The following is a 184,118-nucleotide window of genomic DNA, read 5'->3' on the forward strand; positions in this document are numbered from 1 at the left end:
TTAAAACAAATGCTTACTACAGTTCCTACAGGAAGTGCTGAAATCGGCGGATATGGTCTTGGAATCTATGAAACTAAGCTTCCAAACGGTGTCTCGATATGGGGACACACAGGTRGCATTCCAGGGTTTAKTACTYTTGCTGGRGGTACACTTGGAGGCAAGCATACGTTRGCCGTCARTTTGAACAGTATGGGTAAAGCTAACTTTAAAAATATTTTACTTGCTGAATTTAGCAAGTAGGCAAAAAGGAAAACCGGATAAATTTTGTCATAGTTTTTATAGGTAAAAATATACCTTTCTGGTTCAAAAACCCCTCAACTTACTCTAAAAAATAAATTTGGGGGTTTTTGGAATTTTGGTGGCAACCCAATGCTATTAAGCTAATAAAACAAAATCCTCCCTAAAATGAAAAAATACGCTATTCTTTCTGTAGAATCATAGGAAAGGATGGCGTTTTTGCATGTCTATTTCTGTATCTGATGAATTACAACTATTTGCTCAAGAAGTTCAAAGCTTCTTATCTCCAAATATCTTACGAGATCTTGCTAGGGATGTTGGTTTTGTACAACGAACCAGTAAGTACCAAGCAAAAGATTTAGTCGCTTTATGTGTATGGATGAGCCAAAATGTCGCTAAAACCTCTTTAACTCAGTTATCTAGCTGTTTAGAAGCATCAACAGAAGTGCTCATCAGTCCTGAGGGGCTGAATCAACGATTTAATAAAGCGGCCGTCCAATTTTTACAACACCTATTAGCTGAACTACTAAACCAAAAATTGGCCTCATCTATGCCGATTTCTTCTCCATATACTTCTGTTTTCAAGCGTATTCGTATTTTAGATTCTAATTCGCCTGTTCAACCTCCTACAGCAAAAAGGGCGAAAATCTCATAGGTATGAGAAGAAAACAGTCTTTGATATATTAGGTGTCGTTTACAATTGTACCATGTCTGATAATCAAGCGGCTTAAATCAAAAAAATGAAACCCATTAGGGTTTATTTCGTATGCAAATCTTTAAATTCCCTACACGTAGCCTTTAGAAAAAAGAAACAATCTCACCTAAAATTGACTTTGCATAAGCTTAGCTTGATAGCGATGTGGTGCTACTCCTAAAACGAAAATTTTATTTTCTTATATTTAATCATAACCATTTAGTACATTTTTTCGTTTTGGGGTAATTCTGAATTCTTAAGTTGATGGCGATGTGACGATACCCTAATATGAGATTTTTATAAAAAAAGTTTGAGTAATTTAATGTTCCTTATTTCACTAACGCACCATCTCAAATTGCTATTATTTCCACAATTAGTTATTTAAGAATATGTCCCGATGCATAAAGAATGAGCACAATTCTTGCTACAGAATTGTGCCCAAGTGCGGAAGTTACTTTTTTTAGGAGGTATTGTTTAACCCCTTAAGCTCATCGAAATCTGCCGGTCTACAAACCAAAATTCTAAATATAATTTCCAATCACGCCTCATGCACTGACCTAGGATCTCCAATCAGCTAGTTTTCTTTACCTGCTTGGTGAAAGCTGCTCTCCAGGAATCTCCTGTAATTTTTCAGTATGAATGAACATGTTCGCTGCTGGCATTTGTACTTGATTCTTATGGAATATAGACATTAGTTCAAACCTTACTTGCCTGGAAGTTTCAAAATACTCCTCAGGTTTAACCAAACCTACAATACAAAATTCGTACCCAACATATTTAAGGTTTGGATTTAAGTCTGTAACACCAATATATTGAAATGGTTCAACAGCTTCGTCCTCTATCCTATATAGGTTTTGATCCAATTTTTCATTGCAGATAACACATACATTTTCTAACAATTCCTTTATTCTTGTAGGATCTTCCTGATAACTTACCGTAATCCGTTCAATAACCCGCATCCAGCCTTTATTAAAATTTTGTATCGTTCTAATCTCTCCATGTGGGATGGTAAGGAGTTTTCCCGACCATTCACGAATTTGCATAAAGCGAATACTGATTTCCTCAATGGTACCTGAACTTGTTCCGTTAAAAGTAACAAAATCGCCAACACGAAACTCTTTGTCCGTTAATCTTGCGAACCCTAATATAACATCTTTTAGCATCTGTTGTGCAGCAAAACCGACGACAACTCCGGCAATCCCTGCACCTGCAAGAATACCTTTTATATCTACAAATTGACTAATTAGATAAATAACAAGGCTGATTATAATTCCATACCTAAAAATTGATCGAATTACACTTTGAATCGTCTGTTCTACTTCTTCATCAAAAAAACTTGACTTCCTAAAGAACCAATCAATAATACGGTTTATGACAAAGGAAAAGGTCATGAGGACCAAAGCAAATAGTGTAAATCTTAAAAGTAAAAACTCCCTTACATAATTAAAAAATTCCTCAGTAAAAGTTAATAAATTCATCCATCCACTTCCTTAACTATGTATTTTGATTTTTATTCCCAGTTCATTTTCAACAATATGACCCTTTAACAAAACAACTTATTGTCACTCAACAGTTCCTTAATCGATCTTTCAATTCCAGATGTTCTTTTCCTTTTTACTATAAATATACCCCTTTAGATAATCTAAAGGGGTATAACGGTGCAATTTTTTATAAACGGTACGACTTTATTTCAAATCCACAGTAAAATCGGGGAGTATACATGTGTTAATACTCTTATACGTTAAACAAATTTTAAAATTTGATATACTAAAAGAAAAATTAGGATGATAGGGTTATGCCAACAAAAGAATTCCAAGATACAGTACAACATTTTGCTTCTTTTTTATTAAATAAAGGAAGAAAGCCTTCCACAATTAAACGATATGTTTATGATATTGAAGACTTTGGTCATTGGTTGCAAAAATCTAAAAAACTCCCTCTACATAATATATGGACGACGCTTGGTATAAAGGATTATGAAGCGTATCTCTATGATTTAAAACAGCAACGACAGTACTCTGATAAAACAATGCATCGTGTCTATATTGTCTTAAATAGACTGTATCAGTATTTACAATTGCCAAATCCGTTAGAAGAGATGCAATTTAGTATTCAACCGAATCGTGCGTTACGTGATGAAGATTTCATCTCAGAAAAAGAAGAAAAAAGGTTAAATTATATTTTAACTTCATTTGAAGGATTAACGGAAAAACAATGTTCCGTTCGTCCAATACTACAAGATCGAAACATTTCTATTGTGCATTTCCTTCTGAACTATGGACTATCACTACAAGAGCTTATAGCCTTACAAATGAAGCATGTTCATTTTGAGAATAATACACTCACAGTTCCAGAAATAACAGGGATAGAAAGAACGATTGTATTAAGTGAAGATGATAAAAAGCGATTATTTAGCTATTATAAAATCATTCCTGAACCTGTTCGTCCAAAATATCATAGTACTGATCCACTATTTGTGGCATTCGATTATACTCGAAATACATTTCGTTGGGTATATGAAAATGATGCACCAAAAGCTTTAACAGAAATTGCTGTTCAAAAGATGATTCGACTTGAAGTTGCTCGGGCAAATTTACGTAAAGGTATTTCGGCGCAAAACTTACGAAACACGTTTATTTTACGACTTATTGAGCATCATGTTTCAGAGAAAGAAATTATAAAACAAGTAGGCTTTAAATCTAAACTCTCGTTAAAAAGATATTATGATTATATCAATCAAAAATAACGGAGGAAGACAACGTGAAAAGAAATGAGAAACAGGAATTACAGTGCATAAGAGTGTACACATTAAAGGATAAAAGTAAAAGGTTCTGGTGCAAAAAATTCAAGATAATTGCAATTAATCTCCAAATCTTGGACATACTGATACTAGTACTCTAAAAAAAGGATGTGATTGGTATGGAAAACCAAAATTTGTTCAAATAGAAGATAAAAGTAAACAACCTTCGCAAATTGTGAAGAGATGTATGAACAGGCTCCAATTTGAGCGAAGGTTTTTATTGTGAGTCAAAAGGTTTAAAAAATTGATTTGTAGAACTTTGATGGAGTACGTAAGATAAGAATCGAATTACGTAAGATGATGGTTTTAAATCAGTGTGTTTTAATAAAGACGGAAGAGATATGCTGTTAATATGTATTCGGAATATAGGTAGAAATAGAAGGGGAGTACACCAGAGGCTTATGTGTGGAAATACAAGTCCTATCGGTATAGAATTAGGGAATGTAGCAATTGCAAATAGGGAATATATATTTTAAAGGGGGTAACAACAGTGGCGGAAATCAAATTTGATATTAAAGAAACTTTTGGAGTTTTATCACAGTCACCTAAAGGTTGGAATAAAGAGCTTAATTTAATCAGTTGGAACGGGAAAGAGCCTAAATATGATTTGCGTGATTGGGCACCTGAACATGACAAAATGGGAAAAGGTGTAACGTTGACGGCTGAAGATTTAAAAGTGTTAAAAGATATTTTAAACCGTATGGAATTATAAAGTGAAACTTTAATCAGTGGGGTGGGGGCTTCATCCCCTACTGATTATTAGCCCTCACCAATCGGGCTTTTATGGACAGTTAATCCTCCACCTCACTCTTCTTTGCTTTCGCTGAATTTTGAGGTGGGTTCCTACTGCACGTTAATGCGGGATAAAAGCTAGATGTTTTGCGAAGTGAAAAACCAATTTTGAATTGTTAGTTCAGAATTGGTTTTTTATTATATATAGTATTTATGTCTTGATTTATTTTAAAATTTTACATTACAAAAGAAACTACATGTTACGCCTCCTTTTAAAGATAAAAAGAGGTGTAACATGTAGTCACTTACTGCTTTATAAATGTATATTATACTATCTTTGTCTCCCCATCTCTTTTTTTGTGATGTTCAGGCATATAGATATATTGGGAGGTGATAAGAAGAACTCCTATAAAAAATACAGGAAACATACTCGATATAAATAGACCATCAACCTTTAAATTAACGATTAGACAAACGATAATAATGAGTGATGTGTATAAATGAGAAATGTGTTTTTTAAATCGTATTTTAAATACTTCCAACAATGATTCACAGAATACAAATAGAATGAGCATACTTAAAAAAATAATATTTGTATCATAAATAATAAAACAACAAATTAGACCGAAAAACGATAAGTATTCAATGATTAGCTGAACATTACGTGACATAAGGTGCTACCGTACTAAATAAGGAAGTGGATCAACAGCGTTTGTTTTTTCGAAATTCCATTCCCCATTATGTAATTCGAAATGAAGGTGCTGGCCAGTTGAATGTCCTGTATTTCCCATCTGACCTAAAGTTTGTCCAGCTTGAACACGATCTCCAGCTTGTACAGAACGATTTTTCATGTGTGCATAAACGGTTGTGTATTGTTTTCCTTTTATAGAATGTGTGACGAATACGACGTTTCCATAGCTGCTAGAATAGTAGGATTTGCTCACTCTTCCTGCAGCTGCAGCATGAATAGAGGTATCGCCATTTGCTGTAAAATCAACACCATAATGCATTTGTCCCCATCTGACTTCAAAGGGCGAGCTAACTTGTCCCTGAGTTGGAAATTTGAAAACAGCAGGTATAGCAGGGGGAGTAGCTTGTTGTTGTGGTTTATTTTGCATTATATAATGCTGTGCAACATATCCATAGCCTGATCCAAAACGAATTTTATACCATGTACCTACTGTACCGATAACTTGTATTTGCGTTCCATTTTCTAGAGAACCAATTACAGCAGTATTTGTCCCTGCACCATTTCGTACCCTTAGGTTAGGTGTTGCAACATAATAAGAAGAATTACCTTGTACGGTGATCCCTTTGACTAATGGCTCTGATCCATTTGATACAAATTCTTTTTTTACATATCCTACTTTTCCATTATGAGAGATTAGATACCAGTCATCAAAAATTTCTTGAACCGACATAAATGTCCCATTTGGTAATACGTCAATGATTGAAGAGTGTATACTTGGTTCTGAACGAACATTTAAAGCGCTCGCATTTACGATATGTTGGTTATGCGGCTGATTTAATTTTGTCAGAGACAGACTAGACTTGTGAATATAACCTACTTTGTTTTGAACGTTTACTTTATACCAATCCTTTGTTGTTTCAAGAATTGTAACAGGTGTGTTGTATGAAAAACTTCCAATGGAATCACTATTTGTTGTAGTACGTTGATACAGTTGTACAGTATCAAGTTTTACGTATCCGATTTTTGTGTTGTTTTTTTGTTGTGCAACTGTTGTTTGCATATTCGCTTCAGTAATCGTTGGGAGAAGAGAAGAGACTGCGACAGTTGCTGCTGTCAATGCTGTAGCTTTCATATTCATCTTTTAATAGGCCCCCTTGTGTGAATTGTTACAAATTTTTGAATTATATCAATAGAATAACAGATTTTTAAGAATCGTGGAAATAAATGCAAATGATTTGTAGATTTCTCAATATGAAGGTTACTGGTGCAATAATATGTAGTGAATCTACGAGACGTTTGGTTGTTAAAATGATGCATAGGGATTTCCTCTTATTTTCTAAGGATGATAAAAATAAAGAAATTAAGTTCGCTTTTATTTTACTTATGGCAAACACATCTATTAAGGCGTTTTAAAATCTTTCTTTTCAATTCTTTTTTTTATGTTTTATATGAGAAAACTAGGCTTCTTATTTGGGCTGCTGTATAATGAGGAAAAAGTACGAAAAGAGGTAAGTTTCATGCTAGAAGTTATTGCAACATGTTTAGAAGATGTGAAACGAATTGAAGAAAGCGGTGGAAACCGAATTGAGCTTATTTCAGCATATACAGAAGGTGGTTTAACGCCAAGTTATGCTTTTATAAAAAAAGCGGTGAAAGCAGTAAACATACCTATCCATGTAATGATTCGTCCTCACGCTAAATCATTTATATATACAACAGAAGAAATTGAAATGATGAAAGAAGATATTCAAATTGCACAGGAACATGGCGCGGCAGGCGTTGTTTTAGGTGTTTTAAATGAACAAAATCAAATAGATGAAGAAAAATTAGCGGATTTATTATCTGTTGTAGATGGAATTAATGTAACATTTCATCGCGCGATAGATGAAGTTGATGATCTAGTAGGAGCAGTAAAACTACTACGGAATTTTAATAAGGTAACCCATATTTTAACTTCTGGTGGACATGGAAATATAGTAGAGAATATTCCCGTGCTTTCTGCAATGCAAAAAGAAAGTCAAGAGAATTTAGAGCTGATTGTTGGTAGTGGTGTGACAAAAGAAAATATAGCACAATTACTGAACGAAACAGGAATTACACAAGCGCACGTTGGCACTGCTGTTCGAGAATCTAAATCTTGTTTTGCTGAAATCAATCAAAATTCTGTGCAAGAGCTAGTTAAACGAAAGCAATTATTATAGTGGGAAAAGAGAGGGAATAATATGAAAAAAAGTAGGAAACAGGAAATCATTTCATGGGTTAAAACCATAGGTATTACACTAGGAATCGCTTTTATTGTGCGTGGTATTTTATTTACTCCTTCACTCGTACAAGGTGAGTCAATGATGCCCACTCTAGAAAATAATGAACGCGTACTTGTAAATAAAATTGGTTACAACATACAAGGATTGGACCGTTTTGATATTATCGTTTTTCATGGGAAAGAAGGATATGATTTAGTAAAGCGAGTAATTGGTTTACCTGGAGATACAATTGAGTATAAAAACGATGTTTTGTACATAAATGGAAAAGCAGTTGATGAACCGTATTTAGCAGATTTTAAGCAGCAAGTAGCTAAAGGAAAATTAACTCCTGATTTTAGATTAGAACAAAAAACGGGGAAAACAGAAGTGCCAGAAGGCCAAGTGTTTGTGTTAGGAGATAATCGTCAGGTCTCAAAAGATAGTCGTATGTTTGGTTTCGTTTCTGAAGATCAAATTGTAGGAAAAGGTGAAGCGGTATTTTGGCCGTTGCAACAAGTAAGAACATTGCAATAAAGAGAGAGTTTTCATATACGCGTTAAAAAAAGCATTGGATTTTACTTTCAATGCTTTTTTATTTGAGAAAAATATCGTTTAAATAGAAAGAATATTTTATAATTTTAAATTATACATTTGTTTCGAAAAACGGAATTATCGTTCCGTTTTTCGGAATTTAGGAGAGCTAAGATGAGTTTAAATAAAACGGCAGTGAAAACGATGGATATTTTAGAACTGTTTTATGAGCATGAAGAGCTAACATTAACGGAAATGGTTCATCATACAGGAATGCCTAAAACATCTGTATACCGTTTAATTGGTTCACTTGAAGAAATGGGGTTTTTAAAACGGACAACAAAGGGAAGTTATCAACTGGGATTGATATTTTTACGATTTGGTCAACTTGTGTCGCAGCGATTATCTGTACGAAATATTGCAAAGCCATATATGAAAAATCTTAGGGATTCTCTTGGTCAAGCTGTGAATTTAATTATTCAAGACGGGAATGAAGCAATTTATATTGAAAAGATGGATGGGGATCAACCAGTACGAGTGTATACAGAGATTGGTAGACGAGCTCCTTTATATGCAGGGGCGTGTTCACGTATTTTACTTTCGTATTTTTCGGAAGACGATCAAATGCAGTATATAGAGAAAGTGCAATTACAACGATTTGCAGATGGAACTGTAGTAGATAAAGAAGAGTTGCAAAGCCTGTTACATAAGGCGAAAAGAGAAGGGTATACGATAAGTTATTCGGAACTGGAGAATCATACAGCTGCAATTGCAGCACCTGTCTTTGCAAGTGATGGTAGTGTAATAGCTGGTATTAGTATTTCAGGATTAGCAATAGAGTATAATGAATCGACAATTCCAAACTTTATTACAAAAGTAAAAGAAACAGTGCATCAAATTTCGAAAGAGCTTGGATGGAGAGATGAAAAGGAAGGTATATGATGAAATTTTCAGCACTAGGGGACCAAGCGGTAGTAGTTACATTCGGAGAAAAAATTGATTTGGATATATATGAAAATGTGCAAAATTTGCGCCAAGCATTAAAGAGACATCCGTTTCATGGAATGATTGAGTGTGTACCTTCCTTTACTTCTTTAACGGTTTATTATGATGTATATGAGTTATGGGAGAAAAAAGAAAGAAAGGTAGTGCCATATGATTATGTATGTAAATATATAAATCAATTACTTAGTCATAATCAAAATAAAGAGCAAAAGCAATACGATAGTATCTCTATTCCGGTTTGTTATGGAGGAAAATATGGACCAGATTTAGAAGAAGTCGCTGCGTATCATGGATTACGTGTAGAGGACGTAATTCGTCTTCATAGCGAGGAAACGTATTTTGTTTATATGCTAGGATTTACACCGGGTTTTCCATATTTAGGTGGTATGCGAAAAGAGATAGAAACGCCTCGAAAACAAACACCACGTCTACAAATAGCGTCTGGTTCAGTGGGGATCGGTGGAAGTCAAACAGGAATATATCCATTAGAAACACCAGGTGGCTGGAATATTATTGGACGGACACCAATTGCGTTGTTTCAACCAAATGAGGAAAAACCTACATATGTGCAGAGTGGAATGTATTTACGCTTTATCCCAATAACAGAGGAAGAGTACTGGGTTATGGAGGGAGCTAGGAAATGAATGTCGAGGTTTTACATGCTGGAATGCTTACAACAATTCAAGATTTAGGAAGATATTATTATCAACAATATGGTGTGCCTGTTGGTGGTGCTATGGATAGAACTGCATTAAGAATGATAAATATGTTAGTTGGAAATGAAGAGGACGAAGCTGGATTAGAGATTACAATGATGGGTCCCAAACTGCTTATAAAGAAAGAAACATTGCTAGCAATTGGTGGTGCGAATATGGAGCCTCTGCTAAACGGAGAACCGATTCCATTATGGCGCCCCATTTTAGCGAAAGAGGGTAGCATGCTTTGCTTCGGGAAGGCACAGTTTGAGTCTAGGACATATGTGACATTTGCAGGTGGAATTGATGTTGCAAATAGTATGGGAAGTAAAAGTACATATGTAAGAGCAGCTATAGGTGGAATAGAAGGGCGGGCGCTGAAAAAGGGAGATCTTTTTCAAATTGGTGCACCGTCAAGCTTCGCTACTTGTGTGATAAAGAAATTGATGGACGAAGAGAGAGTAGAAACACCTTGGGGCATATGTAATCATGTTCTACCAAAATATAATCGTAACCCAGTGATTCGTGTCATTTTAGATTTTGAATGGAATCAATTTAAGAGGGAAAGCTTAGAGTCATTTTTTTCAAAAGAATATAAAGTATCTAATTATGCGGATCGCATGGGTTATCGGTTTGAAGGTGAAGAACTGAAAAGAATAGAACAATCTGAGATTTTATCAAGTGCAGTTACGTTTGGAACAATACAAGTGCCGTCTGGTGGTAATCCAATTATCTTAATGGCAGATAGACAAACGACAGGTGGATATCCACGAATTGGTAATGTTATATCAGTTGATTTGCCAATTCTTGCGCAATTGAAGCCAGGTGATTATGTCACGTTTGCAAAGATTTCTATAACAGAAGCGACGGAATTTTATATAGAGCAAGAACAAAATATGAATCTATTAAAGAAATTCATCGCTTTACAAGCGTAAAGTAGGAGGAGAAATAGAATATGGTTACCATTGATTTAAATTGTGATTTAGGAGAAGGATTTGGTGCGTATAAGATAGGAAATGATGATAAAATTCTTCCATTTGTTTCATCTGTAAATATTGCATGTGGTTTTCATGCTGGTGATCCAACTGTAATGCGCCAGACGGTCGAAAAAGCACTGTTTCATAACGTAGAAATGGGAGCACATCCTGGTTTTCCAGATTTAATTGGATTTGGTAGAAGGTTTATGCGCGTTTCACCAGAGGAAGTCTATGATTATGTTTTATATCAAATAGGGGCATTAGATGGATTTATAAGGGCAGCGGGAGGAAGTATGCACCATGTAAAGCCGCATGGTGCACTTTATAATATGGCAGCTACTGATCGAGAGATTGCGGATGCAATTGCAAAGGCCATCTATCATATAAATCCAGAATTATTCTTGTATGGATTAGCAAATAGTGAGTTTATACAAGCTGCCAAAAAATACGAACTAAAACTTGTACAAGAAGCTTTTGCAGATCGTACGTACCAATCGGACGGAACATTAACAAGTCGTACAGAAGAAAATGCACTCATAAAAAATGAAGATAAGGCAATGGAACAAGTTTTGCAAATGGTGCAAGAGGGAGAAGTGCAAGCAGTTGATGGGAATATGGTAACTATTAATGCACAAACGATTTGTATACATGGTGATGGGGAGAAAGCGGTTCAATTTGCAGAAGGAATATACAGAACATTTCGACTAAATGATGTTTCTGTTTGTGCACCAAAGTAGAATAAGGGGGGAATACAGAAATGGTGAAATTAATAGGGATTTTACTTGTTGCGGTTGGGTTTTTATTTCGCCTCAACACGCTACTAGTTGTAATGGTTGCGGGAATTGTTACTGGTATGGTTTCGGGGATGAGTTTTTATGATGTCATTAGTATGTTTGGAAAGTTTTTTATAGAAAATCGATATATGTCTATGCCAATTTTATTAACACTTCCTGTCATTGGAATATTAGAGCGATATGGACTGAAGGAAAGAGCGGAAGCATTAATCACGAAATCTAAAGGAGCTACAACTGGAAGAGTGTTAATGTCATATTTTACGATCCGAGAAGCATCGGCGGCGGTAGGACTTAATATTGGTGGACATGCACAAACTGTAAGACCGCTGGTTGCACCGATGGCAGAAGGAGCAGCACATGGTCGTTACGGAAAACTTCCAGAAAAATTGAAAGAAAAGATTAAAGCGAATGCAGCAGCAGCTGAAAATACAGCATGGTTTTTTGGTGAAGATATTTTTATAGCAACGGGAGCAATTCTATTAATGAAAGGATTCTTTGACTCTGTAGGAATGCATGTTGGTGTGTGGGATATGGCGCTTTGGGGAATCCCAACGGCAATCTCTGCTTTTATTGTAAGTTGGATTCGTTTTAGACAATTTGATAAACAGATTGAAAAAACGATGCAAAAAGAAGAAAACCAAGACAAGGAGGCGATATAAGATGAATCTCATTACACTGGATACAATTTATTATTTACTAGGTATCATTGTTGCGTTTGTTGCGATTCGTGTCGCTCTTGATCGTCAGCATCCAAATCGTTTTGGTTCTAGTTTATTTTGGGCATTATTTTCTATTACATTTTTATTTGGGAACATGATTCCATCATTTTATATCGGTTGTATTGTATTAGTTATGGTTATTTTAGCATCTTTGAATAAGGTAACGAAGTCGAATGAGAAAGAAGCACCTACGGAGGAACGTGTAAAACATGCAGAGAAGCTGAAAAATAAAATTTTTATGCCTGCTATTTTAATTCCTATTTTTACGATTATTGGTACGTTAACATTAGGTAAGTTAAAGTTTGGGGATGTATTTCTCGTTGATCCTGAGAAAGTGACACTAATTGCCTTAGCGCTTGGAGCATTACTTGCATTCGCAGCGGCAATGGGAATCACAAAAGCAAAAATAACAGCCCCAGTACAAGAGGGGAGTAGATTATTACAAGCTGTTGGATGGGCAGTTATTCTACCACAAATGCTGGCAGCACTAGGTGGTATTTTTGCCAAATCTGGTGTTGGTCAAGTTGTTTCTGATTTAGTAGGACAGGTATTGCCGACAGAATATCCTTTTGTTGCTGTTATGGCATATTGCTTAGGGATGATGTTGTTTACAGTAGTAATGGGAAATGCTTTCGCTGCTTTTGCTGTTATTACAGGTGGAATTGGTTTACCTCTTATCGTTCAAATGCATGGCGGTAATCCAGCAATAATGGCAGCACTTGGGATGTTTGCAGGATATTGTGGAACGTTGCTTACGCCGATGGCTGCAAACTTTAATATTGTACCAGCAATGCTTTTAGAATTAAAAGATAAAAATGCTGTAATTAAAGCGCAAGCGCCAATTGCTATCACAATTTTTGTTATTAACATGTTCATTATGTATGGACTTGTATATCGATTCTAGTGAGGAGTAAGAAAAATGAAGAAAATATTATTAACTGGATTTGAACCTTTCGGAGGAGAGAAGATGAATCCAGCTTGGGAAGTCGTAAAGCAGCTTAATGAAAAAGAGTTTGGAGAATACAAGATTGTTAGTAAACAAATCCCGACTGTATTTCATAAGTCATTAGAAGTATTACAGTCATATATAGAGGATATTGACCCGGAGCTTGTTATTTGTATTGGACAAGCTGGTGGGCGTGCAGATATTACAGTGGAGCGCGTAGCAATTAATGTTGATGATGCCAGAATTCCTGATAATGAAGGGAATCAACCTGTAGATAGCTCTGTTATAGAAGAAGGACCAGTTGCTTATTGGTCAACACTTCCTATGAAAGCTATTGTGAAGAAACTTCGCGAAGAAGGGATTCCAGCTTCTGTTTCACAAACTGCGGGTACTTTCGTTTGCAATCATCTCTTTTATGGGCTTATGCATGTATTAGAGAAGAATGAAAATAGGATCCGCGGCGGTTTTGTGCATATTCCATTTTGTCCAGAACAAGCAAGTCATTATCTTGGACAACCAAGTATGTCGCTTTCAACTATTACAACTGGAATTGAATTATTAGTACAGGTCGCATTAGAGATGGAAACAGATATTGTGGAATGTGGAGGGACAACACATTAAGTAAATATACGACATCTTTTCCTACACCTGCTATAATAAAGTAAGAAATATACATAGAGGTGAGTGCTTTGCGAAAATACGAGGAAGTTCGTTCTATTATAGAGAAAGCTAATAAAATTACGGTGTTAACTGGCGCTGGTGCGAGTACAGAAAGTGGAATTCCTGATTTCCGTTCAGCCAATGGCCTATACGCAGATGCTAAAGTTGAAATGTACTTATCTAGAGGATACTATAACCGTAATCCAAAAGAATTTTGGAAGCACTACAAAGAAATATTTCAAATTCATACATTTCATCAATACAAACCAAATTGTGGTCACGAGTTTTTAGCAAGTATAGAAGAACAAGGAAAAGATATTGCGGTATTAACACAAAACATTGATGGTCTGCACCAATTAGGTGGTAGTAAGCATGTGATAAATTTGCATGGTACACTCCAAACGGCTCATTGTCCGAAGTGCCGGACAAAATATGATTTACAGTATATGATTGATCATGAAGTACCACGGTGTGAAAAGTGTAATTTTATATTAAATCCTGATGTTGTTTTATACGGAGATACATTGCCTGAGTATCAAAATGCAATTAAGCGCTTATATGAAACGGATGTATTCCTTGTAATGGGAACATCATTAAAAGTGCAGCCGGTTGCTTCGTTTCCACAAATCGCAAAAAGAGAAATAGGAGCAACAACAATTTTAGTAAACGAAGAATTAACTAGACAAGAGTATAACTTCGATTATGTCTTTGAGCAGAAGATTGGTGAGTTTGTTAAGAAAATATAGAACTTTAAAAAAACTGAGATGAATATTATTTATCTCAGTTTTTTTGTATAAAATCCATCCGTGCTATTTCTTATTAATAAAAGAATTGATAGATTAAAAAACTTTAAAGAACATTAAGTTTTCTTTAAAGTTTTTTAATCGTTTTTTATTTCCAATTTAAGGTTTTTATACTATTTTATTTGTATAAAAATATAAGGAAGGACACATGAAATTTATGTATTGAACACGGGACTCTTAAAAGGAAAAGTATAGTTCTATAAGAAATCTCGAAAAGCTTAATTTCATATTTCAGATGTTGCAATAAAGTGAAACTTTAATCAGTGGGGGCCTTATCCCTTACTGATTATTGGCCCTCATCAAGGGGGCTTTTGCGGGAAATTTATCTCCCACCTAACTTCGTTGCTATTGCTAAATTTTGAGGTGGGGGTATTACTGACCGTGAATATCGAGATAAATAGTAAGAAGATATAAAAACTGAAAATTTTATCTTTTCATTCTTTTTCTCTTAATATAGAATTCTATATATATCATATAAATAAATATAATTGCTATTTTTCTATGGATTCTGTTATTGGCAGACAGTAAGAGCGTGATTCGGATAATTTTCACTTTTCAGGTTTAATTTTCAAGGTATGTCTATATTATTTTATTTTCAAAGAAACCCTACAGATAGAATAAAGTGAGGAGAAATCAATGAAAAAGAAAAAGCAGAAAAAGAAAACCCATATCCCTTTTCGGTTAAATGTATTATTTTTTTTCGTATTTCTTATGTTTTCAACGATTATTATTCAGTTAGGTAAGGTGCAAATTATCGATGGTGAAAAATATAAAAATGAAGTGAGAAAAAAAGAAGATGTAACCATAAGTACTCCGGTTCCGCGAGGTGAAATTTTTGACAGGGAAGGTCATCCCATTGTTGATAATAAGGCACTACGAACTATTACATATACAAAGGGGAAAGGCGTTAAATCCGAAGAAATGTTAAATACCGCAAAAGAACTTGCAAAATTAATTGAAATGCCAAGTGAGTCTATAGATAAATTAACAGATACGGATAAGAAAGATTTTTGGATGCAATTAAATAAGGATCGAGCAGCGAAAAAAGTAACGAAAGATGATGAAAATAGATTAAGAGCAAAAAAAATAGAGGGGAAGGAACTGGATAAAAAGGTAGAAGAGCTTAGACGCGAACGAATTACAGCGAAAGAATTAAATGAGCTTACACCCCAAGATATAGAAGTACTAGCAATTAAAAGTAAAATGAATACAGGTTATCAAATGACGCCGAAAATTATAAAAAAAGATGTAGAACCAAAAGAATATGCAGTGATAAGTGAAAAATTAGCAAATCTTCCAGGTGTGGATACAACGGTTGATTGGGAACGTGAATATCCGTATGATAAAATTTTACGTTCTGTACTTGGTAGTGTTTCAAGTGCTGATGAAGGGTTGCCGAAAGAACAATTGGACTATTACTTAGTTCGTGAATATAACCGTAATGATCGTGTTGGAAAAAGCTATATTGAAAAACAATACGAAGATGTATTGCATGGGACGAAGGCACAATCCAAAAATATTACAGATAAAGAAGGAAATATCCTTCGAACTGAACAGGTTACGAAGGGGAAAAGTGGAAAAAGTCTGATGTTAACAATTGATATGGATTTGCAAAAGAAAGTGGAAGAAAGTCTTGAAAAATATTTAAAAGAGTTCAAAGGTATAGAACCAATGATGGATCGTGCCTTTGTGGTCATGATGAATCCGAAAAATGGTCAAATTCTATCGATTTCAGGAAAGAAGCTAGTAAATAAAAATGGCGAGACACAAGTGGAGGATTATGCACTTGGTACAATGACAAGTTCGTATGAGCTCGGATCAACTGTCAAAGGTGCTACATTACTAACCGGATATCAAACGGGTGATATAAAACCGTTTACTCATTTTTATGATGCACCGATGAAATTTAAAGGGACAGAAAAAGAAAAGAAATCATGGAAAGATTTTGGAGATGTTGATGATTTACGAGCTTTACAAGTTTCTTCTAACGTATATATGTTCAACACAGCTTTAAAGATTGCTGGGATTGATTATGTACCAAATAGTCCGTTAGATATTAAACAAGAAGCATTTAATAAAATGCGTTATCATTTTAAGCAATTTGGTTTAGGAGTTCCGACTGGTATTGATTTACCGAACGAAACAGCTGGACAAAGAGGAAGAACAGATCATATACCGGGTTTTTTACTTGACTATTCAATTGGTCAATATGATACATATACACCACTGCAGCTTGCACAATATATTTCTACGATTGCGAATGGTGGTTATCGTATGAAACCACAAATTGTACAAGAGATTAGAGAACAATCAAGTAAACCAGAGGAGATTGGAAAAGTGGTACAAGCGATGGAACCAGTAATTTTAAATCGTGTAGATATGGATATAAGTTATATAAATCAAGTGAAAGAAGGGTTTAGGAGGGTATTTCAAGAAGGGGATGGAACTGGTACGGGGACCTTCAAAAATCTTGCATATAAACCTGCTGGGAAAACAGGAACAGCAGAAACAGTATATGGTGGTGAGAGTGATATAGGAAGAGATGAAAAAGGAGATAGAAAAAAGTGCTATAATTTAACACTAGCTGGTTATGCACCGTACGATTCAGATCCAGAAGTTGCATTTTCTGTCGTAGTACCATGGGTAAATGATGATAAATCTGGAATTAACTCTAAAATTGGAAAAGATATTTTAAATGCTTATTTTGATTTGAAAGTTAAAAGAGTGAATGGGAATCCAGTTCCTGTAGACCAACCAAATAAAACACAATAAAAAGATTTCTATAAAATGAAAATTTCATCAGTGAGGTTTTCTTTATCCTCCACCGTTGGTTAGCTTTCACCAAGCGAGCTTTTATTGCCTGCGAATTGCGGGATAAATTAGAGAACCTCACTGTACTGAATAGGTAACATATCGTACAGTGAAGTGCTTTTAAGGATAGAAGTGTTGGAGGGATGGAGAAGAACTATGGAGCAGGGGGTTAGGAAACAGTGCGGGAGTTTTCATTGAATTCTCTTCAAAAAGCCTTTCGGATGAAACGTCATGAAAAATTTATGTTTGCTTTCGTCGATAATAAAATTATTATTTGTTTGTAAGAATTCTTCCACAGCTTCCATTGGTCCTGGTCCCCAGTCTGGAAGAATAGGGTTTCCATTAATACAAGTGTCCTCTACAACAATATAACTTCCAATCGAAACGAGTGAACTATAAAGTTGCAATTCTCGTAAAACGTGTTCTTTACTGTGATCGGAATCTAAAATAACCATAATAACATTAAATGCTGGTTGCAAAGTTAATACAATTTGTTGTACTTCTGCAGAAATAGAGGAAGCTGTTAAGTATTGAATGCGAGGATGTGTTGGCAGATTTGGCTGTGGACCAATATCAATGGAAAGCACGTGACCTTTTCCAATTAAGTCCAACATTGACGCCAAAAAGAGAGCACTTCCTCCTTTAAATGTTCCACATTCAATAATTAAATCTGGCTTAATCTCATAGATCATTTCTTGGTATAAAAAAAGATCAGACGGGAGTTTACAAAGAGGAACGCCAAGCCATGTTGTATTAAGACCCCAAACGTGGCTATCATAATACTGTTTTAGAAATTCTGAGGTTTTAGAATCCATTTTTTATTCTCCTTTTCTCAGTTGTTATTATAAAGTATGTCGAGAATAAAAAAGAGGGGATTTATTTTCTAAAAAAAGCAGCCTACAGGGCTGCTTGCTATAAAATATCATTGTTTAACATGTTTTTGCTTTAATAAAAAATCGGTGTTGTCTTACATCGAAATAACCTTTTTGTAGGATAAGTTGATGTATGTTGTATAGTTCATTTATATATGTTTCAGTATCAAAATTAGGTATTTGCCAAGGAATTGCTTTTAAATAATAAACTAAAGCACCAATATCATAAAACCTTTGGATTGGAAATTCTTCTTTACATTTTAAAATAGTAAGACCATTTTGTTGTATTTCGTTGAGAGCCGTTTCTAATTTCCAATTTGTAAATTCTGGATTAAGTGGTACACCTAGTTTCTCATTGATTTCAGCACAATCGATCCCGCCAACCTGCTGAGTAAGAAAGACACCGTTTGGAGAAAGTACTCTTTTTATTTCCGTAACAGAATAGGATTCATGTTGGTTCAAAATTAAATCAAATTTTCCATTGTTAAAGGGAAGATTATGATCACTGTCAAATCCTACAACCTTTACACCTAGAGGTTCAAGTTTCTTCTTAGCAATTGGTATATTAGGCGAATACCCTTCTGTGGCATAGATAGACTTTGGAAAAGGTCTTAACTTAGATAAAAATTCCCCGCCGCCTGTTCCCATATCAAGTATTGAAGTAGTTTTTTGTATAAGTGAAAAAGCCATGCTACCATATGACCACGATAGCAATTGGCTGTTCATACGGCCAGTTTCTGTAATAAAAGAAAAATCCCAGCCACTAAAGTGCGTATTTACATTTTCTAATAGTGTTAAAAATAATGTATCAGTTTTCATTTTAAATCCTCCATTTTATTAGATTAAGATAGATAGAAATAATCTTATATGGAGGACCTCTTACTGAAATATAACGTTTTTACGTTTCGTGTTCTAATGTTTTCATGTGTAATCACTCCTGCTAGAAGACGTTAATTTGTCATTTTTATTTTAGATTCGTGATTAGAACATAGAATACCTTCTAAAGGTTAAATTTCATTTAAACAAAGAATTCCCCTGCTTCAACGAAGAAACAAGGGAAGCCTTTATTTTTTAATTGATAAGCCATATACAAGTGTTTCACTAGGGCTCGTAATACTAAATCCAGTCGTTTTATAATCGAGCTTTAACGTATCACCTGTATAGTCTCTTGTGAATTTGTCCATCTGTACGATAAGTTGTTCATCGTCATAAACAACGTCATTTTGGTAATGTGTATCCCAAATCAAATCGATATCAACAAAGATACTACAAGAGTTCGTCATAGTTCCTCTAATACGAATAATCTTTTTGCTTTCAGATTCTAGCCTATGTAATGCTGTTTTTGCTTCATCGGTTACGCGAATGTTCATGAAATCCCAACCTTTGTCTATATTTCTATTCTATTATTGCAAAAATATAAAAAATAGGGAAGTGAAGGGTATTTTAATAAAAAAGGTAAGCAAACATAATGGTGTTTGCTTACCTTTTTTCTTATAGTTCACATTTATCAAGCGGAACTACTTTTGTTTTCTTTGTAAATTTATATCCTAACCACATCGCAAGGAAGAGTGGTAATCCAATGTAGGAAACGAGTACACCGTTCCAATCAATGGATTCACCCATAAATGCACCATAGTTTTGTCCTAGAATAACAATGGAACAAAGTACGAATGCGAAGATTGGACCGAATGGGAACCATTTTGCTTTATAAGGTAGGTCATTTAGATCTTTTCCTTGTGCGATATATGCTTTACGAAATCGATAATGACTGATTGCAATTCCGACCCATGCAATAAAGCCAGACATGCCAGATGCATTTAATAACCAAATATATATAACACCGTCGCCAAATAAGGAAGCTAGGAAAGCAACGCAGCCAACTACTGAAGTTGCGATTAACGCGTTAACAGGTACGCCGCGGCTATTTAATTTACCTAAAAATTTCGGTGCTTTTCCTTGTCTTGCTAAATCCCAAAGCATACGAGTTGATGCGTACATGCCTGAGTTACCAGCAGATAGAACAGCAGTTAAAATAACAGCATTCATGACAGAAGCAGCAAATGCAACTCCTGCTTTTTCAAATACAAGTGTAAATGGACTTACTGTTACATCACTTGCTGCAAGGCTTTCAGTTGTATAAGGAATCAATAAACCAATAACAAGAATGGCAAAGATGTAGAATAATAGAATACGCCAAAAGATTGAACGAATTGCTTTTGGAATACTACGTTTTGGATCAGCAGTTTCACCAGCAGCTACACCTAATAATTCAGTTCCTTGGAATGAAAAACCAGCTGCCATAAATACACCAACAATTGCCATGAATCCGCCGTTAAATGGTGCATCTGCAATTGTGAAGTTTTCAAATCCAACAGGCTCGCCATCCATAATACCAAAAATCATCATAAATCCAACGATTAAAAAGATAATAACAGTAGCTACTTTAATAAGTGCGAACCAATATTCTGCTTCACCAAATCCTTTAACAGATAAGTAATTTAAAAGAAACATAATGACTAAACAAATGCCACTCCAAATAAGAGAAGGCGTATTTGGGAACCAAAACTTCATAATTAATGTTACGGCTGCAAGTTCAGCAGCAATCGTAATCGCCCAGTTATACCAATAGTTCCAGCCAAGTGCAAATCCAAGAGATGGGTCAACAAATTTTGTTGCATATGTGCTAAATGATCCGGCAACAGGCATGTATGCCGCTAATTCAGCTAAGCTTGTCATTAAGAAATACACCATAATTCCGATTGCAGCGTATGCTATGAGAGCTCCGCCAGGTCCAGCTGTGTGAATGACACCACCACTGGCAAGAAATAATCCGGTACCGATTGTACCACCGAGAGAAATCATTGTAAGATGGCGAGATTTCAATCCACGTCGTAGTTCACCTTGTCCTTGTGTAGATTGATTTGTAGAGGTAGTTTGATTTGTTGCGCTATTCATGTTCAACACTCCTTTTCTTGTAAGATAGGAAGGAACGGGGGAGAAAAATACAAAAAACCGCCAAAGGAATTTGGCGGAACGTTTCACAAATAACCACCCCATCATACCCTTCCGTTAAGATAGCACCCCACGTTTACACGGTAATTTGTAAACGTGACAGTTCTGTTCCTATTCGGAGACAGCCCCAGCTCATACTTCCAGAGAAGAAATATAAACTTCGGCAACTTTTCCTTTCAAACGGAATCATGGACATTCTCTGCGTCTCATCCGTCTTACTTATAAAAGTCGCAACCTCTACCTCATCGGATTGATGAGGATTTGTTTATTGCTATAATTTTTAATATATGGCAATTGTAATGAATTTCTAAAAATATTGCAAGGAATTTTGTAGGGAAAAATCAAAAAATATCGGTGATTGTATTAGGAAGCGTTTTCAAATCTCCACCCGAACCTATTGATATGTAAAGAAACTAAGAAAAAATAGTTATACAAATGTTTCGCAAAAAGATATGGAAAATCCTCTAAAATTAAAAGAAAATTCAGAAAATAAATTCGACATGCTTTCTAAAAAGGAATGTGAATAATGAATAGAAAAGCATGAAGAGTAAAGTTTATGGTGGTTTAATTGTAAGGAACCTCCAAGAAATTAAAAAGGAAAGGTAAGCAAATGAATGATTTGCTTACCTTTCCTTAATGTTTCCATTCAAGGCAAAACTCGTTTTTGTCCCGTCGTATATCCTACATTTTGTTTTGTAAGTTGCGAATGACTTCGAACAGAAATGAACAGTGCGATGATAACGACCAGACCTACTGCAACGTAAGAAAGGTTAATGATAGTTGGATCTACTTTAAAAGATGTAAGTAAAGTGCGGATGTTTGTAAAGATAATCAGCCCGCCAACCAGTACCCCAAGTAAATGAGAAGGGACAATTCGTACGAGCCATGCAGCGATGGGAGCGGCAATAATACCACCAAGCATGAGAGCGAATACCCAAACCCAGCTTACTTGCTCCCATCCTAATGAAATGAAAAAACCGATTGTTGCAGCTAATGATACAGGGAATTCACTTGTATCAACGGAGCCGATGACTTTGCGTGCTTCATTTCCACGAGCAAGAAGAACGGGTGTTGTAATTGGTCCCCAGCCACCGCCACCAGTTGAATCAACAAATCCTGCAAACAAACCTAATGGTATAAGGTGTTTACCAGACATAGGTCTATTTGACCGGACAATCTGTTTTTGAATAATAAAGCGCAATAAAATATAGACACCTAAAGTAAATAAAAAGAGTGAAATGTACGGTTTAATTAAATCACCAGGCAAATTGCTTAAAAAACAAGCGCCGACAAAGGCACCAATTGCTCCTGGAAATGTAAGTCTTGAAACAGTATATTTGTCAACGTTTCCGAATCGAATATGAGAAATACCAGATGCAGCTGTTGTAACAACTTCAGCTAAGTGAACAGAAGCGGAAGCAACAGCAGGTGCAATTCCAAACATTAATAATAAAGAAGAAGACGTTACCCCGTACGCCATTCCAAGTGCTCCGTCAATTAATTGAGCAAAAAATCCAATAATAGCAAAGATAATTAATTTCTGCATATAAAATCCCCCTGTAATAATAAATGAAAAAGGCCCTTTTCCCGTGTGAGAAAAGAGCCTTTGGTTTTTCCAATCAGCTTAATGTTAATTTTTTATTATTATAATGCATATTAATCTCATAAATCAACTAGGTTTTAGAAGTTTTTTAAATTGAATGAAATAATAGAAAAAATATATAATAAAAGGATATAAAGAAGGGAGAGGATTATATGTTAGCGTTTGATCACCTTGTTCATGCTGTTGGGTGTACACCAGAAGAAGCGGAAAAACAAATGAAAGAGCGTGGATTTCATACAGTGCAAGGGGGAGAACATACGAATTGGGGAACGTGGAATAGTTTGTGTTATTTTGATTTATCTTATATTGAATTTTTAGCAGTGAATCATGAAAATAAAGCTAAACAAGCTAATAATCCATTGGTTCAGGAAACCGTCGCTAAACTCCAAGATGGAGAAGGTATGCTACAAATCGCAATCCGTACAGATCGTATTGAAGAATTGGCAGTGAATTTTGTAGAAAAAGGATTACATATTATTGGACCATTTGAGGGGAAGCGAATGAGAACAGACGGCCATCTTATCGAATGGAAAATGTTATTTGTTGAGCAGCAAAAAAACGGACCGAAATTTCCTTTCTTTATACAATGGGAAGAATCTGATGAGAGCAGAAGAGCAGATTTGCAAGAAGTGGGGGTTATTGCCCCGCATAGTAATGAAGTAAAGGAAATTGAGACAATATTTTATGCAGTCAAAAATGTTCGTGAAACAACAAAGAACTGGGAAGAAATAATGGGGTTACAGGTGAGCTCTGTTGAAAATCATCAAGAATGGAATGCGCTTTGCCAAAGTATATCGCTTGAGAATGTTAAAGTACAATTTTGTGAACCTACCGGTGAAGGTGTAGTACAAGAACATTTAATAAGATATGGAGAACTTCCCTTTGCAATTGAATTGCAAGGGAGAAATGAACAGAAGAACAAACATCAAATTTTAGGCGGTATATACATATATTAATGGAGTGGTTGATATGGAAGAAATGTTAAGGGAATTAGAAAAGAAATTGGATTGGCCTCCTATTGTAGAATGCACTCTTATTCCAAAGGGTTTTTCATTTGATGAAAAATATAAAATCGAGTTGGAAAATAAAGAAACATATTTTATAAAGATGTGTGATGTATCTACCAGCGAACGTAAGTATGAAGAATATGAATATATGAAACACTTTGAATCAATAGGTGTTCCAGTTCCGAAAACAGTTCATTTCATAAAGCTTGCTACAGTAAATAAATGTGTACAAGTATATGAATGGATTGAAGGAATCGATGGAGAAGACATCCTTCATGAGTTGACGATAAAAGAACAATATAAGGCAGGGAAAAAGGCGGGAGAAGTTTTAAAGAAAATTCATACGTTGAGAAAAGATAATATGGAAGAATCATGGGAAACATATCGATGGAATAAATATGAGAGGTATTTGCAATTATTAATGGAGTATGATGTAGATTTCATTGATTTAAAGTCAGTGCTAAACTTTGTAGAAAATCATAAAAGTTTATTACAGGATCGTCCAAGGGTGTTTCTGCATGATGATTTTCATCCAGCGAATATTATGATTCATCAAAATAAATTTCATTCAGTGGTCGACTTTGCTAGATTTGATTTTGGAGATCCTATCCATGATTTTTATAAAACGGCCTTGTTTACAGTCGATATAAGTATACCGTTTGCAGTAGGACAAGTTCATGGCTATTGTGATGGTGAGCCGTCACTTCATTTTTGGAAATTATATTCATTGTATGCAGCGATGATTTTTCCAGCAGATATTGTGTGGGCAAATCGAATCACACCTAATTTGCTAGATGGAATGAAAATGAGGTTAAGAAGGATTTTAGAAGAACATAATGGTTTTACATCCTATATCCCAAGTTGGTATAAATCTTTTAATAAAGATATAATAAATATAGAATAATCGGAGGTGCTCATATGGATAAAATAGCAGTTATTTCAGATATTCATGGTAATATTCCTGCGTTAGAGGCAGTTCTTGAAGATATCAAATTAAGAGGAATAGAACGTATTTTTTGTTTAGGTGATTTAGTCGGGAAAGGACCACAGTCTAGTGACGTAATTGAGAGAGTTCGTAAAGAATGTGAACATGTTGTCATGGGAAATTGGGATGATTTTATAACAAAACCTAGTGAATTTGAGACATTACAATGGCATCAAAATCAACTCTCAGAAGAACAAATGGATTATTTAAGGGGATTACCATTTTCAATTGAGTTTATCATGAGTGGAAAATTCATTAGAATGTTTCATGCGTCACCTCGAAGTCTATATGAAAGAGTTCAACCGTACTCTTCAAGAGAAGAGCGCATAAGCATGTTTGAAAATAGTAATCTTACAGAAAATATAGAAGGTGAAAGAAAACCAGATGTAATTTGCTATGGAGACGTTCACCAAGCGTATGTCCAAAACTTTAGAGGGAAAACATTATGTAACGCAGGGAGCGTAGGAAATCCGCTCGAGATTACACAAGCTTCTTATTTAATTTTTGAAGGGCTATATAATCAAAAAGAAGCAGCTAGTTTTTCCATTCAACTTGTTCGTGTGCCGTATGACATCGAATTGGCGATACAGCTAGGGAAAGAAGCTGAAATGCCGGAACTTGATGCTTATATCCAAGAACTGACTACAGCTAAGTATCGAGGATTAAAAAAATAGATTGATGTATTTGGGATAGTGTGAAAAGCGCTTCTAAGATAAAGAGTAATGTACAAGAGAGGTGAGTTTCTTTGTGGGAAGAAACAAATGCAGAAATTCTTGAAGCTACGTTTTCAAGGTATGTTTTCGGCAATGAGTTTACACAAGGAAATTATAGTAGGAGGGTGAAGTTAACAATTCAATTCACCTTTAAAAACGGAGAAAAAGTGATTGTGACAAGGAAAGTATGGACATATGTGAAAAATAGGTGGATGTTTGAAAGAGGGAAATGGGTATCCATTCTATATCAAACGGATAATCCTAAAAAATTCAAATTAAAATATAACATTTAAAAGTAGAAACTGAAAATTGTCATTTATTTGTATATTTATTCTTGTGTATAATGTATAATTAAAGTATATACATATTTTTTTCAGAAACTCCCTATAAAATAGGAGGTTATATTATGCATAAAAACTTTAGAATACTAATGAAAATCACACCTCCTCTAAGTATACTTTTCATCTTAATTGGCTTAACGATGGGAGTATTAGGAGCATTGGACCATAATGTAAAAACAATAACTGCATCACTACTTATCATTACACAATCTGTACTTGCTATCATATATACGAAGTCGTTTAAAAAAATATGGGGAAAATAAGCTTTACATGAAAAAGTGCAAGGAAATTCTTTGCACTTTTTTCATTTAGATAATATATTTCAAGTTGAATATTCGTTCGTCAATCCAATGCGCTAAGAAGGAGTCAATATTTGCCGATCATTACCCGTTTGAGGATAAGAAAAATTGTAAAAGGTGTTTATTTTTGACAAACTTTTATAGCGGCATGCAAACGAGAGATGCCCTCATTGATTTGATGGGGATCGACTTTCCCATATGATAACCGAATATAGCCATCTTTTGCTCCAAAAATACTGCCAGGCATAAAGGCTACTTGCTGTTTTAAACTTTGCATGATGAGCTGTTTTTCATTGATTGGCTGCTTAAGTTTTCCCCATACATAAATCCCGCCTGTAGGTCTTGAGAAGGATAATTCCTCATGAAGAGAAATGTTAATCGCATCAACAATTACATCTCTTTTTTTTGCTAGTTGCTCACGTAATTGCTTAATATGTGTATCAAACGGAACGGTTTCAAAAAATTGTTGCATAAGCCACTGAGGAAATATGCTTAATCCTAATTCCATTTGGTGCCTTGCATCTGATAATCTTTCCACTACTGACTGCGGAGCCACGAGCCAACCAATTCGAAGCCCTGGTGCAATCATTTTCGATAAGGAATGGACATAGATAACGGTTCCGTTTTCATCAATAGATTTTAAGGTAGGACAAGGCTGTTTGTTTTCTAACGTTAGCAGACTAGACGGATCATCCTCAACGATAGCAATACGTAAGTCTGCACATAGTGATAGAAGTTTCTTTCTACGGTCTGGATGAAGCATTGTACCCGTTGGATTTTGGAAATTTGGGTTTAAAAAAATCATTTTAATCCGATGTTTTCGATATAGCTCATGGACATCTTCCGGATCAATTCCATGTTCATCAACAGGTAATGGAAAAATACGAATACCAGCTGATTGGAATAGTGGTAATGAGTAGCAATGAGAGGGACTTTCAAATGCAACAGCATCACCTGGATTTAATAAACATTGAACAATAAGATGAAGAGCTTGTTGGGCGCCTGAAGTAATCATAATAGATGGTTCTGTTGCGTCTATATGTAAATATTTTTTCATATATTTTGCTACGGTTTGTCTTAATGGAAGATAGCCTTGTGGATGGTCGTAGCTAAGTGCTTGTGTTAAAGGTTGTTCTCGTAAAATAGTTTGTAACTGTTCATGAGGGAACAGATTACAACCAAGTTCTCCATTTGCGAAATCAATAATATTTTCATTTTGCTGTACTTGTTCCCGAATATGCCGAAGTAATGGTAAATTTGGTAAGAACGTACCACCTTCTACGAATCCTCTCCAGTTTGGTGTTAACGTTGGAGAAACACCCCACATATGTGTGCTTACACGTGTGCCTCTTCCAGTTGTACTTTCTACAATTCCCATAGCGCGTAGTTCGTTATAAGCGGTTGTAACAGTACTGCGGTTTACATTAAGTTGTAGAGCTAATTTTCGTTCTGAAGGGAGAAAACTACCAGGCGGAAGCTCTCCGTACATAATGCGTCTCTCAATAAAATCAACAACTTGTTGATAAATTGGAATTTTGCTGTCAGTATCTAACTTCCATTCCATTTATACCGTCTCCTTATTTCTTATCTATATTCATTATAGCAAATTGGCTGGGTTAAAAAACAGCCAATTGGACGGTGTAGTATCCAGCCAATTTTACTATGCTAAGGTAGTGGAAGGGGAGATTCGGATGAAACGATGGCAAATGGAATGGCTCCTAATATCAGTTGCTTTAGTATGGGGAGCAAATTATACAATAGGGAAATATGGAGTGGCATATATGTCATCCATTCAATTTAATAGTTTACGATTTTTAGTAGCATCTCCGGTATTATTATTGATTACATTTATTTTAGAACGATCGCTACGTATTGAAAGAAAAGACTGGCTAAGATTATTAGCTGTTGGAATAGTTGGAACAACATTGTATCAAACGTTATTTATGTTATCTGTAAAATATACTTCAGCAACAAATGCATCACTGTTAATTGCGATGTCACCTATTTTTACAGGGATTTTAGCAGTACTACACAAACAAGAGCGCTTTTCGATGAAAATTCAAATTGGTTCATTACTTTCATTTGGTGGTGCTGCCCTTGTATTGTTAACTGGGCATACAAATCAATCTACATATGAATATGCTTGGTTAGGAAATTTAATTGGGTTAGTTGCTGCCATTGCTTGGGGCTGGTATCCAATACTTGCACAGCCACTTATTAAAAAATACTCAGCGATGCGTGTAACATCGTGGTCTACATTAATTGGAATTGTACCACTTGTTGTGTATTGTTTATGTAATGTTAGTACGTTAACATGGCCAGCCGATACACTAAGCTGGGGATCATTAGGATACTCGATTGTGTTTGCTACAATCTTTGGATTGGCAATGTGGTATGTTGGCATTAGTAAAATTGGTTCAACGAAAGTAATGGTATATATGTATTTGGTTCCATTGTTTGCGGTAATCTTTGCTGCGGTAACAATCGGAGAAAGAATAAACATGATGCAATTAATGGGCGGGGTTGTCATATTTATCGGTTTATATGTTGTGAAAAAAGGAGCGGTAAAAAAGTCTTCTTTCAATTTGAAAAAAGTGAGTTAATGATAAAAATGGCCTCTTGATGTGGAAAGAGGTCATTTTTGCTTTTATAATAAAAGAGCTTGGGTAATAGCCTACTGTTGATGAGGAAGAGATTATTTTAATTAAAAAACAGTTAGCAAAAGCTAACTGCGTCATTAATTCTAATTGTAGTCTTTAGATGTATCTTTCACTTGATATTGTTTTGAAGAATTTACAGTTGCTGAGATTTTTTGTTGCTCATTACCGGCAATATGTCCTTCTAATTAGATTTCAGGTGTTGCATATTCCTCTAGAAAATCAATGTCAGTAATAACAATGGTCATATTCTTTTCTTTTTTTAAGTGGTCGATAGCTGCTTGTTTAGCTGTTGCTTTTGTTTTGGGCCATGCTTCTTTACTAAATGCATCCAGCTTACCATGATTCATACTAGCATACACCCAACCGCTTATTGTTAGTAACAGGCCAATTCCTAATATCAATAGAGGTTTCACTAATTTCTTATTCATATTGATTCACCTTTCGATTCCATTCTATAGTGCATGTGTCTTGTTTTTGTGAACAATTTGAATATAAACTATCGTAAAAGTTTCTGCTATTTCATTAGGTGACAATAGTATTACAGTTTTGTAAGTTCTTGAAGCAAATCAGTTCTATACAAACTTGAATAAAAAAGCTCTCTTGGTGTACGTGAAGCGTTTCTTGAAAATAGGGTATAAACCAAAACGACCTATTTCCTATATTGTATTAGGTGATAGGTCGTTTTGGTTTTTTATGGTCTTTTTATAGGATAAGGTATTCTCTTTCTTTAGAAAGGGAATGTTTTTATTTTAGTAATGATAACGCTTGTTTTACAGCCCATTGTTGATGTTCGTGTACGAGAAACCTTTCTGCTTGAGAAGGAGAGAGCCATTGTAAAATATGATCCTTTTCAGAGATGTTATTTTCTGTTTGCAATCTCTTGCAAATGTAAAAATAGCCGTCATTTAAATAGTATGTATCTTCATTTTCTGCGTAAAAATATCGCTCAGCATTGCCAATATAATGCTGAATTCTAATTTGCCAACCTAGCTCTTCTGCAAGCTCACGGTGTAAACATAATTCTTTTGTTTCACTTTGTTCCATGCCACCTCCAGGTAAAAAATAGCGAGTTCCTTTTTTGATAATTGCTATTTTCGTATAGTGGTTATTGAAGATAATAGTATAGCAACTAGGACGTAATATATAGCGTTGATGCTCCTTTTTATAACCAAAAGTGGGCTTTAGCTCCATATAGAAATCCCTCATTTCATAATAAATACATATTGTAAAAAATACCCAAAAACAAAAGGCGAAATAGTCAAAAAAGCGAATATAGTAAGTATAAATGGCAGATATAAGGGAGGCAACGGGTATGTTTAATCGAAAGTGTTCGTGTTGTAAAGTGATAACCGGAACGGTGCATGGTGGAAAAATGATTCAAAATGAGTTTCTATGTGAAGATTGTTTACAAAAAGGGGTGGAAAATGGGGAGTTTGAATTACCACAAGAGAAATCTTCCTATCTTTCCATAAAAATATTAAAAGTGATGAGCGTTATTTATTTAGTAGTTTCAATTTTTGCTTCTGTATTTACCGTTTCTCTTATCAACGGGCCTAGTAATGGATTTCAAACATTTATATCTGTCGAAGGATCTGGTGCAGCTGGCTTTATTGTGCTAGGTGCTATATTTTAATCCATTTTAATCTTTTGTGCTATTTGGGTATTTATTATTTTAGTGGAAACGGTTATTAAAATTTATGAAAAAATGAAGTGAGGGAATATAGAAGAATAATTTTTTATCCCCCAAAAAAACATCGATTACGTAAGAGATGTTTTTTTGGGGTGTTGTGTCTTTTATTTAACGATTCCATTTTTATATTTTTGATAAATCGAACCAGCCACTACTGTATCTAAAAAGGCCACCCCAACCGATTTGAATAAAGTAATTTCATCAGAGTTTGTCCGTCCTTGTTTATGCTTTAAAATAATGTCACCAAGCTCACTATATACATTTGAAAAATCCCATTCGTTTTGTTCAATCGCTATCAAGAAATCACCAGCTTCGTGTTGTACACCTTCTAGTGTATCTACAATAATTTTATCGCTGCGTTGTAATGTGGTGAAATCAAGCTCTTGCATATGAGGTTGATAAGAACCAATTCCATTAATATGAGTCCCGCGTTTTAAGTGTTTTCCGTCAAACACAGGAGTAGTTGAAGTTGTACTACAAATTACAATATCAGCCATTGCAACAGCCTCATCAGCTAATTCTATAATCTCAATGGTTCCGCTCCAATTTGGATATAACGAGAGTAAATGATCCTTAAATTCAAATGCTTTTTGTATGGTACGATTCACGAGAAGAATGTGAGTTAGAGAACGAACTGCCATAACAGCCTGTATTTGCCCGAGTGCTTGGGCACCGCAGCCAATGACAACGCAGACATTAGAATCTTGTCGAGCGAAATGTTTTGTCGCAATACCGCTCATCGCTCCTGTGCGAAGTGTTGTTAAATAGGAAGCTTCAATTGTCGCAACGTGCTCACCAGTATTCGTTTCTGTTAAGACGATCAAGCTTTGGAGTGCTTTTTTTCCTTTTTGAGTATTTTGAGGAAAGATACTAACGATTTTCGTAGATGCAAATTCGATTGGAGCTACATAAGAGGGCATATAAAGAGAGTTTGAATCTTCTTGAAAGTGCTGTATATTCAGCCTTACGGGTGTTGTAATTTCATTGTTCGTATAATATTGAAATGCTTTTTCTACATCTTGCAAGCAATCTTTCATTTTATAAATGTCTTTTACCATTTCTTCTGTAATATGAATCATTTAGATTATCCTCCTTTTTTATAGAAAAGGGGGATTTGAATATCCCCCAAATTTACTAAGCCTGTATATTTTGATTTTGTACATTCTCTGCAATTTGCTTTGTTGAAACGGCAGCGATAGCAATTAAAGAGATGCAGCAAGTCAGTACAATATATAAAGCGACTGGAATCCAAGAATTGTTATACATATTCATTAAATAAGCAGCGATCATTGGAGCTGTCCCGCCAGCTAGTGCAGCTCCTAATTGATAACCTAACGTAACGCCAGTATAGCGTACCTCAGTAGAGAAGATTTCAGAGAATAATGTACCTAATACAGCCGTTACAGGTGCCCATAAAATTCCTAAACCGATAACAGTTGCAATAATGATAGAAAAGGTTGTTCCTTGGTTTAGTAGTAAGAAATATGGAAACGCATATAAGAGAATCGCAACAGTACCCCATATGTACATTTTCTTTCTTCCAATTGAATCTGAAAGTTTTCCCATAATCGGAATCATAATAGTAGTGATGAGCATAGCGATTGTAACGGCATTTAGGACAGTTGTATTTGGTAATTTCAGCTGCGATGTTCCATAGGAAACAATGAATGTCGAGAAAATATAGAAGGGACCTGTTTCGGCTACCTTTGCTCCTGTAGCGATAAGCACTGATTTCCAATGGTGACGTAAAGTATCGGCAATAGGTAGTTTCGAAATATTTCCGCTTTCTTTTGCTTTTTTGAAATCGGGTGTTTCATCTAAGCCATTTCGAATCCATAACCCTATGAATACTAGTATTGCACTGAAAATAAACGGAATTCGCCATCCCCACGTCACAAAACTATCACCAGAAATCATGGTCATGAAAGATATAGCAGCAGTTCCGAGTAGCATTCCAATTGTAACACCTGTTTGCGGAATACTACCAAAAAATCCTTTTCTTTCCTTCGGTGCGTATTCTATTGCTAAGAGTAAAGCACCGCCCCATTCTCCGCCAATTCCTAATCCTTGAATAATTCTTAGTAAGATTAAAAGAATAGGAGCTAGTATACCAATACTTTCATATGAAGGGAGCAGGCCAATACATACTGTCGCTCCTCCCATAAGAGATAGTGTTAGAACCAATGTCTTTTTTCTTCCAATTCTGTCACCAATATGACTGAAAATAATGCCTCCAAGTGGACGTATAAAAAAAGGAATACCAAAAGAAAGGTAAGACAGCATGAGTGCGACAAGGGGATTCTCGTTTACAAAAAATAATTTGTTAAATACAAGTGCGGCAGCAGTTCCATATAAGAAGAAATCAAACCATTCGATAGAACTGCCAATCAAACTAGCAATGAGAGCTTTTTTCTGGACAGAGCTTTGTTGATTCATCATTTCACCTCTTTGTAATTTAAATATTCTAATTATTAAAAATATTTTATATAAAATTAATTCGAATGTCAAAAATTTAAGGTTGAAGGAGGTAGCATTGTAAGTAGCAAATATTATAAAGTGATGTTTTTTATTAGATATAGAAAGGTTCTATGTAATAGTGAATATTTGTATTTACCTAATAATTAGAAGTGTAGATAAATTAGGGAATAATAGTATGAGAGGAAGAGAGAAATGAAAGTAAGACACGTTCAAGGGAAAGATTATGTAACGATTCATTCCGTGCTTAATGAGTGGTGGGGTGGGAGAAATATGGCTGATATGTTGCCGAAACTTTTCTTCGTTCATTTTCAAGAGACGAGTTTTGTTATCGAACAGGACGGGGAGATTGTAGGATTTTTATGTGGATTTTTCTCACAAACATATATCGATGAAGCATATGTTCATTTTATTGGAGTGAATCCAAAGTATCGAAGAAAGGGCATAGCTTCTACACTATACTCTTATTTTTTCGATGCAGCTCGTGCAAATGATCGTCATATTGTAAAAGCGGTAACTTCGCCAGTAAATAAAAAATCAATTCAATTTCATCAGGATATTGGATTTGAAATTGAAACAGGCGATGGAGAAGTGGATGGAGTGTCTGTACATACAAATTATGATGGGAATGGAGGGAGTAGGGTTTTGTTTGTAAAGCGGGTATAAATCAATGGTTTCTCTTGTTATAAGAATATATAGGAGCTTTATATTATCATTTTTATTATGTAACTAACAATCAGGATAACATCTTGGCGACAAGAACCGCTCGTGGACAAAATAATTTATTTGTCCACAAGCGGTGTCCGATGCTGTTATGTTTGATGGTCGAATCTTAACCATTAATCAGGACATCCTATGACAAGGAGGGGTGATTAATGGGAATTAGGATTTTATTAATAATAATATTAATCAGTATTCATTTTTCAACAAGTGCTTCTGCTGAAGTTCCACTTAAAGCTGCTTTTATACGGGACCATCAGCTATGGATGAAAGAGGAAGATAAAGAAATACAACTTACAACAGGTCGGTATGTCTACTCTCCACAGTGGTCAAAAGATGGTCGGTTTATTGCCTATTTAGACGGTGACGAACTTGCTGAAAAAACATTTTTGTTTATATATGATTCAAAGGAAAAGGAAAACTACCAGCCGTATTCAACAATTGAAACAAGAAATTTTCAATGGTCACCAATTTCAAATCAACTAGCTTACAATGCGGGTGGTGTATTAAACGTTACAAAAACAAAGAATGGACGCCCAAAAGGTTTTGAGAATGTTTCTTTAGGTGTTAGTGATTTTGCATGGTTTCCAAACGGAAAAGAATTTATCGTTTCATCACAATCTAATTTGCTTCCTACTGGATGGGAACCAGTGCATCTTTTTAAAGTTCCAGTAGATGCTAATCTTGATTCAAATAAAATAAAGCCTTTTTACACCATTCAAACAAATACAACTGACTTATTTGCTATTGATGCCGAATACTTTAAGTGGAGCGCTGATGGTAAATGGGTTAGCTTTCTAGCAACACCCACTGCGTCTTGGTCCAATGATAGCAATACACTATGTGTACTATCATCAGTAGGAGACCACTTTCAAGTTGTAGGAAAGATGCTCTGGTATGAAGACTGGATAAAATGGGCTCCTACAAAAAATAAACTAGCCTTCATATCTGGTGAAGGAAGATTTTTCGTTGAAAACAAAAAAACAACCGTTACCGACATTCCAACTTTGAACGAAAGAAAGGAATATACACCTAAAGGATATGTTGACCTTGATTTAGATTGGTTCTCACCAGATAAAGTGATTGTTGCTCGTACAAAAGAAAACAAGGAGTGGAAAGAGGGACCAGTTCCAACTATGTTTACAACTCTATACTTAATTAATATAAAGTCAGGAGAACAAAAGCAGATTACCTTTCCAAAGAAAAATGAATTAGATTATGAACCTCAAGTTGTTGGGTCGTATATTACTTGGTATCGAAAGACTGAAAAGGAAAACCAAGGAGATGTATGGGTTAAGAATGGAATAAATGGTCCAGAACATCGTTGGTTAAAAAATGTAGGCTCTGCTCCGATTTTTTTCAATAAAAAGTAACTGAAACATCCACAACTCCTATATTTTCTTATTCAACTAAAGGGTGCGATTGTGCAATAACACTTAGAGTTAAACGACTGTATTGTTGTATTTTTAAGTGCAGTGAAGTATTTCACATCAAAAATTAAACAACTTTATTTTAACCCCGTCTTAAAATCAGAACGGGGTTATACGTGTTTTAGGTTTTAAAATTAAATAACTTTATTGTCATTTTACAGAATTCGCCCTTACGTTGAGTACATGTATTCAACGTAAGAGCCCTTTTAAATTCGTTTTTTAATTTTCTTAGTTAAGATAACATGTAAAAATAGGCCATAGGATTACTTTTATTTCCAAACATGACCTATTGAGCTTATAGAGGGATTGTTTCTTCTATTGGGTGAGGGGTTTTTTGTAAATCAATTACATAATCCCCAAAACGTTTTATATGTCTAGTCATATAGGGAATTAGCGTTTCTAAATCTTGGCGTGAAAAGCGATAACCTTCTTTTTTTAGTTGCCATAAAATCATAGTGATATCTACTACATTTTGAAAAATTACGGAATTAGTAATTAAATCGTTGTATTTAATACGTTTTTCTTGCTCGATTGGATCGTTTTCCGTAATAATACCATTGCCACAAAACAACAACCATTTTGAAAACCCATTATTAGTTAAAACGTATATGTGCGGTATGCTAATTTATTTATTCCTTAAATGGGTTATTTCATCACATGAAACGGAAATAATCACTTTAGTAACAATAAATCTATTTTTCTTTCCGTTTTCACGAATATTTGTACATACGATTAAAGACTTCTTCTTTTCTAATACAACGGTTATGTTTACTGAGAAAATGTGGTTGATGTATCAACTTGTAAGATTTGTTGTGTTAGGGTGGATTTATATGATGACACCTATATTTGCTCCGATTGGATTTATGATTGTGTTATTTTGCTTTTGGAGAGCACAAAGAGTAAAAGAAAAGTATATGCAGCAAAGTAGACAAAGTTTTGCTAGATCATAAAGAAAGAGACTCATTTCAATTGAAGTGAGTCTCTTTCTTTATGGGTGTGTATTGTATTCGGATTCTATTATAACATGATTAATAGCGTTCAAGGCCTGGAAAAGTGTGATTTTGTGGGAAGTGAGTCGCCGAGATTGTGATTTTAATACGATTATCTTTTCTTTTGTGTAACTTCATCATTAAATGGCTTTAAATGCGCGATAGGGATGTAAGTATATAATTGGAAATTTTACTATTATTTGTTTTGATTTCAAATAAATATTGAAATGTGCGTCAACGCATGTTAAGGACTTATTGTTATTTGGAATTTAAAAATAGCCTAGTAGTCTTATTGATAAGACTACTAGGCTATTTTAATAACGATAGTAATTGATAGAGTTGGTCTATTGATGTGTTTCTATCTGAATTTTCTAATTTGATTATTTCAACTTTATGAAGATAGAGGAGGGGATTTTGTGTGATAGTATGTTAGGTAGAAAATATAGATAATTCTGAAAAGGGGATGCGAATTTGATGTTTAAACTGCTGTAAATAATAAAGTTACAGAACTATTAAATCATTATTTTCATCGAGTAAAGGTGTATCTTGTAGAAGATGAAAATCAAAGAGAATTATATGAACATGAATTAATGAACTATTCCCGTTGTTTAATGTTGCAGAAAATGACAACATGAATAGAGATTTTCTAATTTGCCTTCGTTCATTTGTAAGGGAGATTATTTCAGAGCAAGAAGAGAAAATGAAAGAACTTGAAAAAACAAGAGATGAAGAGATAAATGTATTTGATTTAGTAGACCGTCAAAAAGGAAAAAAAGACGTTGAACTTTATGATTAATTATGTTTAATAAAGGGGTCCCATGTACGCAAAAACATCCATTTTAGTAAACTTAAGGAGCTCGTTTTTATGAAAACTACCGACTCAAAAAGTCTATGGGGAAATACAATTTATTTACAAGTTTTTTCTGCGTATTCACTGCTTATGCTCGGAGTATTTATTGACATGTTAGCCATTATGACCATTGTTAGTTTTGAATGGGAAGTAGACCCCACCATGATTGGATTGATTCCTGTTGCGTATGCACTTCCTGGAATTTTATTTAGTTCATGGGCAGGTGTGATTGCTGATCGCTTTAGAAAAATTCCAATTATGATGTTTTGTAATCTTATGGTTGGTCTATTAACAATTGTTCTTTTATTTGTCCAAAATATTCATTGGCTTTTGTTAGCATTAATGATTCGTTCCATTTTTACCGTTTTCTATTATCCTGCACAGCAAACACTTACACGACAGATTGTTTCCCCTGATCTGCTTACCAAAGCGGTAAGTATCAATGGGATAGTTGAGCAAGGAACCAAGATACTGGGTCCACTTATAGGAGGAATGTTACTGAGCTGGTTTCAGCCAGAGTTTTGTCTGATTATAAGGGCAATATGCTGTTTACTAGCTGCTTTGGTTCTGTTGCCCACAATAAGGTTAAAAGAATCTCTGCCAAGAGAACATATAGAAAAGCAACAGCAAAGTACTTGGACTGCTTGGTTACAAGGTTGGGGTTATGTATTATCCAATCGGATGATACTATCAACTATGATTTTCTTTACAATAGCTATGGCAGTATTACAATTAGTAGACTCACAGTTCCCTACTTTATTTAAGAGCTTGTTCCCAAATGATAAGAGTAAAATGGGATACATCATTTCTATTATTGGTCTTGGGGGAATACTTGGTGCATTCTTAACTCAGAAATTAAAACATTTTCAATATGGTTGGGTAGTATGTGGAGGTATTGCTTTAATGGGAATTGGCTTCGGTGGTATTAGTCTGATAAGCCTGATAAGCCCTGGTTCATCCCTCATTTTTGGCTATCTGATTAGTTTTATTGCTGGTATTGGAAGTGGACTTATGCTTGTATCCAATCAAGTCATTCTGCAAATTGAATCCCATCAAGAACAGGTCGGAAGAGTATTTGGGATTCAAAGCAGTTTAGCAAATGCAGTCCTCATCATTTCTCCTGCTATGAGCGGACCACTGGTTCACATTTTCGGAGTAACTCAACTCTATTTTTATGTGGGTATTGGGCTCATCATCATTGGAGTAATTGGGGTTTTATTACAAAAATATTTTTGGGTTAAACATGAACACGAACCCATAAGAGTAAATAATTTTTGAAGGGAGAATTTTTTATGTCCAATCAGGAGTGTTATCCTTTAAGTCATCCACAGAGGAGAATATGGTATACAGAAGTTATTTATTCAGGTAAAGGTATATGTAATCTAAAATTCTTGTTCAAGATCCATCGGAAAATGAATTATTCGATATTAAATCGAGCCGTGAATCGTGTCATCAGTGAAAATGATGGTCTGTGTATCAGACTGAAAGAAAATGGGCATCAGGAACCTGAGCAATATTTTGTTAAACATCAAGAACGAGAATTTGACTTCTTCGACTTCAGTTCCGAGAGAGATTCGGATTTGCTGGAACAATGGATTGAGCAGAAGGCGCAAGAGACGTTTACGTTATTTGATTCGGATTTATACTATTTTGCTTTAATAAAAATAAGCGATAATGAGTGTGCCGTCTTTGGCAATGTTCATCACATTATCATGGATGGTTTATCAATCCAAATTTGGACTAATCAGATTGCTAAATATTATCATGAGTTTTATAGTGAGGCAGATGTGAGAATCCCTAGGAACTCATATGTTCAGTTTCTAGTCAATGAACAGACGTACTTGAACAGCAGTCGTTTTCAAAAAGATCAAAGCTTCTGGTTAGAGGAATTCAAAACACTTCCATCCGTAACGGGATTGAAACCCTATAATGCTTACCAAGTTAGTACGAGAGCATCACGTGAGACGTTTGAATTATCTGAATATTCAAAGGGGAAGTTAGAGGAATTTTCTGATCATTACGGATTTAGTGTATATACTGTTTTTGTTGCTGCGTTTTCGTTGTCGATGTATCGATGGACCTCGTCGCTTGATATTGCCTTGGGAATGGCTTATGGCAATCGTATGACTAAAATGGAGCGGGAATTAATTGGAATGATGGTGAGTACAGTTCCTCTGAGAATGGATATCGACCCTGAAGAAGAAGTACTCTCATTTATTGGTCGAGTGTCCAGAAAACAACGTAAAGCATTACGACATCAGAAATATCCATTTGATTTGTTATTAAAGCAGATGAATCAAGAGAATAACAGCAATGTTAGACTTTTTGGAACTACGATCGATTATAGAGAGCGTGGTGAAACTGGTGACTCTCTTTGGATTCCAAACCGTGAAGAAGTGCAAGATTTTGCAGTACATATTGAAAATTTGACCGATATAGACTCTTTGCAAGTGCATATTGATTATCGCGAAGAATTATTTTCCAAAGAAGAGATACTTCGCTTTTTTAAAACCATGCTAGCATTAATGGAAAACACATTTAAAAATCCGAAGCAGAAGGTTGCTAAGATCGAAATCCTTTCAGAAGAAGATAAAAGAAAAAGTTTAGTAGAGTTCAACGATCCTAAGCTTGACTTTCCACCTCAAGCCACCATTCATGAGTTGTTTGAGCAGCAAGCGACGATTCATCCCAATGCCATTGCAGTTATGTATGAAAAGGAGAGGATTACCTATAGGGAGCTTAATGAACGTGCGAATCAGTTAGCTCACTATCTGCAGAAAAAAGGAGTAGGACCCGATTCGTTGGTTGGCCTTTGTGTTGAACGTTCTCCTGAAATGATTGTAGGTATTTTGGGAATTCTGAAGGCTGGTGGAGCTTATGTTCCACTCGATCCAACGTATCCAGAGCAGCGACTTCAGTATATTTTAGAGGATGCTAGCATTCAGTTAGTCGTAACGCAAGAAAGTTTAAAAGGATCGAAATGGTTACCAGAGAATATCAAATCGATTTGCCTTGATAGAGATCAAGTTGAGATTGAGAAAGAAAGTGCGGTTTTACCGATCTCTGATGTAAGTCCTCAACATCTCGCTTACGTGATCTATACTTCGGGATCAACAGGTAATCCGAAGGGAGTTATGGTAGAGCATCACAATGTGATTCGTTTATTTAAATCAACAGAATGCTGGTATCAGTTTGATGAAAAAGATACTTGGACGCTTTTCCATTCTTATGCGTTTGACTTCTCGGTATGGGAGATTTGGGGGGCATTGCTCTATGGCGGAAGATTGGTTGTTGTTCCTTATTGGATCAGTCGATCGCCCAAGGATTTCTATCAACTGTTAGTAAAGGAAGAGGTTACGGTTCTTAATCAGACACCATCCGCATTTCGACAATTGATACAAGTGTGTGAACAAGATGATGAGAATAAAGACTTGCATCTGCGCTATGTCATATTTGGTGGGGAAGCACTCGATCCTACCAGCTTGTTACCATGGTTTCAAAGGTATGGAGAGCAGGACCCACAGTTAATTAATATGTATGGAATTACAGAAACTACCGTTCATGTTACGTATTATCCAATTACTCAAGATGATGTGCAGCATGCTTCAAGAAGTAATATCGGAAAGCGGATTCCAGATTTAGAAGTGTATGTACTAGACGCTTGTCAACAGCCTGTGCCTATTGGCGTAGCTGGCGAACTATATATTGGTGGAGCAGGACTCGCACGTGGGTATTTTAACAGACCCGAATTGACTGCAGAACGTTTCATTCCTCATCCATTCAGTAGTGACCCGGGAGCGCGATTATATCGGACAGGAGACTTAGCGAGATACTTGCCGGATGGAAATCTGGATTATCTTGGGCGGATTGATCACCAGGTGAAAATCCGTGGTTTCCGAATTGAACTCGAGGAAATTGAATCTACTTTAAACGCGCATGCATCCATAAAAGAGGCTGTTGTGATCGTTCGAGAAGATCAGCCGGGTGATAAACGATTGGTGGCGTATGTCGTGGGTGATGGGAATGTAGGTGAGTGGAGAGATTATCTCAAGGCGGAACTACCAAGCTATATGGTTCCTTCAGGATTTGTGATGATGGAAGCCATTCCACTAACTGCTAACGGTAAAGTTGATCGTAAAGCCTTACCTGTACCAGAGGAGAGCAAATTCGAAAGTGAATGTGTTGCACCCCGGAATGGTAACGAAGAAACACTGGCTACCATTTGGAAGCAAGTATTAGGGATTAAAAAGGTGGGAATCCATGATAACTTCTTTGAAATTGGTGGAGACTCGATTCTCAGCATTCAGATCATATCACGAGCGAGTCAATTGGGCTTAAAACTTACACCCAAGCAAATGTTTGAACACCCAACGATCGCCGAGTTGGCGCAAGTAGTCAAAGAAGATCAGGGAGTACAAGCAGATCAGGGTGTTGTGACGGGAGAGGTACCGCTCACTCCGATCCAGCACTGGTTCTTCGAGCAAGAACATCCGCATCCACAACATTGGAATCAGTCGATGCTTTTGAGAGTAAGAGAGAGATTGGATGTAGAGTTACTAGAAGAAGCTTTATTAAACTTACTTAAACATCATGACGCCTTACGTTTTCGATATGAACAGTTGCTCGATGGAACCTGGAAGCAGAGAAATGAGGGAATCGATGAACAGTCTGTACTTCGTGTGGTAAAACGGAACGATGCTAATCAACAAGCGTGGAATCAAGTGGTACAAGAAGAGATGGATATCGCTCAAGCTAGTTTCAATTTACTTACAGGTCCGTTGATGAGAGTAGTGTACTTCGATGATGGCTCGAATGGGAACGATCGATTATTCTGGACGATTCATCATTTAGTAGTAGATGGGGTATCATGGCGAATTTTATTGGAAGATTTACAGGCCGTATACAACCAGATGAAACAAGGTCAGAAGGTTCAATTACCTGCGAAAAGTACGTCTTTTAAAGAATGGTCGGAACGACTACAGGCATACAGTGAGTCACATATTTCAAAAGAAGTACAAGATTATTGGCATGAACAGGCAGCAAAACAAGTGATGACGATTCCGATGGACTATCCTATACAGGAAACGACAGAAGCATCGATTGATCAAGTGACGATGACGTTGGGAGTAGAAGAGACCCACACGTTGTTACAAGAAGTTTCGGCGACTCATAAGACACGGATCAACGAGGTACTATTGACGGCATTAGTACAAGCTATAGCCGATTGTACAAATCAGCATAAGCTTTCAGTTCACTTGGAAGGACATGGGCGAGAAGAGATGGTCGAAGGTATTGATCTATCGCGGACAGTGGGTTGGTTCACGAGTATTTATCCCATTCACCTTGATCTTCAAGGAACAACGACACCTATTGAGGGATTAAAGGCTGTGAAAGATCAATTGCGTCGAATTCCGAATCATGGCGTTGATTATGGCATTTTACGTTACTTAAGCAGAGAATTGCTTCCTTTCTATCAGCAGCAAAAACCATCGATAAGCTTTAACTATTTGGGACAATTTGATCAAGTGTTTTCCAAAGAATCTTTGTTTAAACAGGAGACAGGGTTTACAAGCTTAGACCATGCTCCGGAATCGAAACTATCTCATCCGATTGAAATTGTCGGTATGGTAAAAGATGAGAAGCTACATTTTGTTTGGATGTATAGTAGAGAACAGTTTTCTAGATTGACAATTCAAGCGATAGCAAAAGGCATGTTGAATCAGCTTCGTCTACTGATAAATCCACCAACGGCAGAGTCTGCTTTTACGGTATCTGACTTTGCTGATGCAGAGGCTCTTACGGAAGAAAGCTTGAATAAAGTATTACTTAAATTAACAAAGAAGAGGGTGTAACGATGGGAGATATTATCGATATATACGGATTATCACCTTTACAAAAAGGGATACTGTTTCATACTTTATATGATCAAGATGATGATCATTCTTTTTCCTACATTGTACAGGTAGGATTCTTACTCGGTGGTCGATTGGATGTTGCTACTTTCGAAAAGGCTTGGGAATACATTATTCATCGACATGAGATCCTACGCTCTGTCTTTGTGTGGGAGGAAGTAGAAAAGCCATTGCAAGCTGTTTATCAACGTCTTCCTTTTACCATTCGTCAAGAAGACTGGAGTGCTCTTCCATATGGAGAGAGGGAAAAGAAATTACACCAGTTTTTGAATACTGATCGGAAGCAAGGGTTTTCGTTAGACGAAGCACCGTTGATGAGAATCACTGCGATTAAAGAAGCAGAAGAAGAAACGAGAATCATTTGGACGCATCATCATATTTTGTTGGATGGATGGAGTGTGTCCTTGATCTTCAGTGAAGTGATGGAAGTTTATCTCAAGATGATAAAGGGAGAAGCATTCGATCTTCCCAAGTCTCTTCCCTATAAAAAATATATCCAGTGGATTAATAAACAAGATCGAAGTAAAGCTGAGAAATTCTGGACAGAAGAATTAAAAGGATTTCATGCACCTACGCCATTAGCGATGGAAAGAAGTGACCAGGAGCAGGAGAAGGGTTATGGAGAGAGCGTTTATCAGCTATCTGAGGAACTGACTGAGACTTTACAAGAGTGGGTGCGAAATAGTCAGCTAACATTAAATACGTTAGTACAAGGAGCCTGGGCCTACTTGATGAGCCGGTATAGCGGCGAAAGCGACATCGTATTTGGTGTAACTAGCTCTGGACGTCCTACTGAATTAGTAGGAGCAGAGAAAATGGTTGGTCTATTCATTAACACATTGCCTACCCGAATTCGTGTAACAGATGATACATCAGTAGTAGAATGGCTCCGTAAGATACAGATGAAAGAAATGGAACGGAGACAATACGAGTATAATTCGTTGGTCGATATTCAAGGTTGGAGTGAAGTTCCAAGGAGTAGTGCTTTATTTCATACCTTGTATGTGTTCGAAAATTACCCGATCCAAGGAGAGCGCAATGCTGATTTAAGATTACTAGAGGTCCAAAGTGCAGAACAAACAAATTATCCTTTGACGCTCATTGCAATGCCAGGTAAGCAAATCACTTTGAAGTTAATGTATGACCGGCATCATTTTGATGAAGAGACCATTCATCGGATTCAGGGGCATCTATCGCAAACATTGATCCAGATGACGAAAAGCTCAGACTCAAAGCTATCCGAAATTACCTATTTAACAATGGAAGAGCGGACACAACTGCTAGAGAAATGGAATGATACCCAAGTAGAATATTCATGTGAGAGCATGATTCATACGTTATTTGAGCAGCAAGCGGAGAAAACACCAGAAGCGATTGCGGTTATTTATGAAAATGAGAAACTTACCTATAGAGAGCTGAATGAGCGTGCTAATCAGCTGGCCCATTATTTACAGAAGCGTGGTGTGGGTTCAGAGTCTTTAGTCGGTGTATATATGGAACGATCTCTACAAATGATGATAGGGCTGCTAGGGATTCTAAAATCAGGAGGAGCTTACGTACCGCTTGACCCTGCGTATCCCGAGAGTCGGCTACGCTATATAGTAGAAGATGCTAGAATCGAAGTACTAGTAACGCAAGAAAGATTAGGAAAAATAGGTATATCCGAACAAGTCGAAACAATTTGTATGGATCAAGATCAGATTGCGATTGAACAGGAAGAACCGACTGCATGTATAAGCAGTGTAACAGGAAAAAATTTAGCATACGTCATGTATACTTCAGGGTCTACAGGAAAACCAAAGGGAGTGATGATCGAGCATCATTCCGTGATCAATTACCTTGAATGGATGCAACATCAATATCCACTCTCTGAAAGGGATGTGGTCTTGCAGAAAACACCGATTTCATTTGACGTATCTGTGTGGGAGCTATTTTGGGGGATTAGTGTAGGAGCATGTGTATCTTTCCTTCCTCCGGGTGGAGAGAAAGATCCTTCGATAATAGCGGAAGTGATAGAGAAGCACCAAGTTACCGTTGTTCAATTTGTTCCCTCGATGCTATCTGTTTTTTTAGATCATTTCGATCATATTGAGTTGCAGCTGAAATGTTCATCCGTGCGTCATGTATTTTCCGGTGGAGAAGAACTTAGTCCAGGGTTGGTTAGACGATTTCAACAGTACTGGGATCGGAGCGGACAAGTTAAATTGACCAACTTTTATGGACCAACAGAAGCAACTATTTACGTGAATGCATTTGACTGTCAACCTAATCAAGAATTTGTGTCTATTGGTAATCCAATACAAAATATTCAGCTGTATGTGTTAGATCAGAATCGGCGCTTGCAATCGATAGGGATAGAGGGTGAGTTGTATATTGGTGGTGCAGGCTTAGCACGTGGTTACTTAAACCGACCTGATTTGACTGCTGAACGGTTCGTTCCGCATCCGTTTCAATTAGGAGAACGGCTATATCGAACTGGAGATTTAGTAAGATATCTAGCGGATGGAAATTTGGAATTTATAGGAAGAATAGACCATCAAGTGAAAATGCGTGGTTTTCGGATTGAACTTGGAGAAATTGAAGCAACTTTAGAAAGGCATTTGTCTATTAAAGAGGCTGTTGTGCTAGTAAGAGAAGATCGTCCAGGCGATCAGCGATTGGTAGCGTATGTGATAAGCGATGGAAATATCCAAAAGTGGCGAGAGTATCTGCAGGACCAACTACCGAATCACATGGTCCCAGCGCACCTTATAGCGTTGGAACATTTCCCGCTTACTCCTAATGGGAAAATAGACCGAAAAGCTTTACCAGCACCGGATGTACAATCTATGAGAGATTTTAACGTCCTACCGAGAACGCCGTCGGAAGAGCTCATCGTCTCGATTTGGAGTCAAGTGTTAGGAATAGAAAATATCGGCATTCAGGATTCTTTCTTTGAGCTGGGTGGGCACTCACTACTCGCTACCCAAATCGTTTCTCGATTACAAGAAGCATTTCAAACTAAAATCCCACTACGCGAACTTTTCAAGTACGATACGGTGGAGGCGCTGGCGAAGCGAGTGGAGCAGTTGTGTAAAGGAGATAAAAAGCGAGAGATTCCCCCACTTGTACCTATGACACGGGAAGAAGCGATTCCGCTTTCCTACGCACAGAAACGTCTATGGTTTATTGATCAATTAATGCCAAATAGTGCGCTGTACAATATTCATGCAGCATGTCGACTGACTGGGAAATGGTCGCTTGAAGCACTGGAGACGGGATGGAATCAGTTGATTGAACGTCATGAATCATTGCGGACGGTGATTCATGAGCGAGAGGGTCAACCTGTTCAGCAGATTCAGTCACATGTTTTCAGATCCCTTCCACAAATGGATTTAACAACGTTCTCTCTGGAAGACAGGGAAAGAGAGATGAAACGGATCATTCAAAACGAAGCTGAAGAACCATTTCACTTAGGACAAGGTCCTTTGATTCGGACGCGGATTTTGAAAATGGACAACGAGGAATGGGTACTCCTTTGTACGATGCATCATATTATTGCGGATGGATGGTCAATGGGAATCTTACTCGAAGAGTGGATGGCTTTTTATGAAGGAGCGATAAGTGGAAAGACAATGGAGTTGAAGAAGTTACCGGTCCAATATGCCGACTTTGCCCTGTGGCAAAAAGAATGGCAAAAAGAAGAGGATCTTGATCAGCACCTTCAATATTGGAAGGCAGAATTGGCTGGCGAGTTACCGGTCTTGCAACTACCGATGGATCGTTCCCGACCTGCTGTTCAAACTCACCGTGGTGCAAATCAGTCTCTGATGTTATCGAATTCCCTACAGGAAAATTTAAAGGAGTTAAGCCGGCAGGAAGGATCCACCTTATTCATGACTTTAATGGCGGCGTATCAAAGTTTCCTTTCTCGTTATACGGGACAAGACGACATTTTGGTTGGAAGTCCGATTGCGAACCGAAATATGAGAGAGACCGAAGGATTAATTGGTTTCTTTGCAAATACGTTGGTTTATCGAGCTAATCTCAGTGGAAATCCGACGTTCCAAGAGCTTCTGTCGCAGGTACGAAAAAAAGCATTAAAAGCATATGAGTATCAAGATATTCCGTTTGAGAAAGTGGTAGAAGCCGTAAAACCTGAACGGAATACGAGTCATTCGCCGATTTTCCAAACCATGTTTACCTTACAGAATACGAAACAAGGGTTCCCTCAGCTTTCTGAAAGAAACATGGAGATGATGGAAAGCCAGATGTCGGTTGCCAAATTTGATTTAAGTTTGTTTGCATCGGAGACGGAAGAAGGGTTATTGCTAACTTTTGAATATAATACAGATTTATTTAATGCTGCAACGATTGAACGAATGGCAGGCCATTTTGAACATTGGTTATATGAAATTGTATCCCATTCAAAAGATTCACTATCGGAACTGAATATGCTTTCGAAAGTAGAATATAAGCAGTTACTAGAGGGATGGAATGACACAGGTGTTGTGGACATACATGAAAGCACGATTCATACATTGTTTGAAGAACAAGTGGAGAAAACACCAGAAGCAATTGCGGTAGTGTGCGAAGATGAGGAACTAACGTATCGAGAACTGAACGAACGTTCCAATCAGTTGGCCCATTATCTTCAGAAGCGGGGTGTGGGATGCGAATCATTAGTTGGGATTAGTATTACACGTTCATCTGAGATGATTGTTGGTCTCTTAGGAATCATGAAAGCAGGAGGAGCGTATGTTCCGATTGATCCTGCGTATCCGGAGAGTCGGCTACGCTATATTTTAGCGGATGCTCATATTGAAGTACTAGTGACACAGGAAAAATTGCAGCAAAAAATGACGTTACCTGGATCTGTTGATGTAATTTGTATCGATCGTGATCGAGCGGCGATCAAGCGGGAAGTAACGACGGCATGTATGAGTGAAGTGACAAGCGCTAACTTAGCTTATATTATCTATACCTCAGGGTCCACTGGCAACCCTAAGGGAGTAATGATTGAGCATCGGAGTACAGTAACGATGATCCATTGGGCACATCAAACGTATTCCAGACAGGAATTAGCGGGAGTGCTGGCGTCAACTTCACTATCCTTTGATCTATCGGTTTTTGAAGTATTTGTTCCTTTGACGATAGGTGGCAAAGTGATTGTCGCTGAAAATGCCCTTCATCTAGACAAGTTGTCTACGAAAGATGTGACATTGATCAATACTGTACCATCAGCAGCGAGGGAATTAATTCGAGCAAAGATAATTCCTTCTTCGGTAAAGGTGATGAATTTGGCTGGAGAACCGTTAGCGCAGTCGCTTGTCCAGCACTTATATGAGAGAAGTCTAATTGAAAAGGTATACAACCTATACGGCCCATCCGAAGATACTACTTACTCCACGTATATGAAGCTAGAAAAGAGTGTCATACACAAGGTACCACCGATTGGTAGACCCATCTCCAACACAGAAGTGTATGTACTCAGCGCAAACCAACAAATGGTACCGATTGGTGTAGTGGGTGAGCTCTATATTGGGGGATCAGGATTGGCGCGTGGCTACTTAAATCGCCCTGACTTAACAAACGAGCGTTTTATCCCGCATCCATTTAAAGATGGGGAGCGAGTATATCGGACGGGAGACCTTGTGAGGTATTTACCGGACGGGAATTTGGATTATCTCGGTCGGGTCGATCATCAAGTGAAAATCCGTGGGTTCCGGATTGAGCTAGGGGAGGTTGAAGCGACGTTACAAAGTCATTCATCGGTTAACGAAGTCGTTGTGATGGTACGCGAAGACCATCCGGGTGATCAGCGTTTAGTTGCCTATGTAGTGGGAGAAGGAAATGCTCATGTGTGGCGTGATTATCTCAAGACCAAATTACCAAATTACATGGTTCCGGCACACTTTGTTGGATTGACAGCGTTCCCACTCACTCCAAATGGGAAAATCGATCGGAAAGCTTTACCAGCACCAGAGCGCAAGGAAGCAGAGGGTGGTTATGTTGCCCCTCGTACACCTACGGAAGAAGTGATTGTTTCAATATGGCATCAAGTTTTGGGTATGGAAAATATCGGGATTCATGATTCGTTTTTTGAACTCGGTGGCCATTCATTACTCGCAACACAAGCTGTTTCTAATCTGAAAGAAGCCTTTGGAATTGAGTTACCACTGTATGACTTCTTTACGCATCATACGGTGCGGGAATTAGCGGAATGGATTGATCAGTTGCGCCGTAGTGGAAATGAGCAAGCAGAGAATGATAGTAAGGAGAATGTAAGTTTTCAAGACTATATTCAAAAAGAAGCTGCAGCGAATGATGATGAAGAGTTACTTGAACTTCTTAAGCAATTGGAAGAGCTATCAGAGGAAGAAGCGCAAAGTATATTCGAAAGCAATTTGGTTGAGGAAGGGGTAAAAAAATGAGAAGTGATTTACTTGCAAAGCTGAATTCGCTTTCTCCTGAGAAGAGAGCATGGCTTCAGAAGCAGATGCAGAAAAAGGAGAATAAAGAAGAGCTTCCGTTGTCCTATGCACAACAACGTTTATGGTTTATGGATCGATTTAACCCAAACAGTTCGTTATATAATATTCCAACAGTATGGCGTTTAAAAGGAAATTGGATACCTGAAGCATTGGAAAAGGGATTAAATCGACTCATTGAGCGTCATGAATCATTACGCACCGTTTTTAAGGAAATAGGGGATCAACCTGTACAACATATTGTCGAATTCCTTCCTAGAAAACTACCTGTAGAGGATTATTCTCATCTTCCTTTAGAAGTAAAAGAAAAAGAGATAGAGAGTTTAATTGCTAAAGAAGCACAGGATCCGTTTGATTTAATGAATGGTCCTTTGATTCGGAATCAGCTGGTTCAATTAGGGAATGAGGAATGGTTATTGCTATGTACCATGCATCATATTATTTCTGATGCGTGGTCTATCGGCATATTAATTAATGAATTGCTTGCTTTCTATGAGGAAGAAATGAGTGGGAAGCCTGCTGGACTTAGTTCATTATCAATTCAATATGCAGACTTTGCGAAATGGCAAAAGCAGTGGTTGCAGGGTGAAGTGTTGGATCGACAACTCACGTATTGGCAGGAAGAATTGTCTGGTGAGCTTCCTATACTACAACTGCCAGTGGATCGCCCGCGACCGGTTACGCAAACGTACGCTGGGGACACGTATGGCGTGACTCTTCCTCACAAACTGCTCAGTGCATTAAAGGATTTAAGTCGACGAGAAGGATCCACCTTATTTATGACATTAATGGCTGCATATCAGAGCTTTCTTGCTCGTTATACAGGACAAAAAGATATTCTCGTTGGAAGTCCGATTGCAAATCGGAATCATAAAGGAGTAGAGGGATTAATCGGCTTCTTTGTTAATACGTTGGTCTATCGGGCGGATTTAAGTGGAACTCCTACGTTCCAGGAGATTTTGTCGCAAGTAAAGAAAAAGGCGTTGAAAGCGTATGAATATCAAGATATCCCGTTTGAAAAAGTGGTAGAAGCTGTACAACCTGAACGGAGTACGAGTCATTCGCCTATCTTCCAGACCATGTTTACACTACAGAATATAAAACAAGAACGAATAGAACTGTCTGGTAGAAGTTTGGAAATGATAGAAAGTAATATTGCCATTGCGAAATTCGATTTGAGTCTAACTACTTTTGAAGTGGAAGCAGGTCTATTTGTCTCTTTTGAATACAATACAGATTTATTTGATAGTAGTACCATTTCGCGTATGGCAGGGCATTTTGAAAACTGGTTGAACGAAATTGTACATCATCCAGATGAATCATTTACAGAGTTATCGATGCTATCGGACACAGAACAGAAGCTGCTCTTGGAAGAGTGGAATGACACTGACGTAGTTTATGCACATGAGAGTATGATTCACGAACTGTTTGAGCAGCAGGTTGCGCGTACACCTGAAGCGGTGGCGGTAGTGTATGAAGGTGGGCAGCTGACATATCAAGAACTCAACGAGAGAGCGAATCAATTGGCACATTATTTACAGAAACGAGGGATAGGACCTGAGTCATTGGTCGGTATATGTGTCGAGCGTTCACCTGATATGATCATTGGTCTCTTTGGGATTCTTAAAGCGGGTGGGGCTTATGTCCCACTGGATCCGAGCTATCCCGAAAAGCGCCTAAGGTACATTTTAAAGAACTCACAGATTCAAGTACTTTTAACAAAGGAAGCACTACAGGACTGGTTGCCCGAAGGTATCCAAGCGATTTGTTTGGATCGGGATCAAGCAGCGATTTCTAAAGAGAGTAGCTTGGCGCCAGTGAGTGGAGTGACAGCAAACAACTTGGCGTATATCATTTACACTTCAGGTTCGACAGGGAATCCGAAGGGAGTGATGATTGAACACCACTCGGTTATTAACCGATTACAGTGGATGCAAAAAAATTATCCATTATCTGAACAGGATACAATTCTTCAAAAAACGCCGTTTTCGTTTGATGTCTCTGTGTGGGAATTATTTTGGTGGTCATTTGTAGGGGCGCGTGTTTGTCTACTTCCACCGGGTGGCGAGAAGGATCCTGCAATGATGGAGGAGTGTATTGAGCGATATCGCGTGACCACGATGCACTTTGTTCCGTCGATGTTATCTACTTTCTTGGAGTATATGGAACAATCCAAAGTGAAAAAGGACGTATCGTCTTTGTGTCAGGTTTTCACAAGTGGAGAAGCGTTAAATACTGAACAAGTTCGCCGGTTTAAGGGTGTGTTTTATGATTTTCAGCAAACGAAGTTATGCAACTTGTATGGTCCTACCGAAGCGACTGTAGATGTCACTTACTATGATTGTGATTTAGAGAAAGAACCGGTGCTTATTCCAATTGGTCGTCCGATTGATAATACGAAGTTGTATGTCTTAGATCAAAACCAACAGGTAGTACCGATTGGTGTGGCCGGGGAACTTTACCTTGGTGGTGTAGGTTTGGCACGTGGTTATTTCAATCGTCCAGAGTTAACTGCTGAACGTTTTATTCCGCATCCATTTAAGGAAGGGGAACAGCTCTATCGGACGGGGGACCTGGTGAGGTATCTGAATGATCGCAACTTGGAGTACATTGGAAGAATAGATAACCAAGTGAAAATCAGGGGCTTCCGGATTGAGTTGGGAGAGGTTGAAGCGGTCTTACACGATCATTCATCTGTGAAAGAGGCTGTCGTGTTAGTAAGGGAAGATCATCCCGGAGATAAGCGGTTAGTAGCTTATGTGGTGGGTGAAGGGAACACTAGAGAATGGCGTGAGCACATCAAGGTGCAATTACCGAATTACATGGTTCCGGCACACTTTGTCGAGATAGAAGCGATGCCACTCACTCCGAATGGAAAAATCGATCGCAAAGCCTTACTGGCATTGGATATACAGTCTATGAGCGTAAATAGTGCCACAGTTTCACCACGAACACCAGTCGAAGAGCTCGTTGCATCGGTATGGAGTCAAGTGCTAGGGATAGAAAATATTGGTGTTCAGAATTCTTTCTTCGAACTCGGTGGTCACTCGCTACTTGCTACCCAAGTTGTCTCACGGTTAAAAGAAGTTTTTCAAGTCGAATTACCAGTACGTGAACTGTTTGAGTATCCAACGGTGGAGGCACTGGCGAAACGATTGGATCAATTGCGTAAAGGAGACAAGAAAAGAGAGATTCCACCGCTTATACCGATGGAACGGGGAGAAGTCATCCCGCTCTCTTATGCGCAACAGCGCCTATGGTTTATCGATCAATTCACGCCGAATAGTGCACTTTATAATATGCCAATGGTATGCCGCCTTACAGGGAATTGGGTACTCGAAGCATTGGAGAAGGGATGGAATCAGCTGATAGAGCGCCATGAATCTTTGCGGACGGTGTTCTATGAAGTAGATGGTCATCCTGTGCAGCGGATTCAGCCATATGCTTTCAGGTCTCTTTCCCAAATGGATTTAACTATGCTTTCTCCGGAAGAGCGAGAAGCAGAAGTTAAGCGTTTGATTCAGCAAGAAACAGAAGTGCCATTTGATTTAGAAGAGGGACCGTTGATTCGGACAAACATCTTGCGAGTAGGAGAAGAGGAATGGGTTCTTCTTGGCACCATGCATCATATCATTTCGGATGGATGGTCGATGGGGGTCCTACTTGAAGAATGGATAGCTTTCTATGAGGAAGCAACGGATGGGAAAGTGGCGGAACTTAAACCATTATCAATCCAATATGCGGACTTTGCACAGTGGCAAAAGGGATGGTTGAAGGAAGAGGTGCTTGAACAGCAGCTTCACTATTGGCAAGAAGAATTGTCTGGTGAGCTTCCTGTACTACAACTGCCAATGGATCGTCCTCGTCCTGCGGTACAAACTCATCGCGGATCGACACACACTGTGCTGCTGTCACGTTCGTTACGTGACAAACTGAATGAGCTCAGTCATCAAGAAGGATCGACGCTCTTCATGACCCTGTTGGCTGCGTACCAAAGCTTCCTTTCCCGTTATACAGGACAAGAAGATATTCTCGTTGGAAGTCCGATTGCGAATCGTAATTATAGAGAGATTGAAGGATTAATTGGTTTCTTCGTGAACACGTTGGTTTATCGTGCTGATCTGAGTGGTACACCGACCTTCCAAGATATTTTGTCTCAGGTGCGTCAAAAGGCACTGAAAGCATATGAATATCAAGATATTCCATTTGAAAAAATTGTGGAAGTTGTGCAACCCGAACGGAGTACGAGTCATTCGCCGATTTTCCAGACGATGTTCATTTTACAAAATATGAAACAAGAGCTTCCATTATTGTCTGGTAAAAAGATCGAAATGATAGAAAGTCATAGTCCAATCGCGAAATTTGATTTAAGTGTCATGGCAACTGAGACGGAAGAAGGATTAATCTTCTCTTTTGAATACAATCAGGATTTGTTTGATGTTACAACTATCGAACGAATGGCAGGACATTTTGAAACATGGTTACATGAAGTTTCTCATTATCCACAAAAACCGTTGAATCGTCTAGAGGTGTTATCCGAATTCGAGCGTGATTTGTTATTAGAGACATGGAATGACACCGCAATGGAAATGTCCCAAGAAGGTCTTATTTGCGACAGATTTGAGGATCGAGTAGTGAGGGAGCCTGATGCGATTGCAGTGGTCGATCAAATGAGAGAGTGGACCTACGGTGAACTGGATGCGCAAGCAAATCAGTTGGCACATGTTTTGCAGAGAAAAGGGGTTGTTCCTGAATCAGTTGTGGGTGTCTATCTCCCAAGATCGGCTGAGCTCATGGTAAGTTTACTTGGTATATTAAAAGCTGGCGGGGCCTATGTCGTCCTAGATCCGTTGTATCCGAAATCAAGGTTAGAGTACATGATTGAAGATGCGGGGATCAAAATCGTGGTAACGACAGCAGGGCAAGAAAGCCTTTCCGAACAGGTTGAAACGGTGAGATTAGAAGAGATAACAGATGAAAGCACAATTGCACCGAAGCGGCAGGTGAAACCAGAGCACTTAGCCTATATCGTCTACACCTCCGGCTCTACAGGAAAGCCAAAGGGGGTCATGGTCGAATACCGGTCATTGATGAATATGGTCTCTTGGCATCAAGCGGTATACCAAATTACAGCGCAGGATCGTGCGACTCAAATTGCGGGGATTGCCTTCGACTCAGCGGTGCAGGAGATTTGGCCTTATCTCACTGCTGGTGCAGCACTATACCTATCAACAGAAGAGTTGCGGATCAATCCAGAGGCCTTACGAGATTGGCTCATTGATTCACGAATCACGGCTAGCTTTGCGCCTACACCTATTTTAGAAAGACTCTTGAAATTATCTTGGCCAGAGAAGACGGATCTCCGTTTTATCATTACGGGAGGAGATCAGTTAACACAGTATCCATCTGAATATATCCCTTTTGCAGTGATAAATCAGTATGGACCATCGGAAAATACCGTCGTTACGACTGATTGTTACGTGTCTGTAGGGATGACAACAGGTACTCCGTCGATTGGTCGACCGATTGCAAATACAGAAGTATATGTGTTAGATTCTCACCTTCAGCTAGTGCCGGTGGGGGTAATTGGAGATCTCTATATTGGAGGAAAGAGCCTTGCTCGTGGCTATATCAATCGTCCGGAACTTACGGAGGAAAAATTTATTCCGCATCCGTTCAAGTCAGGGGAACGTCTCTATTACACTGGGGATAGAGCAAGTTACCTTCCTGATGGCAATCTCCAGTTCCATGGTCGTATGGATGACCAAGTAAAGATTCGTGGTTTTCGGATTGAACTGGGAGAAGTTGAAGCAACTTTGCAAGCACATTTATCTGTGAAAGAAGCGGTTGTACTAGTAAGAGAGGATCATTCAGGAGACAAGCGTTTGGTAGCTTATGTAGTTGGTGAGGGAAGTGTTCATGAATGGCGGGAGCATCTGCAAATCCATTTACCAAATTACATGGTTCCAGCACACTTTGTCGAGATGGCATTTTTACCACTTACACCGAATGGAAAACTCGATTTAAAAGCATTGCCTGTACCTGATGAATCACCTACTGAAAATAAAGTATACCCACGAACTCCGATGGAAGAGCTCATCGCATCGGTATGGGGGCAAGTGCTAGGCGTAGAAAATATTGGTGTTCAGGATTCCTTCTTCGATCGAGGTGGACACTCGCTACTTGCTACCCAAGTTGTCTCACGGTTAAAAGAAGCATTACAAATCGAACTGCTGGTGCGTGAACTGTTTGAGCATTCAACAGTAGAAGCGTTGGCTAAGCGATTGGATCAATTGCTTAAAGGAGGCAGAAAACGAGAGATTCCACCGCTTATGCCGATGGAACTGGGAGAACTTATTCCGCTCTCTTATGCGCAACAGCGCCTATGGTTCATCGACCAATTTATGCCAAATAGTGCGCTTTATAATATGCCGATAGTATGCCGTCTTACAGGGAACTGGGTACATGAAGCATTGGAAACGGGATGGAATCAGTTGATAGAGCGTCATGAATCTTTGCGGACGGTGTTCCATGAAGTGGACGGCCATCCTGTGCAGCAGATTCAACCGTATGCTTTTCGATCTCTTCCCCAAATAGATCTAACTACGCTTTCTCGGGAAGAACAAGAAAGAGAAATGGAACAATGGATCCAAAACGAAGTCGAAGCGCCATTTGACTTAGAACAAGGTCCATTGTTCCGTGGGAAAATTGTGCAAATCGCAGAAGAAGAATGGATTCTGCTTTGTACCATGCATCATATTATCTCGGATGGCTGGTCGATGGAAGTCTTACTCCAAGAATGGATGGCATTTTATGAAGAGGCGGTTGGTGGAAAGGCAGCAGAACTCGCACCATTACCGGTTCAATATGCCGATTTTGCCCAATGGCAAAGAGAATGGTTGAAAGAAGAAATACTGGATCATCAGCTTGCATACTGGAAGGAAGAGCTGTCTGGCGAGTTACCAGTTTTAATGTTGCCGATGGATCGTCCTCGTCCCGCTGTGCAAACCCATCGTGGATCGACATACACTATGTTGTTGTCACGCTCGTTACGCGACAAACTGAACGAACTTAGTCGACAAGAAGGATCGACGCTCTTCATGACCCTAATGGCATCGTATCAAAGCTTCCTTGCCCGTTATACAGGACAATCGGATATTCTTGTCGGAAGCCCGATTGCAAATCGGAATTATCGCGAGATTGAAGGGTTGATTGGTTTCTTTGTCAATACGCTGGTTTATCGTGCTGATTTGAGTGGTACACCGACCTTCCAAGATATCTTGTCTCAGGTGCGTCAAAAGGCACTGAAAGCATATGAATATCAAGATATTCCATTTGAAAAAATTGTGGAAGTTGTGCAACCAGAGAGAAGTACAAGCCATTCGCCGATTTTCCAAACGATGTTTACCTTGCAAAACACGAAACAAGAGCTACCAGAGCTTCATGGAAGAAGTGTAGAAGCGATGGAAAGTCATGTTTCGATTGCGAAGTTTGATTTGAGTTTAAGCGCTGCAGAGGTGGAAGAGGGTTTATTCCTTTCCTTTACTTATAAGACTGATTTATTTGATGTTGTAACTATCAGACGGATGGCTGGGCATTTTGAAAACTGGTTGAATGAAATTGTAGAACATCCTGATCAATCACTGATGCAGTTGCCGATGCTATCGGGATTGGATCAGCAGTTGCTGGAAGAGTGGAATGATACGGAAGTAGTGTATTCGCATGAATATATGTTCCATGAGTTATTTGAGAAGCAAGCCGAGCGTTCGCCAGATGCGATAGCAGTCGTGTATGAAGAACAAAAACTAACTTATCAAGAGTTGAATGAGAAGGCGAACCAATTGGCTCGTTACCTCCGGAAAAAGGGAGTTGGGCAGGAGTCTCTTGTTGGTCTTTGTATCGAGCGCTCTGCTCAGATGGTCGTAGGATTAATGGGGATCTTGAAAGCAGGGGGAGCGTATGTACCACTTGACCCCGAATATCCAAAAGAACGATTGCAGTTCATTTTGAAAGATACGAAGATGAAAACACTTGTAACAACCGAAGGATCACAGGTTGAGTTATGGAGAGAAGTCGAGGCAATTTGTCTGGATCGCGATCAAATGCTGATTGCACAAGAGAGCGTGCTGTCACCGCCGAGTAAAGTCGTAGGAGAAAATGCGGCGTACGTCATCTATACCTCGGGTTCGACAGGAAATCCAAAGGGAGTTGTGATTCAGCATGACGCGCTATTAAATCTATCTCACGCATTACAGAGCGAAATTTTTTCATACGATGCATGTAACGTTCGGGTTGGTTTAAATGCTTCAATCGCTTTCGATTCCTCTATAAAGCAATTGCAAATGCTTTTGTATGGTGGGTGCTTATATGTTATTCCCACAGAAGTTCGTTCTGATCCAAGCCGGTTTGTTTCCTATATTCAAGAAAACCTGCTGGATGTGATGGATGTAACACCGTCCATGCTTCGGTTGCTGATCGATGGAGGGCTATTGGAGGCGTGTGATGGTGCTCATGTACCTAGTAAGGTACTGGTAGGTGGTGAAGCGATTGAACCATCATTATGGGAGCAATTAGTAGCGGCGGATAATGTCGCATTTTATAATGTGTATGGCCCGACAGAATGTACGGTCGATACGACTTATTCTTATCTTAGAAAAGATCAACGATTATCGATAGGTCGTCCATTGCCAAATGTCCAAGTGTATGTTTTGAACGAGCATTTGCAAACTGTTCCCATCGGTACAACGGGAGAGCTATATATAGGCGGATCAGGTCTAGCGAGAGGATACTTGAATCGTCCAGAGTTAACGTCCGAACGATTTATTTCTCATCCGTTCAAAGAAGGAGAGAGGCTATATCGAACAGGAGATCTGGTGAGGTACCTTCCTGATGGGAACTTGGATTATGTAGGAAGAGTCGATAATCAAGTGAAAATTCGAGGTTTCCGAATTGAGCTTGGGGAAATTGAGGCAACCTTGCAGGAGCAGCCCGCAGTAAAAGAGGCAGTTGTGATGGTGAGGGAAGATCAGCCTGGAAGTAAGCGATTGGTAGCCTATGTAGTGGGGGAAGGAAGTAAAGAAGAATGGCGCGAGTATCTCAAAGCAAAATTGCCAAGCCATATGGTTCCCTCCTACTTTGTCGAGATGGACGAGTTACCACTGAACATAAATGGAAAGATCGACCGGAAATCTTTGCCTGTTCCAGATCGTCAAGGGATAGAAGAAGGTTACGTGGCGCCAAGAAATGAGCGTGAACAAATACTTGCTACAATTTGGGAACATGTACTAGGTACAAAACCGATTGGCATTCATGACAACTTTTTTGAAAGCGGTGGAGACTCGATCCTTAGCATTCAGATTGTCTCTCGTGCGAAGCAAGCAAGTTTGCAATTGACACCAAAGCAAATGTTTGAACACCAAACGATTGCCGAGTTGGCGCAAGTAGTCAAAGAGGAACAAGGAGTACAAGCGGAGCAAGGGGTTGTAACTGGAGAACTGATTCTTACACCTATCCAGCAAAGGTTTTTTGCACAAAATCATCCAAACCCACATCATTGGAATCAATCCATGTTCTTTAAAACAAAAGAGCGACTGGATACAGTATTATTGGAGAAAGCTGTGCGTACTCTTTTAATCCATCATGATGCCTTACGTTTACGATATGAATGTTTATCGGTTGGAACTTGGAAACAGCGGAACGAAGGGATTGAAGATCAAGCGACGCTGACTGTGATTTCATTGGACGAAGTGCCACAAGCAGAATGGCATCAAGTGATTCAAACGGAGATTGACACTGCACAAGAAAGCATACACTTACACGCAGGACCGCTAATGAGGATGGTGTACTTTGATGAAGGTGAGAAAAGAGGCGGCCGATTATTCTGGGTGATTCATCACTTAGCAGTGGATGGTGTTTCTTGGCGGATTTTATTGGAGGATCTGCAAACGGCGTATAATCAAGCGCACCAGGCTCAGAAGATCCAATTACCGGCGAAGAGTACATCCTTTAAAGTGTGGTCGGAGAAATTGCACCATTATGCTGAAGCGGGGATTGCGCAAGAAGTACGTGATTATTGGGAGCAGCAGTCCGAACAAGAAGTAGCTATGCTACCAGTGGATGTCACCTTCGAAGATTCAGTAAACACAGGAATCGAGGAGATTACCGTGGTGCTGGATGAGAAAGAGACCCGTGCGTTATTGCAAGAGATTTCAAGCACCCATCGTGTCCAAATCAATGAAGTACTATTGACAGCATTGGTGCAGGCTACGGCAGCATGGACAGGTCATCTAGCGCTGACCGTGGATTTGGAGGGACATGGTCGGGAAGAGATTATCGAAGGCGTTGATCTGTCGAGAACCGTGGGATGGTTTACAAGTATCTACCCTGTTCACTTGAATATTACAGGTGCCCATACGCCTGTCGCAGCATTAAAAGCAGTCAAAGAACAAGTGCGTCAAATTCCTAATAAGGGTGTTGACTACGGGATTTTGCGGTACTTGAATCCAGCGATGCATGAGCGATTCGAGTCTCAACCTACGCCGTCCATTAGTTTTAACTATCTTGGACAATTTGACCAAATGTTTTCTGAAGATGCGATGTTTGCTCCAGAGACCGGATTTACGCGTTTAGACCATGCTCCTGGTTCCAAGCGATCACATTTAATTGATGTGATTGGAATTGTAACTGATGGAAAACTTCATTTTACTTGGGTCTACAATGTTGGACAATTTGCGAGGTCGACCATTCAAAGTGTTGCGGAGAATATGCTCTATCAACTAAGTGGATTGATTCATTCTTCTGATGGAGAATCTGCACTGACTGTTTCGGATTTTGCCATTGCAAATCTTACCTCAGCAGAGTTGAACAAAGTACTAGCTAAGATGAATCGTGGAAAGGATCAGTCGATTACCGACTTGTATCCGCTATCACCTTTGCAGGAGGGCATGATCTTTCATACGCTGCATGATCAAGGGGATGAACATGTAGCACCGTATATGGTGCAATTAAGTTTCCTGCTTAAAGGGAAATTAGATATCCTTACTTTCGAACAGGCATGGAAATCAGTGATTCAGCAGCATGAGATTTTTCGCTCGGCATTTGTGTGGAATGAGATTGAAGAGCCCTTACAAGTCGTGTATGATCATATCCCATTTAAGCTGAATGAACTGGATTGGCGTGCGCTATCTGTTGAAGAAAAAGAGGAGAAACGAAAAGCCTTTATGGCATCGGATCGAAAACAAGCCTTTCATTTTGATGAAGCGCCATTAATGCGGGTGACTGTTATTCAAGAAGCGGAGGAAGAATACCAGGTTGTGTGGACGCATCATCATATTTTGTTGGATGGATGGAGTTTACCACTGGTCTTTAACGAATTGCTTACAGTGTATCAGAAGAGAATGAAAGGAGAGGTTGTGAACTTACCTAAGTCACCGCCATATAAGAAATATATTCAATGGCTGAAAGAGCAGGATCAGGAGAAAGCGGAACGATTCTGGAGAGAGAAATTCAGAGGTTTTACAGCACCAACCCTGCTTGGTTTAGAAAGTAAGGAGCAAGATAAAGGCTATACAGAGAAGGTTGCTCATTTGTCAGAAGAGCAGACCCGGGCGTTACGAATCTGGGCGAAGCGCAATAAGCTTACCTTGAGTACGGTGATTCAAGGTGCGTGGGCATATCTTATGAGCCGATATAGCGGTGAGAATGACATTGTCTTTGGCGTAACTAGCTCGGGACGACCTACAGAGATTATTGATGTTGAACACATTGTAGGTCCCTTTATCACTACATCACCGACACGGATCCAGTTGACAGATAATCTGAAAGTAAGGGATTGGTTGCAGAAGATACAAGAGGAAGAGATAGAAAGAAGGCAGTATGAATATGCTTCTTTGACAGAGATTCAGGGATGGAGTGAAGTTCCAAGAGGAACTCCGCTGTTCCATAGCTTGTATGTGTTCGAAAACTACCCGGTGAAAGAGGAGTCTACAGGAGATCTAGAAATTGGTGGTTTGGAAGGAGTAGAGCAAACTCATTATCCATTAGGATTGACGGTTGTTCCAAAAAGCCAGGTGTTGTTAAAGTTGAAGTATGATCGTAGCAAGTTTAATGGCCTCACCATTGAACGGATGCTGGGTCATTTAAGTCAGGTGTTAAAGCAAATGATCGAGAACGTTGATCAAACTCTGTCGGAGCTGGTGTATGTTACGGAAATGGAGCAGAAACAACTACTGGAAGAATGGAATGATAACGCAGCAGCGTATCCACGTGAGAGTGTGATCCACAAACTGTTTGAAGATCAAGTGGATCGTACACCTGATGCGGTGGCAGTGGTGGATGAAAATCAGCAGTTAACGTATCGAGAGCTGAATGAGAAAGCAAACCAATTGGCCCATTATCTTCAGAAATGTGGGATTGGGACCGAGTCATTGGTCGGGCTTTGTTTCCAACGTTCAGTTGAGATGATTGTCGGTCTCATGGGAATCTTGAAAGCTGGATCAGCCTATGTTCCGTTGGATCCATCGTATCCAGAAAGTCACCTACGATATATTCTGGAGGACACAGGAATTCAAATATTGGTTACGAACGAAGTATCACAAGGTTGGATACCTGAAGAAGTTAAAACAGTTTGTTTGGAACGGGATCAAGCAATGATTTCGCAAGAAAACACCCTTTCACCAATATGTAAAGTGACAGGAGAAAACTTGGCGTATGTTATCTACACTTCAGGTTCGACCGGGAATCCAAAAGGGGTTTTGGTGCAGCATCATTCGGTATTAAATCTATCCTATGGTTTACAGAAAGAGGTTTTTTCACATCGGACACCTGTTAACATGCGCGTTGGTCTAAATGCCTCAATCGCCTTTGATTCATCCGTTAAACAATTACAAATGCTTTTGTATGGTTCTAGTTTGTATATTATTTCAAACGAAGTTCGCAGTGATCCTCAACAGTTTGTATCTTACATTCGGGAGAATAAGTTGGAAATGTTCGATATAACACCTTCACTACTCCAATTACTCATAGATGAGGGGTTGTTAGAAACAAACGATAGTGTTCATGTTCCAAGCAAGGTACTGGTCGGTGGAGAAGCGATTATGCCATCACTGTGGGAACAATTAGTAGAGGCCGACAAGGTCCATTTTTATAACGTGTATGGTCCTACAGAATGTACGGTTGATGCGACATGCTATCGCATCAAAAAAGATAGTGAGAGAGTAACCATTGGGCGTCCTTTGCCGAACGTTCAAGCCTATGTATTGGATGAGAATTTGTTACCTGTTCCAGTTGGTGTAACGGGTGAACTTTATATTGGCGGAGCAGGCCTAGCGAGAGGATACTTGAATCGTCCAGAGTTAACGTCCGAGCGTTTTATTCCTCATCCATTTAATGAAGGGGAACGGCTATACCGGACGGGAGATCTAGTCCGCTATTTAGCTGATGGCCATTTGGATTATCTGGGAAGAATCGATAATCAAGTGAAAATTCGAGGCTTCCGGATTGAGCTTGGAGAGATTGAAGCGAATTTAGAAAGTCATCCATCGGTGAAAGAGGCAGTAGTCTTGATAAGAGAGGAACAACCAGGAGATCAGAGATTGGTTGCCTATGTGGTGGGTGAAGGAAGTATGTATGAATGGCGTGAGCATCTCAAGAGACAAGTACCGAATTATATGGTTCCTGCACACCTTATTAAGGTAGACGCGATTCCGCTTACGACAAACGGGAAGGTTGATCGAAAGGCGCTGAATAGCTTAACGATTCAAAGAGATAGTACATTTTCTACACCAATCATCCCACGGGATGAAATTGAGTATCAGCTGATTAAAATTTGGCAGGATTTGCTACAAATAGAAGGTGTCCATGTAAATGATGACTTCTTCGAAAGAGGGGGGCACTCGCTTCTTGTAATCAAATTGATTTCAAAAATCAGAGAGAAATTTGGAAAAGAGATTAGGGTGTCCGCACTGATTGAGAACCCGACAGTGGAAGGAATGGCTTGTCTGATCCGTGACAATTATGGTGTGGAAAAATCGTTATCGGGCCTGGTTCCATTACAAGAATCAGAGAAAAGGCCTTTCTTCTGTATTCATCCGTTTATGGGGAATGTATTCTGTTACATTCAGCTAGCAAGGTTACTCAAGGATCACTGCTCATTTTATGGGCTACAAAATCCTCTCGTAGAGAAAGAAGGAATGGACGGATTAACTTTGTCAGAAGTAGTTCAACTCTACATTGAGGAAATAAAGCACGTTCAGCCAGAGGGACCGTATCGTCTGGGAGGATGGTCGCTGGGCGGTGCCATCGCCTATGAAATCGCAACTATGTTACGGAATCAAGGAGAAGAAGTTGAGGTGTTGGTACTAATGGATACCAAGGTGCCTTCAGAACAGGATGACAAGACGGAGGATGAAATGCTATCTTATATATTGGAGCATTTTATCCATTTAGAGCTAGTGGAGCAGGAAGAAGAGCTCGTTCATCAACAGGACTTGCTTGTTGAGCGATTAATTGTGGAAGGAGTGCTCCCGCCTGATGCAAATCTTACGAATTTGAAACAAATTATCAATGCTCATAGGAAGTGTCTGAATTTAATGGCAGAGCATGATTTAATACCATATTCTGGGGAAGTCCTTTACTTTAGTGCTGAGGAAGGTAAAGAATTGTTTGCGAATTGGAAGCCGTTATTACAGGGGAAAGTGAATAAGTATTCGGTGCCTGGGTCGCATGAGGAAATCGTCTTCTCCCCAGCAGTGGAAAAGATAGCTAAATATCTCGTAAATGAATTAGAAGGGGTAGAGGGAGCGTACCTTTCGTTAACCACAAAGTAGAGTGTCCAGAAAGATACAACTTTATGAACAAAAATTTTCACTATCAAAGGTATTATTTGTGAATAGTGATGTGAATGCAAAAAAAAGCTGCCTAATGACTGTACATCAAATTTGTGAAATTACGAGTATATCAAGAGCAGCACTTTATAGGGTTCTGGTGCAAAAATCATTTGATAGAGACATAGAAACCTACATGGACTGTTCAATGACAGATTATGATGCAATTCCAAACAATTTATGTATGAACCTAACTTCATTTTGGGCAGACTTCACCTGTGGGTGAAGTCTGCCCTTTTTTCATCATATGCATGGTTTCATCCCCACTCAATATAGAAGTGTCTGTTTCATATGACTTGAATCTTAACATAGAACGCACACGTTTCTTAATGAAACGGTGATCCTGTTCCACTATATTATTGAGATATTTAACTTGCCTTATTGGGGTACAGTCGAGATACGTGTAAAAATAGGTCATAGGATTACTTTTATTTCCAAACATGACCTATTGAGCTTATAGAGGGATTGTTTCTTCTATTGGGTGAGGTTTTTTTGTAAATCAATTACATAATCCTCAAAACGTTTTATATGTCTAGTCATATAGGGACTTAGCGTTTCTAAATCTTGGCGTGAAAAGCGATAACCTTCTTTTTTTAGTTGCCATAAAATCATAGTGATATCTACTACATTTTGAAAAATTACGGAATTTGTATTTAATATGTTTTTCTTGCTCAATTATCTAAGGCCATTAAAATGCTAAAAACCCCTCCTTTTTGATCGAAAGCAGGGATTTTTTTATTTTAATTAATTGAATTTATTATTAAAACACTACACTACATTGAACAAGAACCATGTCATTTTTTAATAGAGCATAAATAAAAAGGTATAATTTTTTCATCCCCCCGTAACTTTTCACGTAGGAAAATCGTTATATAAAACGAAAGATAATTTTATAGATTATTAAAGTGAATGGGGGAAAACTATGAAAGTCCTTATATTAGGAGGTACTCGTTTTTTAGGAAGAGCTTTGGTGGAGGAAGCATTGAAAAGAGGACATGAAATCACCTTATTTAATCGTGGTACGAATAAAGAGGTATTCCCTGAAGTAGAGCAGTTAATCAGTAATCGAGACATTGATGTATCACTTTTAGAAGGTCGAAAATGGGATGTTGTCATGGATACATGTGGATTTGCTCCTCATCAAATCAAAAAAATCGCAGCTGTACTGGGAGATAACATCGAACATTATACTTATATTTCAAGCATCTCTGTTTATAAAGATTGGATCCCATTTCATATTAAGGAAGACTATCCTTTACAGTCTATGCCACCTAATGAAAAATTAAAAGAGATTGAGGCGGGAAAAATTTCTCCTTACGAATATTATGGTGCGTTAAAAGTGTTATGTGAAACAGAAGCGGAGAAGCATTGGCCAGGGCGTGTTTTGCATATAAGAGCAGGGCTTCTTGTTGGACCATTTGACTATTCAGATCGACTCCCGTACTGGGTTCAACGTGTAGCACAAGGCGGAACAGTATTGGTGCCGGGACGTTCGGATCGTCCTGTTCAACTGGTTGACGTGAAAGATATAGCAACTTGGGCGTTCGATATGGCAGAAAACAGAAAAGTCGGTACGTTTAATGTAACAGGACCGAATGATGAATTGACGATAGAAGAATTATTAAATACCTGTAAAGCAATCACAAACAGCGATGCCGAATTTGTGTGGGCGGAAGAACAATTTCTACTTGAGCATAAAGTACAGCCATGGACGGAGATGCCTTTATGGATTCCTGAAAAATTCCCGCTAGAAGGAGAGAAAGAACCGTGGAAAGGTAGTTTTTTTATTAGTATAGAAAAAGCTGTTAATGCTGGTCTTTTATTCAGGCCTATTGAAGATACAATTCATGATGTATACCATTGGGAGAAAGGAAGAGTGGATACGAAAAAGAAGGCAGGGATAACACGAGAAAGAGAACAGGAATTGCTAGAGGATTGGTTTCAAAAAGAGACATTGTGATGAGGAGATCGTTGAGCTTCTCGAATAGAGGGGAAATCATGATTTTCAACAATCCATTGTGATGCACAATAACATTTAGGGTGAAAAGGTTTTGTTAGTATAGATTTAAGTGGAGTTAAGTAGTTTACATTAAAAATTATATAAGTTTAGCATAGCCCCGTTTGAAAAGTGAACGGGGTTATAGGTGTTTTTGTTCTAAAATCAAATGATTTTATTGTTAATTTTAAAAAATGGTTATTTTCTAAATATACTCTTGAATAAAGTGTTTATTTTTGTTAATTTTATCCTATTGATAGAACACATATAATGAAAGGTTATTTAGAAGTGTGTGTAATTGTCAATTTTGAAAGGTTGAAGTAGTTATGTTGGTTACACTAAGTGGATCTTTTAGGCATCGTTTGCAAATAAAATATTCTAGCAGTTCAATCTCAAATCATATGAAGGTGGTAGACAACAATGGATCTTACATTCAAATCAGAGAAAACTTGCTTCAACTATCGAGTCGGCGCAATATGTAAACATAATAATAAAATGTTAATGATTCAAAATGAAGGGGAAGATTTCTGGTATATACCAGGCGGACGCGTGCAGATGTTAGAGAGCAGCGAGTCGGCGGTGAAGAGAGAGCTTAGAGAAGAACTAGGAGTAAATGTTGATGTGAAAAGACTGCTTTGGACGGCTGAAAATTTCTTTACATATGATACGCATCAATTCCATGAAATTAGTTTTTATTATGAAGTGAACTTGCTTGAGCTGCCTACAAAGGGAGAAGATTCTTTCATTCTTGAAGAAGAAGGTAGAAGGTATATCTTTCAATGGGTGCCATTAGAGCAAATAAGTGAATACAACTTAAAACCGGATTTTCTAAAGGATAAAGTGAATGATTTGCCTGTTCATATTGAACATATTGTTAGGAATGAATAAAAAGAGATAGGAAGACGGGAATTGGGACTTTACTTATAACTAATTTCTAATTCATATGAGATTAAGGTAATAGGGAGATTGTGGGAAATATACCGAGGTAAGCATAAGTTTACGAATTCTGTATTTAAAATGGTATTCCTAAATATGGAATAATAGTATGATAGAAGAGAAGCACAAGAAAAATGGGGGGACCACTATGATTACATTGCAGCAGAAGTTGGAGCAGTACACACGTATATATGCACAGTTAAAAGGAGAACTAAGATGGAAAACCGGTGATTCTCGGACAGGGATGATGATTGCCGCTATGTATGCAGGTAGCGATAAACCGTTTCATCTTGGACGTTTTTTAGAAATTAGTAGTTATATTAAAGAGCAGGTAGGGATGCTTTCATACTTAAAGTCCTATCATCGCTTTGTGGTTGCAGCAACATTAGATATTCACTTTACACATTACAAAGAAGCGTTTCAGAAGTTTCTAGACTTATATGAACGATTGGTCGCTGGTGGCTTTAGCCGGAGTATATTCACTTATCTGGCAGCAGCTGCGCTTTTACCAGAAAACAATGGACATCATGACACACGCATTCAGCGGTCGCTGCAAGTATATAAACGCATGAAAGAGGATCATTTCTTTCTTACAAGCACAAATGATTACCCGCTCGCTGTTTTGCTAGCAGGACAACCAGAGAAAGTAGAGACACTTATGGATCGAGTGGAACGTCTCTATCAGAAGCTGGCGGCAGCAGGTATGCGTAAAGGGAATGATCTTCAATTTTTAAGTCATATACTTTCTTTAAAGAAGGATATTAGTGAAGATATTTTAGTAGCACGCTATATAAACATATGGAACTTACTGAAGCAAGAAAAGGTAAAAGTGAAGCAGATGCATTATCCGGCTATCGGGCTACTAGCCTTGCTTGAGGATGGAGAGAAAGAGATTCATTCTGTTCTGGCATTCATTGAGAAATTGCAGGGGGATAAGTTATTCCGCTGGCATACGGATGTAAATATTCTGATTGCGATCCAACTATTCGTAAGTCAGAAAGGTACGGAAAGTCAAACTGCCAACACAGGCTTACAAACAATGATAGAGGTCCTTATACAGGCGCAGCAGGCAGCTATGATAGCAACAATTACCGCTTCCTCTGCAGCAGCTTCTGCCAGCAGTAGTTCATAACGTGCAATTTGCTGTGTGAATGCAAGCTGCCTATAAAGCTCCTGAAAAATATGAAGCATATATTGGTATTGGGCAGATGAGTGATACAGTAGAAAGCGAGATTGACAGTTTGAACTACGTTATTAATCAGGCTCAAAATGATGGTAATACAGATGATGTTTTATATTTACAAGGATTAACTGAAAAAATCAAAAATGGCGATACGTATACCCCACGAAATTATGTTATGAAATATGGTGGGACTTCAAGACTTATTGATAACCCCGATGATAATAACATAGGTATGTTATTCAGTAGTGAGTATAACTTATTAGATGTAATCCGTTATAACTATGGGTTATCCTATTCTCAAAAGATTTTGTTAGAGAAAGATTTAAAAAACCCATTACCTATTATAGTAACAAAACTTAAATTACCGTGCTATTTTATCATGGGTAAATATGACTATAATACTTCATCTAATGCAGCAAAAAAATATTTTGATATGATTGAAGCCAATAAAAAAGAATTTATTGCTTTTGAGCAATCAGCTCATTATCCACAATTCGAAGAGAAGGAAAAATTCAACAAATGGATGTACGATACATTTATAAAATAAAAATAAATAAATAGGATGAAGAAAATTAAACAACTATTTCTTGAACACCGTTCCATTTCCGAACGGTATTATGTGTGCTTAGAGTAATAAGATTAAACAATTTTATTGTATGTGAACATCTGCTGACAATCGACTTTTTCAACAACGTAAAAGGTGCTGCCCATAAGTCGGTGAAACCAACTTATGGGCAGCACTCTTTTGCATATAAAAAAATCGCCTTGTCCTGTTTATGTTAAGTTAATAAGCACGAAGTACATGCAATAAATAATCTTTTCGATTTAATGGGTTGTAATCAACTCGTTTTCGGATAGGAAAATTCGAATCAAGTTTGTCATACCCACAAGGTCTAGAGATAAAGACACCTTCGCCTTCAGTAAAAGAATGTAGTATGCGTTTAAAATTCTCCGTTTTGGCCATCGGTAATGTTCCTGTTAGAGAAAAGAAATCATTATGCAATACAGGTTCTGTAAAAGTAGCATGCATTGCCGATAATTTATACATTACTGTGCTAACTGAATTTGCTGGAACTGTTAATTCAAATTCATTTACTGGTTCATATACAGTTGTTCCAGCTTGCTTTAGAGCATCCATTAATACAAGAGGTGTTAGTTTTCTAAAATCACCAGCTGTAGTTACAGGACTTGCATAGCCAGTATGTGTTAGAGTCACTACAATATCAGTGACTTCCCATCCATATAAACCTTGTTTTAATGTTTGGGATACAGTATCTTCAATCGCTTTATGAAACGCTAAAGGCAATGAGCCTAGTTCGACTTCTAAGTTATAAGTGATACCAGATTTTGGTGCACCAGGTTCAATTTGAAAGCCAATTGTTGCATAGAAAGGGTTATTCTTTTCTCCCATTATTTCTACTGCATTGCCGACTCCAATTGGTTTTTCGATACATACAATTCTTGTATCGGAAAAGGAGACAACTAAATCATATTTTTCTTTTAAAATTGTTTCAATTACTTCTTTTTGAACTTCACCAAAAAGTCGAATATAAATTTCATGATGAATATCATCTTTCAGTACTTTTATAAGTGGATCTTCTTCAGATAGCTCCATAAGAGCCTGATATAAGTCATGATTTTTCTCTTTAGGCAGTGCTTCAATTGCAGCTTCCAGTTGAGGCTCTGCAAAAAAGTGAATATCTTTCATCTTATATGACCATTCACCTATAACATCACCAATTTTGATATCGCTAAGTCCCCATACTTTACAAAATTCTCCCGTACTAGCAGTAGGGGATTGAATAGCACTTCCATTATGAAATATATGGAGTTTTTTAATCTTTTCTTTGTGTGAAAAGATTTTTAAATTACTTTGTTTTCGATAGATATCAACATATTTTCTGACGTGTAAACAGCCAGAGAATATTCGTATATAAGCAATTTTTTCCCCAGAAGGTTCTCTTTCGATTTTAAAAACGACTCCGGATAAAGGGGTGTTTACATCATTGTTACAATCATTTTGAGGAATCATTACTGAAATGCTTTCAAGTAACTCATTGATTCCTATCCCTGTCATTGCTGAACCGAAAAAGATTGGATATACATTTGAATGCTGAATTTGATACAATAGTTCTTCTTTTAAAGTTGTTTCGGTTAGTATTTCACCGTTTACATAGGATTCAAGTAAAGATTCATTATAGGGTGCTAGAAGCTCAATACATTCATCATATAATGCTTCATTTGCATTAAAACGTAAATCGTTTTGAACAATACATGCATACTTTGTTCCTTCGTCTTTCACCGTACACAAAGGAAGCACTTGTTTTGAAAGTGTTTCTTTTATATGCTGAATAACCTTAGTTGTTTGAGCACCAGTGCGATCAATTTTATTTACAAATAGTATCGTTGGAATACGCAGTTTCTGCAGAGTTCTCATCAAAATTTTGGTCTGTGCTTGAATACCTTCAACTGCAGATATAACTAAAACGGCTCCATCTAGAACGCGAAAAGATCGTTCTACTTCTGCAATAAAATCAGCATGGCCTGGTGTATCAATTACATTTACTTTTAGGTTATTTATAAAAAATGAAACGACAGAAGCTTTAATTGTAATACCACGTTTTCTTTCTAATTCCAGTGAGTCTGTCTGCGTACTGCCTTTATCTACTTGGCCAATTTCCTGAATGACATTTGTCTCGTAGAGAATACGTTCAGTCAAACTCGTCTTTCCAGCGTCTACATGCGCTACAATCCCTATATTTATTGTTTTCATGTATTAAAATCCTCATTTCGTTTTTCATGTTCATTTCCTCATTTCTTTTATTAGTAAATTGCCGCATTAAAATCACTCTCCAGTCTTTTATAATATTTTTATTATAGGATAATTCTCATAATTTGTAACGTGATGAAACACCTAATTTTGGAAAGTTAACAGTAGGGAATACTAGAGATTACATAAGAAAAAACAAAATGATTGCATTTTAAATTATTATCCGGTATATTAATTGACATATCAATTATTGATGTATCAATTAACATGCGAGGTTCTCAGTAAAGGAGGGGTTATTTGACAAATTCATGCTCAAAGGAAGCAGTTATTTTATATAAGTTACACTTCCTCAATAAAGAAGTAAGTTCGAAGTTTGAAGGGTGTACGGGTATTAGTCAATCAAGGTTAGAACTGTTACACCAGCTATATCAAGTAGAAGAAATGAGTCAAAAAGCACTTCAAAAAGAAGTGAATATTGATAATGCGGCGATTACGCGGCACTTAAAGCAACTTGAAGCAAGTGGAATGATTACAAGACGTAAAAACCCAGAGGATAACAGGGTAACGCTTGTTAGTCTAACAAAAGAGGGCCGAAATAAAATTCATGCCTTTCAAGAGGAAAAAGAGCGGTTTGCAGCTTCTGCGCTAAAAGATTTTAGTGAAGAAGAGCGAGATAACCTTTTAAATATGCTAAATCGCATTCAAGAAAATATAAAGTGAAAAAAGGGAGATTACATCTATGAATAACTTACAAACAACAAATGATTTTACAGAAATTATTACAGGACGTCGTTCCATTCGTAAATATGACCCAACTGTGAAAATTAGTAAAGAAGAAATGACAGAAATTCTTACAGAGGCAACACTGGCACCGTCTTCCGTTAATATGCAACCATGGCGTTTTCTTATTATTGATAGTGAGGAAGGAAAAGCAACACTTGCGCCTCTTGCTAAATTCAATCAACTCCAAGTAGAAACATCAGCAGCAATGATCGCTGTATTTGGTGATTTACAAAACTTTGATAATGCCGAAGAGATTTATGGGAAAGCAGTCGAACTTGGCTATATGCCAGCTGAGGTGAAAGAAGATCAAATGGGGAAACTGTCAGCATATTTCTCGACAGTTCCACCAGAAGTGATGAAGGATATCGTTTTAGTTGATGGTGGTCTTGCGTCTATGCAACTGATGCTGACAGCTCGCGCTCATGGATATGATACATGTCCAATTGGTGGTTTTGAGAAAGACAAAATTGCAGAAGCTTTCGGTTTAGATAAAGATCGTTATGTACCAGTTATGTTAATTTCAATAGGAAAAGCAGCTGATAGTGGATACAAGTCAGTACGTTTACCGATTGACAAAATTGCCCAGTGGAAGTAATCTTAGAAAGTCATAATGACTCTATGATCCGTTCTGTTGGTTTTTCTTCATAGATATAAGCTGAAAATGAGAGGGGAAAGAACCATGATTATTATCCATGCAGTATTTCAAGTAGCTCCAGCAAAACAACAAGCATTTTTAGAGGAGATTCAGCCGCTAATTAATGGTTCAAGAGAAGAAAAGGGAAATGTATCATATGATTTGTATAAGGATACTGAAAAAGAAAATGTCTATACAATGGTAGAAGTTTGGCAAGGTGCAGAAGCAGTTGCTAGCCATAATGCGAGTGAACATTTTACTTCTTTCGTTGAGAAAGCAAATCAGTTTTTAACTGCCCCACTAGATATTAAAGTTTTTGATGGGCAACCGGTAAATAGTAAATAAGGATTTTTTACTATAATAAATAAACCCTCGATTACTCCGGAAGGAAGTTGCCGAGGGTTTGTTTTATTTCTTCTTTTTTAACGTCTTTTGATAGGCGTAAAGTTTATTTACTTCTTCTTTAAATTGCCGGAAGAGTGCTGTATCTTCATGATCAGCATATCGTACGGCATTGTACGTTTCTATAATTGTATTGAATTGAATAGAGACACCTTCTTCTTTTCGAATCCGCTCCATCCATGCATCAACGGTCTCACCGCGCATTCTGTTTAAAGGTGGTTTTAAATTTTTTTCTAGTTTGAAAATCTCTTTTCGAATTGCATTTTTGGGTGGACGTGTTATTCGGTTTTGTTTTTGTAAAATACCTTCCTCTGCAATAATCGGGCTAGGGTTATAGAAAGTGATATTTCCTAAATGAAAGAATTTCCTTTTTTTGTAAAGTTTCCAAATCACAAATGCAGCAACGATTCCAATTAAAGCAACAGTAACGGATTGAGCGACAAAGGGATCATAGTCTTTCCCAGGTGGTGGGGGAGGCTTACTTGGTACACCTATCTTATCTATCACATCTGTAACATTACTTGCATTTGTGATAGATAATAAAAATTCAATAGAATAGCCAAAGCCAAGTGATATCCAGTATACAAGGTACGAGAGTACGATACGTATATACGGAATCAACGGGAAAAACAGGAGGCTAGCTGTTCCGATTGCTGTGATGGATAAAAAACGAACCAATTTTTGACCCTTATTATAACTTGTAATCCAAAGTGAGAGTAGAATAAATAAAGCGAATAACCCTAGTACCCATATAGAAGGTAACTTCATAAAATGAAGAAAAAAGGAAACAATGAACCATAAAAAGGCACCTTGCATTTTATGATAGGGTGTCATATCATCTCTTACATGTACGATAAAAAAGAAAAATGGAAGTAAGATAGAGCTAACGATGGAAAAAATAGAAAATGTGTAGCAAAGTATAACTTGTAGAATGAATAGCATAATTAAAGCTGTTCGTTTAGTAACTTTTATTTTATTGATGAGAATGATGCAAATAAAACTAATGGTTAGAAAGAGTAGGATGTGAACAATTTTCTCCTGCTCTGTTAACATGCAAAGAAGTAGTAGGAGAAGAAAGTCATTAACGTAATGGAGCCATGGTTTCAAGTTGTTCCACCATCCCTTCATCAGTGATGAGATAAGTTTTTTGCCCCATATTTGGTAATTCTGCTTTTTTTACGCCAATAAAAAATAGGATTGAAGAACGTTCTTTTTTTCTATTCAAATAGTGCAAGAAATTTTCACGGGGAAGCAATGTACTATCATCTGAAATTCGGGCAAGCTCTTCTAACGCTTTTGCATATTGTACGTGTCCGTCATTTAAGGCGAGATGTAAAGGACCTTCTTCTGTAAATATACTAACAAATAATTCAAAAGGAATATGTTTCTCCGTTGCAAATCGACATAAATACGTTGTATAAGAAATAAGATCTTCGATATTTTCTCGCCAGCCAAACCCACGGTCTGCTCCTAAGCAAAGAGATATTGTCCAGCTGTAATTTTTTATTGCTTCATATTGTTTTGCTTGTAAATTTTGCATTTTAGCGGATGCTTTCCAATGAATGCTTCGAAAGGATTCTCTTTCATATTGTTTTATACCTACAATAGAGGATTCATCATGAAAATAAGAAAAGTTTGTTTTATAAGTACCTATTGCTAATTGATGAATTTCTTGTAAACTTGCAAGACGTTTCAAAGTAGGGTAGACAATAATCTCAGTCTTTAATTTATCTATAGTAGGTAGATGAACTTGAATAATATGAAATGGATCACCTAATATACATTCAAACTGTTCAATTTTAAAAACACCACGTTTTGTAGCAGTAAATGATAGTTCCCATTGTTGCCCTGATTTTGCAGGTTGTGAAAAGCGAAAAGAAAATAAAGTTTTAGATATTTGCTCAACACCAGTAGTTGTATGTGGCACTAAGGTTGGATTGATATGTAAAAAACAGGTTCCATTTACTAAAGGAAGTTTTGCTTTGTTTTGTAAGTGAATCGATAAAGTCCCCGTTTCATTAGGGAATAAGCGTGTTGTTTGTTTTTTATTGATAATCCGAAAGTTTGTATCTATGTATGCGGTATAGCGATAAATAAAATAAGCAAATAAATAGTAAAACAAGAATGGAATAACTAAAAATGAATTCGTTACATAAAAGGCTAGAAATAGAGCTACTGGGATTGTTAATTTAATAATATGGTGTTGAAAAAATAATGGAACGGTTACAATTCGTGTGTAATTCATGATTGCTCAATCTCCACGGGAACGTCCACTTCAGTTAAAATATTTTCAATTACTTTTTGTTTTGTTGTGCGCAAAGCACCCTCCATTGATAAAATCAGACGATGTTTCCATACGTAAGGAAGCAAGAATTGTATATCTTCAGGTGTACAGTATTCACGATCATGTAAAAAGGCTAATGCTTGTATTGCTCTGACTAAAGTAAGTGTTGCACGTGGACTAACACCATTAGCAATATGATCATGGTTTCGTGTAGCATTGGCAAGCTGAATGATATAGTATTCTAGCGGTTCGGATACATGTACTTCTTTTACCTTTTGTTGTACTTGTAAAATATCTTCTAAGGAGATAACAGAACGAACGTTATCTAAAGGTTTGTTATTCCGGAAACGGCGCATCATTTTTAGTTCATCCTCTGGAGAAGGATAGCCAATTGAAATAGTCATTAAAAAACGATCCAGCTGTGCATCTGGAAGAGGGAAAGTCCCTTGGGATTCAATTGGATTTTGCGTCGCAATGACAAAAAAAGGTTTCGGAAGAAGGGTGGACTTTTTTTCGAGCGTTACTTGTCGCTCTTCCATGGCTTCTAATAAACTAGATTGTGTTCTAGGCATGGCGCGATTTATTTCATCAGCTAATAATATATTCGTCATGACTGGCCCAAATCTTAATTCAAATTCACTTGTTTTTGGATTGAAATATTCAATTCCTGTTACGTCACTCGGCAGTACATCGGGTGTGAATTGAACACGAGAAAACTCGCCACCAATACTCTTCGCAATTGTTTTAGCAAGTAATGTTTTCCCTGTTCCAGGTACATCCTCAAGTAGTACATGACCATCTGCAAGCAATGAAACAAGAAGTAAATCAATCACATTTTCCTTGCCGACAAAAACAGAACCTATATTTTCTTTTAATTTATTTATCATATGTATCATCCCTTCAATAGTAGAAACTAATATTTCTATATTTTAACAAATTATTCAGAAAATTTACATAGAATTTATTCAAAGAAGGCAATATTGGGATGTTTTCATTCAGTGTTCCTGGTACATTTCTTTTTGAGATCTTATCATGTGGTTTAACTCAACTATAAAATTAAACTGAAGATTGTTTCATTTCTAGTAAAAGAATCGTTTTACTTTCTGTTTTTTCATTTTGAATAGTTTACTAATAAAAAGTTTATTTCCATAGCATAAATGACAGGATAATAGCCTGTCATTTATGCTACTTCTCTTCGCAATTACTATACCAGGAATGTATTCAATTTTCTTAGGGTCTTCAGCAGCTAAAATGCCAATTTTGATAAAAAGTACGATGGGGTTTGTTGGCTGTATGTATGTTTATATGGTTGTAAGATTACTTTGGAAAATCAAGAAGTTGAGAAAAGAGATTTTGTAATCAAGAAAAGCATTGAAGTTAGAAAAAAGTTGCTTGAAAAACAAGCAACTTTTTTCATTAGAAAGATTGATTTTGCGCAGGTTTAATAAATTGTTCTGGATTCTCAACAAGTCCACATACAGCACATTGCACCCTGTATGTAGGGCCTTGATATGCCATATGAAAAGCATTCATTGTTTCGTTTGTATATTCTTCTTCAATTTGTCCGGTTTGTGGATTTAGTTTTACTGGTTTTACTTGTTGCTCAAGAATATTAAAGCGAGAGCGATTAGTTTTACAACTTGGGCAAAGCATTGGTTCCATATGTATACACCTCCATTTGTAGCATCTCTTTAACGCAGAAAATTTATGCAAAGATAATAAGTTACGATATAAAATTCATTTTAATTATACAATTTCTGTGAAAATTTTCTCAACACGAATAGGAAAATATTGCGCTTTAAAGTGTTTAAAATTCAGAAAAAATAAAATATAATCAATGTATGAACTGGTTATGTCCAAACCAATCTCCTGTTTTATGCCAATATGTTTGAGACCGAGAAATCGGTCTTATTTTTTTTGTTATTTATAATTGAAATGGAAACAAGGTTTTCTTTGCTTCTTGTCGAATTTTTAGAAGGGGGTTTGAAAGGAGAATGAGAATGAATTTTAAAATGAAATACGTCATTTTATATGTAGAGCAGTTTGAAGAATGTCTTCGATTTTATAAAGATATTTTATGCTTACCAATAAAAGGTGAACATGGTACATACATTGAATTTGATACTGGTGCAACTATTTTAGCGATGAATAGTAGAGAGGATGTACGAGAGTTAACAGGATTATCAATTCCAAAAGGTGCATCAGAATCCTCTAATTTTGAGCTTGGATTTGTTGTCGAGAATGTTAACGAAACAATTTTGAGATTAAGAGAACAAGGTGTAAAGGTGTTAGTCGAACCAATAACGAAACCATGGGGACAAACGATTGCTTATGTGTCTGATCCAGATGGTAATTACATAGAAATTTGCAGCTCATTAGAGTAGAGGGAGAAACGAGGATGGGGTTTCCTAATTTAGAAACAGAGCGTTTAGTACTACGAGAACTCACATTATTGGATGCAGAAGCAATGTTTCGTTATTTTGAAAAGGAGTCAGTCATCCGCTATTTTGGTATGGACTCTTTTCAAGATATGGAACAAGTGAAACATACGATTCAAACTTTTAGAAAAAGGTATGAAGAGGGTAATGTTTTACGCTGGGGGATAGAGTTAAAAGGAACAAATCAATTAATCGGTACATGTGGATTTCATTTAATGAATCAAAATCATAAGCGAGCTGAAATTGGTTATGAACTAGATGATACATATTGGGGAAAAGGGTATGCATCAGAGGCGTTACAAAAGATCCTTACATATGGATTTGAAACACTAGAACTAATAAGAATCGCAGCAGTTGTTTATACAGAAAATGAAGCTTCGCATAAATTATTAAAAAAGGCTAGGTTTAAAGAAGAAGGATTACTTCGAAAATATATGATTCAAAATGGTGTTGCTCACGATACTGTAATATATTCATTGCTAGAAGAAGAATGGCAAAAGTAATGGGTTTGAATGAATTAATAAAAATTATTGCTGGCAATACAAGTAATCGGTTTATTTTAGGGATAGATGGTTTAAGTCGTTCAGGGAAAACAACGCTGGTAAAGCAGTTAAAAGGCGCATGAATAATTTTTTCATGCGTCTTTTTGTATTTTAAATAACTTATTGGAAACGATTAAAAATTCTATAAATATAGAAGGGAAAATTTGATGTTTGTAGAATTTTAAAAATAACCAAATAAGGGGGGATAAGATGGAAGTATTGAATTTGACCAGTAGAAAAAGGGAGACATATGACGTTCAAATCAAGTATTCATTACTTTTTGAATGTGCGCTTGGGATTGCGGCGATTACTCATAAAAGACTTATTGATACGTTAGAGAAATCTCAAAGTGAGTGGGAAGAGATTAGACAATCATTATCAGTGGAAATGCTGGAACATTTACATTTTGTAGAGAAGCATAATACGTGGAAAGCGTTGTTACAACTATTATATCAAGAAGATTTTACGGATTTACCTGAGTTTATTCAGTATGTAAATGCAATATCAGAAGAGGATTTAAAATGTGTATGTCTTCCGTTTGTAGGGTATAAATATCAAGAAACAAGAAAGAAGGCAGCGATTGGAGAACAGGAAGCCATGCAGGAATTAAAAGAGATAACGAGTAATAATCGATTTTATCCCGCTTATATTGATTTCATATGTAAAGCGGACGTGAAGCTACTCAAAGAGCACCTTATTGCTGTTATGACCGGATGGTATGAAGTTGTGATTGAACCCGCAGCAGACAAACTGTTATGTATATTACAACAAGACTATGAAACAAAATGTAAAATGAACGAAAAGATGCAGGCCGAAGAATTTGTGGAATGGGCGACAGGTGGCGTTACATATTTACCAGAACCAAGTGTACATCAGGTTCTTCTTATCCCGCAATATACGTATCGTCCTTGGAATATTGAAGCAGATATTGAGGATACAAAAGTATTTCATTATCCAATTGCGAATGAAAGCATAAACTCGGAAGACCCATATCAGCCAAACTACTTTTTAGTTCATAAGCATAAGGCATTGGGTGATGAAGCAAGATTACGCATTGTAAAATTATTGTTCGAAAAAGATCGTACATTGCAGGAGATAACGGAACAATTAAAAATTGGAAAATCGACAATTCATCATCATTTGAAGATTCTTAGGTCAGCGAAATTAGTCGATATTCAGGATTCTAAATATGTTTTGAAAAAGAAAGCAGTAGAGACTATATCGAAAGAGTTGGAACTTTATTTAAATCGTTGAGTATGAAATTGTATTTGTACATCCAAGGGTAAAAGATAAAATGATTTTACCTTTATAGAACATGCACAGTAGGAGGGAAAATAAAAAAGAAAAGTTGGTGCGAAATGGGGAAAAACATTTTAAAAAATCGATCCTTCTTATTTATGTGGATTGGTAGTGCGATTTCTGAATTAGGCGGTGCATTCGGTACGCTATGCAATTCCATTCTTATTTATCAATTAACAGGCTCAAAAATGGCTTTAGGAAGTATGTGGTTACTTTACTTTATTCCATCACTTCTTTTGCAACTTGTTATTGGTCCTTTCATTGATAAGTGGAGTCGGAAATGGATTATGATTGTATCTCAGTGGACACGTGGACTCGCTTTTTTACTCCCTCTATTTATGATAATCATTGGAAATGTAGAAACATGGCATATTTTTGTTGTACAAATAATAGTGGGTTGCATCACCCCACTTTATGTACCAGCCAATCAAGCGATTACACCAACAATTGTATTAAAGGAAGAGCTACAAACAGCGAATGCTTATATTGATGGAATGGTTCGCCTTATGATGTTTTTAGCTCCTGTATTAGGAGGAATTGTTATTGAGTTTATAGGAGTAAAGCTGACTTTATTTTTCGTTTGTTTATTTCTATTTATAAGTGGTATTTTGCTATTGTTCATTCAGGAACATAGAGTAACTCAAACAGTTCGTAAAAGTTGGTTAAGGCAATCTATTGAAGGATTCACATATTATTTCAAACACCCTATTATTGTTTGGTTAAGTGTTTTTCTCACATTTGTTCAATTTGGAGTAGGTGTAACTATGGTGATCAATCTTCCATATATAATAGATGAGTTTTCAGCAAGTTATGCTAGTTATGGATATTTTATGGCAGGTTTTCCCCTTGGATATGTAATTGGCTCTATACTTGTTGGGAAAGTGCGGTACCATAGTCGGCGTTTTCTAATGCTTGGGGCGTTATTAATAGGAGGAATAACATATATTGCACTAGGCCTGAATCATAGTATCTTTTTAGCAATTATCATTGAAGTTGTAGCTGGTGTATGTATGGCGTTTTTTAATGTTCATAACACGACAATATGCCAACAAACTGTGCCAAATGATATGATGGGGAAAATATTTTCTGTACGCTTATTTTTAATAAGAGGTGCGATGCCATTAGGTGTTCTAGTTGGGGGAGTATTGAGTGAAATATGGGGAGTAAGAGCGCTATATATATTGATTGGATTGGTTATATGTATAACATCAACTGTAGGTATGTTATTGTCATATTTTAAATTTCTCGATGAATCAATTGAGGAGAAATCGGCGTAATGTTTGGATTTTATATAATGGATAAAAATTAATAAATCGTTTTAATTGAAAATAATTATCAAAATCAACTATAATGAAAGAATACTAGAAGTATTTGCATACAAAAGGGAGTGGAATATATGTTTATCGAAACAAAAACGCTTACAGTAAAAGAAGGGACTTCAGATCTTGTTGTTCAACGTTTTTCGGGAGAAGGAATCATTGAAAAATTTGAAGGATTTATCGATTTAAGTGTTCTCGTTAAGAAGGCAAGAAGAGGGGACGAAGAAGTTGTTATTATGATTCGCTGGGAATCTGAAGATGCATGGAAAAACTGGGAGACAAGTGAAGAGCATTTAGCAGGGCATAGAGCAAGTCGCGGGAAGCCAAAACCAGAACATATTTTGAAATCTGAGCATGCTGTGTATTATGTGAAGGCTTCAAAATCAGCATATCAACAATCATAATCAAAAAAAGAAGGAAATAAATTTTGTAAAATAAAAGACATAGAGGTGTCATGAAGCCTTTTAATACCAATGTCTTTTCTATAATATATGAAAGAATACATCACACAATATGTAGTGGTGTATTTTTTGTTTTATAAAACCTTTAAATGTACTCATATACTACAACTGCTAAATAAATTACCTTGAGAGTTTTTGATATATTTGTTCAAAGTTTATTTGGTATGTGTAATTTATTTAACAAGCACAAATAATATTACACATGTAAACAATATAAGTAAAAATCCATTGGGAATTCAGTCCTGCCTTGCGGGAGATAGGTACCGCCAATATTAAAAAAACTATGTTAAGCAAAATAAATATGAAAAGATAATTCTAACCACATATAGGTAAATGTACAGATTTCAAAATGATACAGGCTGTAGAAAATGGGGGATGTTTTTATGACTATAGTAGGTTGAAAAGATTGCATATAAGTATCTTGAAATTTATATAACAGAACTTTTAAGTATTATTTTTAATAGTAAATGGAACAAAAAAATCTGTTATCTTGTCTATATAATGGAGTCAATTATAAAACGCGAAGAAAGGTTTTTATGCTTATTTAAATAAGCTTGAGGTGTTGAGATGGAACATAAGGTTATTGAAAATTGTAATCATGATGAAATTGATTATGTTATAAGAACGCACTGGCAAGATGTATGGAATTATTCATTTATTATTACGAAAGATACACATTTATCAGATGATATAACTCAAGATGTGTTTATAAAAGTATTTAACAAGTGGGATTCATTTCGGAATGAGTCCTCTGTTAAAACATGGTTATTAAAAATTACAAGGAATACAGCTTTAAATTATTTGAAGTCATCCTATTTTAAGAGGATTTCTTTAGTAAGTTTCTTTAAAAATGATAAGGATTATCCGTCAGCAGAAAAACAATTTTTTCAAAAAGAAAATATGGATGAAGTTTGGGACATTGTATTAAATTTGCCAAAAAAACATCGTGAAGTATTAATATTAGATGCAAAATATGAATTATCTTATGATGAAATTGCTGAAACATTAGGAGTTTCTATTGGAACTGTGAAATCTAGACTACATCGCGCTCGTGCACGGGTTTCAAAAATATTAGCGGAGGATGAATTATGAACAATGATAGAAAGCCGGATTGGTATAAAGAATTAAAAAGCGGGCCAATGAAACAGCCTCAAGACGAAGAGGAATTTATTTATAAAATAAAACAATCTATATACCAAAATAGGGAAGAAGATAGTCCTAAATATAGACGGCCATTTCGGATAAAGATATTTACTGTTGCAGTTGTTCTAGTTTTTACAGTTGTGCTGTTTAACTCTCAACAATTCTGGCTTGGAAAAAATGAACCGCCTGTACAAAGTAGTACCCAAATTGAGGTTAAGGTAAAAGATGAATCTGATCAAGATCAATCCCTAAAACAATTTATGGATGAATTAAATCAAAATACGATATTAAAAAATAAGAATGATTTATATAGAGTGCTGGATGAAAATTTTGTTTTTAAAGGAGAACAGTATAATAAAAATGATTGGAAGTTTGATGAAGATATTTTTCATGATATACAAGTAGCTCTTGCAATGGGCGGGGAATTTGTGAATGATACTAAAACATTATATAAAATACCTAGTGGATTGGCAGAAAGTAATCAAACAAAGAAGGAACGCTATGTGTATGCAACGGTTGTTGGAAAGGAAACGAAAGTTTTAGTTGAACCAAAGCGGGATTCACGTGTTATATATAGAGTGTCTAATGAAACAGTAAAAGCTTGGATTCCAGAAAAAACGAAGAATGATGGATATATAAAAATAACAACAATCAATGGTTATACAGGCTATGTAGAAAAAGAGTATATTTCAATTGATATTAAGTATTCTTTCACTTTCGAAAAACAAAAGGATGGTATGTGGAAGATAAAAAATATAGATTCTATATGGTAAAAGAGACAGGTTCGATAAAGTGAACCTGTCTCTTTATTTTTTATTCTCTTTTTGAAAAGTATCCCAAGCGCTAAAAATTTTAGCTGCAACAGGAGCTGCCCCTTTTGTTCTGAAATCACCACCAGGAATAATAACAGAAATAGCGATTTGTGGATCTTTAGTAGGGGCATATGCGATAAAAAGAGAATGATTTATAACCTTTTCTTGTTTGTTCGGTGACCCAGTTATTCCTGTTTTACCAGCAACGTCAAAAGGCAAGTTTTTAATTTCTTGTATATTGTTACTCATACCATTTTGTAAGACGTCCCAGAAACTTGCAGGATAATGATTTGAACTTTCTAAAATTGGTTTGAGTTCTTTCCTTTTTTTATCATTGTTATCAATGATAGCATTAACAATTTTAGGTTTGTATTTGTCCCCTTTGTTTGCCAGTGTTGCTGCGTATTGCACGAGTTGAAGAGGAGTATGCACTTCGTTTCCTCCCCAAGAGGCATTCAATAAAGCGGAAATGCCATTTTCAAACTTACCAGATGTATGTAATTTGTATTGTCCTGCTTCTTCGAAGGGTAAATCAACACCAGTTTTGGAACGGAGGCCAAATTGTTTTAAATAACTTGTCCAAATGGTTGCTACTTTGTCCAAATTCCCATTATTTTGATTAAATAATGGAATCGCTACTTTTGCTGTCATAAATGTATTGGATGAATTAATGATAGCTTGACTTGGTGTAATTTCACCAGTTGGAGTTCCAGCGGCATTGGTGATGTTATTTTGATTATTATATTGAAAACTGCCTTTATCTAAATATGTATCAGCAGGTTTAAATAGTTTTTCGTTTAAACCAATTAAAATAGTAAGGGGTTTTATTGTTGATCCCATATTTACATAGGATTCATCATACTTTAATTTTTGGATCGCTTTATTTTGAGCAAGTAAATTTATGTGTTCCTTTTCAGAAGATGATAAATGTGTATTTCGTATATTTGGATCAAAATCTGGTGAGTTTACCATAGTTAATATTTCTCCGGTTTTTACATCCATTACTACAGCATAACCGGCATTAGCATCGGGTGTTTTCTGAATTTGAGATTTTAGTGCTTCTTCTGTTTTTTGTTGAAGCTTATAATCTAGTGCTAGCTGAATATCTTTCCCTTTTTGGGGACTTTGGATATTCCATAAGAACTTTTTATTTTTTAATTTAAAAGTGAGAGTTTTTCCTGGGACTCCTTTTAAATCGTTTTCATATTGAAGTTCAACCCCGTTTTTACCAACAGGAACATAATTAGAATTAGAGCTGTTTTTTTCATAATCTACATACCCAATTACTTGTGAAGCAATTTCATGCTGTGGGTAAACACGTATCAATTCATCTTTTATTATTACATTTTGAAATTTATTTTCGCTTATAAATGTTAACTCTTTATCATTTATGTTTGCCTGTAATAGTATTTCGCTTTTATTATGATGTTTACAAAATTTTTGTAATTTTGAATTTATGTCATCTACTGAAATTTTATGATGAAATGTGGATGAAAATTTATTTAAAAAACTTGATAGATCCGTTACCTCCTGATTGGTGGGACAGCCATTATTATAAACATAATACAGAGATTTTATTTTTTTATTTGTGGCTAGTATGACTCCATTTCGATCAATAATTTTACCTCTTTCAGTTGAAGAAGTTGTGATAGCAAACGAAATAAAACTTGTTTTGAATAAAATCGTTAAAACAACTCCTAAAATGAAAAAGATAGTTAAAATTATCCATATTTTCAATTTTGTATGTAACATAAAATCCTCCCTTATCCAGATTCTATTCTATCTTAAAATTTATTATTTTTTTTGTAAATGTGGGAACAACTTTATTATTTGGATTGTCTATTAAGTGTAATAGCATTTTTAGAAAAAAGTTGCTAAGAAAGGAGCAATGATAATGAAAAAGAAAATGATAGTAAAAATAGGTCTATGCGCAAGTATATTGGGGTTTAGCCAATTTGCAAGTTCAATATTTCCAGTGCATGCTGCGGAAAAAGTAGAGCAAATAAAAAACAAAGTTCAAGAGAAGGATGTATCCATTTCACAGTTGCATCCAAAGGTATGGATGCATACAAGTGTTGGAGTAGTAAACGGAACACGTATTCCTGCAAATGGTTTAATTCTTGAAACGTCAAAAGGATTAGTGCTGATTGATACACCTTGGAATGATGCTCTTACAGATCAATTGTTTCAGCTATTAAAAAAATAATTTCCTAAAAAAGAGGTCACAGAGGCAATTATGACGCATGCGCATGACGATCGTATAGGGGACTAAAAAAGGTATCAATGTACACAGTACTGCTTTAACTGCTAAATTAGCAGAGCAACAAGGCTTTGATAAGCCTCTAGGAGATTTGAAGGAAATCGAAAATATGCGATTTGGAGATACAAAGGTGAAAACATATTACCCAGGAAAGGGACATACAAAAGATAATATTACAGTATGGTTGCCACAGTACAAAATATTATTTGGAGGATGTTTAGTAAAATCTTTAGATACGCGAGAAATTGTACAAACTCCAGGTTCATATCTCTTTAATTGGTCAAAAGCTATAAAAAAAATAGAGGGGACCTACAAAAATAAAAACATTGTTGTACCAGGACATGGAGATCCAGGAGATAATCGTTTATTTACTCATACATTGGATTTACTAAAAAATTACAAAGGATAATATGAAGTTCGCATGATATAGAGTGACAGTCTAACGTATGTTTTGTAGATATGTATGAGAAATAGGAGGAGCTGCTTATGATAGAATGCGGTTTCTCTTATTTCATTTCGATATAGGAGAACGATTTCAATTTCTTTTACCTGTGAAGCTATCCAAATTACAAGTTTATGAAAGAAGACAACATGTTAATAGGCATGAAATCCATAAAGAATAAAAAACGGAGGATTTATGAAAAAACAAAAAGGAAAGAAACAGAAAACACATATTCCTATCCGATTAAATTTAATGTTTTTCTGTGTGTTTTTACTATTTTCAGCTATTATTATTCAGCTAGGAAAAGTACAAATCGTTGATGGAGAGACTTATAAGAATCAAGTGAAAAAAAATGAAAATGCAACAACAAGTATTTCAGTTCCTCGAGGGAAAATTTATGATCGAGAAGGTAAACCAGTTGTTGATAATAGACCCATTCGTACTATTACGTATACAAGATTGAAGGGAGTATCCTCTGAAAGTATTTTAAAAACGGCGAAAGATCTTGCAAATGTACTTGAAATACCAGAAGAAGACATAAGTAAGTTAACCGAGATAGATAAAAAAGATTTTTGGATGCAATTAAATAAGAAACGTGCCGAAGCAAAGATTACGAAGCAAGATGAGGAAAAGTTGAGAAAAAAGAGCATAGAGGGAAAAGAGTTAGATAAGAAAATTGAAGAGTTAAGACGAAAGCGTATTACAGAAGAAGAATTAGCAGAGTTAACGCCACAAGATTTAAAAGTGTTAGCTATTAAAAGTAAAATGAGTTCTGGTTATCAAATGACACCACAAATTATAAAAAAAGATGTGACAGAGCCAGAGTATACGAGGATAAGTGAAAATTTAGCAAAATTTCCAGGTGTAGATGCAACAGTTGACTGGGAACGTAATTATGTAAATGGTGATTTATTCCGTTCGGTATTAGGTAATATAACAAGCGCTGAAGAAGGACTGCCCAAAGAACACTTAGACTCTTATTTGGTACGTGGTTACAATCGTAATGATCGCGTTGGAAAAAGTTATATTGAACAACGATATGAAGATGTATTACATGGAACAAAAGAAGAAGTTAAAAATACAACTGATAAAGCAGGAAACATTATTCAGACAGAAACAGTTTCTAAAGGAAAAAGTGGTAACAATTTGACATTAACAATTGATATGGAATTACAAAAGAAAGTGGAGGAAAGTATAGAAAAAAATTTAAGAGCTTTTAAAAGTTCAGAACCATTAATGGATCGTGCTTTTGTTGTCATGATGGATCCAAAAACGGGACAACTTTTATCTATGGCTGGTAAGAGGTTTGTAGAAAAAGATGGGAAAACAGAAATAGAAGATTTTGCATTAGGCAACATGGTAACTTCTTATGAGTTAGGATCAGCTGTAAAAGGAGCTACTTTATTAACTGGATACCAAACAGGAGCTATACAATCAGGGACTCAATTTTATGACGTACCTATGAAGTTTAAAGGTACGAGATTTAAAAAATCATGGAATGTATCTGGATTTGGGAATATTAATGATTTAAGGGCTTTACAAATATCGTCTAATGTATACATGTTTCATACAGCGTTACAAATAGCCGGAGTGAATTATGTACCAGATAGTTCATTGGATATTAAACAAGCAGCATTTGACACAATGCGTTATTATTTTAAACAATTTGGTTTAGGAGTCCCAACAGGAATCAATTTACCGAATGAAATAACTGGGCAAACGAGGCAGAAAGATAGCCAACCTGGATTTTTATTAGATTTTTCTATTGGACAGTATGATACGTATACACCACTACAATTAGCACAATATATTTCAACGATTGCAAATGGCGGATACCGAATGCAGCCTCAAATTGTCCAAGAGATTCGAGAACAAACAACAAAAAAAGAAGAGATTGGAAAAGTTATACAATCTATAGAGCCTGTTGTGTTAAATCGAGTGGATGCGAAGACAGAGTATATTGATCGAGTAAAAGAAGGTTTTAGATGGGTATTTCAAGAAGGCGATGGAACTGGTGTGAAATATTTCCAAAAGGCTCCGTATAAACCAGCTGGGAAAACTGGAACAGCTCAGACGGTATATGGAGGAGATAATAAAATTGGGAGGGATGAGAAGGGGAAACGTATTGATTGCTACAATTTAACATTAGTTGGATATGCTCCATATGATAATCCAGAAATAGCATTTTCTGTAGTAGTCCCTTGGGTTCATAACGATAAAGTTGGTATTAATTCATTAATTGGAAAGGATATATTAGATATATACTTTGATTTGAAAAAGCAACGTATGAATGGCGAAGCTACCAATACAGATAGCTCTAATCAAAATTAGTAAAAATTTAGCATCTCTCTTTAGGAAAGATAATTATTACTAGGATTCAAGAAATTCTGTGTATATAAGATATAAAAGGATTTATGAACAAGAGAATAAAAGAATTAGATTTGATACGTGAAATAGCAGCTATTACAGTTGTTATTTCACATTTTTTTGATAATACCTTTGCTACCAGGCGATATGAAATTATCAAATCTTAGATTCTTATGGGCCAGTGAAGAACTAGTGGATATATACTACCTATGGCAATTTATTAATCTAATTAAAAGAAGGAGAAGATTGAATTGAAAAAAATATGGGGGCTACTTTTCTTTTGTTTCGTACTTGTGTTGGTAGGGTGTAATAAAGAAGAAACGCCAGAACAAGCATTTAATACGTATGTAAAAGCATGGAATAAGCAAAAATTTGAAGATATGTATGATAAGTTATCAGAAAATGCCAAAAAAAACATTTCGAAAAAAGATTTTACGGAGAAATATGAAAAGATTTATGCGGGTATTGAAGTTCAAAATTTGAAAGTAGAAACAGGAAAAGTAAAAAAAGATAAAGAAGATAAAGGACCTTTTCTTTTTAAAGTGAGCATGGATACCGTAGGAGGAGAAATTTCTTTTTCGCATGAAGCAAAACTTGTTAAAGAAAAAGATGGAGATAAGGAATCTTGGAAAATAGATTGGACTCCAGATTTCATTTTTCCAGATATGAAAAAAGATTATAAAGTACGTATGCAGACAGAGCAAGGAAAACGCGGCGAAATATATGATCGAAATGGAAATGGACTTGCAACGAATGGAAAAGCAACTGAAATTGGGATTATTCCAGGAAAATTAGGAGAAGCGGCAGCTCAAACGAAAGAAACAGTAGCACAATTACTTAATATGTCTGTAGAAGAGGTCGACCAGAAGCTCACAGCAAAATGGATAAAACCAGATTCCTATGTACCAATTGGTATTTTACCAGAAGGGACAACGCAAAATGATTATATTTCGTTGGAAGGTGTTTCGTCTCGCCCAGTAAAAATTCGTACATATCCATTAGGAGAAGCGGCAGCGCACTTAACAGGGTATATTGGACAAGTAAATGCAGAGGAGTTAAAAACGCTTCAGAAAAAAGGATATCAAGCAGATGATTTAGTAGGTAAGAGCGGTTTAGAGAAAGTATTAGAAGATAAATTGCGCGGTGAAAAGGGTGGACGCGTATTTATGGAAGGTGTGAACGGAAAAGAGATTAAAAACTTAGCAAAAAAAGAAGCTCAAGATGGAAAAAATGTCACGTTAACAATTGATGCTGCAATTCAAGAAAAAATCTTTAATGAAATGAAAAATGAAGCAGGATCTAGTGCGGCGATCAATCCCAAAACAGGTGAAACAATTGCACTAGTAAGTAGTCCTGCTTATAATCCGAATATGATAGTCAGAGGAGCATCAAAAGCACAACGTGAAGCATGGAATAATGATTTGAAAAAGCCAATGATAAATCGCTTCACACAGGCATTTGTACCAGGGTCTGTATTTAAAACAATTACAGGTGCAATTGGCCTGGAAACGAAAACGATAAATCCGAAGGAAGAATTTAAAATTGAAGGATTAAAGTGGACAAAAGATTCATCGTGGGGAAATTACTATGTAACACGTGTGAAAGATGCTAGTCCAATTGATTTCGATAAGGCAATGAAGTACTCTGATAATATTTATTTTGCACAACAAGCTTTGAAAATAGGAAAAGATCAGTATTTAAGTGAACTTAAGAAGTTCGGATTTCATGAAAAGTTACCAATCGAATACGAATTTCCTATTTCAATAATTGCAAAAGATGGGATAAAAAATGATATTCAACTGGCAGACACAGGATACGGACAAGGACAAGTATTAATGACGCCTCTTCATTTGGCATTAACATATGCACCGATTATAAATGAAGGAAATATTCCGTTGCCTTATCTTATAAAAGAAGAAAAAGAAGCGGAAAATTGGAAAGAAAATGTGATTTCTAAAGAAAGTCAAGGAATATTAAAGAATGCGTTAATAAAGGTAATTAATGATTCCGATGGTGCGGGGAGAATTGCTAAGGTTGATGGTATAACTCTTGCTGGTAAAACAGGTACAGCAGAACTTAAAGAATCAAAAGAGGCGGATGGAAAAGAACTTGGATGGTTTGCAGCTTTCGATGCAAATGCACCGAATATGGTTGTTACCATGATGATTGAAGATGTAAAGGGAAGAGGAGGAAGCAACGTTCCAGGTGAAAAAATAAAACATGTTTTTCAGAAGTGACAAAAAAGAACCCTTTTATAAAAAGGGTTCTTTTTTAGTAAAAAACATCATTTAAACATTCCAAAACGATGTTTTTTCTTTTAACTCTTCACTTCGTTATACAACTCCAGTCCTTCTTTCACATTCAAGCCATTTTTGACAATACCATGTATCGCTTGAATCATTGCAGCTGGATGTTCAGACTGCCAAATGTTTCGTCCCATATCAACGCCAATGGCACCTTCTTGTAATGCTTGATACGTAATGGTTAAAGCGGCTTCGATTGAATCTAATTTTGGTCCTCCTGCAATGACGACTGGAGCAGGGCATGTGCTTGTGATTTTTTCAAATCCTTCGCAGTAATACGTTTTAATAATATCAGCACCCATTTCAACGCAGACGCGCGATGCAAGTGCTAAAAATCGTGCTTCTCGTTTTTGTAGTTCTTTTGCAACAGCTGTAATGCCGAGAACAGGTAAACCGTAATCATGTGCTTCAGAAACAACATTTGCTAGATTGGAAACTGTTTGTGTTTCATAATCGGAACCAACAAAAACAGATACACCAACTCCGGCCACATTTTGCCGCAATGCTTCCTTGATTGGTGTAACAATGGTTTCATTTGCTAAATCTTTGCCAACTACAGTTGGTCCACCTGAAACACGTAAAACCATCGGTGTTTTGCAGTTTTCAGGAATACAAGCGTTTAGTACGCCTCTTGTTAAAAAGAGAGAATCGGTGTAGGGAAGTAAATTCTTCACTGTTTCTAAAGGTTGTTCTAATCCATGAATTGGACCTAAAAAATAACCGTGATCAATCGCTAACATAACAGCCTTTCCATCAGGTAATATTGTATTTAAACGATTTTGAAATCCCCAAGTCATTGTAAATCACTCCTTCGTTAAATTTGGATTTTCTGTTTGTACAGTATCTTTTTCTTGTAAATGAGGTGACTTAATAAAGACAGCTTTAAAGATTTGATCTGAGTGGTTAATCAGATAGTGAGATTCATGAGGACGAACTTGTAAGACATCGCCTTGTTTTACAGGAACTTTTTCATTATCAATATAGAAATCAATTTCACCTTCTAGAGCATAAAAAATTTCTTCACATGTTGTATGATAATGATTTTGAAACTCTTGACCGGGCTGAATGACTACAATACCAAGGTCGATATTAGGGCCTTTCACTAAATATTTAGGACCATTGTTACCAAAGCGATAGGCGAAATCATCTTCATTTACTTTGAGCATGTTGTTCACTCCTTTATGTAATGTGTTACAGCGCACCTGGTGCAATCCACATATGTGATGTTAACCCTTCATCTGCTAGTGAGAGTTGTTTTTCATAAACTGATTTCCATGTTTGATAGAATCGCTGATATAGTTTGTGATTTTCAGTATTCGGTTCATATGTACTTTCCCACTTTACAAATTTTTGTGAGGTTGCATCCATAAAGTCATATACACCAGCACCAACTCCGGCAGCAATTGCTGTTCCTAAAGCGGCGGCTTCTTTTACAACTGGTACTTTGACAGGAACTCCAAGAACGTCTGCGACAATTTGTGGCCATAGTTTTCCTTTTGCAGCGCCACCCGCAAATATCACTTCAGAAGGGAATTTTCCTGTTAAAGCTTCTATTAATTTTAGGTTTCCGAGTGTTACAAATGCAGCATTTTCTTCAATTGCACGGAACAATTCTTTTTTCCCACATTTATCAGCTTCTAAGCTTAAATTGATGAAAGAAGGTGCTGCATGGCGCCAAGAGATATAATTCATTACATCTGAAAAGACCGGCATAATACCATATGATCCGACCGGTACATGTTTTGCTTGTTCTTCTAATAATTCATAAGCGTCTACACCTAGTTTAGTAGCAAGTTGTTTCTCTTCTTGGCAAAAAGCATCTCGAAACCATCGCATAACGAGACCAGGGAAAAAAGCGATTGTCTCATATTGCCAAAGTGTAGGGATAGCGTGGCAATTTACACGAATACGAGCATTTGGATCAGCTTCTGGACTTGTTATATTTACTTCTTGTTGCCAAAAGCTGCCGCCGCAAATAAAAGTTTGTTCTGGATTCACGACCCCTGAACCGAGCGAAGCCATTTGGGCATCGCCACCACCAGCAACAACTGGTGTTCCCACTTGTAATCCAGTTAGTTCTGCACTTTGTTTTGTTACATGACCAATAACCGTGCCGGCTTCATTTACTTTTGGAGAAAAGGATAGGTTTAGGCCACATTGATCAGCAATCGCATGATCCCAAGTTCTATTTTGTAATTGGAATATACCGGACGTACATCCGTTTGAAGGATCTATTTGCAATACGCCACACAATTTATAAAGAATCCAATCGTTTAACATCGTAAAGGAATGAATGTTTTTATATACATCAGGTTGATGTTTTTGAATCCATAGTAGTCTAGGTAAAGCACCTAACGCGAAAGTTTGCCCCGATTTGGCATATAAATCTTCTTCAAGATGAACGCGTATTTGTTTTAATTCACTTACTTCTTGAGAAGCACGACCATCAACGTTTGCACATGCCCATATCTCGAAACCATTTTTATCATATAAAACAAATCCTTCACGCATGCTTGTTGCGCTAATGGCTTTAATAGAAGAAGGGTTTGTGTTGCTCTTTTGAAGTACATCTTTCGTACACTCTTGTACAAGTTTCCAGTTTTGTACAACATCAAAGTTCATAGAGCCGGGATAACGAGTGTCTGGTTTATGAAACCATTCTTTTTGACTAACAGCGAGCTGATTCCCTTGTAAATCAAAAAGGACGGCCCGGATACTACCAGTGCCAGCATCGTATGCTAATAGAGCAGACATTATGTGTCACCTTCCTTTCTTAATAGAGAGAGTGCAGTTGCTTCATCGGTGATTAATGTATGAATGAATCCACCTTTTAAGGCCCCGTAAATTGCATCCAGCTTCTCTTCACCTCCAGCTACACCGACTACATGCTTCATATTTCGAAGAGTGGAAAGAGGTGTACCAATTAGGCGAGTGTGATGGGGCAGTTCTAGTACTTCTCCATGTGCATTATAAAATTGTCCCAAAATATCTCCAGCCCCGTTTTGACTTCGTATATAGGTCATTTCCCGAAGTGTTATTTTTTCTTCTTTTAAAATTGTTGCCTCATGAGATAAGCCACCAATACCGACCACTGCTGTGTTAGCAAGTGAAGCGACGTGCAACATATCTTTAACGGATGGTTCTGAAAGGATACTTTGCGCCATTTCATTTGTAGATGCTAAAAATGGTGTAGGAATGATATGGAGCTCTCCTTGCACATGATTTAAATAGCTTTGTTTTCTAGGAAGGTAGTGATTTACCCCGCCAGTAAGTGTAACGATAGAAAGCTGCATAGATGATTCGAAATGGATATTTTCTAGTATTTTTGATATTGTTTCTCCCCAGCCAATGCCGAGTAAATCTCCTTGTTGCAGATGTGTTTCTAAATACTGTGCGGCAGCCTTCCCTAAAGAATAGGTAGGGTTTTCCATCGGTGTAGGAATAATAAAAGAGTCTTTTAAATGAAAGGTTTTAATTAGTTCACGTTCAATGCTTAAACAATGTAAACCAGTACCTTTTACATGAAAGGTAACGATGCCTTCAGCTCGCGCTTTATCTAGTAAACGAACAACTTTATTTCGTGAAATATGAAGTAATGAGGCGACCTCTTGCTGCGTTAAATGATCTTTATAGTAATACCAGGCGACTTTTGTTAACAAATTTTCTTCAAAGTTCGGCTGTGACATTCTCTTCATCCCTTTCAACAATTGACCGTTGCTTAAACATATGTGTTTATTTTTTTATTTATACCGTTAGAAGTAGCAATTGTTTTGAAGAAAAATGTGTTCTAGATATGAAAAAAGGGATATACAATGCTACAAAACAAGTAGAACAAAAAATCATTTTCTCAAAAATTGTTGTGTACAAAGGCAGGTGAAAAGGTATGGGGTCTGTTCCATTATTAAAAGTGAAACAGATAAGTAAGTCATTTTCCGGTCAACTTGTGTTAAAAGAAGTTACTTTGGAGTTAAAGCGCGGAGAAGTATATGCGCTAGTAGGCGGAAATGGTGCAGGAAAATCAACACTAATGAAAATATTAACAGGCTTATATTTATATGATGCTGGAGAAATGTATGTAAAAGGAGTATTACGAAGTTTTTCTAATCCAGCAGAAGCACATTGTAATGGTATTTATTTGATTCCACAAGAGCCACTAATTTTTCCTCATATGACAATTGAAGAAAATATATGTATTGGAATAAAAGCCCGAAAGAAAGAGCTTCGTTCAAAGTTAAAAAAATTGATAAAAAGTTTAGGGTGGGATATACATCTTAATGAACTTGGAGGTTCTTTATCCATAGCGCAGCAACAGTTAGTAGAAATATTAAGAGGATTAATAAGAGAAGCTGAGATTCTTATTTTAGATGAGCCAACATCGACATTAACAACTCATGAAATAAAGAGTCTTTTTGTGCTGATGAAAAGCTTAAAGGAAAAAGGAATCGGTATGATTTATATTACACATCGATTTCCAGAAATCTTTGAAATTGCGAATAAAGTAGCTATCTTACGTGATGGAATGATAGTAAGTCAAGGGAACGTATCAAATTATACATATGACATGCTAATGGAGGGATTACTGCCCAAAGATTATCAACAGGAGGAAAAGAAAGAAGCATCTCATAAAGCGATGAAATATTCTAAACGAATATTAGAGATAGTAAATTTATCGAGCTATGCATTTCGGGATATTTCACTTCAAGTAAATACCGGAGAGATTGTTGGAATTGCTGGTGTTGTTGGATCAGGTAGGACAGAATTAGCAGAAACAATTTACGGATTAAGAACAGCCAAGACCGGTAATATTTTATTAGAAGAGAAGAAAATTACAGATTGGTCTACGAAAAAAAGATTAGATGAAGGAATTGCATATGTTCCTGAGGACCGGGCTGGAAATGGAATTTTTGCAATTGGATCGGTTAAAGAGAATATAACTTCAGCTTCTTTGCAGCGACTTAGTTCATTTTTTATAAACCACAAAAAAGAAAGCGCTTTATCTGAGTCGTATATTCAAAAGTTTAGGATCGTTGTTCATGATATAGATGACAAAATGACATCCTTATCAGGTGGAAACCAACAAAAGATTGTATTAGCTAAGTATCTTGCTTGTGAACCTAAACTAATTATTCTTGATGAACCAACACGTGGAATTGACGCGAAAGCAAGATTAGAAGTGTATGAGGCAATTCAACATTTAAAACAATCAGGTCTTGCAATTTTATTAATCTCATCAGATGTAGAAGAAATTATTCAATTAGCCAATCGTGTGTATGTTATGAGGAATGGTGAACTCGTCTCTCATTTAGAAGAAGGTACAGTTTGTATAGATGAAGTTACACGTCTCGCATATGGAGGAAGGGAGAGTGTAACGGAATGAAAGTGGTTTCTAATCTACTGAAAATGCATGAAACTTCTATTGTCATTTTATTATTTATTTATATACTCTTCGTAGGGATTGTTAATTCTGATTTTGTCCAGTTTGGTTCGCTCTCTTTAATTATGAAATCAAGTCTTATTTTAGTCATACTAGCCATTGGTCAATCGTTCGTATTATTCACTAAAAATATTGATGTTTCGGTCGGCTCTATTATGGGATTAAGCGCTGCTATTTGCGGGATGCTTTTGACAAACGGGCATCATATAGTTATTTCGATCGTTATTACAGTATTGCTTGGAGCTGTTATTGGGACAGTAAATGGGATTGGGGTTACAAAGTTTCGTGTACCTGCAATTATTATGACGCTAGGAATGTTAGGGATTATCCGAGGCACGATGTTGATATATACAGGCGGAAAATGGATTGAAGATATTCCTAATGATTATAAAAAAATGTCTTCTGTTACGATGCTAGGGCTTCCTATTACAGTATGGATTGTTTTTGGTATTTTACTAGTATTATATATTTTCCTCACAAAAGTACCTTTTGGAAGATATTTTTATGCTGCCGGGGATAATGAAGACGGGGCACGCCTTATTGGAATACCAGTAGACAAAGTGAAAATATATGCATTTATCATTTCAGGAATAAGTGCAGCAATTGCCGGATGCATATTTGTTATGAATATCGGTTTTGTACCAAACCAAACGGGTACGGGTATTGAACTACAAGTAATTGCGGCAGCTGTTCTCGGGGGGATTCATCTAAAAGGGGGTACGGGTTCTATATTCGGAGCAGCACTGGGAGCGATTTTTTTAGAAGTTATAAGTAGTTCACTAGTTTTTTTAAAAATACCTGCTTTTTGGAACAGTGCTATATCTGGTTTTTTACTTTTGTTAATTATCGTATTAGATAGCATCTTAAAAAAATGGAAGGAAATGCGCCGTTTACGAGAGAGAGGGATGAATCTATGAAGTATGTACGTGGAGTTTTAAGATGGGAAGGCGTTCTGATTTTATTACTTATCATAGAGTTCATCCTCTTTAGTTTGTTAAATAGTGATTTTTTAAATATTAGTAATTTACTTTTCAGCATGAATGATTTTATTTTTATTACAATTGCTGCAATTCCAATGACCTTTGTTATTGTGACAGGTGGGATCGATGTATCTGTAGGATCGATCATGGGACTTACTTCCATTCTTATTGGTGTACTTTGGATGAATGGTATCTCGATTGTTTTAGCTGTAATAATTGCTATTTTGATAAGTTGTTTAGCAGGAGGTATCAACGGAATAATTATTAAAATGACAGATGTAGAACCACTTGTTGTTACACTTGGAACGATGTTTTTATACTCAGGAATAGCACTTGTTATTTCAGGAGGATCAAATGCAGCAGGATATGAAGGAATAAGCGGATTACCAGATTCTTACGTACAACTGGCAAATGGTAGCTTTCTAGGACTCCCAAACTTACTATGGTTACTTTTTCTTTTGACTGCGTTGTTTACAATCTTACTTCATCGAACAAAGTATGGCCGTTATGTCATACTGACAGGTGCAAATGAAAAAGCCGCTAAGTATTCTGGTATTCGGACAAAAAAGGTAGTCATTATTGCATATATTCTTTCTGGGTTAGGAGGTGGATTAGGAGGGGCCTTTTTAACTGCATATTTTGGCTCAGCACGTGCTGATATTGGAAGCGAGACAATTTTGCCGGTGATTACAGCAGTCGTATTAGGTGGCACGCTCATTACTGGTGGAAAGGGTAGTATTCTCGGAACCGTACTAGCTAGCATATGCATTGGAATGATGCAGTACGGTTTGCAAATGACAGGCTTAACGAATGAACAGTCAAATGTAGTTGTTGGCATCATACTTATTCTTTCTGTTATGATCAGGCATTTCAAATTACAGCAAATCACAATGTGGAAAAGAAGGAAATTGCATAAGGGGGAAATGTCATGAAACGACAACTGGGGATTTTTATTATTATGTGCGTTTGTGTAATCGGCTTAATCGCATGCTCTAGTCAAAAAGCAGATAAGAAAAAAGTAGATGATGTGAAATTTGCTTTCATTCCAAAATTAACAGGGGTTGGCTTCTTTACATCCGGAGGTGAAGGGGCAAAAGAAATGGGAGATAAGTTAGGTGTACAAGTGAAATATGATGGATCATCAGAGGCAAGTGTATCAGGCCAAGTGAAATATATAAATAATTTTATTAATCAAAACTATGATGCATTAATGGTCTCATCTACATCGGTTGATGGACTTTCACAATCATTACAACGGGCGAAGAAAAAGGGAATGACAGTTTTAACATGGGACTCTGATGTAAATCCGAAAGACCGCTCATTCTATATAAGTCAAGGAACGCCGGAACAGCTTGCTAATTTATTAATTCAAATGACTTCATCACAAATTGGAGATAAAGGAAAGGTAGCATTCTTTTATTCAAGCCCGACTGTAACAGATCAAAATCAATGGGTGACAAAGGCGAAAGAGATCATAAAAGAGAAATATCCGAACTGGGAAATTGTGACGACGCAGTACGGAGAAAATAACGCGCAAAAATCACTATCGGTTGGAGAGAGTATTTTAAAAACATATCCAGATATTAATGCGATAATTTGTCCCGATGCGACAGCACTACCAGCAATGGCGCAAGCTGCTGAAAATTTAAAGATGGATAAAAAGGTAGTTGTGACAGGATTTTCAACTCCAAATGTAATGCGAGATTATGTGAAACGTGGGACGGTAAAACAATTTGGATTATGGGATGTAAAACAACAAGCTGCACTAGCAACTTATGTCGCAAATGAAATTGTAGTAAAAGGGAAAAAGTTAAAAGTTGGTGATACTTTTGATGTAGCGGGAATCGGAAAAGTGAAAGTAGAACCGAATTCTATCCAAGGCTACGATTATGAAGCTGATGGAAATGGCATTATTGTATTACCAGAACGAGTCGTGTTTACGAAGGATAATATTGATAAATATAATTTTTAATGTAAAAAGTTCATTCCTATGTAAAAGGGGATGAACTTTTTATTGTTTTTTGATGAGAAGAGAGTAGTAATCATGTTACGTCAACCCTATAAAAGTATGAAAAAATCCCTAGTTAATTGGCCCTTTGTGAGGTGGTGACAATAATATCTTAATTATATAATTATGTAGAATATATATAATAAAAGGGGGATTTGAATGTTATTTCATTATCATTTTTGGACACCTTATTTAGAAGAAATGGAGAACTTTTATAAAAGCTGTGGTTTTCGTATTTCTAAAAGAATCGGAAGGTGTAATGAAGAATTTTGTAAATTTGACCCACCATTAACTTGGGAGGATTTTCGTGATAAACAGGTACTTTTTCGAATTATTGAAGTTAGAAAAGGGAGAGTAAACATTACATTTGGCTATGGGAAAAAAATCAAATTTGATCATATTGGTTTCCTTACGTCAAAAGAAGAATGTGAACGAATTTGTGCACAAGCTGAGAAATTAAAGTGGAAAGTAAATAGAGGGGACAAAAGAACCTTCATTTCAACACCATATGATTTTCGAATTGAACTGCAAACAAATATGGATGCAATAGATGACATTGAGAGCATAGAAGAGTTGCAGAAAATTGTAATGACAATAAAAAAATCTGGATTAGAACAAGATCTTTCATGTTTATTTCAAAAAGAAATAAACAGTATTGAAACGATTCTTGATAATAAAACGACATTGAAAAATGTATGTTTTAATCCTTCATACAAAAAGGCCCTAAAAGATCCTAATGGAGTAGAAATACTTTTATGAAACTTATTTGAAGTGTTATGTAAATCAAAAATAGATTTGTGAAAATATGTCATTTCAGCTCTTTATGTTATAATCGTTCTGAATATTCAAACTTGAATTCAGGAGGACTATAAATGCTTACACACGAACAAATCTCCAACTTATTTAGAAATTTTTCTGTTAAGGAATGTAAAGGGTCAAGTGCTTTATACGAACATGTATCATTAAAAATATCAGAAGATGAAGAACTGCTTACACTAGCATCACATGCACAACTTGGTCAGCCAACCCCGAATTTATTATTTGGTGCCGTTCACTACTTATTATTGAAAGGGAATAACCATATATTAAAACAATACTATGGTAGTCTCGTTTCCACCCCAGAAAAAAATCTAGACCAAGCTTTTCATCATTTTAAAGATTTTTGTCAAATTCATAGTGAGGAGATTATCTCTATTTTAAAAACGAAGCTAGTTCAGACAAATGAAGTAAGAAGATGTACATATTTATACCCGAGCTTTTGTTATGTATTTAATAAGATTAATAAACCTCTAGCGTTAATTGAAATTGGGACAAGTGCTGGTTTACAGTTGTTTTGGGATCAATATAGCTATTCATATGGAACAGGAGAGGTATACGGAAATATAAAATCTAACGTTCATTTAGAATCAGAAATAAAAGGGGATAATCAGCCGCTTCTCTTACAACAAAGTCCTCCTGTCACCGAAAGAATTGGTCTTGATTTGCACATAAATGATTTGAATGATGAGGAAGACTATTTATGGTTACGTGCGCTCATTTGGCCAGAGCATAAAGAACGACTTGAAATGTTTGATCATGCAGCCGCTTGTTTAAAAGAACAATCTGTGAAACTCATAGAAGGGGATGGAGTAGCTCTTCTTTCAGAAATTGCAGAACAAATTCCAGAGGATTCAGTAATTTGTGTATTCCATACACATGTAGCGAATCAAATACCAGAGAGTGTAAAGCATAAATTAGTAGAGCAGATTAAAGAAATTGGTGCGAAACGCGATGTTTTCCATCTTTACAACAACATGTGGGATAGAGATCTTCATCTTGATTATTTTATGAATGGTAAAGAATATAATGAAACTGTTGGAGAAATAGATGGCCATGCGCGGTGGTTTAGTTGGGGGTTAGAAGATAAATCGCTTTGTTAGACTTTACAGGAAGGTAAAAGGGCAACCGTAATAGGTTGTCTTTTTTTATACCGATTTAATGGGTAGTAACACTCCGACTCCAAAGTTCGGAAAAATATATAGGGGATCAACTGCTTGTAAGAGCCTAACTGGTTCCATTAACTGTGGATTTGAAATAAAGTTACACTGTTTATCCCGCATTAACGGGCAGTAAGACCCCTACCTCAAAATTCAGCGAAAGCATAGAAGTTAGGTAGGGGATCAACTGCCCGTAAAAGCCCGATTCGTTCAACTAATAATCAGTGGGGGATGAAGAAAACCCCCACTGATTAAAGTTTCACTTTATAAAAAAGTCGTACCGTTATTACATTATCAAGACCTAAATTATAAAAATCCTTAAAAATAAAGGAGAGCACATATTAATCATGTATAATATGTGCCCTTCGTTCTTATCTATACCTTATTCTTGCCTAACAGTTTCTCTAAAAATATACTTATTCTTAATTACAATAAAACTAACGATTGCAAGCAATAATCCAGAAAAAACAAATACATTCCGAACTCCAAAATAATCGGGAAGTAATCCCATTATCAGTGATGAAACTCCGAATGCCCCTGTTACAATTGTGCCAATGGAAGTATAAACGGTTGCTAACTTTTCTTTGGGAACACTCGTTCGAATTGACGTTTGTTGTGGAATGTTTTTTAATTGTCCAAAAAGACCGATTAATGCTGACAAAATCAAAGCAGTAACTGGCATACTCGTCATACTAAATAGAATGGTTAAGACGAACGACATACAAGCACCTGTAAGAATAAAAGCATATCGGTTTTTCTCTACGAACTTGGAAAACTTAACACATGTTATACTGCCTAAAACTAAACCGACAAAAAAGGAACTATTTATAAATCCCCACCATTGTTCTTTCTCATTTAAAGACTGTTCGACATACACATATAATATAGCTGCAATCCAAACAGTGGATGCAATGGTTTCTAAAAATTCCATTCGGACAAGTATTCTTAAGGGGGAGGTAATCTTAATTGTTTTCCATCCTTGTGTTAACTGGTCCCGTTTTTTCCAGTGGCTTACTGACTTGTATTCTACACTTTTTAAGAAGTTTAATACCAAGTTTATATAAATGGAAGTACGTTACCTAAAAAAGAACTTGAGAAGATTTTACTTTCGATAGTTGAATAGAGAGTATGTAAAATGATGTGAATTTCAGAGAATAATCAAACATTTTTAGTAGGATCAGTCATTTTTCTTTTTGTACTTATTTGCAATGTAGTGGAAATATATATGAATAGAAAGAGGGAGAATAAATTAAGAGCCAATTAAATAATGAAACTAAAGAATCTAGGAATATGGTTTTTCCTTTAAAACAACTATCATGTAATCGTTGGTCCTACAAAAAAGATGATAGTCCTCAACTCAAGATGTTAAGAAAGAGATAAAAACAGGGTGCTAAAATGGGTGAAATGATAAATATGCATTTCTTCTAAAATGCAGGTATCTTTTGAATATATGTCGAAAACGATAGAAATCTTAAAAATTCTTTTAAGATAAAAAACGCTTTAAAAAGAACACTAGTTTGTATATACTGAATACAACTAAACATAGAAGAAGGGAAGAAAAAATAATGATTAATAAAGTCGGTCAAATTATGTTATATGTAAATAATCAAGATGAGGCTTTACAATTTTGGACAGAAAAAGTAGGGTTTAGCTTAGTTGCTGAAGAAGATAACGGTCAAGGATTCAAATGGATTGAAATTGCTCCAACAAAGGAAGCTGAAACGAGTATCATCCTACATAATAGAGAATTAATCGCTAAAATGCAGCCTGAATTAAATCTTAATACACCTTCGATGCTGTTTTTTACTGAAAATCTGGATAAGTTATATAAAGAATTTGTCGATAAAAAAATTACAGTCGGCGAAATTGTAAATATGCCTTCTGGTAGAGCATTTAATTTTGCGGATCATGAGAAAAATTATTTTGCAATTATGGAAAAGAAATAATTTAAAGTGTATATCAATTTGAAATAAAACCACGATGTTTTAAAGTTTGTTTAGATCCTGTTTTACAGGGTCTTTTTTATATTTAGGCTCTGTTAAAGAATTATATTGATAATAATAAAAATAAAAGAACCAAGATTGGGTCCTTTTATTTTTATTATTGTTAACCGATTACTCCTTTCACTAACGAAATATCAGTATTAAAAAATTCCGAGTAGTCCTGTAAATGATAATCAGCTAAATCACTTTGACTTTGAAAAATGCACGTTGAAATTCCTAATTCTTTTGCGGGTAATAAATCTAATTCTCTGTCCCCAATAACTAAATCGATTCTGTGTTTTGTGTGCAAATGAATATATGCTAATGGATTGGGTTTACGAGGAAAACCGTCGTCAATCGTTACCATGTCAACAAAGTATTTATCCCATCCGTAGTATTTTAAGATAGCTAAAACTCCGTCCCTATGTTTATGGGTCATAATTACATTTTTATTTGCAAATTTTAAGATTTCTTCTACATTATCAAATGGTTTAATTTCTTTTGGAGATAATTTCTTCTGTAAATTTTTTATTTCTACTTCTTTATTGCTGGAAATGTTATAGTAATCAATTACGTGGGAATACGAAATTTTCAACTTTTCATAGATTTCCTGTTTATCCACCGGATCTCCTAAAACCTGAGAGAGTATTTTTGTATACGCAGGATAAGTATCAAGTAATGTTCCATCAAAATCCCATAAAATATTTAATTAAACCACCCTTTTTATAATTATATCAGTATAAATTCGTCAAGCTAACGTAAACTCCTTCTTTTATAAACCTACCCGAATGGAGGATTGTGGAATAAGCATAGGGAATTTTCACTAAGTAATAACCGAATTTAGAAGACGGACTAACTATTAAATGGGGAATGGGGATTATCATCCATTTAATTTGATCATGAGTAATGATAACGTGAAAATTATTGATTGGGTTGATTCTAGCTCGGGAGATATTCGTGCAGATGTATATCGAACATATTTATTATATGCACAGTCTTCAGTAGAATTAGCTGAAATGTATTTACGTATATATTGCAAAAATTTTGGTTTATCAAAAGAAGAAGTTTTGGAGTGGGCTCCTATTATTGCTGGGGCCAGGTTATCAGAAAATGTATCTTCAGAAAACGGAGAATATCTGATGAGATTAGTAGACCAGTATTGTAATGAAGGAAAACGATAGAAGCAGGATTGCTGTAGGGATCAAACTTTTTTCAAGACTTATAGAAAATATAAGGCAGTAAAACCGTTCAAAATTTTTGAACGGTTTTTTGTTGTTGTTTTTTCTATATAGTTATTTCGATATGATTCCCTTCTGGATCACTTATTACGCTCTCGTAATAGCCATCTCCAGTGAAACGTGGTCCATTTAATACAGGATATCCTGCTTCTTTTAATGTTTTTGTTAGTTGATTTACATTTTCTTCACTACCAACAGAAAAAGCCAAATGAGCATAACCAGTAATATTAGGATTGGGTTTGTTTTCTATTCCTTTTTGACACATAATTTCTAGGCGTGCCCCAGATTCAAACGTAATAAAATAAGATTCGAAGTGTTTGGTTTGATTATGATATAAAGAATTTGCGACTCCATTAAAGTACTGTGTATAGAAATTGCGCATTGCCTCTAAATCATTTACCCAAATAGCGATATGTTCGATTTTCATTTATTTCACCAGTCCTCTTCTTATGTTGATTTATGTAGATTTAACCAGATATGTATGGCTAATAATCAGTGGAGATGAACCACTCTAATTAGAGTTTTACTTTATTAAATTTGAAATGATATTGCAAGAAATAAGAATGAAACGATTTTAGATAAAGGAATGAAAAATTTATTTAGCAAAGATATGTGCTAATTTTCTGATGCGGGAACACATAGAATTTGTAATGAAATGATTCGCTTACATAGTAATGAGATGCTGGTAATTACAAGTAAGGAGGGGAATGGTTATGAGTCCGTATGAACAAATGTTGCTCGTTGGAATCATCATGTCTTGTGTACTCTCAATTATGATTTTAGGGTCATTGTATTATAATCCTCGTTTATGGCTACACGCTTATCCTAAAGATATTCAAAAAGTTGTTCTGCCAAAAACACTCTCTGAAAAAAGAAAAATTTTATATTTTGGAATTGTATATAATGTAATTCTTTTCGGAACCCCGTTTATTTCAATTTTTTTACTAAATCAACATGAGAAATTATTGTTTATCGATGCTTTTTTTCATTCTTTTGGAATTTTGATGATTTTTAATTTGGTTGATTTATTTATTATTGATTGGCTTATATTTTGCTGGATTACGCCAAGATTTGTTGTTATTCCTAGTACAGAAGGAATGGATGGCTATAAAAATTATATGATGCATGTAAAGGGGGCAATAATTGGTACGCCTTTTCTAATAATAGCTAGTTTATTCATTGCAGCAATTGCTATAAATATCTAATATGAGGAAGAAGGGTATTAACTGTAAATATACTACATTTTACTTAGAGGAGATAAAGATGGATATTCTTATCAGAAAAATGGAAGTAGCAGATTTGAATAAGTTGCCTGAAGTTGATGATAGTTTTAGCATTGACTCTATGTTAGTTCTTTCATTAGCAAAGGCGGATAAACGAATAGAATACACAGTGAAAGAAATACCAAGCTATGAAAAAAGTTATTCAGAAGATATATATAATGAGGATCAAGAGGAGGATCTAGATTATAGTCGATATATTGATAATCCAAATCAAATAATTTTTTTAGCATTTGTAAATGACCGGATGGTTGGACAAATTATATTAAAAAGGAACTGGAACAGCTACGCCTATGTGGAAGATATAAAAGTAGATAAGCAGTTTAGGCAGCTTGGGGTCGGGAGAAAATTAATTGAGCGGGCAAAGAATTGGGCGCAAGCTGGTGAAATGCCAGGAATTATGCTTGAGACACAGAACAATAACGTTAGTGCATGCAGGTTTTACGAAAGTTGTGGATTTATTATAGGGGGCTTTGATTTTCTTGTATATAAAGGTATAAATGAGCAAAGTGATGAAGTTGCGATATATTGGTATTTAAGATTTGAACGTCGGTAATTGTAAGAAGATAGAGTTGTTCTTTTTGCTAGTTTGAAATAAAGTTGAATTGTTTATAAAAAAGTGGCACCGTCCATTTATAAATAATATATCGAGATGTTTTTTTGAGAATCCATTTTGATCAATCTTTTTTCAAAATGGATTCTTTTTACTTGTCGCAAAATACATGTTCAAATGCTATTTTGATTAAACTTTATCTCAAAGTAACATCAGTCATATATATTTTTTGACCAACTTTTTTTCAGTGTGAGGTTGAAGTTATATTTGTACTAAAATACAAATGATTTAGTTTGTGTATACTAGATGCTGTTTTCAAAGTTAAGAATGATTATTTAGTATCTTATAATTTTTGTGGTTAACTACAGTTCTATCAAATTCAAATTTTCCACCATCAGCATCTGTAATTTCTACTAACACAGATTCACTATATAGTTTAATGACTAAACCTGTGATTTTCAAATTTCCACGTTTAAATAGTACAGTATCTCCTATATTCGCTATCATAGTGGGATCCCCCTCAAAAAAAGATTTTTTTTAATAGTAAATATATTAAAACATGTATCTCCCGATTAATGAATATGAAATTTTATTTATCAAATTGTTATGGTGTAGAAAAAAGATGAACAAGGTGGTTAAAATTGTTTGAACTACTCATCAAATTTCAATACTCATAAGTAATTTACAAATAAAATTACTTATCGCTCGTGTAAACAATGTTAGGAATAGTTATCATGCTAAATTGAAATTTTTTTAAAAGTACAAGGAATATGTCAACTCATCATATGTGAAAATTTCATCATCAGTAAACCCAAGACCTGTGTAGAATTTTTTACCTGAATCATTTTCGGGATGTACAGTTAAGCGAATACGGTGGCAAGAAGGGTGAACATCTTTGATATGCTTAAGTAACACTTGTAACGCAGCGGCCCCAAATCCTTTTCTTTGAACCCCTTTATCAATGAAAAAATGAAAAATCCAAAAGTCATCTTTGCTATCGAGTGTATAGTGTAGGTTAAAGAAACCAACCATTCTTTGCTCATTGTATATACCATAAGGTTCGATAATTCTATCGTCTGGTCTGATGTATGCCTTGGCAAGAGCAATAGCAACAGGAGGTGTAACTGCAGAGACAAACCTTTGTTGCTCAATGTTTACCGAAAGTCCAAGAGCCTCTCGCCAGTTTTCAGCAGTTATTTTTTTTAGACTTACTTGAGACATGAGTGATAACCTCCATTTTTGAGAGTGTTTTTTTGATCCGGTATCATTTAAATCTCATGAGGATAATGTGAGTGTACATAAAGTACCAGTAGAAAAGACAATTTGCTAGCTTTTTAATAATTACGCTTTATTATTTACTTTGATTTTACATATAAATAAAAACCATAATCTGTCATAACAGAGGTGTGTCCCATTTGTCTTAACATAGCTGTAATGTTTCCACGGTGATATGTTCCATGATTACTAATGTGCAGTAGAATTTCGGATATACTCATTTTCATCTGGTCACCGGAGGGATTTTTAATTAATATATCTTTCTCTAAATTTTCTTGTTGTTTAATAAATATCTGTAATTTATCAGATAGTTCTTTAAACTTTATCTCCATTTCCTTAATTCCATTAGCCTCTGTTTTTTCTTTTAGTTCTTTAGCCAAAGATAATGCATAATTCATACTTTTTCCAGAAAGAATTTCTAGCCAACCAAGATCAGAAAGATAAACATGAGCTAATACCTTAGATATAGAGGAGAAAACACTTTGTATTTCTTGGTGGTAGGTTTCTCTTGGAAGTGTATGTAAGTGTTTAAAAATTTGTTCATTTCCCCATACGTTATAGTGATACATTTGTGTTGCCATGTTGTCCATTGTAAATAATCCCCTTTATGTTTGATTGATACTTTCTATATCTAAGAATCACAGTTCTTAAAACACGAATAGAATGTACGTTCTTATTTTAAAGTGAATATTTTTTTATGTAAATTCTTATGTATAGACAATAGGTAAATTAAAATATATGTATACATATGTACATGCTTTTGGAGAAAAATGGGCGAAAGTCTCACAAGTACGAGAAAAACAGTTTTTGACATGCTGGGAGAGTTTTGTGTCTTTGTTTTATTTGATGGAATATCGCGAAAGAGTAACGAGCACCATTCTTATTGATGGAGGCCATCAATAAGAAAAGACTTACGGTACAAACTATGGAAGAAGGAGTGGCTTACTATGAAAAGACTTTGAAGTATATGTGTTTGAGGATTGGGAAGGCCCAGTGGCTGAAATTATTCGTAAGACAACAAACATTAATGCAAGAAGCTTGTTTAAATTTGATTCGTTGCCTACTTGGTCAAAGGGAAGAGTGGCGTTGATTGGTGATGCTGCCCACGGAACCAGTCCATGGACTGGTCAAGGAACCTCCATAGCGCTCGAAGATGCAATGTATTTAGCAAAAATGTTAAAAGAGCATGATTTTAGTGATGCCTATTATTATTTTGAGGATGACCGAAAACAAAGGATAGATAGTATCTTTAAAAAGTTTGAGAACCCAGATCAATTTTTTATGGAGATGGGTAACGAATTATCCTCTTATAAAATTCAGTGGAATGATGAAGAAGTATATAGTTTGAAATAAGAACATATGATATACTTTTTCGAACACTTTGATTAGGCATTTGTATGAATTATTTAAGGGTGTAACACACTTGTACCAGAACCAATAATCGTATAAATGTACTCTCTTAAGATAGATAAGTAATGTTTATGAACACATAAAAAAGGAAGAGAATTTTTATAATTCTCTTCCTTTTTATTTACTTCACATATACATAGGCTTCATTCGCTTTTACATAGTATGTTTTTGTAGTAGAACCAAATATATAGTGAATATCAATGAAAATGCAAATTTGCATAAAAAATAAAGTTGACTATCTCACATTACTGTAACTATAATAGTTACATCGATACTGTTAATTAATAGATCTGAGCGTATTAATGTGGTATGAACAAATAATATAAAATGAATAGGAGTTGAAAATATAGGGTTTATGTATCTAAGAAGCTAGTTCAAAAAAGTAATTAGAGAATATAAAAAACTTATTATTATTATATTCTGATAGAAAATATTAAAAAAATATTAGAGGTGTACATTTTGAAAATTTTTAAAGGAATTCTGATAACTTCAATTGCGCTTACAACATTTACTGGTGTAGGCAATATGTTTTCTAGTGGAGGCTCCAGTGTTGCCTATGCTGCTAGTTACGATTATTCAAATAAACAAATAAAAGCTGATGGAAATAGACAAGCTGTTAAACAATTAATTGTAAAATTTAAAAATGAAGCAAATCTGCCATCTAAGGATGGTATTGAGAAAGTCATAAAAGAAGAAAAGTATAATGTCGAATTAACAGAAATTTTTGCTGAATATCCAAATATAACCTTAAATCGACTCTTTAGATCTTTAAATCCCACAGAAATTAAAAATCTAGGTGAAGAAATACAAGAATCAGATCATATTTCTTCTAATTTGCTAAACTATTATATTGTAGAAGCTCCTGTTGATGTTGATATACAAACATTACTTGTGAAATTTGAGAAATCTTCCCTTGTTGAGACTGCATATCTACAAGAAAAACAAGCACCACCAGAAGTGCAGTTACCAGCCTTATCTGTTAATCCATATGATGAACCTAGACTTGCAAGACAAGGGTATCTTGAAGCAGCACCATTAGGGATTAATGCTCCCTATGCTTGGAGTATTAAAGGTGGGGATGGAAAAGGGACAACTTTTGTAGATATGGAGTATGGGTGGTTATTAAATCATGAAGATTTAGTGAATCAAAATATTGAACTTATATCTGGACAAAATAAGAGCGAACATCATGATCATGGTACCTCTGTCCTAGGGATTGTTTCTGCAGAAGATAATAACAAAGGAGGTATTGGGATCGCTCCTAAAGCAAAGGTAAAGGTTGTATCTCAAATTAGAGACAATGGTAGTTACAATACAGCCGATGCTATTTTAAGTGCGGTTCATAATTTACAAGCGGGCGATATATTATTATTAGAAGCGCAAGCAACTTATGATGGATATGGAGACAAATATCTACCTGTAGAAGTAAAACCAGACATTTTTGATGCTATTCGCATGGGAGTAAATAAAGGAATCATTATTATTGAAGCCGGTGCAAATGGAGGAAATGACTTGGATCAATTTAAAGATCGTAACGGTAAACAAGTTTTGAATCGTAATAGTCCCGACTTTAAAGATTCAGGCGCTATTATAGTTGGTGCAGCTTCTGCGAGAGTTCCTCATAAGCGTTCATACTTTTCTAACTATGGTAGTAGAGTTGATGTATATGGATGGGGAAATGCTGTTGATACAACAGATGCTAAACCAAATCAATACATGACAAATCTTTATACATCTAGCTTTGGTGGAACATCTGGCGCGTCACCTATTATTGCTGGCGCTGCGGCATCAATTCAAGGGATTGCAAAAGCGAACTTAGGGAAAACATATACACCAAGTCAGCTAAGAAGTATTTTAAGTAATCCTGGTACAGGAACAAAGTCTAACGATCCAATATCTGATAAAATTGGTGTTTTACCTGATTTAAAAGCTATTTTATCTAATCTTGGATTTTCTCCAAACTTAAGTAATAATTCATCTATTATATTTCCAGAAGAGCAAGGAATGAATAGAGAAAATGAAGAATCTACTATAGTATTCCCAGAAGAGAATTCAAACAATAAGGAAAAAGGAGATTCGACCTTCGTATTTCCAGAATAATAGTAAAAATATCTTTTAATATTTAGAAAGTAATTTTATAGAACTAGTTTTGTATGGATTCAGGCAGGCTCTTATGTAAGATAACATAAGAGCCTGTTTTCATGTGCCACCTTTTTTTATGTACAATGAGAATAAGAGATGATATAGACAGGGAGAGAAAACCCATGTCCACTAGATTAGTAAATTTACGCATTGATTTTGCTTTTAAACAGTTATTTGGGACGAAAGGAAAGGAGGGAATTATAAAATCTTTTTATTGTTGAAGGATTCTTAGAAAAAAGTTATCCCATGAATCCAGTAATTACAGCCAAAGAACCGCTTCTGTATCTATTCAGAAGCGGTTTTTTGGTTTGGTTGCCAAAATCCTTTCATATAATTAGATAACTATGGAGTATGAAGGTGCCAAGAAAAAATAATCTGTGGGAAGTTTTTTTGTTCGTTGGTTATTATTATCAGCGAATGGAGACGAATATCTAATTTAAACGTTGGAGGACATTGATATGAACCAAGAGCCTGTTTTACATAAATTGTAATATAGAGTGTATCTTAAATTGATATTTCACCATAAAACCTTTTGTATTTAGTAACTATCAATTAAATATGTATAATTTCATAAATAAATCTACTTAATATAAGTTATTATTAAGTTACTCTTCAATATAGAAGAATATCTTAGTAAAACTCTAATAGTTTTTTATGCTCTGTTAAATATTACTGTTGATTTCTGATGAATGATTTTGAAAAGGGATTGATGTTATAAAGTTATAATAAAGTAATTTTTATAAGGATCAAATGAAGACAATATGAAATTTTAGAACCGACATGAAGTGGAGAGAATAATTATATGTATCCTAAGTTTTTTAACAAAATGGCTTTTTCAAGAGAACATAAAGATTTGTTAATTCAATTGTATAATAAAGAAATTACGAGAAGTGAATATAATCGTTTATTAAACACTTTATATGAGCCAAAACCCCAAAAAAACTGACCCATATCCATCAAATTAACATTTTGAAGTACTCCCCAAAACGATAATTTTCTCTCTCTGCAGTTAATTATGAGAATTGAGCTCGTTTTTTTATTTTAGTGTGTTTTTATTAATTACTAAAGTAATCTTTGGTGTACTATGAGTTTAAAAATCTTATAACATCGCAATAGTCATATAAAGGTAGTGAAAAACATAAAATCAGACGATTGTTGAGAATGTTTTATTATATTCCACTATTTTTTCTTTTCTTATCCTCGTATCTAGAATTAATACATCGGAATTATTATCGAGAAATAATATTTAATATTCATGAAATATATAATGTTTTCCTGAGAGACAAACATATGTAACTAAAAAAATGCCAGATTAATATTCATTCAGATTGAATATTAATCTGGCATTCTTAATGAGTAACAGTTGCAATTCTATTGAAAATATTCTTTTATCTCTCCCAATCATTCGTATTATACGATTTGCTTGTATTTTTAAACCCTATCATTACCAAAAAACTTCAGATATGTCTTTTTTTCGTTTTATAACTTTTGTAATTTTAGATATCCTTGAAGGTTCTTGATATTTATATGTTACCTAAAGTTATAATAATATGAAAATATATAAGGTCAGACAAATTTTGAAAAATATTTAATTTTATTCCAAAAACTTCAAAATAGGTATACTCTTGTTATGCAAATACATTTTAAGAAGTTGATACATCTCTGTTTTTATTCATTCACATAATGAAATAGAAAGGGGAAGTTAAAATGATAAATGTAGAGCAAAAAATTCCAGAACCAATTCGAGGGGATAAAGGGGCTACTGTTAAAATACCACGTAACATTGAACTGGATCGCCAGAACCCTGATATGCTAGTGTCTCCTGAAACAGATAGTGGTACAGTTGATAATATGAAGTTTTCATTTTCTGATACACATAACCGATTAGAACAGGGTGGTTATGCACGTGAGGTAACTGTTCGTGAACTTCCCATTTCACACTCAATTGCTGCTGTTAACATGCGTTTAAAACCTGGAGCAATTAGGGAGTTACATTGGCATAAAGAAGCAGAGTGGGCATACATGATGTATGGTGAGGCACGCATCACTTCTATTGATGCTGACGGTCGCAACTTTATCGCTGATGTAAAGGAAGGTGACTTATGGTACTTTCCATCTGGCCTCCCTCATTCTATTCAAGGTTTAAAAGATGGTGCTGAATTTTTGTTAGTATTTGATGATGGTAAGTTTTCTGAAAATAGCACATTTCAAGTTACAGATTGGTTAGCACATACTCCTATAGACGTAATTGCGAAGAACTTTGGAGTTTCTAAAGAACTTCTTAAAGGATTGCCTAAAGAAGAGAAGTACATGTTTCAAGAAGAAGTTCCAGGCTCTATTGATAATGATCGAGTAGAAAGTCCAAATGGTACTGTTCCTAACCCTTTTAAATATGAATTATTAAAGCAAAAACCAATTAAATCAAGTGGTGGTAGAGTATGGATTGCTGATTCTTCTAATTTCAAGGCATCCAAAACTATTGCATCTGCTCTGGTTGAAGTATTACCTGGTGCAATGAGAGAACTCCATTGGCACCCAAATACGGATGAATGGCAATATTATATCTCAGGTAAAGCAAAAATGACGGTATTCGCTGCTGACGGTCATGCCCGTACATTTAATTTTCAAGCTGGAGATGTTGGCTATGTTCCATTTGCAATGGGACATTATGTAGAAAATATCGGTGATGAACCATTATACTTTTTGGAAATATTTAAAAGTGATCATTACGCTGATATTTCATTAAACCAGTGGCTAGCACTTACACCTCAACAGCTAGTTCTTGAAACTCTTGATGTGAACAAAAAATTCCTTACATCACTCCATAACGAGAAGCATCCAGTTGTGAAATTTGAAAATAAAAACAAATAACATATTTCTCATAGAGTGACTTGTACTAAGTTCTCAGTAGTTTGATAATTTTAATGAGATTTCCATCCAAATCTCTTATATAAATCGACAAGATGGTTCTGGTGCGAATATATAACGACTAACATATAAAGAAAAAATGAAGAAACATATTGAAAATATATATAATTTATAAAAAGCATCCATTAAGGGTGCTTTTCTTTGTTATGAAATAATTACACAATAGTGTACAATAAAGCGAAAAGCCTACCTGCGAAATAGGTGGGCTTTTTCAAAAAGAACAGACACCCTAACGAGTGCCTTCCTCCGACTTGAACCACGTTACTTTTAATGGGGGAGCACCCCACATCCATCAAGCTAAAATATTTAACTATCCCAAAATAAAAAGTCTACACAGTTTCGGTTACGTATTCGTCCCTGAGGAAAAATGATCGATTATTTGGGACTTAAATAATTTTGCCGGAAAGCTTAACTCCCTATCTTTATGAACAATAAGCCCGTGTGTCGAGAAAATTGGCGGACACAATGGCAACGTTTTGAATTGTTCTTTTTCAAGTTCTTTTTTTACAGCTATTTCCGGAATTAATGCAAAACCAATTCCACATTTCACAGCTTGTTTGATCATTTCAATACTTTGAAACTCTAATGCACTGTTTCCCTCAATTCCAGCTTCCTGCAAAGTCTTGTTAGCCTGAGTATGGTATAAACAGCTTGTTCCGAAACTTATTGCTATTTCATCATTTAGTGCGTTTAACCCTTTAGATTCAACTTTTTGTGCCAATGTTTCAGAGGCAATAAAAACTAACTTTTCCTCTATTAAAGGATAGAAAATAACATCATTACGATGCACATTTCGAGCAACAATACCAAAATCTATAGCATGTTCTAAGACTTGGTTGAGAATATCTGGCTGAAATCCTGTTTCCAGTCTTAATTTTATCTTTGGATATTGACCTATAAATTCTTGAATAAGCGAAGACATACGCGTTAAGAAAAAAGATTCTTGCATACGAATATGTACAGTTCCTTTTGGTTGATCTAATTCATTCATTGCATCCTCTAAAGACATGCCTAAATGAATAAATTGATACGCGAATTTAGCGAGCTTCAAACCAGCTTCTGTAGGTTTTACCCCCCTGGATAATCGATGAAATAATTTTTGCTTACAAGCTTGTTCCAATAGCTGAATATGAGTGGTTACAGTAGATTGGACATAACCTAATTTATCCGCAGCTCGACTAAAGCTTTTTTCTTCAATTACTGCAATAAATGTTTTAAAAAACTTTCCTTCCAATAACTCAATCATAGTATAAACAACCTCCTTGGTATCGAGAAATGAAATGGCTCGTATCGCATATATTCATAAGTAAAATCGTTAATTCAATGTTATATTAATTCTCGTAAAGATGAAAGAAGTACTCCACAAAATATGATAATGCAAAAGGGGGAACAAACAATGAGTAAAAAACAAGGTTTTAGATTAGGGGTGTACGTTTTCAAAGACGCAGAGATTATTGATTACGCAGCTCCCTATGGCGTATTTTCAGTGGCAAGAAGATTTGATCCAGAATTGGATGTTTTTCTCATAGGAGATGCTATGAAAACAATTCAGACACAAGCAGGTCTTATTGTACATCCTAATTATAGCTTCAATGATTTGCCTGATTTGGATGCATTTTTGATTCCTGGTGGCTTTGGTACACGTCAAGAAACAAATAATAAACGACTACATCAATACATCCAATCTCTTCCTGAAACAACTCTACTTACAAGTGTATGTACAGGTTCATGGATTTACGGTAGAATGGGGCTCTTGGACGGTATTCCTGCAACAAACCGTAAAGAACCAGATCATTTGGAAGCTACGAACATGGGCAAGGTGCCAATTGATCGATTAGCGGAAATCGCACCAGCTTGCAAAATCAGTCGTGCTCGCATAGTTGATACTGGCAGAATCGTAACTGCAGGTGGTATCGCTTCTGGTATGGAAATGGGTTTTCACTTGTTGAGAAGAGCAGGTTATGATGAAACTTTTATTTCTGAAGTGGCTCGCGTTATGGAGTATAAAGGGGCATACGACAATTACAAAAATGACATTGAATATTTTAAAGCCTAATCTATTGGATGGATGTGTGTTCTATCCTCATATCTATCAAGCTAAGGTAACATCATGTCTCAAGAAAAAAAGCGCGATATTTTAGTATATTAGCTTATATTCAAATTATTGATCTTATTGGATTTAGTCTAATTCATATATTTTCTACAAAAATATACATTCAAAACATGATAAATAAAGAGATTAGAACACCCATAATTAAGAAGGACATTTCTTCGATTTGAAGATGTCTGTTTCAGTAGTACCTGTATTTAAATTTTATATACAGAATGTATTCTAATAATATATAATCTAAAATATGTAATATTAGAATTATCGGAATTAAAAAGAAATGGATGTCGCTTTTATACTATAACCAGACATGAAAGTTAGAGCTGTTAATCTTATTGATTCTGAATAAACAAACATAGCTAGAGTTTTGGTAGAAAAATGTAACTTCTAAAATCTAAAAATAAGTCCAAAGTACTCTATATTTCTTTGGACTTATTTTTTATTTTCATGCCTCTAAAAACACAAGAAGTCTTTAATACGTCTCAAAAGGTACAGCTTTTGAGACGGTATAAACTAAGATTAAAAGTGTGTTGTTTGACTAGCCAACTGGGCATCCAAATGTCCCACTCACCATATTAAGAAGGCAACTAAGGTGGCTTCTTGATGGATTTGCTTTTCATCAAAAACAAGGGCATCAAGCCGTATATGCGAGAACAATCCTATGGAAAATTCGTATGTTTAGAAGGGATTTGATTCATTTTGTCGAATGGATTCATCTAAATGCAGAGTACCAATAAAAAATGAAACAAACAAAAAGTAGGCCCGAAATATACCACTCATGTATTATATTTTAGGGCTACTTGACGTTTACTTATAATTGGATATATGGAAACTGGTAAGTATATAAATAGGATTCCTTCGCTAACTATTAACTCATGAGTTAGTAAAACCCTTTTATATGTACTATAAGGTAATACAGTAAGAAATACATATCAATTTGCTTAGTGATGATGAATAAGGTGTAAATTTGAGATATATAGATGAACAATATATAAAGGAGCTCAATTCTCAATGGCAAGAAAATTATTAACACAAAGGTTTCCTCTTTTAATTCCTATTAGAATCAGACAACGTAGGCTGTTTAAAAAAATAAGTGACCGTCTTGAAGGTCATAAATTTTCAAAAACATTTGAACAAAATCCATTACCTTACAGGATTTATAAACATAAATCTTTGCTTATTAGAAAGTTAGGTGATACGGATATACAGCTGCAATATAACAAAATCACCAATCTAAAGCTAGCCATCTGCAAAATAAACCAGGTTGTAATTAAACCGGGAGAAACATTTTCATTTTGGCATCTTGTTGGTAATTCCAGTAAAAAGGCTGGATATAAAGAAGGAATTATTCTAATGAATGGCGAAGCGATAAAGGGAATAGGCGGTGGTCTCTGTCAGTTAGGGAATCTTCTCTACTGGATGTTTCTTCATTCAGAGTTGGAAACAGTGGAAAGATATCGTCATAGTTTCGATCCATTCCCTGACTATGGACGTGTGATTCCATTTGGAACAGGCGCCACTTTGATGAATGGTATTATTGATCTCAAATTAAGAAACAATTCAAATATTTCCTATCAAGTCAATCTACATCTTGACGAAGAATACATCTACGGAGAAATTAGGGCATCCCAGTATCCTCCATATAAGTATTCTATCGTTGAAGAAGATCATCGTTTTGTAAAAAAAGTAGATGGTCAAGTATACAGACAAAATAAAGTTTATAAAAAAATAGTTGATCGTGTCACAGGTAACTTAGTTGATAAAGAACTAGTCATGGAAAATGATTGTTTAGTAAAATATGAAGTAGATGATGAGAAAATTGTGGGTTTTTTATAGAAAAGGATTTTCACTCATCTAAAGATATTTGAAAAAACTGTGTAGATAATTTTAAAATAAAATCTTCCAAGGCAAAAAAATATGGTTGAAGTGGATTTTTTTTATAAAAATACTAAGTCGAATGTAAGCAGTAAGTAGTATTTCACACATCGCAATAGAAAGGGCCCTAGGATAGAATTGTGAAGTCAGCTATCCTAGGGCTTTGCTTATTGTGTTTTTGATTTTGGAACGAAACAAGTAGATGGTAAATCAGGAGCCCATGGAAGTAGTTTTGCTATTGTGCTTGGGTCATTTAGGTCACCATTCGGCATTTGTTCAAGCATGTACTTCAAGTATTCATATGGTATCAGCCCGTTTTCATTAAAAGAAAAAGAGGATGACCTGGGATATGTACCAATTAAAATATAGACGCTCAGTTATCAACAAAGAAGAAAAAAGATTGTATATTGGTGTAATTGTAAAGCTGGATTATTCAGATTTGTAAGCTTCTACTTTCTTAATCATCTAGAGGTATACCCATTTTGACTCCAAATTCCCCGAGAGTTCGTTTTTTGCCAGTGTAGGTATACCCCACTTTTTCTAGCAAAATATGAGATAGAGAGAAAAATTATGAACCTCGATTCCAAAGGGAGTCGAGGTTTTTTATGACAATGTTTAAAATACAACGGAACAGTCCTCACTTTAATTTTTTAAAAAAAACGAATAGAAAGAAAAATGTGATATATTCATAATATCCAATCATTTTTAAGGGAGATGGGGAAAAGAACAATGGAAAATCAAACAGTTGAAAATAAGGAACTAACGATTTTTAACCACATTGGAAACACAATTGTAACAGAAGATAGAGAAATTCAAATTATTTCAAGATTAGAAGAGCCTCTTATTGTCGTGTTAGCAAATGTATTAAGTGATGAAGAGTGTGAAACGTTAATTGAAATGTCTAAAAATAAAATGAAACGTTCTAAAATTGGTGCTTCGCGCAAAATAAATAATATTCGAACGAGTAGTGGTACGTTTTTAGAAGAAAGTGAGGCCGTTACTAGAATCGAAAGACGAATCGCTTCAATCATGAATGTTCCTGCCTCACATGGAGAAGGGTTACATATTTTAAAGTATACAGTTGGCCAAGAATATAAAGCGCATTATGATTTTTTTGCAGAAAACAGTGCGGCAGCAAATAACAATCGTATTAGTACCCTTGTCATGTACCTAAATCATGTAGAAGAAGGCGGAGAGACTTTCTTTCCAAAACTCAACCTTTCTGTATCTCCGAAAAAAGGAATGGCGGTATATTTCGAATATTTTTATCAGGATGCATCATTAAACAAGCTTACTTTACATGGCGGTGAACCTGTTATCAAAGGTGAAAAATGGGTTGCGACGCAATGGATAAGAAGAAGACCTTTGTATTAAGATAACACTCAATTACGAGTTTTTTATCGTTTTTCGACTTCTGGTTTATTTAAGAAAAGGGCGCAATTGTGGAGCCACACAGGTAGAGAATGATCAAACTTTTTTATAAAACTGAAACTTAAATCTGCTGGATAATAATCCATCTTGATTAATTTTTTTCAAAATGGATTATTTTTATTTGGCTCAAAATGCACATTCAATTGATATTTTTGATTAAACTTTTTTTCAAAACTATATGTGTTCCTAAAGGTCAAAATCTGAATTTTGGAACATTACTCCAAAAAATAGACACCTTTAGGCACACATTTGCTCGTTTCTAAAAAAATTTATAAAGGTAATTTGGATGAATTTATAGACGTTTATTTTTAATGAATCCTTTTATAAACAAATAAAATTGTTAATAAAGGACTGTAAATACTACACTTATAAGTTTTCGGTATATGAATTTACTTTCACCATAGATTAAATTAAACGTCAGTATGAGTGGGGGCTTGAATGAGGGTGTTCTGTCCTGCTGCGAGTTGCCACGTTTCTTTTTCTTTAACCATTACATAAATCGCCAGACTGCCTTGCCCATCTTTTATTATTTCTCCTTCAGAGGTTGTTGGGTATTGTCTAATATGTGCGATAGCTACATCTGAACGTACAAAGTTAATGCTTTCAACTTTATAACAAGCATATGAGTTACGAAGTGGACCTGTCAAAATAACTTTGTGCACTTCATTGATTTGCTTCCAACCTGATAGCCGTTCGCCGAGCACATTTACCCATGTGGCATTTAAAGTGAAGTGACGATCTAATTCATCTGCATCATGTGTATTAAATGCAGTTTCCATTTCGGTGATTGTTCGCTTAATTGCTTTCATTTCTTCTTGCTGATTTTCTTTTGAATCATAGCCTCTAGACATATTCATTCCTCCTCCTACGTTAGTTTGATATCTATAGTTTACTAAAGGGAAGTTGTCATAACATCCAACAATAGTAGTATTTTTTAAGAGAAAAATTGTACCAAGGTATGATGGAAAGTCAATTTTATATGCCTTTATTTATATTTTTCTCTAAAATGTATTCGTCGCTGTCTAATAAGAAGAGTTAACTTAATGAGTCTAGAATATTATAATATTATGAATAAGGAGGGGAAGTATGTTATTTCAACAGGGAAGGTTATCGATTAGATATGTAATAGAAGATGATGTGAACATCATATCAAAATGGTTAACAAATCCTGAAGTTTTACAGTATTACGAAGGCAGAGATAATCCACAATCTCCAGAGAAAGTGCGTACTCATTTTATTCATAATCCAAAGAGTGATGAAAAAAGGTGTCTAGTAGAATACGCTGGAGAATCAATTGGTTACATACAAATTTACCCTGTAGATTCAGAGTGGAAAAAGCTATACGGATACATGGGAAATCAAAATGTATGGGGGATGGATCAGTTTATTGGAGAACCAGTATATTGGAATGAAGGAATCGGCACAGAGCTTGTGAAAGGTACGATTACATATATTATGGATGAGTTAGGGGCAGAAGCAATTGCAATAGATCCAAGAATGAGTAATGAACGTGCGATTCGTTGTTATGAAAAGTGTGGATTTAAAAAAATGAAAAGATTAAAAAAGCATGAGCTACACGAAGGGAAATTAGAAGATTGTTGGATGATGGAGTATAGACGATAAAGGTACTTAGTGATTTTGCTTTGAATGAGTTCTATATTACGATAAGTATGTAAGCGTTTGTATTAAAAAGGGGAGCGATGTATGATGAAGAAAGCATTAGTAGTAATAGATGTGCAAGAAGGTATGTATACAGCGGGAGGACCAGTATATAATGGTCAAAAATTGTTAGAAACGTTACAAGAGTTAATTCAAAAATGTCGTTCGAATGACATTCCTGTTATATATGTACAGCATAATGGACCAAAGGGGCATCCTTTAGAAAAAGGAGAACCGGGATGGCATATTCATTCTGCAATTGCTCCAAAAGAAAATGATGTAATTGTTGAAAAAGAAACACCAGATTCATTTTATAAAACGAACCTAGGTGAAGTTTTGCGAAATGAAGGAATTGAACATCTACTTATTTCGGGAATGCAAACAGAATACTGTGTGGATACAACAACACGTAGCGCCTTTAGTGAAGGTTATAAAGTAACCTTAGTTCGTGATGCGCATAGTACGTTCGACTCGGAGCAATTACGTGCAGAAGATATTGTTAAGCACCATAATGCAGTATTAGGTTGGTTTGCTGATATTGTAGATTTAAAAAGTATAGAGATAGAAAGGTAGTTTGGGAGGGATTACTATGTCAATTAGCGCTGTAAAAGGAAAATCATTAAAAGCATGGAAAAGTGAATATCCAATTTTAGAAGATGTAATTGCAACAAATGAAGTGTTTTGGGAGAATCCAAACTACGTTTCATATGAAAAAGCGGAGCGGAATTTTGTTTTAACGAAAGAAGATGTAAAAGATGCGGAAGAACGTTTGCTGCGATTTGCGCCGTACATAGCAAAAGTCTTCCCAGAAACAAAAGAGATGAGTGGTATCATTGAATCACCACTTGTAGAAACCACACTCATGAAAAAACATTTGGAGAATACATTTGAACAAGAAATGCCCGGGACATTTTTATTAAAATGTGATAATGAGTTGCCGATTTCAGGATCTATTAAAGCACGTGGTGGTATTTATGAAGTATTGCAGCATGCAGAAAAGCTAGCGATGGAGCATGATTTGCTTGGTGAAAAAGATGATTATGCAAAGTTAGATAGTGATACATTCCGTGAGTTTTTTTCTCAATATTCAATCGCAGTAGGTTCGACAGGTAACTTAGGGTTAAGTATTGGTATTATGAGTGCGAAATTAGGATTTCAAGTGACTGTACATATGTCAGCAGATGCGAAAGAATGGAAAAAAGAGCTGTTACGTAGTAAAGGAGTAACGGTTGTTGAGTATGCATCTGACTACAGTAAGGCAGTAGAAGAGGGGAGAAAGCAAGCTGAGCAAGATACGAGCTGTTATTTTATTGATGATGAAAATTCAAAGCATTTATTTTGGGGTTATGCAGTTGCTGCCTCACGCGTTAAAAAACAGCTTGAGGATATGAATATTCAAGTAGATGCGGAGCGCCCATTGTTTGTGTATTTGCCATGTGGTGTTGGCGGAGGTCCTGGTGGCGTAGCATTTGGTTTGAAATTATTATTTGGTGATCATGTGCATTGTTTCTTTGCAGAACCGACACATTCACCGTGTATGCTACTTGGTTTAGTTACAGGGCTTCACGATGAAGTATCAGTTCAGGATTTTGGTATTGATAATGTTACTGAGGCAGATGGACTTGCGGTTGGGAGAGCATCTGGATTTGTTGGCAAAACGATTGAACCACTGTTAAGTGGTTGTTATACAGTACAGGATGAGAAGCTGTATACATTATTGAAAGCTTTTGTTGACACAGAAAATAAAGCTTTAGAGCCTTCTGCATTAGCCGGTGTATATGGACCAGTACAACTATATAAACAGAAACAATATATACAAAGAAATAATTTGTCAGAGAAGATGAAACATGCCGTGCATATGATGTGGGCAACCGGCGGTGGTATGGTACCGAAACAAGTAATGGAGCAATATTATCAAAAAGGAAAGTAATGTAAAAGAAGGACGTCATTAGCGTTATAATGATGTCCTTCTTTTCTTATTTCTTCTTATCTTTATCTAATATGTTTTGTTCTTCAGCAAATTCAGTTCCATATGCGAGGCGACGATTTATACGGATTTTTTCGTTATTACGTCGCTCATACGAAGGGGAAAAGCGATGCACAAATACTTCAGATAATGTAAAGACAATAGCAGAAAGAATACTGCCCCAAGCAATTTGCATATAATTGTCCAATAAAATATTACCGAAAATCCACACGCTTAAATATGTTAACAAAAAGTCAGCCATAATAGCAGCGGAATTGCCAATGCGGTTCAAAAGGATTTTATCAACAAACATATAAGAAACGATTGTTACAAACAGGCTAAAGGAAATAACATCAACAATTGTTGCATCGAAAAATAAATCAAGCCCGATAGCAAAAGCAATGATACACGATATGAATTTAATAAGCACTACAGTAATGTCGCTCAACGTGTACACCTCCCGTTTCTACATAGTTTTACTATAAAGTGAGAAGTTCATACATCGCATAGCTCTTTGATGATGAAAAAATAAATTTTTTCATGTTTAATAATTTGTTGAAAAATTAAAAAAATACTTAAAAAATGTTATAGTAAAATGTGAGTGTATGACATTTTTAGGTAAGGGGGGATCCAAATGTGGATTACTTCAGAAGTAGAAATTCCAGATGAACTATTTGATAATCTTGAGCAAGGGAAACTTGTATTATTTGTCGGAGCAGGAGTTTCTATGAAAGGAAAATCAAACTTACCAAATTTCGATGATTTAGTTGATGAAATTGCGGAAACGTTATATGTCGAAAAGCGTGAAATCACAGAACCACATGACTATTATCTTGGAAAAATTGCGAAAACAAAAGATGTACATCAAGTTGCACGAGACCTTGTTGATGTGAAAAATTCAAAGCCGAATCCATTACACTATGCAATTCCTCGGCTTTTTTCGGTGGATACAGCTGTTCGTATTGTTACAACGAACTTTGATCAACACTTTACGACTGTAATTGGAGAAATGAATCGAGATATCAACATCTATTATGCACCTGCCTTGCCAACTGGAAGAGCGTTTAAAGGATTAGCATATATACATGGAAATGTAGAGCAAGAAAAAGAAAATTTAATATTAACGGATGGAGATTTTGGAAGGGCTTACTTAACTGAAGGGTGGGCGAGAAGATTTTTAGTTGATTTATTTTCAAATTATACAGTATTGTTCATTGGGTATAGCCATAATGACCCTGTAATGAAATATTTAGCGACAGGTTTACCACCGAGTACAAGGCGATATGCTTTTGTAGCGCAAGGTGATAATACATATCATTGGGAACACTTAGGAGTAAGGCCGATTGTGTATCCAAATAAGTCAAACAATCATCAAGCGCTTGTCAAAGCAGTAAAGCGCTGGGCTGAATTGATGGGAGATAATTATATTACAAAAAGAATGAGGATTCGTGATATTGTGACAGTCCCTCCATCAGTTGAACAAGAGCAATTATCATATGTAAAGCAATCAATTAAAAAAATTGAAACACTCCGGTATTTTGTAGAATTTGCTAGAGATTATGAATGGGTAGAGTGGCTTGAGGCAGAAGGAAAACTACAAAATTTATTTATGATTACGTCTGTTTATGATGAAGTGGAAGAATTGCTTGCGGAGTGGCTTGTAAAACAATTTCTTTTTAGTCATCAAAAAGAATTATTTCAACTTATTTTCAAAAATCATTCTAAAATATCTCCATTGTTATGGGGAACCATTTGTGCATATTTAAACGAGATGAAAGAGCCAATGGAGCCTTTATTATTTGCAAAATGGACATTGCTTTTATTAGAAACTGCAGAGAAGAATAGCGGTTCTATTGAACAGGTTTCATACTTGTTACATAAGTGTTCGTTTCCAGAACATAAAGAAATCATTGTGTTATTGTTAACATTTATTTTGGATGGGAAAATTAAATTAAAACGTGTGAGAAGATGGGAAAATGATATGCAGGATTCAATTGAATTAGAGGAATCGAGTCGTTTACCTGTCCCAGTATTTTCACATGTACAACGAATTTGGGATGAAAAAATGAAACCGCATATCTCGTATTTTGCAAGCCCAATTATGATTATGGGATTGGAAAAAATCCAAATGTTATCGTTAAGACAAACTGCTTTAAAGAAGAGAGATGCAGCTATGTATCATTCCGTTGAATTCTCTGAGCATGATTTACAGCCGAAGGATTTTACATTTTTAATCCGTATTGTGAAAGAGTGCCTTACATATTTATGTAAAAATAGCGAAGCGAAGGCAGGATACTATATTGCTCAAATGGTAGAAACAGATAGTATCTTGCAAAAACGAATCGCGATTGAAGCGATGAGTAACAATACATTTGTAACTGATGACGAAAAAGTAAATTGGCTATTCAAACAAAAGCTGCTTTTAGACTTTACGTATAAAGATGAAGTATTTCAATTTTTAAAGAATCATTATTCATTTACTTTAGAAGAAACAAAGCAAGAAGTGATTCGAAGAGTGGTGAACCATCTTGTAAAAGAAAGAGCTTTTGATGTTTGTCTCTTAATAGATTTGCTTTATGCATGTGATCCAAAGAGTGATTGTACAGTTGCAGCATATAATATGATGAAGCAAAAACATCCGCACTTTTCTTCAAATCGGTACAGTGAAGAAAAGAAAGATACAGTGGTGCAAAGCATTACTTGTAACGTAACAGCAGATGGATTATTACAATTGAAAGACCATGAAATAATAAAGCAAGTGATGCTATTTTCTCATGATGGTATTTTTGAGCAGAGACACTTTTTAGAAATGTTATCAAAAGCGTGTAAGTTGAATATAGATTGGAGTATTTCACTTGCGTATCAATTAACAGGAGAAAATGAGGTAAGTGATGATGTATGGTTCGTCTGTATTAGGGAATGGAGGAACAGTCGAAAACTTACAAATCAACAGATACAAAAAATTATTCCGCTATTGCAACAATTTGTTCGGAATTCAGCTTATCATTGGCTTATTAGCAGTTTTTTATATGAAATTAGCAATCGGTTAGAAGAATTTCAAGAGAATAGTATACGTGCTGTGAAACGCTTTGCTTTTTCTTTATTTCCTCAGGTAATGAAGGGGGATGCGGATTTCAAGAAAGGTGAACACGACTTCTATAATGAATCTATTCAGCATCCCGTAGGGAAAATGACATCGGTATTATTAAAGCTTTTAGCATATGATCATTTATATGATCGGAACATCCATGAATATTTATTTTTATTTGAAGAGCAAATACGAGCATGCTCTCAGCGTACAAGTTTTATGTTCGCCCGATTAACGGCGGATGTAACATTCTTGTATCATATTGAGAAACAATGGTGCAGAAAATACCTTTTACCATACCTGGATTTAAAAAGGGAAGGAGAAGCAATAAAATATGCATGGGCAGGACTTTGCTACACGCAAATCAACTTGCCGTTATTTTCAGAGATGAAGAGATATATTAAATATGCAGTGGAGCATTTAGAATTATTGCACCCATATACAAAAGCAGCGTTTTTAAAATGGCTTAGTTTTGTATTTATTAGATGCATATTATACTGGGAGCAGAGAGCTGACTGGTTATACCCACTTTTTATACAAGAGAAAGAAAAAGAGAATGAAAAAATTAAATTTATGATGCATTTATGTTACTATGTGAAAACGCTCAGCGTAAGAGAACAGCAAAAATTTTGGGAATCTTGGTTATCTGGATTTCTAATAGAACGTCCAAAAATGAGTCCGATAACAGGCAGGGAATATGTGATGTTTTTACGCTTAGTTCTGTGTATGGATGAAGTTACAGAAAAGGGAGTACAAACAATTCTTAGCCGTTTTCCACAGCCGATAGAACACGATGAACAAGAAGAAATAAAACAATTATTTATGCTGATTTTGGAAAAGAAAGAAAGCGTGAGGTATCATGCGGAAACGTATGCCAAAATGTTTTTTGTATTGCTACAAACTCTTCAAGAAGTGTATTCTTTTGAACATGAAATCAGCCAGATAAAACAAGTATTAATAGAGTGCCAGGTAGATCATTATTTGTTAGTAGCCATTCAAAATGAAATGATTCGTATTGGAATTGTAATTGTAAATTGATAAGAAAGATTGTAGGGAAAGCGTGTATTTTTTTAAAATAAATAAAAAGTTGTTGACAGTATTTGAAAAAGCATTCTATAATACGAATCATACTTATTTAATTTCACAAACATTTGAATAAACAAAAAGCAATGAAGGGATCACAGTAGTGAGGATCTTACTGTAACAGAGAGCTGATGGTTGGTGCGAATCAGTACAGGGATAACCATGAATTACAGTCCTGGAGCATCTTTTTCGGATTAAAGATTTATAAATTCTTTATGAGGAAAAAGCGGTCTAATAGATCGTTAACAGTGAAGAGAGGTAGACGAAATAAGTCTGCAATTAGGGTGGTACCGCGATAAATATCGTCCCTACTGATTGGATCAGTAGGGACTTTTTGTATTTTTGTGGTCCAACTTGAAAATGAAATATTGAATGCGGTGAAAGGAAAAGAAGTAGTAGTTGTTTCCCTGTAACAGAGAGCTGGTGGTTGGTGTGAACCAGTACAAAAACAAGTGCGAATTACAGTCCTGGAGCATCTTTCTCGTAGTAAAGAATTGTTTTCTTTATGAAGGGAAAGACGGTCAAATGATCGTTAACAGTGAAGAGAGGTAGACGAAACAAGTCTGCAACTAGGGTGGTACCGCGATAAATATCGTCCCTACTGATTGGATCAGTAGGGATTTTTTGTACACATAAAAGGCGGTATCGATCTCATAATAAGTTTGTATAACTTTCAGGTTCAGAAAATAGAGAATTTTTATTCTCTTACCATATTTTTTAAACATTAAAGGAGGATTTTAACATGGCAAATCATGAATTAGAACAATTACGTAAACAGGTGGATAAAATCAATTTGCAGTTACTTGAGCTATTAAATGAACGAGGTAAAGTTGTTCAGAAGATTGGGGAACAAAAGCAAGTGCAAGGTACGAAACGTTTTGATCCAGTACGTGAGCGCGAAGTACTTGATATGATCGCAGAACATAATGAAGGACCATTCGAAACTTCGACAGTTCAGCACATTTTCAAAACTATTTTTAAAGCAAGCTTAGAATTACAGGAAGACGATAATCGAAAAGCATTACTTGTTTCACGTAAAAAGAAAAAAGAAAATACAGTTGTTGATGTTAAAGGTGAACTGTTAGGAAATGGAACGCAAACATTCATTATGGGGCCTTGTGCTGTAGAAAGTTTAGAACAAGTTCGCGAAGTTGCAAAAGCGATGAAACAACAAGGATTAAAATTAATGCGTGGCGGTGCTTTCAAACCGAGAACATCACCATACGATTTCCAAGGACTTGGGATTGAAGGATTACAAATTTTACGCCAAGTAGCTGATGAGTTTGATTTAGCGATTATTAGTGAAATTTTAAATCCAAATGATGTAGAAATGGCTCTTGATTACGTTGATGTAATCCAAGTTGGTGCACGAAACATGCAAAACTTCGATTTATTAAGAGCGGTAGGAAAAGTAAATAAACCTGTATTATTAAAACGTGGTTTAGCAGCGACGATTGATGAATTCATTAATGCAGCGGAATACATTATCGCACAAGGAAATGATCAAATTATACTATGTGAGCGTGGTATTCGCACATACGAAAGAGCGACACGTAATACGTTAGATATCTCTGCAGTGCCGATTTTAAAGAAAGAAACACATTTACCAGTTGTTGTGGACGTAACACACTCAACAGGACGCAGAGATTTATTATTACCTACGGCAAAAGCAGCGCTAGCAATTGGAGCAGATGCAGTTATGGCAGAGGTACATCCAGACCCAGCAGTTGCATTATCTGATTCTGCACAGCAAATGGATATTCCGGAGTTCCATAGATTCATGGAAGAGTTAAAAGGCTTCAAAAATAAATTATCTTAATTTCATATTGAATATGCATAGAAAGGGAAACAGTAGTGCTTATCTCCCTGTTTGAAGAGAGCTGATGGCTGGTGAGAATCAGTACAAAGATAAGCATGAATTACAGCCCTAGAGCATCTTTTTCGTAGTAGAGATAAAGATCTTTATGAAGGGAAAGACGGTCATATAGATCGTTAACAATGATAAGAGGTAGACAAAAATAGTCTACAATTAGGGTGGTACCGCGATAATAATCGTCCCTACTGAGCGCTCAGTAGGGACTTTTTTGTACAAAAAAATAATAAAGGGGTAAGAGAAATGAGATATATTACAGCCGGAGAATCACATGGTCCGCAATTAACAGTTATTTTAGAAGGTGTACCTGCTGGATTATCGTTACAGGCAGAAGATATTAATACTGAATTATTAAGAAGACAAAAAGGACATGGCCGCGGGAGACGTATGCAAATTGAAACAGATACAGTAGAGATTGTAAGTGGTGTACGCCATGGAATGACACTTGGTTCACCAATTACATTAATCGTAAAAAATGATGACTTTAAACATTGGACGAAGGTAATGGGAGCTGAACCTATTTCAGAACAAGAAAGTAAAGAAATGAAACGTACGATTACAAAGCCACGTCCAGGACATGCAGACTTAAATGGTGCAATTAAATATGGTCACCGTGATATACGAAATGTTTTAGAACGTTCTTCTGCAAGAGAGACGACAGTGAGGGTAGCTGCTGGTGCGGTGGCGAAACAAATTTTAAAAGAATTAGGTGTTCAAATTGCTGGGCATGTCCTTGAAATTGGAGGGATAAAAGCAAACAGTATAGAGGGATTACCAATCGGTGAAATCCAAAAAATTACAGAAAATTCACCTGTTCGTTGTCTAGATAAAGAGGTGGAACAACAGATGATGGATGCCATTGATACAGCAAAAAGAACTGGTGATTCAATAGGGGGAATTGTAGAAGTAATTGCGGAAGGAATGCCAATTGGCGTTGGTAGTTATGTACATTATGATCGTAAATTAGATGCAAAGCTTGCAGGAGCGATTATGAGCATTAATGCTTTCAAAGGTGCAGAGATTGGCATTGGATTTGAAGCGGCAAGGCAGCCTGGAAGTACGGTTCATGATGAAATCTTATGGGATGAAGAAAAGGGTTACACAAGAAAAACAAATAACGCAGGTGGATTAGAAGGCGGTATGACAACAGGGATGCCGATTGTTGTAAGAGGTGTAATGAAGCCAATTCCAACATTATATAAACCACTGGCAAGTGTAGATATCGATACGAAAGAAGCATTCCAAGCAAGCATTGAACGATCTGATAGTTGCGCAGTTCCAGCTGCAAGTGTTGTTGCAGAATCTGTTGTTGCGTGGGAACTTGCAACTGCATTAGTTGAACAATTTGGGAAAGATCGTATGGAATTACTCAAACAAAATATTATGCAACATAACGAATATGCCAAAGCATTTTAAAAAAGGATGGATTAAAAATGAAGGTAAAAGAGCAGTTATCATCATTACAACCATATAAACCAGGTAAATCCCCGCAGCAAATGAAAGAAGTATATGGAGAGCATTCATTTGTAAAATTAGCATCAAATGAAAATCCATTTGGTTGTTCACCGCGCGTTATAGAAGAATTGCAAAAAGGATGGCATGAACATGCTTTATACCCTGATGGAGGAGCTATAGAACTTCGCCAAACAATTGCAGAAACACTACAAGTTCAAAAGGATCAAATTATGTGTGGAAGTGGATTGGACGAGGTCATTCAAATCATAAGCCGTACAGTGCTCAAAGTGGGCGATACGATTGTAACAGCGGGAGAAACTTTCCCGCAATATCGTCATCATGCAGTGATTGAAGGGTGCGAAGTAAAAGAAGTCCCATTAAAAGCTGGTGCATATGACTTAGATGAAATTGCTTTAGCTATAGATGAAAAGACAAAAATTATTTGGATTTGTAATCCGAATAATCCGACAGGCACATATATTGATAACCGAAAATTAAATGAATTTATAAACCAAGTACATGACAGTGCGCTAATTATAATAGATGAAGCGTACTATGAATATGTCACAGCGAATGACTTTCCAGAAACGGTACCAATGTTGAAAAAGCATAAGAACCTTCTTGTATTGCGAACATTTTCTAAAGCGTATGGTTTAGCATCATTTCGCGTAGGCTATGCAATTGGGCATAAAGACATGATCGAGAAATTGAACATCGTTCGCCTTCCATTTAATGTTTCTTCACTTGCACAAAAAGCAGCAACGGTTGCCTGCAATGATCAAGAGTTCATTAAGGAAATTGCTCGTGTTAATCGAGAAGGAATAGAGCAATATGAAAGGTTTTGTGCAGAGGATGGGATTCCTTTTTATCCATCTCAAACAAACTTTATCTTTTTACCAGTAGACGATGCACAGGAAATCTATGAACGATGTGCGCATGCAGGCTTTATTATTCGCCCATTTCCAAACGGTGTCCGTATTACGATTGGGACGATTGAACAGAATGAAGGAGTGATTTCAGTGTTAAAACAGCACTTTATAAATAAAAAAAATACGTCTCGAGATGAGGCGAATGTGTAAAAAGGTCGTACTAATTGGTACAGGATTAATCGGTGGTTCTCTGGCATTAGCGATTAAAAAAGAATATAAAACAGCAATCATTATAGGCTATGATATTCATAGTGAGCAAGTGGAGCGTGCGAAGGAACTGCATGTAGTTGATGAAATTGCAGAAGATTTACAGACTGCCTGTGAAGAGGCGAATTTAATTATTTTTGCCTCTCCCGTTGAGGAGACAACGAAGTTATTACGTAAGCTCGCAACATACGATTTACGTGAAGAGGTAATTGTTACAGATGTAGGAAGTACAAAAGGAAAAATCATGAATGAAGCGGAAGCTTTATTACCAAAGGGAATTTCTTTTATTGGGGGACATCCGATGGCGGGGTCTCATAAAACAGGTGTTGAAAGTGCAAAGGCACACTTGTTTGAAAATGCATTTTACATTTTAACACCAATGAGTCATGTGCCAAATCATCGAGTAGAAGAGCTAAAAGAATGGTTAAAAGGAACAGGGTCTCATTTTCTCGTATTGAATACGGAAGAACATGATTATGTAACAGGAATTGTAAGTCACTTCCCGCATTTAATTGCTGCGGGATTAGTGAAGCAAGTTGAAAAGCATGCAGGAGACAACCCACTTATTCATCAACTTGCCGCAGGTGGTTTCAAAGATATTACACGCATTGCATCAAGCAGTCCGAAAATGTGGAGTGATATTGTAAAACAAAATCGGGATCATTTATTACAATTATTAGAAGAGTGGATATTAGAAATGGAAGAGTTACACAAAACAGTTGCTGAAGGCAATGCAGATGAGTTACAGAACTATTTTGCCAATGCAAAAGAATACCGTGACTCTTTACCGGTTCGCAAAAGTGGCGCAATTCCAGCTTATCATGACTTGTATGTTGACGTTTTAGATAAAGTGGGGGCATTGGCTCATATTACGAATATTTTAGCACACGAAGCAATTAGCATTACAAACTTACAAATTTTAGAGGCGAGGGAAGGTTTGCTTGGTGTACTTCGCATTAGCTTTCAAAGAGAAGAAGATCGCTTAAAAGCAGCCATAGCACTACAGAAAGAAGAATACCAAACATATGAAACGATGTAATAAGGAGGCGATGAAATTATGAAAGAACAAACAATACAAAATGTAAAAAGTGGATTGCAAGGAACAATTACAATTCCAGGTGATAAATCAATTTCACACCGTGCGGTTATGTTTGGAGCAATTGCAAAGGGGAAAACAACAATTAAAGGTTTTTTACCTGGTGCAGACTGTTTAAGTACAATTGCTTGTTTTAAAGAAATGGGAGTAGAGATTACACAAAATGGTGACGAAGTAGTTGTAATCGGAAAAGGATTAGAAGGATTACAAGAACCTAAAAGTGTTTTAGATGTTGGCAATTCGGGTACAACGATTCGGTTAATATCAGGGATACTTGTGAACACGCCTTTCCATTCCTGTATCCAAGGGGATTCATCGATTGGAAAAAGACCGATGAAACGTGTAACGAATCCGCTTAGGCTTATGGGAGCGAAGATTGATGGTAGAGAAGACGGAACATTTACCCCACTTACAATACGAGGTGGGAATTTAAAAGCAATCGATTATATTTCACCTGTAGCAAGTGCACAAGTGAAATCAGCAGTTTTACTTGCAGGACTTCGCGCAGAAGGTGTAACAGCTGTTACAGAACCTCATATTTCACGAGACCACACGGAAAGAATGCTTGAGGCATTTGGCGTTACAGTAACTCGTGAGGAGAAAACTGTAAAGATTGCTGGTGGACAACAATTGATCGGGACGGATATTCAGATTCCTGGTGATATATCTTCAGCGGCATTTTTCTTAGCTGCAGGAGCGGTTATTCCAAATAGTAAAATTGTATTACAAAACGTTGGGATGAATCCGACACGTACAGGAGTTATAGATGCTCTTATAAAAATGGGTGCTAAGTTAGAAATACATCCGATTAATAAGGATGCATCCGAACCGGCTGCGAATATGACGATTGAAACGTCATCACTTCAAGGGATTGAAATTGGTGGGGATATTATCCCAAGGCTTATCGATGAAATACCGATTATTGCACTTGCAGCAACACAAGCAGAAGGAATTACAGTTATCAAAGATGCACATGAATTAAAAGTAAAAGAAACAAACCGAATAGATACAGTTGTAGCTGAATTAACAAAACTAGGTGCACGTATTGAAGCAACGGATGATGGAATGATTATTTACGGTAAGTCTGCGTTAAAGGGGAATAAAGTGAATAGTCATGGTGATCATAGGATTGGGATGATGCTTGCGATTGCTGGAAGCTTAGCTGATGGTGAAACGATTATCGCGGATGCTGAAGCTGTTGGCGTATCGTATCCGACATTCTTTAACGAACTCAGTAAATTGCAAATAGAATTAGACAAGGCATAAAACAAAAACGTCTATAACAACTGTTTTTTAATTGTTATAGACGTTTTTGTTTAAGTTACTGGGGAAGGGAATCTAGCGCCTTCAAAATGTGTAAGGCTATTAAGTAAATTAATCGTACCGGCTACGTTAGAGATAAAAAATACCTCAACAATATCTTCACACTTTAATTGATTAATAGTGGAAACTGATACGATATTTTTAATCTGTAAATTTGCTCCAAAGAAATCGTTATCAGCAGCTATTTCGTGACCGTTTACTAGGATACTTATTCTTCCTCTGTAGTCTTTATTAAAGTTACTAGGCGCGAAAAGTACACTTGCATTTAAAGAATATACACCTTTTGTTTCTGGTATGAACATGGATGCAGCTGAGTTGAATTCATTCGCTAAATCAAATTGTATATTAGGGTATAAAACTTTCACTGTAGTATTCGCGGGTATTTGTTGAAGTGTAGACATGTTGATGGCTCTGAATGCAGATGGTCTTGTGAAATTAGAATTCTCTTCTGTGTGACGCCTATTTCTTCTTAAGGAAAGTGGATCTCGATTTGCATTTAATCTATTTATTTTATCAAAGTAAGAATTCATAATGATTTACTCTTCCCTTCTTTATTTTTGAATATATAAATTGAGATGAAAGTAATTGACTTGGACAAATTATGTATCTGAGGATTAACAGTTTATTGATAAATAACTTGTAAGAAAATAAGAAGGTTGGGATTTTTAGCAGAGATGTCAAGGTAAGGGCTTTATTTCATATGATATACAGAGGACATGAGAAGAGTGATTCTTGAATTTATGATAAATCGGCAATTAGAAAATATATTAGAAAGGAAGATGTATAAATCATCTTCTTTTTTTATCCCGCTATTTGCGGGCAGTAAGACCTCCACCTCAAAATTCGGAAAAATGGGGGATCAACTACCCCTAAAAGCCCGATTGGTGAAGGCTAATAATCAGTGGGGGATAAAGCCCCCCCCACTGATTAAAGTTTCACTTTATGTTAGATAGGATTTTAAACGGAATACTGCGAATTAAATAAGTGGAATAGGAGGATGAAATAATGAAAGTAATTGAATTAGTAGAAAACCGTTACAGTGAGGTAATAGAACTATCAGAATACGCTTTTCAATATAAAACACCGGAAAATCAACTTGAAAATCGCTTTAAGCTAATGAAAGAACATCATCGGCTATATGGAATACTTGAGAAAAATAAGCTCGCGGCGAAATTACACCTTATTCCACTTACAATTAATATGGGTGATGAAGTTTATAAAATGGGTGGAATTGCAGGTGTAGCGACATATCCAGAGTATAGAAGAAGTGGGTATGTAAAAGAACTATTAAAATATGCATTAGAGACAATGAAGGATAGTGGATATAGTGTATCCATGTTGCATCCATTCGCTGTTTCTTTTTATAGAAAATATGGATGGGAACTTTTTGCAAATCGTCTTATATGCACTCTGACAAAATCAGATTTAGTTATGCAAAAGTCAGTTAAGGGAACAGTAACACGTTATCATAAAGATTCCCATTCCGAAGAAATTAGTGAATTATATGAAAGGTTCGCTAAAGGTTTCGCTGGTATGCTAGTACGAAGTAAAGAATGGTGGAAGCAATCGGTTTATCACGATCTTACTGCTGCGGTTTATTATAATGAAGAAAACGAAGCGATGGGTTACATTCTTTACGAAATAAAAGATTCAAAAATGACAGTTGAAGAATTTATCCCATTAAACAATGAAGCTAGAAACGGACTTTGGAATTTTATTTGTCAGCATGATTCGATGATAAAAGAGCTTAAGATGGTACTACATGAAAGAGAACCGTTATTGTATACACTGCAAGAACCACGAATAAAGGCAGAGATTATGCCATATTTTATGGTTCGAATTGTTGATGTAGAGAGCTTTATTGAACAATATTCATTTGAATGGAATAACCAGGGGAATGATGTAACCTTACATATTTCTGATTCATTTGCACCATGGAATAATAAGACGGTTGTATTAAAGAATAAAGAAGCTGTATTTGTTAATGATGCAGAAGGAAAAGAGCTACAAAATATAGGGATTCAATTGGATATAAATGCATTATCGGCAATGTTATTTGGATATAAGCGTCCATTAGAACTATACGAAATTGGTCATATTTCAGGAACAGAGGAAGAAGTAAATGCGCTTGAACATTTGATTCCATTACATAGACCGTTTATTTATGATTTCTTTTAAGTGCTTTTTATTTTGCTGAAACATAGGGTGATTATTTTGGAGGAGAATAAAAATTTTGATTGCTGCAATAGAAAGATGATTAGATATACCTTTAGCTGGCTAAATATGTTATAGTAAGTGAAGTATGTATATAAAAGTATCGAAATTGGAGGAAACACATGATTACAGTTAGTAACGTAGGATTGCGCTTTGCAGACAGAAAATTATTTGATGATGTTAACATAAAATTCACACCAGGTAACTGCTATGGCTTAATTGGAGCAAATGGTGCTGGTAAGTCAACATTTCTAAAGATTTTATCTGGAGAAATTGATCCATCAACAGGTGATGTACATATCACGCCAGGTGAGCGTTTAGCAGTATTAAAACAGAACCACTTCGAATATGAAGAATTCCCAGTGTTAGAAACAGTTATTATGGGACATACGCGTCTTTACAAAGTAATGCAAGAAAAGAATGCGATTTACATGAAAGAAGATTTCAGTGATGAAGACGGTATGCGTGCTGCAGAACTTGAAGGTGAGTTTGCGGAGCTAAACGGTTGGGAAGCTGAGTCAGAAGCAGCAATTCTTTTAAAAGGACTGGGCATTGGAGAAGACATTCATGATAAAAAGATGTCTGAGTTAACAGGGGCAGAGAAAGTAAAAGTGTTACTTGCTCAAGCTTTATTTGGTCAACCTGATATTCTATTACTGGATGAGCCTACCAACCACTTGGACTTAAAAGCGATTCAATGGTTAGAAAACTTCTTAATGAACTTTGAAAATACTGTTATCGTTGTATCCCATGACCGTCATTTCTTAAACAAAGTATGTACGCACATGGCGGATCTTGATTTCGGTAAAATTCAATTATATGTTGGTAACTATGACTTCTGGTATGAATCAAGCCAATTAGCATTAAAACTAACACAAGATGCAAATAAGAAAAAAGAAGAGAAAGTAAAGGAGTTACAAAACTTTATTGCACGCTTTAGCTCGAACGCATCGAAAGCGAAGCAAGCGACTTCTCGTAAAAAATTATTAGATAAAATTACATTAGATGATATTAGACCATCTTCTCGTCGTTATCCGTTCGTTGGTTTTACACCAGAACGTGAAGTAGGTAATGATTTACTAACAGTAGAAGGTCTTTCAAAAACGATTGATGGCGAAAAAGTATTAGATAATGTGTACTTCACTTTAAATAAAGGTGATAAAGTTGCATTTATCGGACGTAATGATATTGCCATGACAACACTATTTAAAATTCTTATGGGTGAAATGGAGCCAGATAGCGGTTCATTTAAATGGGGCGTTACAACATCTCAAGCACACTTCCCAAGAGATAACTCTGAGTTCTTTGAGAACAGTGACTACAACTTAGTGGATTGGTTACGTCAATTTTCACCACAAGATGAATCAGAAAGTTTCTTACGTGGCTTCTTAGGTCGCATGCTCTTCTCTGGTGAAGAAGTAAAGAAAAATGTTTCTGTATTATCTGGAGGCGAAAAAGTTCGTTGTATGCTTTCTAAAATGATGTTAAGCGGTGCGAACGTATTAACACTTGATGATCCAACAAACCATTTAGACCTTGAATCTATTACTGCACTAAACAACGGTTTAATTGCATTCAAAGGAACGTTATTATTCACATCTCATGACCATCAGTTCGTACAAACGATTGCAAACCGTATTATCGAAGTTACGCCAAACGGTATAATTGATAAAGAAGCAACATACGATGAGTTCTTAGAAAATGAAGAACTTCAAAAGCAAGTAAATGCAATGTATAAAGGAAATTAATCTGTAATAAGAAAGCCCTTTCTCTATAATAGAGCGAGGGCTTTTTGTCATATATGAAGAAGGGGTATTATTTTGTTACTATTCATGAATCTATGAAGGAAAGAAGCAGTAAGAAGAAACATCCTTAACATGAATAAATTAGCAGCAACAAACCCAATTGGTAGTTTTGGAAATAAGAATGTTTGCGAAGTGAAGAGTAAAGGTTTATAGTATGTTTGTCACATTAATTGGACGTTTTAGAGAGGTAGAATGTTACAAATGTATGTAATTATATAGAAAAAGAAGTAACAATGTTTAATAAGAAATAGTTGAATAAATAAAGACTTAAACTTATAATTACTAATATTCTTCATGAGGTTAAAGAAAAGGTTGTTAGGGGAAGAAATACTGAAAACAGAGATAGACTTATAAAACATAAGCCTTGGATGATTAAAAGAGGTGGAGAGATGAAACAATTATTATTAAAGAGCAAGCGTGTACTTAGTAACCATTTTGGATTTTTTGTTTTTGCTGTTGTGTTATTTTGGTTAAAAACATATGCAGCGTATGTGACAGAATTTAATCTAGGAATATCAAACACAATCCAAAAATTCCTACTATTTTTGAACCCGTTAAGTTCAGCAGTACTATTTTTAGGGCTTGCATTATTTGCAAAAGGGAAACGATCTTATATTTGGCTAATTATTATTAATTTGTTAATGACAGTTCTATTATACGCAAACGTGGTATATTACCGCTTTTTTAGTGATTTTATTACGTTCCCGACATTAACACAAACAAATAACTTTGGAGATTTAGGTGGAAGTATTTTTGCATTGTTACAGCCGTATGACCCATTGTATTTCTTAGATACGATTATTTTACTTGCGCTAGTAATAACAAAGATTGCTAATCCAAAACCAATTCGTGTTGCAAAATATAAATTGTCACTTGTATTTATCTCAGCAATTTTAATTTTCAGCGTCAATTTAGGTTTGGCAGAATCTGATCGTCCTGAATTGCTAACAAGAACATTTGACCGAAATTACATTGTGAAATATTTAGGTGCATATAACTATACAATCTATGATGGCATTCAAAGCATGAAAGCGTCGACGGAACGAGCTTTAGCTGATGGAGATAGTATGACAGGTGTACGAAACTACATCGCATCAAACTATGCAAGCCCTAACCCCGAGTATTTTGGTAAGGGGAAAGGTATGAACGTTATTTATATTCATTTAGAATCGTTTCAAAACTTTTTAATTAATTACAAGTTGAATGGACAAGAAGTTACACCATTTTTAAATTCATTTACGAATGATGAAAATACACTGTATTTTGATAACTTCTTCCATCAAACAGGTCAAGGTAAAACGTCTGATGCGGAGTTTATGTTAGAGAACTCAATGTTCGGATTACCGCAAGGATCTGTATTTACAACGAAATCTCATAATACGTATCAAGCTGCACCAGCTATTCTAGGACAACAGGGATATACTTCCGCAGTATTCCATGGTAACTATAAAACATTCTGGAACCGTGATGATGTTTATAAGTCATTTGGTTTTAATAAATTCTTTGATGCGGCATACTATGATATGAATGAAAAAGATGTTGTAAATTATGGTTTGAAAGATAAGCCATTCTTTAATGAGTCTATTCCGTTGTTACAAACATTAAAGCAACCATTCTATACGAAATTTATTACGTTATCGAATCACTTCCCTTATCCAATCGATAAGCAAGAAGCGACAATTGAACCAGCAAAAACAGGTGATTCATCTGTAGATACGTATTTCCAAACAGCACGTTATTTAGATGAATCAGTAAAAAGCTTTATGGACTACTTGAAACAATCTGGTTTATATGACAATTCAATCATTGTGATGTATGGAGACCATTATGGTATTTCGGATAACCACAACGCAGCAATGTCACAAATTATGGGTAAAGAAATGAATTCATTTGAAAATGCACAACTGCAACGTGTACCTTTAATTATTCGTGTACCAGGAATGGAGGGGGGCGTACAACATCAATATGGTGGAGAAATTGATGTGCTTCCAACACTATTACATTTACTAGGTACGGATACAAAGAATTATATTCAATTTGGTACAGACTTATTGTCGCCAGAACATAAACAGGTTGTTGCATTCCGTAATGGTAACTATGTAAGTCCGGCTGTTACAGCACTTAACGGAAAGTATTATGATACAACTACTGGAAAAATAGTAGAGAAGACGGATGAGATAAAACAAAATGAACAAATGGTAGAGCAGAAACTTAAGTTTTCTGATCAAGTTGTAAATGGTGATTTATTACGATTCTACACACCAGAAGGATTTACACCAGTAGATCGTTCGCAGTATAACTATAATCATCGTGATAAAAATAAGACGAAGGTGAAAACGACTGGGGAAGGATGATTTGAAACACTCTTATGAAGCGATACGCATTCATAAGAGTGTTTTTTTTTGTAGTATTTTAAAAATCATTGAACTATTATTATAAGTAAATATCAAGTAATAAAGGGAGAGTGTGTATGAAGTTTCAAAATGAAAAAGTAGTATTACATTTAGAAATTGTGAAATATCAATTTGAAAATGCAGAAGATAAATATGATAGAAATTGGTTAATGGTAAAATTGAAATTTTCAGAAGAAAAAAGGGTTTTTGAAACAATGGATCCTTGTTTAGAAACTCATGAATTACAATATATGATTAAATGGTTTCAATTACTACCAAAGCCTACATATAATGAATTAGATTTTACTGAGCCGAATTTAGCGTTTGAATTTATGGGAGAAAAAGAAAATGAATTCCATATTGTAGTTCATTTATCTCATGAAAGTAAGCCTTCATGGTGTCAGGAGGACGAGTATTCATTTTCCATTAGTATGACTAAAGAGGAGAGGGAGAACATTATTCATTCTTTAGTGGAGCAACAAACAAAATTCCCAAAGTGCTAAAAAAAGACTTGAATTCCAATAAAGGAACTCAAGTCTTTTCTATTAAATACGTTTATCATGCCAGAAATTTAATGGGAAATGTTCATCTTCATGATAGCTTTCTAGTTCATACCCTTTTTCTTTTAGGCCTTTAATAATTGCAGGTACTGCTTTTACTGATTGTGGGTGAATATCATGCATTAATACGACTTCTGTTGGATTTGTTGCACCAGCAAGAACATTTTGCACAATTTGTGCAGCAGCAGCGTCTACTGGCACCTTATTATATTTCCAGTCTAAAGAGTCAATTGTCCAGTCCCAAACTTTCAAGCCACTTTCTACAACTTTATTCCGAAGTGCTTCGTTTAACCCTGGCATTGATCCGTAAGATGGACGAGTTAATACAGGAGATTTCCCGATAACTCCAGCGATTAAGCTCTGATCTTCTTTCATTTCATCTACATAATGACCTTCTGTATAAAGCTTTTTGTAGTTATGTGTCATACTGTGCATGCCAACGTAATGTCCTTCAGCAAATTCGCGTTTTACAAGATCAGGGAATGCTTTAACATTTGCTCCAATAAGGAAAAATGTAGCTTTAGCTTCTTCTTTTTTTAACATTTCTAACAGTTCAGCAGTGTATTTTCCAGGACCATCATCAAATGTTAAATAAGCCACTTTTCTAACTTGCCCATTGTATTGCTTAGGAGCTTCTTTTGGAGTAAGAGCAGTTTGAATTTCACTTACAAGCTGAACAGATTTTGTTTCATCTTCCGCGCTTGCTCGAGCAATATGAGTCGAACCGTAAATTACTTCGTATGAAAATAATACCCCGACGCAAATCAACAAAGTTCTTTTTACTAAAGTTGTCATTTTAATTCCATTCATAATTTTCCTTCTCTCTATAATAGTTCTACTCTACTATATTAGCAATTTTAGGTAGGTAAATGCAAAAAAAGATTTTTTACAAGCGAAAAAAGTTTATAAAAAAATGGTAGATGCTGCAAAAAAAGTTGAAAAGAGAACAGGTGAGGTAATAATTAATCCGTTGGACATTTTGAGTGAATATAGTATGGAGCGACTAAAATTAAGGAAAAGAAATTGAAGGAAGGATGGGGAAGAAAAAAATGATAGCCATCTTGGGAGAGTAAATAGAAAAAAGTAACAACAAGTTAGCTTTTTAGCGTAATTTATTTTATTTAGAAGCGTTTAAATATATAGGATATTCGCTAGACTATAACAACAAAATTTAAGTAATATGAAAATCTGTTCCATAATGAATAAGTTTTAATTTCTTTGCTACGGATTGAGAAGAGAAATTGTCCGAGGAAGTGCTATATAGAGGGATGCGTTTTTCCTCTTGTACGGCTTTAGCCCAGGCAGTTACAACATTACAGCCATATCCTTTTCCTTGAAAGCTTTCTACTGTTTCTACACTTGCTTCAGCGGCTATAGAGGTGTTTCTTGCACTACAACATACAGAAACAACCATCTCGTTTTCAAGAATTGCAAAGCAAGGTTGTCGCCATTTTAGCTCATTGAAGAGGTGTGGAAAGCTGTATTGGAGAAGCTCTTTATTTGTCTCTGTTATCTTTATCGTTCGGATAGGGTTATCTAGATCATTTGGAAATGCAAAAGCAGGACCAATCCAAATGTTATGTATTTGTTGTTCTCTGCATAATATGTTCATTATTTTGGCTAAATCTATCTGGTTAGGACGTTTATTAAATAATTCCTCTATCTCATTTGTCAGAGCATTAGTGAGGTCATAGCGATAGCGTCTAATACTGCCACTTCTTGTATAAACAAGAAAAAAACGAGGCGCATCTGTACTTTCAGGTTCATTAACACTTTTTATTCTTCCAAATCGATCATGAAAAAATAAAACATCAGCCTGAATAGAGATTAATTCAAAATCTGAAAGCAAATTACCATCAACTCCTTATATATTGTATAAGTATCATGCTTTATTTTAAAAGAGGAATTTCATGTTTGTATGTTGATAAAAAGCTCAATTCTTTATTTATAATACAAAGATATTAGTTTTTTATAGTGTTATTTTATTTGTTGTTCTTCATACAGACTAATGTTTTGACGAAAAAGAAATGAGGTGATTTTGTGTGTACATCTCCTTAGTTACCGGATTATATACTTTAGTATGTATATAAAATTAATAGGTTGTTGATTTTTAGTTAGAAAGCAGTTTCTAACTAGTTGATATTACCATTGAATGATTTTTCAGTCAATTCATAAAATCAGTTACGAAATTATAAGTATGTATATGAATTAACTTGACAAATTTGTACAAAGAGAAAAATTTAAAGTCTTTTATTGTTCTCTTTAATATTTTAATTTCATGTACCGTATTAGAAAATAAAAACTAGGAAAATAAGAAATAGTGTCGAATATATCGTAAATGTCTGTATAGTAAAAGAACATATATTAAAAGAGATCGAGATAGAAAAAGGAAGAAACAAAGAAAATGAAAGAGGGAGAGAAAATGAAGGCGATTGAAGCTGCTCAAAAAATTATTGAATCTCAATTTCCAGATTGTGATATTGCTTTATTAGGTGGTAGTGTTGCAAGAGGTGAAGCAACAAAAACATCAGATCTTGATATCGTTATATTAGATCAAAAACTTTCTTCTTGTTACCGGGAATCTTTTTTTAGTCATGGTTGGCCTGTTGAAATATTTGTACATAATTTTAAAACATATAAAGCGTTTTTTAAAAGTGACTGCGAGCGGGGGAGACCGTCTTTACCTCAGCTAGTTTCAGAGGGAATTGTTATAAAAGGAACGAAGCAAGTTGTAATGGATTTAAAACAAGAAGCACAGCAATTATTAAATGAAGGTCCTACAACATGGCCAGAAGAATTAATCAGGCAGAAGCGTTATTTTATTACGGATACATTAGATGATTTTATTGGGGCAACAAAGAGAGAAGAGGAGTTATTTATTGCTAACCTTTTGGCAGATTTAGTTCATGAATATGTTCTTAGAGTGAATGGTCAATGGATTGGAAACTCAAAGTGGTTTATTAGAGTGCTAAGAAAATACGATGAAGTATATGCTGAGGAGTTTGTTGAAGCTTTTGATCATTTTTATAGAACTGGAGAGAAGAAGGGGCTTATTGTTTTTGTTGAGAAGACTTTAGAAAACTATGGGGGCAGATTGTTTGAAGGTTTTTCCATAGGGAAATAAGAGAAGAAAAGGAAGATAGCATAATGAATGTACCAACTGTGCAATTAAGAGAACTTTCACTAAATGATATAGAAAATCGATACCAATGGTCATTAGATAAAGAAGTAACAAAACATTTAGTTGTACCTAATCAATATCCGCCGTTTACATGTGACGAGACAAAAAGATGGATTGAAATGTGTATGAATCGAGAAAATGGGTATGAACAACGAGCTATTGTTTCAGAGGATAGTGTGCATATCGGTTGGGTTGATTTGAAAAACTTTGATAAAACGAATAAAAATGCTGAATTAGGAATTGTAATTGGTAACAAAGAATATTGGGGACGCAGATATGGTATTGCAGCGATATATAGCATGTTACAAATTTGATTTTATCAATTTGAATTGGAGAAAGTTTGGTTACGTGTAGATGCAGATAACACGAAAGCGATTAAAAGCTATGAAAAAGCTGGATTTGTTTGTGAAGGAATCATGAGGAATGATAGATTACGAGAAGGGACATTCATTAATCGTTATCGTTTTAGTATGTTGAAAGAAGAATTTGAAATGATTAATAAAAAGAATTGAACTATATAATATTATTATGTAAACAAATTTGCGTATAATAACACCAACTTATATTTAGAAATTACATTATGAGAGGATGTATAGAGATGATTCGAGTTTTATCAGACTTAGATGCAGCACAATATTGGAATTTACGTTTACAAGCATTGCAAGTAAACCCAGAGGCATTTGTGACAACGTATGAAGAGGCGATGCAAAAAGAAAATCCTATTGAGGAAGTTGCTAAAAATTTGAATTCAAAAAGTAGTTACACTTTTGGTGCTTTTAATGACGAGAATCAATTAATGGGTGTAGTAACGTTACTTACAGAACAAAAATCGGCTTTTAAGCATAAAGGACATCTTGTTGCCATGTATGTGGATCCTCAAGGTAGAGGAAAAGGGTTTGCAAAAGGCTTAATTCGAGGGTTAGTTGAAAAAGCAAGAGGGCTGGAAATTGAACAAATTAATTTAGGAGTTGTTTCAGATAATAAAGTGGCAAAAAAATTGTATCAATCGTTAGGTTTTACAACGTACGGTATAGAGAAAAGAGCATTAAAAATGAATGATATATATCGTGATGAAGAACATATGGTTTTATTTCTCTAAAAGAATGTTTAAAAGGAGAAAACTAGAATGAAAGACCTGTATTTAGAAAAAGGCATGAATTCTCATGTTGCTATATTATACGCGACTGTATATGACACATTTAAGAGATTAGGAAAGTTAGTAGAAGGTGTAGAAAAAGAGGAATTGTATTATAAGGGCCCTGCTAAAGATGAGAACAGTATCGGACAGCTACTTCAGCATTTGGCAGTTGTAGATTTACACTGGGTGTATCGTTTGAAAGGTGTGCAAGTTCCACGATTATTACAAGAAAAATATGGTCCTATGCTTAATGAAAAAGGAGAATTACCTGAGGTAACAAAAGGTTCTTTGCAAGAGCTGATGCAAAACTATCAGGAAGTTCAAGACATGTTTTACGAGGAATGTATGAAGCTAACAGAAAAAGACTTATTGCGGCAAGTATATTATGAGAAGGGTGCAACTGCTACGATTAGATGGGGAATCTGGCATATAGCGGATCACAATCGGTATCATCAAGCTCATATAGGTAAATTGCGAAAAATGTATCATTATAGTTTGAAATAACTCTATAAAGATACTCTTTATAGTATAAAATTTATGAATTTTATTTCAAGTTAATTGAATTCTGTTATATAGTAGAAGAAAAACTGAATAAGGGGTTTTAGGATGAAAGCAATTGCAGCGGGAGTATTGGCATCTTTTTTCTTTGCCTTTACGTTTATTTTAAACCGAGCGATGGATTTACAAGGGGGAAGTTGGATTTGGAGCGCGTCGTTACGATATTACTTTATGGTGCCACTACTTCTACTCATCGTGCTCTATAGAGGAAACTTAAAACAACTCTTTCAATATATGAAAAACAATCCGAGAGAGTGGTTGTTATGGAGTATTGTTGGCTTTGGCCTTTTTTACGCACCACTTAGCTTTGCTGGAGCATTTGGACCAGGCTGACTTGTTGCTTCAACATGGCAAATTACGATTATAGCAGGGATTTTATTAACGCCATTATTTGCAACAAACTCACTACATAAAAAAGTTCCAATAAAAGAATTGATGATGTCTGCTGTCATATTATTAGGTGTTCTTCTTATGCAAGTGGAACATGCGTCTTCTTTAGGAATTCGTGAAACCGTTTTATGTGTGGCGCCAGTAATTGTTGCAGCGTTTGCTTATCCACTTGGAAATCGAAAAATGATGCAAGTATGTAAAGATGAGTTAGATGTCTTTCAACGAGTTCTTGGAATGACATTAGCAAGCTTGCCATTTTGGTTTTTATTATCTGGCTATGAAGTCTCTACAAGTGGATTACCATCAAGTGATCAAGTTTTTCAATGTTTTATTGTAGCAATTAGTTCAGGTTTGATTGCTACCGTATTATTCTTCTTCGCAACGGATCTTGTAAAAGATGATCCGCAGAAATTAGCTACTGTAGAAGCAACGCAATCTGGTGAAGTTTTATTCGCATTACTAGGGGAGCTCATATGGTTAGCTGCTCCAATTCCATCTTCTTTATCCTGGATCGGAATGAGCCTTGTTGTAGTAGGGATGATTTTACATAGTTATGTTGCGGTTGTTGTGAAAAAAGAAGAAAAAATAACAGCGTGAAAAAATATTAGCTCTTTGAAAATAAAGAGCTAATATTTTTATGAGGAGAGAAATTACATGGAATTAAAAGAATTTATTCATTTTCTAAACAAACTTGAAGATAATCATATATTCTATAAGCTAAGTAGGGCGAGAAGTGAAAGTGTTATGGTTGAAGTAACTGTACCAGGTCAACGTTGGGAGATTGAATTTTTCGGAGATGGTACAGTAGAAATTGAAAAGTAAATATTGATCATGGTAAAAGAAGCGAGGCTATAATATTCTGTACCTATGCTTGATTAGAACGTATTTTGTATATACTAACTAAATAGTGCAAATAGAATTTTATATTTAGTTAGCATTACAAAGGAGCATAGGGAAATGGAAACTACATATTATAAAGGATTAGTTATGAGACCTATTAAGGAAAGTGAGGTAGGTCAGTTTTCAAATTTGATGAAATATGTGTTTCAAGTTTCTAAAAAAATGATTAATGATGAAGAGAAAATGGTACAAAAGAAGAGTCATCAACTAAAGCCAGGTACTGCTTTAGGCTGGTTTGATAATGATAAATTAATTTCTCAAATTGTTGTTCTTCCTTTTCAAGTGAATATTCATGGGGTGATTTATGAGATGGGAGGAGTTACCGGAGTTGGTACATATCCAGAGTATGCAGGGCATGGATTAATGAACTCATTAATGAAAGAAAGTTTAAAAACGATGAGGGAAAATGGACAGTATATTTCTTATTTGTTTCCCTATTCAATTCCGTATTATCGAAAAAAGGGTTGGGAAATCATATCTGATATCATTGAATATCAAATTAAAGATACACAACTTCCTAAGTATCGTGGCAACATTAGTGGGCGGGTACGAAGAGTCGGATTGAAGAGCAAAGAAAAAGAAAAAATTTATAATGAATTCGCAAGAAAAACAAATGGTGCAATGGTTCGAAATACACTTGCGTGGGAAGAGAGATTTCGTGAGGAAACAATTGATTTGCAGTTAGCGGTTTATTATACAGATGAAGATATACCACAAGGATATTTATTTTATCGTGTTCTTGAAGAGAAGTTCTACATAGAAGAAATGATTTATTTAAATGAAGAAGCGAGAAGAGGTTTATGGAACTTTATAAGTGCTCATTTTTCGATGATATATTATGTAAAAGGAAAAACATGTGTTCATGAACCGGTTGCTTTTTTACTTGAGGATAGTGAAATAAAGCAAACAATCGCACCTTACTATATGGGAAGGATTGTCGATGTGGTTGGTTTTCTAAAACAATATCCATTTAAAAATGTAGATACTACAAAAATAATTTTTCATATAGATGACCCGATATTAGAGTGGAATAAAGGTACTTTCACCTTAGAATGGGATCCTGTAAAGCAACTACGAATAACATATCAGAAAGAAATAAACCATAGTGAAGGAATATCTTTAACAATCCAAACATTAACAACTATGTTATTAAGTTATAAAAGTCCTACATTTTTATGTGATATCGGAAGGATAAAAGGAAATTATGAAATGATAGAAGTGCTTGAGGAATTGATTCCTGATTCACCACCATGCTTTTTTGATTACTTTTAAAAGTGAAAAACAACCTCTTCAATGTAATACCGATTTACTTTAAGGAGGTTGTTTTTTATGTAATATCTATTTTTTGTCTTGTTGCGATGTCATACCTTCATTCTTTTTCATTTACAATTTCTACAAAGTGGAAGACAAATAGTCTACAATGTTACATGTTTACAGCATTCTTTCCACCCCTTAGCTTTCTGAGGTGCCACAGTTCGCAAGGGTATAATAAGAGGTGGAAAAGCATATGAACAATGATAGCGGCAATTAAACCATTCGACCAGAATTGCCAACCATAAAAAATACCTACCCACAAATTTCCTAATACAGCATAAGAATATAGCCATCTTGATTTTTTCACTCCTTTTACACCTAAAAAGTGCGTTATTGCAAATAGAATACTAGATAGGATAATCCCAAGAATTACAATAACCTGAGTAACGGCATAAAAAAAGCTCATCAACGTGATGAAAAGTGACATAAGGCCCCACCGGAAGATAATTTCTTCAACAACTCCGCCATATAAGACTCTAACTCCTAATCCTACACCGTGACGCTGATGTTCAATTTGTAGAAACGCTTCTTTATCAATGACTTTTCTAAAGAATCCATAGTACATAATAACGTGTCCGAGGGAGCAGATTACTCCAATTAGAACTGCTTCACCAATGTTGCGGAGTAAAATAATGTTTCCATCTTGGATCTTTGATATGAAAAATGCACCAATTCCGGAAAAAAGTAAAACGAGTAGAGTATGGATAAAAAGACTTAGGTATACAGAAGGTGTTTCTGGATTGTTTTCTAACTTCTTATTTATTTTTTGTTTGTTCTGCTAAGCTCATTGCAACAATTCCTGGTATAGCAATGAGGAATACAAAGATCCAGTTGAACATATGGTTTCATCTCCCTTGAAAATAGACTAAGAAAGACCTTTCATGTATTTTGAAGCTATGCAAGGTTGTGATAGTCCTTCATAATTCTTCTTTTTATAGACCGACTAGTCGGTTTTATTGTATAATATTTACCATAATAATACAAGTGTATATGGAGTAGCGCTATGGTTCAGTGGTCTAGGATGTAAAAGAAAGTGACATTTGTACTGGAAATAAATCAGTTTAATCTTAAACTTGCACAAGTTAGTAATAACAGAATTTTTTAGGAGCTCTCTTTGTTATTTGGATTAAAAATTAAGAAAAATATGATAATATGTTGAATGAGAGCTAAAATTCAATTTGATAGTTTATAAGTGTTGAGAGAGAACTTAATGGGGGAGTAATCATGAAAATAAACGACATAGTAGCAGAAACAACATCTCCAAATACAATTGAAACGATATCAAATGATTTAAAAGTATTAGGATTAAAAAAAGGAATGACAGTAATTGTTCATTCCTCTCTAAGTTCAATTGGCTGGGTATCTGGCGGAGCTGTTGCGGTAGTGGAAGCTTTAATGAATGTAATTACAGAAGAGGGCACAATCATTATGCCAACGCAAACGTCGGATTTATCAGATCCGAAAAACTGGGCAAGACCACCTGTTCCAGAAAGTTGGTGGCAAATTATTCGAGATAATGTTCCGGCATTTAATCCAGATGTAACCCCAACACGTGCAATGGGGCAAGTTGTAGAATGTTTCCGTACATATCCAAATGTAAAACGCAGTAATCATCCATTAAATAGCTTTGCCGCTTGGGGGGGAAATGCAGAGACTATTATAAGAGAGCATTCGCTTTCAATTAGTCTTGGAGAACATTCCCCATTGAAGAAGATATATGATTTAGATGGTTATGTATTATTGATAGGCGCAGGCTATGATTCTAATACTTCCATTCATTTATCTGAAATACGTACAGGGGCACGAGAATTAGTGAAAGTTGGAGCACCAATTATAGAAAATAGTGCGAGGGTATGGAAAGAATTTGATGAAATGGACTATGAATCTGAAGTGTTTGTTGAAATTGGGGAGAAATTTGATCATGCAGGAGCTGTAACATTCGGTAAGGTTGGAAATGCAACTTGTAGACTGATGAAACAACGAGAAGTTGTTGACTTTGGTGTACAGTGGTTTCTTTCGAAAAACAAGTAAGGGATGGTCATCATGAAGGGGAAAAAGATTTTAATTACGAGTGGCGGATGTTTAGAAAAGTGGGATCAAGTACGAGGGCATACCAATCTAGCAAAGGGGACAATTGGGAGGATTCTTGCTGAGGAAGCAATGTCAAAAGGTGCACATGTTATATATTTACATGGTTATTTTGCTGAAAAGCCGAATGCTACAAATGCTCAATTAGAATTACATCCATTCGAAGGTATTATTGATTTACAGGATAAAATGAAAAGTATCATTACACATGAGAAAATTGATGCAGTTATTATGGCAGCTGCTGGATCAGATTGGATCGTCGATAAAATTTGTGATCAAGAGGGAAATACACTTGATATGAACGGTAAAATTTCAAGTGATATAGCACCGATTATTCATTTTCAAAAAGCACCAAAAGTATTAAAACAAATTAAACAATGGGATCTAGAAACGATTTTAGTTGGATTTAAACTTGAAAGCGATATCAATGATGCAGAGTTAATTCAGCGTGCAAGGAAAAGAATGGGGCAAGCAAAAGCAAATCTTATGGTAGCGAATTCCCCACATTCATTATATTCACGTGCAGCTATTCATCATGTAATCGGGGAAGATGGTAACGTCCAATTATGTAAAGGAAAAGATGAAACGGCGAAAGAGATTGTAAACAGATTAGAATATTTATGTAATCGTATAGAAGAGGGGAGCTTGAGTAATTCATAAAAAGGGGAGAAGGAGTGAAACTTATGGAACAGTTACTAAAGCAAGCTATTCAGTTACGGAATGAAAAGAAACATGAAGAATCAAGAGATATTCTAATTGGATTAGCAAACGTTACTGAAGAGCCAGAAGTGCTATATCAATGTGCTTGTATACATGATGTAATGGGACTTGAAACAGAGGCTGCTCCATACTACGAAAAGGCAATTGCTAATGGGCTTACTGGGGAATTATTATGCGGGGCATATATTGGACTTGGGAGTACATATCGTTGCATTGGGGAATATGATAAGGCGATTATCACGTTAGAAGCTGGATTACAGCAGTTTCCAGAAAACGGCGTTATGAAAGTTTTCTTATCTCTAGCGAAATATAATGTGAAAGAATATGAAGAAGCGATGAAGTTATTGCTAGAGACTGTTGTAAAACTAGAAGATGTAAAAGAATACGAACGAGCAGTTTTATTTTATAAAGAGCATCTTAATGATATTTTCAAATAAAGGAGTAAGATTGCATGAATGAATCAACTTCAAGAAAGAAAAGGAATATTTGGCTTGGGCTCACGGCTTTAATTCTGTTGTCGAATTATTTAGTGTATGCACTTCCGATTATACCTGATGTACCGAAAGAAGTGGCGCTTGGTTCATTGTTAGATTTCATCATTGTGATTCCTGTTACTACGTATTTCCTTATTATACGTAAGCGCTATTCATTAACGTATATATTTCCAGTTATCATAGCAGGATATATCACCGCAAAGTTTGTGATTCCAAGCGATTATTTACAGAGCTTTTCGTTTGTTTCTTACATTTTAGTTGCGGGTGAACTTGCGTTTGTAGCTATAGAGTTATTTATCCTATATAAGATTGCAAGAACATTACCTAAAATCATAAGATTTTATAAACAATATAAGAAAGAATTTCCATCATTCTCTGTTGCAATTGACAAAGCATTCGATGCTGCATTAAAAAGAAATAATGTAGTAAATGTTATCATTTCGGAATGTAAATTACTTTACTATGCTTTATTTTCTTGGCGTACAAAAGTGCCAGAAAATCAGTATGTATTTTCTTATCATAAAAAAACGGGAGCAATTGCCTTTTATATCATGCTTATTCATGCCACATTAATCGAATCCATTGGATTTCATTATTTACTTCATCAATGGAATCCAATCTTTGCTTGGGGTTTACTCGCTTTAAACATATATGGAATTTTATATTTTTTAGCTGAGATACAAGCGATTCGTAAAAATCCATATATCTTGACAGAACAAGAAATTATAATCCAGGTCGGATTAGGGAAAAAGCTTGTTGTACCATTTGCTCAAATAGAAAGAATTACATTTTATAAAGGTGAAGGGTTAACTAAGGAAGAAGAACAAGAAGTATTTGAAGCAACTTTAACGGAATTTATTAAAGAACCAGCTACTTTTGAAATAAAATTAAAAGAACCATTAAAAGCGCAGCTATTGTATGGGTTTTCTAAGACAGTAAACCGTGTACATGTCAATGTGGATGAAGAGCGGAAGTTTTATGAAGCCATTTCTGAAAAATTAGAGCAAGTGGGGGATTAAGAATAAAAGAGAAGCAACGGATCTTGAGTAGTTGCTTCTTTTCATTAGAATTAAAAGGAGATGGTCTTTTCCTTGATCATGATGAACGATATGAAGCAGCAGATGAATTTTTGAAAGTTTGGAAATCACTATTACAAGGTGAACATATTTCTTTAGATGGGAAACATATGAAAGTGAAAGATAGTAAAGTTGTATTCCCACCGGTCCAATCACCGTATCCACCTATTTATTTTGGCGGTTCATCAGCAGCAGGGCAAGCAGTAGCAGCAGAGCATAGTGATGTATATTTAACATGGGGCGAACCACCAGCGCAGGTAGAACAGAAAATCAAAGAAGTAAGGAAACTTGCAGAAGAAAAGGGACGTACAGTACGATTTGGCATACGATTACATATTATCGTAAGGGAAACAGAAGAAGAGGCATGGGAAGAAGCCGAGCGACTTATTCAATATGTAGATGACAAATCGATTGCATTAGCGCAAAAAACATTTGCACGCTACGATTCGGTTGGTCAACAGCGTATGACCCATCTAAACAAAGGAACGAGAGAATCATTAGAAATTAGTCCTAATCTATGGGCTGGAATTGGATTAGTACGAGGAGGAGCGGGAACTGCACTTGTAGGAGATCCAGTTACTGTTGCTGAGCGAATTAAAGAGTATGAAGCATTAGGGATTGATACGCTTGTTTTGTCAGGTTATCCACATTTAGAAGAAGCATATCAAGTGGCAGAATTACTGTTTCCTTTACTATCTCTTTCAAATAATGAGAAACAACAAGATAAAATTGTAGGAGAGATGATAGCTGACGCATATACATTAGAAAAATAGAGATAGAAAATAACAAACCAGCAAGCATCTAGCTTGCTGGTTTTCATCGTAAACTATTAAAAAATATGGTAAAATTAAGAGGTAACTTATGGTAAGGTTGGTTGTTCAATTATCACTTCTCCGAATAGAAGGGAGGTGATAATACATGAGTGAAATTGCGTTATTACTGCAGGGTGGACTATTTCTCGTTGCGCTGTTAACGTTCATTGTCGTGTTAATCGACAAGCTCAAAAAATAACAACCCACCTATGCCAATAGAATGTGGGTTGTCTCGTTTGTAAGAAACAAATAGGATAAATGAACAATCCAATCTGCTAAGTTACCTGGACTAGTGTGTAGCCGCACACTAGTCTTTTTTATTTATATACAATTTATCATTGCTTTATGTGATTGTATTGTTCTTTTCATACTCATTATAACATAGTGCCTTTTCTATAAGAAAGGAGACCGTATGTTCTTGTTTTGTATTGTTGTTAGTTAACTATGATTAGTTTCGTAAAAAATAACTTTGTTACCAAATGGATCTAATAGTTCAATTTCTTTCGTATTCCAAGGGGTAACTTCAAGACCAGGACAGGAGTATTTATATTGTTTAGATAATATTTTTTTGTGGAACTGTTCAATCTGTGAAATTTCAATTCTAATAGCAGCACCTGGACAACAATCTCCATGATGTTCAGACAAGTGTATCAAATGATCAAGATTGGAAATTTGCATGTATAAAGGAGCATTTTCATTAAAACGATGATCCCAGTCTAATTTAAAATCTAGAAAATGTATATAAAATTCTTTTGCTTTTTCCGCATCAAAAATTCGTAAAATAGGAATAATCATTTTTCATTTTCCTTTACTTATTTTTAGTGAAATAAAAGGAATTTAAATACGAGTAGCGTGTGTACTCTTTTATTTAAATAATTCATCCATATATTGTTTTAAACTTTCAATATAGAATTCTTGCTTTTCAACATGATTCACGCCAACAATTGGTGATGGGAGTTGGTATGTCTTTTTAGAGAGATGGACAACAACGTCAAAAATATCAAATAGGCGGATAAAGCAGAAAAGACCATCTTTATCACTTAGTAGTATAAAATAGTGATTATCACTACTTGTATTTAGTGTATTCCATAATGAACTTTTACTTAAATCACGAACAATGCTTCGTTCTTTCAATTCGATAAAGTCTACATTAGATATAATAGTAGAAATATCTAATGCGTCTGGATCATTTATATAGCCATCAATCGCGTGTACAGCAAAAGTATAAGCCATTTTTAATATGCTCATCTTATATTTTCGGTTATCTAAAAGAAGTTCACGTTGAATGGAGCTAGCTACTTTTGTAACACGTTCTTCTTTCCAAATTTCATTATGTAATGAAATATCATGCTTTTTACATAGTTTCATAATTAGTGAATTTGAATAATATATTTCATCGTTTGTTTCAGCTTCTTCTGTTTCTGCCGCTGCTAATTCTTGACCATATTCGTTTGTATTCAGAGGAGAATCAATTTGTTGCTTCATTTGTTCAATTTTGTATTGAATAAGTTTATGTCGAATCAATGGACGATCTACATTGACTGTGAGATGCTCATGGCAAGAATCACAAATGGAGTTTGTAAAATAATACCCACATAAAATCTCTGGGATAACGTACTGTTCACTAAATTCTTTTGTTTCTTTTCTGCAAATGATGCATTGCTTCATATTTATCACCTTTACCTGCAAATTTGTATGTAATCTCATTGTAGTGTATTTAATCACATTTTGGAATATTGTAGATGAAAATAGCATATAAAATTCATAATTGTTTTGGTACAATAGAGAGAAGTGCTAGTTAAAAGGAGGCCATTTTTTTGAAATCAAAAGTGCACTTTTGGACATTGGAAGTGCTAATGGTTGTAGGAATTATATTTATTTGCACGAAAATATCATTTTTATTTCAACCAATTGGCATATTCATTTCAACTTTATTTTTCCCGATTTTAATCGCTTTGTTTTTATACTTCATATTTAATCCTGTGTTAGTATTTTTAGAGGAGAAAAAAGTTCCTAGAAATTTAGCGATACTGTTGTTATATGTTTTTATTATTACATTAACTGCGGTTTCTATTGGTGTAGTGGTTCCGACCATTTCACAGCAGCTAATGGATTTAGTGAAAAACATGCCAACATATATTAAAGAGGGAAAGGTATACATACAAGAATTATCCCATCACAGAATATTTGAATGGCTGACTACACAAGATTACGTATCAATTGAAACAATTGAAAAGAATGCAATCGAATATTTAAAGGATATACCAAACACGATAACGTCGAGTGCAACGGCCTTATTTGGTATTATTACAAACGTTGCATTAGTAGTATTTACAGTACCATTTATCTTGTTTTATATGTTTAAAGATGGACATGCATTTCCAGGGAAGGCTGTTAGCTTACTGCCAGAATCGTACCGCGAGGAAGGGCTACGTATCATAAAAGAAACAAATGAAACATTGTCTGCTTATATTCAAGGACAAGCACTCGTTTGCTTATTTGTTGGTGCATTTACATTTACCGGATATTTAATTATTGGTTTGCCATATGCCTTCATTTTAGGTATCATAGCGGCGTTTACAAATATTATCCCGAACTTAGGGCCTTTTATTGGAGCAGCACCAGCTGTTATTGTTGGTTTATTTGTATCCCCAATGCAAGCGGTGTGGGTAATCGTTGTGGTAACAATTGTACAGCAATTTGAAAGTAACATCATTTCACCGCGTATTATGAGCTCGAAATTAAACATTCACCCTTTAACAATCATTGTATTGATTCTTGGGGTAGGTAATTTTGCTGGTATTATTGGAATGATTTTAGCAGTACCGGCTTATGCGGTAACAAAAACGGTCGTTTCAAACTTGGTAAGACTATTTAAAACGAAAAGAAGTAATCGGAAATAAAGTGAGTTTATATGAAATAAGAAAGATGCATTGCTTTTTAAGTGATGTATCTTTTTTTAGTTTTAAAGAAGTAATTATACAGCTATATACTCGCATTGGAGTCTGTGCAAAAGTGCATCCACAGGATTTAAATGATTATTTGAAGGTGTGGGAATACTGGAAGAAATTAATGCCTTGTTATAAGTGAAGATAAAATTTGATTTACATCACAACAAAAATATCCGGTTTTTAAATTAAGAATCGGATATTTTTGTTGTGTAATTTTTACATATTATTTCGAATGAAATTTCTTCTTAAATGAATGCCTAAAAAATCTAAATAAATGAGCTATGTGGAATCCCTCTCAATAATCCAAATCATTTTTTTACAGCGTGCCATTAACATCTCAGCCATCTCCTTTCATTATATTGAAATTTTGTAATTACAGATGCGTGTAGTAAGTGCTTCTACGATCTCGAATCTCATCCATAATTTTTTTGTATTGCTGTTCTTGTAAAATGTTTTCTTCAGATGCATGTTTTTTCTGAATCGTAATCGTTAAAAAGAAAATATGAAATTGCATAAATGAATTCCTCCTTTCGTAAAGGAATTACAGGTGACTAGAATAAGGGGTTTGACGTTCTTTTACTTCATCCATAGCTATTTTGATTTGTTGGTCATGTAAAATATCAGCGTCAGAAAATGTTTTTTTCTGAATGGTAATGGTTAAAAAGAAAACATGAAACTTCATGAGACATCCTCCTTTATAAATGAATTTTTAGTACATTTGATTATAATAAGAACTTCTACGATCTTGAATGGTATCCATAATTTTTTTACATTGTTGATCGTGTGAAATTTCTTCTTCAGATAAGTGTTTTCTCTGGATAGTAATGCTTAAAAAGAAAACATGAAATTGCATGAATGAATTCCTCCTTTCGTAAAGGAATTACATGTGATTGTAATAAGAAATTTGACGTTCTTTTACCTCATCCATGATTTTTTGAATTTGCTGTTCATGTAGAATTTTAGCTTTTGAAAAATGATTTTTCTGAATGGTAATGGTTAAAAAGAAAACACGAAACTTCATGGGATATCCTCCGTTTATAAATGAATTTTTAATACATTTGATTATAATAAGAACTTCTACGATCTTTTACTTCGTCCGTAATATGTTGTAATTGTTGTTTATATAAAAGATCAGCTTCAGATAAATGTTTTTTCTGAAGAGTAATCGTAAAAAAGAAAATGTGAAAAGTCATAAATGAATTCCTCCTTTCGTAAAGGAATTACAGGTAATTACAGTAAGGGGTTTGACGCTCCTTTACATCATCCATAGCTTTTTGAATTTGACGTTCATGTTGGATATCAGCTGCAGAAATTGGATTTCTATGAATCGTGATTGTTAAAAAGAATACTCGAAAATTCATTGAATGTTTGCTCCTTTCGAAAAGAAATAGTGTAAGAAATTAAAAAATCGCACAAAAAAGCCACAGAAAGATATAGTTTTCCTGTGACGCGGCATGAAAAAGCCACAGGAAAGTATACGACCTCCTGTGGCGAATTTGTTAATTAAAGAAAATACGAAATGATTTTCAATTCTCCATTAGGGTGGTCGAACTTATATTTGATTGTAAAGCAGATGCAGCATGTAATTGTAATATCATCATTTTATTCGACCTCCTTTTAGAATTTTTTTCTTACGTTAGTAAGTATATACAATTAATGGATAATTGTAAACATAAAAAATGAAAATTTTTAATTTTGATTAAAATGCGTATATTTCGAAAGGGAGTTTTAAACAATTGACGTATTACTTATAGGGAGAGTTGTCTGTGGTTTTTATAGTGGATGGAGGATGAAGATGGAATTATTCTACAAAGTTGCCTATCACCGAATGTACGATCATTATTTGCCTAAATTAAGGCAAACAATTGAGCACCTAAATGCAGAAGAGTTGTGGAAACAAGAAGGAGCAGTAAATTCAATTGGTGGTATTGTTTTACATATTTGTGAGCATGTAAAAAGAAATAGTAGTCGTTATTCGAATCCCAATATACATTTTGAAAAAGGAATTGAAGAGTACTTTCCAATTATGAACTTAAGTACAGATATGTTATCTCAAACTATCCAAAAGGTATTTGATGAATGGAAAAGAGAATATATTAATGCTTGTAATGAAAAACCTAGTATAGATATACATAGTCTTTTTCATCTAGTAGAGCATACAAGTTATCATTTAGGTCAGGTGGTAGATCGTACAAAATTATTAAAGGGGACGAAGTTGGATTTTTGTCAAAATGGTTTAAACGAAAAGAATTTGAAGGCCTGTATAGAAAGAACAACAGTTTTATAAATTGCTTATAGAAAAGAAGTATCACTCTTAAATGGGGCGATACTTCTTTTTTCGAAAGAATTTATGGGGAAATATTGAATTGAAATATATTCTTGTGATGTGGTTAATTACATAAGTAATGAATCTGAGGTGGGGTCATTTACTGTGTTCTATTTGTAGTGTGAGTTCATAAAAGACAATTTTGAAAAGAGCACTCAGGTGAGAGTGTTCTTTTTTGCACCATTTGAGAAGGACGAGCATATAGTGCAGTATGAAATACGCCTTTCAGAATAGGGGTGATACACATGTTTTTTTCGAAATTACGTGGCGAAAATGAAGTTCCACCAGTAGAAACAAATGCTCGAGGGAAAGCAATTTTTAAATTAAATCAGGGCAGGGATAGACTGAATTTCAAGTTGGAGTTATTAGATATAGAAAATGTAGTGGTTGCTCATCTACACTTGGGTAGAAAAGGAATGAATGGTCCTGTTGTGGCATTTTTATTTGGACCTATGACAAAAGCGGTTTCAATAGAGTGTGCATTTTTTACGGGAACAATCACTCAAAATGATCTAGTTGGACCATTAGCGGGACAGTCATTAGAAGACCTTGTGAGGGAAATCTGTTTTGAAAATATTTATGTTAATGTTCATACCGTGCAGAATCCTAGTGGTGAAATTCGTGGTCAAGTATATCCTTGTTGAACGTATTGGAGAAAATAAAAAAGAGATGCAATTTTGCATCTCTTTTTTATTGATTTTTCATACATATATGTTAGAATAGAAAAACGTTCGTTGTTTTTATTTGAAAAAAACTAAATAATTATCCAATTTAATTATACCAAACATTATTCTTGTTTGTCAAACTTTTATTTAAAAAAATTATCAAATTAAATAATGAGCACCAGAACGATAAGTTGATAAGGAGTGGCGATATGGAGAAGACTGGACATGAATGGAAGAAGGAGCAACACCGAGTAGAAGAGGTGGTTGGGAAAATTGAAAAGCATATTGATACACTTGAGCAATATGTAAGTACAGGGAAAACGGATGTTGTTCAGATTAGAAAACATTTTTGGGACGATGTAACAGTAAACTTTGATAATGCTGAAGAAGCTGTTGAAACAGTAGCTAGTATAAAGCAACAGGCAGAATTATTATCAGAACGAGAACGAAGCCATCGCCACGCTCATAATCAAATGACAGGTTTGAAAAGATTACAACAGTCACCCTATTTTGGAAGGGTAGATTTTATAGAAGATGGTGAAAAGGGTGATGAGTCTATATATCTTGGAATTCACTCATTTTACGATGAAGGTACAGAACAGTTTCTCGTGTATGATTGGCGAGCACCTATATCAAGCTTGTATTACGACTATTCTGTAGGGAGAGCGGCGTACGTAGCACCTAATGATACAATTGCAGGTGAAATGACATTAAAAAGGCAATATGTGATTCGGAATGGTCAAATTATTAGCATGTTTGATACGGGAGTTACGATTGGAGATACTCTTTTACAAGAAGTGTTAGGGAATAATGCAAATACACAAATGAAAAGTATTGTATCGACTATACAAAAAGAACAAAATCAAATCATTCGAAATGAAAAAAGCCGCTTATTAGTCGTGCAAGGTGCTGCGGGAAGTGGGAAAACATCAGCCGCACTACAGCGCGTTGCATACTTATTATATCGATACCGGGATACGTTACATGCAGATCAAATCATGCTATTTTCTCCAAATTCGATGTTCAATAGTTATGTCTCTACTGTATTACCTGAGCTTGGAGAAGACAACATGAAGCAAACGACATTTCAAGAATATATAGAAAGTCATATTGATAAGAGATTTGAATTAGAAGATCCGTTTACACAAATGGAGTATGTACTGACAAAAACGGAAGAAGAAAATTATGAAACGCGTTTAGAAGGGATACGTTATAAAGCGAGTGCTCATTTTATTGAAGTAATAGATCAATACGTAGCATATTTACAACGAGAAGGTATGTTATTTAAAGATATAAAATTTAGAGGGGAAGTAATCATCTCTAAAGAACAAATCAAAGAACGTTTTTATGAATTTGATTCATCAATACGGATTCCGAATCGAATAAAATTAATTTCTGAGTGGTTATTAAAAGCGTTGAAACAACAAGAAAAAATAGAGCGAAAAGAATTATGGGTGGAAGAAGAAGTACAGTTATTAGATAAAGAAACATATGCAAAAGTTCATCAGAAATTACAGAAGAAACAAGAACATTCCGATGATACATTTGATGATTTTGAGCAGGAACAAAATATGCTAGCGGCTATTGTTGTAAAAGAACATTTCAAACCACTCCGAAGACGCGTGAAAAAATTACAGTTCATTCATACAAAAGCATTATATATGCAGTTATTTAAAGACTCACAATTTATTAAGTTGTTTGTAGAAGAAAATAAATTACTGCAGAGTTGGAATGGGATATGTGAAGAAACAATAGGGAAAATTCAGCGTTTTTATATGTCATACGAAGATGCAACGCCTTACTTATATTTGAAAGATCAGCTAGAAGAATTGCAAAGAAATACATCTGTGCAGCATATATTTATTGATGAAGCACAGGATTATTCGGCGTTTCAATATGCGTTCTTAAAACGAATATTTCCTCATACAAAAATGACAATATTAGGTGATTTTAATCAGACTATTTATGAACATGCATCAGGAAATGAATTTTCGCAATTAAGTGCGCTGTATGGTGAAGAGCTGAGTGAACGAATTGTACTTATGCGTAGTTATCGTTCCACAAAACAAATTATTGAATTTACGAAGCAGTTAATTACAGACGGTGAAGAAATTGAACCGTTTCAACGAGATGGTAAACAGCCGATTATAATGGAAGTGAAAGAGGGGGAAGAGCATCATAAAAAGATTGTAGACCAAATCGAAAAGTGGCAGCAAAGTGGTCATAAAACAATTGCGGTGATTTGTAAAACAGCAGAGGAAAGTGAAGAAGCTTATCATGTTTTAAAGGCATCATTACAAGTTCGTCTTATTAAGAAAGAAACGAGTTCATTTGATACAGGTATTCTTATTATCCCATCGTATTTGTCGAAAGGGGTAGAGTTTGATGCGGTTATCATTTACGATGCATCCAAGAAAAAATATGATAGAGAAAATGAACGTAAATTATTTTACACCGCTTGTACGCGTGCGATGCATGAGTTATGTATTTGCTCTGTAGGGGAAATGAATGTATTCTTACAGTCTGCTTCTCCAAATTCGTATTTGTTTGAGAAATAAAATAAAAAATCGTAATAAAAAGCTGGCATTATGCCAGTTTTTTATTACGTATATTATGAAAATAACCAATTGAAAATAGTATATAGACCAATACAGGTACAAATAAGGATTACAATTAAGAGAGAAAGACATCCAACAGTAAGAAAACGATCTTTTCAAGTTTCTTCAGGCTCTTGGACAATTTGTTCCACTACATGATTTTGTATGGAAGGGTATGTATGATTGAATAATAAATGATTGATTGTTGTAGAATCTCCCTTAAACTTTAAGACTCTTACTATTTCATTCGTATTGTTTCCCATCGATTTTTCAAATTGTTGGCATGCTTGAATCATTTCGGGTGTTTTGTTTTCTTCAAGATACCAATATCGTCCAGCCATTGTTGGATATTGTAACCTGAAATAAATATCACCTAATTTTTTGCGAAGTGATAGATCATTAGGGTAAGACTGAATTAAGCCGTGAAGTCGCTCTCTTGCTTTTCCTAAGTCATTGTTTTTAATGTCTTTTTCAATTTTTATTAATGTTTTCTCTTTCACAGAAGCCCCCTTTTTGTAATAAGTTTATTTTGTGGTACTCAATAAAGCACCGATAGCCCCGCTAAAACCGTAATCTGGCAAGAAGATAGGTTTTTTATTTTGATACACGGTATAATTACCTATAATATCTTGCAGATGTGTATTGTTTGATAGTGCAGATCCAATATAAACGATATGATCAATGTCTTTTGTTTCTGCAAATTGGAGACTTAATGCGGTAACTACTTCACCAACAAGACCTTGAATGGTGGCAAGCAAATCCGATTTGTTATAATCGGTTTTAGTTATAGCAGGTTTTCCAAAATTACTGGCTGTTAAATTATTATCAATAGGGGATAGAATACCGTTATAAATATCTCCTACCGTGATATCTAGATTTGCTCTAGAACCTATTTTGCCGTGTTTTATTACTTCTTCAAAACTATCTATCTTTGTTAATAGTTTTGATAAACCCATGATAGTACCACCGCCAATACCAGTGCCACCAGCGCGAATATATTCTTTATTATGTACATAATGAATGGAAGTTCCTGTGCCGATATTTGTTAAAATGAAGTTATTTATGGAACGTTTTTCTTTTTCGATAAGATAATGAACACCCGCAAGTGTAGCCTCAAATTCGGCAAGATACTCTGTTTTATATTTCTCTAAAAGTAATGTTTGTAACTGCTCAGATCTACCGCCAGTCATACACAATCTATTTATACACTTATTTTTATGTAACCACTCTTCAATTTTATTTTGTTCATGGGAGTAAAATTTTTCAAAATGTAATTCATTGTCTTCACTAAAATAAGCAACTTTTGTTAGTGTTCCTCCAGCATCAATACCGCCAGTTCTTTCCATTTTTCTGCTCCTTATAATTGTGTAGTGATTATTATAAATATCTATATTTAAATCTTTATGTAGCTATATAGACTAATAGTTTTTCAACTGTAACAATTATTTTGCCATTTACAGAGGCGACGCCTTTACCAAGAACAAAACCACGTTTGTTTCGTACGACTTCATAATATAAATCTAATTTGTCGCCAGGTTTTGCTGTTCCTATAAACTCTACACCATCTAATGAAGAAAGGAAGCCTAATCCATTTGAATCATTTGCACCAGCAAAGGTACCAAGTTGAGCAAGTGCCTCCACAATTAACATGTGAGGCATGTTCTGCTGATTTTCATTTATAAACCATTCGTTATTTGTTATTAATTTATATCCTTTTACGGATTTTTTGTCTTCAATTTCTGTGATTTTATCAATCATTAAAAATGGATGACGATGGGGAAGGGCATCCTTTATGTTTTTGATATTCATATAAACCTCCTAATGTTTGAATGAAAAGCGAATATAAAACAGTAATCCCCTGCAAGAGTTAAGCAGGGGATTTGTAATTAAATTCTCACTAAAGTAGCGGCTGTTTCTGGAGTGAAAATACCGCTGTTTTTAATATTTTCAACAACTTGTTGAAGCACTTCTTTATCTTGGACAAGCGCAATGCGGACGAAGCCTTCACCATGTGGTCCAAATGCATGACCAGGCGTTACAACAACGTTTGCGTGATCCATTAATGCGTAAGCAAATTCTAATGAAGTCCACTCTTTTGGTATTTCAGCCCATACGAACATACTACCAGCAGGTTTATCCACATGCCAGCCGAAAGAAGCAAAACCATCAACTAAAGTGTCTCTACGTTCTTGATAGATGATGCGGTTTTTTTGGCAGAAGTCAGCTCCTTCACGTAAGGCAACTGAGGCTGCTTTTTGAATGGGTAAGAACACGCCGTAATCTGTATTTGATTTAAATTGTGTAAGTGCACCAACAACTTCTTCATTTCCAATCATATAACCAATGCGGCTACCTGCTAAGCTATAGCTTTTGGATAGGGAGTTAATCTCCACACCAACTTCTTTTGCGCCAGGTACAGATAAAAAGCTAATTGGTTTCTTGCCATCATAATAAAATTCAGCATAGGCGAAATCGTGTACAACAATAATATGATATTTTTTTGCGAAAGCGATGACTTCTTTGAAGAAATCTTCATACGCCATTGCTGGAACTGGGTTTCCAGGGAAGTTTAAAATCATCATTTTTGCTTGCTTGGCAATTTCTTCAGGAATGTCTTGTAAATTAGGTAAAAAATCATTTTCTTTTTTTAAAGGCATGAAGTAAGATTCAGCACCTGCCATTTGAATACCTGTTTCATAAGCTGTGTATCCAGGATCAGGAACTAAAATTAAATCCCCTGGGTTTGCAAAAACCATAGGTAGGTGAACGAGTCCATCTTGTGATCCCATCAATAGTAATACTTCACGGTTTGGATCTAATATCACATTGTGATTATTATTATAATATTCAGTTACCGCTTCGTGAAAATCTTGAATACCTGTTAATGTATATCCGTAATTTTCTCTTCCGCTTGCTGTATGTACTAATGTTTCTCTTACAATATCAGCGGGAGGCATATCTGGATTACCGATACTTAAATCAATCATTTTGTGCCCGGCTGCAATTTTTTCTTTTTTATAAGCTGCTAATTCACTAAATATAGAAGATTGAAATGCTTTCATTCTAGTTGCTAACGTGTAAGTCATAAAACCCCTCCTAAAAACTGTGCTTTCATTTCTATAGTTTGTATATTCTTTTATTATTCTGAAAACACATAATCCTATTTTATCACTTTTTAATAAGAATATAAAATTAAGTTTTTCAGCTGTTGTTTCTTATGTGCTTATACGTAATTCAAAACGTTGTCGTGTAAACAGAAAAAGAAGGTAATACTAAAAATATGAATTTGATAATGAGATAAAGAGGTGTTTAAGGTGAAACAAATTCCAATTGGCGTATCGAATCGGCATATTCACTTGACAAACGAAGATTTAGAAAAACTTTTTGGAGAAGGATACGAGCTAACGGTTGCAAAAGAACTTTCACAACCGGGAGAATTTGCAGCAGTTGAAACGGTAACAATTAAGACGGAAAAATCCGAAATTTCAAAGGTGAGAATTCTGGGGCCTACTAGGAAATTTACACAAGTTGAAATTTCAAAAACAGATGCGCGTAAGCTGGGGATCAATGCTCCAATTCGTGCATCAGGTAATATTGATGGAACACCAGGAATTACTGCAATTGGTCCAAACGGTTCTCTTCAACTTGATAAAGGTGTAATTGTTGCGGAACGACATATCCACATGACTTCTCAAGATGCTGACAAATTTCAAGTGAAAGATGGACAATATGTAAGTGTTAAAGTAGAAGGAGACAGAGGATTGGTTTTTAATCAAGTATTAATCCGTGTCAAAGATACGTACGCATTAGATATGCATATTGATACAGATGAAGCCAATGGTGGGAATATAAGAACAGGAGACTTAGGTCAGCTCTTACAATAAGAGAAAAATCCATCTCAATTTTGAGATGGATTTTACACGTTTGATACTTGGGAAGTATTCTTACTTGTCTGTTTTTGTTTTGATAATGACATGAAAATAATTAATAATGAAATAGCACCAAAAATAAGCACCATATACTGTAAACCGATTGTATCTAAGAAGAATCCAGTTCCAAGTAAGACAATTTGGAACATAACTCTTTCAAACATATTACGGAAAGAGAAAAGTCGTCCATGATAACTTTTTTCAACTTTTGTTTGGAAAATTGTCGACATGATAGGGAAGAAACAACCAACACTAAAACCAAACAGGCCAAATGATGCAAGTGACATCCATTTTATATCACTAAAGAACAGTGAGAGATGTGCAAAAGCAGTACAGAAAGCGAAGAAATAAAGTAATTTCTCAGGTGAGAAATGATCAGATAGACGCTTAATAACGAAAGCCCCTAACATAAAAGCCACACCTTCAATTGTATAAATAAATCCTTTAATTGTCGGATCATGCTGCATTTCGCTAATATTAATAACCATTAAATTGAAACCAGCGATGAATAAAAGGGGAATGATACTTAAAATAAGTGCCCGAAATGCGATAGGAATCCCTTTTAAAATACGAAATACTTCCATAAAGCTATTATCTTTTGCTGCTTTTTTACTTGATGTATTCGTTTTTTGATCTTCAAATTGTAGGAAAAAGGTTGAAAAGAATAATAAAGCGTATGCTGCCATTGAGAATGCGTACATGTATTGTAAGCTCATAACGACAAGAAGAATGCCTCCTAATGAAGTTCCAGCAATACGAGCGATTGTTCCAATATTCATGTGTACACCGTTCATCTGTAATAGTTCATGTTCACGAACAATAAGTGGAATAACAGACTGCAATGCAGGAAAATAAAAGGCCGCCGAAATTTGAAGGGCGATCATAAAAGCAATCATAAAGGCAATACTTTCATACTGAATAGCAAAAAACATAAAAATAACACTGATAACGCGACCAAAACCTGCGTAGAGGAGAACTTTCTTCTTTTCGTATTGATCGATTACTCGGCCGGCCATTGGTCCTACAAGAACACCGGCTAATAGTCCGATAAATAAAATGACTGATTTCATAAAATCAGAAGGTACATATTTTTGCATAAATTCCAAGTTACCAAGAATACCGAGCCATAAACCAAGTCCTGCAATAAATTCACCAATCAGGACAATCCAGACATTTTTATTCCGCCACATAATAAAACCTCTCAGTCTTTTAAAATAGAAAAAATCGTATATAAAGCCTCCTTTTCATGATTAAATTATAAACATCATTTTTTTAGAGTCAGAGTCTATATTACGTGTTAGGTAATGAAAGTTCAATCTTTTTGATTTAGGTGAAACTATGGTTTTTAAGGTTGGAAATTGAAATTTATATTTTGGAAAATAAAGTGAAATAAATCTAAAATGTTTTTAGGGAGGGATGAATATGATACAACAGTTTTTCAAGAAATTATTTGGTCAGTTTCTACAGGTACATGAAGAAGAAATATTAGGGAAACTTTGTTTTTGGGTTGTGTATTATTACATATCAGTCCCTAAGTTTATTGTGAATTCTAATGGTATTTTAGTGAATACAAATCAAGCGCATGAAGAGTATTTGTACGATACAACAGAAGATTTCTTGGGGGAGTATAGTGGGAAATTAAGAGGTGGATTCTATTTAGAAGTTGGTTTATACCATATCCGGTTAGATGAAATGGTTAGAGAGAAGTGCCGTGAAATGATTTACGCCTATTATTTCCCGCTTTTTGTTTATAGGAACTCGTTATTATGTAAGGAGGCACTAAAAGAAATTGGAGTAAGGGAAACGGAAATTGAATTAGGGAATTATGAAACATTGATTTTTAATCATTGTGTAGAGATAAAAGAATGGATTGATATATATGAAGAAGATATATTCGAGAAATTGTTCATATTATCATTTCCTTTCATTGTACATGCGTATCGAGAAAAAGTTCGAACATATATGAAAAAAGAAGAAAGACAGCCAGATACTATGCTTCTAATACACTGAACAAAGTATCGAGATATAATTTGTTTTTAAACTGAAAATAAAAAGTATAGATGCGAGTTGGTAGTACTCATTCAAGTTATATGTAATTTTCAAATGACCAAAAAGAAGTTTATTAAACCTAAATCATGAGCTCATTGAAAAGAGGATATTTTCATGTTTCTGCTGAAAAGAATATGTAAATATATGTAGAAAGAAGATGATCCAGAATGAGTAATGAAGAACTTGTAAAGACTCAGTTTGGTAGTAATGCGGAAAAGTATGTTAAAAGTAAAATTCATGCAAAAGGCCCCGATTTACAATATTTAGTTCAACAAGTGCAAGGTCGTAAAAATATTCATCTTCTTGATATTGCTACAGGCGGTGGACATGTTGCTAATTTATTAGCTCCAGTATTTCAAGATGTAGTTGCTCTTGATTTAACGGAGAAAATGTTAGAGAATGCGAAAGAATTTATCCTTACAAATGGACATGATAATGTGTCATTTGTAGTAGGAAATGCTGAAGAATTACCATTTGCTGCTGCATCGTTTGATACAATTGTTTGTCGCATCGCAGCACATCATTTTTTAAATCCTTCTCAATTTATTAGCGAAGTACATCGCACATTAGAAGAAAAAGGCTTGTTTATTTTGATTGATAATGTCTCACCAGAAAATCTAGAATACGATACATTTTATAATTTCATTGAAAAGAAACGAGATCCAAGTCACAGGCGAGCATTGAAAAAAACAGAATGGATTTCATTGTTAGAAAAGAGTGGTTTACAAATGCAATCATGTCTCACATTTGAGAAACAATTTAACTTTGATTGGTGGTGCGATATGATGGATGTACCATTACAAAAGCGGATAAAGTTAACAGACTGTATGATGAGAACATCAAATGAAATGCAGGAGTTTTTCAAAATTCATTTCAAAAATAATAAGGTGGAATCTTTTTATACGGAGATGGCACTCTTTGTATGCCAGAAGAGTGCCACACTAAAAAGATAATTGTCTTGCAGTCTTTCACATGTACGATATACTTATTACAGAGAAAACAAGTATTAAGGAGTAGTAATTATGATTCGTGTACGTGTTGAAGGAACTGAGACAGAGATTGTTGAATTTTTGGAAAGGATGCCTGAAATTCCAGGGTTTGAAAAAACTCATGTTAGGGAGCCGAGAAAAGGAAACAATCCAAAATATAATGCAAGTAAGAACGTATTAGCATATCTATCTTATAAAAAGATGGAGGCCGCCGGTAAATAGGCGGCTTTTTTGTTTTATACTGTTTCACCGCCTTGTCTTTTTCGCATAATAATAATAGTAGAATATGATGGGGAGGAGGAAGAAGGGTTAATAAGAAAATAATCTTTTTTGGAGATTTCGGTATTGATGATGCCGTTGCCTTAATTTATGTAGAGAAGACATGTAAGCTTAATATTATTGGGATTGTAGCGGATTATGGCAACATTTCAAGAGAAATTGTAACTGAAAATGTTTATTTTATGCTACAAGAGTGAAAGTGATAAAAGGGGCAAGCCGACCAATGACGGCAGAAGAGCCTTTGTTCTTTCCTGAGATTCATGGAGACCATGGATTAGGACCGATAATCCCACCGAAAATGAGGATACAGGAAAGAGAAAACTTTTGTGAAGTGATTAAGTTAATTGAACCTTGTCCGGAAGATATTATTATTGTGGCGACAGGGCGTTTGACCTCACTTGCAACATTATTCCTTTTGTATCCAGATTTAATGAACCGAGTATGTGCGTATTATATAATGGGTGGCGCATTTTTATTCCCAGGTAACGTTACTCCTGTTTCAGAGGCGAATTTTTATGGAGATCCAATTGCGGCAAATATTGTTATGAAATACGCAAAGAATGCTAGTATTTACCCATTAAACGTAACACAGCGAGCACTTATTACCCCTGAAATGGTAAGTATTATTAATAAAAAGGGAACAGGTCAAGCGAAGCTAATTAAACTAATGATTGATTTTTATTATGAGAATTTTTATAAAAAAGAATACCCTGGAATTAGTGGAAGTCCTATTCACGATTTATTACCGTTCATTGCACTAATTCAAGATGATATCTTTGAGTACAAGAAATCGGCTGTATGGGTTAGTACGACAAATGATGTAACCAGGGGACAAAGCGTAGCGGACTTTAGAAAAATAGCTGAGCCTACAAGATTTGATAATCGACCTGTACAAAGAATTGCAGTTGATTTCAGCTATCAAGCATTCAAAAAGGAATTTATGAGTACGATGTTACAACCAGATTGTTCTTAGATGGTATCTATACGGATGAATGGAAAACAAGAACAATCTGAGCTGGAAGTGGAGACTTTATTAATTAAGATATGTGAATGGAGAAAAATTTAATCCCATATATCTGGGCGTTCAATTTGCATCGTTCGCATATAATCCAATAATTGTCCCGTATGAACACCTTCATGGTATGCGATTCGTAGCAGCATGTCGCCTAAAGAACGAATATAACCAGTATATCCAAGCTCAGTTAAATCTGAACGATCAATTTTTATGTGCTCTAAGTCGTCATTTGATAAGGATTTGACAAAATTGATAAACTGTTCATGATAAGGCTCGGCAAAGTTAAGTTCATCTTGAATAGATGTAAATGCTCTTGCTTCAAAAGGGTAAACTGGATTCTGTACGCTGCCTCTATTTTTTAGTATCTGTAGATAACCGTATTCTGCTGCCAGAACATGTCGTATCATTTCTTTACAACTTAACGCTTCAGCATCAGGTTTCCAATCCAATTTATTACTTGGGATAGCTGTCCAAACCTTTATACTTCGTCTTCTAACTTCAGCTAGGTTAAGCAATAAAAAATCAATATTGTTCATTCGAATTTCTCCCCTTATTTTTAGATTCCAGATATATTTCACTGAATTTTTAGAATAAAATCAAAACATTTGTTCGTTTTTGGAGTAGATGGAACTTTATAATTATTATTTTAAAAGTCTTTATAACCTTAAGTAAGATTAGAGGATAAAAGATATAAGGTATGAATAAAAAATTAGTCTAAATATTTTTAGGAACACAAATCATTTAAAGTATAACTTATTAAGAAAAGTAACATAACTAACGGTAAGCAATGGTTTATTTTATTATTTGTTGGTTTTTAATAAAGGAGGAAATGATATGACATTTATATGGTCTTTAATCGTCGGTGGTATTTTAGGTTGGTTTGCAAGCCTTATTACTGGAAAAGATGTACCTGGTGGAGTTATCGGTAATATTATTGCAGGTATCATCGGTTCATGGGTTGGTACAGCGTTACTTGGTAAATTCGGTCCTATTATAGGTGGATTTGCGATTATTCCAGCCTTAATTGGTGCAATTATCTTAATTTTCATTGTGAGCTTCTTATTACGTGCAATGAGGAAATAAAGGATGAGGGGCTGTTTACTTTGTAAGCAGTCCTTTTTGTATTATCTTGTCTAATCTGTTATGCTACTGTTATACAATTAGGAGGTGTCAGCATTGAAATCATTTACAGTAAACTTTCATCAAGAAGACAATGCAAAAGCAACAACAGTACATAAGTTAAGTGAAGAGGACTTCAATCAAGCAACAGAAAAGGGTACTCGTCATTTATTTGATTTAGATACAAATGTTGGTTTCTTTGTATTCTTTGATGCAGAAGACAAAGAAGGAAACGAACAATACTTAATGTTGCAATATGAAGGGGATCATCAAGAACCAAGTGCTTGCTACGGATTTGATTTGAAATTATTCTATCAATTTTTAGCACTATATTTAAATGATCTTGAATTCCAAGGTGAAACAAATGAAGAAGAAGAAGAATACGGTCCAATTCATCATTTAGCTCACTTACTTTACCATATTGTTGAAGATGGAAAAAATATCGAAGTATAAGTACATAACGAAAGCTGCCTTTTAAAGGGCAGCTTTTTTATTTTTTGATATGATCATATGTTCAAGTTTTTCTTTAATAAGGAAGGGGATGTTATTTATCATTTTAACCGAGAAGACTCCTTCCTCTAAACGAAGTGAAGGTGGGGGATGAATCGGTTTTTTCTTTTTTTTAAAGAAAAAACATTCTTTGTAGAACGTATGTTTGTTTTGTTGCATAATTGTCTTATTAAACAAAATGAGGTGAGAACAGGTGAAGAAAGCGTATTTTTCGAAACGAATCTATAAGATAGATTTACCACATGAAATGGTAGATATATTAGTACAGACAATGGAAATATTTAATAGGGCGAAACGATATGCGTTTCAAACAATCGTCCGAGAAAAACGTTGGAACCGTAAGATGCATGCGGATAGTCTTCATCTTGTTCTCAAACGGAAATATCAATTGAATGATTACTATGCAAACAGTGCGATGCAAGAAGCAAAGGCATTGTTTACAGGTTTAATAGCGTTACAGAAAATATATGAGAAACAAACACAAGAGAAGCTGGGGAAAATCAAAAAGAAATTGAAGCAAGAACGTACAAAACTGACAAAGCTTCGTAAAATCAAACAAAGTTGTGTGAAAGGAAAGATTACGTTTCCCAAAAACTCCCGCTTTTCGAAGAACAACAAGATCATTTCCTTATCTCGTAATGAAGATATATTGGTTTGGGCGAATGAATATTTGTTTGAGCACCAGTACTTAGATGTTCAAATCAAATGGCTGAAGGTAAAAATCGGCCGTTTGACTCAAAGGTAATACCGTTTGGAACAGGAACGTGAATCGTACCAAAACTATATTCCGAGCGCAGTATTTGGAAGTAAAAAACTGTTTCGGTCTCAATTTATAATCGATGAGTTTATACATAACCATGACAAATGGAAAACATTGTTTTCCCATGCTCGAAATAAACAACTCATTCTATCTGGCCGTAAAGATGCCAAACACGGAAATTTTGTGTTTCAGTATGTTGCCCAGAATCAGGAGTTATGGATGACAACAAGTACAGGAAAAACGCTTATGTTTCCAGCTGTCACATTCCCATATGGGCAAGAAACTGTCGAAGAAATGATTACAAACCAATTACAGTGTAAGAATAAGAAAAAACATGGCAAACCGATTGCGTGGTCTGTGGAAGATTATGGCGAGTATTATATTGTGAAATGTTTAATCGATGTACCACAAAATCCTCACACGAATGATAGTAAATCCGATGGTGTGATGGGTGTAGATTGTAATCTAGATCATTTTGCTTGGGCAAATATAACCAAAGATGGGAATTACAAAGGAAGTGGTTCTCTCCGTTTTTCCATTATAGATAAATCTACTGGACAAATCACAAAGATAATCGAAGCGGAAGCCATGCGCTTAGTTGACTTAGCAGAGCGATATAACAAACCGATTGTGATGGAGAAACTTAATACAACTCAATCTAAAACAGGTGATCGATACGGAAATAAGCGAGCGAATCGAATGAAGAGTCTGTTCGCTTATCAGAAGATGACAGACGCAATTCTGGGTCGTGCGGATAAAATGGGCGTGGCTGTCTTTCAAGTCAATCCAGCTTACACTTCAATCTCAGGAAAGATGAAATATATGTGGAAGTTTGGGATTTCAATCCATCAATCGGCCGCCTTTACAATTGGTCGTCGTGGATTAGGATACAAAGAAAAAGTACCTCAAGTGCTTCAGCCTTATATTCCAAAGAAAGACGCACATCACTGGAGCCATTGGCATCAATTAAACAATCGATTGGATATTCGTACGCATCATTTCTATCAGTTATATGATGTGAATCAGTCGAAAGAGGCATTACAAATCGAGCGATTAGACTTATTTGAAAGTGAAAAGAAAAAACTCACAAAACTATTTGCATAATGAAAAAAGATCCCCTTGTCCCAATCTCTTACGCTTGTCACCAGAGCAGATAACAGGTCTAGGAACTGGATGCATGACAAGGTGTTCTTTTCCTCGATATAGTAAGAAAGTAGCTGTACCTTTTCTGTTTTCCTCGGAAGATAGAAAGTGGTCGTCTTGCCGAAAGACACTACCAGATTTCTATATCGTTGTATCCTCTTTGTTGAACGAGAGGAAGTGTTTTTGTTAGGGCGGAAACAGTAGAATCCCCCACCTCAAGCTCATGTAGAGGTAGGTGGGGGGAGTTCAATTCTTTTCCAAACAGTACTTACATCTAATTTTTCGTTATAAATCATCTGATACAATAAAATACTTATATGAATTAAAGTAATTTTTTTAGTAGTAGGTACAGAATGATAGTAATAGATTCCATCTTGTATTCCGGTAACTAAGCCAAATTCATTCATGAGTTTAATAACCATATCTTCCGATAAACGTGGATAGGTAGAAGGGCCAATGATAAGAGTTCCTTCTATGTATTCATGATCTGCAATGTGAATTACAACGAAATTTTCAAGATAATGACTGGCTTTAATAAAGGTTCTCAAATTTTCGACGTTCGTTCTAATGATCCAGAACTTCATGCATTGACTTTACAGGCAATTGAAAAGCTCTTAGGAAAACCGATGTCAATTAAGGTAACTGGAAATGACAAAATATATATTTATAAGGCAAACGATCAATTTGAAGTGAAATTTGTTATCCAAAATTCTACTAGGAAAGTTGATCATATTTCTGTATTTTCTCCGGAGGACAGTATTAATAATATGGCAGGGTAGTAGATATAAGAAAAAGAGCTGTTCTTTCATAAGGACAGCTCTTTTGATTTGTTACGTTCTACTGAATAAACAAAGTAAGTTTGAATGGTTCCTCCGATTATTAACAAGCAGGCACAAATATAAAATAGGGTGCTACCGCTTAAGTGATTTAATACAAAGGCTCCAATAACGGGGCCGCATGTTCGAGAAATATCCCAGTGTATGCCGTAAATAGAGAAATACAATCCGCGATTGTGACTTGGTGCTATTCTTGAAACAAATCGTAATAAATGATTTAAAGCGATACTTTCTCCGATTGTCAAGAAAAGCAATGTGAAGAAGAGTGACCATAATGTTGTAGAATAGCCATACCCAATGGCTGCTAGCGTATAGAAAATATATGAGATCACGATTATTTTGGGCATAGAAAACCGTTCAGAGCATTTTACAAGACCAACTTGCAGTATGATTTCCATTATCGCTTTACAAGTTGAGATGAACGCTAGGACAAATAGGAAATTTGGAAAGATATTTTCTGCAAATACACGATAATTGGTTTCAGTTTGGGCATAGAAAAAGCTAATCGGAAGAGTAGATAGCATCAGTCCGAATACAGCGTAATGTCTAAAGATAAACTGTTTACGTGTAGTTACTTGTGCTAATCTTTCATTAGTTTGAATCATTGGTGCTGTTTCTGGAAGCTGTGTCCATACGAGAACTGCATACAATAGGAGAGCAACAGCTTGAATGATAAATAAGTATTTAGGGTGACTATTATAAAAAAAGGCACCAAGTAATGGACCAATTACAGCACCGATAGCTCCTACTGTTTGGAGAACAGCGAATATTTCAGCTTGTTTTTCTTGTTTCGTTAAATCTGCAATTTGAGCACGCTGAGCAGGAATATATAAGGAGCGGCCAATGCCATTCATCATATATAACAAAGCAAAGAATGCTACTGATTCAGCAAACACAAATCCGCCTATTGCAATTGCTTGCACGAATAACCCGAGTAACATGATCTTTTTTCTGCCGTAACGATCTGTTACACCTCCAGCAATTAGTGTGAACACAATATCAGAAAGTGGCTGCAATCCAAACAGAAGCATTGTAAGGATTACATTACCTTCTAGCGCTTTATTGACATGTACAATAAAGATAATGGCTAACATGGCCTCAGTTGTTCGTGTTAATAATTCACCTAATAATCGAATTCGAATTGGTTTATTATAGCGCTTTATAAGATTGTTCATTTTTTAGTTCCTCCTTTCTATATTGAAATCTTAAGATAGAAGCAAGAAATGAAAAAGGGTAGAATGAAAGAGGAGAATTTTTCATCTTTTAGGGGGATCAGTATGGTTATTTTGGAGCAGTACATACAGCTGTGGCTCCAGTATGGAAAAGGAAGAACAGAGGGAGAAAAAATAGAAATATCATTACAAAATATATCGGAAACATTATTTTGTACGGATCGTAATAGTAAATTTATTATCAAAAGATTAGAAGAGTTAGCTTGGATTTGTTGGTTTCCAGGCCGCGGGAGAGGGAATCGATCAAAGTTAGCGTTTCAAAAAAATCCGATTTCTTTAGTTTTAGAAAAGGGGAAAGAAATAACGAAACAAGGGGATGTAAAGGGCGGAAAAACATTTGTTGAACAATATAGCTTGTATTTTCCTTTGTTGGAAAAGCAATTTCAAAGTTGGATAGATTCCATATTCGGTTATCAAATTGAAATGACTTCTCAAGGAAGACAAGATGTACTTCGTTTACAAGTTGGAATGAATCTGGGGATTTCTTTGGATCCTATATACGCTACGATGCGTTCAGAATGCCATATGGTGAAACATATTTATGACACACTTATATATGTTAACGAAAGTACAAATACAATCGAACCGAGACTTGCGTTTCACTGGGAATATAATGATCATCAAAAAGTATGGACTTTTTATTTACGTAAAGGCGTTCAATTTCATAATGGAAGACGATTTACAGCTCATGATGTTGTATATACATTTAATAGGTTTATACAAAAGGAGAATAACCCGCATTTGTGGATGCTTCAACATATTGAAAGCATGCATATTGTAGATGAATATATCGTGGAGATTCACTTACATACAGAAAATCAGTTATTCTTATATGGTTTAAGTGCAGAACAGTGTTCTATTGTAATGGAAGATGAGAAAGACAACTTAACTGGAACAGGACCATTTAAACTATGTGAAAATAATGAGTCTATTTTTGTATTAGAAGCCCATGATTTGTATTTTCGTGAACGACCCTTTCTTGATCGAATTGAACTATGGAATGTGCGACAAAGTATTGATACATATGATGTTTTAGTGAAAGCACAACATAAAGATATAGAAAAGCATTATAAAGAACTTTCTAAACTGGAGTCTAATGTAACTTACATAACGTTAAACACTGAAAAACAAGGACCGATGCAGGATGTAGTATTTCGAAAAGCATTACATAAAATTATTCATGGTAACAAAATAATAGATGAGTTAGAGGGGGAGCGTGGTGAAGTAGCGGAGGAATTATTATTAACGAATCACTCTGTTCCAGAAATAAAAGAGGATATTCATACTTTAATACAAAGTAGTAAATATGATGATGAAACATTATATTTGTATACGTTTAAGAGAAGAGATCATGTAGAAGATTCAGAGTGGGTTCAAAAAGAATGTGCCAAGTATGGAATTGTAATTGAAATAGAATTTCTCGATACATCGGAATTATTGCAGGTTAAAACGATAAAGCAAGCAGATATCATTCATGATAGTGCTACAATTAGCGAGCAAACAGAAGGTAGTTTGCTGTATATGTTTCTTTCAAAAAATAGCTTTATTCATCAGCATAGTTTTCTTGATTTTAATGAACAATTACGGCCATATTTTATTGAACATAGTTTAGAGAAACGAATTACACTGTTACGCGATATCGAGGACACAGTGTTGCGTAACATTCATATCATTCCTTTATATCGCAATAAACAGCACATAAGTACACATGAAAAAGTACAAAATATAATGATTAACTCTCAAGGTTGGATTGATTTTTATAATGTATGGTTTAAACCTTAATGAATAAGGGTTCTTTCGGTTTTTAATGAAATCCGAAAGGCCCTTTTTGTATGGAATCAAAGCTTGATTTCATACATTGTTACGTACACTTTTATAAACACCTATTTACGACGTAACAGTGTTATGTTACATTGTTATCGGGAAGGAGTGTTATACAGTTGAGTACGGATTTAATTTCAAAAAAAGATTTATTGGAACTAACTGGTATTTCATACGGACAGCTATATAGGTGGAAAAGAAAGAATTTAATACCCGAAGATTGGTTTGTGAGGAAATCAACTTTTACGGGGCAAGAAACATTTTTTCCGAAAGAAAAGATATTAGAACGTATTGATAAAATCCAAACGATGAAAGAGGACTTGTCTCTTGATGAATTAGCGAATATGTTTTCGCCAAGTGTAACAGAGATTTGTTTAACAAAAGAAGACATAGTACGAAAAGGCATTGCCTCAGAAACGGTTATACAATTTTTTATAGAACAAACCAATAAACCAGGCGAATTTCAATTCGTTGATATTCTCTATGTATATATTTTAGAGGAGCTGCTTCAATCCGGGGAAATTAGTTTGGAAGAAGGTAAGATGGTACTGCAAGTACTACATAAGCACTATGAAATCATTAAACAAAAGAATAGTGAATTAATTGTAGTTCGTAAGCTAGGTATTTCTACATGTTTCTTAGTTTCAAACGTGGAAGATTTACTGTTTGAAAAAGGTACGAAGATAGTCATACGCGCGGCAATCATGAATTATACAGAAGCATTAAAAACAAAACTGTTGTAGTGGAGGAGAAATAATGCGTACAGAAAAATTAATTATAAATGGCTACGGTTCTTCTAATGGTGGAGAGTTTTATAAAGTTCAGTTAAATGGAAAAGGAACTGTGAATGGAAATATTGACTGTGATGACTTTGAATGTAATGGGTCAGGTAATGTAAATGGTGATTTGAAAAGTGAACGTACAAGGATTAGCGGCTCTGGAAAAGTTGATGGGAAAGTAAGTACTGAAGACATGCGAATTGATGGAAAAGCAACGATTACAAGAGATGTAAGTGCTAGTAATATGAAGATTTCAGGTAAAGGGACAATTGGTGGCACTTTGACTGGAGAAGAATTAAAGATTCGTGGGCAAGCGACTATAGACGGTAACTGCGAGGTGGATGTTTTTTCATCACAAGGACAATTTACCATCGGCGGTTTACTAAGTGCAGATGAAATTGATATCGATATTCATGGTACATGTAGAGCAAAAGAAATAGGCGGGCAAACAATTAAAGCAAGACAAAGGTTGTCTGTATTTAGTAGACTCTTTAAAACAATGTTTGGATCGCAGTTAGAAGCTGAACTATTAGAAGGCGACAATATTGATATTGACCATGTACAAATTGGTACAGTAAGAGGAAACAATGTTACAGTTGGGCCGAATTGTGAGATTGGGATTATTGAATATACGGGGGTTCTTCATGTCGATAAAAATGCAAAAGTAAAAGAAATTCAGCAAGTTTAATTTTTTATGGAGAGAGGAATAGGCATGGAAAAGCAAGATAATCTTACTTTGAATGGCTCTGGTAGCTCATCAGGTGGAGCTTATAATAAGGTGAAGATTCGAGGAGAAGGAACCATTTCAAATCATGTTAGTTGTAATGAATTTAAAACATACGGAACAAGTGATGTTCGCGGTGATATGACGGCAAACTCGTATATTGTGTATGGAGATAGTGAAGTACAAGGAGATTTACATGCTGAGTATGTGAAAGTGTATGGTAATGCACAAGTACAGAATGATTGTCATATAAACAAAACAAAAATTCGAGGAATGTTTGAGGTGAATGGAAGGTTAGCTGGAAACTTTGTGGACATTAAAGGAGGACTGACTGTAAAAGAAGATATTGAGGTGGAAGAATTTTTATTAACTGGTGGCCTTGAAAGTGAAGGACTTTTAAACGCAGAGAATATTAACATTTCCTTGCGTTATGAAGGAAGTAAAGTAAGAGAAATTGGCGGGAAAAAGATTACTGTACGAAAGAAAGCTAGATTTATTCCTTTTACAAGCCATACTGGTAACCTTCAGACATCAATTATTGAAGGGGATGACATTTATTTAGAACACACAATAGCTGACATAGTGAGAGGGAACAATGTTACAATTGGTCCTGGTTGTGAAATAAGTGTTGTGGAATATCATACGAGTTTGAACCAAAAAGGAAAATCAATTGTAAAAGAACAGAAACGAATATAGATGTAAGAGGGAGAGCAAGCTATATGGTTGCAAAGAATAGTAAACTTGGCTTTGTTGTTGCCGGTTTATTACTAGGGATTTTAATGGCATCAATGGATAATACCATTGTTGTTACAGCGATGGGAACAATTGTTGGTGATTTAGGCGGATTAGAAAACTTTGTTTGGGTTGTATCCGCATATATGGTAGCAGAAATGGCAGGGATGCCGATCTTTGGAAAACTATCAGATATGTACGGGAGAAAGCGATTCTTTATTTTTGGTCTAATTGTCTTTATGATTGGTTCTGCACTCTGTGGTACAGCGGAAAATATTACACAGTTAGGTATTTATCGTGCCATTCAAGGAATTGGTGGCGGGGCGCTCGTTCCAATTGCTTTTACGATTGTCTTTGATATTTTTCCGCCCGAAAAGCGCGGGAAGATGGGTGGGTTATTTGGTGCAGTCTTTGGATTATCTAGTATTTTCGGGCCGTTGCTCGGCGCATATATTACAGATTACATTAGCTGGCACTGGGTATTTTATATTAACTTACCGCTTGGGATTCTATCACTTATTTTTATTGTGTTCTTTTATAAAGAATCACGAGTTCATCAAAAACAAAAGATCGATTGGTTTGGTGCGATTACATTAGTCGGAGCGGTAGTTTGCTTAATGTTCGCATTAGAACTTGGCGGGCAGAAATATGATTGGGATTCTAATTTTATTTTAAGTTTATTTGCGGCATTTGCTATTTTAATTATCATGTTTATTTTTATCGAAAGAAAAGTGGCAGAACCTATCATCTCATTTGAAATGTTTAAACAACGTTTATTCGGAATGAGTACAATTGTTGCGTTATTTTACGGGGCTGCATTTATGTCAGCTACTGTATATATTCCTCTGTTTATTCAAGGTGTATACGGTGGATCAGCAACAAATTCAGGCTTATTACTATTACCAATGATGCTTGGATCAGTCGTGACAGCACAGTTAGGTGGTTTTTTAACATCAAAGCTTAGTTACCGTAATATCATGATCATTTCAGCTGTAATTATGATCGGTGGATTGTTTTTATTGAGCACATTAACACCAGAAACGAGCCGTGTGTGGTTAACCGTTTATATGATTATTATCGGTTTTGGTGTAGGCTTCTCATTTTCGGTATTAAGTATGGCTGCAATCCATGGCTTTGGTATGAACCAAAGGGGATCAGCAACTTCAACGAGTAACTTTATTCGTTCATTAGGTATGACACTTGGAATTACAATCTTTGGTATGATTCAAAGAACTGGTTTTCAAGATCAGTTGGAAGAAGCATTTAAAGGTATGATCGGCGGGATAAGCAGTAATGCTCTTGGAGATTCAAGAGCTATACTTTCAGAAGGTGCTCGCTCTCAAATTCCACCACAAATATTAGATAAAATTATTGAAGCTCTTTCTAGTTCCATCGTTCATACGTTTATGTGGGCTTTAGTTCCAGCAGGTTTAGCATTCGTATTCATCTTCTTTATGGGAAATGAACGAATGGTATATAAGAAAGAACAAGAAAACATCAAAGTTGAAACATCAAAAGCATAGAAGATGAAAAAACTCCTTTCCAGAGTAGAAAGGAGTTTTTCGTATGTAACTTTATCAATTAGCCTTCGATTATTTCGTATTCTTCGTCTGCTAATAATAAAATCTGTGTTTTTTTGCCTTTGTTTTGTACTTCAATTACATCGTATGTACCTAGGTCTCTTAGTTTATTTTGAGAAACGTTTACCATTACTTCGATAGAATCGATTAAGATATCTTCTTCTATATATGATTCAGGTAATGCCATGTCCTCAGTATCTAATACGCATGCATATAGATTTTGTAAATCAGTAGCAGATGGGTTTTGTTCCTCCACATCAATGATGTTTTTTACTGCTTCCATATTTTCTTCTTTTGCTTGATACACTTTAATTTTAGCCATGCTTCATTCTCCTTTATAACGTAATCGTAGATGCTACAGTTTATTATAACGTTTTTTAGTGGAAAGATGAAATTGTTTCCTTATTATAGTTCTCAATTCATGAACAATAATATTCTCATCTGAAAATTTAGTGAGGAAGATTGTTATTTAGTAAAGGGGAAGGAAATTCTTATTAATTTAAAATCAGTTTGAATTTATTACAAAAGTGTAAGGTTTTTGTAAGGGAAATAGATAAATAAGTTAAAAGCTTTCTGATAGTATACGAGGTGTCACATACTATATAAACACAAATTAAAAAACCGACATAAAGTCTAATTTTTTGGGTGGGAGAGAGAATCCGACCATGCATAGAAGCGGTCAGATCTTCTTCCAGCCCCGTGCCAAGTGAAAACAAAAGGAGAAAACGAGTGGAGATCTCCTTTTGTTTTCGTAGCAGCGACTTATATGTTGAAAAATCAAAATGGATATATATATTAAAACTAGAGGTTGAAAACATGAAGAAACTATTCGTAACTTTGATTGCTTTTCTTGTATTATTAGGTCTATTAATGACTGCTTTTGTAGGTTTTGATTGGGATGTAGCTGGCATGAAACAAAAATTAGGTAAAGAAAAAATGTATGTTCATATTACAGAGAATGGAAAAGAATATGAGGTAGAAAAAGGAGACCCTACGTGGAAGCGTTATGAATACAAAGTAATTGCATATGATGAAAAGGGAAATACGGCAACTATTAAGTTTACTGCTAATAAAAATTTGAAATCAAATGCATTTTTACGTGTGTATGTATTTGATGAAACAAATAATGAGGGATATAAAGGAATCTCATTATACGAAGAAGTACAAGAAAAAGAAGTGCCTAAAAAAGCACTTGAGCAGATGGAGAAAAATAATATATAGCTTGTTCATAGTTGCAAAGACGGTATGTATAATTGTACATACCGTCTTTGTTTTTTGATGAAGCGAATACTAGTATGGAATGAAGTTTGCATTTTAAAATGTTTATAATTTAAACAATAAAACATTTTTATCATATTCTTGTAAACACCAATTATATTTATTCAAAATAGTAGGATGAACAGCCTCTTGATCAGTATTTACTTCTTTAAAACCATGTTTTTTATAAAAAGCTGCAAGTTCCTCGAAAGGGATACAATAGATATTAGATGCATCCGATTGCTTTGCTTCTTGGACTAAAAAAGAGACGAGATTTCCGGCTAATTTGTAGCCTCTATATTTAGGGAGTATATAAATACCACCCATTTCTAATGTGCTTTTATCAATCTTAACTAAACGCCCAAGTCCCGCATATTCTCCGTTATATGTCACAATTGCTACTTTATCTTTTTGTAAATCACTTGGTACAAATCCAATTACTCTATATTGATTATTAATCCATTCTAGATCTTCGGATGAAGCAAATTTGATTCCCATAAAAAATACACCCCTTGAAAAATCTGATATTTCTATTCTATCAGATTTTACTGAAAGAGTCCCCCTACTTCAATCATGTGAAGGGCGAAGCCCAATGATAAGTGGTGGGGTGAATTTCGGTTTGCGAAGCAAAAGCCTTTGCTTTTTATTTTATCTTTGATACAATCAGTCTGATAAGTAATAAAGGTTGGTGTATCAATGAATTTAGATAGTAATAATCATTCGGTATTCAGTTTGCGTTATCACTTGGTATTGGTTATCAAGTACCGTAGAAAAGTGATAACTGATGATATATCAGAGCGTGCGAAAGAGATGTTTGTCTTGCTTGGAGAAAAATATCACATTTCACTACTAGAGTGGAATCACGATATTGACCATGTTCACGTTTTGTTTAAGACACATCCAAAAACAGAGTTATCAAAGTTTATTAATGCCTACAAAAGTGCAAGTTCTCGTATCTTGAAGAAAGAGTTTCCACAAATCCGAAAGAGACTTTGGAAAGAATACTTTTGGTCAAGAAGTTTCTGCTTGCTTACAACAGGTGGAACACCGATTAGTGTTGTACGTCAGTATATCGAAAGTCAAGGAATGAAATGAGGTGAAAAGAATGTTAATCAACAAAGCATATAAGTTTCGTTTATATCCAAACAACAAGCAGGAAGTATTAATTGCGAAAACAATCGGTTCCAGCCGTTTTGTGTTTAATCGCTTCTTGTCCTTATGGAATGAAACGTATCAAACAACAGGAAAAGGCTTAACGTATA

General features: G+C 35.5%; 149 protein-coding genes, 19 pseudogenes, 1 riboswitch and 3 other annotated features. Of the genes and pseudogenes, 111 read left to right on the forward strand and 57 right to left on the reverse strand.

Annotated features, from left to right (window positions below; all coding sequences use genetic code 11):
* Together AZF08_RS31370 and AZF08_RS17870 are read left to right on the forward strand one after the other, a co-directional pair.
* A pseudogene (locus AZF08_RS31370) lies at positions 1 to 240 on the forward strand (serine hydrolase domain-containing protein); the annotation flags it as partial.
* 220 nt (positions 241 to 460) lie between these two features.
* Positions 461 to 850: pseudogene (locus AZF08_RS17870) on the forward strand (IS4 family transposase); the annotation flags it as partial.
* A gap of 665 nt (positions 851 to 1,515) precedes the next feature.
* Here the strand turns inward: AZF08_RS17870 and AZF08_RS17875 are convergent.
* The gene (locus AZF08_RS17875; protein WP_033679214.1) at positions 1,516 to 2,409 is read right to left on the reverse strand and encodes a mechanosensitive ion channel family protein; all 894 of its coding nucleotides are present in this window, start codon (positions 2,407 to 2,409) and stop codon (positions 1,516 to 1,518) included.
* Between the two features lie 317 nt (positions 2,410 to 2,726).
* Here AZF08_RS17875 and AZF08_RS17880 point away from each other — a divergent pair, with 317 nt between their 5' ends.
* On the forward strand, positions 2,727 to 3,677 hold the full coding sequence (locus AZF08_RS17880) for a tyrosine-type recombinase/integrase (protein ID WP_033679213.1): 951 nt from the start codon (positions 2,727 to 2,729) through the stop codon (positions 3,675 to 3,677).
* Between the two features lie 544 nt (positions 3,678 to 4,221).
* Positions 4,222 to 4,443, forward strand: coding sequence for a YdbC family protein (locus AZF08_RS17885; RefSeq protein WP_033679317.1), 222 nt, complete (start codon positions 4,222 to 4,224; stop codon positions 4,441 to 4,443).
* 697 nt (positions 4,444 to 5,140) lie between these two features.
* On the opposite strand, the gene AZF08_RS17890 is transcribed toward AZF08_RS17885, so the two are convergent.
* Positions 5,141 to 6,292 (reverse strand): SH3 domain-containing protein, encoded by a 1,152-nt coding sequence (locus AZF08_RS17890; RefSeq protein ID WP_033677291.1) that lies wholly within the window; start codon positions 6,290 to 6,292, stop codon positions 5,141 to 5,143.
* Positions 6,293 to 6,671: 379 nt separating this feature from the next.
* Between AZF08_RS17890 and AZF08_RS17900 the strand changes: the two genes are divergently transcribed.
* From AZF08_RS17900 to AZF08_RS17950, 11 genes are all read left to right on the forward strand, one after another.
* Positions 6,672 to 7,355 carry a copper homeostasis protein CutC gene (locus AZF08_RS17900; RefSeq protein ID WP_033677287.1) on the forward strand — a complete coding sequence of 228 codons (684 nt, stop codon included), beginning with the start codon at positions 6,672 to 6,674 and terminating at the stop codon, positions 7,353 to 7,355.
* Between the two features lie 21 nt (positions 7,356 to 7,376).
* Positions 7,377 to 7,931, forward strand: a complete 555-nt coding sequence (gene lepB, locus AZF08_RS17905) for a signal peptidase I (RefSeq protein ID WP_033677285.1) — start codon at positions 7,377 to 7,379, stop codon at positions 7,929 to 7,931.
* A gap of 171 nt (positions 7,932 to 8,102) precedes the next feature.
* Positions 8,103 to 8,870: an IclR family transcriptional regulator gene (locus AZF08_RS17910; protein WP_033677283.1), complete on the forward strand. Its 768-nt coding sequence runs from the start codon at positions 8,103 to 8,105 to the stop codon at positions 8,868 to 8,870.
* Complete coding sequence (pxpB, locus tag AZF08_RS17915; RefSeq protein ID WP_033677281.1) at positions 8,870 to 9,577, forward strand: 5-oxoprolinase subunit PxpB; 708 nt, start codon at positions 8,870 to 8,872, stop codon at positions 9,575 to 9,577. The genes AZF08_RS17910 and pxpB overlap by 1 nt, the downstream gene beginning before the upstream one ends.
* Positions 9,574 to 10,563: a 5-oxoprolinase subunit C family protein gene (locus AZF08_RS17920; protein ID WP_033677279.1), complete on the forward strand. Its 990-nt coding sequence runs from the start codon at positions 9,574 to 9,576 to the stop codon at positions 10,561 to 10,563. Before pxpB ends, AZF08_RS17920 begins: the two co-directional genes overlap by 4 nt.
* Before the next feature lie 20 nt (positions 10,564 to 10,583).
* The gene (gene pxpA, locus AZF08_RS17925; RefSeq protein WP_033677278.1) at positions 10,584 to 11,342 is read left to right on the forward strand and encodes a 5-oxoprolinase subunit PxpA; all 759 of its coding nucleotides are present in this window, start codon (positions 10,584 to 10,586) and stop codon (positions 11,340 to 11,342) included.
* Between the two features lie 20 nt (positions 11,343 to 11,362).
* A complete protein-coding gene (locus AZF08_RS17930; RefSeq protein ID WP_033677277.1) occupies positions 11,363 to 12,058 on the forward strand; it encodes a DUF969 domain-containing protein in 696 nt (231 codons plus the stop codon).
* Position 12,059: 1 nt separating this feature from the next.
* The gene (locus AZF08_RS17935) at positions 12,060 to 13,022 is read left to right on the forward strand and encodes a DUF979 domain-containing protein (RefSeq protein WP_033677276.1); all 963 of its coding nucleotides are present in this window, start codon (positions 12,060 to 12,062) and stop codon (positions 13,020 to 13,022) included.
* 15 nt (positions 13,023 to 13,037) lie between these two features.
* Positions 13,038 to 13,685: a pyroglutamyl-peptidase I gene (gene pcp, locus AZF08_RS17940; RefSeq protein WP_033677274.1), complete on the forward strand. Its 648-nt coding sequence runs from the start codon at positions 13,038 to 13,040 to the stop codon at positions 13,683 to 13,685.
* 68 nt (positions 13,686 to 13,753) lie between these two features.
* A complete protein-coding gene (locus tag AZF08_RS17945; protein ID WP_033677273.1) occupies positions 13,754 to 14,470 on the forward strand; it encodes an NAD-dependent protein deacylase in 717 nt (238 codons plus the stop codon).
* Positions 14,471 to 15,163: 693 nt separating this feature from the next.
* Positions 15,164 to 17,299 (forward strand): peptidoglycan D,D-transpeptidase FtsI family protein, encoded by a 2,136-nt coding sequence (locus AZF08_RS17950; RefSeq protein WP_033677271.1) that lies wholly within the window; start codon positions 15,164 to 15,166, stop codon positions 17,297 to 17,299.
* Between the two features lie 230 nt (positions 17,300 to 17,529).
* Here the strand turns inward: AZF08_RS17950 and AZF08_RS17955 are convergent, their stop codons facing one another.
* The 5 genes from AZF08_RS17955 to AZF08_RS17975 all read right to left on the reverse strand — a co-directional run bounded on the left by AZF08_RS17955 (position 17,530) and on the right by AZF08_RS17975 (position 22,768).
* A complete protein-coding gene (locus tag AZF08_RS17955; protein ID WP_033677269.1) occupies positions 17,530 to 18,153 on the reverse strand; it encodes a cephalosporin hydroxylase family protein in 624 nt (207 codons plus the stop codon).
* 114 nt (positions 18,154 to 18,267) lie between these two features.
* Positions 18,268 to 19,029, reverse strand: a complete 762-nt coding sequence (locus tag AZF08_RS17960; RefSeq protein ID WP_033677267.1) for a class I SAM-dependent methyltransferase — start codon at positions 19,027 to 19,029, stop codon at positions 18,268 to 18,270.
* 245 nt (positions 19,030 to 19,274) lie between these two features.
* Positions 19,275 to 19,580: an iron-sulfur cluster biosynthesis family protein gene (locus tag AZF08_RS17965; protein ID WP_033677266.1), complete on the reverse strand. Its 306-nt coding sequence runs from the start codon at positions 19,578 to 19,580 to the stop codon at positions 19,275 to 19,277.
* A gap of 121 nt (positions 19,581 to 19,701) precedes the next feature.
* Positions 19,702 to 21,165, reverse strand: coding sequence for an amino acid permease (locus AZF08_RS17970; protein ID WP_033677264.1), 1,464 nt, complete (start codon positions 21,163 to 21,165; stop codon positions 19,702 to 19,704).
* A gap of 112 nt (positions 21,166 to 21,277) precedes the next feature.
* A riboswitch (Lysine riboswitch) is annotated at positions 21,278 to 21,470 on the reverse strand.
* 398 nt (positions 21,471 to 21,868) lie between these two features.
* On the reverse strand, positions 21,869 to 22,768 hold the full coding sequence (locus AZF08_RS17975) for a sulfite exporter TauE/SafE family protein (protein ID WP_033677262.1): 900 nt from the start codon (positions 22,766 to 22,768) through the stop codon (positions 21,869 to 21,871).
* A 209-nt stretch (positions 22,769 to 22,977) separates the two neighbouring features.
* Between AZF08_RS17975 and AZF08_RS17980 the strand changes: the two genes are divergently transcribed.
* From AZF08_RS17980 to AZF08_RS18000, 5 genes are all read left to right on the forward strand, one after another.
* Positions 22,978 to 23,781: a VOC family protein gene (locus AZF08_RS17980; RefSeq protein WP_033677260.1), complete on the forward strand. Its 804-nt coding sequence runs from the start codon at positions 22,978 to 22,980 to the stop codon at positions 23,779 to 23,781.
* Positions 23,782 to 23,794: 13 nt separating this feature from the next.
* Positions 23,795 to 24,736: an aminoglycoside phosphotransferase family protein gene (locus AZF08_RS17985; RefSeq protein ID WP_033677258.1), complete on the forward strand. Its 942-nt coding sequence runs from the start codon at positions 23,795 to 23,797 to the stop codon at positions 24,734 to 24,736.
* 14 nt (positions 24,737 to 24,750) lie between these two features.
* Positions 24,751 to 25,491, forward strand: coding sequence for a metallophosphoesterase family protein (locus AZF08_RS17990; protein ID WP_033677256.1), 741 nt, complete (start codon positions 24,751 to 24,753; stop codon positions 25,489 to 25,491).
* 164 nt (positions 25,492 to 25,655) lie between these two features.
* Complete coding sequence (locus AZF08_RS30530) at positions 25,656 to 25,823, forward strand: hypothetical protein (protein WP_161486798.1); 168 nt, start codon at positions 25,656 to 25,658, stop codon at positions 25,821 to 25,823.
* A gap of 113 nt (positions 25,824 to 25,936) precedes the next feature.
* Complete coding sequence (locus AZF08_RS18000; protein ID WP_033677254.1) at positions 25,937 to 26,134, forward strand: hypothetical protein; 198 nt, start codon at positions 25,937 to 25,939, stop codon at positions 26,132 to 26,134.
* Positions 26,135 to 26,291: 157 nt separating this feature from the next.
* Here AZF08_RS18000 and pdxR read toward each other — a convergent pair whose 3' ends face one another.
* The gene (pdxR, locus tag AZF08_RS18005; RefSeq protein ID WP_033677252.1) at positions 26,292 to 27,734 is read right to left on the reverse strand and encodes a MocR-like pyridoxine biosynthesis transcription factor PdxR; all 1,443 of its coding nucleotides are present in this window, start codon (positions 27,732 to 27,734) and stop codon (positions 26,292 to 26,294) included.
* A gap of 127 nt (positions 27,735 to 27,861) precedes the next feature.
* Between pdxR and AZF08_RS18010 the strand changes: the two genes are divergently transcribed.
* Positions 27,862 to 28,773, forward strand: coding sequence for a DMT family transporter (locus AZF08_RS18010; protein ID WP_033677251.1), 912 nt, complete (start codon positions 27,862 to 27,864; stop codon positions 28,771 to 28,773).
* A 242-nt stretch (positions 28,774 to 29,015) separates the two neighbouring features.
* On the opposite strand, the gene AZF08_RS18015 is transcribed toward AZF08_RS18010, so the two are convergent.
* Together AZF08_RS18015 and AZF08_RS18020 are read right to left on the reverse strand one after the other, a co-directional pair.
* Entirely contained in the window at positions 29,016 to 29,258 is a 243-nt protein-coding gene (locus AZF08_RS18015; protein WP_051725883.1) for a hypothetical protein, read from the reverse strand.
* Between the two features lie 316 nt (positions 29,259 to 29,574).
* Entirely contained in the window at positions 29,575 to 30,021 is a 447-nt protein-coding gene (locus AZF08_RS18020) for an NUDIX hydrolase (protein ID WP_033677250.1), read from the reverse strand.
* A gap of 121 nt (positions 30,022 to 30,142) precedes the next feature.
* Between AZF08_RS18020 and AZF08_RS18025 the strand changes: the two are divergent.
* Positions 30,143 to 30,544 (forward strand): annotated as a pseudogene (locus tag AZF08_RS18025) (DUF3980 domain-containing protein).
* Between the two features lie 80 nt (positions 30,545 to 30,624).
* On the opposite strand, the gene AZF08_RS18030 reads toward AZF08_RS18025, so the two are convergent.
* Both AZF08_RS18030 and AZF08_RS18035 read right to left on the reverse strand, forming a co-directional pair.
* Entirely contained in the window at positions 30,625 to 31,599 is a 975-nt protein-coding gene (locus AZF08_RS18030) for an ornithine cyclodeaminase family protein (RefSeq protein ID WP_033677248.1), read from the reverse strand.
* A 55-nt stretch (positions 31,600 to 31,654) separates the two neighbouring features.
* Positions 31,655 to 32,956, reverse strand: coding sequence for an MFS transporter (locus AZF08_RS18035; protein WP_033677246.1), 1,302 nt, complete (start codon positions 32,954 to 32,956; stop codon positions 31,655 to 31,657).
* A gap of 234 nt (positions 32,957 to 33,190) precedes the next feature.
* Between AZF08_RS18035 and AZF08_RS18040 the strand changes: the two genes are divergently transcribed.
* Together AZF08_RS18040 and AZF08_RS18045 are read left to right on the forward strand one after the other, a co-directional pair.
* The gene (locus AZF08_RS18040) at positions 33,191 to 33,661 is read left to right on the forward strand and encodes a GNAT family N-acetyltransferase (protein WP_033677245.1); all 471 of its coding nucleotides are present in this window, start codon (positions 33,191 to 33,193) and stop codon (positions 33,659 to 33,661) included.
* A 209-nt stretch (positions 33,662 to 33,870) separates the two neighbouring features.
* Entirely contained in the window at positions 33,871 to 35,088 is a 1,218-nt protein-coding gene (locus AZF08_RS18045; protein WP_033677243.1) for a hypothetical protein, read from the forward strand.
* A 352-nt stretch (positions 35,089 to 35,440) separates the two neighbouring features.
* Here the strand turns inward: AZF08_RS18045 and AZF08_RS18050 are convergent.
* Positions 35,441 to 35,737: pseudogene (locus AZF08_RS18050) on the reverse strand (Tn3 family transposase); the annotation flags it as partial.
* A gap of 1,028 nt (positions 35,738 to 36,765) precedes the next feature.
* On the opposite strand from AZF08_RS18050, the gene AZF08_RS30820 reads away from it, so the two are divergent.
* From AZF08_RS30820 to AZF08_RS18075, 5 genes are all read left to right on the forward strand, one after another.
* Positions 36,766 to 36,930 carry a hypothetical protein gene (locus AZF08_RS30820; RefSeq protein ID WP_162177853.1) on the forward strand — a complete coding sequence of 55 codons (165 nt, stop codon included), beginning with the start codon at positions 36,766 to 36,768 and terminating at the stop codon, positions 36,928 to 36,930.
* A 69-nt stretch (positions 36,931 to 36,999) separates the two neighbouring features.
* A complete protein-coding gene (locus tag AZF08_RS18060) occupies positions 37,000 to 38,262 on the forward strand; it encodes an MFS transporter (RefSeq protein WP_033677241.1) in 1,263 nt (420 codons plus the stop codon).
* 14 nt (positions 38,263 to 38,276) lie between these two features.
* Positions 38,277 to 42,836 carry a non-ribosomal peptide synthetase gene (locus tag AZF08_RS18065; RefSeq protein ID WP_033677240.1) on the forward strand — a complete coding sequence of 1,520 codons (4,560 nt, stop codon included), beginning with the start codon at positions 38,277 to 38,279 and terminating at the stop codon, positions 42,834 to 42,836.
* Positions 42,837 to 42,838: 2 nt separating this feature from the next.
* Positions 42,839 to 49,309, forward strand: coding sequence for a non-ribosomal peptide synthetase (locus AZF08_RS18070; RefSeq protein WP_033677238.1), 6,471 nt, complete (start codon positions 42,839 to 42,841; stop codon positions 49,307 to 49,309).
* Positions 49,306 to 64,191, forward strand: coding sequence for a non-ribosomal peptide synthetase (locus AZF08_RS18075; protein ID WP_063177333.1), 14,886 nt, complete (start codon positions 49,306 to 49,308; stop codon positions 64,189 to 64,191). Before AZF08_RS18070 ends, AZF08_RS18075 begins: the two co-directional genes overlap by 4 nt.
* A 213-nt stretch (positions 64,192 to 64,404) precedes the next feature.
* Here the strand turns inward: AZF08_RS18075 and AZF08_RS28955 are convergent.
* Together AZF08_RS28955 and AZF08_RS32210 are read right to left on the reverse strand one after the other, a co-directional pair.
* Positions 64,405 to 64,630 (reverse strand): annotated as a pseudogene (locus AZF08_RS28955) (DDE-type integrase/transposase/recombinase); the annotation flags it as partial.
* A 72-nt stretch (positions 64,631 to 64,702) separates the two neighbouring features.
* Positions 64,703 to 64,917 (reverse strand): annotated as a pseudogene (locus AZF08_RS32210) (Tn3 family transposase); the annotation flags it as partial.
* A gap of 253 nt (positions 64,918 to 65,170) precedes the next feature.
* Here AZF08_RS32210 and AZF08_RS18090 point away from each other — a divergent pair.
* From AZF08_RS18090 to AZF08_RS18105, 4 genes and pseudogenes are all read left to right on the forward strand, one after another.
* Positions 65,171 to 66,208, forward strand: a complete 1,038-nt coding sequence (locus AZF08_RS18090; protein WP_033677932.1) for an SDR family oxidoreductase — start codon at positions 65,171 to 65,173, stop codon at positions 66,206 to 66,208.
* 456 nt (positions 66,209 to 66,664) lie between these two features.
* On the forward strand, positions 66,665 to 67,132 hold the full coding sequence (locus AZF08_RS18095) for an NUDIX hydrolase (protein ID WP_033677933.1): 468 nt from the start codon (positions 66,665 to 66,667) through the stop codon (positions 67,130 to 67,132).
* A 196-nt stretch (positions 67,133 to 67,328) separates the two neighbouring features.
* A complete protein-coding gene (locus AZF08_RS18100; protein ID WP_033677934.1) occupies positions 67,329 to 68,312 on the forward strand; it encodes a DUF4003 domain-containing protein in 984 nt (327 codons plus the stop codon).
* Between the two features lie 19 nt (positions 68,313 to 68,331).
* Positions 68,332 to 68,910 (forward strand): annotated as a pseudogene (locus tag AZF08_RS18105) (alpha/beta hydrolase); the annotation flags it as partial.
* Positions 68,911 to 69,147: 237 nt separating this feature from the next.
* Here the strand turns inward: AZF08_RS18105 and tet are convergent.
* Positions 69,148 to 71,136, reverse strand: a complete 1,989-nt coding sequence (gene tet / locus AZF08_RS18110; RefSeq protein ID WP_033677936.1) for a tetracycline resistance ribosomal protection protein — start codon at positions 71,134 to 71,136, stop codon at positions 69,148 to 69,150.
* Between the two features lie 294 nt (positions 71,137 to 71,430).
* On the opposite strand from tet, the gene AZF08_RS18115 reads away from it, so the two are divergent.
* The 3 genes from AZF08_RS18115 to AZF08_RS18125 all read left to right on the forward strand — a co-directional run bounded on the left by AZF08_RS18115 (position 71,431) and on the right by AZF08_RS18125 (position 72,895).
* On the forward strand, positions 71,431 to 71,853 hold the full coding sequence (locus AZF08_RS18115) for a MarR family winged helix-turn-helix transcriptional regulator (protein ID WP_033677938.1): 423 nt from the start codon (positions 71,431 to 71,433) through the stop codon (positions 71,851 to 71,853).
* Positions 71,854 to 71,872: 19 nt separating this feature from the next.
* Positions 71,873 to 72,511 (forward strand): nitroreductase family protein, encoded by a 639-nt coding sequence (locus AZF08_RS18120; protein WP_033677940.1) that lies wholly within the window; start codon positions 71,873 to 71,875, stop codon positions 72,509 to 72,511.
* A gap of 84 nt (positions 72,512 to 72,595) precedes the next feature.
* Positions 72,596 to 72,895, forward strand: coding sequence for a putative quinol monooxygenase (locus AZF08_RS18125; protein ID WP_033677941.1), 300 nt, complete (start codon positions 72,596 to 72,598; stop codon positions 72,893 to 72,895).
* 63 nt (positions 72,896 to 72,958) lie between these two features.
* Here the strand turns inward: AZF08_RS18125 and AZF08_RS18130 are convergent, their stop codons facing one another.
* From AZF08_RS18130 to AZF08_RS18145, 4 genes are all read right to left on the reverse strand, one after another.
* The gene (locus AZF08_RS18130) at positions 72,959 to 74,059 is read right to left on the reverse strand and encodes a DUF4018 domain-containing protein (RefSeq protein WP_033677942.1); all 1,101 of its coding nucleotides are present in this window, start codon (positions 74,057 to 74,059) and stop codon (positions 72,959 to 72,961) included.
* A complete protein-coding gene (locus AZF08_RS18135; RefSeq protein WP_033677944.1) occupies positions 74,034 to 75,197 on the reverse strand; it encodes a DUF58 domain-containing protein in 1,164 nt (387 codons plus the stop codon). Before AZF08_RS18135 ends, AZF08_RS18130 begins: the two co-directional genes overlap by 26 nt.
* Entirely contained in the window at positions 75,194 to 76,123 is a 930-nt protein-coding gene (locus AZF08_RS18140) for an AAA family ATPase (RefSeq protein WP_033677946.1), read from the reverse strand. Before AZF08_RS18140 ends, AZF08_RS18135 begins: the two co-directional genes overlap by 4 nt.
* Positions 76,124 to 76,652: 529 nt before the next feature.
* Positions 76,653 to 76,898 carry a hypothetical protein gene (locus tag AZF08_RS18145; protein ID WP_033677948.1) on the reverse strand — a complete coding sequence of 82 codons (246 nt, stop codon included), beginning with the start codon at positions 76,896 to 76,898 and terminating at the stop codon, positions 76,653 to 76,655.
* A gap of 338 nt (positions 76,899 to 77,236) precedes the next feature.
* Here AZF08_RS18145 and AZF08_RS18150 point away from each other — a divergent pair, with 338 nt between their 5' ends.
* The 8 genes and pseudogenes from AZF08_RS18150 (at position 77,237) to AZF08_RS18180 (ending at position 83,211) form a co-directional block, all read left to right on the forward strand.
* Positions 77,237 to 77,620, forward strand: coding sequence for a VOC family protein (locus AZF08_RS18150; RefSeq protein WP_033677950.1), 384 nt, complete (start codon positions 77,237 to 77,239; stop codon positions 77,618 to 77,620).
* 14 nt (positions 77,621 to 77,634) lie between these two features.
* A complete protein-coding gene (locus AZF08_RS18155; protein WP_033677953.1) occupies positions 77,635 to 78,177 on the forward strand; it encodes a GNAT family N-acetyltransferase in 543 nt (180 codons plus the stop codon).
* Positions 78,177 to 78,290 (forward strand): annotated as a pseudogene (locus tag AZF08_RS31820) (kinase); the annotation flags it as partial. The gene AZF08_RS18155 and the pseudogene AZF08_RS31820, both read left to right, overlap by 1 nt.
* 136 nt (positions 78,291 to 78,426) lie before the next feature.
* A complete protein-coding gene (locus AZF08_RS18160; RefSeq protein ID WP_033677956.1) occupies positions 78,427 to 79,470 on the forward strand; it encodes an ArsR/SmtB family transcription factor in 1,044 nt (347 codons plus the stop codon).
* Between the two features lie 104 nt (positions 79,471 to 79,574).
* Positions 79,575 to 80,792, forward strand: a complete 1,218-nt coding sequence (locus AZF08_RS18165) for an MFS transporter (RefSeq protein WP_033677958.1) — start codon at positions 79,575 to 79,577, stop codon at positions 80,790 to 80,792.
* Between the two features lie 119 nt (positions 80,793 to 80,911).
* Positions 80,912 to 81,238 (forward strand): antibiotic biosynthesis monooxygenase family protein, encoded by a 327-nt coding sequence (locus tag AZF08_RS18170; RefSeq protein WP_033677959.1) that lies wholly within the window; start codon positions 80,912 to 80,914, stop codon positions 81,236 to 81,238.
* Between the two features lie 624 nt (positions 81,239 to 81,862).
* Entirely contained in the window at positions 81,863 to 82,387 is a 525-nt protein-coding gene (locus AZF08_RS18175) for an RNA polymerase sigma factor (RefSeq protein WP_033677960.1), read from the forward strand.
* On the forward strand, positions 82,384 to 83,211 hold the full coding sequence (locus AZF08_RS18180; RefSeq protein ID WP_033677962.1) for an SH3 domain-containing protein: 828 nt from the start codon (positions 82,384 to 82,386) through the stop codon (positions 83,209 to 83,211). The genes AZF08_RS18175 and AZF08_RS18180 overlap by 4 nt, the downstream gene beginning before the upstream one ends.
* 17 nt (positions 83,212 to 83,228) lie before the next feature.
* Here the strand turns inward: AZF08_RS18180 and AZF08_RS18185 are convergent.
* Positions 83,229 to 85,002, reverse strand: a pseudogene (locus AZF08_RS18185) (peptidoglycan D,D-transpeptidase FtsI family protein); the annotation flags it as partial.
* Between the two features lie 142 nt (positions 85,003 to 85,144).
* On the opposite strand from AZF08_RS18185, the pseudogene bla reads away from it, so the two are divergent.
* The 3 genes and pseudogenes from bla to AZF08_RS18200 all read left to right on the forward strand — a co-directional run bounded on the left by bla (position 85,145) and on the right by AZF08_RS18200 (position 90,556).
* Positions 85,145 to 85,919, forward strand: a pseudogene (bla, locus tag AZF08_RS18190) (subclass B1 metallo-beta-lactamase).
* Between the two features lie 228 nt (positions 85,920 to 86,147).
* Positions 86,148 to 88,283, forward strand: a complete 2,136-nt coding sequence (locus AZF08_RS18195; RefSeq protein ID WP_033677966.1) for a peptidoglycan D,D-transpeptidase FtsI family protein — start codon at positions 86,148 to 86,150, stop codon at positions 88,281 to 88,283.
* Positions 88,284 to 88,570: 287 nt separating this feature from the next.
* Positions 88,571 to 90,556: a penicillin-binding transpeptidase domain-containing protein gene (locus tag AZF08_RS18200; protein ID WP_033677970.1), complete on the forward strand. Its 1,986-nt coding sequence runs from the start codon at positions 88,571 to 88,573 to the stop codon at positions 90,554 to 90,556.
* Between the two features lie 80 nt (positions 90,557 to 90,636).
* Here AZF08_RS18200 and lsrF read toward each other — a convergent pair whose 3' ends face one another.
* The 4 genes from lsrF to AZF08_RS18220 are packed head-to-tail and all read right to left on the reverse strand — an operon-like array spanning position 90,637 to position 94,326.
* On the reverse strand, positions 90,637 to 91,419 hold the full coding sequence (lsrF, locus tag AZF08_RS18205; RefSeq protein WP_033677972.1) for a 3-hydroxy-5-phosphonooxypentane-2,4-dione thiolase: 783 nt from the start codon (positions 91,417 to 91,419) through the stop codon (positions 90,637 to 90,639).
* Between the two features lie 6 nt (positions 91,420 to 91,425).
* Positions 91,426 to 91,788, reverse strand: coding sequence for a cupin domain-containing protein (locus tag AZF08_RS18210; protein ID WP_033677973.1), 363 nt, complete (start codon positions 91,786 to 91,788; stop codon positions 91,426 to 91,428).
* A gap of 25 nt (positions 91,789 to 91,813) precedes the next feature.
* Positions 91,814 to 93,376, reverse strand: coding sequence for an autoinducer-2 kinase (gene lsrK / locus AZF08_RS18215; protein WP_033677975.1), 1,563 nt, complete (start codon positions 93,374 to 93,376; stop codon positions 91,814 to 91,816).
* Positions 93,376 to 94,326, reverse strand: coding sequence for a sugar-binding transcriptional regulator (locus tag AZF08_RS18220; protein WP_200875237.1), 951 nt, complete (start codon positions 94,324 to 94,326; stop codon positions 93,376 to 93,378). The genes lsrK and AZF08_RS18220 overlap by 1 nt, the downstream gene beginning before the upstream one ends.
* A gap of 179 nt (positions 94,327 to 94,505) precedes the next feature.
* Here AZF08_RS18220 and AZF08_RS18225 point away from each other — a divergent pair, with 179 nt between their 5' ends.
* The 6 genes from AZF08_RS18225 to AZF08_RS18250 all read left to right on the forward strand — a co-directional run bounded on the left by AZF08_RS18225 (position 94,506) and on the right by AZF08_RS18250 (position 100,963).
* Positions 94,506 to 95,999: a sugar ABC transporter ATP-binding protein gene (locus tag AZF08_RS18225; protein WP_033677982.1), complete on the forward strand. Its 1,494-nt coding sequence runs from the start codon at positions 94,506 to 94,508 to the stop codon at positions 95,997 to 95,999.
* On the forward strand, positions 95,996 to 96,973 hold the full coding sequence (locus tag AZF08_RS18230; protein WP_033677984.1) for an ABC transporter permease subunit: 978 nt from the start codon (positions 95,996 to 95,998) through the stop codon (positions 96,971 to 96,973). Before AZF08_RS18225 ends, AZF08_RS18230 begins: the two co-directional genes overlap by 4 nt.
* On the forward strand, positions 96,970 to 97,968 hold the full coding sequence (locus tag AZF08_RS18235; protein WP_033677986.1) for an ABC transporter permease: 999 nt from the start codon (positions 96,970 to 96,972) through the stop codon (positions 97,966 to 97,968). The genes AZF08_RS18230 and AZF08_RS18235 overlap by 4 nt, the downstream gene beginning before the upstream one ends.
* Positions 97,965 to 99,008 carry an autoinducer 2 ABC transporter substrate-binding protein LsrB gene (gene lsrB / locus AZF08_RS18240; RefSeq protein WP_033677988.1) on the forward strand — a complete coding sequence of 348 codons (1,044 nt, stop codon included), beginning with the start codon at positions 97,965 to 97,967 and terminating at the stop codon, positions 99,006 to 99,008. Before AZF08_RS18235 ends, lsrB begins: the two co-directional genes overlap by 4 nt.
* A 195-nt stretch (positions 99,009 to 99,203) precedes the next feature.
* Entirely contained in the window at positions 99,204 to 99,803 is a 600-nt protein-coding gene (locus AZF08_RS18245) for a hypothetical protein (RefSeq protein ID WP_033677990.1), read from the forward strand.
* A gap of 113 nt (positions 99,804 to 99,916) precedes the next feature.
* Positions 99,917 to 100,963: a DUF2332 domain-containing protein gene (locus AZF08_RS18250; protein ID WP_033677992.1), complete on the forward strand. Its 1,047-nt coding sequence runs from the start codon at positions 99,917 to 99,919 to the stop codon at positions 100,961 to 100,963.
* Positions 100,964 to 101,402: 439 nt separating this feature from the next.
* Here the strand turns inward: AZF08_RS18250 and AZF08_RS18255 are convergent, their stop codons facing one another.
* Positions 101,403 to 102,074 carry an MFS transporter gene (locus AZF08_RS18255; RefSeq protein WP_235190087.1) on the reverse strand — a complete coding sequence of 224 codons (672 nt, stop codon included), beginning with the start codon at positions 102,072 to 102,074 and terminating at the stop codon, positions 101,403 to 101,405.
* 511 nt (positions 102,075 to 102,585) lie between these two features.
* On the opposite strand from AZF08_RS18255, the gene AZF08_RS18260 reads away from it, so the two are divergent.
* On the forward strand, positions 102,586 to 102,966 hold the full coding sequence (locus tag AZF08_RS18260; RefSeq protein WP_033676497.1) for a VOC family protein: 381 nt from the start codon (positions 102,586 to 102,588) through the stop codon (positions 102,964 to 102,966).
* A gap of 160 nt (positions 102,967 to 103,126) precedes the next feature.
* Here the strand turns inward: AZF08_RS18260 and AZF08_RS18265 are convergent, their stop codons facing one another.
* A complete protein-coding gene (locus tag AZF08_RS18265; protein WP_033676498.1) occupies positions 103,127 to 103,705 on the reverse strand; it encodes an HAD hydrolase-like protein in 579 nt (192 codons plus the stop codon).
* 166 nt (positions 103,706 to 103,871) lie between these two features.
* Between AZF08_RS18265 and AZF08_RS18270 the strand changes: the two are divergent.
* Positions 103,872 to 104,183, forward strand: a pseudogene (locus AZF08_RS18270) (phosphotransferase); the annotation flags it as partial.
* A 103-nt stretch (positions 104,184 to 104,286) separates the two neighbouring features.
* Here the strand turns inward: AZF08_RS18270 and AZF08_RS18275 are convergent.
* The gene (locus AZF08_RS18275) at positions 104,287 to 104,667 is read right to left on the reverse strand and encodes a VOC family protein (RefSeq protein ID WP_033676506.1); all 381 of its coding nucleotides are present in this window, start codon (positions 104,665 to 104,667) and stop codon (positions 104,287 to 104,289) included.
* 286 nt (positions 104,668 to 104,953) lie between these two features.
* On the opposite strand from AZF08_RS18275, the gene AZF08_RS18280 reads away from it, so the two are divergent.
* Together AZF08_RS18280 and AZF08_RS18285 are read left to right on the forward strand one after the other, a co-directional pair.
* Complete coding sequence (locus AZF08_RS18280) at positions 104,954 to 105,445, forward strand: hypothetical protein (RefSeq protein WP_033676508.1); 492 nt, start codon at positions 104,954 to 104,956, stop codon at positions 105,443 to 105,445.
* Positions 105,446 to 105,503: 58 nt separating this feature from the next.
* A complete protein-coding gene (locus AZF08_RS18285) occupies positions 105,504 to 106,076 on the forward strand; it encodes a GNAT family N-acetyltransferase (protein WP_033676511.1) in 573 nt (190 codons plus the stop codon).
* A 318-nt stretch (positions 106,077 to 106,394) separates the two neighbouring features.
* On the opposite strand, the gene AZF08_RS18290 is transcribed toward AZF08_RS18285, so the two are convergent.
* From AZF08_RS18290 to AZF08_RS18300, 3 genes are all read right to left on the reverse strand, one after another.
* Positions 106,395 to 106,580: a YkvS family protein gene (locus AZF08_RS18290; RefSeq protein WP_033676512.1), complete on the reverse strand. Its 186-nt coding sequence runs from the start codon at positions 106,578 to 106,580 to the stop codon at positions 106,395 to 106,397.
* Positions 106,581 to 106,826: 246 nt separating this feature from the next.
* A complete protein-coding gene (locus AZF08_RS18295) occupies positions 106,827 to 107,294 on the reverse strand; it encodes a GNAT family N-acetyltransferase (protein ID WP_033676514.1) in 468 nt (155 codons plus the stop codon).
* A gap of 134 nt (positions 107,295 to 107,428) precedes the next feature.
* On the reverse strand, positions 107,429 to 107,938 hold the full coding sequence (locus AZF08_RS18300; RefSeq protein ID WP_033676515.1) for a DinB family protein: 510 nt from the start codon (positions 107,936 to 107,938) through the stop codon (positions 107,429 to 107,431).
* Positions 107,939 to 108,341: 403 nt separating this feature from the next.
* Between AZF08_RS18300 and AZF08_RS18305 the strand changes: the two genes are divergently transcribed.
* The 4 genes and pseudogenes from AZF08_RS18305 to AZF08_RS18315 all read left to right on the forward strand — a co-directional run bounded on the left by AZF08_RS18305 (position 108,342) and on the right by AZF08_RS18315 (position 113,771).
* The gene (locus AZF08_RS18305; RefSeq protein ID WP_200875231.1) at positions 108,342 to 108,701 is read left to right on the forward strand and encodes an FAD-dependent oxidoreductase; all 360 of its coding nucleotides are present in this window, start codon (positions 108,342 to 108,344) and stop codon (positions 108,699 to 108,701) included.
* 516 nt (positions 108,702 to 109,217) lie between these two features.
* Entirely contained in the window at positions 109,218 to 110,858 is a 1,641-nt protein-coding gene (locus AZF08_RS18310; protein WP_033676517.1) for a S8 family peptidase, read from the forward strand.
* A 164-nt stretch (positions 110,859 to 111,022) separates the two neighbouring features.
* Positions 111,023 to 111,112 (forward strand): annotated as a pseudogene (locus AZF08_RS32215) (Rpn family recombination-promoting nuclease/putative transposase); the annotation flags it as partial.
* A 1,495-nt stretch (positions 111,113 to 112,607) separates the two neighbouring features.
* Positions 112,608 to 113,771, forward strand: coding sequence for an oxalate decarboxylase family bicupin (locus tag AZF08_RS18315; protein WP_033676518.1), 1,164 nt, complete (start codon positions 112,608 to 112,610; stop codon positions 113,769 to 113,771).
* A gap of 400 nt (positions 113,772 to 114,171) precedes the next feature.
* Here the strand turns inward: AZF08_RS18315 and AZF08_RS18320 are convergent, their stop codons facing one another.
* Positions 114,172 to 115,074: a LysR family transcriptional regulator gene (locus AZF08_RS18320; RefSeq protein WP_033676520.1), complete on the reverse strand. Its 903-nt coding sequence runs from the start codon at positions 115,072 to 115,074 to the stop codon at positions 114,172 to 114,174.
* 150 nt (positions 115,075 to 115,224) lie between these two features.
* Between AZF08_RS18320 and AZF08_RS18325 the strand changes: the two genes are divergently transcribed.
* Complete coding sequence (locus AZF08_RS18325) at positions 115,225 to 115,884, forward strand: DJ-1/PfpI family protein (RefSeq protein ID WP_033676522.1); 660 nt, start codon at positions 115,225 to 115,227, stop codon at positions 115,882 to 115,884.
* Between the two features lie 1,062 nt (positions 115,885 to 116,946).
* A complete protein-coding gene (locus tag AZF08_RS18330; protein WP_033676524.1) occupies positions 116,947 to 117,771 on the forward strand; it encodes a VanW family protein in 825 nt (274 codons plus the stop codon).
* Positions 117,772 to 117,977: 206 nt separating this feature from the next.
* Here the strand turns inward: AZF08_RS18330 and AZF08_RS32220 are convergent, their stop codons facing one another.
* Positions 117,978 to 118,187: a transposase domain-containing protein gene (locus AZF08_RS32220; RefSeq protein ID WP_153019553.1), complete on the reverse strand. Its 210-nt coding sequence runs from the start codon at positions 118,185 to 118,187 to the stop codon at positions 117,978 to 117,980.
* 337 nt (positions 118,188 to 118,524) lie between these two features.
* On the opposite strand from AZF08_RS32220, the gene AZF08_RS18335 reads away from it, so the two are divergent.
* Entirely contained in the window at positions 118,525 to 119,184 is a 660-nt protein-coding gene (locus tag AZF08_RS18335) for a 2OG-Fe(II) oxygenase (protein WP_051725860.1), read from the forward strand.
* A gap of 467 nt (positions 119,185 to 119,651) precedes the next feature.
* Here AZF08_RS18335 and AZF08_RS18340 read toward each other — a convergent pair whose 3' ends face one another.
* A complete protein-coding gene (locus tag AZF08_RS18340) occupies positions 119,652 to 120,092 on the reverse strand; it encodes an SgcJ/EcaC family oxidoreductase (RefSeq protein WP_033676529.1) in 441 nt (146 codons plus the stop codon).
* 235 nt (positions 120,093 to 120,327) lie between these two features.
* On the opposite strand from AZF08_RS18340, the gene AZF08_RS18345 reads away from it, so the two are divergent.
* The 3 genes from AZF08_RS18345 to AZF08_RS18355 all read left to right on the forward strand — a co-directional run bounded on the left by AZF08_RS18345 (position 120,328) and on the right by AZF08_RS18355 (position 122,830).
* On the forward strand, positions 120,328 to 120,864 hold the full coding sequence (locus AZF08_RS18345) for a GNAT family N-acetyltransferase (RefSeq protein WP_033676532.1): 537 nt from the start codon (positions 120,328 to 120,330) through the stop codon (positions 120,862 to 120,864).
* Between the two features lie 84 nt (positions 120,865 to 120,948).
* Positions 120,949 to 121,473 (forward strand): cysteine hydrolase family protein, encoded by a 525-nt coding sequence (locus AZF08_RS18350; RefSeq protein WP_033676632.1) that lies wholly within the window; start codon positions 120,949 to 120,951, stop codon positions 121,471 to 121,473.
* A gap of 16 nt (positions 121,474 to 121,489) precedes the next feature.
* The gene (locus AZF08_RS18355) at positions 121,490 to 122,830 is read left to right on the forward strand and encodes a D-serine ammonia-lyase (protein WP_033676534.1); all 1,341 of its coding nucleotides are present in this window, start codon (positions 121,490 to 121,492) and stop codon (positions 122,828 to 122,830) included.
* Between the two features lie 46 nt (positions 122,831 to 122,876).
* Here the strand turns inward: AZF08_RS18355 and AZF08_RS18360 are convergent, their stop codons facing one another.
* Positions 122,877 to 123,314 carry a YndM family protein gene (locus AZF08_RS18360; RefSeq protein ID WP_033676536.1) on the reverse strand — a complete coding sequence of 146 codons (438 nt, stop codon included), beginning with the start codon at positions 123,312 to 123,314 and terminating at the stop codon, positions 122,877 to 122,879.
* A 186-nt stretch (positions 123,315 to 123,500) separates the two neighbouring features.
* Here AZF08_RS18360 and AZF08_RS18365 point away from each other — a divergent pair, with 186 nt between their 5' ends.
* The 6 genes from AZF08_RS18365 to aroA all read left to right on the forward strand — a co-directional run bounded on the left by AZF08_RS18365 (position 123,501) and on the right by aroA (position 133,863).
* Positions 123,501 to 126,992 (forward strand): DUF4020 domain-containing protein, encoded by a 3,492-nt coding sequence (locus tag AZF08_RS18365; protein WP_033676538.1) that lies wholly within the window; start codon positions 123,501 to 123,503, stop codon positions 126,990 to 126,992.
* 122 nt (positions 126,993 to 127,114) lie between these two features.
* Positions 127,115 to 127,350, forward strand: a binding site (T-box leader).
* 55 nt (positions 127,351 to 127,405) lie between these two features.
* Positions 127,406 to 127,640, forward strand: a binding site (T-box leader).
* Positions 127,641 to 127,779: 139 nt separating this feature from the next.
* Positions 127,780 to 128,856 carry a bifunctional 3-deoxy-7-phosphoheptulonate synthase/chorismate mutase gene (locus AZF08_RS18370; RefSeq protein WP_033676540.1) on the forward strand — a complete coding sequence of 359 codons (1,077 nt, stop codon included), beginning with the start codon at positions 127,780 to 127,782 and terminating at the stop codon, positions 128,854 to 128,856.
* Positions 128,857 to 128,865: 9 nt separating this feature from the next.
* Positions 128,866 to 129,100 (forward strand) — a binding site (T-box leader).
* 53 nt (positions 129,101 to 129,153) lie between these two features.
* Entirely contained in the window at positions 129,154 to 130,326 is a 1,173-nt protein-coding gene (gene aroC, locus AZF08_RS18375; protein WP_033676542.1) for a chorismate synthase, read from the forward strand.
* Between the two features lie 17 nt (positions 130,327 to 130,343).
* Complete coding sequence (gene hisC, locus AZF08_RS18380) at positions 130,344 to 131,444, forward strand: histidinol-phosphate transaminase (RefSeq protein WP_033676544.1); 1,101 nt, start codon at positions 130,344 to 130,346, stop codon at positions 131,442 to 131,444.
* Complete coding sequence (gene tyrA, locus AZF08_RS18385) at positions 131,437 to 132,540, forward strand: prephenate dehydrogenase (RefSeq protein ID WP_033676547.1); 1,104 nt, start codon at positions 131,437 to 131,439, stop codon at positions 132,538 to 132,540. Before hisC ends, tyrA begins: the two co-directional genes overlap by 8 nt.
* 18 nt (positions 132,541 to 132,558) lie before the next feature.
* Positions 132,559 to 133,863 (forward strand): 3-phosphoshikimate 1-carboxyvinyltransferase, encoded by a 1,305-nt coding sequence (aroA, locus tag AZF08_RS18390; RefSeq protein ID WP_033676549.1) that lies wholly within the window; start codon positions 132,559 to 132,561, stop codon positions 133,861 to 133,863.
* Positions 133,864 to 133,913: 50 nt separating this feature from the next.
* On the opposite strand, the gene AZF08_RS18395 is transcribed toward aroA, so the two are convergent.
* Entirely contained in the window at positions 133,914 to 134,321 is a 408-nt protein-coding gene (locus AZF08_RS18395) for a hypothetical protein (RefSeq protein ID WP_235190089.1), read from the reverse strand.
* A gap of 604 nt (positions 134,322 to 134,925) precedes the next feature.
* Here AZF08_RS18395 and AZF08_RS18405 point away from each other — a divergent pair.
* The 4 genes from AZF08_RS18405 to AZF08_RS18420 all read left to right on the forward strand — a co-directional run bounded on the left by AZF08_RS18405 (position 134,926) and on the right by AZF08_RS18420 (position 140,835).
* On the forward strand, positions 134,926 to 136,098 hold the full coding sequence (locus AZF08_RS18405; protein WP_033676555.1) for a GNAT family N-acetyltransferase: 1,173 nt from the start codon (positions 134,926 to 134,928) through the stop codon (positions 136,096 to 136,098).
* Between the two features lie 158 nt (positions 136,099 to 136,256).
* A complete protein-coding gene (locus AZF08_RS18410) occupies positions 136,257 to 137,882 on the forward strand; it encodes an ABC-F family ATP-binding cassette domain-containing protein (RefSeq protein ID WP_033676557.1) in 1,626 nt (541 codons plus the stop codon).
* Positions 137,883 to 138,328: 446 nt separating this feature from the next.
* Complete coding sequence (locus tag AZF08_RS18415; RefSeq protein WP_033676559.1) at positions 138,329 to 140,293, forward strand: LTA synthase family protein; 1,965 nt, start codon at positions 138,329 to 138,331, stop codon at positions 140,291 to 140,293.
* Positions 140,294 to 140,409: 116 nt separating this feature from the next.
* Positions 140,410 to 140,835, forward strand: a complete 426-nt coding sequence (locus AZF08_RS18420; RefSeq protein WP_033676561.1) for a WapI family immunity protein — start codon at positions 140,410 to 140,412, stop codon at positions 140,833 to 140,835.
* Between the two features lie 42 nt (positions 140,836 to 140,877).
* Here AZF08_RS18420 and AZF08_RS18425 read toward each other — a convergent pair whose 3' ends face one another.
* Together AZF08_RS18425 and AZF08_RS18430 are read right to left on the reverse strand one after the other, a co-directional pair.
* Positions 140,878 to 141,705: a peptidoglycan-N-acetylglucosamine deacetylase gene (locus tag AZF08_RS18425; RefSeq protein ID WP_033676564.1), complete on the reverse strand. Its 828-nt coding sequence runs from the start codon at positions 141,703 to 141,705 to the stop codon at positions 140,878 to 140,880.
* Positions 141,706 to 142,063: 358 nt separating this feature from the next.
* Positions 142,064 to 142,741 (reverse strand): GNAT family N-acetyltransferase, encoded by a 678-nt coding sequence (locus AZF08_RS18430; protein ID WP_033676568.1) that lies wholly within the window; start codon positions 142,739 to 142,741, stop codon positions 142,064 to 142,066.
* A gap of 573 nt (positions 142,742 to 143,314) precedes the next feature.
* Here AZF08_RS18430 and AZF08_RS18435 point away from each other — a divergent pair.
* From AZF08_RS18435 to AZF08_RS18460, 7 genes and pseudogenes are all read left to right on the forward strand, one after another.
* Positions 143,315 to 144,016: a nucleotidyltransferase domain-containing protein gene (locus AZF08_RS18435; RefSeq protein WP_033676634.1), complete on the forward strand. Its 702-nt coding sequence runs from the start codon at positions 143,315 to 143,317 to the stop codon at positions 144,014 to 144,016.
* A gap of 23 nt (positions 144,017 to 144,039) precedes the next feature.
* A pseudogene (locus AZF08_RS18440) lies at positions 144,040 to 144,585 on the forward strand (GNAT family N-acetyltransferase).
* Positions 144,586 to 144,671: 86 nt separating this feature from the next.
* Entirely contained in the window at positions 144,672 to 145,172 is a 501-nt protein-coding gene (locus AZF08_RS18445) for a GNAT family N-acetyltransferase (protein WP_033676571.1), read from the forward strand.
* Between the two features lie 27 nt (positions 145,173 to 145,199).
* Positions 145,200 to 145,715, forward strand: a complete 516-nt coding sequence (locus tag AZF08_RS18450) for a DinB family protein (protein WP_033676573.1) — start codon at positions 145,200 to 145,202, stop codon at positions 145,713 to 145,715.
* Positions 145,716 to 145,817: 102 nt separating this feature from the next.
* Positions 145,818 to 146,756 (forward strand): annotated as a pseudogene (locus AZF08_RS18455) (DMT family transporter).
* Positions 146,757 to 146,813: 57 nt separating this feature from the next.
* Complete coding sequence (locus AZF08_RS30540; RefSeq protein WP_156029150.1) at positions 146,814 to 146,981, forward strand: hypothetical protein; 168 nt, start codon at positions 146,814 to 146,816, stop codon at positions 146,979 to 146,981.
* Positions 146,982 to 147,116: 135 nt separating this feature from the next.
* Positions 147,117 to 148,331, forward strand: coding sequence for a GNAT family N-acetyltransferase (locus tag AZF08_RS18460; RefSeq protein WP_033676576.1), 1,215 nt, complete (start codon positions 147,117 to 147,119; stop codon positions 148,329 to 148,331).
* 151 nt (positions 148,332 to 148,482) lie between these two features.
* On the opposite strand, the gene AZF08_RS31375 is transcribed toward AZF08_RS18460, so the two are convergent.
* The gene (locus AZF08_RS31375; protein WP_235190090.1) at positions 148,483 to 148,938 is read right to left on the reverse strand and encodes a CPBP family intramembrane glutamic endopeptidase; all 456 of its coding nucleotides are present in this window, start codon (positions 148,936 to 148,938) and stop codon (positions 148,483 to 148,485) included.
* A gap of 659 nt (positions 148,939 to 149,597) precedes the next feature.
* On the opposite strand from AZF08_RS31375, the gene AZF08_RS18470 reads away from it, so the two are divergent.
* The 6 genes and pseudogenes from AZF08_RS18470 to AZF08_RS31380 all read left to right on the forward strand — a co-directional run bounded on the left by AZF08_RS18470 (position 149,598) and on the right by AZF08_RS31380 (position 153,762).
* Positions 149,598 to 150,404, forward strand: a complete 807-nt coding sequence (locus tag AZF08_RS18470; RefSeq protein WP_033676578.1) for an aminoglycoside N(3)-acetyltransferase — start codon at positions 149,598 to 149,600, stop codon at positions 150,402 to 150,404.
* 3 nt (positions 150,405 to 150,407) lie between these two features.
* Positions 150,408 to 151,121, forward strand: coding sequence for a phosphopantothenoylcysteine decarboxylase domain-containing protein (locus tag AZF08_RS18475; protein WP_082246154.1), 714 nt, complete (start codon positions 150,408 to 150,410; stop codon positions 151,119 to 151,121).
* Positions 151,122 to 151,144: 23 nt separating this feature from the next.
* The gene (locus AZF08_RS18480; protein ID WP_033676583.1) at positions 151,145 to 151,618 is read left to right on the forward strand and encodes a tetratricopeptide repeat protein; all 474 of its coding nucleotides are present in this window, start codon (positions 151,145 to 151,147) and stop codon (positions 151,616 to 151,618) included.
* 14 nt (positions 151,619 to 151,632) lie between these two features.
* On the forward strand, positions 151,633 to 152,694 hold the full coding sequence (locus AZF08_RS30825) for a hypothetical protein (protein WP_033676586.1): 1,062 nt from the start codon (positions 151,633 to 151,635) through the stop codon (positions 152,692 to 152,694).
* A 44-nt stretch (positions 152,695 to 152,738) separates the two neighbouring features.
* Positions 152,739 to 153,524 (forward strand): annotated as a pseudogene (locus AZF08_RS18490) (LLM class flavin-dependent oxidoreductase); the annotation flags it as partial.
* Between the two features lie 145 nt (positions 153,525 to 153,669).
* Positions 153,670 to 153,762 (forward strand): putative holin-like toxin, encoded by a 93-nt coding sequence (locus AZF08_RS31380; RefSeq protein ID WP_001289319.1) that lies wholly within the window; start codon positions 153,670 to 153,672, stop codon positions 153,760 to 153,762.
* A gap of 239 nt (positions 153,763 to 154,001) precedes the next feature.
* On the opposite strand, the gene AZF08_RS18495 is transcribed toward AZF08_RS31380, so the two are convergent.
* Positions 154,002 to 154,358 carry a glyoxalase superfamily protein gene (locus AZF08_RS18495; protein ID WP_033676588.1) on the reverse strand — a complete coding sequence of 119 codons (357 nt, stop codon included), beginning with the start codon at positions 154,356 to 154,358 and terminating at the stop codon, positions 154,002 to 154,004.
* A 69-nt stretch (positions 154,359 to 154,427) separates the two neighbouring features.
* Positions 154,428 to 155,231: an HNH endonuclease gene (locus tag AZF08_RS18500; RefSeq protein WP_033676591.1), complete on the reverse strand. Its 804-nt coding sequence runs from the start codon at positions 155,229 to 155,231 to the stop codon at positions 154,428 to 154,430.
* A 149-nt stretch (positions 155,232 to 155,380) separates the two neighbouring features.
* Here AZF08_RS18500 and AZF08_RS18505 point away from each other — a divergent pair, with 149 nt between their 5' ends.
* Complete coding sequence (locus AZF08_RS18505) at positions 155,381 to 156,466, forward strand: AI-2E family transporter (RefSeq protein ID WP_033676593.1); 1,086 nt, start codon at positions 155,381 to 155,383, stop codon at positions 156,464 to 156,466.
* Positions 156,467 to 156,887: 421 nt separating this feature from the next.
* Here AZF08_RS18505 and AZF08_RS18510 read toward each other — a convergent pair whose 3' ends face one another.
* Genes AZF08_RS18510 through AZF08_RS18535 form a run of 6 tightly spaced genes read right to left on the reverse strand, consistent with a single transcriptional unit; the run spans position 156,888 to position 157,875 of the window.
* Complete coding sequence (locus AZF08_RS18510; RefSeq protein ID WP_033676595.1) at positions 156,888 to 157,028, reverse strand: YrzI family small protein; 141 nt, start codon at positions 157,026 to 157,028, stop codon at positions 156,888 to 156,890.
* Between the two features lie 27 nt (positions 157,029 to 157,055).
* Entirely contained in the window at positions 157,056 to 157,196 is a 141-nt protein-coding gene (locus AZF08_RS18515; RefSeq protein ID WP_033676596.1) for a YrzI family small protein, read from the reverse strand.
* 27 nt (positions 157,197 to 157,223) lie between these two features.
* Positions 157,224 to 157,367, reverse strand: coding sequence for a YrzI family small protein (locus tag AZF08_RS18520; RefSeq protein WP_063177335.1), 144 nt, complete (start codon positions 157,365 to 157,367; stop codon positions 157,224 to 157,226).
* A gap of 27 nt (positions 157,368 to 157,394) precedes the next feature.
* A complete protein-coding gene (locus AZF08_RS18525; protein WP_033676598.1) occupies positions 157,395 to 157,535 on the reverse strand; it encodes a YrzI family small protein in 141 nt (46 codons plus the stop codon).
* Between the two features lie 28 nt (positions 157,536 to 157,563).
* Entirely contained in the window at positions 157,564 to 157,707 is a 144-nt protein-coding gene (locus tag AZF08_RS18530) for a YrzI family small protein (RefSeq protein WP_033676600.1), read from the reverse strand.
* 27 nt (positions 157,708 to 157,734) lie between these two features.
* On the reverse strand, positions 157,735 to 157,875 hold the full coding sequence (locus AZF08_RS18535) for a YrzI family small protein (RefSeq protein ID WP_063177336.1): 141 nt from the start codon (positions 157,873 to 157,875) through the stop codon (positions 157,735 to 157,737).
* Between the two features lie 434 nt (positions 157,876 to 158,309).
* On the opposite strand from AZF08_RS18535, the gene AZF08_RS18540 reads away from it, so the two are divergent.
* From AZF08_RS18540 to helD, 3 genes are all read left to right on the forward strand, one after another.
* On the forward strand, positions 158,310 to 158,801 hold the full coding sequence (locus AZF08_RS18540) for a DinB family protein (protein ID WP_033676602.1): 492 nt from the start codon (positions 158,310 to 158,312) through the stop codon (positions 158,799 to 158,801).
* A gap of 284 nt (positions 158,802 to 159,085) precedes the next feature.
* A complete protein-coding gene (locus AZF08_RS18545; protein WP_033676604.1) occupies positions 159,086 to 159,484 on the forward strand; it encodes a CHRD domain-containing protein in 399 nt (132 codons plus the stop codon).
* 230 nt (positions 159,485 to 159,714) lie between these two features.
* A complete protein-coding gene (gene helD, locus AZF08_RS18550) occupies positions 159,715 to 162,063 on the forward strand; it encodes an RNA polymerase recycling motor HelD (RefSeq protein WP_033676606.1) in 2,349 nt (782 codons plus the stop codon).
* 53 nt (positions 162,064 to 162,116) lie between these two features.
* On the opposite strand, the pseudogene AZF08_RS18555 reads toward helD, so the two are convergent.
* The 4 genes and pseudogenes from AZF08_RS18555 to AZF08_RS18570 form a co-directional block, all read right to left on the reverse strand.
* Positions 162,117 to 162,602, reverse strand: a pseudogene (locus AZF08_RS18555) (DUF6584 family protein).
* A gap of 24 nt (positions 162,603 to 162,626) precedes the next feature.
* Positions 162,627 to 163,448 carry a type II pantothenate kinase gene (gene coaW, locus AZF08_RS18560; RefSeq protein WP_033676608.1) on the reverse strand — a complete coding sequence of 274 codons (822 nt, stop codon included), beginning with the start codon at positions 163,446 to 163,448 and terminating at the stop codon, positions 162,627 to 162,629.
* Positions 163,449 to 163,503: 55 nt separating this feature from the next.
* Positions 163,504 to 163,911: a 3-hydroxyacyl-ACP dehydratase FabZ family protein gene (locus AZF08_RS18565; protein WP_033676610.1), complete on the reverse strand. Its 408-nt coding sequence runs from the start codon at positions 163,909 to 163,911 to the stop codon at positions 163,504 to 163,506.
* A 77-nt stretch (positions 163,912 to 163,988) separates the two neighbouring features.
* Complete coding sequence (locus AZF08_RS18570) at positions 163,989 to 165,188, reverse strand: LL-diaminopimelate aminotransferase (protein ID WP_033676612.1); 1,200 nt, start codon at positions 165,186 to 165,188, stop codon at positions 163,989 to 163,991.
* Positions 165,189 to 165,416: 228 nt separating this feature from the next.
* Between AZF08_RS18570 and pduL the strand changes: the two genes are divergently transcribed.
* Positions 165,417 to 165,986: a phosphate propanoyltransferase gene (pduL, locus tag AZF08_RS18575; RefSeq protein WP_033676614.1), complete on the forward strand. Its 570-nt coding sequence runs from the start codon at positions 165,417 to 165,419 to the stop codon at positions 165,984 to 165,986.
* Positions 165,987 to 166,018: 32 nt separating this feature from the next.
* On the opposite strand, the gene AZF08_RS18580 is transcribed toward pduL, so the two are convergent.
* A complete protein-coding gene (locus AZF08_RS18580) occupies positions 166,019 to 167,221 on the reverse strand; it encodes an MFS transporter (RefSeq protein ID WP_033676616.1) in 1,203 nt (400 codons plus the stop codon).
* 232 nt (positions 167,222 to 167,453) lie between these two features.
* On the opposite strand from AZF08_RS18580, the gene AZF08_RS18585 reads away from it, so the two are divergent.
* From AZF08_RS18585 to AZF08_RS18600, 4 genes and pseudogenes are all read left to right on the forward strand, one after another.
* Complete coding sequence (locus AZF08_RS18585) at positions 167,454 to 168,041, forward strand: hypothetical protein (protein WP_033676618.1); 588 nt, start codon at positions 167,454 to 167,456, stop codon at positions 168,039 to 168,041.
* A gap of 206 nt (positions 168,042 to 168,247) precedes the next feature.
* Entirely contained in the window at positions 168,248 to 169,033 is a 786-nt protein-coding gene (locus AZF08_RS18590; protein WP_033676620.1) for a class I SAM-dependent methyltransferase, read from the forward strand.
* 69 nt (positions 169,034 to 169,102) lie between these two features.
* Entirely contained in the window at positions 169,103 to 169,291 is a 189-nt protein-coding gene (locus tag AZF08_RS18595) for a YvzF family protein (RefSeq protein ID WP_033676622.1), read from the forward strand.
* A gap of 98 nt (positions 169,292 to 169,389) precedes the next feature.
* Positions 169,390 to 170,321 (forward strand): annotated as a pseudogene (locus AZF08_RS18600) (nucleoside hydrolase).
* 89 nt (positions 170,322 to 170,410) lie between these two features.
* Here AZF08_RS18600 and AZF08_RS18605 read toward each other — a convergent pair.
* On the reverse strand, positions 170,411 to 170,899 hold the full coding sequence (locus AZF08_RS18605) for a DinB family protein (RefSeq protein ID WP_033676624.1): 489 nt from the start codon (positions 170,897 to 170,899) through the stop codon (positions 170,411 to 170,413).
* 298 nt (positions 170,900 to 171,197) lie between these two features.
* Here AZF08_RS18605 and AZF08_RS18610 point away from each other — a divergent pair, with 298 nt between their 5' ends.
* The 3 genes and pseudogenes from AZF08_RS18610 (at position 171,198) to AZF08_RS18620 (ending at position 173,856) form a co-directional block, all read left to right on the forward strand.
* Positions 171,198 to 171,446 carry a GlsB/YeaQ/YmgE family stress response membrane protein gene (locus AZF08_RS18610; protein ID WP_033676626.1) on the forward strand — a complete coding sequence of 83 codons (249 nt, stop codon included), beginning with the start codon at positions 171,198 to 171,200 and terminating at the stop codon, positions 171,444 to 171,446.
* A gap of 93 nt (positions 171,447 to 171,539) precedes the next feature.
* Entirely contained in the window at positions 171,540 to 171,935 is a 396-nt protein-coding gene (locus tag AZF08_RS18615) for a hypothetical protein (RefSeq protein WP_033676628.1), read from the forward strand.
* Between the two features lie 250 nt (positions 171,936 to 172,185).
* A pseudogene (locus AZF08_RS18620) lies at positions 172,186 to 173,856 on the forward strand (IS200/IS605 family accessory protein TnpB-related protein).
* A gap of 260 nt (positions 173,857 to 174,116) precedes the next feature.
* On the opposite strand, the gene AZF08_RS30055 reads toward AZF08_RS18620, so the two are convergent.
* Positions 174,117 to 174,443, reverse strand: coding sequence for a hypothetical protein (locus tag AZF08_RS30055; RefSeq protein ID WP_153019550.1), 327 nt, complete (start codon positions 174,441 to 174,443; stop codon positions 174,117 to 174,119).
* Between AZF08_RS30055 and AZF08_RS18625 the strand changes: the two are divergent.
* Positions 174,423 to 174,674, forward strand: a pseudogene (locus tag AZF08_RS18625) (YjgB family protein); the annotation flags it as partial. The gene AZF08_RS30055 and the pseudogene AZF08_RS18625 overlap by 21 nt on opposite strands.
* A gap of 26 nt (positions 174,675 to 174,700) precedes the next feature.
* Here AZF08_RS18625 and AZF08_RS18630 read toward each other — a convergent pair.
* A complete protein-coding gene (locus AZF08_RS18630; protein WP_033678990.1) occupies positions 174,701 to 175,906 on the reverse strand; it encodes an MDR family MFS transporter in 1,206 nt (401 codons plus the stop codon).
* A gap of 63 nt (positions 175,907 to 175,969) precedes the next feature.
* Here AZF08_RS18630 and AZF08_RS18635 point away from each other — a divergent pair, with 63 nt between their 5' ends.
* The 5 genes from AZF08_RS18635 to AZF08_RS18655 all read left to right on the forward strand — a co-directional run bounded on the left by AZF08_RS18635 (position 175,970) and on the right by AZF08_RS18655 (position 181,542).
* A complete protein-coding gene (locus AZF08_RS18635) occupies positions 175,970 to 177,745 on the forward strand; it encodes an ABC transporter substrate-binding protein (RefSeq protein WP_033678992.1) in 1,776 nt (591 codons plus the stop codon).
* Positions 177,746 to 177,903: 158 nt separating this feature from the next.
* A complete protein-coding gene (locus AZF08_RS18640) occupies positions 177,904 to 178,527 on the forward strand; it encodes a YhbD family protein (RefSeq protein ID WP_033678989.1) in 624 nt (207 codons plus the stop codon).
* Between the two features lie 13 nt (positions 178,528 to 178,540).
* Complete coding sequence (locus AZF08_RS18645; RefSeq protein ID WP_033678988.1) at positions 178,541 to 179,251, forward strand: polymer-forming cytoskeletal protein; 711 nt, start codon at positions 178,541 to 178,543, stop codon at positions 179,249 to 179,251.
* A 24-nt stretch (positions 179,252 to 179,275) separates the two neighbouring features.
* Positions 179,276 to 179,983, forward strand: a complete 708-nt coding sequence (locus AZF08_RS18650; RefSeq protein WP_033678987.1) for a polymer-forming cytoskeletal protein — start codon at positions 179,276 to 179,278, stop codon at positions 179,981 to 179,983.
* A 23-nt stretch (positions 179,984 to 180,006) separates the two neighbouring features.
* On the forward strand, positions 180,007 to 181,542 hold the full coding sequence (locus AZF08_RS18655; RefSeq protein ID WP_033678986.1) for an MDR family MFS transporter: 1,536 nt from the start codon (positions 180,007 to 180,009) through the stop codon (positions 181,540 to 181,542).
* Between the two features lie 58 nt (positions 181,543 to 181,600).
* Here AZF08_RS18655 and AZF08_RS18660 read toward each other — a convergent pair whose 3' ends face one another.
* The gene (locus AZF08_RS18660; RefSeq protein WP_033678985.1) at positions 181,601 to 181,921 is read right to left on the reverse strand and encodes a hypothetical protein; all 321 of its coding nucleotides are present in this window, start codon (positions 181,919 to 181,921) and stop codon (positions 181,601 to 181,603) included.
* A gap of 494 nt (positions 181,922 to 182,415) precedes the next feature.
* On the opposite strand from AZF08_RS18660, the gene AZF08_RS18665 reads away from it, so the two are divergent.
* Positions 182,416 to 182,820, forward strand: a complete 405-nt coding sequence (locus AZF08_RS18665; RefSeq protein ID WP_033678991.1) for a YxeA family protein — start codon at positions 182,416 to 182,418, stop codon at positions 182,818 to 182,820.
* Positions 182,821 to 182,922: 102 nt separating this feature from the next.
* On the opposite strand, the gene AZF08_RS18670 is transcribed toward AZF08_RS18665, so the two are convergent.
* Complete coding sequence (locus AZF08_RS18670; RefSeq protein ID WP_033678984.1) at positions 182,923 to 183,354, reverse strand: GNAT family N-acetyltransferase; 432 nt, start codon at positions 183,352 to 183,354, stop codon at positions 182,923 to 182,925.
* A gap of 198 nt (positions 183,355 to 183,552) precedes the next feature.
* Between AZF08_RS18670 and tnpA the strand changes: the two genes are divergently transcribed.
* Both tnpA and AZF08_RS28980 read left to right on the forward strand, forming a co-directional pair.
* Entirely contained in the window at positions 183,553 to 183,951 is a 399-nt protein-coding gene (gene tnpA, locus AZF08_RS18675; protein WP_063177338.1) for an IS200/IS605 family transposase, read from the forward strand.
* A gap of 10 nt (positions 183,952 to 183,961) precedes the next feature.
* On the forward strand, positions 183,962 to 184,118 hold a 157-nt coding region (locus tag AZF08_RS28980), incomplete at its 3' end, for a helix-turn-helix domain-containing protein (RefSeq protein WP_153019551.1).

The sequence above is a fragment of the Bacillus gaemokensis genome, from assembly GCF_001590835.1.
GTDB classification, from domain to species: Bacteria; Bacillota; Bacilli; order Bacillales; family Bacillaceae_G; genus Bacillus_A; species Bacillus_A gaemokensis.

Bases quoted from the DNA above. Each gene is read 5' to 3' on its own strand.
- AZF08_RS17875 (WP_033679214.1), bottom strand. From the start codon at position 2,409: ATGAATTTATTAACTTTTACTGAGGAATTTTTTAATTATGTAAGGGAG.
- AZF08_RS17880 (WP_033679213.1), top strand. From the start codon at position 2,727: ATGCCAACAAAAGAATTCCAAGATACAGTACAACATTTTGCTTCTTTT.
- AZF08_RS17890 (WP_033677291.1), bottom strand. From the start codon at position 6,292: ATGAATATGAAAGCTACAGCATTGACAGCAGCAACTGTCGCAGTCTCT.
- AZF08_RS17900 (WP_033677287.1), top strand. From the start codon at position 6,672: ATGCTAGAAGTTATTGCAACATGTTTAGAAGATGTGAAACGAATTGAA.
- lepB (WP_033677285.1), top strand. From the start codon at position 7,377: ATGAAAAAAAGTAGGAAACAGGAAATCATTTCATGGGTTAAAACCATA.
- AZF08_RS17910 (WP_033677283.1), top strand. From the start codon at position 8,103: ATGAGTTTAAATAAAACGGCAGTGAAAACGATGGATATTTTAGAACTG.
- pxpB (WP_033677281.1), top strand. From the start codon at position 8,870: ATGAAATTTTCAGCACTAGGGGACCAAGCGGTAGTAGTTACATTCGGA.
- AZF08_RS17920 (WP_033677279.1), top strand. From the start codon at position 9,574: ATGAATGTCGAGGTTTTACATGCTGGAATGCTTACAACAATTCAAGAT.
- pxpA (WP_033677278.1), top strand. From the start codon at position 10,584: ATGGTTACCATTGATTTAAATTGTGATTTAGGAGAAGGATTTGGTGCG.
- AZF08_RS17930 (WP_033677277.1), top strand. From the start codon at position 11,363: ATGGTGAAATTAATAGGGATTTTACTTGTTGCGGTTGGGTTTTTATTT.
- AZF08_RS17935 (WP_033677276.1), top strand. From the start codon at position 12,060: ATGAATCTCATTACACTGGATACAATTTATTATTTACTAGGTATCATT.
- pcp (WP_033677274.1), top strand. From the start codon at position 13,038: ATGAAGAAAATATTATTAACTGGATTTGAACCTTTCGGAGGAGAGAAG.
- AZF08_RS17950 (WP_033677271.1), top strand. From the start codon at position 15,164: ATGAAAAAGAAAAAGCAGAAAAAGAAAACCCATATCCCTTTTCGGTTA.
- AZF08_RS17955 (WP_033677269.1), bottom strand. From the start codon at position 18,153: ATGGATTCTAAAACCTCAGAATTTCTAAAACAGTATTATGATAGCCAC.
- AZF08_RS17960 (WP_033677267.1), bottom strand. From the start codon at position 19,029: ATGAAAACTGATACATTATTTTTAACACTATTAGAAAATGTAAATACG.
- AZF08_RS17965 (WP_033677266.1), bottom strand. From the start codon at position 19,580: ATGAACATTCGCGTAACCGATGAAGCAAAAACAGCATTACATAGGCTA.
- AZF08_RS17970 (WP_033677264.1), bottom strand. From the start codon at position 21,165: ATGAATAGCGCAACAAATCAAACTACCTCTACAAATCAATCTACACAA.
- AZF08_RS17975 (WP_033677262.1), bottom strand. From the start codon at position 22,768: ATGCAGAAATTAATTATCTTTGCTATTATTGGATTTTTTGCTCAATTA.
- AZF08_RS17980 (WP_033677260.1), top strand. From the start codon at position 22,978: ATGTTAGCGTTTGATCACCTTGTTCATGCTGTTGGGTGTACACCAGAA.
- AZF08_RS17985 (WP_033677258.1), top strand. From the start codon at position 23,795: ATGGAAGAAATGTTAAGGGAATTAGAAAAGAAATTGGATTGGCCTCCT.
- AZF08_RS17990 (WP_033677256.1), top strand. From the start codon at position 24,751: ATGGATAAAATAGCAGTTATTTCAGATATTCATGGTAATATTCCTGCG.
- AZF08_RS18000 (WP_033677254.1), top strand. From the start codon at position 25,937: ATGCATAAAAACTTTAGAATACTAATGAAAATCACACCTCCTCTAAGT.
- pdxR (WP_033677252.1), bottom strand. From the start codon at position 27,734: ATGGAATGGAAGTTAGATACTGACAGCAAAATTCCAATTTATCAACAA.
- AZF08_RS18010 (WP_033677251.1), top strand. From the start codon at position 27,862: ATGAAACGATGGCAAATGGAATGGCTCCTAATATCAGTTGCTTTAGTA.
- AZF08_RS18015 (WP_051725883.1), bottom strand. From the start codon at position 29,258: ATGAATAAGAAATTAGTGAAACCTCTATTGATATTAGGAATTGGCCTG.
- AZF08_RS18020 (WP_033677250.1), bottom strand. From the start codon at position 30,021: ATGGAGCTAAAGCCCACTTTTGGTTATAAAAAGGAGCATCAACGCTAT.
- AZF08_RS18030 (WP_033677248.1), bottom strand. From the start codon at position 31,599: ATGATTCATATTACAGAAGAAATGGTAAAAGACATTTATAAAATGAAA.
- AZF08_RS18035 (WP_033677246.1), bottom strand. From the start codon at position 32,956: ATGAATCAACAAAGCTCTGTCCAGAAAAAAGCTCTCATTGCTAGTTTG.
- AZF08_RS18040 (WP_033677245.1), top strand. From the start codon at position 33,191: ATGAAAGTAAGACACGTTCAAGGGAAAGATTATGTAACGATTCATTCC.
- AZF08_RS18045 (WP_033677243.1), top strand. From the start codon at position 33,871: ATGGGAATTAGGATTTTATTAATAATAATATTAATCAGTATTCATTTT.
- AZF08_RS30820 (WP_162177853.1), top strand. From the start codon at position 36,766: ATGAATAGAGATTTTCTAATTTGCCTTCGTTCATTTGTAAGGGAGATT.
- AZF08_RS18060 (WP_033677241.1), top strand. From the start codon at position 37,000: ATGAAAACTACCGACTCAAAAAGTCTATGGGGAAATACAATTTATTTA.
- AZF08_RS18065 (WP_033677240.1), top strand. From the start codon at position 38,277: ATGTCCAATCAGGAGTGTTATCCTTTAAGTCATCCACAGAGGAGAATA.
- AZF08_RS18070 (WP_033677238.1), top strand. From the start codon at position 42,839: ATGGGAGATATTATCGATATATACGGATTATCACCTTTACAAAAAGGG.
- AZF08_RS18075 (WP_063177333.1), top strand. From the start codon at position 49,306: ATGAGAAGTGATTTACTTGCAAAGCTGAATTCGCTTTCTCCTGAGAAG.
- AZF08_RS18090 (WP_033677932.1), top strand. From the start codon at position 65,171: ATGAAAGTCCTTATATTAGGAGGTACTCGTTTTTTAGGAAGAGCTTTG.
- AZF08_RS18095 (WP_033677933.1), top strand. From the start codon at position 66,665: ATGGATCTTACATTCAAATCAGAGAAAACTTGCTTCAACTATCGAGTC.
- AZF08_RS18100 (WP_033677934.1), top strand. From the start codon at position 67,329: ATGATTACATTGCAGCAGAAGTTGGAGCAGTACACACGTATATATGCA.
- tet (WP_033677936.1), bottom strand. From the start codon at position 71,136: ATGAAAACAATAAATATAGGGATTGTAGCGCATGTAGACGCTGGAAAG.
- AZF08_RS18120 (WP_033677940.1), top strand. From the start codon at position 71,873: ATGAATAACTTACAAACAACAAATGATTTTACAGAAATTATTACAGGA.
- AZF08_RS18125 (WP_033677941.1), top strand. From the start codon at position 72,596: ATGATTATTATCCATGCAGTATTTCAAGTAGCTCCAGCAAAACAACAA.
- AZF08_RS18135 (WP_033677944.1), bottom strand. From the start codon at position 75,197: ATGAATTACACACGAATTGTAACCGTTCCATTATTTTTTCAACACCAT.
- AZF08_RS18140 (WP_033677946.1), bottom strand. From the start codon at position 76,123: ATGATAAATAAATTAAAAGAAAATATAGGTTCTGTTTTTGTCGGCAAG.
- AZF08_RS18145 (WP_033677948.1), bottom strand. From the start codon at position 76,898: ATGGAACCAATGCTTTGCCCAAGTTGTAAAACTAATCGCTCTCGCTTT.
- AZF08_RS18150 (WP_033677950.1), top strand. From the start codon at position 77,237: ATGAATTTTAAAATGAAATACGTCATTTTATATGTAGAGCAGTTTGAA.
- AZF08_RS18155 (WP_033677953.1), top strand. From the start codon at position 77,635: ATGGGGTTTCCTAATTTAGAAACAGAGCGTTTAGTACTACGAGAACTC.
- AZF08_RS18160 (WP_033677956.1), top strand. From the start codon at position 78,427: ATGGAAGTATTGAATTTGACCAGTAGAAAAAGGGAGACATATGACGTT.
- AZF08_RS18165 (WP_033677958.1), top strand. From the start codon at position 79,575: ATGGGGAAAAACATTTTAAAAAATCGATCCTTCTTATTTATGTGGATT.
- AZF08_RS18170 (WP_033677959.1), top strand. From the start codon at position 80,912: ATGTTTATCGAAACAAAAACGCTTACAGTAAAAGAAGGGACTTCAGAT.
- AZF08_RS18175 (WP_033677960.1), top strand. From the start codon at position 81,863: ATGGAACATAAGGTTATTGAAAATTGTAATCATGATGAAATTGATTAT.
- AZF08_RS18180 (WP_033677962.1), top strand. From the start codon at position 82,384: ATGAACAATGATAGAAAGCCGGATTGGTATAAAGAATTAAAAAGCGGG.
- AZF08_RS18195 (WP_033677966.1), top strand. From the start codon at position 86,148: ATGAAAAAACAAAAAGGAAAGAAACAGAAAACACATATTCCTATCCGA.
- lsrF (WP_033677972.1), bottom strand. From the start codon at position 91,419: ATGACTTGGGGATTTCAAAATCGTTTAAATACAATATTACCTGATGGA.
- AZF08_RS18210 (WP_033677973.1), bottom strand. From the start codon at position 91,788: ATGCTCAAAGTAAATGAAGATGATTTCGCCTATCGCTTTGGTAACAAT.
- lsrK (WP_033677975.1), bottom strand. From the start codon at position 93,376: ATGTCTGCTCTATTAGCATACGATGCTGGCACTGGTAGTATCCGGGCC.
- AZF08_RS18225 (WP_033677982.1), top strand. From the start codon at position 94,506: ATGGGGTCTGTTCCATTATTAAAAGTGAAACAGATAAGTAAGTCATTT.
- AZF08_RS18230 (WP_033677984.1), top strand. From the start codon at position 95,996: ATGAAAGTGGTTTCTAATCTACTGAAAATGCATGAAACTTCTATTGTC.
- AZF08_RS18235 (WP_033677986.1), top strand. From the start codon at position 96,970: ATGAAGTATGTACGTGGAGTTTTAAGATGGGAAGGCGTTCTGATTTTA.
- lsrB (WP_033677988.1), top strand. From the start codon at position 97,965: ATGAAACGACAACTGGGGATTTTTATTATTATGTGCGTTTGTGTAATC.
- AZF08_RS18245 (WP_033677990.1), top strand. From the start codon at position 99,204: ATGTTATTTCATTATCATTTTTGGACACCTTATTTAGAAGAAATGGAG.
- AZF08_RS18250 (WP_033677992.1), top strand. From the start codon at position 99,917: ATGCTTACACACGAACAAATCTCCAACTTATTTAGAAATTTTTCTGTT.
- AZF08_RS18260 (WP_033676497.1), top strand. From the start codon at position 102,586: ATGATTAATAAAGTCGGTCAAATTATGTTATATGTAAATAATCAAGAT.
- AZF08_RS18275 (WP_033676506.1), bottom strand. From the start codon at position 104,667: ATGAAAATCGAACATATCGCTATTTGGGTAAATGATTTAGAGGCAATG.
- AZF08_RS18280 (WP_033676508.1), top strand. From the start codon at position 104,954: ATGAGTCCGTATGAACAAATGTTGCTCGTTGGAATCATCATGTCTTGT.
- AZF08_RS18285 (WP_033676511.1), top strand. From the start codon at position 105,504: ATGGATATTCTTATCAGAAAAATGGAAGTAGCAGATTTGAATAAGTTG.
- AZF08_RS18290 (WP_033676512.1), bottom strand. From the start codon at position 106,580: ATGATAGCGAATATAGGAGATACTGTACTATTTAAACGTGGAAATTTG.
- AZF08_RS18295 (WP_033676514.1), bottom strand. From the start codon at position 107,294: ATGTCTCAAGTAAGTCTAAAAAAAATAACTGCTGAAAACTGGCGAGAG.
- AZF08_RS18300 (WP_033676515.1), bottom strand. From the start codon at position 107,938: ATGGACAACATGGCAACACAAATGTATCACTATAACGTATGGGGAAAT.
- AZF08_RS18315 (WP_033676518.1), top strand. From the start codon at position 112,608: ATGATAAATGTAGAGCAAAAAATTCCAGAACCAATTCGAGGGGATAAA.
- AZF08_RS18320 (WP_033676520.1), bottom strand. From the start codon at position 115,074: ATGATTGAGTTATTGGAAGGAAAGTTTTTTAAAACATTTATTGCAGTA.
- AZF08_RS18325 (WP_033676522.1), top strand. From the start codon at position 115,225: ATGAGTAAAAAACAAGGTTTTAGATTAGGGGTGTACGTTTTCAAAGAC.
- AZF08_RS18330 (WP_033676524.1), top strand. From the start codon at position 116,947: ATGGCAAGAAAATTATTAACACAAAGGTTTCCTCTTTTAATTCCTATT.
- AZF08_RS18335 (WP_051725860.1), top strand. From the start codon at position 118,525: ATGGGGAAAAGAACAATGGAAAATCAAACAGTTGAAAATAAGGAACTA.
- AZF08_RS18340 (WP_033676529.1), bottom strand. From the start codon at position 120,092: ATGTCTAGAGGCTATGATTCAAAAGAAAATCAGCAAGAAGAAATGAAA.
- AZF08_RS18345 (WP_033676532.1), top strand. From the start codon at position 120,328: ATGTTATTTCAACAGGGAAGGTTATCGATTAGATATGTAATAGAAGAT.
- AZF08_RS18350 (WP_033676632.1), top strand. From the start codon at position 120,949: ATGAAGAAAGCATTAGTAGTAATAGATGTGCAAGAAGGTATGTATACA.
- AZF08_RS18355 (WP_033676534.1), top strand. From the start codon at position 121,490: ATGTCAATTAGCGCTGTAAAAGGAAAATCATTAAAAGCATGGAAAAGT.
- AZF08_RS18365 (WP_033676538.1), top strand. From the start codon at position 123,501: ATGTGGATTACTTCAGAAGTAGAAATTCCAGATGAACTATTTGATAAT.
- AZF08_RS18370 (WP_033676540.1), top strand. From the start codon at position 127,780: ATGGCAAATCATGAATTAGAACAATTACGTAAACAGGTGGATAAAATC.
- aroC (WP_033676542.1), top strand. From the start codon at position 129,154: ATGAGATATATTACAGCCGGAGAATCACATGGTCCGCAATTAACAGTT.
- hisC (WP_033676544.1), top strand. From the start codon at position 130,344: ATGAAGGTAAAAGAGCAGTTATCATCATTACAACCATATAAACCAGGT.
- tyrA (WP_033676547.1), top strand. From the start codon at position 131,437: ATGTGTAAAAAGGTCGTACTAATTGGTACAGGATTAATCGGTGGTTCT.
- aroA (WP_033676549.1), top strand. From the start codon at position 132,559: ATGAAAGAACAAACAATACAAAATGTAAAAAGTGGATTGCAAGGAACA.
- AZF08_RS18395 (WP_235190089.1), bottom strand. From the start codon at position 134,321: ATGTCTACACTTCAACAAATACCCGCGAATACTACAGTGAAAGTTTTA.
- AZF08_RS18405 (WP_033676555.1), top strand. From the start codon at position 134,926: ATGAAAGTAATTGAATTAGTAGAAAACCGTTACAGTGAGGTAATAGAA.
- AZF08_RS18410 (WP_033676557.1), top strand. From the start codon at position 136,257: ATGATTACAGTTAGTAACGTAGGATTGCGCTTTGCAGACAGAAAATTA.
- AZF08_RS18415 (WP_033676559.1), top strand. From the start codon at position 138,329: ATGAAACAATTATTATTAAAGAGCAAGCGTGTACTTAGTAACCATTTT.
- AZF08_RS18420 (WP_033676561.1), top strand. From the start codon at position 140,410: ATGAAGTTTCAAAATGAAAAAGTAGTATTACATTTAGAAATTGTGAAA.
- AZF08_RS18435 (WP_033676634.1), top strand. From the start codon at position 143,315: ATGAAGGCGATTGAAGCTGCTCAAAAAATTATTGAATCTCAATTTCCA.
- AZF08_RS18445 (WP_033676571.1), top strand. From the start codon at position 144,672: ATGATTCGAGTTTTATCAGACTTAGATGCAGCACAATATTGGAATTTA.
- AZF08_RS18450 (WP_033676573.1), top strand. From the start codon at position 145,200: ATGAAAGACCTGTATTTAGAAAAAGGCATGAATTCTCATGTTGCTATA.
- AZF08_RS30540 (WP_156029150.1), top strand. From the start codon at position 146,814: ATGGAATTAAAAGAATTTATTCATTTTCTAAACAAACTTGAAGATAAT.
- AZF08_RS18460 (WP_033676576.1), top strand. From the start codon at position 147,117: ATGGAAACTACATATTATAAAGGATTAGTTATGAGACCTATTAAGGAA.
- AZF08_RS31375 (WP_235190090.1), bottom strand. From the start codon at position 148,938: ATGTACTATGGATTCTTTAGAAAAGTCATTGATAAAGAAGCGTTTCTA.
- AZF08_RS18470 (WP_033676578.1), top strand. From the start codon at position 149,598: ATGAAAATAAACGACATAGTAGCAGAAACAACATCTCCAAATACAATT.
- AZF08_RS18475 (WP_082246154.1), top strand. From the start codon at position 150,408: ATGGTCATCATGAAGGGGAAAAAGATTTTAATTACGAGTGGCGGATGT.
- AZF08_RS18480 (WP_033676583.1), top strand. From the start codon at position 151,145: ATGGAACAGTTACTAAAGCAAGCTATTCAGTTACGGAATGAAAAGAAA.
- AZF08_RS30825 (WP_033676586.1), top strand. From the start codon at position 151,633: ATGAATGAATCAACTTCAAGAAAGAAAAGGAATATTTGGCTTGGGCTC.
- AZF08_RS31380 (WP_001289319.1), top strand. From the start codon at position 153,670: ATGAGTGAAATTGCGTTATTACTGCAGGGTGGACTATTTCTCGTTGCG.
- AZF08_RS18495 (WP_033676588.1), bottom strand. From the start codon at position 154,358: ATGATTATTCCTATTTTACGAATTTTTGATGCGGAAAAAGCAAAAGAA.
- AZF08_RS18500 (WP_033676591.1), bottom strand. From the start codon at position 155,231: ATGAAGCAATGCATCATTTGCAGAAAAGAAACAAAAGAATTTAGTGAA.
- AZF08_RS18510 (WP_033676595.1), bottom strand. From the start codon at position 157,028: ATGCAATTTCATATTTTCTTTTTAACGATTACGATTCAGAAAAAACAT.
- AZF08_RS18515 (WP_033676596.1), bottom strand. From the start codon at position 157,196: ATGAAGTTTCATGTTTTCTTTTTAACCATTACCATTCAGAAAAAAACA.
- AZF08_RS18520 (WP_063177335.1), bottom strand. From the start codon at position 157,367: ATGCAATTTCATGTTTTCTTTTTAAGCATTACTATCCAGAGAAAACAC.
- AZF08_RS18525 (WP_033676598.1), bottom strand. From the start codon at position 157,535: ATGAAGTTTCGTGTTTTCTTTTTAACCATTACCATTCAGAAAAATCAT.
- AZF08_RS18530 (WP_033676600.1), bottom strand. From the start codon at position 157,707: ATGACTTTTCACATTTTCTTTTTTACGATTACTCTTCAGAAAAAACAT.
- AZF08_RS18535 (WP_063177336.1), bottom strand. From the start codon at position 157,875: ATGAATTTTCGAGTATTCTTTTTAACAATCACGATTCATAGAAATCCA.
- AZF08_RS18540 (WP_033676602.1), top strand. From the start codon at position 158,310: ATGGAATTATTCTACAAAGTTGCCTATCACCGAATGTACGATCATTAT.
- AZF08_RS18545 (WP_033676604.1), top strand. From the start codon at position 159,086: ATGTTTTTTTCGAAATTACGTGGCGAAAATGAAGTTCCACCAGTAGAA.
- helD (WP_033676606.1), top strand. From the start codon at position 159,715: ATGGAGAAGACTGGACATGAATGGAAGAAGGAGCAACACCGAGTAGAA.
- coaW (WP_033676608.1), bottom strand. From the start codon at position 163,448: ATGGAAAGAACTGGCGGTATTGATGCTGGAGGAACACTAACAAAAGTT.
- AZF08_RS18565 (WP_033676610.1), bottom strand. From the start codon at position 163,911: ATGAATATCAAAAACATAAAGGATGCCCTTCCCCATCGTCATCCATTT.
- AZF08_RS18570 (WP_033676612.1), bottom strand. From the start codon at position 165,188: ATGACTTACACGTTAGCAACTAGAATGAAAGCATTTCAATCTTCTATA.
- AZF08_RS18580 (WP_033676616.1), bottom strand. From the start codon at position 167,221: ATGTGGCGGAATAAAAATGTCTGGATTGTCCTGATTGGTGAATTTATT.
- AZF08_RS18585 (WP_033676618.1), top strand. From the start codon at position 167,454: ATGATACAACAGTTTTTCAAGAAATTATTTGGTCAGTTTCTACAGGTA.
- AZF08_RS18590 (WP_033676620.1), top strand. From the start codon at position 168,248: ATGAGTAATGAAGAACTTGTAAAGACTCAGTTTGGTAGTAATGCGGAA.
- AZF08_RS18595 (WP_033676622.1), top strand. From the start codon at position 169,103: ATGATTCGTGTACGTGTTGAAGGAACTGAGACAGAGATTGTTGAATTT.
- AZF08_RS18605 (WP_033676624.1), bottom strand. From the start codon at position 170,899: ATGAACAATATTGATTTTTTATTGCTTAACCTAGCTGAAGTTAGAAGA.
- AZF08_RS18610 (WP_033676626.1), top strand. From the start codon at position 171,198: ATGACATTTATATGGTCTTTAATCGTCGGTGGTATTTTAGGTTGGTTT.
- AZF08_RS18630 (WP_033678990.1), bottom strand. From the start codon at position 175,906: ATGAACAATCTTATAAAGCGCTATAATAAACCAATTCGAATTCGATTA.
- AZF08_RS18635 (WP_033678992.1), top strand. From the start codon at position 175,970: ATGAAAGAGGAGAATTTTTCATCTTTTAGGGGGATCAGTATGGTTATT.
- AZF08_RS18645 (WP_033678988.1), top strand. From the start codon at position 178,541: ATGCGTACAGAAAAATTAATTATAAATGGCTACGGTTCTTCTAATGGT.
- AZF08_RS18650 (WP_033678987.1), top strand. From the start codon at position 179,276: ATGGAAAAGCAAGATAATCTTACTTTGAATGGCTCTGGTAGCTCATCA.
- AZF08_RS18655 (WP_033678986.1), top strand. From the start codon at position 180,007: ATGGTTGCAAAGAATAGTAAACTTGGCTTTGTTGTTGCCGGTTTATTA.
- AZF08_RS18660 (WP_033678985.1), bottom strand. From the start codon at position 181,921: ATGGCTAAAATTAAAGTGTATCAAGCAAAAGAAGAAAATATGGAAGCA.
- AZF08_RS18665 (WP_033678991.1), top strand. From the start codon at position 182,416: ATGAAGAAACTATTCGTAACTTTGATTGCTTTTCTTGTATTATTAGGT.
- AZF08_RS18670 (WP_033678984.1), bottom strand. From the start codon at position 183,354: ATGGGAATCAAATTTGCTTCATCCGAAGATCTAGAATGGATTAATAAT.
- tnpA (WP_063177338.1), top strand. From the start codon at position 183,553: ATGAATTTAGATAGTAATAATCATTCGGTATTCAGTTTGCGTTATCAC.